Source organism: Streptomyces sp. NPDC005955 (assembly GCF_042871255.1).
In the GTDB taxonomy this organism is placed as follows: Bacteria; Actinomycetota; Actinomycetes; order Streptomycetales; family Streptomycetaceae; genus Streptomyces.
This window is the reverse complement of record NZ_JBIAIF010000005.1, coordinates 115344-346029: the sequence shown is the minus strand read 5'-3', so window position 1 is coordinate 346029 and position 230686 is coordinate 115344. Positions and strand designations below refer to the sequence as shown.

The 230686-nt window shown below is 71.7% G+C and carries 156 protein-coding genes and 1 pseudogene (2 of these 157 only partly in view); 96 read left to right on the top strand and 61 right to left on the bottom strand.

Annotated features, from left to right (window positions below):
* The 5 genes from ACFYOU_RS15795 to ACFYOU_RS15775 all read left to right on the top strand — a co-directional run.
* Positions 1-13 carry the 3' end of an ABC transporter ATP-binding protein gene (locus tag ACFYOU_RS15795; RefSeq protein ID WP_389768045.1) on the top strand. 659 nt of this gene lie to the left of the window's left edge, so the window shows 13 of its 672 coding nt (coding positions 660-672); its start codon lies beyond the left edge, outside the window; its stop codon occupies positions 11-13.
* Positions 14-252: 239 nt separating this feature from the next.
* A complete protein-coding gene (locus ACFYOU_RS15790; protein WP_391306166.1) occupies positions 253-2799 on the top strand; it encodes an ATP-binding protein in 2547 nt (848 codons plus the stop codon).
* 85 nt (positions 2800-2884) lie between these two features.
* The gene (locus ACFYOU_RS15785; protein ID WP_385488469.1) at positions 2885-3568 is read left to right on the top strand and encodes a response regulator; all 684 of its coding nucleotides are present in this window, start codon (positions 2885-2887) and stop codon (positions 3566-3568) included.
* Positions 3569-3661: 93 nt separating this feature from the next.
* Positions 3662-4066 (top strand): OB-fold nucleic acid binding domain-containing protein, encoded by a 405-nt coding sequence (locus tag ACFYOU_RS15780; protein WP_386999496.1) that lies wholly within the window; start codon positions 3662-3664, stop codon positions 4064-4066.
* 3 nt (positions 4067-4069) lie between these two features.
* Positions 4070-4861, top strand: coding sequence for a DUF3159 domain-containing protein (locus ACFYOU_RS15775; RefSeq protein WP_391306163.1), 792 nt, complete (start codon positions 4070-4072; stop codon positions 4859-4861).
* A gap of 108 nt (positions 4862-4969) precedes the next feature.
* Here the strand turns inward: ACFYOU_RS15775 and ACFYOU_RS15770 are convergent, their stop codons facing one another.
* Positions 4970-5647 (bottom strand): potassium channel family protein, encoded by a 678-nt coding sequence (locus ACFYOU_RS15770; protein ID WP_385488462.1) that lies wholly within the window; start codon positions 5645-5647, stop codon positions 4970-4972.
* Positions 5647-6318 (bottom strand): potassium channel family protein, encoded by a 672-nt coding sequence (locus tag ACFYOU_RS15765; protein ID WP_386999500.1) that lies wholly within the window; start codon positions 6316-6318, stop codon positions 5647-5649. Before ACFYOU_RS15765 ends, ACFYOU_RS15770 begins: the two co-directional genes overlap by 1 nt.
* Positions 6319-6742: 424 nt before the next feature.
* Between ACFYOU_RS15765 and ACFYOU_RS15760 the strand changes: the two genes are divergently transcribed.
* Both ACFYOU_RS15760 and ACFYOU_RS15755 read left to right on the top strand, forming a co-directional pair.
* The gene (locus ACFYOU_RS15760; RefSeq protein WP_389765954.1) at positions 6743-8791 is read left to right on the top strand and encodes an APC family permease; all 2049 of its coding nucleotides are present in this window, start codon (positions 6743-6745) and stop codon (positions 8789-8791) included.
* A 116-nt stretch (positions 8792-8907) separates the two neighbouring features.
* Entirely contained in the window at positions 8908-10236 is a 1329-nt protein-coding gene (locus tag ACFYOU_RS15755; protein ID WP_391306160.1) for a TRAM domain-containing protein, read from the top strand.
* A gap of 66 nt (positions 10237-10302) precedes the next feature.
* Here the strand turns inward: ACFYOU_RS15755 and ACFYOU_RS15750 are convergent, their stop codons facing one another.
* From ACFYOU_RS15750 to ACFYOU_RS15715, 8 genes are all read right to left on the bottom strand, one after another.
* Complete coding sequence (locus ACFYOU_RS15750; RefSeq protein WP_391306158.1) at positions 10303-11649, bottom strand: cation:proton antiporter; 1347 nt, start codon at positions 11647-11649, stop codon at positions 10303-10305.
* A 671-nt stretch (positions 11650-12320) separates the two neighbouring features.
* On the bottom strand, positions 12321-13547 hold the full coding sequence (locus ACFYOU_RS15745; protein ID WP_391306156.1) for an MFS transporter: 1227 nt from the start codon (positions 13545-13547) through the stop codon (positions 12321-12323).
* A 47-nt stretch (positions 13548-13594) separates the two neighbouring features.
* Positions 13595-14857, bottom strand: coding sequence for an ATP-grasp domain-containing protein (locus ACFYOU_RS15740; protein ID WP_391306153.1), 1263 nt, complete (start codon positions 14855-14857; stop codon positions 13595-13597).
* Positions 14858-14881: 24 nt separating this feature from the next.
* Positions 14882-16075, bottom strand: coding sequence for a serine hydroxymethyltransferase (locus ACFYOU_RS15735; RefSeq protein WP_391306151.1), 1194 nt, complete (start codon positions 16073-16075; stop codon positions 14882-14884).
* A gap of 107 nt (positions 16076-16182) precedes the next feature.
* Entirely contained in the window at positions 16183-17514 is a 1332-nt protein-coding gene (locus ACFYOU_RS15730; protein ID WP_391306149.1) for a hypothetical protein, read from the bottom strand.
* On the bottom strand, positions 17511-28775 hold the full coding sequence (locus tag ACFYOU_RS15725; RefSeq protein WP_391306146.1) for an amino acid adenylation domain-containing protein: 11265 nt from the start codon (positions 28773-28775) through the stop codon (positions 17511-17513). Before ACFYOU_RS15725 ends, ACFYOU_RS15730 begins: the two co-directional genes overlap by 4 nt.
* 385 nt (positions 28776-29160) lie before the next feature.
* Positions 29161-29739, bottom strand: coding sequence for a dienelactone hydrolase family protein (locus ACFYOU_RS15720; RefSeq protein ID WP_391306144.1), 579 nt, complete (start codon positions 29737-29739; stop codon positions 29161-29163).
* A gap of 77 nt (positions 29740-29816) precedes the next feature.
* Entirely contained in the window at positions 29817-30560 is a 744-nt protein-coding gene (locus tag ACFYOU_RS15715; RefSeq protein WP_391306142.1) for a phenylalanine--tRNA ligase beta subunit-related protein, read from the bottom strand.
* Between the two features lie 195 nt (positions 30561-30755).
* Between ACFYOU_RS15715 and ACFYOU_RS15710 the strand changes: the two genes are divergently transcribed.
* Together ACFYOU_RS15710 and ACFYOU_RS15705 are read left to right on the top strand one after the other, a co-directional pair.
* Positions 30756-31433, top strand: a complete 678-nt coding sequence (locus ACFYOU_RS15710; protein WP_391306140.1) for a VOC family protein — start codon at positions 30756-30758, stop codon at positions 31431-31433.
* A gap of 283 nt (positions 31434-31716) precedes the next feature.
* Entirely contained in the window at positions 31717-32703 is a 987-nt protein-coding gene (locus ACFYOU_RS15705) for a fatty acid desaturase (RefSeq protein WP_391306138.1), read from the top strand.
* Here ACFYOU_RS15705 and ACFYOU_RS15700 read toward each other — a convergent pair.
* Together ACFYOU_RS15700 and ACFYOU_RS15695 are read right to left on the bottom strand one after the other, a co-directional pair.
* On the bottom strand, positions 32687-41728 hold the full coding sequence (locus ACFYOU_RS15700; RefSeq protein WP_391306136.1) for an amino acid adenylation domain-containing protein: 9042 nt from the start codon (positions 41726-41728) through the stop codon (positions 32687-32689). The two genes, ACFYOU_RS15705 and ACFYOU_RS15700, sit on opposite strands and share 17 nt — an antisense overlap.
* Positions 41728-43647 (bottom strand): AMP-binding protein, encoded by a 1920-nt coding sequence (locus tag ACFYOU_RS15695; protein ID WP_391306133.1) that lies wholly within the window; start codon positions 43645-43647, stop codon positions 41728-41730. Before ACFYOU_RS15695 ends, ACFYOU_RS15700 begins: the two co-directional genes overlap by 1 nt.
* Before the next feature lie 393 nt (positions 43648-44040).
* Between ACFYOU_RS15695 and ACFYOU_RS15690 the strand changes: the two genes are divergently transcribed.
* The 3 genes from ACFYOU_RS15690 to ACFYOU_RS15680 are packed head-to-tail and all read left to right on the top strand — an operon-like array spanning position 44041 to position 50159.
* Positions 44041-45432, top strand: coding sequence for an MFS transporter (locus ACFYOU_RS15690; protein WP_391306131.1), 1392 nt, complete (start codon positions 44041-44043; stop codon positions 45430-45432).
* A 42-nt stretch (positions 45433-45474) separates the two neighbouring features.
* Complete coding sequence (locus ACFYOU_RS15685) at positions 45475-47817, top strand: lantibiotic dehydratase (RefSeq protein WP_391306130.1); 2343 nt, start codon at positions 45475-45477, stop codon at positions 47815-47817.
* A 44-nt stretch (positions 47818-47861) separates the two neighbouring features.
* Positions 47862-50159 (top strand): M20/M25/M40 family metallo-hydrolase, encoded by a 2298-nt coding sequence (locus tag ACFYOU_RS15680; protein ID WP_391306128.1) that lies wholly within the window; start codon positions 47862-47864, stop codon positions 50157-50159.
* A 155-nt stretch (positions 50160-50314) separates the two neighbouring features.
* Here ACFYOU_RS15680 and ACFYOU_RS15675 read toward each other — a convergent pair whose 3' ends face one another.
* A complete protein-coding gene (locus ACFYOU_RS15675) occupies positions 50315-51454 on the bottom strand; it encodes an aminotransferase class I/II-fold pyridoxal phosphate-dependent enzyme (RefSeq protein ID WP_391306126.1) in 1140 nt (379 codons plus the stop codon).
* Between the two features lie 252 nt (positions 51455-51706).
* Here ACFYOU_RS15675 and vioC point away from each other — a divergent pair, with 252 nt between their 5' ends.
* Entirely contained in the window at positions 51707-52735 is a 1029-nt protein-coding gene (gene vioC, locus ACFYOU_RS15670) for an arginine beta-hydroxylase, Fe(II)/alpha-ketoglutarate-dependent (RefSeq protein WP_391306124.1), read from the top strand.
* Between the two features lie 10 nt (positions 52736-52745).
* Here vioC and ACFYOU_RS15665 read toward each other — a convergent pair whose 3' ends face one another.
* The 5 genes from ACFYOU_RS15665 to ACFYOU_RS15645 form a co-directional block, all read right to left on the bottom strand.
* Positions 52746-53909 (bottom strand): aminotransferase, encoded by a 1164-nt coding sequence (locus ACFYOU_RS15665; RefSeq protein WP_391306123.1) that lies wholly within the window; start codon positions 53907-53909, stop codon positions 52746-52748.
* A 101-nt stretch (positions 53910-54010) separates the two neighbouring features.
* Positions 54011-55252, bottom strand: a complete 1242-nt coding sequence (locus ACFYOU_RS15660; protein WP_391306121.1) for a DNA glycosylase AlkZ-like family protein — start codon at positions 55250-55252, stop codon at positions 54011-54013.
* Positions 55249-55887: a LuxR C-terminal-related transcriptional regulator gene (locus ACFYOU_RS15655; protein WP_391306119.1), complete on the bottom strand. Its 639-nt coding sequence runs from the start codon at positions 55885-55887 to the stop codon at positions 55249-55251. The genes ACFYOU_RS15660 and ACFYOU_RS15655 overlap by 4 nt, the downstream gene beginning before the upstream one ends.
* A gap of 389 nt (positions 55888-56276) precedes the next feature.
* On the bottom strand, positions 56277-57626 hold the full coding sequence (gene lat / locus ACFYOU_RS15650) for an L-lysine 6-transaminase (protein ID WP_391306117.1): 1350 nt from the start codon (positions 57624-57626) through the stop codon (positions 56277-56279).
* Positions 57627-57667: 41 nt separating this feature from the next.
* A complete protein-coding gene (locus ACFYOU_RS15645) occupies positions 57668-59194 on the bottom strand; it encodes an aldehyde dehydrogenase family protein (RefSeq protein ID WP_391306116.1) in 1527 nt (508 codons plus the stop codon).
* Between the two features lie 193 nt (positions 59195-59387).
* On the opposite strand from ACFYOU_RS15645, the gene ACFYOU_RS15640 reads away from it, so the two are divergent.
* The gene (locus tag ACFYOU_RS15640; protein ID WP_391306114.1) at positions 59388-60650 is read left to right on the top strand and encodes a cytochrome P450; all 1263 of its coding nucleotides are present in this window, start codon (positions 59388-59390) and stop codon (positions 60648-60650) included.
* Between the two features lie 249 nt (positions 60651-60899).
* Here the strand turns inward: ACFYOU_RS15640 and ACFYOU_RS15635 are convergent, their stop codons facing one another.
* From ACFYOU_RS15635 to vioD, 4 genes are read right to left on the bottom strand one after another with little or no spacing between them, the layout of a single operon-like run.
* Positions 60900-61730: a metallophosphoesterase gene (locus ACFYOU_RS15635; RefSeq protein ID WP_391306112.1), complete on the bottom strand. Its 831-nt coding sequence runs from the start codon at positions 61728-61730 to the stop codon at positions 60900-60902.
* Positions 61702-65559 (bottom strand): amino acid adenylation domain-containing protein, encoded by a 3858-nt coding sequence (locus tag ACFYOU_RS15630; protein ID WP_391306110.1) that lies wholly within the window; start codon positions 65557-65559, stop codon positions 61702-61704. The genes ACFYOU_RS15635 and ACFYOU_RS15630 overlap by 29 nt, the downstream gene beginning before the upstream one ends.
* Complete coding sequence (locus tag ACFYOU_RS15625; protein WP_391306109.1) at positions 65556-70247, bottom strand: amino acid adenylation domain-containing protein; 4692 nt, start codon at positions 70245-70247, stop codon at positions 65556-65558. Before ACFYOU_RS15625 ends, ACFYOU_RS15630 begins: the two co-directional genes overlap by 4 nt.
* Positions 70244-71380: a capreomycidine synthase gene (vioD, locus tag ACFYOU_RS15620; protein ID WP_391306107.1), complete on the bottom strand. Its 1137-nt coding sequence runs from the start codon at positions 71378-71380 to the stop codon at positions 70244-70246. The genes ACFYOU_RS15625 and vioD overlap by 4 nt, the downstream gene beginning before the upstream one ends.
* A gap of 214 nt (positions 71381-71594) precedes the next feature.
* Between vioD and ACFYOU_RS15615 the strand changes: the two genes are divergently transcribed.
* The 6 genes from ACFYOU_RS15615 (at position 71595) to ACFYOU_RS15590 (ending at position 77850) form a co-directional block, all read left to right on the top strand.
* Complete coding sequence (locus ACFYOU_RS15615; RefSeq protein WP_391306105.1) at positions 71595-72701, top strand: branched-chain amino acid aminotransferase; 1107 nt, start codon at positions 71595-71597, stop codon at positions 72699-72701.
* Between the two features lie 216 nt (positions 72702-72917).
* On the top strand, positions 72918-73136 hold the full coding sequence (locus tag ACFYOU_RS15610) for an MbtH family protein (protein WP_385747414.1): 219 nt from the start codon (positions 72918-72920) through the stop codon (positions 73134-73136).
* 59 nt (positions 73137-73195) lie between these two features.
* The gene (locus ACFYOU_RS15605) at positions 73196-75034 is read left to right on the top strand and encodes an amino acid adenylation domain-containing protein (RefSeq protein WP_391306102.1); all 1839 of its coding nucleotides are present in this window, start codon (positions 73196-73198) and stop codon (positions 75032-75034) included.
* Positions 75018-76310: a cytochrome P450 gene (locus ACFYOU_RS15600; protein ID WP_391306100.1), complete on the top strand. Its 1293-nt coding sequence runs from the start codon at positions 75018-75020 to the stop codon at positions 76308-76310. Before ACFYOU_RS15605 ends, ACFYOU_RS15600 begins: the two co-directional genes overlap by 17 nt.
* Positions 76311-76342: 32 nt before the next feature.
* Positions 76343-77092 carry a thioesterase domain-containing protein gene (locus ACFYOU_RS15595; RefSeq protein WP_391306098.1) on the top strand — a complete coding sequence of 250 codons (750 nt, stop codon included), beginning with the start codon at positions 76343-76345 and terminating at the stop codon, positions 77090-77092.
* Positions 77089-77850, top strand: a complete 762-nt coding sequence (locus tag ACFYOU_RS15590; RefSeq protein ID WP_391306096.1) for a thioesterase domain-containing protein — start codon at positions 77089-77091, stop codon at positions 77848-77850. The genes ACFYOU_RS15595 and ACFYOU_RS15590 overlap by 4 nt, the downstream gene beginning before the upstream one ends.
* Positions 77851-78039: 189 nt before the next feature.
* On the opposite strand, the gene ACFYOU_RS15585 is transcribed toward ACFYOU_RS15590, so the two are convergent.
* Both ACFYOU_RS15585 and ACFYOU_RS15580 read right to left on the bottom strand, forming a co-directional pair.
* The gene (locus ACFYOU_RS15585) at positions 78040-79251 is read right to left on the bottom strand and encodes a cytochrome P450 (protein ID WP_391306322.1); all 1212 of its coding nucleotides are present in this window, start codon (positions 79249-79251) and stop codon (positions 78040-78042) included.
* A gap of 386 nt (positions 79252-79637) precedes the next feature.
* Positions 79638-79997 carry a transposase gene (locus ACFYOU_RS15580; protein ID WP_391306095.1) on the bottom strand — a complete coding sequence of 120 codons (360 nt, stop codon included), beginning with the start codon at positions 79995-79997 and terminating at the stop codon, positions 79638-79640.
* A 980-nt stretch (positions 79998-80977) separates the two neighbouring features.
* On the opposite strand from ACFYOU_RS15580, the gene ACFYOU_RS15575 reads away from it, so the two are divergent.
* The 13 genes from ACFYOU_RS15575 (at position 80978) to ACFYOU_RS15515 (ending at position 101894) form a co-directional block, all read left to right on the top strand.
* Positions 80978-81568: an ATP-dependent Clp protease proteolytic subunit gene (locus tag ACFYOU_RS15575; protein ID WP_391306320.1), complete on the top strand. Its 591-nt coding sequence runs from the start codon at positions 80978-80980 to the stop codon at positions 81566-81568.
* A gap of 52 nt (positions 81569-81620) precedes the next feature.
* Positions 81621-82289: an ATP-dependent Clp protease proteolytic subunit gene (locus tag ACFYOU_RS15570; RefSeq protein WP_391306094.1), complete on the top strand. Its 669-nt coding sequence runs from the start codon at positions 81621-81623 to the stop codon at positions 82287-82289.
* A gap of 308 nt (positions 82290-82597) precedes the next feature.
* Complete coding sequence (locus tag ACFYOU_RS15565) at positions 82598-83323, top strand: dienelactone hydrolase family protein (protein WP_389765962.1); 726 nt, start codon at positions 82598-82600, stop codon at positions 83321-83323.
* An 876-nt stretch (positions 83324-84199) separates the two neighbouring features.
* On the top strand, positions 84200-85267 hold the full coding sequence (locus tag ACFYOU_RS15560) for a methyltransferase (protein WP_391306093.1): 1068 nt from the start codon (positions 84200-84202) through the stop codon (positions 85265-85267).
* Positions 85268-85509: 242 nt separating this feature from the next.
* Entirely contained in the window at positions 85510-86256 is a 747-nt protein-coding gene (locus ACFYOU_RS15555) for a glucose 1-dehydrogenase (protein ID WP_391306091.1), read from the top strand.
* A gap of 70 nt (positions 86257-86326) precedes the next feature.
* Positions 86327-87427 (top strand): SIS domain-containing protein, encoded by a 1101-nt coding sequence (locus ACFYOU_RS15550; protein WP_391306089.1) that lies wholly within the window; start codon positions 86327-86329, stop codon positions 87425-87427.
* Positions 87428-87481: 54 nt separating this feature from the next.
* Entirely contained in the window at positions 87482-94723 is a 7242-nt protein-coding gene (locus tag ACFYOU_RS15545) for an amino acid adenylation domain-containing protein (protein ID WP_391306087.1), read from the top strand.
* The gene (locus tag ACFYOU_RS15540; protein ID WP_391306084.1) at positions 94720-95895 is read left to right on the top strand and encodes an FAD-dependent monooxygenase; all 1176 of its coding nucleotides are present in this window, start codon (positions 94720-94722) and stop codon (positions 95893-95895) included. Before ACFYOU_RS15545 ends, ACFYOU_RS15540 begins: the two co-directional genes overlap by 4 nt.
* Before the next feature lie 96 nt (positions 95896-95991).
* Positions 95992-97224 (top strand): cytochrome P450, encoded by a 1233-nt coding sequence (locus ACFYOU_RS15535; RefSeq protein WP_391306083.1) that lies wholly within the window; start codon positions 95992-95994, stop codon positions 97222-97224.
* On the top strand, positions 97217-98287 hold the full coding sequence (gene pdhA, locus ACFYOU_RS15530) for a pyruvate dehydrogenase (acetyl-transferring) E1 component subunit alpha (protein WP_391306081.1): 1071 nt from the start codon (positions 97217-97219) through the stop codon (positions 98285-98287). The genes ACFYOU_RS15535 and pdhA overlap by 8 nt, the downstream gene beginning before the upstream one ends.
* Before the next feature lie 3 nt (positions 98288-98290).
* Positions 98291-99274, top strand: a complete 984-nt coding sequence (locus ACFYOU_RS15525; RefSeq protein WP_391306080.1) for a transketolase C-terminal domain-containing protein — start codon at positions 98291-98293, stop codon at positions 99272-99274.
* Positions 99267-100622 carry a 2-oxo acid dehydrogenase subunit E2 gene (locus tag ACFYOU_RS15520; RefSeq protein WP_391306079.1) on the top strand — a complete coding sequence of 452 codons (1356 nt, stop codon included), beginning with the start codon at positions 99267-99269 and terminating at the stop codon, positions 100620-100622. Before ACFYOU_RS15525 ends, ACFYOU_RS15520 begins: the two co-directional genes overlap by 8 nt.
* A gap of 111 nt (positions 100623-100733) precedes the next feature.
* Positions 100734-101894, top strand: coding sequence for an acyl-CoA dehydrogenase family protein (locus ACFYOU_RS15515; RefSeq protein ID WP_391306078.1), 1161 nt, complete (start codon positions 100734-100736; stop codon positions 101892-101894).
* A 133-nt stretch (positions 101895-102027) separates the two neighbouring features.
* Here ACFYOU_RS15515 and ACFYOU_RS15510 read toward each other — a convergent pair whose 3' ends face one another.
* Positions 102028-103275, bottom strand: coding sequence for a cytochrome P450 (locus ACFYOU_RS15510; protein ID WP_391306077.1), 1248 nt, complete (start codon positions 103273-103275; stop codon positions 102028-102030).
* A gap of 401 nt (positions 103276-103676) precedes the next feature.
* Here ACFYOU_RS15510 and ACFYOU_RS15505 point away from each other — a divergent pair, with 401 nt between their 5' ends.
* Positions 103677-104378, top strand: coding sequence for an HD domain-containing protein (locus ACFYOU_RS15505; protein ID WP_391306076.1), 702 nt, complete (start codon positions 103677-103679; stop codon positions 104376-104378).
* Between the two features lie 272 nt (positions 104379-104650).
* Entirely contained in the window at positions 104651-106255 is a 1605-nt protein-coding gene (locus ACFYOU_RS15500) for a cellulose binding domain-containing protein (protein ID WP_391306074.1), read from the top strand.
* A gap of 63 nt (positions 106256-106318) precedes the next feature.
* Here the strand turns inward: ACFYOU_RS15500 and ACFYOU_RS15495 are convergent, their stop codons facing one another.
* Both ACFYOU_RS15495 and ACFYOU_RS15490 read right to left on the bottom strand, forming a co-directional pair.
* Entirely contained in the window at positions 106319-107236 is a 918-nt protein-coding gene (locus tag ACFYOU_RS15495; protein ID WP_391306072.1) for an NmrA family NAD(P)-binding protein, read from the bottom strand.
* 10 nt (positions 107237-107246) lie between these two features.
* Positions 107247-108716, bottom strand: coding sequence for an MFS transporter (locus ACFYOU_RS15490; protein ID WP_391306070.1), 1470 nt, complete (start codon positions 108714-108716; stop codon positions 107247-107249).
* 198 nt (positions 108717-108914) lie between these two features.
* On the opposite strand from ACFYOU_RS15490, the gene ACFYOU_RS15485 reads away from it, so the two are divergent.
* Positions 108915-109850, top strand: a complete 936-nt coding sequence (locus tag ACFYOU_RS15485) for a cupin domain-containing protein (RefSeq protein WP_391306068.1) — start codon at positions 108915-108917, stop codon at positions 109848-109850.
* Between the two features lie 329 nt (positions 109851-110179).
* On the opposite strand, the gene ACFYOU_RS15480 is transcribed toward ACFYOU_RS15485, so the two are convergent.
* A complete protein-coding gene (locus ACFYOU_RS15480; protein ID WP_391306066.1) occupies positions 110180-111490 on the bottom strand; it encodes a cation:proton antiporter in 1311 nt (436 codons plus the stop codon).
* Between the two features lie 792 nt (positions 111491-112282).
* On the opposite strand from ACFYOU_RS15480, the gene ACFYOU_RS15475 reads away from it, so the two are divergent.
* From ACFYOU_RS15475 to ACFYOU_RS15460, 4 genes are all read left to right on the top strand, one after another.
* Positions 112283-112900, top strand: coding sequence for a hypothetical protein (locus tag ACFYOU_RS15475; protein WP_391306064.1), 618 nt, complete (start codon positions 112283-112285; stop codon positions 112898-112900).
* A complete protein-coding gene (locus ACFYOU_RS15470; protein WP_391306062.1) occupies positions 112897-114687 on the top strand; it encodes a hypothetical protein in 1791 nt (596 codons plus the stop codon). Before ACFYOU_RS15475 ends, ACFYOU_RS15470 begins: the two co-directional genes overlap by 4 nt.
* Positions 114688-114949: 262 nt before the next feature.
* A complete protein-coding gene (locus tag ACFYOU_RS15465; RefSeq protein WP_391306060.1) occupies positions 114950-117256 on the top strand; it encodes a DUF2786 domain-containing protein in 2307 nt (768 codons plus the stop codon).
* 70 nt (positions 117257-117326) lie between these two features.
* The gene (locus ACFYOU_RS15460) at positions 117327-117965 is read left to right on the top strand and encodes a hypothetical protein (protein ID WP_391306059.1); all 639 of its coding nucleotides are present in this window, start codon (positions 117327-117329) and stop codon (positions 117963-117965) included.
* Positions 117966-117979: 14 nt separating this feature from the next.
* Here the strand turns inward: ACFYOU_RS15460 and ACFYOU_RS15455 are convergent, their stop codons facing one another.
* Complete coding sequence (locus tag ACFYOU_RS15455; RefSeq protein WP_391306057.1) at positions 117980-119566, bottom strand: CBS domain-containing protein; 1587 nt, start codon at positions 119564-119566, stop codon at positions 117980-117982.
* A gap of 244 nt (positions 119567-119810) precedes the next feature.
* Between ACFYOU_RS15455 and ACFYOU_RS15450 the strand changes: the two genes are divergently transcribed.
* From ACFYOU_RS15450 to ACFYOU_RS15440, 3 genes are all read left to right on the top strand, one after another.
* Positions 119811-121175, top strand: a complete 1365-nt coding sequence (locus tag ACFYOU_RS15450; protein WP_391306055.1) for a protein kinase — start codon at positions 119811-119813, stop codon at positions 121173-121175.
* Between the two features lie 223 nt (positions 121176-121398).
* Positions 121399-124503: an SNF2-related protein gene (locus tag ACFYOU_RS15445; protein WP_391306054.1), complete on the top strand. Its 3105-nt coding sequence runs from the start codon at positions 121399-121401 to the stop codon at positions 124501-124503.
* 49 nt (positions 124504-124552) lie between these two features.
* Entirely contained in the window at positions 124553-130141 is a 5589-nt protein-coding gene (locus tag ACFYOU_RS15440) for an Eco57I restriction-modification methylase domain-containing protein (protein WP_391306053.1), read from the top strand.
* Positions 130142-130206: 65 nt separating this feature from the next.
* On the opposite strand, the gene ACFYOU_RS15435 is transcribed toward ACFYOU_RS15440, so the two are convergent.
* The 5 genes from ACFYOU_RS15435 to ACFYOU_RS15415 all read right to left on the bottom strand — a co-directional run bounded on the left by ACFYOU_RS15435 (position 130207) and on the right by ACFYOU_RS15415 (position 133596).
* Positions 130207-130422 (bottom strand): DUF397 domain-containing protein, encoded by a 216-nt coding sequence (locus tag ACFYOU_RS15435; protein WP_391306051.1) that lies wholly within the window; start codon positions 130420-130422, stop codon positions 130207-130209.
* A complete protein-coding gene (locus ACFYOU_RS15430; protein ID WP_391306319.1) occupies positions 130419-131297 on the bottom strand; it encodes a Scr1 family TA system antitoxin-like transcriptional regulator in 879 nt (292 codons plus the stop codon). Before ACFYOU_RS15430 ends, ACFYOU_RS15435 begins: the two co-directional genes overlap by 4 nt.
* A gap of 149 nt (positions 131298-131446) precedes the next feature.
* A complete protein-coding gene (locus ACFYOU_RS15425; protein ID WP_389766008.1) occupies positions 131447-131800 on the bottom strand; it encodes a hypothetical protein in 354 nt (117 codons plus the stop codon).
* Entirely contained in the window at positions 131797-133134 is a 1338-nt protein-coding gene (locus ACFYOU_RS15420) for a hypothetical protein (RefSeq protein ID WP_391306049.1), read from the bottom strand. The genes ACFYOU_RS15425 and ACFYOU_RS15420 overlap by 4 nt, the downstream gene beginning before the upstream one ends.
* A 6-nt stretch (positions 133135-133140) precedes the next feature.
* Positions 133141-133596, bottom strand: a complete 456-nt coding sequence (locus tag ACFYOU_RS15415) for a hypothetical protein (protein ID WP_389766011.1) — start codon at positions 133594-133596, stop codon at positions 133141-133143.
* A 382-nt stretch (positions 133597-133978) separates the two neighbouring features.
* Between ACFYOU_RS15415 and ACFYOU_RS15410 the strand changes: the two genes are divergently transcribed.
* From ACFYOU_RS15410 to ACFYOU_RS15400, 3 genes are all read left to right on the top strand, one after another.
* Positions 133979-134425: an ATP-binding protein gene (locus tag ACFYOU_RS15410; protein ID WP_389766185.1), complete on the top strand. Its 447-nt coding sequence runs from the start codon at positions 133979-133981 to the stop codon at positions 134423-134425.
* Positions 134426-134581: 156 nt separating this feature from the next.
* A complete protein-coding gene (locus tag ACFYOU_RS15405) occupies positions 134582-141601 on the top strand; it encodes a DEAD/DEAH box helicase (RefSeq protein ID WP_391306047.1) in 7020 nt (2339 codons plus the stop codon).
* A gap of 47 nt (positions 141602-141648) precedes the next feature.
* Positions 141649-144012: a UvrD-helicase domain-containing protein gene (locus ACFYOU_RS15400; RefSeq protein WP_391306045.1), complete on the top strand. Its 2364-nt coding sequence runs from the start codon at positions 141649-141651 to the stop codon at positions 144010-144012.
* 27 nt (positions 144013-144039) lie between these two features.
* Here ACFYOU_RS15400 and ACFYOU_RS15395 read toward each other — a convergent pair whose 3' ends face one another.
* From ACFYOU_RS15395 to aztA, 3 genes are all read right to left on the bottom strand, one after another.
* Entirely contained in the window at positions 144040-145134 is a 1095-nt protein-coding gene (locus tag ACFYOU_RS15395) for a DNA alkylation repair protein (RefSeq protein ID WP_391306043.1), read from the bottom strand.
* Between the two features lie 135 nt (positions 145135-145269).
* The gene (locus tag ACFYOU_RS15390; protein WP_391306041.1) at positions 145270-146463 is read right to left on the bottom strand and encodes a serine hydrolase; all 1194 of its coding nucleotides are present in this window, start codon (positions 146461-146463) and stop codon (positions 145270-145272) included.
* A gap of 135 nt (positions 146464-146598) precedes the next feature.
* Positions 146599-147285 (bottom strand): zinc ABC transporter ATP-binding protein AztA, encoded by a 687-nt coding sequence (gene aztA, locus ACFYOU_RS15385; RefSeq protein ID WP_391306040.1) that lies wholly within the window; start codon positions 147283-147285, stop codon positions 146599-146601.
* Positions 147286-147333: 48 nt separating this feature from the next.
* On the opposite strand from aztA, the gene aztB reads away from it, so the two are divergent.
* From aztB to aztD, 4 genes are all read left to right on the top strand, one after another.
* A complete protein-coding gene (gene aztB, locus ACFYOU_RS15380) occupies positions 147334-148233 on the top strand; it encodes a zinc ABC transporter permease AztB (protein ID WP_391306038.1) in 900 nt (299 codons plus the stop codon).
* A 19-nt stretch (positions 148234-148252) separates the two neighbouring features.
* Positions 148253-149536, top strand: a complete 1284-nt coding sequence (locus tag ACFYOU_RS15375) for a hypothetical protein (RefSeq protein WP_391306036.1) — start codon at positions 148253-148255, stop codon at positions 149534-149536.
* A complete protein-coding gene (aztC, locus tag ACFYOU_RS15370) occupies positions 149533-150492 on the top strand; it encodes a zinc ABC transporter substrate-binding protein AztC (protein WP_391306034.1) in 960 nt (319 codons plus the stop codon). Before ACFYOU_RS15375 ends, aztC begins: the two co-directional genes overlap by 4 nt.
* 115 nt (positions 150493-150607) lie before the next feature.
* Positions 150608-151867: a zinc metallochaperone AztD gene (gene aztD / locus ACFYOU_RS15365; protein WP_391306032.1), complete on the top strand. Its 1260-nt coding sequence runs from the start codon at positions 150608-150610 to the stop codon at positions 151865-151867.
* A 63-nt stretch (positions 151868-151930) separates the two neighbouring features.
* Here aztD and ACFYOU_RS15360 read toward each other — a convergent pair whose 3' ends face one another.
* Complete coding sequence (locus ACFYOU_RS15360; protein ID WP_391306031.1) at positions 151931-152830, bottom strand: RNA polymerase sigma-70 factor; 900 nt, start codon at positions 152828-152830, stop codon at positions 151931-151933.
* Positions 152827-154038, bottom strand: coding sequence for an FAD-dependent oxidoreductase (locus ACFYOU_RS15355; protein WP_391306029.1), 1212 nt, complete (start codon positions 154036-154038; stop codon positions 152827-152829). The genes ACFYOU_RS15360 and ACFYOU_RS15355 overlap by 4 nt, the downstream gene beginning before the upstream one ends.
* A 190-nt stretch (positions 154039-154228) precedes the next feature.
* On the opposite strand from ACFYOU_RS15355, the gene ACFYOU_RS15350 reads away from it, so the two are divergent.
* A complete protein-coding gene (locus tag ACFYOU_RS15350; RefSeq protein ID WP_391306027.1) occupies positions 154229-154801 on the top strand; it encodes a GNAT family N-acetyltransferase in 573 nt (190 codons plus the stop codon).
* Between the two features lie 17 nt (positions 154802-154818).
* Here the strand turns inward: ACFYOU_RS15350 and cydC are convergent, their stop codons facing one another.
* The 4 genes from cydC to ACFYOU_RS15330 all read right to left on the bottom strand — a co-directional run bounded on the left by cydC (position 154819) and on the right by ACFYOU_RS15330 (position 160631).
* The gene (gene cydC / locus ACFYOU_RS15345; protein ID WP_391306025.1) at positions 154819-156510 is read right to left on the bottom strand and encodes a thiol reductant ABC exporter subunit CydC; all 1692 of its coding nucleotides are present in this window, start codon (positions 156508-156510) and stop codon (positions 154819-154821) included.
* Entirely contained in the window at positions 156507-158210 is a 1704-nt protein-coding gene (gene cydD, locus ACFYOU_RS15340; RefSeq protein ID WP_391306023.1) for a thiol reductant ABC exporter subunit CydD, read from the bottom strand. Before cydD ends, cydC begins: the two co-directional genes overlap by 4 nt.
* 29 nt (positions 158211-158239) lie before the next feature.
* Positions 158240-159265: a cytochrome d ubiquinol oxidase subunit II gene (gene cydB / locus ACFYOU_RS15335; protein ID WP_391306022.1), complete on the bottom strand. Its 1026-nt coding sequence runs from the start codon at positions 159263-159265 to the stop codon at positions 158240-158242.
* Positions 159266-159344: 79 nt separating this feature from the next.
* Positions 159345-160631: a cytochrome ubiquinol oxidase subunit I gene (locus ACFYOU_RS15330; RefSeq protein WP_391306020.1), complete on the bottom strand. Its 1287-nt coding sequence runs from the start codon at positions 160629-160631 to the stop codon at positions 159345-159347.
* A 271-nt stretch (positions 160632-160902) separates the two neighbouring features.
* Here ACFYOU_RS15330 and ACFYOU_RS15325 point away from each other — a divergent pair, with 271 nt between their 5' ends.
* The 3 genes from ACFYOU_RS15325 (at position 160903) to ACFYOU_RS15315 (ending at position 163660) form a co-directional block, all read left to right on the top strand.
* Complete coding sequence (locus tag ACFYOU_RS15325) at positions 160903-161847, top strand: LysR substrate-binding domain-containing protein (protein ID WP_391306019.1); 945 nt, start codon at positions 160903-160905, stop codon at positions 161845-161847.
* A gap of 215 nt (positions 161848-162062) precedes the next feature.
* Positions 162063-162386 carry a 2Fe-2S iron-sulfur cluster-binding protein gene (locus ACFYOU_RS15320; protein WP_391306017.1) on the top strand — a complete coding sequence of 108 codons (324 nt, stop codon included), beginning with the start codon at positions 162063-162065 and terminating at the stop codon, positions 162384-162386.
* The gene (locus ACFYOU_RS15315; RefSeq protein ID WP_391306016.1) at positions 162386-163660 is read left to right on the top strand and encodes an FAD-dependent oxidoreductase; all 1275 of its coding nucleotides are present in this window, start codon (positions 162386-162388) and stop codon (positions 163658-163660) included. Before ACFYOU_RS15320 ends, ACFYOU_RS15315 begins: the two co-directional genes overlap by 1 nt.
* 134 nt (positions 163661-163794) lie before the next feature.
* On the opposite strand, the gene ACFYOU_RS15310 is transcribed toward ACFYOU_RS15315, so the two are convergent.
* Complete coding sequence (locus tag ACFYOU_RS15310; RefSeq protein WP_389766046.1) at positions 163795-164469, bottom strand: hypothetical protein; 675 nt, start codon at positions 164467-164469, stop codon at positions 163795-163797.
* 744 nt (positions 164470-165213) lie between these two features.
* Here ACFYOU_RS15310 and ACFYOU_RS15305 point away from each other — a divergent pair.
* From ACFYOU_RS15305 to ACFYOU_RS15195, 23 genes and pseudogenes are all read left to right on the top strand, one after another.
* A complete protein-coding gene (locus tag ACFYOU_RS15305) occupies positions 165214-166908 on the top strand; it encodes a DHA2 family efflux MFS transporter permease subunit (protein WP_391306014.1) in 1695 nt (564 codons plus the stop codon).
* Between the two features lie 385 nt (positions 166909-167293).
* Positions 167294-167545, top strand: coding sequence for an acyl carrier protein (locus ACFYOU_RS15300; RefSeq protein ID WP_385488345.1), 252 nt, complete (start codon positions 167294-167296; stop codon positions 167543-167545).
* Between the two features lie 19 nt (positions 167546-167564).
* Positions 167565-168791, top strand: coding sequence for a beta-ketoacyl-[acyl-carrier-protein] synthase family protein (locus tag ACFYOU_RS15295; protein WP_386999640.1), 1227 nt, complete (start codon positions 167565-167567; stop codon positions 168789-168791).
* A 34-nt stretch (positions 168792-168825) separates the two neighbouring features.
* The gene (locus tag ACFYOU_RS15290; RefSeq protein WP_391306011.1) at positions 168826-169983 is read left to right on the top strand and encodes a beta-ketoacyl synthase N-terminal-like domain-containing protein; all 1158 of its coding nucleotides are present in this window, start codon (positions 168826-168828) and stop codon (positions 169981-169983) included.
* Positions 169980-170957, top strand: coding sequence for a beta-ketoacyl synthase N-terminal-like domain-containing protein (locus ACFYOU_RS15285; protein ID WP_391306009.1), 978 nt, complete (start codon positions 169980-169982; stop codon positions 170955-170957). The genes ACFYOU_RS15290 and ACFYOU_RS15285 overlap by 4 nt, the downstream gene beginning before the upstream one ends.
* Positions 170954-171808, top strand: a pseudogene (locus tag ACFYOU_RS15280) (alpha/beta fold hydrolase); the annotation flags it as partial. The gene ACFYOU_RS15285 and the pseudogene ACFYOU_RS15280, both read left to right, overlap by 4 nt.
* 87 nt (positions 171809-171895) lie before the next feature.
* On the top strand, positions 171896-172951 hold the full coding sequence (locus tag ACFYOU_RS15275; protein ID WP_391306317.1) for a hypothetical protein: 1056 nt from the start codon (positions 171896-171898) through the stop codon (positions 172949-172951).
* 45 nt (positions 172952-172996) lie between these two features.
* Positions 172997-174202 carry a beta-ketoacyl-[acyl-carrier-protein] synthase family protein gene (locus ACFYOU_RS15270; protein ID WP_389766053.1) on the top strand — a complete coding sequence of 402 codons (1206 nt, stop codon included), beginning with the start codon at positions 172997-172999 and terminating at the stop codon, positions 174200-174202.
* Positions 174199-175302 carry a beta-ketoacyl synthase N-terminal-like domain-containing protein gene (locus tag ACFYOU_RS15265; RefSeq protein ID WP_391306006.1) on the top strand — a complete coding sequence of 368 codons (1104 nt, stop codon included), beginning with the start codon at positions 174199-174201 and terminating at the stop codon, positions 175300-175302. The genes ACFYOU_RS15270 and ACFYOU_RS15265 overlap by 4 nt, the downstream gene beginning before the upstream one ends.
* 39 nt (positions 175303-175341) lie before the next feature.
* On the top strand, positions 175342-176136 hold the full coding sequence (locus tag ACFYOU_RS15260; RefSeq protein WP_391306005.1) for an SDR family oxidoreductase: 795 nt from the start codon (positions 175342-175344) through the stop codon (positions 176134-176136).
* Positions 176136-177140: an alpha/beta fold hydrolase gene (locus ACFYOU_RS15255; protein ID WP_391306003.1), complete on the top strand. Its 1005-nt coding sequence runs from the start codon at positions 176136-176138 to the stop codon at positions 177138-177140. Before ACFYOU_RS15260 ends, ACFYOU_RS15255 begins: the two co-directional genes overlap by 1 nt.
* Positions 177133-177459 carry a hypothetical protein gene (locus tag ACFYOU_RS15250; RefSeq protein ID WP_389766061.1) on the top strand — a complete coding sequence of 109 codons (327 nt, stop codon included), beginning with the start codon at positions 177133-177135 and terminating at the stop codon, positions 177457-177459. Before ACFYOU_RS15255 ends, ACFYOU_RS15250 begins: the two co-directional genes overlap by 8 nt.
* The gene (locus ACFYOU_RS15245) at positions 177459-177866 is read left to right on the top strand and encodes a hypothetical protein (protein ID WP_391306001.1); all 408 of its coding nucleotides are present in this window, start codon (positions 177459-177461) and stop codon (positions 177864-177866) included. Before ACFYOU_RS15250 ends, ACFYOU_RS15245 begins: the two co-directional genes overlap by 1 nt.
* Position 177867: 1 nt before the next feature.
* Complete coding sequence (locus ACFYOU_RS15240) at positions 177868-178269, top strand: hypothetical protein (RefSeq protein WP_389766065.1); 402 nt, start codon at positions 177868-177870, stop codon at positions 178267-178269.
* A 32-nt stretch (positions 178270-178301) separates the two neighbouring features.
* The gene (locus ACFYOU_RS15235; protein WP_391305999.1) at positions 178302-179414 is read left to right on the top strand and encodes a beta-ketoacyl synthase N-terminal-like domain-containing protein; all 1113 of its coding nucleotides are present in this window, start codon (positions 178302-178304) and stop codon (positions 179412-179414) included.
* A complete protein-coding gene (locus ACFYOU_RS15230) occupies positions 179411-180349 on the top strand; it encodes an acyltransferase domain-containing protein (protein ID WP_391305998.1) in 939 nt (312 codons plus the stop codon). Before ACFYOU_RS15235 ends, ACFYOU_RS15230 begins: the two co-directional genes overlap by 4 nt.
* A gap of 88 nt (positions 180350-180437) precedes the next feature.
* Positions 180438-180695 carry an acyl carrier protein gene (locus tag ACFYOU_RS15225; protein ID WP_385488310.1) on the top strand — a complete coding sequence of 86 codons (258 nt, stop codon included), beginning with the start codon at positions 180438-180440 and terminating at the stop codon, positions 180693-180695.
* Positions 180695-181672: a 3-hydroxyacyl-ACP dehydratase FabZ family protein gene (locus ACFYOU_RS15220; RefSeq protein ID WP_391305996.1), complete on the top strand. Its 978-nt coding sequence runs from the start codon at positions 180695-180697 to the stop codon at positions 181670-181672. Before ACFYOU_RS15225 ends, ACFYOU_RS15220 begins: the two co-directional genes overlap by 1 nt.
* A gap of 8 nt (positions 181673-181680) precedes the next feature.
* A complete protein-coding gene (fabG, locus tag ACFYOU_RS15215; RefSeq protein WP_386999670.1) occupies positions 181681-182421 on the top strand; it encodes a 3-oxoacyl-[acyl-carrier-protein] reductase in 741 nt (246 codons plus the stop codon).
* Positions 182418-183161 (top strand): DsbA family protein, encoded by a 744-nt coding sequence (locus tag ACFYOU_RS15210; protein ID WP_391305993.1) that lies wholly within the window; start codon positions 182418-182420, stop codon positions 183159-183161. Before fabG ends, ACFYOU_RS15210 begins: the two co-directional genes overlap by 4 nt.
* Before the next feature lie 139 nt (positions 183162-183300).
* Positions 183301-184233 (top strand): alpha/beta fold hydrolase, encoded by a 933-nt coding sequence (locus ACFYOU_RS15205; protein ID WP_391305991.1) that lies wholly within the window; start codon positions 183301-183303, stop codon positions 184231-184233.
* 11 nt (positions 184234-184244) lie between these two features.
* The gene (locus ACFYOU_RS15200) at positions 184245-184775 is read left to right on the top strand and encodes a hypothetical protein (protein WP_391305989.1); all 531 of its coding nucleotides are present in this window, start codon (positions 184245-184247) and stop codon (positions 184773-184775) included.
* 114 nt (positions 184776-184889) lie between these two features.
* The gene (locus ACFYOU_RS15195) at positions 184890-185525 is read left to right on the top strand and encodes a DUF3710 domain-containing protein (RefSeq protein ID WP_391305987.1); all 636 of its coding nucleotides are present in this window, start codon (positions 184890-184892) and stop codon (positions 185523-185525) included.
* A 60-nt stretch (positions 185526-185585) separates the two neighbouring features.
* Here the strand turns inward: ACFYOU_RS15195 and ACFYOU_RS15190 are convergent, their stop codons facing one another.
* The gene (locus ACFYOU_RS15190) at positions 185586-186758 is read right to left on the bottom strand and encodes an RCC1 domain-containing protein (protein WP_391305985.1); all 1173 of its coding nucleotides are present in this window, start codon (positions 186756-186758) and stop codon (positions 185586-185588) included.
* Between the two features lie 213 nt (positions 186759-186971).
* Positions 186972-187733 (bottom strand): TetR/AcrR family transcriptional regulator C-terminal domain-containing protein, encoded by a 762-nt coding sequence (locus tag ACFYOU_RS15185; protein ID WP_391305984.1) that lies wholly within the window; start codon positions 187731-187733, stop codon positions 186972-186974.
* 109 nt (positions 187734-187842) lie between these two features.
* Here ACFYOU_RS15185 and ACFYOU_RS15180 point away from each other — a divergent pair, with 109 nt between their 5' ends.
* Positions 187843-188700: an NAD(P)H-binding protein gene (locus tag ACFYOU_RS15180; protein ID WP_391305982.1), complete on the top strand. Its 858-nt coding sequence runs from the start codon at positions 187843-187845 to the stop codon at positions 188698-188700.
* 48 nt (positions 188701-188748) lie between these two features.
* On the opposite strand, the gene ACFYOU_RS15175 is transcribed toward ACFYOU_RS15180, so the two are convergent.
* Both ACFYOU_RS15175 and ACFYOU_RS15170 read right to left on the bottom strand, forming a co-directional pair.
* Positions 188749-189942, bottom strand: a complete 1194-nt coding sequence (locus ACFYOU_RS15175; RefSeq protein WP_391305980.1) for an MFS transporter — start codon at positions 189940-189942, stop codon at positions 188749-188751.
* A gap of 132 nt (positions 189943-190074) precedes the next feature.
* Positions 190075-190671 (bottom strand): TetR family transcriptional regulator, encoded by a 597-nt coding sequence (locus ACFYOU_RS15170; RefSeq protein WP_391305979.1) that lies wholly within the window; start codon positions 190669-190671, stop codon positions 190075-190077.
* Between the two features lie 138 nt (positions 190672-190809).
* Between ACFYOU_RS15170 and ACFYOU_RS15165 the strand changes: the two genes are divergently transcribed.
* From ACFYOU_RS15165 to ACFYOU_RS15150, 4 genes are read left to right on the top strand one after another with little or no spacing between them, the layout of a single operon-like run.
* Positions 190810-192438 (top strand): TIGR02677 family protein, encoded by a 1629-nt coding sequence (locus ACFYOU_RS15165; protein WP_391305978.1) that lies wholly within the window; start codon positions 190810-190812, stop codon positions 192436-192438.
* Positions 192435-193670: a TIGR02678 family protein gene (locus tag ACFYOU_RS15160; protein ID WP_391305977.1), complete on the top strand. Its 1236-nt coding sequence runs from the start codon at positions 192435-192437 to the stop codon at positions 193668-193670. Before ACFYOU_RS15165 ends, ACFYOU_RS15160 begins: the two co-directional genes overlap by 4 nt.
* Positions 193667-197809, top strand: a complete 4143-nt coding sequence (locus ACFYOU_RS15155; RefSeq protein ID WP_391305976.1) for a TIGR02680 family protein — start codon at positions 193667-193669, stop codon at positions 197807-197809. The genes ACFYOU_RS15160 and ACFYOU_RS15155 overlap by 4 nt, the downstream gene beginning before the upstream one ends.
* Complete coding sequence (locus ACFYOU_RS15150) at positions 197806-199038, top strand: TIGR02679 family protein (protein WP_391305974.1); 1233 nt, start codon at positions 197806-197808, stop codon at positions 199036-199038. The genes ACFYOU_RS15155 and ACFYOU_RS15150 overlap by 4 nt, the downstream gene beginning before the upstream one ends.
* Positions 199039-199059: 21 nt before the next feature.
* On the opposite strand, the gene ACFYOU_RS15145 is transcribed toward ACFYOU_RS15150, so the two are convergent.
* From ACFYOU_RS15145 to ACFYOU_RS15135, 3 genes are read right to left on the bottom strand one after another with little or no spacing between them, the layout of a single operon-like run.
* Positions 199060-200280 carry an oxygenase MpaB family protein gene (locus ACFYOU_RS15145; RefSeq protein WP_391305972.1) on the bottom strand — a complete coding sequence of 407 codons (1221 nt, stop codon included), beginning with the start codon at positions 200278-200280 and terminating at the stop codon, positions 199060-199062.
* A gap of 52 nt (positions 200281-200332) precedes the next feature.
* Positions 200333-201472, bottom strand: a complete 1140-nt coding sequence (locus tag ACFYOU_RS15140) for a polyprenyl synthetase family protein (protein WP_391305970.1) — start codon at positions 201470-201472, stop codon at positions 200333-200335.
* The gene (locus ACFYOU_RS15135) at positions 201469-201861 is read right to left on the bottom strand and encodes a hypothetical protein (RefSeq protein WP_391305969.1); all 393 of its coding nucleotides are present in this window, start codon (positions 201859-201861) and stop codon (positions 201469-201471) included. Before ACFYOU_RS15135 ends, ACFYOU_RS15140 begins: the two co-directional genes overlap by 4 nt.
* 304 nt (positions 201862-202165) lie before the next feature.
* Between ACFYOU_RS15135 and ACFYOU_RS15130 the strand changes: the two genes are divergently transcribed.
* The 3 genes from ACFYOU_RS15130 (at position 202166) to ACFYOU_RS15120 (ending at position 206059) form a co-directional block, all read left to right on the top strand.
* Positions 202166-203389, top strand: coding sequence for an MFS transporter (locus tag ACFYOU_RS15130; protein ID WP_391305967.1), 1224 nt, complete (start codon positions 202166-202168; stop codon positions 203387-203389).
* Positions 203386-204459 (top strand): sugar ABC transporter permease, encoded by a 1074-nt coding sequence (locus ACFYOU_RS15125; protein ID WP_391305966.1) that lies wholly within the window; start codon positions 203386-203388, stop codon positions 204457-204459. The genes ACFYOU_RS15130 and ACFYOU_RS15125 overlap by 4 nt, the downstream gene beginning before the upstream one ends.
* 148 nt (positions 204460-204607) lie before the next feature.
* Positions 204608-206059, top strand: coding sequence for an amidase (locus ACFYOU_RS15120; RefSeq protein ID WP_391305964.1), 1452 nt, complete (start codon positions 204608-204610; stop codon positions 206057-206059).
* A 33-nt stretch (positions 206060-206092) separates the two neighbouring features.
* Here ACFYOU_RS15120 and ACFYOU_RS15115 read toward each other — a convergent pair whose 3' ends face one another.
* Positions 206093-206710 (bottom strand): WHG domain-containing protein, encoded by a 618-nt coding sequence (locus ACFYOU_RS15115; protein ID WP_391305963.1) that lies wholly within the window; start codon positions 206708-206710, stop codon positions 206093-206095.
* A gap of 68 nt (positions 206711-206778) precedes the next feature.
* Between ACFYOU_RS15115 and ACFYOU_RS15110 the strand changes: the two genes are divergently transcribed.
* Positions 206779-208113: an alpha/beta fold hydrolase gene (locus tag ACFYOU_RS15110; RefSeq protein ID WP_391305961.1), complete on the top strand. Its 1335-nt coding sequence runs from the start codon at positions 206779-206781 to the stop codon at positions 208111-208113.
* A gap of 301 nt (positions 208114-208414) precedes the next feature.
* Here the strand turns inward: ACFYOU_RS15110 and ACFYOU_RS15105 are convergent, their stop codons facing one another.
* The 3 genes from ACFYOU_RS15105 to ACFYOU_RS15095 form a co-directional block, all read right to left on the bottom strand.
* Positions 208415-209596 carry a GDSL-type esterase/lipase family protein gene (locus tag ACFYOU_RS15105; protein WP_391305960.1) on the bottom strand — a complete coding sequence of 394 codons (1182 nt, stop codon included), beginning with the start codon at positions 209594-209596 and terminating at the stop codon, positions 208415-208417.
* A gap of 58 nt (positions 209597-209654) precedes the next feature.
* Complete coding sequence (locus ACFYOU_RS15100) at positions 209655-210224, bottom strand: WHG domain-containing protein (RefSeq protein ID WP_391305958.1); 570 nt, start codon at positions 210222-210224, stop codon at positions 209655-209657.
* A 163-nt stretch (positions 210225-210387) separates the two neighbouring features.
* Positions 210388-211608 (bottom strand): acyl-CoA dehydrogenase family protein, encoded by a 1221-nt coding sequence (locus tag ACFYOU_RS15095; RefSeq protein WP_391305957.1) that lies wholly within the window; start codon positions 211606-211608, stop codon positions 210388-210390.
* Between the two features lie 194 nt (positions 211609-211802).
* On the opposite strand from ACFYOU_RS15095, the gene ACFYOU_RS15090 reads away from it, so the two are divergent.
* Positions 211803-213578: a CoA transferase gene (locus tag ACFYOU_RS15090; protein WP_391305955.1), complete on the top strand. Its 1776-nt coding sequence runs from the start codon at positions 211803-211805 to the stop codon at positions 213576-213578.
* On the top strand, positions 213575-215257 hold the full coding sequence (locus ACFYOU_RS15085) for an AMP-binding protein (protein ID WP_391305953.1): 1683 nt from the start codon (positions 213575-213577) through the stop codon (positions 215255-215257). Before ACFYOU_RS15090 ends, ACFYOU_RS15085 begins: the two co-directional genes overlap by 4 nt.
* Before the next feature lie 79 nt (positions 215258-215336).
* On the opposite strand, the gene ACFYOU_RS15080 is transcribed toward ACFYOU_RS15085, so the two are convergent.
* The 5 genes from ACFYOU_RS15080 to ACFYOU_RS15060 all read right to left on the bottom strand — a co-directional run bounded on the left by ACFYOU_RS15080 (position 215337) and on the right by ACFYOU_RS15060 (position 220065).
* A complete protein-coding gene (locus ACFYOU_RS15080) occupies positions 215337-216113 on the bottom strand; it encodes an ABC transporter substrate-binding protein (protein WP_391306315.1) in 777 nt (258 codons plus the stop codon).
* The gene (locus tag ACFYOU_RS15075; protein WP_391305951.1) at positions 216110-217090 is read right to left on the bottom strand and encodes a metal ABC transporter permease; all 981 of its coding nucleotides are present in this window, start codon (positions 217088-217090) and stop codon (positions 216110-216112) included. The genes ACFYOU_RS15080 and ACFYOU_RS15075 overlap by 4 nt, the downstream gene beginning before the upstream one ends.
* The gene (locus ACFYOU_RS15070; RefSeq protein ID WP_391305950.1) at positions 217087-217722 is read right to left on the bottom strand and encodes an ATP-binding cassette domain-containing protein; all 636 of its coding nucleotides are present in this window, start codon (positions 217720-217722) and stop codon (positions 217087-217089) included. The genes ACFYOU_RS15075 and ACFYOU_RS15070 overlap by 4 nt, the downstream gene beginning before the upstream one ends.
* Positions 217723-218131: 409 nt before the next feature.
* The gene (locus ACFYOU_RS15065) at positions 218132-219772 is read right to left on the bottom strand and encodes a cation transporter (protein ID WP_391305949.1); all 1641 of its coding nucleotides are present in this window, start codon (positions 219770-219772) and stop codon (positions 218132-218134) included.
* Complete coding sequence (locus ACFYOU_RS15060) at positions 219772-220065, bottom strand: hypothetical protein (protein WP_391305946.1); 294 nt, start codon at positions 220063-220065, stop codon at positions 219772-219774. Before ACFYOU_RS15060 ends, ACFYOU_RS15065 begins: the two co-directional genes overlap by 1 nt.
* 1253 nt (positions 220066-221318) lie before the next feature.
* Here ACFYOU_RS15060 and ACFYOU_RS15055 point away from each other — a divergent pair.
* From ACFYOU_RS15055 to ACFYOU_RS15025, 7 genes are all read left to right on the top strand, one after another.
* Positions 221319-222563 carry an ATP-binding protein gene (locus tag ACFYOU_RS15055; protein WP_389766122.1) on the top strand — a complete coding sequence of 415 codons (1245 nt, stop codon included), beginning with the start codon at positions 221319-221321 and terminating at the stop codon, positions 222561-222563.
* Positions 222560-222964, top strand: a complete 405-nt coding sequence (locus ACFYOU_RS15050) for a roadblock/LC7 domain-containing protein (RefSeq protein ID WP_385488211.1) — start codon at positions 222560-222562, stop codon at positions 222962-222964. Before ACFYOU_RS15055 ends, ACFYOU_RS15050 begins: the two co-directional genes overlap by 4 nt.
* Complete coding sequence (locus ACFYOU_RS15045) at positions 222961-223335, top strand: DUF742 domain-containing protein (RefSeq protein ID WP_386999757.1); 375 nt, start codon at positions 222961-222963, stop codon at positions 223333-223335. The genes ACFYOU_RS15050 and ACFYOU_RS15045 overlap by 4 nt, the downstream gene beginning before the upstream one ends.
* Positions 223310-223900, top strand: coding sequence for an ATP/GTP-binding protein (locus ACFYOU_RS15040; RefSeq protein ID WP_385488205.1), 591 nt, complete (start codon positions 223310-223312; stop codon positions 223898-223900). The genes ACFYOU_RS15045 and ACFYOU_RS15040 overlap by 26 nt, the downstream gene beginning before the upstream one ends.
* Positions 223901-223970: 70 nt before the next feature.
* The gene (locus tag ACFYOU_RS15035; RefSeq protein ID WP_389766124.1) at positions 223971-225356 is read left to right on the top strand and encodes a cytochrome P450; all 1386 of its coding nucleotides are present in this window, start codon (positions 223971-223973) and stop codon (positions 225354-225356) included.
* Positions 225357-225513: 157 nt separating this feature from the next.
* Positions 225514-226770, top strand: coding sequence for a cytochrome P450 (locus ACFYOU_RS15030; protein ID WP_391305943.1), 1257 nt, complete (start codon positions 225514-225516; stop codon positions 226768-226770).
* Complete coding sequence (locus tag ACFYOU_RS15025; RefSeq protein ID WP_389766126.1) at positions 226767-227558, top strand: enoyl-CoA hydratase/isomerase family protein; 792 nt, start codon at positions 226767-226769, stop codon at positions 227556-227558. Before ACFYOU_RS15030 ends, ACFYOU_RS15025 begins: the two co-directional genes overlap by 4 nt.
* 118 nt (positions 227559-227676) lie before the next feature.
* On the opposite strand, the gene ACFYOU_RS15020 is transcribed toward ACFYOU_RS15025, so the two are convergent.
* A complete protein-coding gene (locus ACFYOU_RS15020; protein ID WP_391306313.1) occupies positions 227677-229032 on the bottom strand; it encodes a helix-turn-helix domain-containing protein in 1356 nt (451 codons plus the stop codon).
* A gap of 540 nt (positions 229033-229572) precedes the next feature.
* Here ACFYOU_RS15020 and ACFYOU_RS15015 point away from each other — a divergent pair.
* Positions 229573-230686 carry the 5' portion of a M64 family metallopeptidase gene (locus ACFYOU_RS15015; RefSeq protein WP_391305941.1) on the top strand. 227 nt of this gene lie beyond the right edge of the window, so 1114 of the gene's 1341 nt are visible here — the first part of the coding sequence; the start codon lies at positions 229573-229575; its stop codon lies beyond the right edge, outside the window.

The following is a 230686-nucleotide window of genomic DNA, read 5'->3' as shown; positions in this document are numbered from 1 at the left end:
CGAGAGCGTGTGAGCACCGTCCGGGAGCAGCGCCCCGGACCGCCCGCGACCGCTCCTCCCATCGGCTCTTCACCCGGCGCGCCCCGCCTCACCTGCACCTCCGTACCCGCGTGACGCAGGTGACTCCCGGTATCAGGGTTGCGTCAAGGAGGAGCGACAGTCGATCACGCGTCTGATTTGTCGGACTTCTGGGTTGTACCGTCGGAGCGCGGCCGACACGGTGCGCGGGCGCGAGTGGAAGACAATGGGGCCATGGGACGCGGGAAGCTACGGATCTACCTCGGTGCGGCGCCGGGTGTGGGGAAGACGTATGCGATGTTGTCGGAGGCGCATCGGCGGGTGGAGCGGGGTACGGATTGTGTGGTGGCTTTTGTGGAGCATCATGGGCGGCCTCGTACGGAGGTGATGTTGCACGGGGTGGAGCAGGTGCCGCGGGTGGAGTTGGGGTATCGGGGTGCGGTGTTTTCGGAGATGGATGTGGGGGCGGTGTTGGCGCGGCGTCCTGCGGTGGCGTTGGTGGATGAGTTGGCGCATACGAATGTGCCGGGGTCGCGGAATGCGAAGCGTTGGCAGGACGTGGAGGAGTTGTTGGCGGCGGGGATCGATGTGATTTCCACGGTGAACATCCAGCATTTGGAGTCGTTGGGCGATGTGGTGGAGTCGATCACGGGGGTGCGGCAGCGGGAGACGGTGCCGGACGAGGTGGTGCGGCGGGCGGATCAGATAGAGCTGGTGGACATGTCGCCGCAGGCTTTGCGGCGGCGGATGGCGCACGGGAACATCTATCAGTCGGACAAGGTCGATGCGGCGTTGTCGAACTACTTCCGGCCGGGGAACCTGACGGCGTTGCGGGAGTTGGCGTTGTTGTGGGTCGCCGACCGCGTCGACGAGTACCTCCAGCAGTACCGCGGCGAACACAACATCCGCAGCACCTGGCAGGCCCGCGAACGCATCGTCGTGGGACTGACCGGCGGGCCGGAGGGGCGGACGCTGATACGGCGTGCCGCGCGGCTGGCGGAGAAGGGCGCCGGGGGCGAGGTCCTCGCGGTCTACATCTCCCGCAGTGACGGTCTCACCGCCGCCTCCCCGAAGGAACTCACCGTCCAACGCACCCTGGTGGAGGACCTGGGCGGCACCTTCCACCACGTCATCGGCGACGACGTGCCCTCCGCACTGCTGGAGTTCGCCCGCGGGGTCAACGCCACCCAGATCGTGCTCGGCTCCTCGCGCCGCCGGACCTGGCAGTACGTCTTCGGCCCCGGCGTCGGCGCCACCGTCGCCCGGGAGTCCGGGCCCGACCTCGACGTCCACATCGTCACCCACGAAGAGGTCGCCAAGGGCCGCGGGCTGCCCGTGGCGCGCGGCGCCGCCCGCCTCGGCCGGCAACGGATCATCTGGGGCTGGCTCGTCGGCGTCGGCGGCCCGGTGCTGCTGGCCCTGACGCTGACCAACGTCGACGCGGACCTCGGGCTCGCCAACGACATGCTCCTGTTCCTCTCCCTGACGGTGGCCGCCGCCCTGCTCGGCGGACTGCTCCCGGCCCTGGCGTCCGCCGCGTTCGGGTCCTTCCTGCTGAACTGGTTCTTCACCCCGCCGCTGCACCGCGTCACCATCGCCGACCCCAAGAACATCGTCGCCATAGTGATCTTCGTCGGGGTGGCCGTGGCGGTGGCCTCGGTGGTGGACCTGGCGGCCCGCCGCACCCACCAGGCGGCCCGGCTGCGCGCCGAGTCGGAGATCCTCTCCTTCCTCGCCGGCAGCGTCCTGCGCGGGGAGACCTCCCTCGACGCGCTGCTCGACCGGGTCCGCGAGACCTTCGCCATGGAGTCCGTCGCCCTGCTGGAACGCGAGGACGAGGTCGCCCCCTGGACCTGCGCCGGCAGCGTCGGACCGGCCCCCGTGAAGCGTCCCGAGGACGCCGACGTCGACGTACCCGTCGGGGACGACATGGCGCTGGCGCTGTCCGGGCGGGTGCTGCCCGCGGAGGACCGGCGGGTGCTCGCCGCCTTCGCCGCGCAGGCCGCCGTCGTCCTCGACCGCCAACGCCTCCAGGAGGAGGCCGACCGGGCCCGCGCCCTGGCCGAGGGCAACCGCATCCGCACCGCGCTGCTCGCCGCCGTCAGCCACGACCTGCGCACCCCGCTCGCCGCCATCAAGGCCGCCGTGTCCTCGCTGCGCTCCGACGACGTCGCCTGGTCCGAGGAGGACGAGGCGGAACTGCTGGCCGCGATCGAGGAGGGCGCCGACCGGCTGGACAACCTCGTCGGGAACCTCCTCGACATGTCCCGCCTCCAGACCGGCACCGTGCAACCCCTGATCCGCGAGGTCGACCTGGACGAGGTCGTCCCGATGGCGCTCGTCGGCGTGCCCGAGGGCAGCGTCTGCCTGGACGTCCCCGAGGCGCTGCCGATGGTCCGCGTCGACCCCGGACTGCTGGAGCGCGCCGTCGCCAACGTCGTCGAGAACGCCGTCAAGTACAGCCCCGAGGGCCAGCGCGTCCTGGTCGCCGCGAGCACCCTGGGCGAACGGGTCGAACTGCGCGTGGTGGACCGCGGCCCCGGCGTCCCCGACGAGGCCAAGGACCGCATCTTCGAACCCTTCCAACGCTACGGCGACGCCCCGCGCGGCGCCGGGGTCGGCCTCGGCCTCGCCGTCGCCCGCGGCTTCGCCGAGGCCATGGGGGGCACCCTCGCCACCGAGGACACCCCCGGCGGCGGCCTCACCATGGTCCTCACCCTCCCCGCCGCGGCCGGCCGCTCCCGGCCGCGGCCGGAACTCCCCGCCCAGGTCACCTCGTGACCTGGCACCCCGCCCCGGCCGCCCCGGCCCCGGGCGAACCGGTCCCGGTCACCCGGGCCACGGCCCACCAGAAAGGCAGGCGCTCATGACCCGGGTGCTCGTGGTCGACGACGAACCCCAGATCGTCCGCGCGCTCGTGATCAACCTCAAGGCCCGGAAGTACGAGGTGGACGCCGCCCCCGACGGCGCCACCGCACTCCAGCTCGCCGCCGCCCGCCACCCCGACGTCATCGTCCTCGACCTCGGGCTGCCCGACATGGACGGCGTGGAGGTGATCAGGGGGCTGCGGGGGTGGACCCGGGTGCCGATCCTGGTGCTGTCCGCCCGGCACAGCTCCGACGAGAAGGTGGAGGCCCTGGACGCGGGCGCCGACGACTACGTGACCAAGCCGTTCGGGATGGACGAACTGCTGGCCCGGCTGCGCGCGGCGGTGCGCCGGGCGGAACCGACCGGGGGCGGTGACGACGACGTGGTGGTCGAAACGGAGGACTTCACCGTCGACCTCGTCGCGAAGAAGGTCAACCGGGCCGGCCGGGACGTGCGACTCACCCCCACCGAGTGGCACCTGTTGGAGGTGCTGGTGCGCAACGCCGGGCGCCTGGTGAGCCAGAAGCAACTGCTCCAGGAGGTCTGGGGACCTTCCTACGGCACCGAGACCAACTACCTGCGGGTCTACATGGCCCAGCTGCGGCGGAAGCTGGAGGCCGACCCCTCCCACCCCCGGCACTTCATCACCGAACCGGGAATGGGGTACCGGTTCGAAAGGTGACCGCGGTCCGCGCCGTCCTCGTGGAGGGGGAAGGGGCAGGGGGCCGGGGCCGAGCCCGGGCGGTCGGCACCGGAGACTGGGTACCCTTCCCCTATGAGTGCTCCACGTTCCGAGAAGCCGACGGGCAGGTTCCGGCGCATGCTCGGCCGGCTCGCGGACATATCGGCGTCCCAGGAGGACCTGGAGTCCGAGGAACTGCGCGAGGACGCCGAGACGACCGGCTGCATCCGCATCGGTGACTGCCAGGACCGTCAGATCGTTACCGTTACTGGTACCTTGCGCACGGTCACCCTCCGCCCCCGGGCGGGGGTGCCCGCCTTGGAAGCGGAGCTCTTCGACGGTTCGGCCGCGCTCGACGTGGTCTGGCTGGGCAGGCGCTCCATCGTCGGGATCGAACCGGGACGCAAGCTCATCGCGTCCGGCCGGGTCGCGATGAGCCGGGGCCGCCGGGTGCTCTTCAACCCGAAGTACGAACTCAGACCCCTTGGACGGGAGTAGCCGGTGACGTCCCTCGACAAACCGACCGACCACCGGAAGCCCACCCCGGACGGCGCGGGGCCCACGGCCTCCGACGGCGCCGCGGGCGAGGACTCCAGGACCGTGACCGAGGCGGCGCTCTTCGAGGCGTTCGGCGGGGTCCGGGGGATGGTCGAGACGGTCGTTCCCGGACTGCTCTTCGTCACCATCTACACGATCAACAAGGACCTCCACCTCTCCGCGATCGCGGCCCTGGTGGTCTCGGTGCTGATGGTCGTGGTCCGGCTGGTGATGAAGGACACCGTCAAGCACGCGTTCAGCGGTGTCTTCGGGGTCGCCTTCGGCGTGGTCTTCGCGATGATGACCGGCAACGCCAAGGACTTCTACCTGCCGGGCATGCTCTACACGCTCGGCCTCGGCCTCGCCTACGTCATCACCACCCTGGCGGGCGTCCCCCTGATGGGCCTGGTCCTCGGCCCGGTCTTCAAGGAGAACCTCTCCTGGCGGACCCGCAACCCCGGCCGCAAGAAGGCGTACGCCAAGGCCAGCTACGCCTGGGGCGGCATCCTGCTGGCCAAGTCCGCGATCCTGTTCCCGCTCTACTGGTGGGCCGACACCACCCAGCTCGGGTGGGTCCTGGTCGCCCTGAAGATCCCGCCGTTCCTGCTGGCGGTCTGGTTGACCTGGGTCTTCCTCGCGAAGGCGCCCGCCCCCATCGACGTGTTCGCCGAGATGGAGGAGCGGGAAGCCGCCGAGAAGGCGGCGAAGGCCGAGAAGGCCGCGGCGAAGGCCACCGGCGAGAACGCTGCGGGATAGCCCCCGCGGCACGAACGCCTCGCGGCACGAACGAGCACCGCGTGAGGGGCGCCCGGAACCATCCCGGGCGCCCCTCACGCACGTTCCGCCCCGGTCCGGGGCGCGGGCTCAGTCCTCGTCGGGGTCGCGCCGCACCGACAGCAGGTCCTCCAACTGCTCCTCGCGGGCCTGGGCCGCGACGAACAGCAACTCGTCGCCCGCCTCCAGCGAGTCCTCCTGGGTGGGGGCGAGGACCCGGGTGCCGCGGATGATGGTCACCAGGGAGGTGTCCTGCGGCCACGCCACGTCACCGACCCGGGTGCCCGCGAGCGCCGACTCCGGGGGCAGCGTCAGCTCGACCAGGTTGGCGTCACCGTGGCTGAAGCGCAGCAACCGGACCAGGTCGCCGACGCTCACCGCCTCCTCCACCAGCGCCGACATCAGCCGGGGCGTCGAGACGGCGACGTCCACGCCCCAGGACTCGTTGAACAGCCACTCGTTCTTGGGGTTGTTCACCCGGGCGACCACCCGCGGAACGCCGTACTCCGTCTTCGCGAGCAGCGAGACGACCAGGTTCACCTTGTCGTCACCGGTGGCGGCGATGACCACGTTGCAGCGCTGGAGCGCCGCCTCGTCCAGCGAGGTGATCTCACAGGCGTCGGCGAGCAGCCACTCCGCCCGGGGCACGCGCTCGACCGAGATCGCGGTCGGCGCCTTGTCGATCAGCAGGATCTCGTGACCGTTCTCCAGCAGCTCACCGGCGATGGAACGACCCACCGCCCCCGCTCCCGCAATGGCGACCCTCATCAGTGACCGCCTTCTTCCTCGGGGCCCTCGGCGAACGCGGCCTCCACCTTGTCGACGTCGTCCGGGCGCATCACCACGTGCACCAGGTCACCTTCCTGGAGCACGGTCTGCGAGGTCGGCAGGATCGCCTCGCCCAGCCGGGTGAGGAACGCCACCCGCACCCCCGTCTCGTCCTGGAGACGACTGATCTTGTGGCCCACCCACGAGGTAGGGGTGTGCACCTCGGCGAGCTGCACCCCACCGGTCGGGTCCCGCCACAGCGGCTCGGCGCCGGAGGGCAGCAGCCGCCGCAGCATCTGGTCGGCGGTCCAGCGGACCGTGGCGACGGTCGGGATGCCCAGGCGCTGGTACACCTCGGCCCGCCGCGGGTCGTAGATGCGCGCCGCGACGTGTTCGATGCCGAACATCTCGCGCGCCACCCGGGCCGCGATGATGTTGGAGTTGTCGCCGCTGGACACGGCCGCGAAGGCGCCCGCCTCCTCGATGCCGGCCTCCCGCAGGGTGTCCTGGTCGAAACCGATGCCCGTGACGCGCCGTCCGCCGAACCCGGAGCCCAGGCGCCGGAAGGCGGTGGGGTCCCGGTCGATCACGGCGACCGTGTGCCCCTGCTGCTCCAGGGTCTGGGCGAGAGCGGAACCCACTCTGCCGCAGCCCATGATGACGATGTGCACGACCGTCCTTCCGACTGTCGATCTCTCGCTGAACTAGTGGAACTAGTGAACTCGTGCGAACTGGATGACTTGCTGACTGGCTGGATTCGTCTGGTGTCGCTGAAGTTGTTGACGTCGGTCACGGCGCCGCGGTTGTCCGGCATCGGTGACGGACGGGACGCGCGCACGGCCCCGTGGAGTCGTCGGCGAACGGGCGCGGGCCGGGGGCCTGCGGACTTGACCCGGGCTTGACCCGGGCTTTGCCAAGTCCCCGCCGATCGTGACGACTCAGGCTTAACAGGGTCTCAGACCGGGGCCGAAGACACACACGCGCGGTCGCCCCACGGCTCCCTCCCGCACGGCCGGGAACCGGCGACGAATCGTCACCACGAGTTCTGGGGTGGTGGGTGGGCGGCCCCCCGTTCGAACGCATACGATCCTCTGCGTGTCCAAACTGACCGACGTGCCCAAACGGCTTCTGATCGGGCGCGCCCTGCGCAGTGACCGGTTGGGGGAGACGCTCCTGCCGAAGCGCATCGCCCTCCCCGTCTTCGCGTCCGATCCGCTCTCCTCCGTGGCGTACGCGCCGGGCGAGGTGCTGCTGGTGCTCTCCATCGCGGGCGTGTCGGCGTACCACTTCAGCCCGTGGATCGCCCTCGCGGTCGTCGTCCTGATGTTCACGGTGGTCGCGTCGTACCGGCAGAACGTGCACGCCTACCCCAGCGGCGGCGGGGACTACGAGGTCGCCACCACCAACCTCGGCCCCAAGGCCGGCCTCACGGTCGCCAGCGCGCTGCTCGTCGACTACGTCCTCACCGTCGCCGTGTCGATCTCCTCCGGCGTGGAGAACCTGGGCTCGGCGATCCCGTTCGTGGTCGAGAACAAGGTGCTCGTCGCGGTCAGCATGATCGTGCTGCTCACCCTGATGAACCTCCGCGGGGTCAGGGAGTCGGGGAAGCTCTTCGCCATCCCCACCTACGTCTTCGTCACCGCGGTCTTCACCATGATCGCCTGGGGCGCGTTCCGGGGTCTGGTCCTCGACGACGACCTCAAGGCGCCCACCGCCGGCTTCGAGATCCAGGCCGAACACCAGGGGCTCGCCGGCTTCGCCCTGGTCTTCCTGCTGCTGCGCGCCTTCTCCTCCGGCTGCGCCGCGCTCACCGGCGTCGAAGCGATCAGCAACGGCGTGCCCGCGTTCCGCAAGCCCAAGTCCAAGAACGCGGCGACCACCCTGGCCCTGATGGGCCTGCTCGCCGTCACCATGTTCTGCGGGATCATCGGCCTCGCCATGGCCTCCGACGTGCGGATGGCCGAGAACCCGGCCAAGGACCTCGTCCACGACGGCGCCCCGGTCGGCGACTCCTACGTCCAGGACCCGGTGATCTCCCAGGTCGCCGCCGCCGTCTTCGGGGACGGCACCTTCCTCTTCGTGGTGCTCGCCGCCGCGACCGCGCTGGTCCTGTTCCTGGCCGCGAACACCGCGTACAACGGGTTCCCGCTGCTCGGCTCGATCCTCGCCCAGGACCGCTACCTGCCGCGCCAGCTCCACACCCGCGGCGACCGGCTCGCCTTCTCCAACGGGATCGTCCTGCTCGCCGGTGCCGCCGCCCTCCTCGTCGTCGTCTACGGCGCCGACTCCACCCGACTGATCCAGCTCTACATCGTCGGCGTCTTCGTCTCCTTCACCCTCAGCCAGACCGGCATGGTGCGGCACTGGAACCGGCTCCTGCGCACCGAGCGCGACGCGGACCGGCGCCGGCACATGAAGCGGTCCCGGGCCATCAACGCCTTCGGCGCCTTCTTCACCGGCCTGGTGCTCGTCGTCGTCCTGGTCACCAAGTTCACGCACGGCGCCTGGGTCGCCCTCCTCGGCATGGTCATCTTCTACGCGACGATGACCGCGATCCGCCGCCACTACGACCGGGTCGCCGAGGAGATCAGCGCCCCCGAGGAGCCCACCGACGACGTGGTGCGGCCCTCCCGGGTGCACTCCATCGTCCTGGTCTCCAAGCTCCACCGCCCCACCCTGCGGGCCCTGTCCTACGCCAAGCTGATGCGCTCCGACACCCTGGAGGCGCTGAGCGTCAACGTCGACCCGACCGAGACCAAGGCCCTCAAGGACGAGTGGGACCGACGCGGCATAGACGTCCCCCTCAAGGTCCTCGACTCGCCCTACCGCGAGGTCACCCGGCCCGTCATCGAGTACGTGAAGGGCCTGCGCCGGGAGTCGCCGCGGGAGGCGGTGAGCGTGATCATCCCCGAGTACGTGGTGGGCCACTGGTACGAGCACCTGCTCCACAACCAGAGCGCGCTGCGGCTCAAGGGACGGCTGCTGTTCACCCCCGGAGTGATGGTGACCTCGGTGCCCTACCAACTGGAGTCCTCCGAGGCGGCGAAGAAGCGGGCCCGCAGGCGCCAGGAGTGGAACGCCCCCGGCGCGGTGCGGCGCGGCCCCGTCGAGAAGCGCGCCAAGGAGCCCACGGGCAAGGACTGAGCCGACCGGACGGGGTGGCTCCGTACGGTGACGGCCCGCTGCACCCGCACCGGGCACGTAGACTGGTGGGCTGTTGTCCCGCAGCCTTCCCTCACCTCTTGTGGAGTCACCCCGCCATGCAGGCAGAACCGAAGAAATCGCTGGTGGGCCAGGAGTACGAGGTCGAGGTCGGACCGGTCGCCCACGGCGGCCACTGCGTCGCCCGCACCGAGGACGGCCGGGTGCTCTTCGTCCGCCACGCACTCCCCGGCGAGCGGGTGCTCGCCCGCGTCACGGACGGCGACGACGACTCCCGGTTCCTGCGCGCGGACGCCGTGGAGGTGCGGGACCCCTCCAAGGACCGGGTGACCGCACCGTGCCCGTTCTCCGGCCCGGGCCGCTGCGGCGGCTGCGACTGGCAGCACGCGAAGCCCGGCGCCCAGCGGCGGCTCAAGGGCGAGGTCATCGCCGAACAGCTCCAGCGCCTCGCGGGCCTCAGGCCCGAGGACGTCGGCTGGGACGGCACGGTGATGCCCGCCGAGGGCGACAAGCTGCCCGTCGGAGAGGTCCCCGCGTGGCGCACCCGGGTGCAGTACGCGGTCGACGAGGAGGGCCGGGCGGGGCTGCGCCGGCACCGCTCGCACGACGTCGAGCCGATCGACCACTGCATGATCGCCGCGGAGGGCGTCACCGAACTGGGCATCGAAGCCCGCAGCTGGCCCGGCATGGCCTCGGTCGAGGCGATCGCCGCGACCGGCTCCCAGGACCGCCAGGTGATCCTGACCCCGCGCCCCGGGGCCCGGCTCCCGCTGGTCGAGCTGGACCGGCCGGTGTCCGTGCTGCGCGTCGACGAACACGACGGCGGGGTGCACCGCGTCCACGGCCGCCCCTTCGTCCGCGAACGGGCCGACGAGCGCACGCACCGGGTCGGCAACGGCGGCTTCTGGCAGGTGCACCCCAAGGCGGCGGACACGCTCGTCAAGGCCGTGATGCAGGGGCTGCTGCCCCGCAAGGGCGACACCGCGCTCGACCTCTACTGCGGGGTCGGCCTGTTCGCGGGCGCGCTGGCCGACCGGGTCGGTGAGCGGGGCGCCGTCCTCGGCATCGAGTCGGGCAAGCGGGCCGTGGAGGACGCGCGGCACAACCTGCGGGACTTCCCGCGGGTACGGGTGGAGCAGGGCAAGGTGGAGCAGGTGCTGCCCCGTACCGGCATCACCGAGGCCGACCTGGTCGTCCTCGACCCTCCGCGGGCCGGTGCCGGGCGCCGCACGGTGGAGCACCTCGCCGCGCTGGGCGCCCGCCGCATCGCGTACGTCGCCTGCGACCCGGCGGCCCTCGCCCGGGACCTCGCCTCCTTCGCCGAGGCCGGCTACCGCGTACGGACGCTGCGCGCCTTCGACCTCTTCCCGATGACGCACCACGTCGAGTGCGTGGCGATCCTGGAGCCGGTGGCTAAGGGCTCCTGACCTGCGGTTCGCGCCTGCGCGAGTTCGTGTGACACCGGAGAAGCCGGATGTTCCTCCCAAGCTCCCTCAGACATGTGCGTCCGGGGTCTGGTCGGCCGGTTTCCAGTCGAGCACCGAGCGGTCGTGCTGCCGGAGCTTCTCCTCGGCCGTGTGCTCGATGTGGCGCATGCTCCAGCGCAGGATGGGCGGGGCCATCAACGAGGTGATGATGGCGACGAGGACGATGAGCGTGTAGGACGTGGCGTTGAGCACGCCGATGCGCAGTCCCGCGGCCGCGACGACGAGTTGGATGACGCCGCGGGCGTTGAGCGCGCCGCCCAGGGCGACGGATTCCCAGGTCCCGACGCCGACGGCCTTGGCGCCGACGAAGACGCCGACCACTTTGCCGGTGACGGCAACCAGCAGCAGGGCGGCGCCGGCCGCGAGCGTCAGGGGATCGGTGAGTGCGCTCAGCTCCAGGCGCAGGCCGGCAGTGGCGAAGAAGAGGGGCGCGAACACCGCGAGGACGACCGTGCGCAGGGGTGCGAGCCGCGCGCGCAGGTTCCGGGGGCCCGCGCTGATGAGCATGCCTGCCAGGAAGGCACCGAACATGGCTTCCAGGCCCAGTGCGTGCGTGGCGGCGGAGCAGAGGAGGACGAAGGCGGTTGCGGTGCCCACCACGAACGCCGTGTCCGAAGTGTGCTCGGCCGTCTTCATGACCCGGTTGGCCAAGGGCCTGAGTATGCAGAAGGCGACGGTGAGCACCAGGGCCGTGGCGAGCAGCGGCATGACGAGGTGGTCGCCTCCCGTGCCGCCGACGGCCATGGCCGACACCACGGACAGCAGGATCCATCCGACGACGTCGTCCAGCATGCCCGCGGCCAGGGTGAGTTGGCCGACGTCGCGGTGGATGAGGTGCATGTCGGTGAGGATCTTGGCGATGACCGGCAGCGCGCTGACGGACAGTGCGACGGCGATGAAGAGCGCGAAGACGGGGCGGTCGGAGCCGTCGGGGAGGAGGCTCGCGGGAGCCGCCCAGCCGGCGGCGTAGCCGAGCGCGAAGGGCAGAAGCAGACCTCCCATGCCGACGCCGAGAGCGGTGACGCCACGACGTCGTACCAAGGCGGCGTCCATCTCGATGCCCGTGATGCCGACCAGCAGCAGGACCCCGATCTGGCCGACCGCGTCGAGGAGGTGGAACTGCCCGGTGTCCTGGGGCAGCAGCCAGTTCGCGGCGGTGGGGGAGACGTTGCCCAGGATGGTCGGCCCGAGGAGGATGCCGACACACAGTTCGCCGGCGACGGCCGGCATCCCGAGCCGGGTGGCGAGGCGTCCGCACAGTACGGCGAGGAGGACGAGCAGTCCGGCTTGCAGCAGGAACACGAACAGTTGGTGGGACGGCAGCGGCGGGATCGGTGAGGCTGCGAGGTGCACGGGTGCAATCTCCTGACGGGATGCCCTGGGTGCGGTGGGCGGTGCCGCGCACAGAGCCGTGGATGTGAGAGCGAGGGCGTGCGGTCCGGCGGCGGGTGGTGGTGAGGTGCCGCGGCGACCGCGGACTTCTCCGTGCGTTCTCGTGCGCGGAGCCCCGTGCAGGCCGCCACGGCGAGGACCATGACCGCGATGCCGTACACGGTGGTGGTGTCGAGCCCGAACTTTTGGACGGCGAGGCCCGACGACCGCAGGCACGTCGAACCTCAGGTAGCCCACGACGTAGGTGCTGGCCACCACTCCGGCCCGCTCATCGGGAGCGGGCCGGCGGCGCGACGGCCTGGAAGGCGCCGAGGAAACCGGTGCCGAGGTGGTGACCGGCGATGGCGATGCCGACGAAGAGGAACACGGTCAGGAGCAGCGCGTGGACGCGGGTGCTCGCTTGGGGCGAAGAGCAGCGGCATCTGCACCGTGGTGATCGGCCAGAAGTCGAACGTCCGGGAACGGAACGTCAGTTGGCGCACGGGACTCATGCGCCCCCCGTCGACGATCGGCTAGGCCCGGAGGGCGGGCGGGCACGGCGCCGCGGTGTCCGTCGCGTGTCGGGGAGTCAGCAGGCACCCGGCAGTTCCGTGTGTGCCGGGAGGCACCCGAGGGCCTCGCCGTCGCCGCGGTCACTCTGTCGCCCCCCGCGCGATGCGTGCTGCATCCGTTGTGTCCGGGTCGGCCGTTGCCGTGGACGGGTGTGACAGGCGTGCGCGGACGAGGAAGTAGGTTCCGGCCACGATGCCGACCCCGGCGACGCCGGCGGACCACCAGGGGAGGTCGGCGTGGACGCCGTAGAGGAAGACTCCCAGCGCCGGTCCCACCGACATTCCCGCCGTCTGGCAGAAGCCCAGGAAGGACTGGTATCTCCCCACCGCCCCCGGGGGAGCCGCCTTCGCCGAGATCTCGGAGGCGGTCGGCGCCACCAGCATCTCCCCGGTCGTCCAGAGAACGACGGAGACGATGATGACCGTCCAGTTCGGGCCGAAGGCCAGGACCGTCATGCCGCTGACCACGCAGGCCGACCCCAGCGCCGCCACGACATGGGAGGGAATCCGCCTCATCACCAGTGACACCGGGACTTCGCAGCACATCACCATGACGGCGTTGGCGGTGAGCATGACGCCGTACGTGCGCGCACCGTAACCGGCGTCGGTGACCGCCAGCGGCAGCGGGCCCAGGTGCATGGAGTAGACGACCGCCGTGATTCCGGACAGGACACAGAACGCCATGAAGACCGGATCGCCGGACAGAGCCCTCTTCTCCCTCTTCTCCCGGTGTCCGGCCGTCCCGCTCCCGGATCCCGATGCCCGCTCCCGGAGCGTCGAGGGAAGCGCCAACAGCATCAGTGTGGAGGCGAATGCCGCGATCGCGTTGCCGAGCAGCAAGGTGTCCATGTGGGATTCGGCCCAGAGCCCTCCGAGCAGTCCGCCGAGGGCCGCTCCCACATTGAAGGTCGTCCGGAAGCCGGCGAACATGGTGAGCCGCCGGTCCTCGGGGGCAGTGATGCTGATGACCGCCTGCGCCACCGGGGTGAAGCCCTGGACCGCCATGGACAGCAGCGCGGCGAGGATCACCGAGGCGGTGAACCCCGTGAATGCCGTCAGCGCCAGCGACAGCACCGCCGTCGACAGCGTGCAGAGCGCCAGGGTCCGGCGCGGGCCCATGCGATCGGCGGTCCAGCCCGACAGGCCCGCGCCCGCGATGCCGGCCCCGGCGACCACGGCCAGGGCCGTCGTGATCTGGCCGGGGCCGAAGCCGCGGGAGGCGAGGATCAGCGCCAGGAAGATGGCGAAGAAGCCGCCGACACGGTTGAGGAAGGCGCTGGCCGCGACGATCAGTATCGGGGTGGGCACCCCCTTGATCGTGCGATACGCCGTCCCACCGGTCGCCGGCGCTCCGGTCATTCGCTTTCCAGTGGATCGAAATCGAGCCGCACCGTGCGTTCCGCCCGGTCCAGCAGTTCCGCGCACTCCTTCTCGTTGCCGCCCTCGACGATGATGTAGGCATAGCGCGCCACGTAGTCGTGCGGAGGGCGGCGCAGAACGGATCCCGGAGCGGCCGCGGTCCCCGCCTCCACGACGCCGGGCAGGGCGACGGTGTCGGAGAGGTCGACCGACCGGAGCACGAGATCCTGCTCCGGCCGCAGGAACCGGATGCTCACCGTCTTGGACCGGGTACGGGAGATCAGTGGTTCGCGGCCGGTGACGGCGTCGACGCAGACCGCTCCCACGTCGATGCCGGTGGCCATCTCGCCGAGGCGCGGTACGAGGTCTCCGCCCGGGCGTCCGTTGATCTCCACGATCACCGGCCCCCGCGGGGTGAGTTTGACCTCGGTGTGGGTCGCCCCGTGGGTGATGCCGAGTGCCCGGTGCGCCTCTTGCAGCATCTCGATGAGGGCACCGTCCTCCACGAGCGGGTCGTCGCCGAAGACCGTGTGCCCGACCTCGACGAAGTACGGCGCGTCCGCCACCTTCTTGTGGGCCACGAACATCGCCCGGTACCGGCCGTCGTAGACGACGCCGTCGATGCTGATCTCCTCACCGGTGAGGAACTGCTCGACGAGGTAGTCGTCCGGCACCTCGACGCCCGGGTAGCCGGCCTGGGTGGACACGGCGAAGGCCTCGGCCATCTCCTCGGGGCGGTGGACGCCGACGACGCCGTAACTCGCCCCCAACGTACGCGGTTTGACGACGACCGGGTAGCCCAGCTCCGCCGCCGCCGCACGCGCTTCCTCGGCGGAGCGGACCGTGGTGAACCCCGGCTGGGCCACCCCCGCCTCCGTCAGGAGCCGACGCGAGGTCTTCTTGTCCCGGCAGTTGGCGGCCGTGGCGGCGGAGAGCCCCGGAAGGCCGAGGAAGTCCACGACCGCCGCATAGTGGCGCAGTACCGCTTCGTCAGGGCAGAGCACTCCGACGACGTCGTGCCGCGCGGCGAGGCTCTTCGTCGCCCGGATCATCTCGTCGGTGTCGAAGAGGTTCAACACGGTGGATCCGGCGGCGTAGTCGCTCTGCCAGGTGGGCATTTCGTTCTCGAACAGCCAGACCGCATGACGGTCTGCCGCCGCCCGGAGCAGATACTCCCGGTACGGCCTGTCGTCGCGGCCCTCATGACTTCCGATCCCCACGACGAGGAAGACTTGGTCGCGCGCGTGCCGACTGGTCAACTGCTGTGTCCTCTCTGGGAATCGTCACGCGAAGTCGGTCCGGACGGTCACGTACCGGGCCGTGAGGGCCGCGACCTCCTTGCGTATGACCTCCGGGTCCCCTCCGCCCAGGGCTCGGGCGGTCAGGTCGGCCACCTCGGTCATCGCGTCCAGGTCCATCCCCGTACGGGTGAGTTCCTGGGTCCCCAGGCGCAACCCGGACGTTCCCTGCGCGGGCAGGTGGACGACGGAGGCGCGGATACCGCAACTCTGCAGCTGGGCGCCCCAGTCGACCGGATCCTGCGTGTCGTCGGGCGGGAGGACCCAGATCTGGTGGGTCTCGGTGAATCCGAAGTGCTCGCCCACCACGCACAAGCCGCGGTCGCTCAGCAGCTCCGCCAGCCTCCGCGCATTGGCGATCACGGCGCGGGCGTAGGCCTGACGACTGTCCATCAGCTCGCTGAAGGTGACCGCGAGGGCCCCGACGCTGTTCGTGTGCGCGCTCGACACCCGGAACTTGAGGTGCTCGGACATGTCCGCGGCGACCTTTTCGTCGCTCGACAGCATGACCGCCTTCTGCGGGCCGGGGAAGGTCTTGTGCGTGCTGGCCGTGCACAGGCTGATGTGGCGCCACAGATCGGGGAGGTCGTAGAGCACGGGCAGCAGGCCCAGTATGTGTGAGGCGTCGAAACAGACGAGCGCGTCGCTTCCCACCGCGTTCCTCATCTGCTCCATGTCTGGAACCCGGAGCGCCGTGGAGAGGTCCACGTAGTAGAAGCGGGACGGAACGGCGCGGTGGAGCTCCGCCAGCCGGTCCATGTCCAGTCGAAGCTCCACGCCGTCGAACGGCAGCAGACCGACGTCGTGCCCGAAGTCCCGGCAGATCTGCTCGGTGGCGTAGTGGCCGCCGGCGTCCGGCCCCAGGGACACGATGCGCTCGCCCGGCTCGCTCAGCGTGGAGATCATGCTCTGCATGGCGTGCAGACCGGAGAGGAAGTGCACCAGGGCGTGGTCGACCTGGAAGTACTCACGGGCCAGGCTGGCGCACTCCTCGTACAGGTCGCCCACGTTCGAGGGGTCCCCGTACAGGTAGCCGGGGCCGCTCATCCTCGGGTAGCGCGACACCAGGTCCGACCCCAGCAGCGAGCGCGCGCCGTCGCTCAGGCGATTCTCGATCGGATAGAGGTTGAGGGTGGGGCCTACGCGGCCGAATCGGTGAATGATCTCTTCAGGGGTCACGGCAGGCCTCTCGCTGATCGTGGAATCGGGGGGCGTCCGGGACGGGCGACGACCCTTCCCGGACGACGGGAACACGGCCTCTCGGGCCGGACCTTCCGGCTGCCGGGCTACTCGCTCAGTGCCTTGAGGCACTGCCTGGCCCGTTCCGGCAGGACGTACTCCCCGTCCTTCTCGATGCGCTCGTACAGGGCCCCGACCCGCTCGTAGTGGTCGTCCAGGTTCTGGTCCAGGAGGTGGTACTCGGACTTGTTGTAGATGCCGAACTGGAGGTCGGTCATCAGGCCGAACGGATCGATGTCCGCCGCGCGCCGGGTGCCGCCGAACACCAGGCGCAGGAACTCGTCAACGCTCTCGTAGCCGAGCGTGGCGAGGAGGAACTCGATCGACGCCCACTTGCGCCGCACCTGGTAGGCGCGCTCGTCAGGATCGACGATGAAGTCCAGACCGCTGGTCATGCCCTTCGGGTAGAGCACCTTGTTGAAGCAGCGCAGGTCGATGGTGAGTCGGTCCTTGGAGGTGCGGGGCAGGGTGCTGTCGGCGTGGGTCCGGTAGTTGTCGAAGACCAGCGCGTCCCCTACCCGGCTGTCGCAGTAGTAGCCGGGGGACGGCGTGTCGGCGTACGTCTTCGCCCAGTACATGGCCATCAGGTAGTCCCGCACCGAAGGCAGGTCGATCTCGGACAACCGCCCTTCCTGGAACAGGTACAGCGCCTTGTCGACGGCCGTCTTCTCCTCGCCCGCGAGGCCGTGCTCCAGCATCTTCTCGTAGACGTACGGGAGGTTCGGGGCCTCCAGCTCGGCCTCCTCGAAGATCACGAAGGGCTGCCGGCTCAGCGGGGTCGGGGTCAGCGCGGTGTGGAAGCTGCGGTACTCGGTGGGGAAACCGAGCTGCTTCCTCACCAGCGACGGGATCTGCAGGGCGATCGAGCTGGCCGCGTGGGTGCCGTACGGGCGCTTCTCGGCTGGCACGATGAAGGCGTTGACCACGGCGGTCTCGACCTCGGGGAAGTGCTCCTGGACGATGTCCTGGTTCAGGTCGTAGAAGCGCTTCGCGGAGGGCACGAACAGGACGCAGTTCTCGAACATGGTGGAGACCGGGAAGTAGCTTCCGATCGAGGCGGCGGCGAAGCTCTCCTGGATCACCGCCTGGCAGCGCAGCTGTCGCGCCAGGTTGTCCGCCAGATCGTCGTCCAGGTTCATCCGCACGACATGGGTGGGGTGCGACTCGGGGAGGAAGCGGCTCGTGTTCAGCTTCCGCCGGGGCGGTAGCGTCGACTCCACCTCCGCCTTGTCCACCTGGTACTTGTCCAGTACCGGGGACAGTTGCTCGGCGTGCGCCGCCGCCGAGGAGTGCAGGAAGGTGCCGGTCTTCTGGTAGGTGCCGGTGACAGTGACGTCGTCGTCCACCGTCGCGGCCGGTACCCGGTTCGCCTCGCTCATGACGTGGTGTCCTCCGCTCGGTCCGAAGTGTTGATGCGGTGCACATAGGTGCGGACGAATGTCTCGTCGAGGGGCGGGGACGGGTAGTCCTCCGCGCCGAAGACGTCGCTCCCCACGGGGAGCGCGGCGAACATGTCCACCATGCCCTGCGCCGTCAGGCCGTCCACCAGGGCGGCGATCCGGGCCAGGGGACTCGCCCGGTGCGCTGCGGCGAACTCCAGAGCCCGCTGCCGCCATGCGTCGAAGGGCACGATCTCCGCCCCGCTGCCGACCGCCCCGACCATCTCGACGAAGCGGTCGAAGTCCGGGGCGCCGGAATTGACGAAGTCGTAATCCCTGCCGATGCGCGTCAGGTCGCTGGTGACCGCGGCGGCGACCGTCCGGCACAGGTAGTCCACCGGCAGTACCGTCGTGAGATCGACGGCCAGCGACGGGAAGCTCCCCATCGCGAGGCAGCCGGAGATCAGGTTGTGCAGGAAGTCCCCGCGGTCGAGCCGGAACCGCCCGGTGAGGGTCGAGGCGCCCACGTACGGCAGCCGGTACGTCGACGCCTTCGCGCCGCGTCGACGGGCGGCGGCCACCATCAGCTCCGCCTGCCACTTGGAGGTCTGGTAGCCGTGCTCCGGAGCGTCCTCGGCGACGTGGTACCCCAGGTACCTGGGCAGCGTCGCGAAGGTGGAGATGAAGTGGAACGCCTTGCCGCGACCGCGTGAGGCCAGCCGCAGCGCCTCGTGCGTCCCGACCATGTTGGGGCCGACATATTCCGACATCGGCCGCATCCAGTCCAGCAGGGCGGCGGAGTGGCAGATGGCGTCGACCTGGTCGGCCAGTTCGTCGAAGCGCCTCTCGTCCAGGCCGAACAGCGGTTGGCCGACGTCGCCCACCACCGGCTTCAGGAGCGGTGCGAACTCCTCCCTCCACAGGCCGTAGTCGCCGAGTGCGCCGATCAGGCGCTGTGTCGCCCGTTCGGTGTCGTCCGCCCGCACCAGGCAGTGGGCGACCACGCCGGAGGCGAGCAGTTCGTGCAGCAGGTGGGCGCCGACGAACCCGGTGGCGCCGGTGACGAAGACCGCCTCCGGGCGTACGGACGACGCGACGGCGTTGTCGAAGCGGAGGTCGGGGTGCAGGCAGCCCTGCCGGGCCGCGGTCAGGTCGGGACCCGCGGCATCGACCGCCTCGGTGCGGGTGCGGGTTCCAGCGCCGGTGGCGAGGGCGCTGGCGGGCCCGGACGCCGCGTCGAGGCCCGATGCGAGGAGCTTCTCCAGGAGGAACTCGCTCAGTGCGACGAGGTGGGGGTGGTCGAAGGCGATCCTCGCGGGCAGGGCGAGCCCGGTGAGGTTTGTCAGCTGGTTGCGCATCAGGACCGCGCTCAGCGAGTCGAAGCCGATGTCCCGCAGCGGCAGGTCGACCCCCACCGCCTCCGGCGAGGCGAAGCCCAGGGTCTTGGCCACCTCCGCGCGGATCGTCTGCAGCACGACGTCCGGATGGTCCTCCGGCGAGGCCTCGCCCAGCAGCTTGCGCAGGTCCGCTTCGCCGTCCGCCCGGGAACGTCCGCCGGTGTCGCTGTCGAGCAGCGCGCGGAACAGGGGCGGTATGCCGCCGCGGTCCTCGAAGTAGCGCTGGACGCGGTTCAGGTCCAGCGCCGCCGCCACCGTCAGCGGGAGGCCGCTCCTGGAGGCGAGTTCGAGGAGCTCCAGGCCCTCGTCCGGTGCCAGCCGGTCGAGGCCGAGCCGGGCGAAGCGGGCCCGGTCGAACTCGCTCAGCCCCGCGGCCATGCCTTCGCCCTCCCAGGGGCCGAAGGCCACCGAGGCGGCCGTCAGGCCCTCGGCGCGCCGCAGGTGGGCGAGCGCGTCCATGAAGGCGTTGGCAGCGGCGTAGTTGCCCTGACCCGGTGTCCCCATGACGCTGGAGATGGAGGAGAACATCACGAAGAAGTCCAGCTCCATGCCCCGGGTCAGCTCGTGGAGCTGCCACAGGCCGTCCACTTTGGGCCGGAAGACCGAGTCGAGCCGCTCCGGGGTCAGATCGGTCAGGAGGCCGTCGTCCAGCACACCTGCCGCGTGGACCACGCCGCGCAGCGGGCGCTTCTCATCGAACAGCGCCAGTACCGCGGCGACATCGTCGCGGTCCGCCACGTCACAGGCCACCACGGTGGCCGTGGCGCCCAGCTCGGACAACTCGTCCACCAGGTCCTGCGCACCGGGCGCCGCCGCGCCGCGGCGGGAGATCAGCACCAGGTCACGCACGCCGTGGGTGCCGGCCAGCCTGCGGGCCACGCGCCGGCCGAGGTCGCCGACGCCGCCCGTGACGATCACCGCGCCGTCCGGCCGCACGAACCCCTCCGGGGAGGCCGACGCCTCTTCGACCGTCCGCACCAGCCGCGGCACCAGCACCTCGCCGTCGCGGACGGCGCACTCCGGTTCGGCCTCCAACATCAACGCGGCGGCGAGCGCCGTGCGGTCCGCCGCCTGGTCGCCGATGTCGATCAGGCGCAGGTTCAGCTCGGGGTGCTCGTTGCGGGCGGTCCGCATCAGGCCCCACAGCGGGCCGGCGCCCGGCCCGGAGACCAGGTCGTCGGCGCCGGTGCCGACCGCGCGGCGCGTGACCCAGACCAGCGGGGCACGGAAGTCCGAACCGATCGCCTCCTGCAGTTGCTCCAGCGCCCTGGCGGCGAACGCGTGCGCCTGGTCCGGCACGGGCGCGTCGGAGTCCCACAGGCACACCAGGCCGTCCAGGTCCTCGGCGTCCTCCAGATCCTGCACCTTGATCAGCTGGATGCCGGCCCGGGCCAGGGCGGTCTTGGCCTCCCGCGCCCACGGCACGTCCCCGGCGGGCGTCAGCATGCCCCAGGAGCCGCCCAGCTCGACGTCCCCGGTGTCGACGTGGCGCCAGTCGACGTCGAACCGGAAGCGGTCCACTCCCGCCGTGGACAGGCGGCGCAACACCGCCCGGTCCATCCGCCGTGCGTGGAGGCGGTGCAGGTGGCCGACGTGACCGCCCTCGCTGTCGAAGATGTCGAGCGAGCCCCGGAACTCGCCTTCGCCCAGTTCGAACTCGGCGACCCGGACCCAGACCTCCGCCAGGCCCTTGACCCGTACCGAAAGGCGTTCGGCCTCGTAGGGCACGAAGGCGTCCTCGCTGCCCGGGTTCCGCAGCCGCTGGGTCATGAGGAACGACTGCATGGCGGAGTCCAGCAGCGCCGGATGCAGGGTGTAGCCGGCGGCGGACCGCTGCTCGCTGTCCGACAACGCGACCCTGGCCCACACCGTGCCGTCCGTCTGCCAGGCCTCCTTGACGCCCTGGAAGTTCGGCCCGAAGCCGTAACCGGCGGATGCCAGCTCCCGGTACAGCGCCGGGACGTCGAGGGGTTCGGCGTCCTGCGGCGGCAGTGCCCCCGCGGTGACGGCCGCGGCGCCGGCCTCTGTCGCTGGCGTGAGGGAGCCCTCGACGTGCAGCTGCCACGCGCCGTCCTCGCCGTCGGGCGAGCTGTAGATCTTGACGGGACGGGAACCACCGCTCTCGGCACCCACGGTGACCTGAAGGCGCACGGGCACGCCGGGGGCGATCGCGAGGGGCCAGGCGAACACCACGTCCGACACGTCCCAGTCGCCTTCGAGGGCCGCGTCCCCGGCCGCCCGTATCACCTCGAAGAACGCCGTCCCCGGGAAGAGGACGGTGTCCATCACCTGGTGCTCCGGCACCCATGCGGGCCCGTCCGTCGCCACCACCTGGGTGAACAGGGACAGCTCGGTCCCGGCGATCTTCACACCGCCGCCCAGGAGCGGGTGCCCGGTGGGGTTCAGACCGGCGCCGACCTCGCGGGTCAGCGGCGGCTCGAACCAGAACCGCTCCCGCTGGAAGGCGTAGGTGGGCAGGGCCACCCGGCGGCCGCCCAAGGGCGCGAAGTAGCCGTCCCAGTCGACCGGGACACCCCGCACGTGCAGTTCGGCCAGGCTTCGCTGGATCACCGAGGCGCCGTTTCCGTCCGGGGTGCAGGACGGCACCCAGACCAGCGGTCCCTCGTCGGCCAGGCAGAACGCGCCCAGCCCCGACAGGAGGGGCTGCGGGCCCAGCTCGAGAAGGGTGTTCACCCCCTCGCGGCGCAGTGAGAGCATGCCGTCGGCGCAGCGGACCGGGTGACGCACCTGGCGGACCCAGTAGTCGGCGTGCTCCAGTTCGCCCGGCGCGGCCAGTTCGCCGGTGAGGCTGCTGACGAGGGAGATCTCCGCGGGACGGAAGCGGACGGATTCCGCCACGGCCCGGAACTCGGCGAGCATGCCGTCCATGTGGTGTGAGTGGAAGGCGTGGGACACCGTCAGCCGCGTGGCCTTGCGGCCGCGTTCGGTGAAGTGTGCGGCGATCGCCTCGACGGCGTCGGTGTCACCGGACACCACCGTCTGTTCGGGCGTGTTGAGTCCGGCGATGTCCAGCGTGCCCCGCAGCCCGAGGGTGTCGATGGCGGTCTCCACCTCCTCGCCGCCGGCTTCCAGCGATGTCATGGCGCCGCGGACGGGTAGGGCCTGCATCAGGCGGCCGCGGGCCGCGACCAGTCGGCAGGCGTCGTCCAGGTCGAGGATCCCCGCGACATGGGCGGCGGCGAGTTCGCCGATGCTGTGGCCGAGCAGCAGCTCCGGGCGCACCCCCCAGTTCTCCCACAGCCGCCACAGCGCGACCTCCAGGGCGAACAGGGCGGGCTGGGTGAAGTCGGTGCGGTGCAGCAGGGCCGCGTCAGCGCTGTCCGGCGCGGCCCACATCACCTGGAGGAGGGGCTTCTCCAGTTCGGTGAAACGGGCGGCGACCTCGTCGAGCGCCTCGCGGAAGACCGGATGTGCGTCGTAGACGTCCCTGCCCATGCCCGGAAGCTGGCTGCCCTGGCCCGTGAACAGCAGGGCGAGCCGGGGTTCCTCGACGTGGGGAACGGTGCGCACCGACTCGGCGGGCACGTCGCCGGTGCGGGCGAAGGCGGCCAGCTCGTCGAGGAGTTCGGCCCTCTCGCCGACCCGGAGCACCAGCCGGCGTCGGTGGTGGCTGCGGGTGGTCGCCAGGGACCGGGCCACGTCGACGAGGCCGTCCTCCGGGTGCCTGCCCAGGTGCAGGCGCAGGTTCTCCGCCTGCCGCCGCAGGGCGGCGTCGGTGTGGCCGGACACCACGATCGGCACCGTGGAGGGCAGCGGCGCGGGCGCGCCCGCCGCCACGGGGAGCGCGGCCGGTCGCGGCGGCTCCTCCACGATGACGTGGGCGTTGGTGCCGCCGATGCCGAACGAGCTGACGCCCGCGCGCCGCGGCACGTCCCCGGCGGGCCACGGCTGCTGCTCCTGGACCAGCGCCATACCGGCGCCCTTCCAGTCCACGGCAGGGGTGGGTTCGGCGACGTGGAGGGTGCGGGGAAGGATGTCGTGCCCCATGGCCAGGACGACCTTCATCATGCCGGCCAGACCTGCGGCGGCCTGGGTGTGGCCGAGGTTGGACTTGGCCGAACCGACCCACAGCGGCGCATCGGCGCAGTGGCTGCCGCCGAAGACCTCCGCGAGGGCGGTGCCCTCGATCGGGTCGCCCAGCTTGGTACCGGTGCCGTGCGCCTCCAGGTAGTCGATGTCGTCCGGGCGGAGGCCCGAGGCAGCCAGCGAGGCGCGGATGACCCGCTGCTGGGCGGGGCCGCTCGGCGTGGTCAGGCTGGCGCTCTGGCCGTCGTGGTTGACGGCGGTGCCGCGCAGCACGGCAAGGACCTGGTCACCGTCGCGCTGGGCGTCGGACAGCCGCTTGAGGACGACCGTGGCGGCCCCCTCGCTCCAGCCCGTGCCGTCGGTGTCGGAGGAGAACGACCGGCAGCGGCCGTCCCTGGACATGCCGCGCAGGCGGCTGAACTCGACGTGCAGTTCGGGGGTGAGCATCAGGCTCACACCGGAGGACACCGCGAGATCGCACTCGCCGTTGCGCAGCGCGTTGCAGGCCAGATGGGTGGTGACCAAGGAGGAGGAGCACGCCGTGTCCACGGTGAGGGCGGGGCCCTGCAGACCGAAGACGTACGACACCCGGCCGGACATGGTGCCGCCCATGGAACCCGAGCCCACATAGCCGTCGAGGTCGCTCAGTCCGCCGGCCGTCGTGAGTCCGTACTCGCGCCAGGCCGAACTCTTGCCGATGCCGACGAACGTGCCGGTCTGACTGCCGCGCAGGCGGTCCAGGGTGTATCCGGCGCGTTCGAACGCCTCCCAGGCGGTCTCCAGGACCAGGCGCTGCATGGGGTCGAGCGCGCGGGCCTCGCGCGGCGCCATGCCGAAGAACGAGGCGTCGAAGAGGTCGATGTCACGGACGAACCCGCCCCGGGTGCAGTACGAGGTGCCTGCCGCCTCCGGGTCGGGGTCGTACAGCGCCTCGGCGTCCCAGCGGTCCTTCGGGACGTCGGTGATCCCGTCTCCGCCGCGCTTCAGCAACTCCCAGTACTGCTCGGGGGTGTTGACGTCGCCGGGAAGGCGGCAGGCCATGCCGATGACCGCGATGGGTTCGTCGTCACCGGCGCGGCTGCGGGCGGCGGGCACGCTCTCCTGGCTCGGCCGCGCGCCGTCGGCCAGGTAGGCGGTCAGGCTTCTGACGGTGAAGTGCTCGAAGAGCTTGGCCCCGAGGACGGGTCGCCCGAGGAGTTCCTCCAGCCGCATCTGGACCCGGACGACCCGCAGCGAAGTGCCGCCGATCTCGAAGAAGTTCTGGTCGACGCCGATCCGGTCGTGACCGAGCACGTCCGACCAGATGGTGATGATGTCCCGCTCCAGCTCGGTGGCGGGCCTGGCGGTGGCGTCGACCTGAGCCACGGGGTCCGGCAGCGCGTTCTCGTCGATCTTGCCGTTCGGGGTCAGCGGAAGCTCGTCCAGCTCCACGAAGAAGCTCGGCACCATGTACGCCGGCAGCCGCTCGGTCAACCAGGGGCGCAGCACGCGGTGCAGCGGGGGAGCGGACGGTTCGCCGGCCGCGGGCGTGTTGGCGTACCGGCGAAGGGCCTCGCGGGTCACCGCCGCGGCGGGGCGCGGGCTGAGGTCGGGCGTCTGGCCCGGTCGCCAGAACAGGGCGTCGCACCGCCAGGTGTCGTCGGACCGGCCGGGCAGCAGCGCGAGTTCGAGGCCCGCCTCGGCGGCGGCGCCGTGGAGATCGACCGGGTCGATCCAGGACGTGGGCGCGGCCGGGACGCTCGTGCCCCTGGCCGCCAGGGCTGCGGCGACCCGGCCGCACACCTCGGCCATGCGGCCGTTGGGGATGCCGTTCAGGCGCAGCGGGTGCTCGGCGACGGAGGCCAGCTCGGCGCGGAGCGCGGTCAGGTCGAGACCGTCGGCCTGCCAGTCCTTTTCCACCGCCGGGGTGACAGGTGGGGTGTCCTCGCCGATGTGCAGGATGACGTCGTAACGGTAGCGCGTCATCTCGTTGACGTGGCGGCCGTCGCGCAGGGCGATGCCGACGCGGCTGATCTGCGGGAACAACTGCTGAAGGCCGGCGAAGTAGGCCTGGTCGAGCACCAGTTCGCGCTCGGCCCGCATGCCCAGCTCGGTGCGGCGCGCCAACTCCTCGGCGGAGGTCCGGCCTGCCTCGCCCTCCGCGCGGAAGTGCGCCACGTCGGCGTGGAAGACGTCGAGGAGCGCCAGGTCGCGTACGTCGCCGAGGAACACCCGTCCGTGGGTGACCGCCTTCGTCGCCCACTCCAGGACCGAGGTCAGGTAGTCGACGCCGGGGAAGTACTGGGCCACCGAGTTGACGACCACGGTGTCGAAGGTGCCTTCGGCCACCTCGGGAAGGGCGTGGGCGGCGCGTTGCTCACACGTCACGTGCGGCAGGGAGGCCAGCTGCCGCCGGGTCGTCTCGACGGCCGCGGCGGAGGCGTCGACGGCGTGGTAGCTGCGGCAGTGCGGCGCCAGGCCGAACAGCATCAGGCCGCTGCCGGAACCGATCTCGAACACGTCCTGCGGCGCGTAGGAGAGGATGCGCTGGACGGAGCTTCGCTGCCAGTCGCGCATCTCCTCGTCCGTGAAGGGGAGACCGTCGTAGCTGTTGCGCCAGCCCGCCAGGTTGAACGAGGCGTCGGTCGGCCCTGGAGAGCCGCCGGCGGTGTCGGAGCCGGCTTCGTAGGCGCGGTCCCATGCCGCGGCCCACTCCGCCAGGGCGGTGATCTGGTCCGCGGCGGCGGTGGCCTCGCCGGCCGGGGCCGGGGCGACGTCGCGGACGAGGTAGGCGGCCAGGTGATCGTCACGGCCGACCACCACGGCGCGGCGCACCGCCTCGTGGCGGACGAGGGCCGCCTCGACGTCGCCCAGCTCGATGCGGTGCCCGCGCAGTTTGATCTGGCGGTCGTTGCGGCCGAGGAGCGTCAGCCTGCCGGGTCCGACGAAGCGGGCCAGGTCGCCGGTGCGGTAGAGGACGCCCGGGTGGAAGGGGTTGTCCGGGAAACGGAGCTGCGTCTGCCCGGGGTCGCCGCGGTAGCCGCGGGCGACTCCGGCGCCGCCGATGCACAGCTCTCCGGGGAAGCCGAGCGGCACCGGCGCGAGGTTCTCGTCGAGGACGTAGACCCGGGTGCGGTCGATGGGCTGCCCGATGAGGACCCCGGCTTCCTCCTCCCCGGCCGTCACCTTCCACGCCGTCGACCACACGGTGGTCTCGGTGGGGCCGTACATGTTCCACACCGAGCCACCGGCGGCGGTCGCGAGCAGCCGGTCGGCCAGGTCCTGGGACAGCGCCTCACCGCCGCAGAGGATCGTCTTCAGCGTGGGCGCGCCCCGCCAGCCCGCGTCCAACAACAACTGCCAGGTGGAGGGGGTGCCCTGCATCATGGTGATCGCGTGCCGCTCCATCAGCCCGGCGAGGGCCTCGGCGTCCGCGGTCTCCTCGGCCCGGGCGACGACCGTGGTCGCGCCGCAGAGCAGGGGCAGGAACAGCTCCAGCACGGAGATGTCGAACGACACGGTGGTGACCGCCAGCAGCCGGTCGGCCGGGGTGCACCCGGGGCGCCGACGCATGGCGGTCAGGAAGTTGCCCACCGCCCCATGGGTGATCTCGACCCCCTTGGGGCGGCCGGTCGAGCCCGACGTGTACAGGACGTAGGCCAGGTCCCCGGCGCCCCTCTCGACATCGAGGTCGTCGTCGGCGCTCAGTTCGGCACCCAGGTGAACGCTGACACAACGGGTGTCCCAGGCGGCGAGGACGGCAGGCACCTCGTCGGGCGTGATGACGAGGACGGGGTCGGCGTCTTCGATCATCTGGTGGACGCGTTCCGCCGGGAACTTCGGGTCGACGGGCACGTAGGCGGCGCCCGTCTTCAGCACGGCCAGAAGGGCCACGACGAGGTCGGACGAGCGGTTCAGGGCCACGCCGACCAGGTCGTCACGGCCTACGCCCCGGTCGGTCAGCGCGTGGGCGAGCCGGTTGGCGCGGGCGTTGAGCTCGGCGTAGGTCAGGCTGGTGTCGGCGCAGACCAGGGCGGTGTCCTCGGCGTGCCCGCGCGCCGCCTCTTCGAAGAGGCGGTGCAGTCCCTGCTCGGGGAGGTTCGCGGTGTCGAGATCCGTGTCGTTGAACTCCTCGACGAGGTGGGCGCGTTCGTCCGCGGTGAGAAGGTCGGCGTCGGCCGCGGGCCACTCCATGGCGGCAGGGAGTCGGCCGCACCACGCGGTGAACTGGTCGGCCAGCCGGGCGATGTCCTCGCCGGGCAGACGCGCGGCGTCGTGGTGGAAGGTGACGTGCGCACCCTCCTCGGCACCGTCCACCTGGACATGGAGTTCCAGTTTGGGACGGTCGCCGTCGTGCCCCGCGGTGTCGCGGGCGCCCCAGGAGATCAGTACGTCCGGTGTCGCCGCGCCGCCGGCCCAGTGCTCCCGGAGTGCTTCGTCACGGCCGATGGCGTCGCGACGTATCCACCCCCGTTCCTGGCCGCGTGCGAACTCCTGCCGCACCGACCGCAGGTTGTCCGCGACCGTCGCGGCGTCGATGCGGCACGGCAGCGGAAGCCAGGCGGTGAACAGTTCCTTGTGTGCGGCGTCGACGCCCTCGCGGGGGGCCGCCATGGCGAGGGCGACCTCCCGTAGGCCGCTCGCCCGCCCCAGGAAGACGCCGAGCGCACCGGCGACATGGGCGGCGGCCGCGGCAGGCGCGTCCAGGTCGCCGTCGCCGCCCTCCGGAAGCGGGACGCGACGGCGCACCGGGGTGGGGTCCGCCTCGGCGCGCGCCGTGGTCTTCGGGCGTGGCTGCGGATACGGGAGGCGGTAGGGGTTCTCGCTGGCGTGGATCAGGCGTTCACGCCAGTGGCGGGCGGCCTTGGAGGCTCGGGTGCCCGCCTCTGTCAGGCGTGCGCTCGCGTCCTCGCCGGGGCTGGGCAGGACCGTGCCGGGCCGGACCCCGTGGCCCGCCGTGACGGCGCGGACCGGTCGTTCCTCGCCCTCCAGCGTGCACAGCCGTGCCAGGGTGACGGTGCCGGCACCCGTGGCCACTCGCATGCCCGACGCGTCGTCGCAGCCGAGGACGGTACCGGGCGCGACGGCGTCATCCGCGGTGCCGGTTTCGCAGCGGGCTGTCCGGACGGCGTAGAAGTGCCCGTCGAGCTCGATCTTGGGCCACACCAACGGGCTCGCGAACGGGCCGTGGTCGGTGGCCCGGACCATGGCGGCGATGCGCTCGGCCGAACGGTTCCAGTCGATCAGCCCCTCGCCGGCGAACTGGGTGTGGCGCGAGAAGTAGCGGCGGGCCGCGATGTCCTGAGGCGTCGGGGTCGCGCGGCCCTCCGCGATCTCGCCGACCAGGTCGGCCACGCCGGCGACGGCCGCTTCGTCGCACTTCAGACCCAGCGAGAGCGCGGTGTCCTCGGGCCCGATCGCCACCTCTTGGCGCTTGAGCACGGCACCGCCGTCGACCACCTGGTCCATGCGGTGCCAGGTGATGCCGTACTCCGTCGCCCCTTCCGCGATGGCCCAGGACGGCGTGTGCAGACCTGAGTACGCGGGGAGCGGCCCGTAGTGGTAGTTCACCGCGGCCCGACTCGCACAGGCCAGGAGCGCGTCGGGCACCACCGCACGGTTGCCGACGCTCAGCAGGAGGTCGCAGGACAGGTGCGGCGCGAGGGACACGGCTTCGGCGAGTTCGTGATGGGGGATGCCCGCCTTCACCGCCCAGGACCGGGCGGTGACGTCGTCGGTCACCACGGCCGTGACGCGGTGGCCCTTCGCCACGAGTGCGGCGCCGCAGCGAGCGAGTACGCTCCCGCCACCGATCAGGACAGAACTCAAAAAGGTCATTGCCGTGCCTCCCCGTGATGAACCATGCGGTCGTTCCGGTGAAATATGCGGCTGACTCTCAGGGCGGTGAGAACCGCCCAGCGGCTGACTGCCTGCTTTCCTGCTGCCTCGGGAACGGGACAATCCTGTTGCGGACCGAAAATACCGGCGGCAGGTCGAGGTGGCGCTGTCACATAAATCGACGACATGCGGGCGGGGAGCCCGTGAAGGAGGCTGGCGGAGGATCGGCTTCGAAGTGTTCGCCGAAAGAGTCGCAAACGAAGTGGAATTACCCGGGGGCTTTACCGCCGCCGAGCCGAAAGCACCTCATGGGCACGTCCTCACCGACCGGACCCGGTCCGGCGAGGACGCTCGACCAAGAGGGGCGCCGACGTCCGTCGGAGAACTAACCGACGCGGTCGAGGAAGTCGAGCACCCGCTTCGTGACCTGAGCCGCTGCGTGTTCGTCGTGCGTGGGCAGGCTGCTGTCGGTGAACAGATGCCTGTCACCGGGGTAGGTGAACAGCTCGGCGTCCGCCGCCGATTCGACGAGTTCGCGGGCCGCGTCCACGTCGCCTTCCTCTGCGAAGAAGGGGTCCGCGTCCATGCCGTGGACCTGGACGGGGAGGTTCTCGGGCCAGGTGTCGCCGTACTCCGACACCGGGAGACAGGCTTCGAGCAACAGCACTCCCTTCGCGCCGGGGCGGGTCTGGGCCAGCTTCTGCGCCGGCAGGACGCCGAGCGAGAAACCGACGTAGACGAGGGCGGCCGGCAGCTCCTGGGCGGCGGCGGTGCCGCGCTCGGTCACGGTGTCGATCCCGACGCCCTCGGCGTACTCCATGCCCTCCTCCAGAGTGGCGAACTCCCTCCCCTCGAACAGATCCGGCACGTGGACGGTGTGTCCGGCCTTCCGCAGCGTTTCGGTGAACTCACGGACGCCGGCGGTCAGTCCGTGTCCGTGGTGGAGGACCAGTACCTCAGCCATGTCGCTCTCTCTCCTCGTCCGGTGCCCGGGTGGCACCGGAACACAAGTATGAGCACAAGTGCCGGGACAGGAGGGGCTCAACGGGACGCGTCCGGGCGGTGCGTACGGACGCTTCGCACGTCGGTCCGGGGCGCGGCCGGGGAGAGGTGGTGCACGGCGGTCTGCTCCGCATGCGGGGTGAGCAGGTCCCGCAGTTCCTGTGCCGCCGTCCTGAGGAGGTGCCCGTGCGTCGACTCCTGGAGGGTTTCGAGGACGAAGACGACGTCGGCGGAGTCCTCGGTGACGCGGGTGCGGTGGGCGTCGCGGTGGTTCCAGCAGCGGGTCAGGACGCCGGCGGTGTCGGCGTAGACGACCTCGCCGGGCTTGGGGTTCTCCACGGTGTCCGGCTCGCCGAGCGGGGTGAACTCCTCGTCGCCGTCCGCGTATCGGATCTCGATGTCACCCTTGATCTGCTCCAGGTCGAAGGCGCCTGCGGGCAGCCCGTGACGGACGGAGACGCTGTTGTAGGTGTCAACGGCCGGGTTGATGCGCGGCAGGGTGCCCTTCTTCGCCATGCGGCGGCCGAGCGCGTCGACGCTGGGACGGAGGCGACGGGGGTTGGTGCCGAAGGAACGGTACGCGGTGTGCCACGCCTCGATACGGGGATCGTTCTCGTCGGCCGGACTCCAGGAGCCGTCGGCGAGTTGGCGTTCCAGGTCCTCCAGGACGCCGGCCGTGCCGGGCCAGGGCTCGCGGCCGCGCAGGCCCGTGGCGGTGATCAGGGCGATGAGGGTGCCGGGGAAGGCGTCGGCGACGGCGGGGGCGATACGGAAGACGGTCATGAAGGTGCGGTCCTTGGCGGGGAGGTGATGGTGTCCCGGGGCGGTTGCGTCGGTCGCCCTGCTGACGTGCGGCAGGCTTGGTGTGGGCCGGCCACGCGCGGTGGGTTGGATGGTAACGGGGTGCGCGACCGGGATTCGGCGGACGGTGATCCGCCGACCGGTCCGGCTCCTCGTACGGCTGGCATCATGACAGGCGTGACTGCACTCGGAGTTCAGGACGTCCTCGCGGCCATAGCCGGCCGACTGCCCGAGTGGCGGAAGCTCGCCCAGCCTCTCGCGGCTCGCTTCGCCGGCGCCGACGCCGTGCGCGGCGCCGAGTTCGTGGCGGCCGTGACACGCGAAGCGGCCGCCGCCGGTTACACCATCCCCGACATCCGGCTGGAGCCCGGGTACGTGAACGTGACGCTCTACACCGTGCACCCCGACAGCGGGCGGCGGCAGGTGACGGACCAGGAACTGGAGCGGGCGCGCGCCATCAGCGCGCTCGCGGTGGAGCACGGTCTGCGTGCCGTTCCCGACGAGGTCACCCAGATCGAGTTGGTCCTCGACGCGCCCTCGGTGGCGGTGTCGGGGCCGTTCTGGGCCGCGCTGCTCACCGGGGACCCCGGCAACACGCCCGTGCTCGACACGGTCTTCGACCCGACGAACCGCGTCCCCAGCACATGGTTCCAGCACACGCAGGCGCATCCGGCTCCCCGTCAGCGCTGGCACATCGACCTCTGGCTGGCGCCGGAAGCGGCGCAGGGCCGTATCGCCGCCGCGCTCGACTGCGGGGGCACGGTGTTCGACGACAGTCACGCGCCGTCGTACACGGTCCTGGCCGACCCCGACGGCAACCGGGTCTGTGTCTGCACGGCCCTCGGCCGCGTCTGAAGGCCCCTTCCCCTTTGCCTCCGACGGACCTGACCAGGTGAGGGCCGAGGGTCCCCGGTAAAGGGGACAGGAAGTGGATGGCCCGAGTCAATAGCATCGCTTGAGATAAGGAAGTGCTGCGGGGTATTCGTGGCCATTGTCGTCGCGACTGCGCAAGGGACTGGCTGAGTCGATAAGTTGGCTGCTCCGCATTCACGGCAGGTATGCCGAGGGCATTGCGACGCACCCGTGCGCTCCCCCAGCAATAGACGGACTTTGTTCCATTGTTGCCGGGGGAAAATCGATGACGTCGCACCTGACACACCCCGCCGCCCGACCGGAGGAAGAGAAGCCGTACCGGAAGGGATATCGTCTGCCCCCGGCGCTGCGCGCCGAGATCGCCGCTGCCCATCGGACCCGCCCCGTGCTCACCGCCTGTTGTGCGGCACTCGACGCGCTGATCGCGGTCTCGGTGGCCGTGGTGTGCGGGTGGGCTCTGGTCTCGATGAGCCTGTGGGCGGCTCTGCCCCTCGCCCTGGCCGGCTGTCTCGTCGTCGCTCGGCAGCTCCGGGCACTGGAGAATCTCACCCACGAGGCGTCGCACTACAACTGGGCCCGCCACCATCGCCGTTGGAACGACGTCCTAGGGTTCCTGCTCGTCGGCCTGCCGACCGGCGGACGACTGGCCACCTACCGTGAGAGCCACCTGCGACACCACGGCAGGTTCGGCACCAGCGACGACCCCGACCGCCGGCGTTACGCCGAACTCGACCTTGAGGGGATGCGGCGCTCGTCGGCCGCGGCGTTCACCGCGTCCGTGCTCGCCCGCGCCGTCCGGTACCAGCTCGGCTGGGTGCGCGAGGTCGGCTCCGACCTGCCGGTGACAGCCGGCATGCTGGTGTGGAGCGCGGCCTTCGTCGCCCTGCCCACATGGCTGGGCGCGGGCCTCACCGGCGCCGTCGCCGCCGAAGGGCTCTGGCTCGTCTCGGTCTTCGTCGTGCTTCCGGTGCTGAGGCTGATCGCCGAGGCCGACGAGCACGTCTACTCCGACTCCGACACCGTCTTCGACGCCACCGTCTCCAACGTCGGGCTCGTGCAGCGGGTGCTCGTCCACCCGCACGCCGACGGCTACCACACCGTCCACCACCTGTGGCCCGGCATCCCCCATCACAGCCTGCGCCGTACCCACGCGATGCTGATGGAGCGGGACCCCGAGTACGCCCGGCGGATACGGATCCGCCGGGGCGTACTCAAGATCCCTCGGGCCGCGGAGGCTACTCCAGCTCGCTGAGCAGTGCCTCCAGGGCGTCCGCGTCCGCCTGTTCGGCCTGGGAGCGGACGATCAGCTGGGCCAGGCTCTCGACCGTCGGCGACTCGAAGACCTCCCGCAGCGCCAGTTCGATCCGGAAGGTCTCCCTGATCCGGGAGACCAGCTGGGTCGCGAGCAGCGAGAAGCCGTTGAGCTCGAAGAAGGTGTGGTGGACGCCCACGCCCTTGATGTCGAGCAACTCCTCGAACACCTCGACCAGCCGGCGCTCCACCGGTGTGCGCGGCGCGACGTACAGGTCGGTGGGGTCGTCCCCGGAGGGGTCGGGCAGGCTGAGCAGGTCGTAGTCGCCGTCGGGGGTGAGCGGCAGCTGTTCGAGCATCACCAGATGCTGGGGCATCAGGAGTTCCGGGACCCGGGTGGTGAGCTGCCGGCGCAGCTCCGAGACGCTGACCGCACCCTCTTCGGCGGCGACGAAGGCGACGAGCTGCACTTGGCCGCCCGGTCCGACGACTTCGGTCACCAGGGCGTCTCGGACGGCGGGCAGGTCCCGCAGCGCCGCGACCACCTCCACCAGGTCCGTCCGGGTACCGGCCGCGACGGCGAACTCCACCGTTCCGTCGGGGAGCCGGCGCCCCAGGTCGCCGGTGTGCCGGGTCTCGGAGCGGATCTCGCCGATCTCACCGGGCGCGACGGGACGTCCCGCTGCGCTCAACAGCTCGACACGAGCGCCGTCGACGCGCGCGCCGAGGGGAACGCGCAGGGGCGCGGTCTCCGGCGACCAGTCGTCCGGCACGTCGAAAGCGGCCAGCGGACGGCCCGTGGCCGCCACCCGGTAGAGGGCGACGACCTTGCAGGAGGCCGACACGTGCCGCGCGAGCTCCACGTCGTGGGAGGTCAGCCTGGCGTCGTTGTCGACGAACACGTAGCGCAGTGCGGGCAGCCGCGCCCCGTGCGCCGCCAGCTCACGCAGTTGCGGCGGGGTCAGGTGGAGAACGCTGACGCCGCCGTCCCGCAGCCATGCGGACAGGGCCGCAGGATCACCGGCGACCGCCTCGTCCGGCACCATCAGGGTGGCACCGGCCGCCCGGGACGCGTTGAACGCGGACATCATGGCGCCGGAACCGCCGGAGAGCACGGTGAACCGGTCCTGTCGGCCCAGGTCGTACCGTCCGAGCGTCCAGTCCTCCTCGACGGGCACCACCCCGTCCCCGGGTGTTTCGAGCAGGGCGCGTACGTCGATCGCCCCCTCGGGGGTGTCTGCGCCCGGAGCCGGGTCGAGGACCGTGGTGATGAACGGGTGGTCGGTCAGGCCCGCGTCGGCCGCCACCGCCGAGAGGGGGACGCCCGCCAGAGCACAGCCGAGTGCCGCCACGGCGAAGCCCGCAGTGCGCCGCTTGATCACGGCCACGTCCCCGTCCTCGCGCACCGTGAGGCTCTGGGCGACTCGCTCGGACGCCGCGTACAGCTGCGCGTACGTCCAGGAACCGGCGCTGTCCGTCAGCGCGATCCCGTCGGGTGCGGGGAGTTGCGGACGAGGTGCCACGGCCGGGGCCTGGGCGGTCGGGACGTCCGCCTCGGGCACCTGGAGCGGGTAGTCGAGGATGCCGCGTGCCGGGTCGGCCGCGGCGCCGGTCAGCAGGGTACGCACCTGTTCGAGCAGGGCGCGCATCAGAGCGGCGTCGTACCGGTCCCGGTGGTGGACGAGTTCGAGCTTGACCGCGCTGTCGGACATGTGGGCGGTCAGGGTGAGGTCGAACTTGCTGGGCAGGGCGGGCGGCTCCACGTTCCGCACGGAGACACCGGCCAGTTCCCAGTCCTCCGAGGTGCTCTCCACCATGTTGAGGACGACCTGGAACAGGGGGGTGTGGTGGGGGTCGCGCGGTACCTGGAGTTCGTTCACGAGCACGTCGAAGGGGGTGTCCTCGTTGTGCGCGTACCCGTCGAGGGCGACCTTCCGCACCCGGCCCAGGAGCGTGTCGAAGGCGGGGGCACCGGAGAGATCGACGCGCAGCGGAAGCGTGTTGACGAAGAAGCCGATGAGGTCCGTCGTCGCCGCGTCGTTGCGTGTGGTGACCGGCACTCCGATGACCAGGTCCTCCTGGCCGGACCAGCGGCGCAGCACCGTGGTCAGCAGGGTCAGGAGCAGCATGAACGGGGTGACGCCGTGGGAGCGGCACAGCTCGTGCAGCGCAGCCGTCTCCTCGGCCGTGAGGTCCGCCCACACCCGGCCGCCCTCGGCGCCCTGGGCAGGCGTGCGCCGCCGTGCGACCGGCAGGTCGAGAGTGGCGGGGGCGCCTTCGAGGTGCTGGCGCCAGTAACCGACCTGGGCCTCCAGCTTCTCCGGGGTCAGCCATTCCCGCTGCCATGCCGCGTAGTCCCGGTACTGGACGGTGAGCGGGGTGAGTCCGGCGGCGTCGCCGTCGCCGCCCGCCTCGTACAGGCGCGACAGTTCCCCGAGGAACAGCTGGATCGACCAGGCGTCCGAGACGATGTGGTGGAGGGTGATGCTCAGCAGGTGCTCGTCGTCGGCGAGCTTGACGAGCACGCAGCGGAAGAGGGGGCCGTTCGCCAGGTCGAAGGCGGTGGAGGCCTGTTCGTCCGCGAGCTTGAGCGCCGCGCTCTCGCGGTCGCCGGCGAAGCCGCTCAGGTCCTCGGTGGTCAGGCTCCAGCCCTCGTCGGGGTCCGCCACCGATGGGACGGTGCGCCCGTCCACCACGGGGAAGGTCGTGCGCAGTGTCTCGTGCCGGGCGATGATGGCCCGGAGGCTGCGCTCAAGGGCCGCCACATCGAGGCTGCCGAACAGCCGCTGCCGTCCGTGCACGTTGTAGGCGACGGAGGAGCGCAGCTGGTCCTCCAGCCACAGCCGCCGCTGGTCGTAGGAGAGCACGGCCTCGGTGCCCGGCTCGCGCGGCTGGATCCCCGGACGGCTGGGCACCAGGGCGGCGGCGATGCGCTCGACCGTGCCGAGTTCGAAGATCTGCCGGACGGACACCTCGACGCCGAGGGTCTCGCGCAGCCTGCCGACCACCTTCGAGGCCTGCAACGACTGGCCGCCCAGGTCGAAGAAGTTGTCCTGCCGGCCGACCGCGGAGACCTCGAGGACCTCGCCCACGACGTCGGCGATGGCCTGCTCGGTGGGGGTACGGGGCGGGGCGGACCGGGCGGGTGCGTACCAGTCGGGCGCGGGCAGCTCGGTGCGGCTGATCTTCGCGGTCCGGGTGTACGGCAGGCTCGCCATGGGGACGAGGACCCTGGGCACCATGTAGTGCGGCAGGATGGCGTACAACTGGGCCCGCAGGTCCGCTTGTTCGGCCGTGCCGGTGAAGTATCCGGCGAGCTGGAGCTGTCCGGCCGGGTCGGTGACCGGGACGACGGCGGCGCCGGTGACGCCGGGCAGGGCCCGCAGCCGGGCTTCGACCTCGCCCGTCTCGATGCGGTGGCCCCACAGTTTGACCTGGCCGTCGCGGCGGCCGACGAGTTCCAGGGAGCCGTCGGGCAGCAGCCAGGCGAGGTCGCCGGTGTGGTAGCTGCGGCCCTCGGGGCCGTCGTGGAAGACGGCTGCCGTCTGGGCGGGATCGAGGTAGCCCAGTGCCAGGGACGGCCCCGAGCAGATGATCTCGCCGAAGAGCTCGGCGGGGCGGCCGTCCGCGCCCCGCAGGTGGACGTCGACGCCGGGGATCGGGCGGCCGATGGAGACCGACGCGCGAGGGAGTGCCTCGCCGGGCTGGATGACGTGCATCAGGGCGACGCTGCACTCGGTGAGTCCGTACACGTTGACGATCGTGCAGCCGGGGAGCTTCCGCCGCACGAAGGTGACGTCGTCGTGGGTGAGCTTCTCTCCGCCGTACGCGGTGGTGTGCAGGGTGTCGGGCCAGTCGGCGGCGCCGGGGGCGGTGGCGAGTTCGCGGAACGCGGTCGGGGTGGAGTGGTAGATGGTCGCCCCGGAGCGGGCCAGCGTTTCACGGACCGCTCCGGCCCCGTCCCGGCGCAGGTCCATGGGGCAGGCGGTGGCCCCGTGGACGAGCGCCGAGTAGAGGTCCTGACCGGCGCCGTCGGCGGTGTAGGAGCAGACCATGGTGAGTCGGTCGGTCTCCCGCACGCCGAGCACGTCGGCGTAGGCGTACACGTGCCGGGCCACGTTGTGGTGGCTCTGCACGACCGCCTTGGGCTGCCCGGTGGAGCCGGAGGTGAACAGGACGTACGCGACGGCGTCCGGGTCGAGCGGGGACCAGGCGTCCAGCGGAGGCGTGGTGGTGTCGTTCACGTCGAGCACGGGCCGGCCGGCCGCGATCTGCTCGGCGAGGGCCCGGTTGGCGTGATCGGTGACGATGGCGTCGGCGTCCGTGAGTTCGACGAGCTGCGCCAGACGGCCCTCGGGCGCGTTGGTGTCGAGCGGCATGTAGGCGTGGCCGCCCGCCATGATGCCGAGCATCGCCACGGGGACTTCGAGCCCCTGCCCGCAGAGGATGCCGACCCGTCCGTGGCCGGCCGCCACCCGTGCGCGCAGGGCGCCGCCCAGCACGCGCGCGCGGTGGTCGAGTTCGGCGTAGCTGAGGGTGCCGTCCGGGGTCCACAGCGCGGTCCGGTCGGGGTGGAGCGCCACCCGCTGCAGGAACCCGTCGGCCACCGTGCCGCCCTCCGGGGCGACGGACGGCGTGAGGGGGATGCCGGAGCCCTGGGTGAGGCGCAGCTCTCCCACCGGGGAGCACGGGTCGGCAGCGACCTGGGTGAGCAGGGTGACGTACTGGCCGAGCATGGCCTCGGCGGTGTCGGCCTCGAACAGGTCCTGGCTGTAGTTGAGCAGCAGGTCGACGGTGCCGTCGGGCAGGTCCTCGACGTACAGTTCCAGGTCGTACTTGGCGGGCAGCCGCTCGGGCGGGAGGTGTTCGGCGGTCAGGCCGGGCGCCGTGAACCCGGGGGCGGGCTGGTTGAGGTAGTTGAACATCACATCGAACAGCGGGGTGCGGCTCGGGCCCCGGGCGGGCAGGTCGAGCTCGTCCAGAATCGCCTCGAACGGCGCGTCCTGGTGGTCGAGGGCGTCGAGCACCGTCCGGCGGACCTGCTGGAGCAGCCCGATGAAGGAGGTGTCGTCGTCGACCTCGGCCCGCAGGACGACGGTGTGCAGGAAGAACCCGACGAGCCGTTCGAAATCGCTGTGCCCGCGGCCCGCGACGGGCGAACCGACGGCTATGTCCGTCTGCTGGCTGTGGCGGCGGAGCAGCACCAGGAAGGCCGAGAGCAGCACCATGTACGGACTGGCCGAGTGCTCCGTCCCGTGCGCGTGCAACTGCCGTGCGACGTCGGCGGGGACCCGGCGGCGGACCAGGGCGCCGCGGTAGCTCGGGCGGGCCGACCGCAACCGGTCGGTACGCAGCTCCAACGGGGCCACGCCGTCCAGCTGCCGGCCCCAGTAGGCGATGTGGGGGGCGAGCGCGCCGCTGTCCCCCGCTTCCCGCTGCCAGGCGGCGTAGTCGGCGAACTGGAGTGCCAGCTCCGGCAGTTCGGGGACGCGGTCCTGCGCCAGCGCCGTGTACGCCCGGCCGATCTCCTCGCCCAGGACGGCGAGGGACCAGCCGTCGGCGACGAGGTGGTGGACGGTGAGCAACAGGATGTGCTCGTGCGCGCCCAGTTCGGCCAGGTGGACACGGAGCAAGGGGCCCGCGCCCAGGTCGAGTCCGGACGCCGCCTCCTCGGCGAGGCCCGCCAGCTCCGACGGGCTGCTCAGCCGCGCCCGTTCGAGCCCCGCGAGCGGCGCGGGGTGGATGAGCTGCTCCAGCTCTCCGTCCGTCTCGCGGAACGTCGTGCGCAGCGCCTCGTGACGTCGGACGACGGTACGAAGCGCTTGGTCCAGGAGGTCCGGGCGGATCGCGCCGTCCAGGCGCAGCGCCCCCTGCATCAGCCAGGCCCGGTGAGCGGCGGGGTCCATCCGGCACAGGCTCCACAGCCGCCGCTGTCCGTCGGTCACCGGGGCCAGTCGGGTCCCGTCGGGACCGGGGCGGCGGGGTGTGGCGGTCGGCACGGGTCGGGTGCCGGAGTCCCGCAGCGCGGCCGCCTGTTCGGACAGGACCGAGCGCTCGAAGATCAGGCGTACGGACGCGTCCACCCCGGCACGCTCGCGCAGGCGGCTGAGCACCTGCCCGGCGAGCAGGGAGTGCCCGCCCAGATCGAAGAAGTCGTCGTCACGGGCGACGGTCTCCACCCCGAGCACCTCGCGCCAGACCTCGGCGACGAGTTCCTCGGCCGCGGTGCGGGGCGGCTCGCCCCGGCCGCCCGCCCGCACGGGTGCGGGCAGGGCGTGCCGGTCGACCTTGCCGTTGGGGGTGCGCGGAATGGCGTCGAGCACGACGAAGACGGACGGCATCATCGCGTCGGTCAGGGTTCGGCGCAGCTGGTCGCGCAGCTCGCCGTGGTCGATGGGGGCGGGCGCCTTGGCGGTCACGTAGCCGACCAGGCGGTCACCGTGCATCGTGGCGACGGCGTCGTCCACCTCGGGACGGCGGCGCAGGGCCGCCTCGATCTCGCCCAGCTCGACGCGCTGCCCGCGCACCTTGACCTGGAAGTCCTGGCGCCCCAAGTAGGCCAGTTCGCCGTCCGGACGGTACCGGACCAGGTCACCGGTCCGGTACATCCGCCGACCCGGGACGAACGGGTCGGCGACGAACCGTGCGGCGGTCAGGGCCGGGCGGTTGAGATAGCCGCGGGCCAGGCCCGACCCGCTGAGGTACAGCTCGCCGACGGCACCCACCGGCACCGGGCGGAGCTCGCTGTCCAGCACGTAGGCCCGCTCGTGCGGGAGCGGCAGTCCGATGGCCGGGTGCCGTTCGCCGCGGGCGATGCGGGAGAAGGTCGCATAGGTGCTGTCCTCGCTCGGGCCGTAGAGGTTGTACACCGCCTCGACGTGACCGGTGGCGTACAGGTCCTCCGCGAGAGCGCCGGGCACGGCCTCGCCGCCGAGGCCGATCACCTTGGGCGTGCCGCGCAGGCCGCCGCCGGCGACCAGTTCCCGTGCGGCGGAGGGCACCGTGCAGATCAGGGTCACGTCGGGGGCGTCCGGCGCGAGCAGGGCGAGCGGATCGTCCACGACGACGACCGTCCCGCCCGCGCTGAGCGGGCCGAAGAACTCGAAGACCGACACGTCGAAACAGATCGACGTGGACGCGAGCACCCGCGACAACTGGTGGGCGGTGTACTCGTGCAGTCCCCAGCGCACCATCTCGACGGTGCTCGCATGGGTGAGCATGACGGCCTTCGGGTTGCCGGTCGAACCCGAGGTGTACAGGACGTAGGCGAGGGAGTCGGGTCGCGCGCCGGGGTCGGTGACCGGTGTCACCGGCTGCCGGCCCAGGGCCTCGTGGTCGAGTGCGGCAAGGACCGTGCGGGCGCCGCTGTCCTGGCGCATGAACGCGATGCGCGCGGCCGGGTAGGCCGGGTCGAGCGGAAGGTAGGCGGCGCCGGCCTTGAGGATGCCGAGCATCGCCACGGCGAGGTCGATGGTGCGCGGCAGTTGGATGCCGACGATGTCCCCCGCACCCGTGCCGCCGGCCCGCAGGAGATGGGCGAGCTGGTTGGAGCGCTCGTCCAGCTGACGGTAGGTGAGACGCTGCCGGGCGTCGGTGACCGCGGGTTCGTCCGGCACCCGGGCGACCTGCGCGGCGAACAGATCGGTGAGGCGGGCCGGTGCGGTCTCGGGCTGGGGACCGGCGCCCCACCGGGCGAGGAACGCGCGGTCCTCGGCGGTGTGCGGGTCGAGATGCGCGGCGGGCCGGTCCGGGGCCGCGAGCGCCTCGGCGAGCAGCACGTGCAGCCGCTCGGCCATCCGGCCCGCGCCGGGCGCGTCGAAGAGGTCGGCGTTGTAGTCCCACGTGCCCCACAGCTGTTCACCGTCACGCCAGAGGTGGAGCTCGACGTCGTGCGGAGTGGCCTGGCGCGGCAGCCGCACCGGTCGCAGCGGGGAGTCGCCGAGCCGGGCGGTGCCGAGCGCTCCGTGGTAGACGAAGTGGGTGCGGAACAGGGGCGAGCGGTCCGTGCTGCGGTCGGCGGCGAGGGCGGCGACGACGTCCTCGAACGGAGCGTCACGGTGCGCGAGGGCGGCGAGACCGGTGTCCTTGGCGCGGCGTACCAGGTCGCGGAAGGTGGGGCGGCCCGACAGGTCGGTGCGCAGCACCAGCGGGTTGGCGAGCAGCCCGACGACGCCGTGTGCACCGGGGCGGGCGCGGCCGCCTTCGGCCGTGCCCACGCCGAAGTCGCTCTGCCCGGTGTGGCGGCCGAGGAGCAGCTGGTAGGCGGCGAGGAGAACCACGAAGAGGGTGGTGCCCTCCTCCTTCGCGAGCCCTTCGGCCGCGGCCACCAGCCCGGTCGGCAGGTCCACCGGTACCGAGCCGGCCTCCAGGCCGGTGTCCGCCGTGCGCGGCCGGTCGGTGGGCAGGTCGAGGAGGGGCAGCCCGGCCAACTGTTCCTTCCAGTAGGAGAGGTGGCCGGGGTCGGCCACCGCGGTGGGGGCGTCGGCCGGTGGGAGCGGCAGTGCGCCGCCGCCGTAGAGGTGTTCCAGCTCCCCGAAGAGGACACCGAGCGAGCCGCCGTCGCACACCAGGTGGTGTGCGACGAACACGAGGAGGTGCTCGTCGTCGGCCAGCCGGATGCCGTGCACGCGCACGAGAGGGGCCTGGGCCAGGTCGAAGGGGGCGGCGGCGGTGTCCGCAGCGAGCTGCTCCGCGGCACCGGGGTCGTCGCGCAGGTCGGTCCAGAGCGTGACCGGTCCGGTCGGCTCCGCGTGCACGGTGCGGACGGGGCCCCGCGGCCCCGCGTGGAAGGAGCTGCGCAGCGCTGGGTGACGGACGGTCAGTACCGTGACCGCCTCGTCCAGACGGTCGTGGTCGAGCGGTCCCGTGTGCCGGGCCGCGAAGACGAGGTTGAAGGCGGGGGTGTGCGGGTGTAGCTCCTCGAAGAGCCAGATGCCCTGCTGGGCGCGGCTCAGCGAGGCGGGTCCGTTCGTGCTCCGGGCCTCGCGCCAGCGGGCCACCAGGTTTCGTCCAGTCGTCAGGTCCATCACGCCGCCGCCTCGCCCTTGATCACCGAAAGGACGCGGTCGAGTATCGCGTCCTCCGCCCGCCCTTCGGCGAGCCATTCCCTCACCAACTCGTTCGCCACGTCTTGCGGGGTCGTCGCCGAGAGCACCGTCCCCAGGGGCACCGGCAGGTGCAGCGCGTCCTCCAGAACCGCCGCGGACTCGGCGGCCAGCACCGAGTCGAGGCCGAGATCGATCAGGCCGTCCGTCGGCCGGCACTGCGGAAGATCGCGGACCGCCGCGACGATCCCGCAGATCAGCGTGGTCAGTTCGGTCACCGCGGCCGACGTCGGCCGGTCGGCGGAGAGTGCGGCGAGCCTGCCCGGATCGTCGACGACCGCGGCGCCGAACGCTCCCGACAGGAACTCCACCCGGCACTGCGACCGCCTGACCTTCCCGCTCGACGTGCGGGGGACGGTACGCGGCGGCACCAGGACCACCATCCCGAGGGGCAGCCCGGTGCCCGCGAGCACGGCCGCGCGCACCCGCGAGGCAAGCTCCGCGGTCCGCTCACCGCGCACCTCCATGACCAGGACCGGGCCCGGTGAGGCCCCGTCGACCAGGAACGCCGCCGCGATGCCGGCCCGGCGGCCGAGCAGTTCCAGGGCGGGCGCCTCGACGTCCGACGCGTGGTGGTTGGCGCCCCGGAAGACGATCACGTCCTTGGCCCGTCCGGTGACGGTCAGCTCGCCCGCCCGCAGCCGGCCGAGGTCACCGGTGCGCAGGAACGTCTCGCCGTCCAACTCGCCGAAGAGACCCGAGGAGTCGGCGCCGAGGTAGCCGGGGGTGACGTGCGGGCCGGCGATCCATATCTCGCCCTCCTGGCCCTCCTGGCGCGGCGTGGCCGTGTCCGGGTCCACGACGGCGACGCGCTGCCCGGTCACGGGGGAGCCGCAGCTGACGGCGGCGTCCTGCGTCGGCCCCGACCAGTGGCCCGCGCTGACGATCAGCGTCGCCTCCGCCAGCCCGTAGCAGGGCACGAACGCCGCCGGGTCGAAGCCGACCGGCGCGAAACGCTTGGCGAACGCGTCCATGGTCTGCTGTTTGACCGTCTCGCCGCCGCTGAAGGCCACGCTCCAGCCCGACAGGTCCAGCCCCTCCAGAGCGGCGTCGTTGTGCGCCCGCCGCACACACAACTGGTACGCGAAGTCCGGCCCGCCGCTGACCGTGACGCCGTGCTCGGTGATCTGCCGCAACCAGGACAGCGGAGCCTTGAGGAAGTCCTCCGGGGGCATGACCCGGACCGGAATGCCCGCGGACATGGGCGCGAGCAGCCCACCGATGAGCCCCATGTCGTGGTACGGCGGCAGCCATGTCATGCCCCGCGAGGAGGCGTTGAGGCCGAACGCCTCCGCGATGGCCGACGTGTTCGCCGCGATGCTGTCGTGGCGAACCAGTACACCGCGGGGGCGTCCGGTGCTGCCCGAGGTGTACTGGACGACGGCGACCTGCTGGTGCTCGGCGCCCGCCGGACGGAACCAGGACGTGCCGTCGGCCTCCGGGCCGGGGACGGTCAGTGAGGTCGCCGCCGGGATGTCGGAGTGGTGTTCGGGGGCGAGGACGACCGAGGGGCGGGCGTCCTCGACGATGCCCGACAGCCGCTTGCGGTCCGGGAGCGACGACTGGTTCGGCGGGTAGGCGGGGATCACCGGCCGGCCGGCCAGCATCGCGGCGAAGACGGCGACCACGTACTCCAGGCCGGCGGGGTAGAGCAGCAGCACCGGGCCGTCACCACAGCGGGCCAGTTGCCCGGCCAGGGCAGCGGCCCGGCCGGCCAGCGCACCGTGGCTCAGCACCGTGGTCCGCCCGTCCTGGCCGACGAGTTCATAGGCGGTGGCGTCCGGGTCCCGGTCGGCCCGGGAGCGGAGTATGTCGACCAGGAGGTTCGTGCGGTCGATCATCAGGTGGCCCTCCCGAGCATGTGATTCCGACGGTCTGACCGGAGGATTCGGCAGACCGGACACGGCCCCCGTACGCAGCGGGCACACGGCTGGCACAGCGGTCTGCGCCGGGGGCCTGAGAACGAGTGGTTCGTGGCCCGCGCCGGGGGCCGGTGCGCTGTCCCGCCCGTGGTCCGGCGAGGCTCGACATGGGCGGCAGCCCACACCATGCCCAGGAAGGTAATCGCCGCTGAGAGGGGGCGGGCGTCCCATAAAGGGGGGATGCACCCGGCGCGGCCCGATCCGTGAACATGGCTGTCAGCACGGTCCATTGGGCGCCGGTACGCCTTGAAATGGAATGGGGACTGCGCCCTGAGCGGCGTGATTCCCTTCCCGACTCAACATAAACCGTGGATGGGGCAGTCGCGCATGCGCAGGTTCACCGTGATTTGGGCGAGCAGCCTGGTGACGATGGTCGGTACGGCACTGACCGGGTTCGCCCTCGGGGTGTGGGTCTATCTCGAGACCGACTCGACGACCCAACTCGCCCTCACCTTCGTGCTGGCCTTCCTGCCCGGCATCCTGTTCTCACCGCTGGCCGGTGCACTCGTGGACCGCTGGGACCGGCGACGCATCCTGCTCGTCTCCGACGCGGTGGGCATCGGCACCACCCTGACCCTGGGCCTGCTCCACACGGCCGGTCATCTGGAGCCGTGGCACATCTTCGTCACCACCGCGATCCGGTCGTTGCTGCGGGCCATGCAGGTTCCGGCGCTCAACTCAATCGTCGTGCTGCTGGCGCCCAAGGAGCAGATCGGCCGGGCCAACGGCCTGATGGGGGTCGCCAACGCCGTCAGCCAGACCGTGGCACCGGCGGTCGGTGGCGCGCTCATGCTGGGAATCGGGCTGGGCGGCGTGCTGTTCATCGACTGCGCGACGTTCTTCCTCAACATCGTGGTCCTCTTCCTCACGCGCATCCCCACCCCGCCGCCGTCGAAGGCCGGCATCGAGGGCAAGGGGTCGCTGCGCAGCGAGATCCGTCAGGGCTGGCGAGTCCTGACGAGCAGCCGCGCGCTGATCACCCTCGCCCTGTTCTACGCGGCGCTCGACCTCAGTGTCGGCTTCGTCGACATCCTCATCACACCCATGGTGATCGGCTTCGCGTCGGTCTCCGCTCTCGGCGTGGTCCTCACCATCGGCGGTATCGGGCTGGTCCTCGGCAGCGTCACCATGGCGTCCTGGGGCGGCCCCCGGCGCCGCATCCACGGAACCGCGGGCTTCGCGATCCCGCTGGGTCTGTTCCTCTGCCTCGGGTCGCTGCGCCCCAGCGTCACCCTCGTGGCGATCGCGGCGTTCGGCTTCATGTTCTGCTCGATGATCATTGACGGCACGTCACGCAGCATCATCGGCACCGAAGTGGAACCCGACCTGCAGGGCCGGGCGTTCGCCGCGTTCAACATGGTGACCAACACCGTTCTGTGCACCAGCTACCTCCTCGCGGGGCCGATCGCCGACCACGTCTTCGAACCCCTGCTCGCGAAGGACGGTGCGCTCGCGGGAAGCGTCGGCGGCCTCCTGGGGACCGGCGAGGGACGCGGCATGGCCTTCCTGTTCGGGCTGCTCGGGCTGCTGGTCCTGGCGACGGCCATCGCGGGCTATCTGACCCCGGGCCTGCGGGGGCTGTCGGACCAGGTGGCGAAGCCCGCCGCGGAGGACTCCGCCGAGCAGACGGACCCGAGCCCGGACGGCGCCCCCGACCAGGAAGCGGCGGCCGGCCCGGCACCCCAGCCGGTCTCCGACCGATGACCTGCGGCAAGAAGGAACGAAGGGGCACCACGGATGCACATCATGAACCCCACGGACGCCACGGGCGACGGACACCCGCTGCGGATACCGCTCGGAGCCACGGGCTGGGACCTGTGGGGTGACGCCGCGCTGCGCAGTGCGGGGTTCCCCGCCGAGCGGATCACCGAGCTGTGCGACGTCGAACTCGCCGCCGCCGCCGACCGGTTCGACGATCGGGAGGAGGGGTCCCGCGAGCGCTACGCGAAGGAGTTCGAGGCCGCTGCCGAACGGCTCAGCGCGGTGGTTCGCAGGAACGCCGCCGATCCGGCCTTCCGCGAGGCCGTCACCTGGCAGAACCCGGCGCTCATCCACAACTGCCTGGACAAGGCGGCCGCCGGTGAACCCCGGAACGTGCGCGGCCGCTACCACGAGCAGACGATCGTCACCTACCTCCAGCGATACTGCCTGAAGAACGACACGGTCGGCTTCTTCGGTCCGGTCGGCTGGGCCGAGATCAGCCCGGAGACGACCGGTCTGTCGGTCACGCCCGGTCCCGCGCTCGTGGGCCGTCGCACCACCTACTTCGAGGGCTGGGCCGTCGAGGCCGTGGCCCGCACGGTCGGAGCCCGCCGCGAGGTGCTGCCCTGGCTGACCCCGCGGGTCGTTCCCTCCGCCTCGCTCACCGGCTGGACGATCCAACTGCCCTTCCGCAAAGCGATCACCCTGACCGCGCAGGAAGTGCGGGTGCTCGGCCAGTGCGACGGCCGGCACACCGTGGGCGACATCGCGGGCACCCCGTTCGACCTGGACACCGTGACCGCTCTGCTGCGCCTGCGCGATCTCGAAGTCATTCGCATCGATCTCGCGGGCGGACTCGTCCCCGAGCCCGAGCGGGACCTCGCCGACCGCATCGCCCGGCTCGGCGACCCGGCCGTGCGACAGCGCGCCGAGCAGCCGCTCCACGAACTCGTCGCCGCCCGCGCCGAGGTGGCCGCCTCGGCCGGGGACCCGGACCGGCTGCTGCGGACCACCCGGCACCTCGCGGCCGAGTTCGAACGCCTCACCGGGTCCTCGTCCACGCGCCGCGCCGGTGGCACCTACGCAGGACGGACGCTGGTCTACGAGGACACCGTCCGCGACCTGGATCTCCGGATCGGCCGCGACGTGATCGACCGGCTGTCCGTGCCCCTCGGGCTCCTGCTCGACAGCGCGCGCTGGCTGGCCAACAGCATCGCCGAACGGTACCGCGCACGGGCCCGCCGGGTACTCGACCGCGAGCTGGAGCGGAGCGGCGCCGAGGCGATACCGTTGCTGCAGATACTCACGGCGCTCCTCCCGGAGGTCGCCCGGCTCTCCACGGACGACCTCCCCTCGGAACTGGTCGACGGGGTGGTCGCGGAGTTCCGCGAGCGCTGGCGCCGCGTCGTCGACCTGCCCCTGGACTCCTTCGCCGACACGCGCCGGCACACGGTCGGCGCCGCGGACATCGCCGGTCGGGTGGCCCAGGAGTTCGCGACCGGGGCACCGCTGTGGAGCTGCGCCCGCTGGAACTCGCCCGACATCATGTTCCTGACGGAGGGTCCGGAGGCCGCCGAACGCGGGGACGTGGACTTCGTCCTCGGCGAGATGCACTGCTCCATCAACACCCTGGAGAGCCAGCTCTTCGTCTCCCAGCACCCCGACTCCGCGCGCCTGCGGGACAGTGCGGCCGCCTCGGGCATGGACAGTCGGGTGGTCATCATTCCCCGGATGGACGCCGTCCAGACCACGTCGCGGATGGCCCGGGCGACCGAGCTGAGGCTGCCGGGGTACACCTATCTGTCGATCGGCTCCGACTCCTTCGACGCGCCCCCGGGAGCGACCACCCTCTCGGTCGCGGACCTGATCGTGGAGCGAAAGGGCGACGACGGACTGCTCGTGCGCCACCGGACCGACGGCCGGGAGTACTCGTTCCTGGAAATGATCGGCGAACCGCTGTCGCTCCTCGTCGCGAACGCGTTCAGCCCGTTCGGCGGGGCGGGTCACCGCCCCAGGATCAGCATCGACCGGCTCGTCGTCGAGCGCGAGGCATGGACCTTCCAGGCGGCGGACTGCGACTGGGCGTTCATCAAGGACGAGCGGCGGCGGTACGCGGCCGCACGCGCCTGGCGGGCCCGACACCATCTGCCCGAGCGCGGTTTCTACCGGGTGCCGGTCGAACGCAAGCCGATCGCGGTCGACTTCCGCAGTCTCGCGCTGGTGAACCTGTTGGCGAAATCCGTCCGCAGGACCGCCGAGGCCGACGGCGGCGGGTTCACGCTCTCCGAGATGCTCCCCGACGTGGACCGGCTCTGGCTGCGTGACCACGTCGGTCAGCCGTACACCGCCGAACTGCGGGTTGTCGCCGTCGATGCCGCCCGCCGGTGACCTGTTCCCTCCCACCCCCGTCACGAGGTACAACCATGCAGGCCATGCTCGTTCTTCGGAGACGGATACCGGCCCTGGCCGCGTTCCTGCTCCTGCTCCTCACCTCCGTCGCGGCCACGCTGCCGCTTCTCACGCCCGACGCCCGGTCGGTCTCCACCGCCAAGGAGGACTTCTCGGCGGCCCGCGCGATCGGCAGACTCGACCACATCGCGAAGGTCCCGCACCCCACCGGTTCAGCCGCGCAGAAGGACGTACGCACCTACCTCCAGGATGAGCTGCGGGCGCTGGGGCTCACACCCGAGGCGCTGACCCGGGTCGCCGTCCGGGGCGTCGACGACGCCCCCGCCAACGCCGGCACGGTCACCGACATCCACGCCACGATCCCCGGCAAGCAGTCCACCGGCCGCATCCTGCTCGTCGCCCACTACGACTCGGTGCCGACGGGCCCCGGCGCCGCCGACAACGGCGCCAACGTCGCTGCGATCCTGGAGATCGTCGGCGCGCTCAAGGCCGGACCACAGCTCCGCAACGACGTCGAAGTCCTCTTCACGGACGGCGAGGAGAACGGACTGCTCGGCGCGCAGGCCTTCGTGGACGCGGAGGCCGGGACCCGGCAGGCCGCCGCCCCGGAGCGGACCGTCGTGATCAACATGGAGGCCCGGGGCGTCTCCGGGCCCGCCGTGATGTTCCAGATGGCGGGCGGGGGCATCACCTCCGCCGTGCGGGCGTCGGGAGCGTTCACCACGTCACTCGCCGACGAGGTCTACCGGCTGCTGCCGCACGACACGGACCTGACGGTCTTCGACGAGGCCGGCATGCGGGGTCTCAACTTCGCCTTCATGGGAGGCTCCCCGCACTATCACACCGACCACGACGACATCGCCCGGCTCGACCCCACGTCCGTACAGGACATGGGCGACAGCGCGCTCGGCGCAGTCCGGCAACTGGGCGGCGACGACCTCGCCGGGAGCAGTTCAGCCGCCACGTACTTCTCCCTGTTCGGCACGCTCGTGTCCTACCCGGCGTGGCTGGTCCTGCCGCTCGCCGTGGTGGCGCTGCTGGCCGTACTGCTGCTCCTGCGGTTCGGCCGCCGTGCGGGACTCGCCCCCCGCGGCGTCGGACGGGCCGCCGCCACGTTCCCGCTGACGCTGATCGGCGCGGCGGTACTCGGGGTGGCCGCCTGGTGGGTGCTGGCACAGTTCCGTCCGGACTTCGTGCTCACCGCCGGCAGCGTCTACCACCTGGGCCGCTACGCCGTGGGGGAGACGCTGCTGCTCCTGGTCCTGCTCGTCGCCTGGTACCGGTGGGCCCGCCGCAAGGCGTCAGCGCTCGACGTCACGGTGGCCGTGCTCTGCTGGTTCACGCTTCTCGCCCTGGTGTGCGCCGTACTGCTGCCCGGAGCCGCCTACCTCTTCACCTGGCCGGCCCTGATCGGCCTCGCCGCCGTCGCCGCGACCCTGCGGTACACGGCCGAGAGCTCTCCCTGGCGGACCGTGTCCGGGGCGACGGCAGCGGTACCGGCCGTCGCCCTCGTCCTGCCGGTGGTCCTCATGCTGCTGCCCACGCTGGGTCTGTCGGCCGTGGCCGTCCCGCTGGTCCTGGCGGCGCTCGTGGTGGGCGCACTCCTGTGCGTGGTGGAACCGCTGCCGCGGCGCCGGGTGGCCACCGCGGTGATGCTGACGGCGGCGGTGGCGGGCGCGGCCACGCTCGGCGTGAGCGCCGCTCTCGACGGCTACAGCGCCGACGAGCCCAAGGCGGTCAGCCTCGGGTACGTGCTCGAGTCCGACACGGGCAAGGCGACGTGGGTCAGCCTCGGCGACACCTCCGAGCCCACGGTCGGCAAGTTCCTCGACGGGGACCCCGTTCGTTACGACGACCGGGTTCCGCCGCTGTCCGGCGTCGCGCTGCCGAACGGCGAGGCGAAGGCCGCCCGGCTTGACCTTCCGCGCGTCGATGACGCTTCGGCGGCCGAGGACGGCGGCGTGCGCACGGTACGGATGCGTATCAAGGCGCCCGCGGACAGCTACAGCCTCGCCGTGTACGCCGACACCAGGGGCCACGAGATCCTCGGCGCATCCGTCGAAGGGAGAAAGATCCCCGGGGGGCGCAACCACACGCAGGGCGCGTGGGGTTGGGGTGTCACCTACGCGGCGCCACCGGCGGACGGACTCGACATCGTCGTCCGCGCGCGGGGCGAGGGCCCGCTGCCGCTGCGCGTGGTGACCAGCGAGGTCGGCCTCCCCGACGGGGTCGGCGCACCCACCTTGGGCGCCGACCAGAGCTGGGCGGGCTGGCCGTCGGTCGCGGGTCAGACCTTCGTCGTACGGACCTTCAAGCGCTGAGAGTCCGTACGGGAGGGGAGGCGGTCCGGCCGGCACGCCACGTGTCCGGCCGGACCGCATGCCTCATGTCCGCGCGGGACGGCGGGCACCGGTCGTGTCCGCGGGAGACCTCGACGGTGTCCCCCGGACCGTGTCCACCCTCGTCCGCGGTCCCGTCAGCGTGGGGACGAGGCGGGTGCGAGGTCCCGGTAGGCCTCGGCCATCGTCTGCACGGCCTTGTGGACCGTCTCGAACGGCCGGGCCAGCGAGATCCGGATGTAGCGCAGACCGCTCTCCGGGTCGGCCCAGTGGAAGGGCGCGCACGGCAGCACGTGGACGCCGCGCACGAGCATCTCCTTGTGCAGGACCGCCGAGTCGGGGCCTTCCTCGGGGAGTTCGATGCGAGCCACGCTGATCTGCGAGTCCGGGTCGGCGAGTTGCAGGCCGACCCGGCCGATCGTCTCCTTGACCGTGGCCCGGTTGCGCTCGACCAGGTCGCGCGCCCGCTCGTAGCCGCCGTCGACCCAGTCCCCGGCCAGGTCCGTGATGAGCTGCAGGACGACCGGGGAGGCCGCGAGCAGCGATTCGGAGAAGGCGTACTCGATCGGCAGTTCGGTGCGCTCGCTGTAGGCGAGCATGCCGATCTTCAGCTCGTGCGTCGGCCACAGCTTGCCGGTGTCCTCGATGGTGATCCAGGCGCAGCCCGCGGCGTCGAGCACCGCGTAGGTGTCGTACTGCGCGTCGCGGACCTGACCGCGGAAGCTGGCGTCGATGATGACCGTCTGGTTGTTCCGCGCGGCGTGTTCCGCCAGGGACTTGAGGTGTCCCTCGGGGGTGATCAGTCCGGTCGGGTTGTTGGGCAGCGTCACCACGATCGCGTCGACCGGGGCGCCCGGCCACCTCTTGGCGAGGAGGTCCTCCTCGGACATCGGGACGAGTTGGAGACCGCGGGTCCTCAGCAGGTCGGCGATGTTGTCGAACGTCGGGTGCAGCACCGCGACCGTCGCCCCCGCCGGCAGCGCGCGGGCGACGATGTCCGTGGCGAGCGTCGACGAGTAGCAGCTGAGGATCCGTCCGGTGCCGACCGGCGCGGTGTGCTGGCCGACCGCGCTGAAGAACGCCTTGTGGGCCGCGAGTTCGATCTCGGAGAACGGTCGACGGGTGGCCGCCACGAACATTTCGGGAATGCGGGCGACAATGTCGGACTGCTGTGGTGTGAGAACGAGCCGGGCGTGTCCGTCTGTGAGGTTGAGCCCACCGTCGACGTCCATCAGCGCGTCAACTTCCATTGTCGTCAGATTGACAATTTCGGTCATCCTCAGCCCTTCAATAGGTCCCCGGATGCCTTCTGCTCGTCGTATTGATGAACCGATTCGGACGTCACGAAAGCGCGATTGGGCTCCGTAGGAACTGTCACGTTGCCGAAAATATAGGGAGGGTCGAGCCCTGTGCGCCTGTCCCCTCTAAGGGGGACCGCGAGCCTTTCCCCTCCGCGCCTAGACTTCCATCCGTTCACGTCGGACCGCAGGTGGAGAGCACCGGCGGCGGGAAGGTGGAGGACGAAAGCCATGCACGACCTGGCGCTCACACCCGAGGACAACGCGGCGCTCACGCCGATGCTTGCCGGGCTGGCGGCGACGTACGACACGATCGAGAATCCCGAGCTCATCCGCCGGGCTCCCGTGCTCGCGAAGGCGCTGCCCGCCCACCTCTTGTCGTTTCTCGAGGAATTCCGCTTCGAGGAGCCGTCGGCACTCTGCCGGATCTCCGGTCTGGGCGTGGACGAGGCCGAGTTGGGCTCGACGCCCGAGCATTGGCGCGACAGCCAGTCGGACTCGCCGGCCTTCCGCCAGGAGATCTTCTTCCTGCTGTGCGCCACCGCCCTCGGCGACGTCTTCGGATGGGCGACGCAGCAGGACGGCCGCATCATGCACGACGTTCTACCGATCAAGGGCCACGAGAACTACGAGATCGGTTCCAACAGCCTTCAGCACCTCTCGTGGCACACGGAGGACGCCTTTCATCCCTGCCGGGGCGACTATGTGGCGCTGATGTGCCTCAAGAACCCGGACGCGGTGGCGACGGTCGTGTCGACCGTGCCGGACATCGATTGGTCACACGTCGACGTGGACGCCCTGTTCGAGGCGGAGTTCACCGTCATGCCCGACAATTCGCACCAGCCGCAGCAGGGCCTGGCGTCCTCCGGCGACCCGGGCATCGACGCGCTCCGCGAGCGCAGCTTCCGGCTCATCCAGGAGTGGAACGACAACCCGCAGAAGCGGCCCCTGCTCTACGGGGACCGCCGCGACCCGTACATGGCCCTCGATCCGTACCACATGGATCCCTCGGGATGGACGGACCGCAGCCAGCAGGCGTTCCAGCAGCTGTGCCAGGAGATCGAGAGGGCGATGAATGACGTCGTGCTGCTCCCTGGCGACCTGGTCTTCATCGACAACTTCCGCTCGGTGCACGGCCGCAAGTCGTTCCAGGCCCGCTACGACGGGTCGGACCGCTGGCTGAAGAGGCTCAACATCACGCGCAACCTGCGGGGTTCGCGGGCCTGGCGTCCCGCGACCGGCGACCGCGTCATCTACTGATACCGATTCCTCACCCGCCGACTGCCGCGAGGCGCTTGGCGAAGTCGTGCAGAGCGGCCTCCGTCACATTGCTGACGCTGACCCGCAGTGTGCGGTGGTCCACGGGGTGGAAGGCCGTGCCCGGCAGCACCAGGACATCCTGCTTCAGCAGGAGTTCGCGCACCACGTCCTCGGTCGGCCGGTCGGCGAACGGATGGCGCAGCCAGCCGAAGAAGCCGCCGACGGAGAGCAGTTCGAACCCTCCCGGACGCCGCGCCATGGCCCGGGCGAACGCGTCCCGCTTCGAGACGATCTCCGCTGCCCGCTCCCGGCGCCACTGGCCGGCACCGGTGAGTCCGGCCCAGGCGGCCTCCTGGCCGATGCGCGGCGGGCAGATCGTGACGCAGTCGAGCAGCTTCATGACCTCCTCGTTCAGCGCGGGTGAGGCCACGATCGCGCCGACCCGGTAACCGGGGATCGCGAGGTCCTTGGAGAAGCTGTGCAGACTGACGACCGTCTCCTGCCAGCCGGGGTCGGCGAACAGGGGGTGCGGCGGTTCGTCCGTGCCGCGGAACGAGCGGTACGTCTCGTCGAGGATCAGTGCGATCCCGTGCCGTTCTGCCACCCGCGCGAACGCGACGATCTCCTCCGGCGGGATCGTGACCCCGGTGGGGTTGCCGGGCGTGACCAGGGCGATGGCCCGGGTGCGCGGGGTGATGAGGGCCTCGGCCGCCGCGGCGCCCGGTACGAGGTCGGGGCCGGGCTCCAGGTGGACGGGGGTGAGGCCGTCCAGCCCCAGCCACATGTCGTGGTTGAAGTAGTACGGCAACGGCAGGATGATCTCGTCGCCCGGCTCGGCCAGAGCCGAGGTCACCAGGCAGAAGGCCTGGTTGCAGCCGGCGGTGACGAGGATGTTCTCCGCCCTGACCCGGCCCCGGTAGTCGCGGGACAACTCGTCGGCGAAGGCCGTCCGCAGCTTCGGCAGCCCCGCCAGATCGACGTAGTCGGCGCCGTGGGCGTCCCGGGCGACGGAGACGACGTGCTCCACGACCGACGGGGCCGGCGGATACGCGGGGACCGCCTGGGCGAGGTCGAGCAGGGCGGCGCCCGCGTCTCCGTCGCGCTCGTCGAGCAGCGCGTACGTCGCCCCGATGGGCGAGGGGGTCCGCAGCAGGGTCCTGGAGGTAAGTCGCACGCCGGTTCTCCTTCGAAGAGCTCGTCCCACCGAGCTTCCCCGGACCCGCTTGGTGCCACCAACCCCCTCTTCAGGGGACGTGCCATCGGGGAGGGAGCGGGTCAGGACGACAGGAGCGAGGCCCGCCAGCCGTCCGGGAGCGCCTCCCCGTACTCGATGTCACTCACGCCGCGGAAGGCGGCGAGGTCCTCCAGTTGCTCGACGACCGCCCGGCGTAGCGCGGCCGTCGGTGTGACGCCGGGCTCCAGGTGGATGCCCTCGACCAGCAGGCTGTCCCGCTTGCGTTCCACGCGCGGGGAGATCCGGCCGACGAGACGGTCCTCGTGGACGATCGGCAGCAGGTAGTAGCCGTACTGGCGCTTGGCTTTGGGGATGTACATCTCGTTGCGGAAGTCGAAGTCCCACAGCCGCTGGGTCAGTCGGCGGTCGCTGACGAGGTTGTCGAAGGGGGAGAGCAGGACGGTGCGTCCGTGCCAGTCGCCGGAGCGGATCGCCGTCAGCTCGTCCTCCGCGTCGGCGTGCACGTACCAGGTCTCGTTCGGCTTGCCGCCTTCGACGCGGACCGGGATGACCCTGCCCTGTTCGGTGAGGCTGCGCAGCACGTCGGGCAGGCCGTCGTACTGGCCACGCAGGAAGTACTGCTTGATGTCGAGCGGGCGGGCGACCCCGAGGGCTCGGAGCGTGTGCTCGGTGGCCTTCGTGACCTTCTGCTCGGCCGACATCGGCTGCCGGTCGGCGTCGGGCGGCAGGCAGGCGTCGGGCAGACCCCACAGGCGCAGGCCGCCCTCGCGGGCCTGCACCATGACCTTGCCCTGAAGCCAGAGGAAGGTGAGCATCCGCTCGACGTTGCGGCCGGCGGTCCAGCCGGAGGACGGCCAGTCCATGGCCGCACAGTCGTCGAAGGCCTCCGTCGGCAGGGGGGTGCCCTCGGCGAGGCGGGACAGGACGTGCTTGGCCAGTACCACGTTGGCGTCCAGCCAGACCTGTGTGAAGGACCGGTTGGGCGGCGGGTAGGCGTCCATCGTCGCGCGGTGCAGCGGGTAGTCCTCGGTGAGCACGATGGCCGCCGCGTGGGCCCAGTACTCGAAGAGCCAGCGGTCCTGCCACCAGATCGTGGACAGGTGCGGCCCCGCCGCGGCGCCCAGACGGCTCCAGACCACCAGTTCGTGGCTGGCCGCCACCACGTTCACGGGGTCGAGCTGGAGGTAGCGCAGCGAGCGCAGGACGGTACGCAGTCCGTCCGGCGTCGGATCGGGGCGGGACGCGGTCAAGTGCTGTCTGGTCAGGGCAAGTCGGCGCGCCTCGGTCTTGCTGAGCGTGAGCGTCGCCTTGGACGGGGTCATCGTGCTGCGGCTCCTTGCTGGGCGAGCTGTCCGAGGGAACGTCCCAGTTCCAGGAGGTGCTCGCTGCCGTGCGTCCGGCTGTCGGTCTGGACGGGGGTGTACGCGCCCGTTCGCTGTCCGAGTAAGGCGACCCGGGTGAGTTCCGCTTTGTTGCCGACGCCCAGTTTGGTGCGAATGCGTTTTACGTACGTGTCGACGGTGTGCGGGCTGATTCCCAGTCGTGTCGCTATCTGTCCGTGGGTGAGTCCGCGGGATATCTGACGGAGTACCTGATTCTCCCGGTCGGAAAGGTTGCCGTCCGGGACGGTCGCTCCCTCCTGGGCGATGGGGCCGGCGCTTCCGAGCGAGGGTTGAGTGGCGTCGCACAGACACGGGGAGGGGCTGGAACCGGCGGCGAGAGCCCGAATGGCCCGTATGATGCAGGCCACCGAAACGCTCTTGTGGACGATGCCGGAAGCACCCGCCCGGAGGTAGGCGGCGGAGTCGGCCTCGGACGCGTGGTTGACGATGAGGACTGGTGTCTGGGCAGCGAGTTCGGTGATCTGGTGCAAGGAGGCGACGCACAGAACTTCGGCGTCGAGGAGGACGACGTCGATCCGTCTGGGCGGGTTCGTCCCGGACGACCGTACGGTCACGTCGATTCCCGAACCTTCAAGAACCTGGACGAGTCCCGCCAAGAAGATGGGAGACGCCGTAATTGCTTCGGTCCTGATCATGAATCCCCCGTACTTTAAGCCACAATTGCTGGACAGTACATCGGTATTCAGGGATAGTGCAACGGCTATATACGGGCGTGTCGTTGCAGCCGCCGCTTGATCCGGCCGGGCCGCCCATCCTCCCTCGATCGAGTAAACCGCGTCCCCAGAGCCGTGCTTCCCGATTCGAAAGGGAATGCTATCAGCCGAGTCTCGCTCGAACTGTAGCCGTTTTGAGGGACAGGTGGACATGCCCGCCACCAGGTGGGGCCACTCTCTTGGGGCATAGCAGACTCTCCCGCGCGAGGGAATCAGCGGGTAACGAATTTCTACGCGCCGTCGTCGCAGCGCTTGAGCGCCCGGGCGAACGCGTCGAGCGCGAGGGACAACTCCTCCTGACTGACCGACAGCGCGGGACGCAACCGCACCGTGCGTTCACCGCCGGGGAGTACGAGAACTCCTTCCTCCCGCAGCACGTCGACGAACGCATCGCGGATCGCGGCCGACGGCAGGTCGAAGGAGCACATCAGTCCGCGTCCCCGGGCATTGGAGAACAGGCCGGGGAACCGGTCGGCCAGTGAACGGAATCCCTCCAATAGATTGCCGCCCAACACCACTGCCCGCTCGATCAGTTGATCGCGTTCGATGATCTCGAGCAGACGACGCGAGCGGACCATGTCGGCGAGGCCCCCGGCCCACGTCGACCCCACGCGGGCGCTGACACGGAAGACGTTGTCCGGCACCAGGTCCACCCGTCGGCCGGCCATGACCCCACCGACCTGAGCCTTCTTGCCGAAGGCCACCACGTCCGGCTCGATCCCCAACTGCTGGTACGCCCAGGGCGTTCCGGTCAGCCCCACCCCGGTCTGCACCTCGTCGAGCACGAACAGCGCGTCGTGCGTGTGGCACAACCGCTGCATCGCCTGGAGGAACTCGGGACGTAGGTGCATGTCGCCGCCCTCGCTCAGGACGGGCTCGGCGATGAAGCACGCGATGTCGTGCGGATGCGCCGCGAACGCCGCCTCCGCCTGGGCGAGCGCCGCCCGCTCGGCGTCCTCGACCAGCCGGGTGTTGCGCTCGTCCAGCGGGAAGCGGATCGCGGGCGTGTCGATGCGCGGCCAGTCGAACACCGGGAAGCGCTCGGTCTTGACCGGTTCGGTGTTGGTCAGGGACAGGGTGTATCCGCTGCGGCCGTGGAAGGCGTGCTTCAGGTGCAGCACCTGCGTGCCGAGCGACGGGGACCGGCCGGCCGCCTCGTTCCGTCGGCTCTTCCAGTCGAAGGCGCACTTCAGCGCGTTCTCCACGGCCAGCGCTCCGCCTTCGACGAAGAACAGGTGCGGCAGCTCGGGGTCGCCCAGCACCCGGGCGAACGTGGTGACGAACTCCGCCAGCTCCGGGGTGTAGGCGTCCGCGTTCGACGGCTTGTTCGCGGCGACCTTCGCCAGGAGCTTCCCGAACTCCGCGTCCTCCACCACGTCCGGCGGGTTGAAGCCCAGCGGGCTGGACGCGTAGAAGGTGAAGAGATCGAGGTACGAACGCCCGGTGAGCGCGTCGACCAGCCAACTGCCGTGGCTGCGCGTCAGATCGAGGACGAACGGGTATCCGTCGACGAGCATGTGGGCCGACAGGATCGGGTGGACCTGGGCAGGGGTGATCGAGCTGGTGGTGGGGAGGGACATCGGCATTCCTCGCGTTGGGGGCGGGTGGACGGCCTGGCCGGTCAGGAGAAGCTGATGTTCTGGGCGAGGGCCACCTCACCCGAGTAGTTGACGACACTGGTCGACCGGCGCATGTACGCGTGCCAAGCGTCCGAGCCGCACGCCCGGCCGCCCCCGGTCTCCTTCTCGCCACCGAAGGCGCCGCCGACCTCCGCCCCCGACGTGCCCAGGTTCACGTTCACCAGTCCGGTGTCCGCGCCGACGGCGGACAGGAAGATCTCGGCCTCCTGCTGGTCCCGCGTGAAGATGCTGGCGGACAGGCCCTGCGGGACGTCGTTCTGCAGGGCGATGGCTTCGTCGAGCGTGTCGTACGTGAGCACGTACAGCAGCGGCGCGAACGTCTCCTCCCGCACCACGGGGGAGTGCGCGTCGATCCGTACGACCGCAGGCCGCACGTACGCGGCGGACCCGGCGGTCGTCTCGACTCGGTCGCCGCCGACCAGCAGCTTTCCGCCGTCGTCCGTGACCCGGGCGATCGCCTCCCGCATCCTTTCGAGCGGAGCCCGGGAGATCAGCGGGCCGACGAGCGTGTCCTTGTCGAACGGGTCGCCGACGGGAAGCCGCTCGAAGGCGGCGGTCAGCCGCGGCAGCAGCACGTCCACGACGTCCCGGTGCACGATGAGCCGGCGCAGCGAGGTGCAACGCTGCCCCGCGGTGCCGGCGGCGGCGAAGAGGACCGCGGGCAGAGCCAGTTCGAGGTCGGCGCTCGGGGCGATGACGGCCGCGTTGTTGCCGCCGAGCTCCAGCAGGGAGCGCCCGAAGCGCGCGGCCACCCGGGCGCCGACGGCCCGGCCCATCGGCACCGAGCCGGTGGCGCTGACCAGCGCCACCCGTGGATCGTCCACGAGTGTCTCGCCGGTCTCCCGTCCACCGAGCAGCAGGTGGTGGATGCCGGCCGGGGCACCGGACTCCTCGGCGGCCCGGGCCAGCAGGTGGTCGCAGGCCAGCGCGATCAGTGACGCCTGCTCGGACGGCTTCCACACGACGGTGTCCCCGCAGACCAGCGCGACCGTGGTGTTCCAACTCCAGACGGCGGCCGGGAAATTGAACGCGGAGATGATGCCGACGACACCCAGCGGGTGCCAGGACTCGACCATTCGGTGCTCGGCCCGCTCGGACGCGATGACCCGCCCGTACAGCTGACGGGAGAGGCCGACCGCGTAGTCCGCGATGTCGATCATCTCCTGGACCTCGCCGTACGCCTCGGCCTCGATCTTGCCGACCTCCAGGGTGATCAGCTCGGCCAGGTCGTCGTGGTGCTCGCGCACCAGCTCGCCGAAGCGGCGCACGACCTGACCGCGGCGCGGAGCCGGCGTGGAACGCCAGGCGAGGAACGTTTCGTGGGCGGCGGCCACCGCCGCTTCCGTCTCCGACGTGCCACTGCCCTTCAGCCCGAACAGGTCCTCTCCGGTGATCGGCGTCCGGGCGTACAGGTCGTCGCCTTCCGGCACCGTTGCACCGATGCGGTCCAAGCACGCGCGGGCACGCGCGCGGAGGTCTTCCGTGGCGGGCAGGGCAAGGGTGGTCATGCATGGCTCCCGAAAAGGTGAGGCGGGCCGCGGTCCGGCGGACTTCCTGGCGTTCGGCAGCCCCTAGCACATGTCGGGACGGACCGTCCCGGCAGCCCCCGGTTCGCGTGACAGGACAGATGGCCGTCCGCGTCGTAGGTTCCTGACGCAGGGCGCAGGGGGCCCTGTTCGTACCGGCGATGGAGTCGTATAGATGCACACCGACAGCTCGGCCAGGCAGGACAGCGTGATCGATGCGGTGGATCGGCCTGTCTATGACCCGTTCTCCTGGGAGTTGCACGAGGACCCCTACCCGGTCTACGCCTGGATGCGGGAGAACGAGCCGGTCTACCGCAACGAGGAACGTGACTTCTGGGCCCTGTCCCGGCACGAGGACGTGCTCTCGGCGCTGCGCAGCCCCAAGCTGTTCTCCAACCGCAACGGCATCTCCCTGGAAACCGAACTGTGGGGACCCGAGGCGTACAAGACCAGCTTCTTCCTCGCCATGGACCCGCCGGAACACGGCAGGCTGCGCACCTTGGTGTCCAGCGGATTCACCGCCCGGCACGTCACCGGGCAAGAGGCCCGTATCCGCAGGATGGCGCGTGACCGGCTGCTGCCGCTGCTGGAGCAGGGCGAGTTCGACTTCGCCAGTGACTACGCGGCGGCCCTGCCCAACGACATCGTGTGCGACATGGTCGGTATCCCCGCCGCCGACTGGGACCTCATCCGCGCCGACACCGACATGCTGAACCTGCGGGGCGACGGCGAGGAGGACCGCCCGGCGGGCTCCGTCCAGGCCGCCCTGCGCCTCGCCTCGTACTTCGTCGCGCACGTCACCGAGTTGCGGCGCAAGCCCGGCCACGACCTCACCTCGCACCTTCTGGACGTGCGGGTCAAGGACCGGCCGTTGAGCGACTCGGAGATCGTCGCCTTCCTCTTCCTGCTGATCACCGCAGGAAACGAGTCAACGGGCAAGGTCATCGGGAACGCCTGGTACCACGGCGGTCTGCACCCCGACGTGAAGCGGGCCGGACTGGAACACCGTCCCGACGACTGGACGATGGAGACCCTGCGCTACGACTCGGCCAGCCAGATGGTCGCTCGGACCGTCACCGAGGACACGGTGCTGCACGACGTCCTGCTGCCGGCGGGCAGCCGCGTCGCCGTCCTGCCCGCCTCCGGCAACCGCGACCGCCGCGTCTTCTCCGACCCCGACCGCTTCGATCTGGACCGGGACACCAGCCAGCTCATCAGCTTCGGACACGGTCCGCACTACTGCCTGGGTGCCGCCCTCGCCAAGCTGGAGATCAAGATCGCCCTGGAGGAGATCGGGGCGCGCATCTCCGACTACGACATCGACATGACGTACGCCCGGCGCGTGCACTCTCCGCACCAGCGCGGCTATGCCGTGCTGCCCACCTCCGTGACCTTGCGCGACAAGCCCCGCGACCTGCCGGACGTGCCCGCCCTCTAGGCGTACTGCTCCGCAGCGTGGTCGACGCGGCTGATCGGCCGTCGGAGGACCGTCGGCCCCTGGCTCCTGGCCCCGCCGACAGACGTCAACGACCGGGCCGCTCGGCAGGCCGCTCGCGCGGAGCACCCCTGCCGGGCAGCGGCTCGTTCGGTACGGCGTCCACCCCGAGCGCGGGCACGTCCCCGCCCGTGCGGGTCCCCCTGAGCCCCCTCACCGCTGCCTTCGCCGGCAGGATGTCCGCGAGCATGATCAGCCCTCCTGGACGGGAAGCACCTGGCGGGCACCCGGGTAGTCACCACGGGCGATCCACTCGCGCGGATAGCCGACCGAGACCTCCATGAACTGCACTCCGTCGTACCACGTGGTCCGGCGAATGTGCAGGTGGCCGTAGACGACGGCCGCGACGTTGAAGCGGGTGTGCCAGTCCGCGGTCCGGTCCGTACCGCACCACAGGGCGAACTGCGGACGGCGCAGGACCAGGGTCGGCTCCCGGACGAGCGGGAAGTGGTTGACGAGCACCAGCCGGAGGTCCGGGTCCAGTGCGGCCAGGCGGCGCTCGGTCAGTTCGACGCGGGCGTGGCACCAGGCGACGCGGTCGGGGTAGGGGTCCGGGTGCAGCAGCGCCTCGTCGGTGCAGACCACCCCGGACTCCCACGCCTCGTCCAGCGCCTGTTCCATGGTGACGTCGGCGGGGCGGAAGCTGTAGTCGTACAGCAGGAACAACGGCGCGACGGTCACCGGGCCGCCGGGGCCCTCCCAGACGGGGAAGGGATCCTCCGGCGTGTCGACACCCAGCTCCCGCGCAGTCTCCACCAGTTGTCGGTAACGGATGTCCCCGCGCTGGGTGTCACCCCCGCCCCGGGTGGTCCACAGCTCGTGATTGCCGGGGGTCCAGATCACCCGCGCGAAGCGCTCGCGCAGCAGTCCGAGCGCCCAAGCCAGATCGTCGATGCGCTCGGCCACGTCGCCCGCCACGATCAGCCAGTCGTCGGGCGACACGGGCTCCACGCGCTTGATCAGGTCACGGTTCCTGCCGTGGGAGACGTGCAGATCACTGATCGCGAGGAGTCTGCCGCTCATGGTCCCCCGTCCCCAACCTCGCCGCGATGACAGCGGCGAGGATCTCCGGCTGCTGTTGCAGGAAGTAGTGGCCGCCTCCCGGAACGGTCGCCAGGTCGACGGAGGAGCCGAAGCGCTCCCACACCCGGTGCTTGCGCTCGTAGCGGGGGGTCTCCGGGTCGTCCGTGCCGATGACCACGGTGATCGGGGCCGCCAGCGGCGCGGTGCGGCCGCGGCGCGGCCAGTGCTCGCCGAAGTAGGCCTGTGCGGCCCCCGCGTCGTGCCGGAACGCCCGCATGACGAAGGCGAGCTCGTCCTCCTGGACCACCCCGTCGAATCCGCCGAGCGACTGCAGATAGCGCATTTCCGCCCGGTCGGAGTCGGGCCCCTCGCGGCGCCGCCGCGCGAACCGGCTCCCGTAGTAGGGGTACGAGGCCCCGAGGAAGAGCCGTTCGACGTCGCGTCCGGCCGTCTCCAGGCGACGCACCACCTCGACGGCGAGCGCCACCCCGACGCAGTGCCCGTAAACGGAGACCGGCCCCTCCACGTTCTTCAGGATCTCGTCCACGACGCTCTGCGCCACCTCGTCGAGGGGCCGCAGCTCCGGGTCGCCGCCGAGTTCATGACCGGGCAGTGCCACGGCCAGCAGGCCGATCGCGGGGTCGAGACGGCCCGAGAGGGGCTGGTAGCCGATGGCGCTGCCGCCGCCGAACGGCACGCACACCAGGGTGTGCGTGGCCGTCCGGTTCCGCGGGGTCATCCGGAGCAGCGGTCCGGGCTCGTCGGCCGCTTCGAGGGCCGCCGCGAGCTCGCGGACGCTGGGACAGGCGGCGAGCAGTCCCACGGTGGCGCCCTCGATCCGGCGCACCGCGCGGACGGCGGTGAAGGAGTCGCCGCCCAGGTCGAAGAAGCTCGCGGTGACGTTGACGGCGGGCAGGCCGAGCAGGTCCCGGAAGACTTCGGCGATGGTCTCCTCGCGCGGCGATGCGGGCGCCTCGACGGCGGCCGCCTCCACGGCCGGCGCGGGATCGGGCAGCGCCTGCCGGTCCAGCTTCCCGTTGTGGGTGAGCGGCATCGCGGGCAGGACGGTGACCGTGGCCGGAACCATGTAGCGGGGCAGAGCCGCCCGCAGGGCGTCGTGCAGGGCGGCCGGGTCGGGGCTGTCGCCGGTGACGTACCCGGCGAGGCGCGTCCCGTCCCGGACGGTCACCACCGCTTCGCGGACCGACGGCTGGTCGAGCAGCACCTGCTCCACCTCGCCCAGCTCGATCCGGTAGCCGTGGATCTTCACCTGGTGGTCCATCCGCCCGAGGAACTCCAGCGTTCCGTCCCGGAGCCGGCGGACCTTGTCGCCGGTGCGGTACAGCCGTCCGCCGGGGCCCGCCAGATCGTGCGCGATGAACCGTTCGGCGGTCAGCGCCGGACGGTTCACGTAGCCGCGTGCCAACTGCACGCCGCTGAGGAAGAGTTCGCCCGGAACGCCGGGGTAGGAGGGCGCCAGGCGCTCGTCCAGTACGTGCGTCCCGGTGTTCGCGACGGCGTCGCCGATCGGGACGGTGCCGGCCGGCGCGGGGCGGGCGCAGTCCCACCAGGTGACGTCGACGGCCGCCTCGGTCGGTCCGTACAGATTGTGCAGCTCCACGTGCGGGAGAACACCGCGGAAGCGCTCCACCAGGGGGCGGGGGAGCGCCTCGCCGCTGCACACCACCCTGCGCAGGGCAGGCGCGTCGACGGGCTCGTCGAGGAAGAGCTGGAGCATCGACGGCACGAAGTGCGCGACGGTGACGTGCTGTTCGGTCAGGACGCGGGCCAGATAGGTGCTGTCCTGGTGCCCGCCGGGCCGGGCGAGAACCATGGTGGCCCCGTTCACGAGCGGCCAGAACAGCTCCCACACCGACACGTCGAAGCTCAGCGGAGTCTTCTGCAGCACCCGGTCGGCGGCGCCGAGCGGGAACGTCTCCTGCATCCACAGCAGTCGGTTGACGATCGCGCGATGGGTGACGACCACGCCCTTGGGGCGGCCGGTGGAGCCGGACGTGAACAGCACGTAGGCGGCGTCGCCGGGGCGGCCCGGACCGGCCGCGCGCGGCAGCTCGGCCCGGTCCGCCGGAGTCAGGACCTGTTCCGCCCCGGCTCGTACGGCCGTCTCCACGCAGTCCGGCGAGGCGAAGGCCACCGTCACACCCGCTTCGCCCGCCATGAAGGCGAGGCGCGCGGGCGGCAGCGAGGGCTCCAGGGGCAGATAGGCGGCGCCCGTGAGCAGGGTGCCGAGCACGCCCGTGACCATGTCCAGGCCGCGTTCGGCGCAGACCCCGACGAACCGGCCGGGGCCGGCCCCGGCCGCCGCGAGCGCGCCGGCCGCCCGGCGGGAGCGTTCGAGCAACTGCGCGTAGGTCAGGGTGCCGTCGTCGGCGCGGACGGCGACCGCGTCGGGGGTCGCCGCCGCCTGCCGCTCGATCAGCGCGGCAAGCGTCTGTTCCGCGTCCGGGTACCGCACGCTGACCGCCGGACGGCTCTCCTCGGGCCCGGCGGCGGCCGTCATGACGCCGTCGACCGTCTCGGCGTCGGTGAGGGCCCCGAGGACGCGGTAGAGGTACCCCATCATGTCGTCGACCGTGCCCGGCTCGAACCGTTCGCGGTGGAAGACGAGCCGGATCACCGAGGCGGGTGCGGGTGTCACGATCAGGGTCAGCGCCTCGCTGGTCTTCTCGAAGTCGTTGACCGAGCGGACCGAGAACTGCTCGGCCAGCTTCCCGTCGCCGATGGCGAGCGGGTAGTTGTCGAGGACGACGACGCTCTCGAACAGCGGCTCGTTCCCGGGCAGGTTCGCCCAGGACCGGATCTGCGCCAGGGGCGTGTACTCGTACCGCCTGGCCGTGGAGTGCGCCGTCTGGATCTTCCGCAGCCAGTCGGAGAGCCCGCCGTCGTCGGGGACGGTGATCCGGATCGGCAGGGTGTTGATGAACGATCCGACCATCTCGTCGACGCCCCGCAGTTCGGCGGGGCGTCCCGAACTGGTGCAGCCGTAGGTGACCTCCGCGTCCCCGCTGAAGCGGCGGAGCACCAGCGCCCAGGCAGCCTGCATCAAGGTGCTGAGGGTGACTTGGTTGCGGGCGGCGATCGTGCGCAGCCGCTCGTCGAGGGCGGCCGGCAGCGCCCTGCGGACCTCCTCGACGGCGCCGGGACCGCGACGCGGGTCGAGCCGCAGCAGTGGGCCGAGGCGACCGCTGCCGGCGGAATCCGCGAGGGCCCCAGTCCACCAGTCCTGGGCCGCCTGCATGTCCTGGGACTGCAACCAGGCGATGTAGTCCCGGTAAGGGGCGGGCGCGGGCGGTGCCGGAGCGCCCGCGAGCAGGCACTGGTACCGCCGGATGAAGTCGCCGAGGACGATCGGCACCGACCAGCCGTCGAGCAGCAGCATGTGATGGGTCCAGACGAACCCGTGGCGGCGGTCCCCGAGCCGGATCAGGTGCAGCCGCTGCAGCGGCGGCCGCTCCGGGTCGAAGCCCACGGCCCGGTCCTCGGCGAGCAGCCGCTCGAACCCGTCCTGCTGCTCGTCGGTGTCTGCTGCCGACCAGTCGTGCCGCGTCAGCGCGCCGGGCGGATTGCGGTGCACCACCTGGAGCGGCTTGTCGAGGCCCTCCCAGTGGAAGGAGGTCCGCAGCGCGGGATGCGCGACCACCACCTGCTGCCAGGCCAGCTCCAGGAGGTCGGGGTCGAGCGTGCCCGTGATCTCGAAGCTGCGCTGCGCGACGTAGGTGTCCGCGTCGCCGCCGTACAGGGTGTGCAGCAGCATGCCCTGCTGGAGCGGTGACAATTCGTAGACGTCCGCGATGTCGGCTCGGCTCACGGGGTCTCCTGACCGGTCTGGAGACGACTGAGCAGCCCGTCGAGCTGCGATCGATCGACGCGGGCGAGCGGGAAGTCCGACGGGACGTGCGTGGCGTCCCCGTCGGCCGTCAGAGCCCGCAGCTCCGTCAGGAACCGCTCCGACAGCCGGTCCACGGTCTCGTGATGGTGCAGCCTGGCGCTGTACTCCCAGGTGACGGTCAGTCGGCCGCCGGTGACCGAGGCGCGGACCGCGAGGGGGTACGGGCGTCGGCCGCGCGGACTCGTCGCGGGGCCGGCGGGTCCGAGCGCGGTGAAACCGTCCGTGGCCGGTGACGGCTCGTGGAGCTGGCCGGTGTACTCGAAGAGCAGCTGCGCCGGGGAGGCCGGCACCGGGTCGTTGCCCTGGCGCAGCAACTGCCAGCCGAGCCCGCCTTCGGGGACGGCCCGCAGGGCTTCCTTGACCGATTTCACTGTGGTCTCGGGCGTGCCGCTGGGTTCGCTGACGAGGCCGACCGGGTGGACGGTGTCCAGCCAGCCGATGGTGCGTGCCAGGGCGATGTCCCCGAAGGTCTGGTCGCGGGTGTGCCGCCGCAGGTCGATCAGGGTGCGCGTCGAGCCCGTCCAGTCGCCGAGGGTGCGGCTCAAGGCCGCCAGCAGAAGGTCGTCGATCCGGCAGTTGTGCGCCGCCGGGACGGTGTGCAGCAGCTCGGTCGTCTCCTCGGCGCCCAGTCGCGCGACGACCTCGCGGGCGTCGGCGGCAGTGTCGGCGCCCGGGAGCTGCGCCGTGTCGAAGGGCACCGTGCCGGACGCGTCCTCGATCAGGTCCGTCCAGTACGGCCGCTGCGACTGCACCGGCTGCGTACCGGCGTACGACGCGAGGCGGCGCGCCCAGGACTGCCAGGACGTCGTCTTGGCCGGCAGCGCGACGGTCCGGCCCGCACCGAGCGCGAGCAGCGCGGTCCGCAGGTCCTCCACGAGGATGCGCAGGGAGATGGCGTCGGCGACCAGGTGGTGTGCGATCACCGCCAGCTGGTCGGGGCGTCCCTCGCCGAGCCGGAAGAACTCGAACCGGACCAGCGGGCCGACGGAGGGCTTGAGACCCGCCGCCGCCTCGGCGGTCAGCTCCGTGATCCGGCGCTCCCGTTCCTCACCGTCCAGGTCGGACAGGTCGTGCACCGTGAACGGCGTACGCGAGTCGGGCAGGGCGATCCGGACGCGCGTCTGGACGCCGTTGAGCTGGAAGCGCTGTCGCAGGCCGTCGTGGTGGATGAGCAGCTGGACGACCGCCTCGCGCAGCATGTCCTGCGGGTAGGACTCACGCAGTTCGAGCAGCGTGGAGACGTTCCAGTGGTGCGGGTCGGCGATGTCCGAGCCGCAGAACCAGCGCTGCCGCGCCGTGAGCGGCGACGGTCCGCTGACCACGCCCTGCTCGGCGTCGATGACCGGGGCCGCCGTCGTCACCGCGGCGAGCATGGCGACCGTGGGGTGCTCGAAGAGGTCCAGAGGGGAGATCCGGATGCCGATGTCCTGCGCCTGTGCGACGACCTGGATGGCCAGGATCGAGTCGCCCCCCAGCTCGAAGAAGTTGTCGTGCACGCTGATGCCCTCGGCGCCGATGACGCCGGCGACGATCTCGGCGAGCTGCTGCTCGACGGGGTTCTGCGGAGCGACGAACTCTGCCGCCCCGGCCGGGCGTTCGGCGGTGGCCGCAGGCAGCGCCGCGTGGTCGATCTTGCCGTTCGGGGTCAGCGGCAGGGCCTGCAGCTCGACGAACGCCGCGGGCACCATGTACGGCGGCAGTTCCTTCTCCAGGAACTCGCGCAGGGCACCCGCGGCGGGCGCGGGGGAGGTACGCGGCACGATGTAGGCGACGAGCCGCTTGTCCCCGGGCTCCGGCTCGTGCACGACGACCACCGACTCGGTGATGTCGGGGTGCAGGCTGAGGTTCGCCTCGATCTCCGCGGGCTCCACCCGGAAACCGCGGATCTTGACCTGCGTGTCGGAGCGGGACACGAACTCCATGTTGCCGTCGGGCCGTTGGCGCACCAGGTCACCGGTGCGGTACAGCCGCGCGCCCGGGTGCGCCGGGTCCGGGTCGGGGACGAACCGCGCGGCGGTCAGACCGGGGCGGCCGTAGTAGCCGCGGGCCAGGCTGATGCCACCGATGTACAGGTCACCGATACTGCCCACGGGGACGGGGCGCAGCCGGTGGTCCAGGATGCGCAGATCGGCCGAGGGCAGAGGTGTGCCGATCGGCAGGTTGGGCCAGTCGCGGCTCTGGTCGACCGGGTCGACGCGGAAGAAGGTCGAGCTGACCGTCGTCTCCGTCAGGCCGTACACGTGCATCAGCGGCACGCCGAGCGGCTCCCACATCGTGATGCGGTCGGGCAGCACCCGCTCGCCGCCGATGATCACGAGGCGGAGCCACTCCGGGAGTTCGCGGTCCTCGCGCCGCAGCGACCGGGTCCACTCGTGCCAGTACGCGGTGGGCAGTTCCATCACCGTGATGCGCTCGCGCTCGGCCAGCTCCGCGAGATCGGCGCCGCCGCCGAGTAGCTGCTCGGCGGGGATGACCACCGCGCCGCCGGCCAGCCAGATGGGGAACAGCTCCTCCACGAGGACGTCGAAGCTGGGCGAGGCGAACTGCAGGAACCGGTCCCCGCTGCCGAGCCCGAAACGGTCCACGACGTCACGGGCGAAGGTCGCCAGGGAGCGGTGCTCGATCTGGGCGCCCTTGGGGCGGCCGGTCGAACCCGACGTGTACACCATGTACGCCGTCGAGGCGGGGTCGGGCAGCGTGGGCAGATCGTGTGCGGGCTGACCCAGGGGCGGTTCCACCAGGACGACTTCGCCCGGCCATGCGTCGCCCGCGGCGGCCAGCGCGCCGTCCGCCTCCTTCTCGACGATCAGTACCCGCAGGTCGGAGTCGGTCAGCATGAACGTCAGGCGCTCCGCCGGGTAGGACGGGTCGAGGGGAACGTAGTAGCCGCCGGCCTTGAGCACCGCGAGGATCGCCACGGCCATGCGGGGCGAGCGATCGAGCAGGATGCCGACCGGCACCTCCCTTCCGACACCGCGTTCGCGCAGCTCGTGCGCGAGCCGGTTGGCGCTGCGGTTCAACTCCGCGTAGCTGAGGGCGGTTCCGCCGTGGACCACCGCCGTGGTGTGCGGGGCGAGGGCCGCGCGCCGCTGGAAGAGCTCTACGAAGCCCGGGCCGTGGTCCGCCACCGCGGCGGGGACCGGGGCTGTTGCCGCCGCGACCGGGCTGACGATGAACTCGACGTCGCCGACCGTCGTGTCGGGCGCCGTCACCAGCTGACGGAGCACCTGGGTGAACTGTGCGGCCAGCAACTCCACCGTCCCGGTGTCGAACAGCTCGGTGGAGTACTGCCACTGCAAGGAGACGGTGTCGCCGCGCGGCATCGCGAACAGGGTCAGGTCGATGGAGACCGGTCCGATGTCCATCGGCTCCGGGGCGATGGTGAGGTCCGGCACTTCGAGGGTGCTGGCCGGGGCGGTCAGGACGTTGATCATCACCTGGATCAGCGGGGTCTGCGACGCCTCCCGGCCGATGCCCAGCTGTTCCAGGAGCCGCTCGAAGGGCAGGTCCTGGTGGTCGTAGCCGGCGGTGGTGGTGTCCCGGGCGGCGTGTACGAGGTCGCGCAGCGTCTGGTCCTGGGCGAGCGACATCCGCAGGGGCAGCAGGTTGGCGAAGCAGCCGATGAGCTCCTCGGTCTCCACCCGGTTGCGCCCGGAGATGGCCGAGCCGATCACCAGGTCGTCCTGGCCCGAGTACCGGTGGAGCAGTACGGAGAAGGTGGCGAGCAGCACCATGAACAGCGAGGCGTTCTCCCGCTCGCTGAACACCTTGAGGTCGCTGCTCAGCTCGGGCGAGAGGTCGATGTGGTACTGGGCGCCCGCGAAGGTCGGCCGGGCGGGGTAGGGCCGGTCGACGGGCAGGGAGAGGCGGGTCGGCACACCGTCCAGCGCCTGCTTCCAGTAGGCGAGCTCGGCGCTGATCCGCTCGTCCGTGAACTCCCGCGCCTGTGCGGCGGCGAAGTCACCGAACTGGATCTCCAGTTGCGGGAGCGCGCTCGTGCCGCCCATGCGGTGGGAGCCGTACAGAGCCACGAACTCCCGTACGAGGATGGCCATCGACCACGCGTCGGAGGCCGCATGGTCGGTCGTGAACAGTGCCACATGTGTGTCCGGGGCCAGCCGCAGCAGCTTGATGCGCAGGCGCTGGGGGTCCTCCGGGGCGAAGGGGCGCTCCAGCTCGGCGTCCGCGCGCCGCCGCACCTCGGCCGGCTGCTCCTCGGCCGGCAGGTCGGACAGGTCGATGAGCGGGATCGGCACCGGAGTGACCGGCTGGACCACCTGTACGGGGATGCGGCCGTTCAGTTCGACCGTGGACCGCAGCGCCTCGTGACGGTCGACGATCTCCGTCAGTGCCCGGCCGAGCAGGGAGAGATCGAGGTCGCCGACGAGCCGCAGCGCTCCGCCGATGTTGTTGGAGCCGCGGATCCGGCCGGTGGTCCACTCCCGCAGCTGGGCGAAGGACAGCGGGGTCGGCGTGTCTCGGTCGCGCGGCTCGATTCGGCCGGCGGCGGGCTCGCGCGCGGCCGCCATTTCCGCGAGCCGCCGCTCCAGCAGTTCTCGCTTGTCCGGGGAGAGGGCGGCGATACGGGATTGCAGGTCCTCAGTCATGGGGCAGCCACCGTTCGGGAGTCTTCGCGCAGCACCTGTTCGAGGGAGGAGAGTCCTGCCGTCAGCTCGGCGGTGGTGCCGCCGAAGCCGAGCCGGGCGTAGGAGCGGAAGTCGTCGCCGAAGCACATGCCCGGAACCAGCAGCACACGGTGCTCCTCCGCGAGCCGTCGGCAGGAGCGCTCCACGTCGGGGAGGCGGGGGAACGCGACGAAGGTCGTCACACCGCCGTCCGGCGGGGTGAGCCGGACCAGTTCGGGCAGGCCCGCCGCCCATTCCCGCAGCAGCTTGAGGTTGGCGTTCGCGTGGTCGCGCTGGAACGCCACGATCCGGTCCGCGTTGCGGATCGCCTTCTCGGCGAAGAACTCCAGGACGGGGGAGACGTACAGCGCGATGTAGTCACGCAGCACCGCCATCTCCTCGTGCAGTTCCCGCGGCGCCAGACACCAGCCCACCCGCATGCCGGCCAGCCCGTAGCTCTTGGAGAGGGTGCCGAAGGAGATGACCTTGTCGTAGCGGTCGTGCGGCAGACGCAGGGGGTCTTGGGTGTACGTCATCTCGCCGAACGCGTTGTCCCAGACCAGCCAGGCGCCCGACGCGGCCGCGATGGCGATGAGCTCGTCCTGCTCCTCGGCGGTGATCGACACCCCGGTCGGGTTGTGCGGGAAGTTCACCACGATCATCCGGGGGCCGGACGCGGCGAGTTCACGCAGCAGCGCCATGTCGGGACGGAAGCCCCGGTCGGCGCGGAGCGGCCAGCGGGTGATCCGGCACCCCATCGACCCGGCTATGTCGTACAGCTGCTGGTAGGCCGGGTCGACGACGATCACCTCGTCGCCCGCTTCGAGCAACGTGTGCATGACGATGTAGATCGCCTCGCTGGACCCGTGCGTGACCATGACCGGGTCGACGTCGCCGCCGGTCCAGCGGTCCGCGAGCGCGGCCCGCAGTCCGGGTCCGCCGTACGCCTCGCTGTCGTGCAGCACCAGCGAATCCAGTTCGGACAGCTCGAAGTCGCAGAGCGTGCGCAGCTCCGCCATGGACAGGTCGCGCACCCCGCTGCTGCCGATGTCGTGATCGACCTTGTGGTAATAGTCGCGCATCCAGGCTTCCAGCTTGGCAACGGCAATGCCCATACGTATTTCCACTCTGTTCGCGGCCACTTCGAACGGGAACTGCGGAGCCGAAAGTTCGACAGATTCCCCAGTCTCGGCCAGCCTCTTTCACCGGCTCCGCGCCCGCACGTCGTCCTTTCATGTGACACCGCCGCGCCGAGTCACTGCCGGTAGCTTCTGGTCTACATCAGGGCCTCACACCCCCGAGTTCAACGAGGAAGCAGGTGGTCAGCCGGTGGACTTCGAGATACACACCAGTGACCGACCGATGCCGGACCGGGAGCGCGAGGCGGTCCTCGGCTCACCCGGCTTCGGCCGGACCTTCACCGACCACATGGTGACCGTGCGCTTCGACGAGGAGCGCGGCTGGTACGACGGGCGGCTCGAAGCGTACGCCCCCCTCAGTCTCGACCCCTCCGCCTCCGTGTTCCACTACGGACAGGAGTGCTTCGAGGGCATGAAGGCGTACCGGCAGGACGGCGGCGGCATCGCGCTGTTCCGGCCGTCGGTCAACGCGCGCCGGTTCAACCGCTCCGCGGAACGCCTCGCCATGCCCGCCATTCCCGAGGCGACCTTCCTGGAGGCTCTGGAGCTGCTGGTCGCCCAGGACGCGGCCTGGGTCCCCTCCAGGGAGGGCGAGAGCCTCTACCTGCGACCCCTGATGATCGCCACTCAGCACGAGCTGGGTTTCACGCTTCCCTCGCGCAGCTACCTGTTCGTGGTGTTCGCCTCGCCCGCCACCGCCTACTTCGGCGCCGGCGAACGGCTCCGGCCGCTGACGGTGTGGCTGTCGGAGGAGTACACCCGGGCCGCGCCCGGCGGCACCGGCGCCGCCAAGGTTGGCGGCAACTACGCCGCGGCCTTCGCCGCCCAGCGCCAGGGCGTGGCCGAGGGCTGCGACCAGGTGGTGTGGCTGGACGCGGCCGAGCACACCTGGGTCGAGGAGATGGGCGGCATGAACGTCTTCTTCGTCCTGCGCGAGGAGGGCGGGAGCAGGTCGCGGATCGTCACGCCCCCGCTGACCGACACGCTGCTGCCCGGCGTGACCCGCGACTCCCTGCTCCGCCTCGCCCCCGACCTCGACCTCGACGCCGAGGAACGGCCCATGTCGGTGCCGCAGTGGGAGGAGCTGTGCGCGTCCGGGAGGATGACCGAGGCCTTCGCCTGCGGGACGGCGGCCGTCATCGCCCCGATCGGCCGGGTCAAGGGAGCGGGCGGCAAGGGGTGGACCATCGGGGACGGCGAGCCCGGCCCCGTCACCCGACGGCTGCGCAAGGAGCTGCTCGACATCCAGTACGGGCGGCTGCCCGACCCGCACTCCTGGGTGTACAAGGTGGGCTGAGTCCGTGCCCCGCCCCCGGATGTCGTCCTTTCATGTGACACCACGCGGGAGTTCCCTGCGGATAGCGTCGGCTCGACGTCCCACGACAAAGTGGCGATCCGTTCGCGCAGTTCGTCGATGTTTCCCGGCAGCGCCGGCGCTCCCTCCGAAGAACACGGTGCGGCATTCCCGTCCGGCCCGCACCCATTCCAGCTGCCCATTCAAGGAGCCCATGCAATGAATCCCTTCGACGATTCCAACGGGACCTTCGCCGTCCTCGTCAATGCCGAGGAACAGCACTCGCTCTGGCCGGTCAAGCTGGACGTTCCGGCCGGCTGGACGGCCGTCCACGAAGGCACCCGGCAGTCCTGCCTGGACTACATCGACGAGAACTGGACCGATCTCCGCCCCCTCAGCGCGCGCCAGGACCCCGCGGCGGTCTCCGCCTCCCGTTGAACCCGCCCGGCATCGGTGACGCAGAGCCGAGCAGAGAAGAACAAGGTAGGGAATCAGTGATGGGCAGCCTTCAGTCAGCTCGCTCGCCGCGCTGTGTGCACGACATGGTCGCCGAGCAGGCCGCGCGGACCCCCGAGGCGACCGCGATCAGCCACGGCGACCGCAGCCTCAGCTACCGGCGACTCGACGCCGACGCCGACGCCGTGGCGCGGCGGCTGCGCGCGGCCGGGGTCGGCGGCGGCAGCGTCGTCGCCGTCATGCTCGACCGGTCGATGGACCTCATGGTCGTGCTGACCGCGATCCTCAAGGCAGGCGGCGCCTACCTGTACCTCGACCCGGCCGAGCCGGCCGAGCAGCGCGCCCGCATTCTCGACGACGCGCGGGCCCGCTTCGCCGTCGTCGACTCCGGCACCGCGCCGCTGGCCCACGGCATCGAGCACGTGCTGTCCATCGACGACCCCGCCGAGCCCGCCGCCGAGCCCGGCCTGCTGCCCGCCGCCGAGATCGGACCGGACAGCCCCGCCTACGTCTGCTACACCTCGGGTTCCACCGGGTCGCCCAAGGGCGTCGTGGTCTCGCACCGCGCGATCTTCCGGCTCATCGACACCCCCGACTGGATCGACGTACGCCCCGACGACGTCTTCCTGCAGATCACCCGTGTCGGCTTCGACGTGTCGACCTTCGAGATCTGGACCTCGCTGGTCAAGGGGTGCCGCCTCGCCCTCGCCCCGTCCGGCCGGGCGGACCTGGAAGAGATCGTCAAGACCATCCAGGACGAGGGCGTCACCATCCTGTGGCTGACCTCGGGTCTCTTCCACAAGATGGTCGCCCACCACCTGGACGGCCTGGGCACCGTACGGCACCTCCTCGCGGGCGGTGACGTCCTCTCCCCGGACCACGTCCGCCGGGTCCTCGCCGCGCACCCGGACCTGACGTTCACCAACGGGTACGGCCCCACCGAGAACACCACGTACACCACCTGCTGGACCACCCGCACCAGCAGTGACGAGGAACGCGTCCCGATCGGCACCCCCATCCACGGCACCGCCGCCGCCATCCTCGACGACGCGATGCGCCCCGTCCCGCCCGGCGAATGGGGCGAACTGTGGGTCGGCGGCGACGGCGTGGCCACGGGATACCTCAACAAGCCGAGCGCCACCGCCGAGAAGTTCGTCGCCGACATCTTCGGAGCCGAACCCGGCCGCCGCATGTACCGCACCGGCGACATCGTTCGCGAACTGCCCGACGGCAACCTGGACTTCCTGTGCCGCGTCGACCGCCAGGTCAAGATCCGCGGCTACCGGGTCGAGCCCAGTACGGTCGAGACGGAACTCCTCAAGGACCCCCGGGTCGAGGAGGCGGCCGCGCTCACGCACACCGACGGAGCCGGTGACACCCGGCTGATCGCGTACGTCGCCGCGGGCGAGCTGTCCGAGGAGGAGTCCGCGGCGCTCGGCGTGAACCTCCGCGAGACGCTCGGGGCCGCCCTGCCCGCCCACCTGGTCCCCTGGGCGATCCTCGTCCTGCCGGAGATCCCGCTCAACGCGAACGGCAAGGTGGACCGCGGCGCCCTGCCCTCGGCCAAGATCCCGCGCAACGTGTGGAACGAGTACGTCGAACCGGCCGACGACCTTGAGCGCCGCCTGGCCGAGATCTGGAGCGAGGCACTCGACGTCGAGCCGATCGGCTCCACCGACAACTTCTTCGAGCTCGGCGGGCACTCGCTGATGGCCGCCGAACTGCTCGCCGCTCTGCAACACGAATTCAACGTCGATCTGCCTGCCCGGACGCTGTACCTGCGCCCGACGATCGCCGACCTCGTCGAGGGCCTGCGGCAGAGCCAGGGGCTGGGCTCACCCGAGTCAACACAGGAGGCCGAGCATGCTGCCGCTGGATGAATCAGCAGCCGGAGCCATCGCCCCGGTCGGCGGGTGCCCCGTCGTACCCGCCCAGCCGGCGCCCGGCTGCCCGGTCGGAAAGGCCGCCATGGGCCTGGCCGACCCCATGCTCTACAGCCACGGCGACTACCATCCACTCTGGGCCGAGCTGCGCGAGAAGGACCACCTCACCTGGCAGCAGGTCGACGAGGCGAACGGCTTCTGGTCGGTGGCCAACTACCACGACGCCGACCAGGTGCTGCGCGACTCCCACACCTTCACCTCCGAGCGCGGCACACTGCTGAACATCCTCGGCGTCGAGGACCCGGCCGGCGGGCGGCAGATCGCGGCCACCGACCCCCCTCGGCACACGATCATGCGCGCCCGGCTGCAGAAGGCCATGGCCATCAAGGCCATCGAGCGCCAGGACCAGATGATCCGTGAACTCGTCCTGGAGGTCCTGCGCCCTCTTGAGGACGGCGGTCCGTTCGACTTCGCCGAGGCCATGCTGGCCCTGCCGGTCGCCGTCGGCGGCACGTCCATGGGCCTGCCCCGGGAGGACTGGCCCCGGCTGGCCAAGCTGCTCAACTCCTCCATAGCCGCCGACGACCCCGAGTACCGGCTGGAAGGCGGCACCCAGGCGACCCTCGACAACGCGCACCGCCAGCTGTTCGCCTACTTCCAGGACATCTACGGCGAGCGTCGCCGCAATCTGGGCGACGACCTCATCAGTGTCCTGATCACGACCGAGGTGGACGGCCGGCGCATGACGCCCGGCGAGGTGATGTCCAACTGCTACAGCGTCCTCCTCGGCGCCGTGGTCACCACGCCGCACTCACCGAACTACCTGATGGCCGAGCACGTGGAGGACGGGCTGCTCGACACCTGGGCCTCCGACCTCAGCGTGACGTCCACCGCCGTGGAGGAGGCCCTGCGCGTGGCGTCCCCGGTCAGCCACTTCATGCGCTACGCCGTCAACGACGTCGTGATCCGCGGCACCCGGATCCGGGCCGGCGACGCCGTGGTGGTCTGGCTCGGGTCCGCCAACCGGGACCGCGAGGTGTTCCCCGACCCGGACACCTTCGATCTGCGGCGCCGGCCGAACAAGCACGTGGCGTTCGGCATCGGCCCGCACTACTGCGTCGGCCACACCGTGGCCCGGGTCACCCTGAGGATCCTCTTCACCGAACTCCTCAGCCGGTTCACCGACTTCGCGTACGCGGGGGAGAAGTCCAGGCTCCGGTCGAACTTCATCTCCGGGTACAAGCACCTGCCGATCACCGCCCGTCTGCGCTGACCCCCGCGCTTCCCGACCCTGGAGACCTGCCGATGAACCACCGCCCCTCCGGCCGGAACCCGTGGCTGCCCCACAGGCCGTCGGCCGACGCCGTAGCGCGGGTGTTCCTCATCCCCTACTCGGGATGTGGTGCCAGCATGTACCGCCAGTGGCCCCGCCACCGCGACGGGGTGGACTTCATCCCGGTCGAGCTCCCGGGCCACGAGACGCGGTTCGCCGAGCCCAACTTCACCACCTACCAGGAGCTCGCCCAGGCCATGATCCCCGGCCTGGAGGACTACCTGGACCTGCCGTTCGCCTTCTTCGGCCACTGCGGGTCCGCGCTCGCCGCGTACGAGGTCTCCGCCGAGCTGGCTCGCACGGGCAAGCCCGCCGCGTCACAGCTCTACGTGTCCTCCGAGGTCGCTCCCCAGGACGGACCCGCCGGCCGCTTCCTGTCGCTGGACGACACGGAACTGAAGGCCGAACTCGAAGGGCTGATGCGCAAGCTCGGCGGCAACCCCAACCCGGAACTCCTCTCCTTCTACCTGGAGATCCTGCGCGCCGACGTCGACACCAACAAGCGATACGTCGTGCCCGACCCGTTCCGGCTGCCCGGCCCGATCACCGCCATCGGCTGGACCGAGGACGACGAGATCCCCTACGCCGACATGACGGGCTGGAAGGAGTGCGGCGAGACCACCGCCGTCCTGCTCGAAGGCCACCACCACAAGTTCATGGAGGCCCCCGACAGCCTCCTCGACCTGATGACCGGCAACCTGCTGACGGCGGCCGGACGATGACCGGCACCGCGACGCCGGGTACGAACATGGACCGCCGCTGGTTCAAGCGGTTCGGCCGCACCGGCCCTGCCGAGACCCGCCTGTTCTGCTTCCACTTCGCGGGCGGCAACACCTCGCTGTTCCGCCAGTGGCCACAGGAACTGCCGTGGTACGTCGAGCCGGTGGCGGTGCAACTCCCCGGTCGTGCCGACCGGTTCATCGAGACGCCCTACGAGCGCATGGCCCCCCTTGTCGACGACCTGATCGAGGTCATGGAGCCGCACCTCGACAGGCCGTTCGCCCTCTACGGCGTCAGCATGGGAGCCAGGGTCTCCTGGGCGCTGGCCCACGCCCTGCGCGAACGTGGACTGCCGGGACCGAACGCGCTGTTCGTGGCCGCCAGTGTGGCCCCCGCGTGCGACAACGGCCAGTGGGAGTGGGACGGACGGGAGGACGGCCTCGTCGGGTACGTGCGCGACATGGGCGGCACGCCCGTCGCAGTCCTGGAACAGCCCGAACTGCTCGCCGGGCTGCTCCCGACACTGCGAGCCGACCTGACGGTGCTCAGTACCCACGGCTTCCACCCCGAGACGCCACTGGACATCCCTGTCCACGCGTTCGCGGGCACCGAGGACCCCGAAGCACATCCCGAGCGGATGACGGACTGGTCCCGGGAGACACGTGACCGGTTCAGTCTGACGCCGATCCCGGGCGGCCACTTCTTCGACGAGGAAGGCCAGCAGCAGGTCATCCGCGTGATCGTGGACCAACTCGGGTGAGCCCCGAACACGCCCGGGTACGTCAGGTGAGTGGTCGCAGCGTGACCAGCGTGATCGTCGGGGTGGCGACCGAGGGGGAACACCCCCTTGCGGACCGTGTGGACCACGCCCTTGACAGTCCCCGCTGACCTGCGCGAACGGCGTGCCGCGACCGCTCACCCGCCCGTCAGCCCGCCTGCGGCAGGCGTATCACCACCGCACCGGCAGGTCCCGCACCCCCCGGATCAGCATCCCCGGGATCCACTCCCCCTGCTCCCCGTCCGCCGCCAGGTCCGGGCAGCGCTCCAGCAACGTGCGCAGCGCCACCTTGCCTTCGAGGCGGGCGAGCGGGGCGCCGAGGCAGTGGTGGATCCCGTACCCGAAGGCGGCATGGCCCCGGGTCTCACGGCGGACGTCGAAGTCCGTCGGATCGGGGAAACGCGCCGGGTCGTGGTCCGCGGCGGCCATGGCGATCAGCACGATGGCCCCGCGCGGCACCCGTACGCCGTCGATCTCGGTCTCCTCCAGGGCGATGCGCGGCGTGGTGGTCTCCACCGGCCCGTCGTAGCGCAGCGTCTCCTCCACCAGCCCCTCCACCAGGCCCGCCGGATCGGCCCGTACGGCCGCCAGCTGCTCGGGGTGTGCGAGGAGCGCGCGCACCGCGTTGCTGATCAGGTTGACCGTCGTCTCGTGCCCGGCGACGAGGAGCAGGAAGGCCAGCGAGATCAGCTCCTCCTCGGTGAGCCGGTCACCGCCCTCGTCGGCCGTGTGGATCAGGGCGCTGAGTAAGTCCTCCCCGGGGCTCTCGCGCTTGGCGGCGATGAGCTCCCGGAGGTACGGCATGACCTGCTCGTACGCCTCCTTCTCCGCCTCGGGGCTGGTGGGCGCCAGGGTCTCGTTGGTCCAGGCGTGGAAGGCGGTGCGGTCCAGGCCGGGCACGCCGAGCAGTTCGCAGATGACGGTCATGGGGAGCGGGAAGGCGAACGCGTCGATGAGGTCGGCGCGGCGCGCGCCCTCCGCCGTCATGCGGTCCAGCAGCTCGTCGGTGATCTCCTGGATGCGTTCCCGCATGGCCTCGACCCGCCGGGCCGTGAACTCCCGCGACACCAGCTTCCGCAGCCGGGTGTGGTGGGGCGGGTCGCTGAGCAGCATGTTGGCGTTGCCGAGCATGTCCAGGGCGTACGGCGGGCGCCACCCGGTCTGTCTCCACTCGCGCTGCCAGTCCCGGCTGAGCTTCGGGGAGCTGAAGGCCTCGCGCGCGGCCTCGTACCCGACCACGAGCCACACCAGGCCCCGGTCGGGCACCACCACCTGGTGCACCGGACCGCGCTCGCGCAGCCGTGCGTAGGCGGTGTAGGGGTCGGCGTCGAAGTCGGGGCTGAGCGAGGCGAGCACCTCGATCCCGTCGGGGACGTCGGGGATGTCGGGCCGGTCGGTTCGGTCGGGTATCGCGGGATCGGAGGCGGCCTTCTCGGTCTCGGGCACGACGGAATTCCCTTCCCTCAGGCCCGGGTTACCGGCCCCCCGCCGACCACTCCGAGCGCGGCCGCTCACTCTAATCCCGCACCCCCACCCGCACAACTACCCGCACCTCGTGCTATGGACGGTGAATGCGTGGCCCCGGGACGGTGGGTCGGGGAGCCTGGTGCCGGTGCGGGGGCGGCGCTCAAGACGTGGACGGACCAGTGGAGTTGCGCGTTCGCGGAGGCGGGTCTTGGGTCTCGGGCAGGGCGTGCAGCTTGCTGCCGTTCTTGCCGCGGTCGACCGTCCCGGCGTCGACCGGACGGGGTCGACCGGATGCGGCCCGATCAGCGTGTCCCCCCTTTCGCCCGCATCGACGCCGCATCGACGATCGCGGACGGCCACTCCCGCTCGCCCCTGGCGCCGTGCTCGTCCAGCACGGCCCGGTGCAGTCTGCGCCACAGCCCGTCCTCGGTCCACGCGGTGAACCGACGGTGCGCAGTGGCCGGCGAGACCCCGAACGACTCCGGTAGGTACCGCCACGCGCATCCGCTCGTCAGCACGTACACCACGGCCGTGAACACGGCCCGCTCGTCTACCGGAGCGGTGCCCCCGCCCTGCGGACGGGACGTGAACGTCGGTAACAACGGGGCGGTCAGCGCCCACAGTTCGTCCGGGACCAGTCGGCGCGACAGATCAACCCTCACGGTTCACCATCATGCCGCACCGCCGAAGCGCCACGTGAGACATCCTCGAAGTCGGCCGCGTGGCCGACCCGTTCGGACGGCTAGCGCACTTGGACGTAACTGTTCCCCTTCACGGGTGCCAGCCCGTAACCTTCCAGCAAAACAAAGGCCGTCAGCCCGCGTTCACCAAACCGGTAAAAGACATCAACGGAATTCGCCTACCAGAACCGCCTGCACGAGTGCGTCGGCAACACGCCCGTGCGGACGGGGCAACTCCGTTCCTGTGCTTCGGCGGGGGGCGTCGCATCGTCTGCGCTGTTCACAGGGGGACAGGGCCACCGCCGTGCTCATGGCCGGATTCAAGCGCCGACCACTTCCCTGGAAGGTGTCTCACGTGGCGAGCCTTGCGAGGCTCTCGTGGCAGGTCAGGACTGCGGTGAGGCCGGGGAAGGCGAGGAGAGGGCCGCCCTTTCGTTCGTACCGGCCGCGGTGAGGCGGCGGGAGCCGAGGGGTCGGGAGGGCTCGGCGGCAGGTCACGGCCGTGAACGCCGCCTGCTCGTCTGTCGGAGCGGCGTCCCCGCCGTGCGGGCGGGACGTGTGCGTCGGCGACAACGGGGCCGTCGGCGATCTTAGTTCGCCATCATGCCGCGGCATCGGAGCGCCACGTGAGATATCCCCTTATGCGCCATTTTTTGTAGACGTCGTCTCGGTCCCGTCGCCGCCAAGGTCATCCAGGGGGATGAACTCTGCCTGTTTTTAGGCCAGTTGGAACTCCTGCACCCCCTCCGCTCTGAGCGAACGGGTTCTCAACTCCCCCTGGATAGGGGGAGGGTGCGTGTTAGCTTCGTTAAGCGCGAGGGGGCGAGTGGAGTACTGCTTCCGGCTCGAATTGGCCGGATAGCAGCTGAATGAACTCAGTCCAGGCCCTTAGCGGACACGCAAGGACAGAGGAGTGGAATCGCATGAGCTCTCGGCAGTTGCCTCTCGAAGCAGGACAGATGATGCCTTACGCCCGCGGTGCCGGTGACGGGGTCAGCACGGATGCGGTTTACAACCGTCTTCTCGATGACCGCATCATTTTCCTCGGCAAGGAAGTTGACGATGACATCGCCAACCGCGTCACTGCGCAGTTGCTGATGCTCGCCACGGATCCGACCCGTGACATTTACCTGTACATCAACTCACCGGGCGGCTCGATCACCGCCGGCATGGCGGTCTACGACACCATGCAGTACATCAAGAATGACGTCGTGACCATTGCCATGGGATTCTGTGCCTCCATGGGACAGTTCCTTCTCACCGCCGGTGCGAAGGGAAAGCGGTTCGCCTTGCCGCACACCAAGATCCTGATGCACCAGCCCTCGGCCGGTCTCGCCGGCTCGACCTCGGACATCAAGATCTACGTGGAGCAGCTCCTCCGCACCAAGCAGGAAATGGCTGCGCTCATCGGGCAACACTCCGGCCAGGACATCGAGACGATCACCCGTGACTCTGACCGGGATCGCTGGTTCACCGCCCAGGAGGCCAAGGAGTACGGCCTGATCGACGAGGTGATGACCGTGGACCACCCGGGCCTCGGCGCTGTCGGCTAGTCCACAGCCCGACGGGCCAGCACATCCATCCACCTCGGGAGGACCACGCCCAGTGAGCACTTCTCCGCCCACATCTGCCTCGCCCCCGTCCGGGTCTGGTCACTTACGTCCGGAAAGCCGTTATGTCGTACCCCGCTTCGTGGAACGCACGTCGCAGGGCACCAGGGAGTACGACCCCTACGCGAAGCTCTTCGAGGAGCGCGTAGTCTTCCTCGGCACCCCGGTCGATGACGTCGTGGCGAACGACATCATGGCCCAGCTCTTGTGTCTCGAGTCGCAGGACCCTGACCGGGACATTTCTCTGTACATCAATTCGCCCGGCGGTGACCTCACTCCGCTCACCGCTGTCTACGACACCATGCAGTTCGTGCGGCCCGACATCCAGACGGTCTGTCTCGGGCAGGCCAGTTCGGTGGCCGCCGTGATCCTGGCCGCGGGCACCCCCGGGAAGCGTCTGGCCCTGCCGAGCGCCCGGATCCTCCTCCAGCAGCCGCACAGCGACGGAACCCAGGGCCAAGTGTCCGACCTGGAGATCCAGGCCCGTGAGGTCCAGCGTCAGCGGGAGTTGATCGAAGGGCTTCTCGCCAAGCACACCGGCCGGGACGTCGCGCAGATCAACAAGGACATCGACCGGGCCCAGGTCCTCACCGCCGAACAGGCGCTGGATTTCGGCCTCGTCGACCAGGTGATCACTCCTCGCACCATCGCCGGTGTGCGTTGATGCAGCAGGATGCAGGGGCCTGAGGTGCGACGGTGAGGGCCGGCCCGGGAGAGTGCTGACGTCGAGGTGATCAGCTTCCGCAGCTGATTCTCCGCGGAGGATTCTCCAGGGCTGCCTGCGGCGAGCGCGGCAAGTCGTGACAACGACCGTTGCGAGGTCAACAGCGGCCCGTACTCCATGCCGGTGACATGCCGGAGTCGAGATCGGCGACCTGTCGGCCGTCGTCGCACTTCAGAGAGGTGCCAGCACGGTCCGGTCGGCTCGGTCGGTCGATCGTCCCGGCCCGGAGATCGCTAGGGTTCGTTCCCGTGATCACGGTTACCACACGCTCGGTCGCCTACCCGGCCGATGGTCTGACGATGGTCGGACATCTGGCGCTCCCGGCCGGCGCCGACCGTCGGCCCGCAGTTCTGGTCGGGCCCGAGGGGACCGGACTGAACGACTTCCAGCGCAGCAGGGTCGACGCCCTGGCCGAGTTGGGGTACGTGGCGTTCGCCTTCGACATCCATGGCGGACGGTGGTTCACCGACCCCGAAGAGATGATGGCCCGAGTAGTGCCCCTGCTCGCAGATCCCGACCGGATGCGGAGCATCGGTCACGCCGCGCTCGACGTGTTGCGTGCCGAACCGCGGACCGATCCCGACCGGATCGCCGTCATCGGCTACGGCACCGGGGGCGCCATCGGGCTGGAACTCGGGCGCGACGGTGTCGACCTGCGGGCCATCGGGACGGTCAACGCCCTGACCACGGGCCGACCGGGTGAGGCGGCGCGCATCCGCTGTCCGGTGTGGGCCGGGGTCGGGTCGGAGGACCCGATCATGCCGCCCGCGCAACGGGACGCCTTCGTCGCCGAAATACAGGCCGCGGGAGTCGACTGGCGTCTCGTGGTCTACGGCGGTGCTTTGCACGCCTTCCACCACCCCCCGGTGGCCCAGCGCGTGCGCCCCGGAGTGGGCCACCACCCTCGACACGCGCAACGTGCCTGGAACGACGTCGTCGGTCTGCTCGACGAGTGTCTACCCGTAGTGGAGTGATGCTCCCCGGAATGCCGGTCGGGGGCTGAACCGGCAGGCGCTTCGTCCCGTGGCCGGGCCGGCAGGGGCGGCCCCCCCCCGCGAGGTCGACGTCGTCCGGCCCCGGAGCGGCGACGTCCGTGCCGTCCCGCGTGGGCCGCGTCGCCTCGGGCTTCCGGCGCAACCCGTTCGTCACGTTCCGGTGCAGGTGCGAGGAGCATCCGTAGCCGGTGGCGCAGTCCGTCAGCGCTGCGGCGTGCGACTCGACGCGTGGGACCGGGACCACGAAGCGCGCTGCCGGGCCGCGAGGGGGCGTCGTGGGCGGGATCTTTGAACGGTGCGTCGGCATCAAGAAATGCAGGACCCCCCAGGGTCGGCCACATGCGTATTGGTCTTATTCGATGCTTGCGCCTTTTGCCAACACATTCCGGAGCGGATCCGCGACCGAAATCGACGAAATGGGGCGTCGCGATTCCGGCGGTCTGTCCGTTTTTGGAAAGATGATCTAGCCGTCCGACCCCCCTAATTGCTGGGCAATTTTCAGCCCCTTGATCATTTTTGCTGGGGCCGGAATCGGAGCTCCTTCGGCCGAAAGTGAAGGGGTGTGGAGGTGGAATCGATCGGTTCGCGCCATCAGCGAGGGGGGTTAGGGGTGCTAACGGTCTTGTGTGGTTCTCGGGCTTAGTGTTACCTCCATGGGGAGGGAATTTTTGATGATGCAGGTGAAGGTGACGATCTAGCCCTGCCCGCTTGGTGTCACGTCCCCGGGGCAGGGTGCAGCACGCTGCGGAGATCTCGCTTCCACCGTCCGTCTCCATGTCGCCAATCGGTAAAACCGGACGTTGCTGGATTTCACCACGACACGGCCGAGGGTGTCCGCCCGAGGCGCGTAGCACCGTGAAGGAGATCATCATGGCCGCACCGTCAGTGACCGCCCTGGACGAGCTGTGGAAGCTGGTTTACACGAGCTTTCGCTTTCCCTTCCTGCACGCCGCGCTGCGCCTGAAGTTGTTCGCTCTGCTCAAGGAGCGGCCAGGCAGCACCCTCGAAGAGATAACCCAGGCGCTGGAGTTGGAGGAACGTGCGGGTCACGTGCTGCTGCTGGGGTGCAGCTCGTTCGAGCTCGTGCGCAAGGAAGACGGTGGGTATCACAACACTGCCGCGACCGACATCCTCGCGGGTGACCCGGACGAATTCATGCCGGTCATCATCCGCTACACCCACGAGATGTTGTACCGCCCGATGAGTTGGCTCTACGAATCGCTGGCGGAGAACGAAAACCTGGGGCTGGACCGTGAGCTGCTTGCCGGCTCGTCGGCGACGACGCTCTACGAGCTGCTGGGTGAGGACAAGAACCTCGAAAAGATATTCACCGCGATGATGGAGCATCAGAGCCGCTCGGTGGTCGAGGACTTCGTCAACTCCGTGGACTTCTCCTCCTACCAGCACGTACTGGACGTCGGCGGCGGCACGGGAACGAATGCCATCGCCTTCGCCCGGCGGTGGCCGCACCTCCAGGCGACCATCCTGGAACTCCCCAACGTGGCGCAGATGGCGCAAGAGCAGATCGCCGAGGCGGGTCTCGTCGACCGCGTGCACGCGGTCGGAGTCGACATCTGGCAGGAGGAGTTCCCCGCTTCCCACGACTGCGTCGTCTTCTCTCGGTTCCTTGAGATCTGGTCGCCGGAGCAGGTTCGCGACCTCTTCGCGAAGACCTACCGGGCGCTGAAGCCGGGAGGGCACCTGGTGATCGTCGCCTGTGCCCAGGACGACGACGAAACCGGTCCCGCCCACGCCGCGTTCATGTCGGCGTACGTGCACACGATCGCGTCGCCCGAGGGCCGCATCTACACGCCGCAGGAATTCGAGCAGTGGTACACCGAAGCGGGGTTCGAGCCGATGGACCGGCAGTACCCCGGGAGGTTCGACGTGATCCTGCGCGCCCGTAAGCCCGAGGTCGCCTGAGCCGTCCCGCAACTGCGGGCACGTGTCGCCTTGTCCGGTGGGGGCGTGCGCCAGGCGTGCGGCGGATTCGTCGCCGACCCCTGTCCGGTGCCGTCCCCGTGTCCTGTCGCGGCCCCACCGGCGCGAGCCGTGTCGGCGCCCTGGCGATCGGCGGTCCGTTCGGCGGGGTGCGCCTCCCCGGCCGCCGCTGTGATGTCGCCGCGGCAGGGGAAAGAACGAACGACCCACTACGCGGAGCGTGAATGAAATCGCCTGACAAACTGGCTGTAGTCACCGGTGGAACCAAGGGAATTGGGCTTGAATTCAGTCGCAGGCTCACTCGGATGGGATATCGGGTAGTCGCAACTTTTCGCAGTGACGAGGATTCGGCGAACCGGGCCGCGCAGGAGATGGAGAAGGACCTCTCGGTCATCCGGTCCGATGTGTCGGATCCCGATGCCGTGGCGCGGCTGGCCGACCTGGTGCATGCCGGTCACGGAACTCCCCGGGTGCTGGTCAACAATGCTGGACTGAACATAGACCGGCCGGTGCTGGAGATCTCCGACACGGACTGGCGCCAGGTGCTGGACACCAATCTTTCGGGGCCCTTCTATATGACTCGGGCATTTGCCCCGAGCATGTTGGAGGCCGGCGGTGGTTCCATCGTCAACATCGGTGCGACCACGGCGATCCGCCCCCGGCTGAACGGCGCCAACTACTGTGCGAGCAAAGCGGGGCTGCTCCACCTGACCAAGTGCCTGGCCATGGAGCTGGCCCCGAGCATCCGAGTGAATTGCCTCATTCCAGGAATGATCGACACGGAGGAGATGCGGACCCGGTTCCGCATCGCCGAGCCGGAGCGCATGAGCTCGCTCCTGGATGAGATTCCGCAGCGGAGGATCGGCTCCACCGAGGAGATGGCGGACGCTCTGGAATTCCTGGTGAGCTCAGGAGCCACCTATGTGACGGGCCAGAAGCTCATCGTGGATGGTGGCCAGTTCATGTGGTAGGGGTCTCGACCGCCGACCGAGGTTCGTGAATCCATCGCTGACGTGAGAAACCACAGAGAAAGAAGAGGTCATGCGACCGCGCCTTGAACGCTATCAAGAATTCCTGGAGCAGGAGTACCGCTCCGGTTTCACGAAGTCGGACGAGTATGACATCTCCGGGATATCGGACGATCTCGCGAAGAAGATGGGGAGCGGTCATTTCACCCGCATCGTCTTCAGCGGCATGGGCTGCTCGGCCATCGTGTCGGACGTGATCAAGGTCTTCTTCAGCTCGATCAGAAGCGACCTCGAAGTGCATGTCTTCAATGACTACGACTTCGAGTACCTGGTACCGCGCTCAGTGATCGAGGACAGCCGGACCCTCATCATCCTGAGTTCGTACAGCGGCCACTCCAACGAGCCCGTCCGGGCCTTCCACGCGCTGAGCCCGATGCACGACCGGGTTCTGCTGCTCACCTCGGGCGGTCGACTCGGTGAGCTGGGGGAGGAGCACGGGGTGTCCATCGCGCGCTGGACCCTGAGCAAGCCGGACCGCGAGTACCCGCTGTTCCACGTCGGCCAGTACTTCTCGATCCTGGTTGACATGTTCCTGAAGCTCGGGCTCCTGGGTGAGGACCACGGTCCGGAAGTCCGCTCCCTGGCCCAGACCCTGGAGACCGACTTCACGCCTTCTCTGCGCGCGTTGGCGGCCGATGCCGCTGCCCGGAGCGAGGACTCCAACATCATCATGCTCGGCTCGCCCAAATGGCACGAGAGCCTGTTGAAGCTCGCCAAGATGCACTTCAACGAGATCGCCATGGTGCCCGCGACGCGGAACTACTTCCACGAGTTCTGCCACAGCGAGGTGGCCACGCTGTCGGATCCCGTACGTCGTCACAGCATCCTCGTCTTCGCCGGCCCGGAGGAGGACGACTACACCCGCGCCAAGCGCAAGAACCTGGTGTCGTTGCTGACCGCGCCGATCGCCCAGAACGCGCACGTCACGGTCACCGAGGTCGAGCTGGACCAGCCGACCTTCATACGTCAGTACTTCACCGCCCTGGAGTTCGTCCAGTACCTGACCCTGGACCTCGGCAAGGCGCGGGAGACGGCTTCGCGGAATCTCATTTCGGAGGCAGCGGGGAACCCCTGGTACCACGGCACCACGATCGACGCGGAGAACGCCGGCTGACGTATCCGCACGGCCCAGGGATCGAAAGCAGCAGCCGAGGAGAATGGATCGATCGTGGATTTCCGGGGGCGTAGCACTCTCACGGCCTATCAGCAGGACATCTGGGCGGCGAATTCCCTCTTCCCCGACCTCCCGCAGTTCAACTGTTTCATCGCGGACCGATTAACCGGCGAGGTCGACGTCGATCTGCTCAAGGAGTGCTTGCGCCGTGCGGTCGACCGCAACGACGCGTTCCAGCTCCGGATCGACCCCGAGGACGGGACTCCGCGCCAGTGGGTCGAACACGAGACGTTCGACATCCCGACGATCGACCTGTCCGGAACCGCCGCGCCGCGTGCGGCCTGTGAGGCGTGGATCAGGGAGGCGTTCGACGTCGCGTTCGAGGTGGAACGCCGCCGGTTGTTCACGATCGCGGTGCTCAAAGAGGGCGAGGACACCGTCCATGCCTACGTCAAGGTGCATCACATCGTTGCGGACGCCTGGGGCCTGAACCTCTTCATGTCCCAGGTGCGTGCCGAGTACGACCAGGTGCGGCGGACCGGGAGGTTCGACGACCGGCCCGTGCCCTCCTACGTGGACTTCGCCGCCGACGAGCGCCGCTACCGGGATTCGGCCGACCACGGTGAGGATCGCGCGTTCTTCCAGGAGCAGTTGAAGGGCGTCGCACCGGCCTTCTTCCACCGCGCCGCACCGGCCGGGGCGCGGGGGAGCGCCCGTCACAGCTTCCTGATCGAGCGCTCCCTCATCGAACGCATACGTGAGCGGGGGCATTCGGTCTTCGCGTTCGTCGCGAGCGCCTTCTCCGTCTACCTCTCCCGGATCCACGGCAGCGACGAGGTCGTGCTGGGCGTACCGCTGCTGAACCGGCCCGCTGACGGGCAGAAGCGGACCGTCGGGCACTTCGCCAATACGCTGCCCCTGCGGGTGAACCCGCGCCAGGACCTCTCGATGGGCGAGCTGGTCGCCGAGGTGCGGTCCGCCACCCGGGCGCTCAAACCCCACGAGCGATTCTCCCTGGGCGACCTGTTGCGCGCGGTTCCGCTCCAGGACAGCGGCCGCAAGCGGCTGTTCGACACCACCATCGCCTATCTGCGCTGGCCGAGCCCGGTCGACGTACGGGGCGTGACGTACGAAACCGTCGTGCAGGCCCGGGCCCATGACGATGACGTACTCGCAGTCGTCGTGAACGAGCTGGACGACGTCGGTGACGTCCTGGTCGACATGGACTACGCCGTCGACGTCTTCGACGCGGACTTCCCCATCGAGTCGGTGGCCGCCCACCTGGAGGCGATCCTCAAGGGGGCGCTCGACCGGCCGGACCGTCCCCTGTCGGAGATATCCATGGTCGGCGCCGCAGAGCGCGCCGCCCTGGTCGCCCTGGGCAGCGGTCCGGTGACCGATCACCCGCGGGACTCCACGGTCCACGCCCTCTTCGAGGAGCAGGCGGCCAGGACGCCGGACGCGGTGGCCGTCACGGCGGAGGATCCCGCCGATTCGCTCACCTTCGCCCAACTGGACGTCTGGGCCGACCACGTCGCACACCAGTTGCGGAGCGACGGCGTGGCCACCGGTGACCGGGTGGCCGTGGCGGTCGAGCGCGGCCCGCACCTGGTCGTCGCGGTGCTGGGGGCGCTCAAGGCGGGCGCCGCGTACGTACCGGTCGACCCGAGCCATCCCGCGGAACGGGTCAGGTTCCTGCTGACCGACAGCGGGGCCAAGGCCGTACTGCTGGGCGCCACCGTCTCCGCACGCGTGGTGGGCGACGCCCTCCCCGTGCACCGTCTGGAAGCCGCCCCGAGCGCTGACCCCGCCCCGCTCGTGCCGGCCGGCGGGCCGCACGACCTCGCCTACGTCATCTACACCTCGGGGTCCACGGGGCAGCCCAAGGGCGTGCAGGTCGAGCACCGGTCCGTGGTGAACCGGCTGGAGTGGATGCAGCGCGGCTATCCGGTCGGATCGGGCGACGTCCTGCTCCAGAAGACACCGGCGACCTTCGACGTTTCGGTGTGGGAGCTGTTCTGGTGGGCGATCACCGGCGCCGGACTCGCCCTGCTGCCGCCCCGGGAGGAACGCGATCCCGGCGCCATCCTCCAGACGATGCGGGCGCGCCGGGTGAGCGTGGCCCACTTCGTGCCCTCGATGCTCGGTCCCTTTCTCGAACTGCTCGAAGATGCCCCGGCGCTGCTGGACTCGATCGCCTCCCTGCGCCTGGTCTTCTGCAGCGGTGAGGCGCTGACGCCCGCGCACGTGCACCGGTTCAACCAGGTCTTCGCGGCGGCCGACGCCCCGGCGCCACGGCTCGTCAATCTCTACGGCCCGACCGAGGGGACGGTCGACGTCACGTACTACGACTGTCCGGCGGACCCGGGCGACGCACCGCGGCGCGTACCGATCGGACGGCCCATCGACAACATCCGGCTCTACGTGGTCGGTGCGCACGGCGACCTCCAACCCGCCGGGGTCGCCGGTGAGTTGTGCATATCGGGCATCGGCGTGGCGCGCGGCTACCTGGGCCGGCCCGATCTGGACGCCGCGGCGTTCGTCGACGACCCGTTCACTGCGGGCGAGCGGATGTACCGTACCGGGGACCGCGCGCGGTGGCTCGCGGACGGCACCCTCGCCTACCTGGGCAGGCTCGACGACCAGGTCAAGATCCGCGGGAACCGGGTGGAACTCGGCGAGGTCCGCAATCACCTGACGGCCTTGCCCGGCGTCCGGGACGCCCTCGTGGTGGACCGGACCACACCCTCCCGAGGCGCCCATCTGGTGGGCTACTACGTGGCGGACGAGGGAGTGCAGCTCACCGATCTCCGTCCCCAACTGTTGAATTCCCTACCGGAGTTCATGGTTCCCGCATTCTTCGTGCGGATGGACTCGATCCCCCTCACGGCGAACGGGAAGGCCGACCGCAGCAGGCTGCCCGCCCCCGCCGTCGAAGCGGGCGCCCGAGCCGCCGCACCCGCCAACGAGATCGAGGCGAAGATCGCGGCGGCGTGGGCGGCGGTGCTGGGCACCGAGGAGATCGGCGTCGACCAGGACTACTACTCCCTGGGCGGCGACTCGATCCTGATGCTCCGCATCCAGGCCGAGGCGCGCCGCGCGGGCATCCGCTTCACCCTGGCCGACCTGGTTCGCAACCCCACCGTGGCGGCGCTCGCCGCCCGTGCGACCACGTCGTCCCCGCAGGTGCGGGACGCCCCGCTGGAGCCGTTCGCGCTGGTGTCCGGAGTCGACCGCGCCCGGCTGACGGACCTGGCGGACGCCTACCCGGCGACCCGGCTGCACCTCGGCCTGCTCTACCACAGCCGGGAGCACGAGAGGACGGCCGTGTACCACGACGTCTTCCGCTACTCCCTCAAGACGGCCTGGAACGAGAAGGCGCTCCGCAGCGCCTTCGACGACCTGGTGCGACGCCACCCCGTGCTGCGCTCCGCGTTCGACCTCGGCGGGTACTCCGAGCCCCTGCAACTCGTGCACCGGGGGGCCGTCGGTGGGCTGGAGACCGCGGACCTGCGCAACCTCGGCGACCAGGAGGCGCAGGCCGAGATCGCCCGGCACGTCGAGGAACGCAGGTACCACGCGTACCGGTTGGACGAGCCCCCGCTCTACCTCTTCCGCGCGCACGTCCTGGACGACGACACCGTGGAGCTGGTGTTCAGCTTCCACCACGCGATACTGGACGGCTGGAGCGTGGCCACCCTCGTCCGCGAACTGTTGCAGGACTACCTCCACCACGCCGGCCGCCCCGTGGCAGCCGTCCCGTCCGGACCACTGCCCTCTCCCGCCCTCCACGTACGCGAGGAACGGCGGGCCCTCGCCTCCGACGAGAGCAAGCGGTACTGGCAACGGCTGCTCACCGGCGTCGAACTGGCCCAGATCGACGGACTGCGGCCCCACGAACCCGCCGGCAGCGAAGGCGTCATCCACCACCAGGTGGAACTGCCGGACGGCCTCGGCACGGAGCTGCGCCACCTGGCGCGCACCCACGGCCTGCCCGTCAAGTCCCTGCTGCTCGCCGCCCACTGCCTGACCCTGCGGCTGTTCTCCGACACACCGGACGTCACCACCGGTCTCGTCACCGGCGGGCGGCCCGAGGAGACCGACGCCGAGCGGATCACCGGGCTCTTCCTCGAAACGCTGCCGCTGCGCCTCGACCCCCGGCCGCGCAGCTGGATCGACTCGGCGCGCGAGGTCCACCGGCAGGAGCAGGACGGTCACCCCCACCGTCACTACCCGCTCAGCGCGATCCAGGAGGACCGCGGGGGCGACGTCATCTTCGAGACGGCCTTCAACTACGTCAACCCGCACGTCCTCAGCTCGCTCTTCGAGGGCACCGACATGGAGTTGACCGACTTCAGGACGTGGGAGGAGACGAACTTCACGCTCCTGGTGAACGCGGTCACCGACCCGGTGGACGAACGCCTCTGGCTGCGCATGGACGGTGACGGGCGCACCTTCTCCGCGTCGCAGATGGAGAGCATCGGTGAGACGTACCTGGCCGTCCTCCGGCGGATGACCGCACACCCGCAGGAGCCGGCCGACTTCGCCTTCCTGTGCGTGGCGCCGACCGGGGCGGGCTCGCGGACCGGCACTGAGTCCCGCACCGCCGGGGAGCCGCCCAAGAACGTCGTCCGGCGCATCGACGAGCACGTGGCGGCGACTCCGGACGCGATCGCAGTCTCCTGGGGAACACGGCACTGGACGTACGCCCAGCTCGACGAGGCGGCGCAGCGCATCGCCCAGGGCCTGATCGGCGCCGGAGCACGGCCCGGATCGACCGTCGGCATCGCCATGGACCGCTCGCCCGAGGCACTGGCCACCGTCCTGGGCGTCGGAAAGGCGGGCGCCACCTGTGTCCCGCTCGACGTGAGCTATCCGCCGGCCAGGCTCGCGGCGATGGTCGCGCAGGCCGATCCGGTACGGATCCTCACGCACGAGGCGCACGCGCACCTCTTCGAGGAGTCCTCCCGGCTGGTGTACGTCGCCGACCTGCTCGCCGCGGAGCCGGCGCCCGGGGGCGGGCCGGAACTGCCGGACATCACCGGCGAGACCGTCGCCTACCTGCTCTTCACCTCCGGATCCAGCGGCGAACCCAAGGGGGTCGAACTCCCGCACCGCGTGCTCGCCAACTACCAGGAGTGGCAGATCCCCTCGGCCAGCGGAGCGGCCGGGGGCAAGACCCTCCAGTTCGCACCGCTCAGCTTCGACGTGGCGTTCCAGGAGATCTACTCCACGCTGTGCGGCGGCGGCACCCTGCAACTGCTCGCCGAGGACGAACGGAAGGACATGCCGGCCCTGCTGCGGCTTCTGGACCGCGAGCAGGTGGAGCGGGTCTTCATGCCCTACGTCGCGCTCCAGCAACTGGCGGAGACCTCCCAGGCGCTGGGCATCCGCCCCGCTGCCCTGCGGGTGGTCATCTCCTCCGGGGAGCAGCTGAGGATCACCGACGAGATCCGCCGGTTCTGTGCGGCGCGGCCGGACACGGTCCTGGAGAACCAGTACGGACCCACCGAGACGCACCTGCTGACCCATCACACGATGACCGGAGACCCGGCCCTCTTCCCCGACCTGCCGCCCGTCGGAGTGCCCGTGGACGGCATCGAGCTGCACCTGCTCGACGGCCTGATGCGGCCGGTGCCGCCGGGCGCGAGGGGCGAGATCTACGTCGGAGGGGTGTGCCTGGCCCACGGCTACCGCAACCGCCCCGACCTGACCGAGCAGCGGTTCGTACCGGACCCGTCCGGTGAGCCGGGCGCCCGGCTGTACCGCACGGGCGACCTGGCCAGGGTCATGCCCGACGGCAACCTCGTCTGGCTCGGCCGCGCCGACTCCCAGGTGAAGGTGCGCGGCTTCCGGGTCGAGCTGGCCGAGGTGGAACTCGCGATCGTCAAGCTCGCCGAGGAGCAGGCCGCGTCCGGCATCCGCGAGGTGGCGGTGGTGTCCCGGAGCCGGGAGAACAACGACGCGTTCCTCGCGGCGTTCCTCGTCGGCGACACCGACGCCGTGGACCTGGACGAGGTGCGCGGCCGACTGCGCGCGGTGTTGCCGGACCACATGGTGCCCGCGCACCTGGAGTGGCTGGCGGGACTGCCCCTGACGCCCAGCGGCAAGCGGGACGACGCGCTGCTGCGCCGCATGCCGCTGGCCGCGCCGTCGTCGGACGCCACCCCGCCAGCCGACGAGCACGAGAGGGCACTGGTGGGCATCCTGGCGGAACTGCTGGAACTGCCCGCGGTGGGCGTGCGGGACAACTTCTTCGACGTCGGAGGCACCTCACTGACCGCGATGCGGCTGGTGATGACGATCGAGAAGCGCTACGGCGTCAACGTCCCGCTCTCCGCGTTCGTCGCCGCCCCGACCGTCGCCGGTCTGGCACAGCACCTGCGGGGCAGCGGCTCCGCGGCCCGCTTCGACCCGGTCGTGCCGATCCGCACCGGGGGCGAGGGACCGCCGCTGTTCCTGGTCCACCCGCTGGGCGGCCATGTGCTGTGTTACGTACGCCTCGCCCGTCACCTGCCGCAGGACCAGCCGGTCTACGCGCTCCAGGCGTCGGGGACCGTGCCGGGCAGCGAGCCCCTCGACTCGATCCCCGAGATGGCGGCGGGCTACCTGGACGCCGTGCGGCGCGTGTGCCCCGAAGGGCCCTACGTGATCGGAGGGTGGTCGTTCGGCGGCTTCGTCGCCTTCGAGATGGCGCGACAACTGCGGCGCAGCGACCCGGACGCCCTGCACGGCACCGTGCTGATCGACCCGATCGCCGTCAAACAGGGGGAGCGGCCCGACGTCGCCGACCACTCGCTGCTGGAGTGGTTCTTCTGGGAGCTGCTGTGGATGGAGCGCGGCGGCACCGCACCGGTGGTCGCGCTGCCGGACGGTCTGACGCAGGAGGCGAAGTTCGACTTCATCGTCGGGCACGCCACTCAGGCGGGCGTCCTGCCGGCGGGCAGCTCCCGCACCACCGTGCGCCGCCTGTTCGAGATGTTCCGGGCGCACTGGCGGGCGATCCTCACCTACCGTCCCGAACCGGGCGACGGGGACGTGGTGCTGCTCCGTGCGACCTCGGAACTGCCGGAGGTCCTCCAGCCGATGCACGGGGCCGCGCAGAGCCTGCACACGGACCCCACCAACGGCTGGGGCGACCTGATCACGGGAGGGCTCCAGGTGGTCGACGTCCCCGGTGACCACCTGGTGCTCCTGGAAGAACCGCACGTGAACGTCGTCGCCGAGAAGGTGGCCCAGGTGATGACGGCCGGCCGACCGGGCCGGAAGCGACCGTCGAAGAGGAGTGGGACATGACGACGCACCTCCCGCGCAAGGCCCTCGTCATCGGAGCGGGCATCGGTGGCCTCGCAGCCGCCGCGACACTGCGCCGCGCAGGCGTCGAGGTGCAGGTCTTCGAGCGGGCTCCCGAGCTGCGACCGGGCACCACGGCCGTGTCGTTGATGTGCAACGCGGTCCTGGCGCTGCGCACCCTCGACATCGACATCGCCCCGGGGCTCGACAAGCGCGCCGAGGTCTTCGACGAGCTCAAGTTCCTCACCCGGCGCGGCCGTCCGATCAGGACCCTTCCCTTCCGTGAGCTCTCGCACCGGCTGGGGGCCTCGAACTACGCCGTGCACCGGGCCGACCTCCAACAGACGCTGCTGGACGCGCTCGGGGACGGGAGCGTCATCGAATTCGGCGCCGCGGCAACGGAGTTCGTCGACGGTGAGGACGGGGTCGAGGTCACCTTCGAGGACGGCAGGACCGCCTCGGGCGACGTCCTGATCGGGGCGGACGGCTTCCACTCGGCGATGCGCAGGCAACTGGCGGGCGCCGAGGAACCGCGGCCCGGCAACTACGCGTGCTGGCTGGCCACGGTGCCCTTCACGCACCCGCGGATGAGCAAGGGCTACGCAGCGCACTACTGGGGGCGCGGACAGCGTTTCGGTCTCGCCGACATCGGCCGTGGCCGCGCCTACTGGTGGGCGACGAAGAACGTGCCCCCGGGTGCCTCCGGACACCTGCGGCGCGGCAAGGAAGGGCTCGCGGGCCTGTTCGCGGGCTGGGCCGACGAGGTGCGGGAGGCGATCCGCACCACCCCCGAGGAATCGATCGTCCGCATCACCGCCCAGGACCGCCCGTTCCTCCAGCAGTGGGGCACCGGGCGCACGACCCTGCTCGGCGACGCGGCCCACCCGATGCTCGTGAGTCTGGGCCAGGGGGCGGCGCTGGCCATCGAGGACGCCGTCGTCCTCGCCCAGCACCTGCGCACGACAGCGGACCCGGTCGCGGCGCTGCGCGGCTACGAGGACGAGCGCAGGCCGCGGACGGAGGCACTGGTCGCCGCGGCCCGTGCGTTGAGCGGGACCGAGCAGCTGGAGGGCTTCGTTCCCGCCCTGGCGCGCGACCTCTACCTCCGGTTCACCCCGCTGTCCAAGCTCACCGGTCAGAACGAAGCGGTGCTCACCTGGCCCCCACGGGGCTGACCGCGCCCCAGGACCGCTGACGGCCGACCCGCGGGCGGGCACGCGCGCGCCCACCCGCGGGGGCACCCGTCTCCGCACTCTTCCTAGGAGCACTTCATGGACCTGTCCCGTCCGCTGTTCGCCCTCGACCCGTTCGCCGCCGACGCCAAAGCGGAAGCCAAGAGACTGCTGGAGGCCGGGCCCGTCGTACCGGTCGACGTGATCGGGGTGCCCGTCTGGGCGGTCAGTCACCACGCCGTCGCCCAACGGATCTTCGAGGACCCGAGCTTCTCGATGAACAGCAGCAACTGGGGAGCGCTCCAGCGCGGTGAAGTCCCGGCGGGCTGGCCCCTGATGAAGATCATCACCGGCCAGTACATGGGCACCGCTGACGGGGAGGAGCACCGGCGGCTGCGCAGCCTGGTGTCCCGGGCGTTCACGGCGCGCCGGGTCGAGGCCCTGCGGCCGCAGATCCAGCGGATCGTCGACGACCTGCTGGAACAACTCGCCGCCGCGCCCGCGGACGAGGCGACCGACCTCAAGACGGCGTTCGCCGTCCCCTTGCCGATGGGGGTGATATGCGAGCTGTTCGGAGTCCCCGACGAGCAGCACGACCTGCTGCACTCCCTGTGCCACGCGCTCTTCGACACCACCGAACAGCCGACGGAGGTGACCGCCACCGAGGAGGCGCTCTACCGCTTCATGGCCGAACTGGCCGCGAGCAAGGACGCCGACCCCGGCGACGACCTCACCTCCCTGCTGGCCGAGCAGCGCACCAGCGGTTCCATCACCACCGACGAACTCGTCGACACCCTCATCCTGGTGCTGACCGCCGGACACCAGACGACCATCAACTTCTTCACCAACGCCTTCCTCGCCCTGATGACCCACCCCGAACAGCTGGCGCGGGCGCGCGCCGGCGAGGTGTCGTGGGAGTCGGTGACCGAATCGGTGCTGGCCTGGGACTCCCCGGTCAGCCAGGGCGCGTTCCGCTACCCGGCACAGGACGTCGAGATCGGGGGAGTCCTGATCCGAGCCGGCGAGCCGATGATGATGTCGTACGCGTCGCTGGGTCGCGACCCCGCGCAGCACGGCCCGCTGGCCGGGGTGTTCGACGCCGGGCGCGCCACCCGTCACCTGTCCTTCGGGCACGGCCCCCACTTCTGCGTGGGCGCTCCCCTGGCCCGCCTGGAGGCGCACATCGCGCTCCCGGCGTTCTTCGACCGCTTCGACCCCGTACTGGCCGTCCCCCGGGGCGCGATCGAACCGGTCGCCTCGCTGGCGCTCAACGGAGTCCGTACCGTGCCCGCCCTCGTCCGGCCGCGCCCGAAGGCCGTGGCCGGTGGCTGACGTCGATCCGCAGCCGGTCGCCCTCATCACCCCCGAGGGCACGCCGGTCGACCACCCGCAGTACGACGTCACCCTGTCAGCGGAGGAACTGACCGAACTGTACGCATGGATGGTCGTCACCCGCGCCGTGGACGCGGAGTTCGTCAACCTCCAGCGGCAGGGACAGCTGGCCCTGTACCCCTCGTGCAGGGGACAGGAAGCGGCGCAGGTCGGCTGCGCCGCCGCCCTGCGCCACGACGACTGGCTCTTCCCGCAGTACCGCGAGCTCGGCGTGTTCCTGAAGCGCGGGATCCCCGCCTCCGCGGTCGGTGCGGTGTGGCGCGGCACCTGGCACGGCGGCTGGGGCTTTCCCGAGCACGCCTGCGCGGCGATGTCCATCCCCATCGGCACGCACGCCCTGCACGCCGTCGGCGCGGCCATGGCGGCGCCCAGACTCGGGGAGGACTCCCTGACCGTCGCCTTCATCGGGGACGGCGCGACGAGTGAGGGGGACGTGCACGAGGCGCTGAACTTCGCCGCGGTGAAGGCGGCACCGTGCGTGTTCTACATCCAGAACAACCAGTGGGCGATCTCCGTGCCCCTCTCCGAGCAGACCCGGGCCCCCTCCCTCGCGCACAAGGCCGTCGGTTACGGCATGCCGGGGGTACGGGTCGACGGGAACGACGTCCTCGCCTGCCGGGCGGTGACCGAACGGGCCGCCGCCCGGGCCAGGTCGGGCGGCGGCCCGACGCTCATCGAGGCGGTCACCTACCGGCTCGCGCCCCACACCACCTCCGACGACCCGACCCGGTACCGCACCCAGGACGAGGTCGACCACTGGGAGCGGCTCGACCCGCTGCCCCGCTACCGGCGCTACCTCGCCCACCGGGGCCTGTGGCACGAGCAGGTCGAGGACCGTGCACGGGACCGGGCGGCCCGGATGTGCGCCGAACTGCGGGACGGCGTGTTCGACGCTCCCGACGTGCCGCCCACCGAGTTGTTCGCCCACGTGCTGCACGAACCGACGAAGGACCTGCTGGAGCAGTCCGGACAGCTGCTCGCCGAACTGTCCCGGAAGGAGTGAGCCGTGGCGGCGACCATGGTGGAAGCGATCAACACGGCGCTGCGCGAGGCCATGACCGAGGACGAGCGGGTCGTCGTCTTCGGCCAGGACGTGGCCCGCCAGGGCGGGGTGTTCCGGGTCACCGAGGGGCTCGCCGAGCGGTTCGGCCCCCAGCGCTGCTTCGACACGCCGCTCGCCGAGTCGGCGATCGTCGGAGTGGCCCTGGGCATGGCGATGCGGGGACTGCGTCCGGTGCCCGAGATCCAGTTCGACGGGTTCACCTATCCCGCTCTGGACCAGATCGTCAGCCACGTGGCCAAGTACCGCAACCGCACGCGCGGCCAGCTCTCGGTGCCCGTGACGCTGCGCGTCCCGTCCTTCGGCGGCATCGGCGCGGTGGAACACCACTCGGAGTCCACCGAGACGTTCTGGGCGCACACGGCGGGGCTGCGGGTGGTGACGCCCGCCACGGCTGCGGACGCCCACGCCCTGCTCCGGCAGTCCATCGACTGCGACGACCCGGTGATCTTCCTTGAGCCCAAGCGGCGTTACTGGCAGAGCGGCGACGCGACGACCGAGGTGCCCGCGGCGCGCTTGGAGCAGGCCCTGGTCCGCCGCAGCGGTACGGACGTCACGGTGGTCGCCTACGGCGGCACCGTCGGCACCGCGCTCGACGCCGCGGAGACCGCCCGGCGCGCCTACGGCTGGGAGCTAGAAGTGGTCGACCTGCGTTCCCTGGCCCCCCTCGACTTCCCCACGATCGCCGCCTCGGTGTCCCGCACCGGACGCTGCGTCGTCCTGCACGAGGGCCCGCGCACCCTGGGACTGGGAGCGGAGATCGCGGCCAGGGTGCAGGAGGAACTGTTCTGGGACCTGGAGGCCCCCGTGCTGCGGGTCACGGGGTTCGACACTCCGTATCCACCCGCACGATGGGAGCAGGCATGGCTGCCGGGCGTGGACCGGTTGCTCGACGGCATCGACCGGTCCTTCGGGTACGGCCGTGACTGACGCCGCGGACCGCACGATCCGGGAGTTCCTCGTACCCGACCTGGGGGAGGGACTGCTCGACGCGACCATCGTCGCATGGCTGGTCGGGCCGGGGGACACCGTCACCGTCAACCAGCCGCTGTGCGTCCTGGAGACGGCCAAGGCCGAGGTGGAGATCCCGTCCCCGTACGCCGGGACCGTCGTGGAACGGCGCGGCGAGCCGGGACAGACCCTGCCGGTGGGCACACCGCTGACCCTCATCGACAGCGGGGCGCCCGCGGGCACCGGCCGGGACCCGGACGTCGCCGGGGACCCGGGGCCGGCCACGAGCGCCGGGCCGGACACGGCCGTCGGTGCGGTCGGCGCCGACCGCACCGACGGCGCCGATTCGGGACCGGTGCTCGTCGGATACGGCACGCGGGCGGGGACGGACACCGGGCGGCGAGAGGTCCGCAGACGCCCCGCTCCCCGCCGCTCGCCGTCCACGGCGTTGACCGACACCGGGCGCCCCCGCGCCAAGCCGCCCGTACGGCACCTCGCCCGCCGGCTCGGGGTGGACCTGGCCGCGCTGGGCACCGGATCGGGTCCGGAGGGCACCATCACCCGCACGGACGTCCAGGCGGCAGCGGCTTCCCCCACCACGGGGACCGCCGGGGACGGCGCCAGCGGCTCCGGGACGCGATCGATCCCCGTACGCGGCGTCCGCGCACGCACGGCAGCACACATGGAGCGTGCACGCCGGGAGATCCCCGACGCCCACTGCTCCCTCGTCGTCGACTTCTCCCGCCTGCTCGTCCTGCGCGACAGGCTGCGCGCGCAGGACGCCGAGCACCCCGCCACGCCCTTCGCCCTCCTGCTGCGCCTCCTGACGCTCACTCTGCGCGAACACCCCAGGCTCAACGCCACGTACGTCCCGGGCGGCCCCGAGGTCCGTACGTACGACGCGGTGCACTTGGGCATCGGCGCGGCCACCCCGCGCGGCCTGGTCGTGCCCGTGGTGCGCGACGCCCAGGACCTGTCGACCGTGCGGCTCGCCCAGGAGGCGGCGCGGCTGGCGGACGGGGCGCGCGGGGGCACCCTCGCCCCCCGCGAGCTGACCGGCTCCACCTTCACGGTCTCCAACTTCGGTGCGCTCGGCCTGGACGAGGGCGTGCCGGTCGTCAACCACCCCGAGGCGGCGATCCTCGGCGTGGGGTCGATCCGTCCCCGCCCCCACGTCGTGGACGGTGACCGGCTCGTCGTACGGCCCACGGCGAAGCTCACCTGCGCGTTCGACCACCGGGTGTGTGACGGCGCCGAGGCCGCGGCCTTCCTCACCGCGCTGGGCGCGCTGGTGGAGGACCCCGACACCCTCCTGCTGCGGCTGTGATCCGATGCGGACGTGATGCGCGAACCGCCTCCCGACCGACCGGTGAGCGGCAGGACCGACCCGCCGGCTCTCCCCGTGTACGGACCCCCTCACCTAAGGACCGTGGAAGACATGGACCATCGCCTCACCCACGAGCACGAGGAACTGCGCCGCACCGTCGCGGAGTTCGCGCGAGACGTGGTGGCCCCGAAGATCGGGGACCTGTACGAGCACCATGAGTTCCCGTACGAGATCGTGCGGGAGATGGGACGGATGGGGCTGTTCGGGCTGCCGTTCCCGGAGGAGTACGGAGGGATGGGCGGGGACTACCTGGCCCTGGGGCTCGTGTTGGAGGAACTGGCCCGGGTGGACTCCTCGGTGGCGATCACGCTGGAGGCGGGTGTCTCGCTGGGGGCGATGCCGGTGTTCCGTTTCGGCACGGAGGAGCAGAAGCGGCAGTGGCTGCCGAAGTTGTGTGCCGGGGAAGTGCTGGGGGCGTTCGGGCTGACGGAGCCGGAGTGCGGTTCTGATGCGGGCGGGACGCGGACGACGGCGGTGCGGGACGAGGCGACGGGCGAGTGGGTGATCAACGGGTCGAAGTGCTTCATCACCAACTCGGGCACGGACATCACGGGACTGGTGACGGTGACGGCGGTGACGGGTCGCAAGCCGGACGGGAAGCCGCTGATCTCGTCGATCATCGTGCCGTCGGGGACGCCGGGCTTCACGGTGGCGGCGCCGTACTCCAAGGTGGGCTGGAACGCCTCCGACACGCGTGGGCTGTCGTTCTCGGACGTGCGGGTGCCCGGCGGGAACCTGCTGGGTGAGGAGGGGCGTGGGTACGCGCAGTCCCTGCGGATCCTGGACGAGGGGCGGGTGGCGATCGCGGCGCTGGCCACGGGGTTGGCGCAGGGGTGTGTGGACGAGTCGGTGAAGTACGCGCGTGAGCGCCGCGCGTTCGGGCGCCCGATCGGTGACTACCAGGCGATCCAGTTCAAGATCGCGGACATGGGGATGCGGGCCCACATGGCGCGGGTGGGCTGGCGGGACGCGGCGTCGCGGCTGGTGCGGGGGGAGCCGTTCAAGAAGGAGGCGGCGGTGGCGAAGTTGTACTCCTCGACGGTGGCGGTGGACAACGCGCGGGAGGCGACGCAGATCCACGGTGGCTACGGGTTCATGAACGAGTACCCGGTGGCGCGGATGTGGCGGGACTCCAAGATCCTGGAGATCGGCGAGGGCACGAGCGAGGTGCAGCGCATACTGATCGCGAGGGAACTGGGCCTCCCGGCCTGAGTTTCCGCAGGCCGCAGCGCGCGGTCACCGCCACGCGCTCCGGCACCTCGGCGACGTACGGAGCGAGGACGCCGCCGAGGGTGTTGACCTCGACGACGGAGAGTCCCGGTCCGCGTTCACCGAAACGGTCGGCTCACCGCGCCGCTCGGCCCGCGGGGCGCAGCAGGACGGGCAGGGCGAGGACGTCATTGCCGATGAACGACGGCTGCGGGTCCGGCGCGTTCCCCTCGTCGGCGAGCACGATGTCGGGGAACCGGTCGAAGAGGGCGGGCAGCGCGACGGCGGCCTCCAGCCGGGCGAGCGGGGCGCCGAGGCAGTAGTGGATGCCGTACCCGAAGGCCAGGTGCTCCCTGTCCACGCGGTCGATCGTGAAGCTGTGTGCGGCGTCGTGGAACGACGGGTCCCGGCCGTGCGCCCCGAACCCGATGAGGATGGCGTCCCCGGCCGCTATGGTGACGCCCTCGCCGAGGTCGATGTCACGGAACGCGAACCGCAGCGGAAGATGCACGACCGGCGGATGGAGCCGCAGCGTCTCCTCGACGACATCGGCCCAGCGCGCCGGCTCGGCCCGGGCCGCCTGCAACTGCTGACGGTGGGTGAGGAGCGCCCGGACGGCGTTCCCGATCAGCGCGATCGTGGTCTGGCTCCCGGCCCCGATCATCAGGAGCAGGGTGGAGATCAGCTCCGTCTCGGTGAGCCGGTCCCCTTCATGGGCGGTGAGCAGCAGACTGGTCATGTCATCGCCGGGCTCCCGTCGCTTCGCCTCCACGAGACGGCCCATGACGGTGATCAGCCCGCTCGCGACCCGCTCCGACTCCTCCTGGGGGACATCGGTGGCCAGGATCGCGTCGGCGACGGCGAGCACGTCGGGGCGCTGGTCCTCCGGAACGCCGAAGAGATCGCAGATCACACGGGTCGGCACACCGTGCGCGAAGTGCGCCCGCAGATCCACTGCCGCGCCGTCATCCAGGGCCTCCAGGGCCTCCAGACCGTCCAGGAGGTCGGTGACGACGGACTCGATCGCGGGCCGCAGCGACGCCATGCGCCGCGGTGTGAAGGCGGGGCCGATCAGCCTCCGCAACCGGGTGTGTTCGGCCCCCTCGGCGGTGGCCATGGAGTGGACGTCGAGCCAGGGGGAGAGCCAGGGGACGGCGCCCGGCTGGTAACCGGGCCAGGCGCCGCGGGCGTTCCTGGTGACATCGGGATGGGTGACGAGCCGCTTGACGACGTCGCCGCGCGTGACGGACCAAGCGATGACGTTCTGGGGCAGCCGGACCCGCACGGCGGGCCCGGTGGCGCGCAGTTCTTCGATCTGCTCGTACAGCCGGTCACCTCCGTCGCTGTCGAGGACCGGGAGGGAAACCTCGTGGCTGGTGGTCATGAGACACCTCCGGTCACGCGGGGGCGGCCCGTCGACGGGAGCGGCCACGAGGATGCGGTCTCGCTCCCGGGCGCCGGGTCGCGCCGGTGCGTGGATCAATGAACTCCGCGGCGACGGCGGGGAATCGGTACCGGGGATTGTGCTGGGCCCACTCGGGTTCGCATAGAGGGAAATCAGCCTCTTGTGTCTGGATTCTGAGCCGATTTCGGGATTGCTCGGATGTTTGCACGTCCATCCGTTGGGTGCGGTTCACGGAGACGGTGTGCGGGGAGCCGCCGCCGGGCCGCCAAGACCGGGCCGGAACAGGCGACTTGTCGGCACTCCACCCTCGCTCGGCTTGGCCGTGCAAGACTCTCCCGCGGGTCCGTCCGTACCGTGTACGGCCCTTCGGAGGTGAGCTCGTGAGTGACCGCCCCGTCGAGCGGCCGGCGCAACCGGAGACGTCGGTCGCGCCGGAGACCGCAGGCGCACCGGAACCCTTGACCCATCGGGTGTTCGGCGCGTGGCACGACTGGAGCACCGCCCGCGGGCAGTTGGCGGTGCTCGCTCCGGAGGTTTCGGTGCAGCGCCTCGGCGAGGCCGTCGCGTTCGCCGAAGAGGCCCACGGGGATCAGAAGAGGCCCGCCGGTGAGCCGTACGTGGAGCACCTCCTGGAGGTGGTGGAGATCCTCGTCTCCGGCGCCGGCGTCCGCGACGAGGACCTGTTGGTCGCGGCCGTCCTCCACGACGTCGTGGAGGACACCGACCGCACGGCCGGGGAGGTCCGCGAGCGGTTCGGGCCGCGGGTCGAGGAGTGGGTGGGCTGGGTGACGAAGCCTGACCCCGAGGCCCACGAGGACCCTGCGCAAGTGCGGGACCGCTACCTGCTGAGCCTGCGCTCCGCCCCGCCGGAGGTCCTGCTGCTCAAGCTGGCGGACCGGTTCAGCAACGTGCAGCGACTCGACACGCACCCGCGTCCCGAGAAGCGGCGTTCCTACTACCGTGAGACGCGACGCCATCTGATGCCCCTCGCCGCAGGGGTCCCGTGGTTCGAGGCGGCCTTCGAGGAGTGGCGCGAGGCCTACCGCTACCTGGAGGACGGGGCGCCCGCAGCAACGGATTGACGCCGGACTGCGGTTGAGCGCGTACGGGTGGGCCCGGCAGATCCTGGGAAGCCGGGCCGGGCCGGGTGGATGCGGCCGGTGCGCGCCGCCCGCCCGGCGGCGGCGGATACCGGGCAGAACGGGACGGTACGGGGCCCCGGAGAGCAGGGCATCTTGACGCCACCGAGGCCGGCGGGTAATCAGGGCGGGCGCCATTGGTATGGGCCAAAGCGTGTCACGTGTTCCGCCCCGAACGGCATCCCCACTCGTTCCCCCTCCACCGGGAGACAGCCTTGCGAAGACCACGGACAGCCCTGATCACCGCGCTCGTCCTCGTCGTGCTCGCCCTCCTGCCCGTTCCGACCGCCGCCGCGCAGACACCGGCGCCACCAGCCGCGGCGTCCACCGGATCGCCGCTGCTCGTGGCGGACTTCCGGAAGACCTCCGTCTGGGACACCGGCCACCAGGGCTCGTTCACCATCAAGAACATCGGCACCGCGCCGGTCACCGGCTGGACCCTCACCCTGCGCCTGCCCGCGGACACCGTCATCAGCAGCGTCTGGGACGCCCGCTTCAGCCGTGAGGGTGCCGTCCACACCTTCCGCAGCCACGACTACAACGCCACCCTCGCACCCGGCGGGTCGACCAGCTTCGGCTGGGTGGCGAGCGGTGCCGGGTACCCGGGCACCTGCACCGTCAACGGTTTCGCCTGCGGCTTCGACCCGGACGTCACCCCTCCGACGGTGCCGACGGGCATCACCTTCACCGAGGTCGGCGAGAGCGCCCTGACCGTCGGCTGGCGCCATTCGAGCGACGACCGCAGCTCGGTCCTCGACTACGAGGTCTCCGTCGACGGCGCGGCCCCGGTCACCGTACGGGGGACGAACGCGTACCGGGCGACCGGACTCAGCCCGAGCACGCCGTACCTGTTCCGCATCCGCGCCCGGGACCAGGCCGGGAACGTCTCCGAGTACAGTCCGCCCGTCCGCGCCCTGACCGGGTACGTCCGTCCGGGCCCGGGGACAATGGCCACCGCGCCGTACGTCGACATGGGGGCCTGGCCGACCCCGAGCCTCACCGAACTCGCGGCGGGCAGCGGGCTGAAGGCCTTCAGCCTGGGCTTCATCACCGCCACCACCTGCCGGGCGATGTGGTTCAACCAGTTCGATCCGCGCTCTGGCTGGGCCTCGGACGACATCGCCGCGCTGAGGGCCCTGGGCGGTGAGGTGAAGGTGTCCTTCGGCGGCGCGGGCGGTCGCGAACTCGCCCAGACCTGCGATTCGGTCGATGCCCTCTTCACCGAGTACGACGCCTTGGTCAGGCAGTACGGCCTCACCTACGCCGACTTCGACATCGAGGGCTCCGCGACCACCGACCCGGTCTCGATAGAGCGCCGCTCGGCGGCCCTCGCCCGGCTCCAGCGCGCCCACCCCGCGCTGCGCATCTCGCTGACCCTCCCGGTCACGCCGAACGGGCTGACCCCGACCGGCCTGTCGGTGGTGCGCTCCGCCCGGGACGCGGGCGTCACGCTCGATGTCGTCAACATCATGACCATGGACTACTTCACGGACGTCGACTACGGCGACGCCGCGGTCCAGGCCGCGCAGGGCGTCTTCGACCAGCTCCGGACGCTCTTTCCCGCAGTCTCCGCGACCGGTCTGTGGCGCATGATCGGCGTCACGCCGATGCTCGGCGAGAACGACGACCACCGGATCTACGACCAGCAGGACGCACGCCAGTTGGTCGAGTTCGCACGGACCCGGAAGCTCGGCATGCTCTCCTTCTGGGACGTCACCCGCGACCGCAACGCCTGCACCGGCGGCCACCTCTCCCTGTGCACCAACATCCCGCAGACTCCGTACGAGTTCTCCCGGATCTTCGGCGGCTACCGGGGCTGAACCGCCGTGGCTGTCCCTCCTGTTCGGGGCCCGGGCCACGGGTCCCGAACAGGAGGCCGGACGTCAGGCGGCGCTGCCCGACCAGACGCCCCAGTCCTGCGTCGTGATCCAGTCGACCGTGGACGTCATCCGTACGCCGAACAGGCGCTCCGTCGCCGCGGGGTCGGCCGCCAGCAGTTCCTGGTCGCCGGCTGCCACGTGGTGGTAGACGCCGGCCACCCCGGCCGCCGACTCCGCGCCGAGCGACTGCCCGAGGCCCGCCTCGAAGTCCGCGACGCCGAGGGGGAGGTAGCGCACCTCGCGCCCCAGCGCCTCGGCGAACGCCGCCGCCAGTTCGGTGCCGGTCAGTACCGCGGCGCCGCCGACGTCCACCGCCCGGCCCACGAGCTCCTCGGCCTCCGTCGCCGAGGCGAGCACCCGTGCCAGGTCCACGTGCGACATCCAGGCCACCCGCTGCGCGGCGGGCAACGGGTAGGCCAGTACACCGTCGTTGACGAGCGCCGGACCGTTCCACGGGCTGAAGAGGTTGTCGAGGTAGACGGGCGGTCGGACCGACACCGCGGGCACCCCGCCGTCGAGGAACACCTGCTCGGCCAGGCGCCGGGTCTCGAATCCCGCCCGCCCGGTGCGCTCCTGCGGCAGTGGCGTGTTGACGTTGTAGACCAGGCGGCTCACCCCGGCCTCGCGGGCGGCCCCGACGAGGTTGCGCGCATGGGTGAGCACGGTGTCCGCGTCGTAGACGAGCGGCAGGGTGACCACCGTGTGCGTGACGCCCTCGAAGGCGCGGCGCAGGTCCTCGGCGCTGCCGAGGTCGCCCCGGACCGGGGTCCAGGCGCGTCCCCCGTCCCCCGCCGGCCGGTCGGCGTCGCGTACCAGACCGCGCACCTCGTGCCCGCGCCCGGCGAGCAGCCGGGCCACGGCCCCGCCCTGGAAGCCGTTGGCACCGGTGACCAGGTACCGCTTGGGCCGGTCCTCACTCATATGCCGGTCCTCACTCATATGACGTCTGCCTCTCTGCGTTCACGGCGGGGTCGGCCGGGATGCGGTCGGTGCTGCGGGTCGTCACAGCGGCGGGCGCGACCGGTACGACCAGCCGCAGCGTGAGCAGGGCCGCCACCAGTGCGAGGGCGGCGCCGGCCAGGAACGCGGCGCTGAACCCCTCGGTCAGTGCGACGTCCCGCGGCCCGGGGACCGCTGAGGTCCGGGCGGCCGCCACGCCGGACAGCAGGGCCAGCCCGATCACGGAGCCGAACTGCTGGCTGGTGTTGACCAGACCGGAGGCGAGCCCCGTCCCGTCGCGTTCCGTGCCGAGGGTCGCCGCGACGGCCGTGGTGACGGAGACCAGCGGCAGGGCGACACCGAGCAGCAGACTCGGCGGCAGCACGTCGGCGACGAACGAACCCGACGGCGAGAGCGTCGACTGCCACACCAGTCCGACCGCGACCAGGACGAACCCGGTGCACATCACCGCCCGGAGACCGAACCGGCCGATCAGCCGGTCGGTGCCGGACGCGACCAGGACGACCACGACCGACAGCGGGAGCAGCCCCAGGCCGCTCGTCACGGGCTCGTGCCCCAGGACCGACTGGAGGTAGAGGCTCACCAGGAAGAACATGGGGAACAGGGCCATCTGCCACATCCCTGCCAGCACGTTGGCCAGCCGCAGCGTGCGCCGGCGGAAGAGGGCGGGCGGGACGAGCGGATGCCGTACCCGGCGTTCGACGAGGACGAACGCCGTCAACAGGCCGATGGCGAGGGACCCGGTCAGCAGCGTCACCGGATCTGGATCCCGCCACCCGGACTCGCCCGCGTCGAGCACGGCGTACGCCAGCAGCGCCAGCCCGCCGGTGACGGACAGGGCGCCGGGCAGGTCGAAGCCGCCCGCGTTCCCGCTGCGGTTCCCGGCGGGCAGCAGCCGACGGGCCGGCAGGATCAGTCCGATCCCCACGACGACGTTGAGCGCGAAGGTGGACTCCCAGCCGAGCCAACTGGTGAGCGCACCGCCGAGGACCGTGCCCGCGGCGCCCCCGGCCCCGGCCGTCGCGGCGAAGATGCCGAGCGCCCGGTGGCGTTCCGGTCCGTCGTCGAACAGCGACAGCAGCAGCGCGAGCGCGGCGGCCGCCGCCATCGCGGCGCCCGTGCCCTGGACGACGCGTGCCGTGATCAGGAGCGGGGCGCTGTCGACCAGTGCGCCGAGCAGCGAGGCGGCGGCGAGTGTGCCCAGCCCCGCGATGAAGAGTCTGCGCCGGCCGAGCAGGTCCGCTGCCCGGCCGCTGAGGAGCAGCAGCCCCCCGAAGGAGACCAGGTAGGCGTTGGCCACCCAGGAGAGTGCGGCGGGCGAGATGCCGAGGTCCCTGCCGATCGACGGCGCCGCGACGTTGATGATCGAGGTGTCGAGGATCAGGACGAACTGGGTGCAGGCGAGCAGCGCGAGCGCCCTCCAGCGGTCAGGCGCCGCCATCTGCGGTCCCCCGCTCGGAGCGCCGCGGTGCTGTGGCCGGCCCGCCGGTACGCCCTCCGGCGATCAGGGTGTTCATCGAAAGTACCCCCTCGGTCGGTGTGCTGGGCCGTCCCGTCCCGGGGACGGCTCGGCACCACTGTCCGACACGCAGGGACTACGATCAATTAACGAAGAGCCGTCCTGGTTTAAGGATCGTCCATGACTGATGACGTGCTGAGCGAGTTGCTGCGGCCGCTACGGCTCAGCGACATCTTCTACAGCCGGTGGCAGGCCGGCGGCGCATGGGGGGTGCAGGGGGAGGAGGACTCCTGCGCGGTCCTCCACTACATGCTCAGCAACGAGTGTTTCGTCGGCTTCCACGACGACTCGCCGCCCGTCCACCTGGGTACGGGAGACCTCGCGGTCTTCCCCTACGGCACCGCCCACACCTTCGCCGGCCGGCCGGACGCGGTGGCCACCCAACCGCTGCAATCGGTACTGCCGGAACGCGTACCCGGTTCCTCGGACGTGGTGACGGTCGGCAGCGGACCGATCGACACCGACATGCTCTGCGCGAGCCTGCACTACGACGGAACGACCGAGCCCGCGCTCTACCGGGCCCTGCCCCGGGTGATCGTCCTGCGCCGGGACGTGCTCATCGGCGAACCGTTGCTGCACGGCACCCTGTGCTCCCTCGCACCGGAGATCGCGCGCACGTCCCCCGGCTCCGGACTGGTCGCCCTGCGCGCCTTCGAAATGGTCTTCGTCCTGGCGCTGCGCACCGCCCTGGAACGGCTCACGGAACTCTCCCCCGCCCTCCGGGCCCTGCGCCATCCCGGCATCAGCGCGTCCCTGGTGGCGATCTACCGCGACTACGCCCACCCCTGGACGGTCGAGACCCTCGCGCGCCGGGCGGGCATGTCACGCTCCGCCTTCTCCGAGACCTTCCGGGCGCTCGTCGGTGATTCACCCGCCCGTCATCTGACGGTACGCCGGCTCCAGGAAGCCCGGGCGCTGCTCGCGGACGGATCGGTGGCCCTCGGCGACATCCCGGCCCGGATCGGCTACCAGAGCAACGTCGGCTTCCACCTGGCCTTCCGCCGCGAGTTCGACACCACTCCGGGGGCCTACCGCAAGGCGCTCAGGCCGGCCTGAACCCTTCTACCCCGGACGAACCGGCCCCGTCCCGCGGCGCGTTCGTCGTGTTCTCCCTCGATCCGTGGGCGTCACCGCCCGTGCCGATGGGTGTCGCGGGCATTGGGCGGGGCAATTCCCACACTCCCAGCCATTGCTGCCGGGCGGGTCATGTTCGCGCGCTCTTGCCTTCTGCGAGAAGGCGTCACGGAAAGGAACACCTGCTGTTTCCCCGCCGGGCCGTGCGCGGTGCCACCTTCCCGTGGAGGATGCCAGTCCGTGCGACGAGCCCAGCGCCACCGACCGATCACATCGGACCCGACCCGCGGGCGCGGCTCGGTGCGGCGGGCCTACACCGACGGGGGCGCCGTGGCCGACCCCTCCGAGGGGGCCCGGGGTCCGAGCTGCTCGACGCGTACCGGAACCCTGGGGAGGAACGGTCCGGTGAGCGCAGTCGTGAACAACGCCATCACGACCATCATCGTGAACATCCGGCCGTCCAGGACGCCGAGGCTCACGCCGGCGTTCAGGATGATCAGTTCGGTCAGGCCGCGCGTGTTCATCAGGATGCCGAGGGTGCCGGCCTCCCGCCACGGCATTCCGGCGAGTCTCCCGGGAACCGAGGCCCCGATCAGCTTGCCGGCGCAGGCGACGGTGATGATGGCGACCAGTTCGAGCAGGTCACGTCCGGACAGCGCGCCGATGTCCACGTTCAGTCCGGTGACGATGAAGAAGACCGGCAACAGCACCAGGCTGATCCCGTCGAACGGCCGTTTCACTCCTTCGCCGAGCACACCGAGCGGCTCCCTCGGCATGACGAAGCCGAAGGCGAACGCGCCGAATATCGCGTGGATTCCGATCCATGTCGTCGCATAGGAAGACAGGAACAGGCCGGCGACGAACACCACGAAGAGCTGCGGCGGCACCCGGTCCCGGACCCAGCGACGCACGAGGAACGACAGGAGCGGGCGTACGAGGAACAGCATCACCGTGATGTAGAGCACGGAAAGGACCACCGTTTGCGCGAACTGCCCCGAGCCGCCGGACGCGGTCACGATCGCCGCCACCAGCGCCAGCAGGCACCAGGCGAGGACGTCGTCGATGGCCGCGCTGGCCAGTGCCAGTGCGCCGACGCGCGTTCCCATCATCCGGTGTTCGGTCAACATCCGGGCCAGGACCGGAAAGGCGGTGATCGACATCGCCGCGCCCATGAAGAGGGCGAACGCGGTGAACGAGATGTGCTTTCCGTTGACGCTGTCGTGCCGGTCGTACAGCAACGCCGCGAGCCCGATGGCCAGGCCGAAGGAGACCACGACCGAGGCGATCGAGACGGCGGCCGCGGTGCCGTGTCGGCCTTGCAGCAACCTCTTGTCGAATCCCCAGCCCACGCCGAACATGAAGATGAGCAGCCCGACTTGAGCTATGGCCGACAGGTGCGGCCGGACCTCGCTCGGGAAGATGTGGGAAGGGACATCGCCGGGAAGCAGACCGAGGAGGCTCGGACCCAAGGCGATGCCGGCGATGATCTCCCCGACGACGGACGGCTGGCGCACGTACCGGACCAGCCAACCCAGGAGCGAGCCGGCGACCAGGATGATGGCGATATCGGCCATCGTGACGGCGATGAGCAGTTCTGAATTCTGAGCGGATAAATCCGCCATGACCGGCCTCCGTGAAGAGGGGCTCGAGTTTCCTGGGACTCTGCCTGAGGGCACCCATCATTCGGGGCCGGGGCGACTCGCGGAGAACTCCAGCTGGAACGCGATGGGAGGTGCGTGGTGGAGGGAAACGTTGGGGATACGGAGAACCATGTGGACGTTCGCAGGTGATATCGCGCCGCTTCCCGCTCAGGTGTCCGGTCCTCGACGCTGGAACTCCCCTGTCGTGATCTCCTCGAATCCCCCACAAAGAGACGATTAAAGTCGAAACAAATATCACAAGAGCCGCCCGGATGCGCAAGCCCTCACCATTGCTCCTTCGACCGTGCGTCAACCCACTCCATTCCGACCGGCCTTGCCACACGTCGGAGTCCTGTCGCCCGGGTGGGACGCGGAGGTCCAAGAAGCAGGTAAAGGTTCCAGATGCAGCCGGTTTGCCGGTTGTGGCGCCGGGCCATACACACCCTCAAGGGGAGCGGGGGGCACGTGATGGCATGGCTGATCAGACGGCAGCAACGGCAGCAACGGCAGCGAGGACAGCAACGGCAGGGCGGGCGAAGGCGATTACGGCGGCCTCCGCGACAACAGGGGGCCGCGCCGGCGCCGCAACAGTCGCCATGGGTCAAGTACGGGATTCCGGCCGCGGTGGTCGCGGCCCTGGCGGGGATCGCGGTCACGGACATCGCGGACGTCGGTCGGAGGGCCATCAAGGACGTGTGGGATCCGCCGCCGCCCAACACGCTGAAGGTTTTGACCGGTTGGCCCGCAGCGAGCGCGTGCGACCAGGGGTCGCGCGTGGCCATGCCGAAGGGCGGCCCCCCGGTCACCGCCATCGACCTCGACGACTTCCAGAAGGAGCCGCGCAACATCGCCGCGGAGAAGGGCGCCGCGTCCTGGGCCCGCGGCGTGCTGAACCTGACCCTGAGCACCGAGGGAAAGGACAAGATCTCCGTCGAATCCGTGGTCCCGCACGTCAAGGGCCGCAACCGGACGACCGCGTACGACTGGGTGCTCCAGAAGACCCAGTCGTGCGGGGGCGGTGGCGGTGGGCCGAGCCACCTCCACCTGGACCTCGAACGTCAGAAACTGTTCGACGTCGTCGACGGCAAGCCGGCGGCCCATCCCGTACCCGGCAACTCGATGATCACCGGTAAGACCGTGACCCGGGACGAACCGGCTTACGTCACCGTCGACGTGAGCTCCTGCACGGCGTCGTACGAGTGGAGCCTGACCGTCACCTACCTGCTCGGCGGCAAGCGGAAGCAGACGGAACTGGGTCCGTTCCGGTCGACCGGCCAAGTGGCCGGAGTGCCGGTCTACGACATCCGTCCCGAAAGCAACGGGACGGGACGCGTACTCGTGGACACCAAGGAGACGACCAGGACCACCTGCACGAAGCGGACCGCGCAATGATCGGCCACCCGGTGCGGCGACGGACGGCCGTGGGGATCGTTCTGGTGCTCGCCGTGGTGCTCGCGGCGGGAGCGTGGTGGTTCACCGGGCACGGTGACGACGATGACCGTGCCGACGTCTCGACCACCTGGTCGTTCACCCAGGGCGGGGACGTTCCGGTCGCGGCGGGCGACGGGTTCCGTCCGGAGGCCGTGGTCGAGGGCGACGGTCTGCTGGTCGCGGCGGGCGACGCGCCGGAGCCGTCCGGCGACGGCTACGACCTCGACGCCTGGTACTCGACCGACGCCGCCACCTGGACCAGGAGCGATCTGCGGTCGGTGGGCCGCGGCGCCGGCTGGTACAGCGAGTTCACGGACCTCCTGGGCTGGGACGGCGGCTTCCTGGTCACGGGCAAGGGCATCGACTCCTCCGGCGGCCTCCCCGTCACCGCGTCCGTCCCGACCTTCTTCTCCGCCGACGGCCGCACCTGGCGGCTCCTGGACCCGCCCCCCGGCACCGAGGGCCGCAATCCCGGCTACTTCGCTGACGGCGCGCACGCCTACGCCTCGCCGGACGGGGTCTCCCTATGGCGCCTGGACGAGGACGGAAAGCGCTGGAAGGCCGTGGCGGCGCGGGCCCCGAAGGGCTGCACCTTCGGTATCCGGAGCGCCGCCTCCGACGCAGGGGAGGCCCTGATCACCGGGGGCTGCGGCGCGAACGACGCGAAGCGTCTCAGCCTCTACCGGGTGACCGACGACGGGGCGCGGCTGCGTGACCTGTCCGCTCCGCTGCCGGGTGACCTGGTCGGCGTCCCGAGCGTTGCCGTGCGCGACGACACGCTCCTGTTGAGCGCCCGGCAGCAGGAGCCCCCGTCGAAGACCGCGTCCCCGTCGACCGGCGGCGACGGTGCCTCGGAAGACGGCACCGTCGGCCCGGTGCCGGATGCGCGACCCGTGGTCCTGCGGTCCTCGGACGGCGGCGCCCACTGGTCGAAGGTCACCCTCCCGGCACCGGGTGACGCCAAGCCCGGCTCCGGTGTCGTGGACGACCTCTTCCGGTCCGGCGACACCTTCGTGGCCGCCGGCAGCGTGACCCTCAACGAGGTGGCCCACCCGGCGGCCTGGGTCTCCGCCGACGGCTCCCGCTGGACGGCGGTCCGGCTACGGGCCTTCGCCGCGGACGAGTCCCTGGGCGAGGGCGCAGCGCTGGACGGGCACGTGGTCGTGCCGGCTCTCGTGGCCGGCGGCGTCTACACGTCCGGGCAGAAGGCAGCCACCGCCCCGTCCCGAGCAGTTCCGGACCCGTCCGGGCCGACCACCGCCCCGTCCGGGCGAGCCTCGACTCCGGCGGGCACCTCCGCGGCTCCGCCGGCTTCGGCTTCCACTCCGGCCCCGACGTCCCCACCGGCCTCCTCGGTCCCGTCCCTGGGGCCGGAGGACGTGTACGCGCTGACGGCCCCCTTCAGCGGGGAGATCTCCGGCGGATCGAGCCCCGCCGCCCGTTACGACGTCCTGGTCACGCTCTCGACCGGCCGTGCTGCCGAGCCCACCGTGGAGGACCTCACCGGCACGCTCCGGATCAAGGGGGACACCGGGTGCACGGCGACGCTCACGCACGACAGGACCCGCGCGGACGGCACCTTGGTCTTCCGTACGAGCGATCGACGGGCACCGTTGCCCGGCATGGTCCTGGAGGGGAGCTTCTACTGCCCGCGCCTGGTGGAACTGCGCCGCACGGGCATGTGGGAGGTGGCGTGGAACAGCGAGGGCGGCTACACGGGCACGCTCGCGGCGGGCCAGGTCGACTGAGCTGCTCCCCTACGGGTGCTGCTGCCCCTGGGCGACCGGGCCCGTCCCGCGGTGGTGACCGGCTCCGGTCGGGAGGTGCCGTCTTGAGTTCCGGGGGAGTCGGCTCGTACCGGATCGAACGCGGTCCGGCGCCATGGGCACTCCTCGGCCACGGTCGCGGCGTCCCCGTCCGAGGCCCTGCGTCATGCGGAAGACTGGGCGGTCGCACGGACGACAGGGGCCTCTCCGGTGGGGACGGGACGCCCGGGAAGAGGGGGAGCAGATGAGCTTTCGGGGCTCGGAACCACCAGCGGAGGGCGCCTTCAGGGAGACCCGGCAGAAGTGGCTGGAAGCCCGGGTCCAGGACCTCACCAAGGTCCTGGAGAGGGACGGAGCCCAGCTGTACGGCCTGCTGCCCGCCGATCTCGGCGATCAGTGGTGCGTCGCGGCGGCCACCACCGCCCGTGTGGCGGCGGACCACGCACGGGCCCGGCCCGTGGGCGACACGGTGCGCTGGCTCGAACGGCTGATCCCCGGGAGCCGTCCCCGGGATCTGACGGCCGCGGTGCAGGAGCTGCGCGGCCGGCTCGTTCCCGGGGACGAGCCGGCACTGTGGTCCTGGAACGCGGGACCGTGGGCGGACCTGCTGCTGTGGTGGTGGGGGCGCAACCAACCCGGCACCGCGCAGCGGGAGCGGGACGTCGCCGAGTGGGGTGCGCGGTGGTCGGTGGACGTCCGGTGGGACGGCCCCCACGACGACCCCGAGCGGGCGCCGCGTCGCCACGGCCGGGAACTCCTCACCCTGGCGGGGTTCTTCGGCCAGGAGCCCGAACCGCTCGGCCTGCTCGCGCGGGCCGTGCTCGACGCGCCGGAGACGACCGCCGAGGTCCAGGACGCCGTCCTGCTGCGTGAGGAACACCTGCGGGGCGCCGGGCACCTGACGTGGATCGCCCAGCAGCAGGCGTGCGTCGAACAGCTCGAAGCCTGGCGACGCGTCCAGCAGGCGGCGGGGTCGGACGCGACGCGCGGCTTCCTCGCCGAACTGTCCGAGGCCGTCAAGAGGTACGTGTCCGTCGTCCTCCAGCCCGTGATCGACGCACTGTCCGACTGCGAGCGCGCCCTCCTGAGCGACAGCCGGCACGGACCACGACGTTCCGCCGCCGACTACCTGGACGCCTTCCTCGACTTCCTCGACTGGCAGGGCGAAGCCCCGGACGAGGAGGGGGCCGTGTCCCGGGCGGCGGAGTTCGTGGCACGCGGCAGGACCACCTGGCACGGGATGGCGGGTTCCCTGCCGGTCTGGTACCACGTCGTCACCTCCCCGCAGGAGAGAGCGGCGGCGAAGGCGTACTCGGGAGCGCCGTCGCCCTCCGTCCTGCGCGTGAGGACCGGTACCGGACCCGCGCAGGAGTCCTCCGGCCCCGTGCACGAAGGGTGGGGCGGGTCGGCGGAGTCCGCGCCCGAGCCCGAGTGGTACCCGGAACCCGGCATCGACGTCCCCTACGACGGCGGCAGCGCGTTCGACCTCGGTGCGCTGCTGGCCGTCGCCCGACTCGGGTACGCCCGACTGGAGTTCCTCACCGTGGGGGCCGACGGCGGAGTCCGGCGACTGCGTACGGTCCTCGCTCGGGTCCGGGAGGAGGACCGCCTCGGCTGGCGGCGCTGGGCACTGGCGGCCCTCGCCGTCCTCGCCCCCGAGCCCGAGGACCTCGCCGACGCGATCACCCGGCAGGGTGACGACGGTGGCGCGGATCGGGGGCCGGACGGCGACGAGGGTCCCCAGGAGCGCGGGACGCCCGAGGACCGCACCGCGGCGCGCCCCGCCGCCTCCGGTGGCCTGCCGCCCGCGCTCCTCAGCCGGGTCAGGGCGCTGTTGCGGCAGGCCGAGGACCCGGGCGTCACCGAGCAGGAGGCGCGCACGTTCCTGGACAAGGCCACCGAGCTGATGGCCAAGTACGGCATCGAACAGGCCATGCTCGACGACGAGGTGAAGCCGGACCGGCCGGTGGACAGGGTCGTGGACGTGCACCCTCCGTACGTCAAGGAGGGCCGCCGACTGCTCAGTTGGATCGCGAACGAGATGCGGTGCCGTGCCGTGTACCCCGGCGGCAAGGAGCATCGGCACCGGGTGCACCTGTTCGGTTTCGAGGCGGACCTCCACGCGACCGCGGTCCTCTTCACGAGTCTTCGCCTCCAGATGCTGAGCGGGGCGGACGCGGCCGACGCGCGGCACCGGCCGCAGGGCGAGGACGCGCGGGCGTACAAGCGGTCCTGGATGCTCGGGTTCATCCGTGAGGTCACCACCCGCATCGGTGCGGCCCAGGGGGCGGCGCGGGCGGCCGCCGACGCCGAGCGGCAGGCCGATCCGCTGCGGACGGGACCGGGCGGCCGCAGTGTGGCCCTGGTCCTCGCGGACCGCTCCGTCGTCGTCGAGAACCGGGTCTCGGCCCGCTACCCGCAGCTCGCCAAGGCGCGTCCGACGAAGTTCAAGGGCACGGGATACTGGCAGGGGGTGGCCGACGGGAAGCACGCGGAGATCGGCGGGCCGACCCTCGCCGAAGAGGAGGACGTGGCGCAACTCGCCCACTGAGTGCGGTCGGTGGGGCGAGAGTCGGCGAGACCGCGGCCCACGTCGGCTTGTGCAGCGAGAGGGGTGGCGCGTGGTGAAGACGGACGGTACTCCCGTCACGGTCGCGGAGTTGCGGCAGGAACGTCGGCAGGGGCGGTGGATCGTCGCCGCGGTCATCGGCGTGTTCCTCGCTTGCGCCGGCGCCGTGCTCGGCGCGGCCGTCTGGATGGTCGACGACGTGTCGTCGGACCTGGTGGACAAGGAGATGACCTGTTGCTGGGAGGAGGGCGCCACTCCGGCCTGGCTGAGCGAGCAGATGGGCATCCGCATCCCCGGGTCGGCCACGGACCGGCGGGCGGGGTACAAGGTCGGAGAGCGGTACGACTCCGCGCTGTTGGCCTTCGTCATGCCCAGCAAGGCGGCGGACGCGTACACGGAGCAGTTCGTCGAGGAGGGCACCGAGATGATCGGGAACCACCACCCGGAGGAGAAGGACTACCGGCCCGCCGCCGCGTTCGGCCGTCTCGGGTTGGCGGAGCCGGAGACGATCGTCCGGGGCATGCGGATGACCGGGCTCTGCCGCGGTGACGTGGACACTCCCGAAGGTCGGCACGTGCAGCGCTGCGTCGACCTGTTCGTCCACGAGTTCGCGCCCGGCACCACGCGCATCTACTTCCGGTCGACCATCGAACCGTCCCTGACCCCGCCTCCGGCGAGCCCGGGCGGCTGAGGTCGCGAGGGCCCTCAGCCGTGCGGGTCCATGGACCGCAGCAGTTCGAGGAGTCCCTGCGCGGGGAGCAACTGGTCGTCGGTGACGGGGTCCGGGCTGAAGTGCATCAGGTCGTTGCGGAACTGGCGGCACTCCTCCAGCGCGGTCAGGAAGTGCTGCTGGTCGATGGCCCAGTCCAGGGAAGCCCAGTTGTCCGCGTCCTTGAACAGGTGGCCGTACGCTCCGAAGGTCAGGTTCGCGGCCGAGTTCACCCGGGTGGCGCGCCGCCCGGGGACCACGGCGCGGATGCGGTCGAGCGGAATGCACCGGTCGACCACACGACGCAGCCGCTGCTCGATCTCCTCGACGAGGACGAACGGGCGCACCCGCGTGCCGAACTGCACGGTGAGGTCGGAGGCGGTGACCAGACCACAGACCTTGTGGTCGTGATCGCGTACGAGGACGTAGCCGGATTCCTGGATGGCGCCGATCCAGTTGAGCAGGTCGTCCGACCGGTCGGCTTCCAGCCCTCTGACCGTGGCGGCCTTCAGGTCGGCCCGGGGGTCGGCCAGGTGTGCTCGCCCGACGGATTCCCAGCTGACGACGCCGCGCAAGCGTCCGTCCGGGTCCAGCACGGGGAGTTGGCTGTATCCGCGCAGCACCATCAGCGTCATGGCGGTCTTGACGCTGTCCCCGACCCGTACGCACTCGGGCATGCGGTTGGCCGATTCCAGGTTGCTCACCCGGTAGGCGACGGTCTGCGCGGGGGATTCGGCGTCCGGCAGGTGGCCCGCCGCGTGCACCGCGCTCTGGACCGCGGACGTCAGGCTGCCGGTGCCCGTGAGTCGGGTCACGGCGCTGGTTCCCGCCTCGTCGGGTTCGGCGCCGCCCGCCAGGACCGCGATCTTGCTTTCGATGCTCCCCTCGGTGAAGGGCGGGACGGTCACCAGGCCCCGCTCGTCGAGGTCGCTCTTGATCTGCTCGACCGCGGCCGGGTAGCGGCGCTGCGCCCCCCAGACGGCGAGGAAGTCCCGGATCGACAGGGTCAGCGGCTCGTCGGCGGCGCGCCGACGCACCTCCTCGTACAGCTTGGTGGGCTCGGTCAGACCGGCGGCGAACTCATCGGCATCCGGGCGCCCCGGGTCGGGCTTGCCCTCCGCGAGCGTAGCCACCCGCTCCGCGGCCCCGAACCTGCTGAGCTCGAACACGGTCAGCAGCGATCCCATGCTGTTCTGGAGGTCGGGTTGGATCGACTGCCGGTCGATGCCCTTGATCAGCCACTGCACCCGCCGGACGTGATGCGGACCGTCCGTGACCTCCCCCCGGTACTCGTAGCCGCCGGTGACACGGCCGATGGCGACCAGCCAGGACTTCAGCGGGAGCACCACGAGGTCCCCGGGCTGGATCTCGTGGACGAAACGGTAGAGCTGCCCCGTCCAGTTCCCGACGGTGTAAGGACCCTCGTCGGGGTACGCGGCGGCCACCGCGGCCTTCACGTCCTCCCGCGTGGTGACGTCCGTCAGGTCTCCCAGCCCCTGCCACCCGACGAGGAGCACCCCTTCCTCCAGCGCCGTCTGCTCCCGCTCACCGTTCTCTCCGGCCCGAACCACCCAGGTCCGCATAACGGCCCCCTCCCCGAACAACGCCATGACGCCCGAATCGCGAAGCGCGAACATACGTGCCCCGCCCACCCTCATGCTCGCATTCCAGCCACGCGGAGAATGTGTGCCTCCGTTCCCGCACGACCGTTTACGTCGTGATCCGTTTCCGTAGACTGAACGGCAGCAGTGCGGCCGGGGACCGTGACGAGAGCGTGGGGGTACGAGAGCGCCGATGGAACCATTGGACTCCGAGAGGGACCCGCGTGTGCTGGGACCGTTCGAACTGCTCGCCCGTCTCGGAGCGGGCGGCATGGGCGTGGCGTATCTGGCTCGTCGGATTCCGCTGGACGGTCTCTCGGACGAACTGACCGCGATGTACCACCTGATCGAGCCGGACGAGGGCGCCGACGCCGGTGAGTCCCGGCTCGCCGTGGTGAAGATGATCCTGCCGCACCTCCTGGACCGGCCGGGTGCGCGGGAGCGCTTCACCCGGGAGATCGATTCCGTTCGGGCCGTCGTCAGCGACCGCGTGCCCGCGCTGCGTGCCGCGGACACCGACGCGGTGGAGCCGTGGTTCGCCATGGACTACGTCCGCGGCCCGTCCCTCACCACGATGGTGCGGGAGGCCGGCCTGTTCTCCGTCGGTCCGTACGCCGCGCTCGGTCTCCACCTGGTGGACGCCCTGCGCGCCATCCACGGCACGGGCCTGCTGCACCGGGACCTCAAGCCGGACAACGTGGTGCTGGGACCCGACGGGCCGGTCGTCCTGGACTTCGGGCTCGCGACCCTCATCGAGCGGCGCACCAGCCAAGCCATCACCGCCCCGGGGGAAGCCTGGGGCACCAAGCCGTACATGTCCTACGAGCAGCTCCACGACTTCCCCAGCGCCGGGCAGCCGACCGATGTGTACGCGCTCGGGGCCACCCTGTTCTTCGCGTTGACGGGGAGGCCGCCGTACCCCCAGGAGCCCCTGCTCACCCCGCCGAACTGGCAGGGCGTCGCCGCGCCCTTCCGCCCGCTGCTCGCGCAGATACTGGTGGACGTCCCCGCGCGCCGTCCGGACCTGGCCGCCGTGGAGATGGGGTTGCGGGCCCTCCTCCACGAGGCGGAACTGACCCAGGAGCTGGCGTTCGCCCAGCTGCGGGCCCTGGTGGACCAGGCCGACCTGGCTCCCGAGCTGCCCGCCGCAGCGCTCCCGGACCGTGCCGACCCGCTGGTCAGGGACCTCGCCCAGCGGGCCGTCGACGCGGGCGCCGCCCCGGACCGGCCGTGGGCCGAGGAGCCCTCCGGGGGCCTGCCGAGCGAGAGCGCCGGTTTCTTCGGCATCGTCGACACCGACGAGATCGAGCGGGCGGAGGACGCCGCCGACCAGCAGGAAGCACCGGCCGCATACTCGCCGACGCTCGTCGACGAGCCACCGGCGCAGCCCGCGGCACGGCCGCCGGGCCCGGACCACGCACCCGACGACGCCCCGGCCGCGCCACGACCGGCCGCGGCAGCAGCCCCCGCCACCAGCTATCCGCTGCACCCCCCTCGACCCGCCGAGGAACCGCCCCCCGGCGTTCCGCGTGCCGCACGGCGCGTCGCCGAGCGGCTACGGACGACGTACGCCCACAGCGGAGAGCTGTAACCGAGGACGGAGCCCGGACCGGGGCGTGGCGCACCGCGCCCTCCCCGGCGGCCCCGGTGCACCCCGGAGCCGTCGGCCCGGCCGCGTGGCCCTCCCGGTCTATTTCCGCCCGGCCTCTCCGGAGCCCTAGGCTTCGGGGGCACGTGCCGCCGACGGCCACGCCCCCTGCTCCGTCCACACCGCACCAGCGCACTCCCGAACGCCCAGAGAGGACCCGCACGTCATGCCCGACACAGTGCCCGGCAGCACCGAGGCCTGCCCCGCCGCCCAGTCCACGGCGGCATTCGAGGGCGCCCCGCCGGCCGGCGCGATGATCGAGGTGCGGGACGAGGAGTGGATGGTCCGCTACAGCAAGCAGGTGCGGCCCGGTGAGTTCCTCGTCCGGGCGGTCGGCGCCTCCGACCTGGTGCGCGGGCAGGAGGCCAGGTTCCTGGTGCCGACGATGGACCGGCATCGCGTGCTGCGCCCCGAGGACACCGCACTCGTCGGCGACCGGTCGCCGCACTTCCGGCGCAGCCGACTCTTCCTGGAGGCCGTGCTCCGCAAGACGCCCCTGCCGCAGACCGAACGCCGTCTCGCCCTCGCCGACGGGTTCCTGCTCGACCGCATGGACTACCAGCTGCGGCCCGCCGCGAAGGCGCTGGCCAACCCGTTGCGGCCACGGCTGCTGATCGGTGACGTCGTGGGGCTCGGCAAGACCCTGGAGATCGGGGTGCTGCTCAGCGAGCTGATCCGGCGCGGCCGGGGCGAACGCATCCTCGTCGTCACGCCCGCTCCCGTGCTCGAACAGTTCCAGCACGAGATGTGGACCCGGTTCTCGCTGCCGCTGGTACGGCTCGACAGCGCTGGCATCGCCCGCATCGAGCGGAAGATCCCCGCCGGCCGCAACCCGTTCACGTACTTCAAGCGCGTGATCATCTCCATGGACACCCTCAAGAACCCCCGGCGCTACCGTCCCTGGTTGGAGAACATCCAGTGGGACGCGGTGGTCATCGACGAGTCCCACAACCTCATCAACCAGGGCAGCGACCGGCGGGCCCTCGCCGACCTGCTGGCCGAACGCACCGACGCCCTCGTCCTGGCCAGCGCGACCCCGCACAACGGGGAGATGCCCGCGTTCACCGGACTGATGCGCCTGCTGGACCCCATGGCGGTCAAGGACCCGAAGAACCCCAAGGCCGAAGAGCTGGACCACCTGATGTTGCGCCGCACCAAGGTGAGCGCCGAGGTCGCCGAGCAACTGGCGGACCAGTGGGCGCCCCGCGGCGGCTCCCACCCGGTGCGCTGCCCCGCGAACGCGCGGGAGGAAGAGGTCTTCCAGGAGCTCGCCCGGCAGTGGCTGAAGCGCCCCGACCTCCCCGTCACCAGCACCGAGGACCGCCTCTTCCCGTACGTCCTGCTCAAGTCGTTCCTCTCCTCGCACCGGGCCCTCTTCGCCACGGCCCGGCAACGGCTCCTGCGCTCCGGGCACCGCCTCCCCGACCACCACACGATCCACGACCCCGCTCCGGCCGACACCGAACCGCGGACCCCGGAAACCGCCTCCCTGCTGCGCCTCATGGAACTGGCCCGGTCCATCGAGCGCGCCTCCGCGGGGGACGCCGGGCTGGGCGCCACGTCCAAGCTGAAGGGGCTGGTCGAGGAGCTGACCCGGATCGGGGTGAAGGCGGGCAGCCCGGTCCGGGCGGTGGTCTTCTCCGAGCGCCGCGAGACCCTCGACTGGCTGGGGAAGGTGCTGCCCCCGCTGCTCGGCTGGCCGGACGAGACGGACGCCAAGGCGGCCGTCAAGGTGCTCCCCAGCACCGGGGTGTCGGACCGGGTGCAGATGGAGTACGTGGACGAGTTCGCGCGCGTCGCCGGCGACGTACGGCTGCTGCTCACCGGCGACGGCGCCTCCGAGGGCGTCAACCTGCACCGGCAGTGTCACCACCTGATCCACTGGGACCTCCCCTGGAGCCTGATCCGGGTCGAGCAGCGCAACGGCCGCATCGACCGGTACGGCCAGACCCGGCCGCCCGAGTTCCGCGCGATGATCCTCGAATCGGGCGTCGACGGCGCCCTCGACGACACCGACATCGCCGAGAAGGTCCTCGCCCGCGAGGAGAAGGTGCACACCATCCTCGGCGCGGTGGAGGCGGCGACGAAGGAGAACGACGGCGCCCTCGAAGAGAAGCGCGTGATGGAGGCGCTGCTGCGGGGCGAGGCGCCGCGCCAGGCCGTGGCGGACCTGGAAGCACTCTCCCCGGACGGCGACGACGACCCGGCGGACCTGCCGCTTCCGCAACGGCTGAACGCCGAGTTCGGCGCGGACGGCGACCCGTTCGACGACGCCGGCTTCGACTTCGACGCCGACGACGACGAGCCCTCCGGCTTCGACTTCGACACGGCACCGGACCCCGAGCCCGCCCCCGACGCCCCCGCGGAGCCGGCGCCCGGCGCGCGGACCGCCCCCGCACCCCTCCGCTTCGTCGAGGAGCTGCGCCTGTTCAAGGACCGCCGGGACTACGTCCTCGCCGGCCTCGACGAACTGTCCGACCTGAAGACCTTCCGCCTGGACACCACCGTCAACGGCACCGACCTCAGCTTCGACACCCCGGAGGACCTCGCCGACCGGCTCGACGTGCTGCCCGCCGGCTATCTGCGCGACCAGGGCATCACCAGCCGCATGAAGCTCACCTTCAGCAAGGCCGACGCCGCCGACTCCCTGAAGCGGGCCCGCGAGGCCGCCGACTCCTCCTCGCTGTGGCCGGACGCCCACTACGTCGGCGAGCTGCACCCCGTCCTGGAGTGGATCACCGACAAGGTCCTCGTCCAACTGGGCCGGCAACAGGCACTGGTGATCCAGGTCGACGGCAGCCGCGTCCCCGACCCGGTGTTCCTCACCCAGGGGGTGTGGTCCAACCAGGACGGCCGCCCGACGGTCGTCGCCTGGCTGGCGGTCGACCGGCTGGGCCGGCCCGGCGAGGAGCCCCGGATCAGGCAGCTCAGCCGCGCACTCCTCGCCGAGCTGGGGCTCGGCCCGGACATGCCCGACCACTTCGCCGAGGGTGATCCGACGGCGCTGCGGCGGCACGTCCCCGACGCCGTGGCGGCCACCCGTGCGGAGATGCTGCGGCGGTGCGCCGAGGCCGAGCAGCGGGTCGACCGCCCCCTGCGCGAGTACGAGGACCGGGTCGGCCTCTGGCGCCAACAGCGCCTCCCCGGCTTCAGCGGTGGTCACACCGCCCGCGAGCGGGCCGCCGAGCACCTGGAGGAGGCGGCCACTCGACTGCGCACGGCGGGCGACCCGATGGTCCGGCTGCTGGCCGTGCTGGAGCCCAGCGCATGACCACGACGTCCCGATCCACGACCGACGCGATCCGGCAGGAGCAGCACGCGTGAAGTTCGACGCTCTGACCAACGAAGGCGAGTACTTCCCGCCCTTCTACCTGGACGAGATCCTGCCCAAGCAGCTCAAGACCGGCCTGCTGAAGGAGTGGGCGGCCGAGGAGCGCCAGGGCCGCCCCACCCCGCGCCAGGGGTTGCGGGACCTCACCGGCCGCTACCTGGACGTACGCCTGACCGTGGGCGGCGAGGCCGGGAAGCGCAATCCCCTCACCGACCCGGCGGGGATCGCGGCCCAGCAGACCGCCACGGAGGCGCTGAAGACGCACCCCGGCTCCGACGAGCCGCCCGCCTTCCAGCCGGCGACCGCGCCGCGCGCGCACGGCGACGCCCCCGAGGACGTCTGGCGCGCGGACCTGGCCGCCTGGCACGCACGGGTGCTGAGCGCCCTCGGCTTCACCCCGAGCCCCGGACACCTGACCGCGCACGGCGCCGCCGGCCCGGTCGCGGTCCCCGTCGCCCACAGCGAACCGGGCATCGCCGTCCTCACCGGCGGTTTCGCCGACGAGGTCGACGCCACCCGCGCGGAGGGCTCCGCGAACCGGCTGGCCGTCCCCGTCCGGGTCGGCTCCGGCAAGACCCTCACCACGGTCACCGACCTGGCCGCCTGGCTGCTGTCCACCGAACACGCCCCCCGGTACGTCCTGCTCCTCTTCGGCGGCATGCTCGTCCTCGCCGACCGGGAGAACTACGCCCGCGGTCGTTTCCTGGCGGTCAGCCTGGAGGTGGCGCTGCCCCGCAAGGGGCTGAAGGGCGCGACGGCCGGCGAACTCGACGTGATCGCCGCACTGTTCGGGGCACGGTCGCTGCGCCCGGCCGAGGACGGCGGGGACGACGACATCGCCCGTCTGGTGGCGGAGTCCCGCGACCACTCGGTGGGCGTCACCTCGGACCTGCGCGAAGGCCTCAAGAAGTCGGTCCAGCTGATCGCCAACGAGGTCCTGGAGCTGGCCGGCCACCAGGGCGTACGCCCCGCCGACTTCCCCGAGTGGCTGCCGAACTCCCTCGCGGAGCCGGGCGCCCTGCCGCGGCTGCTGACCAAGGAGTCGCTGCGCTACCTGTACCGCATCCTCTTCCTCCTCTACGCGGAGGCCCGCCCCGAGCTGGACATCCTCCCGATGCGGAGCGAGGAGTACGCCTCCGGCTACAGCGTGGCCCGACTGCGTGAACTGGTCGTCCAGGAGAAGCTGTCCAGCACCTCGCGCGACCGCCACCACTTCCACGACTCGCTCGACCTGCTGTTCGAGAAGGTGTTCACCGGCCACCCGGTCGCCGACACGGTCAGCTCGCGCGAAGCGCTACCGACCGCGGACGACGACGAGTCGCCCGCACTCGCCGAGGACGACGGGTACGAGGGCGTACGCATCGAAGCGCTGCGCTCACGCCTCTTCGACCCGCGGTCGATAAGGCTCGTCGACCGCACGATCACCCATCCTGACGACCTCGCCGCCGACGGCACGCCGGTTCCCGGTGCGACGCGCCGCCTCGACCTGCGGTTGCGCAACAAGGTCCTGCACCAGGTGCTGCGCAACCTGACCTTGGTGGAGGGTCGGGGGCGCGGTGGACGCGGCGGCTTCATCTCCTACGCCAACCTCAGCATCAACCACCTGGGCGCGGTGTACGAGGGCCTGATGTCCTACACCGGGTTCATCGCGGACGAGCCGCTGTACGAGGTCGCCAAGGGCGGTGACCCGAGCGGCGGTTCCTGGCTGATCCGGGCTAGCCAGGTCAAGTCGGGGCGCTACCCGAACGACGTGTTCGTGACGACGGAGGTCAACCCGGAGACGGACGAACGGGTGCCGGTGCCCCGCAAGGTCGACTCCTACGTCTACCGTCTCGCCGGCCGCGACCGTCAGACCAGCGCCTCGTACTACACGCCCGAGTCACTCACCCAGGCCACCGTGGAGCAGACGCTCCGCTTCCGGTTGGACGAGAACGGCGAGGCCGACCCGAAGGACCCGGAGAAGGCCTGGGTCAACGCCGCCGACGTGCTGCGCTGGCGGGTGTGCGAACCGGCCCTGGGCTCCGGCGCGTTCCTCAACGAGGCCGTCAACCAGCTCGCCGAGTTGTACCTGAGGCTCGCCCAGCGGGAACGCGGCGTCGACATCGACCCCGAGGACTACCAGCGCGAGTTGCAGAAGGTGAAGGCGTACATCGCCCTGCACAACGCCTACGGGGTCGACCTCAACGAGACCGCCGTCGAACTCGCCGAGATCTCCCTCTGGCTCAACACCATGCACCGCGGCATGAAGGCCCCCTGGTACGGCCTCCACCTGCACCGCGGGAACTCCCTGATCGGCGCGGCCCGCAAGGTCTATCCCGGCAACTCCCTGAGCAAGGGCGGCTGGCTGACGGCGAAGGCTCCGCAACGGCCCCGGCACGCGCCCCTGGCGGAGAAGCTCCGGGCCCGGGAGGTGCACCAGTTCCTGTTGCCCGCGATGGGGTGGGGTTCCATCGGCGAGAAGGTCTCCCTGCGGACCGTCAAGAAGGGCACCCCCGACGAGACGGTCAAGGCCGTGGTCGACGGCGACGTCGTCGACTGGCTGGAACCGCAACTGGTCGACGCCCTGCGCAAGTGGCGGTCCGCGATCCGCCGCAACCCGAAGGGCGACCCCCGACGCGCGGCACCCAAACCGAAGGTGGCGCCGACCCAGGAACAGCAGGTCGAACGGGACGAGGCCCTGGGCCAGGGCGCGTTCGACCTCGGCCTGGACATCTGGGAACAGCCGACTCTCGGGATCTCGTCGGCGAGCAGTGGCAGTGACGCCGGCACGCCCCGGGCCAAGGCCCCGGCGGCGCCGGCTGCCGCCCCTTCCGACGACGAGGGCGAGCCCGGCCCCCGGACGCAGACGGGACGTCTCATCGGCCTCGCCCGCCGTGTCGAGTACCTGTGGGACCTCGTGGTGATGCGGCTGACGCTCTCCGAGCAGGAGATTTCCCGCTACGTGAATGTGTGGGGCGCGGCGGTGCCTCCTCAGGCCCTGGGGCCGGACGGCAAGCCCCGACCGCCCCGACCCCCGATGGACCGTGACGCGGTCCTGGAGGCGCTGCACCGCACGGGTACTCCCTACTGGCGCCTCAAGCAGGTCATGGACGCCTGGTGCGCGCTGTGGTTCTGGCCGCTGGAGGAGATCGGGCTCCTGGACGGCACCGACGAGTTCGAGTACCGGCCCGGTGGCGAGGACCGCCTCGCACTCCCCAAGGGCCACGCCCGGCGCCGGGTCGCCCTTCGTTCCCTGGACGACTGGCTTGAGTTCGCCGAAGCCGTACTCGGCCGGGTCGACGTGGACACGGGGGAGGGGCAGCAGGTGTCGCTGCTCTCCTTCGACGGCGTCGGCGACCTGAGCGAGCTGGACGAGAAGGAGACGGAACTCGACGACAAGATGAGCGAGGCCACGATCTGGGCCCGGCCCGTGGACCTCGGGGACAAGTTCCCCTGGTACGAGACGGTGGAACGGATCGCAGCGAACCGGGGCTTCTTCCACTGGGAACTGGACTTCGCCCACGTCTTCAAGGAGGGCGGCTTCGACCTGATGGTGGGCAACCCGCCGTGGGTCAAGCAGGAGTGGAAGGAAAGCGGGGTCCTCGCCGAGTTCGAGCCGTGGTTCGAGCTGGCGGAGAAGCCGAGCAACGCCGCCTGGGACGAACGCAAGGACGACGTCATGGGCTGGTCGGGGGCTCGGCCCGCGTTCCTGGGTGAGCTGTCGGACCATGCCGCGATGTCCGTGTTCCTGGCTTCCGTGGACACGTACCCGGAGCTGGTGGGGACGCAGCCGGACTTGTACCGCGCGTTCATGCTGCTGGGGTGGCGGGCTGTGGGGGAGCGGGGGACGGCCGGGCTGATCCATCCTTCTACGCATTTGACGGGGGCGAAGGAGGGGGCGCTGCGTGCAAAGGCGTATCGACACCAGCGCTTGCACGTCGACTTCGTCAACGAGCTGTACCTATTTGCGAAGCCCGTGGATCATAGCACTCATTTCAGTCTCAACGTGTATGGGAATGTGCGCGAGATCCAATTTCAGCACTTGAGCTGGGTAGTTCACCCGTCCATTGTGGGTGCTTCTTTGCGTCATGATGGAACGGGTGAGATTCCGGGCATTAAGTACAGGGGGACTTGGGACCGGAGGGCGCATAGGGATCGCGTGGTGGCAGTTAATCGCGCCGCTCTCGGAAAATGGCAAAAGCTCTCAGGTGGGCGCGACTATTCCTCTGTGGATGCAGCGAAGCTCTTGTTTCCGGTGACAGCTTCAGAGGAATCTGCTATCGCGGCGCTCGCGAATTGGTCTATCCGGCTCGGTGATCTGAGCCCACAGATTAGTCCCGGATTTCATGAGAAGAACGACCGTACAGCGGGATACTTCACTTGGGACTCCGGGTTGGCGGAAACTTGGGGTGATGTAATCCTTCAGGGGCCATTCTTCGGCATCGCTACCCCCTTCGCTAAGCATCCGATCGAGGGAGCACGCACTTCGCTTCAGATGGAGCCGTGGAGTCCGGGACAGCTTTCCCTAGAAACCGTGCCGCGTACCAACTACCGACCCGCTGGAGACCGTTCGCGGTTCGTAGCCGCTCAAGACCGGTGGGTGAACCATGGCAAGCTTGCGGAGCTGTGGGGCGACCCTGCTGCGGTCGCGGCTGCGGAGTCCGACATTAGGGCGGCTGGGCTTGAGTTGGGAGAGGGGGACTTCGCTAGAGCTGTCGAGGCGCGACTCCAGGCGGCGAGTATGCGGCCGTACTCGGAGTTTTACAGGGTTGCTTGGCGCGAGATGATCGCATCGAACACGGAGCGGAGCCTGTTTGCGGCACTCATCCCACCGGGTGCCAACCACATTCACGCAGTGCGTAGTGCCGCACTCGCTTCGCGGAGCCTCACAGCCCTCACCGCAGGTTTCTTCGCTTCACTGCCCCTCGATTACTTCCTGCGGAGTTCGGGTCGCGGTCACCTGGACACGTCCGACGCCAAGGTCATGCCAGCGCCTTCGCCAGGTCATCCCCTGGAGGCCGCCCTGCTCCTCCGCACTCTCCGGCTGAACTGCCAGACGAACGCGTACGCCCCGCTCTGGGAGGAGCTGTACGACTCCGCCTGGCAGCGGGACAGCTGGGCCGCGGCTGAGCGATGGCCAGAGGGGACGCCCCCGCTCGCCGACGGGGTGGGCACCGAATGGGTGTGGGGCACCCCCCTCCGCGCGGAGTTCGCCCGCCGGGCGGCCCTCGTCGAGATCGACGCCCTCGTTGCCGTCTGGCTAGGGATCAGCGCGGACGAGCTCGTCGCGATGTACGACGCCCGGTTCCCCGTGCTCCAGCAGTACGAGGACAACATGTGGTTCGACGCGACCGGGCGCCGTATCGCCAAGGCGCACCAGCAGCACGGCTACGGGCAGCCCAAGGACGCGTGGAAGCAACTGAGTGCGCCCGAGACGTTCCCGAACGAGTACGCGGTCCCGGAGGGCTACACGGGACCCCTCTACCGAGCCGACCGGAAGCAGGAGATGCGGGCCGCGCACGCGGAGTTCACCCGGCGGCTGCGCGAAGCCGGTTGGGAGCCCGGGGACACGAGCCCTCCGGAGCACACCGACGCCTGACCCGCAGTAGCGCAAGAGCCCTGCCGCCCGACGAGGACGGCAGGGCTCTTGCGTACGTACGACCGTCAGGCGTTCCGCTCGGACGAAGCGAGGTCGACGAAGCCCGCCCACGCCTGAGGTGACACACGGAGGATCGGCCCGGTCACGGCCTTGGAGTCCCGGACGTGCACGACTCCCGTACTGGCGGCGACCTCCACGCACTGCCCACCCTCGGTTCCGCTGTAGCTGCTTTTGAACCAGGCGAGGCCGGACGCAGCGGTCGAGGACTCAGCGATGTTCATAGCTCTCCCAGCAACCTCTCGATGAACGCCAGTGACTCTCGCGGAGCGAGAGCCTGCGAGCGGATGATCCCATAGCGCGCCCCTGCGAGGACCGTCTGTTCCGGGTCGGTCTCCAGTGTGCTGGTTCTGTGTGCCTCTGAATACACGAACTTCTTGCCGTCCTTGCGCGTGACCACGGTGAACGGCCCGTTTACTCCCGGGTTATCCTCGCAGGTGAGCGGCATGAGCTGGATTTCGACGTTCCCTCTGCTCCCGATCAGGAGCAGGTGTTCCAGCTGTCCGCGAAGGACGCCAACTCCGCCGTAGCGGTGCCGTAGTACCGCCTCGTCGATCACGAAGCTCAACAGCGGTGTAGGTCGCCGCTCGAAGATGTCCTGCCGTGCCAGCCGAGCGGTCACCCGTTGCTCGATCGTCTCCTGGTCCAGGAGCGGGCGTCGCATAGCCAGCAATGCGCGCATGTACTCCTCTGTCTGAAGCAGCCCGTTGACCACGAGGGCGTCGTACGCGAGGAGTTCGACGCACTCCTTCTCCAGCGCCGCCATGCCCTGGAAGAACACCGGGTACTGGGCGCGTTCCACCTGGTCCTTCCACAGGGTCAGCAGGCCGCCCGCGCCCAAGACCTCGTCCGCCTTGTCGATCGTCCTGGGGGACGGAATGCGTCGGCCCTGCTCGAAGGACGCGACGCTGGACGCCGAGTACCCCAGGCGCCGGCCGAACTCCTCGCGTTCCAGGCCGGCCCGTAGCCGTAGGGTCTTCATGCTCTGCCCGAAGGCCAGGACCACCCCCTGGCCGGAACCGTCCGCCGCGCGACCGCCCGCTCCGTCGTTTCCGTCCCAACCGTCCCCGAGGGGCGTCCTCTTCTCGTCCGTCGTCATCGCGGCTCCGCCCTCGTCGTCCGTGCACCCGGTCATACCGCACCCCCGTTCACTGGTATCGCCCTCGCCTGCACAACGCCGTTGCCGGGGACGACGTCACGCCGGGCGGCAGGGGCGGACTCGCCGTCACCGCCGAACTGAACCCCGGGTCAGAGCTCGGGAGCGAGGACCGTGAGACGGAGCAGGGCGGCGACGGCCAGCGCGACCGGGAACGCGTACCACCAGCTGCGCAGCCACTCGGCCTTCACGCACGCCCACGAGAGCAGTGCGGTCACGACGGAGAGGGCCAAGCCGATGCCGGCCGCGAAACCGGCGTTGGTGACGGCCTGGTCGTCCCAGGGGCCGTCCGGTTCGACGAGGTAGGCGGTGAGGACGACGTAGCCCGTCACCACGTGCCCGAGAGCGAGGAGGACGGCGCACACGGCAGTGCCCACCCGGCTCGGTGGTCGGGGCGGACGGCTCCCGCGCACGTCGATCGCCGGGCCGCCCGTGCTGCCGCTCATCCAAGGGCCTCCTTCGCCTGGTCCAGCTTCTGGTCGAAGCCGCGACCGTACGCCTGCGCGGCCTCGTTCTCGTAGTGGGGGCCACCGTTGTAGCGAGCGGCGAGTTCCTGCATCTGGGCGCGGGTCATCTGCTCCGGCGGCACGTCGGCGAAGCCGCTCTCGGCCTTGAGCTGTGCCAGGTACTCGGAGGCGATGAAGATGTTCTTCGCCGGGTCCTTGGCCGCGGACACCACCTGGTCACGCTGCATGTCGGTGAGGTGGTGCGGGTCGTACCCGAGCACTTCGGCGGCACGCCGGACCTGGATGGCCAGGGGACCCATCGAGGTCAGGTCGGGGTCCTCGCTGCCGGGCAGGACCTTGCGGCCCTCGTAGGCTGCATCGTCGAGCCAGCCGGGATCGCCCTCGACCTCGTTCCAGGCGATGCCCGCAACCATCTCCGGCGGCAGGCCCGAGTCCGCTGCGGCGGCCCTGATCAGCTCCTTGTTCGCGGAGACGTACTCACGGCGCCCGTCGTCCGAGTCGGACCACAGCCAGTAGTTGTTGCCCTGCCCCTCCGGAAGCCCGTCGACCCGACGTGCGATGCGCATCAGCGTTTCGGAGACCACGACATCGGAACGGACCGTCGGGATGGTGTCCACCTTCGTCCCCGAGCCCGGCAGTTGGACATGCGGATTCCCACGCGCCTGGCTCGCCTCCTGCCGAAGGGGCCCGAGGTCCTTGAGGAACTGCTCCGGGTCGGGGACGCCGCCCTTGAACTCCGGGATGCGCCGGTACGCCGCCTTGATGTCGGCGACGCACTGCTCGCGGGCCGCGGACTCGACGCGGAGGGCGTCTCCGTAGTGGCCCTTGGTCTGCCCGTGATAGCGCTCGGCCTCTTCCCGGATCGCGTCGATGTCGATCGTCAGCTCGGCGAAGAAGTCCATCACTCCCGTGGTGCCGCGCAGGTCCTCCCACTGCTGCAAGGGCTCCGCCGCGCGCGCGGTCGGGGTGACCGCTTCGGCCTCACGGGACATCACCGCGGCGAGCATGGCCTCCGTCTCCTTGCCGTTGGCGTAGTGCCCCTGGGCCGTGGTGACGGCATCGGCGTACCAGGCGAGGGCTGACGCAACGGTACGGAAGGCCTCTGACAGGGCATCGGCGAGGCTCTTGCTCTCCGTGAGGCGCTTGGCGTAGAGGTCGCGGCCCTCACTCTCCCACGCGACCCGAGTCGCCTTGTGGAACGCGCCGTCGGTCGACTCGATCAGGGTGTGGAGGCGCCTGAACTCGGCGGCGTTGCGCTCGATGAGCGCCGGGTTCGCATCGTCGAGGAACTCAACGTCCGCACGGTAGGTCATCGTCGCTCACCTGTCCTCAGGGGCGATGTAGCGTCCGCGGTCGAGTATCGCGTTCAGTTGCTTCTGCACGTCCTGGTCGACCGTCGTGTAGACGTTGCCGGCGGACTTCAGCTTGGTGGACAGCGCGGCGAGCAGGGCGACCAGGTCGGTGTACTGGTCCTTGGCGAACCGGGCGAAGACGTCGACGTTCGACGCCACATCGACGTGCGCGCGCGGGGCGCGGCACATCGTCGCGTTCTCCCCGTCCATCCGGCCCTCGTGGAGAAGCCCCGCGATCTCCAGCAGCAGATGCGAACTTCCGTCGATCGAGGATGCGTTCGCTGAGAATCCGTCGCCGTGGCCGCCCGGTGCGCCCGGACGGCCACCGTCGGTCGGCAGCTGGTTCAGCCTCGTCCGAGCGGATTCCTGTTGGCGAGCGAGTGCGGCGGCCTTCAACTCGGCCCATTCCTCTGCGAATGACACGGATGCGTCTCCCCCCGTCGAGCCGTGACGTGAGCGAACGGGTGCGGCCCGTTCGTGCCCAGCCTGGCACAGTCCCCTCGCGGCGAGAGCGATCGTAGGCCGATGTGTGGACGCCGCTCCCGCACCCCGCCACCCGCACGTGTCGTCCTCGCCTGCACAACGCCGGCGTCGGGGACGACGTCACGCCGCACGCCGCGTACACGTGTCGCCGTCGCGCGTACAGAACGGTGCGTGAGAGCGGTGAAGCTGGTCACGCCGGGCGCGCGGCGGAACCGTTGGCGGCATGATCCATGAACCGGGCGAATTCCGCCGTGCTGACCGCTGCACCCGTGCCGTGCGCCCCTCGGCCCCTCGGTCCGTCCCCCTCCGGCTGGCGTTCGCGATGCGCTTCACCTCCACGGCGCGCGGCGCCCGTCTCGCCCGGCGGCTGGTCGGGCACCGACTGGACGCGTGGGGCGTCCCGTACGGGAGCGGGCCGCACGAGGCGATCGTGCTGGTGGTCGCCGAGCTGACCGCGAACGCCGTGCGGCACGGCCACGTCCCGGGCCGGGACTTCGACCTGTGCCTGCGCGTGGTCGACCCGGGACGGACCGTGCGGATCGAGGTCACGGACAACCGGTCCGGGCGGGTGCCGCCCCGGCCGGAAGAGCTGTGCGCGCCCGGCGACGAGGACACCGGCGGTCGGGGGCTGCTCCTCGTCGCCGGTCTTGCCACCCGCTGGGGCTGGCACCCGCGGCCCGACACCCCTGGCACAACGGTGTGGGCGGAGTGCGCGTTGCGGGAGGTCCGCACCGGCCGTCCGGCGGGGGAGGCCCGCGAGCACGGATGACGTGGGGCGCGGCCCGTCCCAGCGATCTTCGCAGCGCCGGGGTGCCCTGTCGGTGCCCGGTCGTAGAGTGGAGCGCGATCAGTCCCGGCCGTGAAGGGTGCGGCCGGGGCGGTCGGAGCGCACACGGGACACGGAAGACGGGGGCCACCGCGCGTCATGAGACCCACACTCGCCGCGCAGACACTGCGTGACACCACGGTCGAGTACCTGACGACGACGTTCGCGCTGGCCGAGCCCGACACCCAGGACGCGCTGGAGGAGTTCCTCACCGACCCGGCCGACGGGCTCTTCCGGGGGCCGTACCTGCGCATCCGACGGCCCTTCCGCCCCGCGGCGGAGGGCTGGGAACGCCACCTGGACTGGTATCCGGGCGGCTTCCAGCCCTACGCCCACCAGGCCGAGGCGTTCGCCCGGCTGACCAGCAAGGGCGGGCACCGCCCCGAGCCGACGCTGGTGACGACCGGTACCGGCTCCGGGAAGACGGAGTCCTTCCTCTTCCCCGTCCTGGACCACTGCCGTCGGGAGCGGGCGGCCGGCCGGGCCGGGATCAAGGCCGTCCTGCTGTACCCGATGAACGCGCTGGCCGGGGACCAGGCCGGCCGGCTCGGTGAGCTGCTGGACGAGGACGGTCGGCTCGACGAGGTCACGGCGGGGCTGTACATCGGTGAGGCGTCGGCGCGGGGGTCCGCGCCGCCGTACGGGCGGGTGATGGTGGACCGGGCCGAGATCCGCCGCAATCCGCCGGACATCCTGATCACCAACTACAAGATGCTCGACCTGCTGCTCCAGCGGCAGCAGGACGCCTCCCTGTGGCGGGATGCCGATCCGGCGTACGTCGTGATCGACGAGTTCCACACCTTCGACGGGGCGCAGGGCACCGATGTGGCGATGCTGCTGCGTCGCCTCGCCGATGTCGTCGGCGCCGCGCGGGAGGGCGCGCCGCTCGGCTCGATCTGCCCCGTGGCCACGTCGGCGACGCTAGGCTCCGGTGACGCGGCGGGCGGCGCGCGCGCCATGCTGGACGTGGCGTCGAAGGTGTTCGGCACGCATTTCGCGGACACGGCGGTCGTGGGGGAGGACCGGCGGGACGTCGACGAGTTCCTGTCCCCCGTCGATCATTCGTTGCCCCTGCCCACTCCGGAGGAACTGGCGGCGTTGCCGGACCCGGTGCGGACGCCCGGCGGCATGGACGCCGTGGCGCGGGCCACCGTGGGGTGCGACACGTCCGATCCGCGGGAGCTGGGGCGCCGCCTGCTGGCCCACCCGCTGACGCGGGCGCTGCTGCGGACGAAGGACGCGCCGCTGACGGCGGTGGAGATCCTGGAGGGGTTCGACGACGCCGCGGCGTGGCGGGACGCGGTCGCCCAGGAGCCCGAGCGGACGGCCAGCGCGCTGGCCCGCTTCGTCGCGCTGATCTCCGTGGCCCGCGACCCGCGGGCGCCCGTCGGCAAGGAACGGCCGCTGCTGCTGGTGGAGACCCACCTGTGGCTGCGGGCGTTGTCGCGGGTGCTGCGGTTCGTCGCACCGCAGCCGGTGTTCTCCTGGTCGGACGCCGACCAGGCCGCTCTCGCCGAGCGGGACCGCGCGGAGGCCGAGCGGCGGGCGGTGGCCACGGCCGCGGAGGCGGAGCGGCGGCGCACCCTCCGGAGCTCGGGGCGGCTGCCGGCCTCGTACTGCCGGCACTGCGGTCGCTCGGGATGGTCCGCGATCTGCCCCGACCGCGATCCGAAGAACCTGGTGCACGCCCCGGACGAGATCTACCGGGCCAGTGCGGCGGGCGGCGCGGCCAAGGGCCGGGTGCGGGCGATGATCGCGGCGACCCCCGCCGAGGCCGCCGAACAGGCGCGCGCCACGCTCGCGCAGCGGGCCCAGCGCGGTCGGCGGGGCGCCGCGCACGACGCGACCCTGATGGTCCTCGAAGACAACGGGAAGGCGTTGCGCAGGCTCGACCCCGACGAGGTCCTGCTCGACGGGGGCGAGATCGCACCGGCCCCCGACAACGGGGTGTACGTCTGGACCTGGTTCGAGAACCAGGAGCGGAGCGATTACTCCAAGCAGGACCGTTGCCCCGCCTGCGGGCAGGCCCAGGGCATCCGCTTCCTGGGTGCCGGTGTCGCGCCGCTCGCCTCGGTGGTGGTCACCCAACTCTTCACCGGCGGTGAACTGCCGGACCGGGACGAGGAGAACCGGGACCGTCGCAAGACGCTCCTCTTCAACGACTCGGTGCAGGACGCCGCGCACCGTGCGGGATTCGTGGCCAGTCGTGCGTGGAAGTTCTCGCTGCGCTCGCTCATCCACGAGCAACTGTCGGAACACGTCCGTACGGAGCCAGGGTTCGCCGCCGACGGGGTGCCGCTCAACGAGCTGATCGCCTCGATGGTGAGCCGCGCCGCCGTCCAGGACCAACGCATCCTGGCCTCCGTCATCCCGCCCGACCTGCACGACGTGGACCAGGTCAAGCGTCTGCTGGCGGGCCGGGGGCGCATCCCGGAGCGGACCTGGGAACTGGTCGGCCAGCGCCTCGCCTTCAACACCCTGCTGGAGTTCGGGCTGTACTCCAGGTTGGGCCGCACCCTGGAACTGACGCGTACGGTCGCGGCCGAGGTGCACCTGCCGGAGCCGGAGAAGGCCGCCGAGGCCGCCGCGGCACTGTTCCTCGTGGTCAAGGGGCGGATGCTGCCCGGCACGGCCGACGACGGCGCGGGCCCGGCGGTGGGAGCCGGGCCGCCCGGCGCGGGGGACCCCGAGCGGTTGCGCTACTTCGAGGGGTACGTCCGCGGACTCCTGGAACACGTGCGGCAGATCGGTGGCATCCACCACACGTGGTTGAACCGTTTCATCGACGAGGAGGGCCGCAGCCGCCACCCGGTCTCCACCGGCCGCCCCCCGGGCATGCCGCCGTTCGGTCGGCACTCCGAAGCCCCGGCGTTCGTCCTGGTCGGCGCCCGCAGCGGACGCACCGAGTTCGAGCGGGTGGACACCCGGGAGAGCTGGTACGTCGACTTCACCCAGCGCTGCCTGGGGCTCGACCGCGAGTCGGCCGGCGCCTATCTGGCCGAACTGTTCGAGGTGTTGGCCGGCAAGGACATCGGCGCCCTGGCCCGGCGCCGGACCAACCCGGCCGACAAGCAGCAGGGCCACGGCGTGTACGGGCTCACCCCGGGGCACGTGCGGGTGCGCCCGCTGGACGACGAGCAGACGGCGTTCGCCGTGCTGACCTGCCCCGAGTGCGGCTGGACGCAGACCGTGCCCCCGGAACGCGCCGCGGTGTGGCAGGGCACCCGCTGCCCGCTCAAGCGGTGCGAGGGCGCCATGACCAAGCCGTCCCTGGCGGCCGGCGGCCGGGCGGCGCGTGACCACCGGTCCGACTACTACCGGCGCCTGTACCGCGAGGCCAAGCCGTACAGCGTGGTCGCCGCCGAGCACACCGGGGTCCTCAAGCGCAAGGAACGCGAGGAGGTGGAGAAGGGGTTCCGCCGGGGCACCATGCACACCGACCCCAATGTGTTGTCCTGCACCCCGACGCTCGAACTCGGCATCGACATCGGACAGTTGGAGGCCGTGATCCTGGCCTCCCTGCCGCCGTCGACGGCCGGTTACGTCCAGCGGGTGGGCCGTGCGGGACGTGCCACCGGGAACGCCTTCATGGTGTCCCTGGCCGACACCAGCCCCCGCGCGCTGTACCACCTCGCCGAACCGCGGCACCTGATCGCCGGACCGATCCTGCCTCCGGGCTGCTTCCTGTCCGCGGGCGAACTGCTCTGCCGCCAGTACACGGCGTTCCTGATCGACCGGGCCGCCCGCGGCGCCCTGGACGGCGTACCGCCCCTGCCGGACCGGATCACCCAACTCGTCGGCCGCACCGGCTGGCTGCGACAGTTCCGCCAGGCCACCACCGGACGGATAGATCTGGCGGACGCGTTCCTGCGCCTGTTCCCCGAGATCGACGGGGTCCCCGACTCCGGAGCCTCCAGGGACGCCCGCAAGGCGCTGCGGCGGTTCGCGCAGTCCAAGCTGGCCGACGACCTGACGGCCGCGGAGCAGACGTGGGAAGCCGAGCGCGCCGAACTCGCCCGACGCCGCGTCATGATCAACGAGGCTGCGGACGCCCTCCAGGAATCCGTGGACGACGAGGCCCGCGAGAAACGCACCCTCGTCCGGGAGGCGCGCGGCGTCGCCAAGCGGCTCCAGCAGCTGGCCCAGTCGGACGCCCAGGGTTTCCTCGTCGAACACGGCCTGCTCCCCAACTACACCCTGGTGGAGGACGGCGTACGACTGGAGGCGATGCTCAGCTACAAGGAGCCCGCACGCCCCACCCGCACGGCGGACCGGAGGGCGGACGCCGCCGACCAGCCCAAGGCCAAGTGGAGCAGCGACCCGCGGGTGTACGACCGCCCGGCGGAGAGTGCCCTCACCGAACTCGCCCCTGGCAACGCCTACTACGTGCGCGGCTACCGGCACACCGTCGACGGCTTCGACCTCGGGCCCAGCCCGACGGGCGAGCCGAACGGGACGCCCGCCGGGCTGCGGACCTGGCGGGTGTGCAAGGAGTGCGGCCACGTCCGCACCGGTGAACGCGCCGAGGCGGACAACGCGCCCTGCCCGCGCTGCGGCGGCCCCGGCATCGGGGGACGCAACGCCCTCTTCCGGGTGGTCGTCCCGCGCAAGGTCACCGCCCACGACAAGCGGGACGACGCCCGGATCGTCGACGACCACGAGAACCGCATCCGGACCACGTACACCACCGTCACCGCTGTGGACGTCGACCCGAAGCACATCAAGGACACCTGGCGGCACCAGAAGACGACCTTCGGCGTGGACCACGTGCGCGAGGCCGTCATCCGTCGTTTCAACCTCGGCAAGTCGAGGCACGGCCGACGCAACGACACCTACTTCGCCGGGACCGAGGTGGCGACACCCACCGGGTTCACGGTGTGCCCGCGGTGCGGCGGCGCCACCGACCGGGAGCCCGGCCACAGCCCCACCCAGGACTCGCTCAGCCAGTCCCTGTTGGGACGCATCGACCTGGCACACCACCGGCCCTGGTGCCCCACCCGGCGCCGCGACCAGCAGGCGACCCCCGAGGACGTGCAGGTGATCACCGCCACCGAGCACCGTACGGAGGCGCTGCGCATCCTGCTGCCTGCCGCCACCCTGAACGTGCCCGAGCGGCTCGCCTCCTTCTCCGCGGCGCTGCACCTGGGCCTCGCCCTGAGCTACGGCGGGGACCCCGCGCACATCCGTTCCGCGCCCGCGACCGAGCCGGACCGGGAGACCGACCTCACCCGCAACTACCTGGTGCTGTACGACGCGCTGCCCGGCGGGACCGGCTACCTCCAGCGGCTGGTGGACCGCGACGGCGAGGAGTTCCGCACCGTGCTCGCCGAGGCGCAGCGCGCCCTGCGGGCCTGCCCTTGCGGAGACACCCCGCGCCGCGCCTGCCACCGCTGCCTCCTCGGTTACGCCCCCGAGCGGGACTACAAGGACCTCGACCGGCAGGAGGCCCTGTGGATGCTGGACAACCTGCTCGGGACCGACGGTCACAGCGGATGGGACGTCCGCAAGGAGTCGGTCGACTCCCCGGTCCGATTCGTCGACCAGGCGGAGAGCGACCTCGAACGACGCTTCATCGACTGCCTGTTCCGCTGGATCGCGGCGCACGAGGTCGACGGCGCGGCGGGCCACGAACAGACCCCGACGGGCCGCCAGGGCCGACAGTTCACCCTGACCGGGACCGACGGCGGCCCGGCCCGCTGGGAGGTCGTCGCACAGAAGGACCTGCACGGCTACCGCACCCGCCCGGACCTGCTGTTCCGACCGGTCGCCGGGGACACCACGAGCGACGGGGCGCCGCCGTCATCGATCGCCGTCTACCTCGACGGCTACCGCTGGCACGCCTCCTCCCACACCAACCGGATCGCCGCCGACGCGGCCAAGCGCGCCCTGCTGCGGGCCGAAGGGATGCTCGTCTGGCAGATCACCTGGGACGACGTCGTCGCCTGGGAGAAGGAGCTGAAGGGCGCACCGGCCGAGGAAGCCGACGACGTGCGTGACCCCTTGGCACCCGTCCTCGCCGGCCCCGCGGCCGACGCGGCCTGGCCCCCGTACGACGTGACCTCCCCCGGCGGCCCGGGCGCCATGGTGCGCAAACAGTGGGGCAAGCTGCGCCGCGACCCCGTCGAGGTCGACGACCTGCTGTTCCGCGGAGCGATCCCGTCCCTGCTGGGCTTCCTGCGCGACCCGCGCCTGAACAAGTGGCAGCACCTCGCCCAACTCGCGGTGAGCGCACCCGCGTTCGTGCGCCGGAAGGACATCGTCGAAGCGGACCCGGTCACCGCCACCGGATGGATCGAGGCCGCCGTCCGCGAGCAGCCCGCCCCGGCGGTCACGGGATCGGGCATCAAACTGCTCGCCCTGCCGGACGACTCGGGGCTGTCCCTGGTCCTCATCGGAGCCCAGCGCGCCGATGCCCAGGCGCTGCGCTGGAGCGCGCTCGCCGTGCTCGACGACCGGCCCGGCGCGGTCGAAGGCGATCGGCCCGCACACAAGCGTCGTTGGAAGGCCTGGCTGAGCTGGGGCAACGTCATCCAGTTCCTCGACCCCACCGGATCGGGACGGGCCGACGGACTCGTCCTCGCCCGCTCCACCCTCGACTCCTTCGACGGCTCCCTGCTCGCCGCCACCGCTGGCCCCGGCACCGGACTTCTCCCCGCGCTGCGCGGCGACCACCCCGGCACCGGCCTGGGCCTGCCCGAGGCCCCCGAGGCTGCCGACGAGCACGCCCCGGTCGTGGCAGCGGTCGACCCTGAGGAACGGACACCGGCACGGCCCCCGGTCGAGGGCGACGACATGACTCCGGTGGAACGCGCTACCTGGCACGCGGTCGTCGGAGAGCTCTCCAGGTACGGCGATCCCCAGGTGGCCGCCCTCGCCGAGCAGTTGTCGGCCCGCGGGGACGTTCCCGCCGGCACGCCCGGCTGGGACGTCCACGGCGTGTCGCGCACCGTCGAACTCGCCTGGCCCGCCCATAAGATCGGCATCGTCCTGGTGGAGGACACCGAGGACGCGGAGTACATGGCCCAGTGCGCATCCGCCGGCTGGCAGGTGCGTGCGCCGGGCGACTGGGAAGCCGACGAACTCGCCCGGCTGCTGGGCGAGGAGGGGGTTGCACGATGAACCACGGGGCGGGCCGTCCGGAGGGTCGGGGCAGGACCAGGGTGCAGGTGGGGCAGCAAGCCCACGAGGACATCCGACGTCAGGGCGGTGCCGCGGGGGACGCGGTCGCCACCTTCGTCCACCGACTACGCGCCGACCGGACCAACCGTGCCCTGCGCCTGACCTTCCTACGGGCCGCCGGGGACAACGGAGACCTGCACCTGGCGCACGCCGACACCCACCGCGTGGTCCTGCTCCTGTCCACGGACGGCGGGGACGAGATGCGCATCCTCGCGGTCCGCGAGGGGGCGCAGGCCCGGGAGGAACTGAGCAGGCTCACGGTCGAGATCAACCCGGTGTCGGGGGCGATCGAAGTCGTCGACCAGAGCGAGGTCAGTGCCAACGTCGTCGCCTTGCCCGACCGGACGGAAGCGACCCCCGTCGACGTCCTGCAGGACGAGGACGTGCCCGAGGCCCCGGCGCAGACGTCGACGGCCCACTCGGTACCCACCACCGACCTGCGGGCGCCGCTCTTCGCCCGCCACGAGGACGCGGTGCTCCTCGACCTCGGTGTCATCCCCTCCCTGCTGCCGACACTGCGGAAGGTCCGCACGGAGGAGCAGTTCGACGCGCTCCTCACCCACAACCTCCCCGAACTGACCCGTGACGTGCTCCTCGCCCTGCGCGACCGCGTGGAGCCGCAGGACGTACGACGACACATCACCGACAAGTGGCGTCCCGAGGACGAGGTCAATCCCCGCGACTGGTCACGGGCCGCTCAACGGGCCGTCTCCCAGGCCGAGACGGACGACGACGCCGTCCTCACGGCACTCGGCAAGGGCTTCGACGCCTGGCGGCTGTTCCTCCACCCGGAACAGAAGCGCCTCGCCGTCGGTGACTTCAAGGGCTCGGCGAAGGTGACGGGCGGCCCCGGCACCGGCAAGACGGTCGTGGCGCTCCACCGGGTGCGCCACCTGGTGGAGCGGTTGGCGCCCGGCCACTCCCGTCCCGTGCTGCTCACCACGTACAACACCAACCTGGCACTGGACCTCAAGGAGCGGCTGGGCCAGCTGGGCGGCGAAGAGCTGCTGCGCCGCGTCGACGTCAAGTCGGTCGACGCGCTCGCCCGTGAGATCGTCGAGGAGGCCCGCCTGGCACTGGGCCGACCGATGGACGACGAAGCGGCCATGAACCTCTGGCACACCGTCCTCGGCGAGGCGGGCACCTTTGTGTACGACGCCGACTTCCTGAACGACGAGTTCACCCATGTGATCGTGGCGGGCCGGTGCGGCTCGTGGAACGGCTACCGCCGCATCGGCCGCGCCGGGCGCCCGCGCATCAGCAGCGCCCAACGGCACGAGATCTGGCAGCTCGTCCTCGCCTACCAGGCCCATCTGGAGTCCCCGCCGCGACGGACGACGTACGCGCTGATCGCCGACCGGGCCGCCGTCGTGGAACAGCAGCGGATGGCGAGGGCCGAGGAGCTGGCCCGCTACAAGGAAGAGCAGCAGGGCCGCGACCTGATCCACCGCGAGGCCGGCAGCGGCATGTGGCTCAAGCCGCGCTACCAACACGTCGTCGTCGACGAGGCGCAGGACCTGTCCGCCTCGCACTGGCGCCTGCTGCGCGCCATGGTCGCCAAGGGCCCCAACGACGTGTTCCTCGTCGGAGACGCCCATCAGCGCATCTACAGCCCGCACGTCGTCCTCAGCCACCACGGCATCGAGATCCGGGGCCGGGCCTCACGACGCCTCACCCTCAACTACCGGACCACCCGGCAGATCCTCGGCAGCGCGAACGGCCTGATCACCGGTGCCACCTTCGACGACCTCGACACGGGGACCGACTCCCTCGACGGTTACCGCTCCGTCCTCAGCGGGCTGGCCCCGCAGCTCTGGCGGGCGCCCGACCGGCTGACCGAGATGCGGGCCGTGGCCACCCTCATCAAGGAGCGCCACGACACCCACGGCACGCCGTACTCCGCGATGGCGGTGAGCGTGCCCGACGGGAGTTCCGCCCAGGAGTTCGCCAACGTCCTGGCCCGCGAGCCCTTCCAGATCCCGGTGGTCGAACTGGGCAAGGGCGGCGTTCCTGCCGACCGGGACGCCGTGCGCATCGGCACCATGTACCGCTTCAAAGGGTTGGAGTTCCAGCGCGTCTTCCTCACCTCGGTCGGTGAGGGCCAGGTGCCGCACCAGCGCATCGAGCAGTACCGGAGCACCCATCCCGACCGTTACCGCCAGGAGGAACAGCGGGCCCGTTCCCTGGTGTTCGTCGCCGCCACGCGCGCCCGGGACGAACTCGTCATCACGTGGAGCGGCAGGGCCAGCAGGTTCCTCCCGCAGGACGCCGATGCGACCGCCCTCCGGGCGGCGGACCTGCTGAGGCGGGACGCTCCCCCGTCCGGCTCGTCGCGGTCCGCCGCGGCCTGAACGCACCTGCCGCGGGCACGGCGTCCGTCACTCGGTGTGCAGGAGGAAGGCGGCCTGTTGGTGGGGGCGGCCGTTGACCTGGATCTGCACGAGGTGGCCGCCCGAGTGGTAGCGCCGGGTGGTGATCGGCTTGAAGGAGTGCCGGCGGGTGGTCCGCCAGGTCTCGCCCGGGGCGAGGGAGCGGGTGGTCAGCTTGAACACCTTCGGGGTGAGGCTGCCGTTGGCCTTGCGGTGGTGGATGACGTAGTCGATGACCACCTCGGCGGACCGGTCGGAGGCGTTGGTCACCGCGCACTCGAACACCAGGTGGTCGCCGACCCGGATCTCGGGCGTCGTGACGTGCGGGCCCTCGACGGTGACGGGGAGGTCGGGGGAGTGGCCCAGCAGGGTGAGCGCACCGGGGTCGCCCGCCTTGATCAGGGTGCGCAGGCCGTGGCGCACCACCCGGTCGGTGGTGGGCACGGGCGCGTCCAGCCAGCGGGCCGCCACCTCGACGGCGAGTGCGGGGTGGTCACGGCTGATGTCGTTGAGGTGGTTGGCCACGGATCTGCGCACGTACTCCGACTCGTCCCGGTACAGGGCGTCCAGGAGGGGGACGGTGGGGGTCGGGTCCTGGATGAGCGCGGGGATCTGCGGCGCCCAGGGCAGCCGTGGCCGGGTGCCCTCGCTCGCCAGCCGCCGGACGTGCGGATCGGGGTGCCCGGTCCAGGGCGTCATGGCCGTGAGCGCCCGTTCCAGATCGGCGAGGAGGAAGGGGCGCACCCCGGTCTCCGCGGTGAGCCGCGGGGTCAGGTCCGCCTGGAGGGCGAGGGCGGGTTCGAAGGCGTCCAGACCGCGCACGGCGACCGCTTCGGCCACCGGGTAGATCATCCAGCCGGTGAAGTCCTCGTCCCCGAGGGCGGTGTGCAGGACCCGGGCGAAGGCCGGGTAGTCGGCGGGCAGGTCGGCCAGTACGGCGTCCCTGATCGCGGTGACCCGGCCGGTGAAGCTCAGCCCGTCCAGTTCGTCGCCGCAGGCGCGGGTCCGCGGGGCGGTGACGCCCTCGCCCCGGCCCGCCCGGACGAGGCACCGGGCCAGGGCGGCGGTGGTGTCGGTGTTCAGTAGTCGTTCTGCCAGGGACACGGCCTGGGGTCTCCTCGCGATACGGGCGTACGGACGTACGGGTACAGGGGCCTGCACCGGCACCGACAGTGCCGGTGCAGGCCACCATGTCACCCACCACTGACATCGACGCCCGAGGAGCGCTGGAACCCTCGCTCAGCGCGGGGCGGGGGCCTGTGCCCTCGTCGTCCCGGGCTCGACGCCGCAGAACTCGGCCTCCAGGGCGTCGAGCATCCCCGTCTCGCTCCAGTCCCCGTTGAGGTTGAACGCGAACGCGTGGCGACCGTCCTCGGTCGTCGCCGCGAACGAGACCGAACCGATCCAGCCGCCCCCGTGCCCCCAGGTGTTTGTGCCGCAGCTCCACGTGTGCCGTTCGAGCCCCAGGCCGTAGTCCGAGCCGGGCGGCGTGGTCTTCATGGCCTTCAGCTGCCGCGGGGAGAGCAGCTTGCCCTTCATGAGGGCGCTGTAGAAGCGGTTGAGGTCGCCCGCGCTGGAGATCATGTCGCCCTCGGCCCAGCTCTGGGACGCGTTCTGCGAGGTGACGTCGTAGATCTTGGTCGCGGCCGGGTCACGGCTCACCGTCGAGTACGCCCGGCTGCTCGGCTGCGGCATCAGCGAGCTGTTCCCGGGCATGACCGTGGCGCGCAGCTTCAGGGGCTTGATGATGCGGTCGCGCACCTCGCGTTCGTAGGTGCGGCCGGTGACCTTCTCCATGATCAGCGCGGCCAGCACGTAGTTGGTGTTCGAGTACGCGTAGTCCGTGCCGGGCTTGAACGTGGGCGGATTCGCCATCGCGGCGTCGACCGCCTCCTGCGGCGTCCTGGTCTTGAAGCGGTTCACGTGGAAGCCGGGGTCGAGGTACTTCCGTGCGTAGGCCGGGTCGTTGAGGAAGTCGAAGACCCCGCTGGTGTGGTTGAGCAACTGCCGTACGGTCATCTTCCGCCCGTCGTGCCCGTGGCCGCGCACCGCGCCCGGCAGCCAGGTCTCGACCGTGTCGTCGAGGTCCAGGCGACCCTCGGACTCCAACTGGAGCATGACGGTGGCGACGAACGTCTTGGTGATGCTGGCGATGCGGAACCGGTCGTCGGCCTTGCGCGGGGCGCCGGTCTTGCGGTTGCCGACGCCCGCGGTGCCCCGCCAGACGCCGGCTTCGGTCAGGGCCTGTCCCGTGACGCCGGGGATGCCGCCCCGGACGATGCCCTCCAGGGCCCGTTGGGTGGCCCGGTGATCGCGTTCGGCGCCGTCCGGGTGGGTCGCCGCTTGTGCCGGTGCCGTGAAGGCGGATGCGGTCAGTGCCGCCGCCACCAGTCCCACCGCACCCGTACGCGCCCTGCTCCGCCGTGCTCGCATTTCTACGACTCCCTACCGTTCCGCCGTGCCGATAACCGGCATCCGGCATTCCGCGACAACACCCGGAAGGACCCTGCGTGGTGGCGCAGGGTTGAGTGTTGAGTGTTCGGGTCTTCCCGCGCACGCGCCGGGTGTTCAGACGGAGGCGGTGGTCAGGACGTCCGACGGAGCCCCTGCGGCTTCGACCCGGCCGTCGCGCAGCACCAGGCAGTGGTGCCCGGCGCGGGCCGAGGACAGGTCGTGCGTGGCCTGGACCACGGTGATGTCGTCGGCGGTGAGGTCGGTCAGCAGCCGTTCGATGCCGTGCCGCGCCTCGGGGTCGAGCCCCGTACCGGGTTCGTCCAGGAGGAGCAGGTCGGAGCGCTGGGCGATGCCCTGGGCGATGAAGGCGCGTTGACGTTGCCCGCCCGACAGTTCGCCCAGCTGTCGGGGTGCGAGGTGGGCGATGCCCAGCCGCTCCAGCGCCTCGTCGACCGTGGCGTGATCGCTCTTCGTCAGGCGTCGCCACGGGCCCCGGCTGCGCCAGCGGGCCATCTCCACGGTCTGCCGCACGGTGAGCGGCAGCGCATCGCTGACGGTGCTGCGCTGCGGGACGAAGGCGGGGGCGGGGCTGCCCGCGTAGTGGACGGTTCCGGATGTCGGCTGGATCACACCGGCGACGACGCCGAGCAAGGTCGACTTGCCGCTGCCGTTCGGGCCGATCAAGGAGGTGATGCCCAACGCCGGTATGTCCAGGGTGACTTGGTGGAGCACCGGTCGGTCGGCGTATCCCGCGTCGATCGCCGTCAGGCGGATGCGGGGAGGGCGGGGCGAAGGGTGCACGGCGAAACCTATCTGTAGTGATAATCGTTTTCATTATAGTGTTGCGACATGGAATGGTTGACGGGTCCCTTCGAGGTGACCTTCGTGCAAAGGGCGCTGTTCGGCGGGCTCCTGGTGTCCGCGATCACGGCGCTGGCCGGGACCTGGGTGGTGCTCCGGGGGATGGCCTTCCTCGGTGACGCGATGTCCCACGGGCTGCTGCCGGGGGTCGCCGTCGCGGCCCTGCTCGGCGGCAATCTGCTGGTCGGCGCCGCGGCGAGCGCGGTGGTGATGGCCGCCGGGGTCAGCGTCCTCGGGCGCACCCCGCGCCTCAGCCAGGACACCGGCATCGGGCTGCTCTTCGTCGGGATGCTCTCGCTCGGCGTGATCATCGTGTCCCGTTCGCAGTCCTTCGCCGTCGACCTGACCGGGTTCCTCTTCGGGGACGTCCTGGCCGTCGGGGAAGGGGACCTGGTCGCCCTGGCCGTCGCCCTCGCCGTGGCGTCGGCCGTCGCCGTACTGGGCCACCGGGCCTTCGTCGCGCTGGCCTTCGACGAGCGCAAGGCCCACACCCTGGGACTGCGTCCGCGCTGGGCCCACGCACTGCTGCTGGGCCTGCTCACGCTGGCGATCGTCGCCTCGTTCCACATCGTCGGGACCCTGCTGGTGCTCGGTCTGCTCATCGCCCCGCCCGCGTCGGTGCTGCCGTGGGCGCGCAGCGTGCCCGCGGTGATGGCGGGGGCAGCGGCGCTGGGCGCGAGTGCCACGTTCCTGGGCCTGCTGCTGTCCTGGCACCTGGACACCGCCGCGGGGGCGACCATCGCCGCGGTCGCCGTGGCCCAGTTCTTCCTCTCCCGCACGGCCGCCGATGCCCTCCGGCGACTGAACGCCCCGGCCGCGCCGGTCGCGCCCCCGCCCGCACCAGCCCCGTCCACGCCCGCACCGCAGTCGACCCACCCGACCCCGTAGACAAGGGAGTTCACCGCTCGTGACGATTCACCGGGACCCGGCCCGCCGCCGCGCCCCCCTGCCCCGCGCGCTCACCACCGTTCTCGTGGCCGTCCTCGCCGTCGGATGCACGACGGGCGGTGGGTCCGGGAACGAACCGGAAGCGTCGGGCTCCCCGCCGCACGGTCACGTGGAAGGCGCCCGGGAGTCCGCCGAACAGCAGGCACGCCTCGTACTGAGCGACCCCGTCACCGGCGATGCGCGGGTGCTGGACCTGATCACCGAGAAGGTGCACCGGGTCGAGGGGGTCGCGGGCGCCACCGCCCTCACCACCGACGGCCGGTTCGGGTACGTCCACGCCCCCGCCGGCGTCTCGGTGATCGACACCGGTGCCTGGATGGTGGACCACGGCGACCACGTCCACTACTACCGGGCCGACCTGCGCACCCTCGGCCGGCTGACCCCCCACGGTGACGCCCGGGTCAGCTCGGGCGACGGCACGCACGTCGCCGTGACGACCGGGCGCCGGGGCACGGTGCTCCACCGGCGCGGCGATCTGGAGCAGGGGCGCATCGGCGCCGGGCGACCCCTCGCGGGCCGGCACGCCGCCGTGATCCCGTTCCGCGCACACGTGGTGGCCGTGCCGCGCGCCGCGGGGGCCGGGGTCACGGTCCTGGACCGGGCGGGCAAGGAGACGGCGTCGCTGAAGGCGGAGTGCCGTGACCCGCGGGGGGAGGCGGTGACCCGGCGCGGTGTCGTCCTGGGCTGTGCCGACGGAGCCCTGCTGGTCCGGGCCCGGGGCGAGGAGTTCACCGCGGTCAAGATCCCGTACCCGCAGGACGTGCCCCCGGGCGAGCGGGCCCGGGACTTCCGGCTCCGGCCCGGCAGCGACACGCTCACGGCGCTCGCCGGTGACACCTCCGTCTGGGTGCTGGACGTCACGGACCGCGTGTGGAAGCGGGTGGAGACGGGACCCGTGCTCGCCGCCAACACCGCGGGCGAGGGCGCGCCCTTGCTCGCCCTGGGCACCGACGGCACGCTGCGCGGCTTCGACGTCGACACGGGCGAGCGCACCGCCCAAGCCGCTCTGCGCGCCCTCCCCGCCCGGGACGGCATCCGGGACGGCATCCGTGACGGCGTCCGTGACGGCGTCCGTGCCGGGGACGCCGGTGCGCCGGACATCGCCGTCGACCAGAGCCGTGCCTACGTCAGCAACCCCGCGGCGAAACGGGTCGACGAGATCGACTACAACGACTCGCTGCGCGTCGCCCGCTCCTTCGACCTGGACATCCGGCCGGGCCTGATGGTGGAGACCGGCCGATGACCCCGAGCAACGGGCGCCCGCAGCTGCGCCGTTCGGCCCGGTTCCTGCTCGGCCTCCTCATCGTGTGGGGTGCGGTGCCGGCCTGTGCCGCCGGGAACGCCGACCGGCCGCAGATCGTGGTGACGACCAACATCCTCGGCGACATCACCCGGGAGGTCGCCGGCGGCGAAGCCGAGGTCGCCGTCCTGATGAAGCCGAACGCCGACCCGCACTCCTTCGGGCTGTCGGCGGCCGAGGCGGCCACCCTCGAACGGGCCGACCTGGTGGTGTTCAACGGGCTCGGCCTGGAGGAGAACGTCCTGAGGCACGTCGACAACGCCCGCCGGGCCGGCGTGGCCACCTTCGAGGTCGGCAAGGCGGTCGAACCGCTCGCCTACCGGTTTGAGGACGGCGGCCCCGAGGCCGACGACGGGCAGCCCGATCCGCACTTCTGGACCGACCCCGACCGGGTGCGGAAGGCCGTCGACCTCCTCGCCGACCAGATCACCGCGCACGTGGACGGCGTCGACCGGAGCGCCGTGCACCGCAACGCCCAGCGCTACGCACAGGAGTTGACGGACCTCACGTCCTGGATGACGCGGTCCTTCGACCGCATCCCCGAGGACCGCCGGGCGCTGGTGACCAACCACCACGTCTTCGGTTACCTTGCCGACCGCTTCGGCTTCCGGGTCGTCGGAGCCGTCATCCCCAGTGGCACCACGCTCGCCTCGCCCAGCTCATCCGACCTGCGCTCCCTCACCCGGGCGATGCGCGCGGCAGGCGTACGGACGATCTTCGCGGATTCCTCCCGCCCCCAGCGCCTGGCCGAGGTCCTGCGCCAGGAGACGGGGGACGAGGTGGGCGTCGTCGAGCTCTACTCCGAGTCGCTGACCGAAGCGGGAGGCGGCGCGGACACCTATCTGACGATGATGCGCGCCAACACCGAGGCCATGACCGCCGGCCTGAGCGGGAGTTGACCACCCCCGGGCGGTCCGCTCGACCGGACACCCCACCTCCATACCCACCCCCATCCCCGTCCCCGTCCCCATGGACGACCGTGCCGCACCCGCGGCGAAGAAAGGAAACTCCCCCGTGAACACCTCGGCGAACACACCCGTGAAGAACCCGGCCAAGAACCCCGTGCGCAGTCGTGCCGTCACCGGCGCCGCACTCGCCCTCGCTGTGTCCGTAGCCCTCACCGCCTGCGGCGCGGAGAAGGACAAGGCGGACTCCGCGCAGGCAGGAACACGAGCGGATGCCGCGAAGGCGGCGCCGAGCAGCCCGTCCGCCGCCGCACTGCGGGAGCCGCTGGTCGCGACCTTCGACGGCGGCCTCCACCTGCTGGACGGCGAGTCGTTGAAGCTCGGCAAGACCATCGACCTGCCCGGCTTCAACCGCGTCAACCCCGCCGGTGACAACACCCATGTGATGCTCTCCACCGACAGCGGCTTCCGGGTCCTCGACGCCGCCGCGCAGACCCTCACCGACATCGAGTTCAAGGGCGCCAAGCCCGGCCACGTCGTCCGCCACGCGGGCAGGACCGTGCTCTTCACCGACGGCACCGGCGAGGTCCACGTCTTCGACCCGGCCGACCTCGCCACCGGCAAGAAGCCGAAGGGACGCACCCACACCACCGAGGAGCCGCACCACGGAGTCGCCGTCGAGCTGGCGAACGGCGAACTGCTCACCACCCTCGGCGACGAGGAGAAGCGGGTCGGCGCCGTCGTCCTGGACGAGGACGACAAGGAGGTCGCCCGTAGCGAGGACTGCCCCGGCGTCCACGGGGAGGCCGCGGCCAAGGGCGAGGCGATCGCCCTCGGGTGCGAGGACGGGGTCCTGATCTACCGGGACGGCGAGTTCACCAAGGTCACGTCCCCCGACGCCTACGGCCGGATAGGCAACCAGGCCGGGAGCGACCGGTCGCCGATCCTGCTCGGCGACTACAAGACCGACCCCGAAGCGGAACTCGAACGACCCGAGCGGGTGTCCCTGATCGACACCCGGACCGGCAAGCTGCGCCTGGTCGACCTCGGCACCAGCTACTCGTTCCGCTCCCTGGCCCGCGGACCGCACGGCGAGGCGCTCGTCCTGGGCACGGACGGCGCCGTCCACGTCATCGACCCGGAGAAGGGCGAGGTCACCCGGACCGTTCCGGCGGTCGGCGCGTGGAAGGAACCGCTGGACTGGCAGCAGCCCCGGCCGGTGCTCTTCGTCCGTGACCACACCGCGTACGTCAGCGAACCGGGCAAGCGGAAGCTGCACGCCTTCGACATCGAGTCCGGCGAGAAGAAGGCGTCCGTCACGCTGCCGGACGCGCCGAACGAGCTGACCGGCGTCGTCGCGGGCCACTGACGGTCGGCACCCGACCGGCACCGTGGCGCGCCGGGGTCACTACCGTGGCCCCGGCGCGCCCGCTCAGCGCAGAGCGAGCGGGACCTCGGACGCGATGCGGGACAGCTTCGCCGGGTTGCGGATGTAGTAGATGCCGGTGATGCGGGCGCCCTCGACCCGCACCGCCATGACACCGTCGACCTCGCCGTCCAGCCGGACGAGGAGCGCGGGGCTGCCGTTGACCACGGTGGGGACCCCGGTGAGCCTGCTGCCCACCTTGCCCGTGCCGCCGATGATGAGGCGCCCCACCTTCCAGGCGCCGGCGATCGGCCGCAGCGCCGCCTGCTTGACGCCCCCGCCGTCACTCACCAGCACCACGTCAGGGGCGAGCACGTCCAGAACGGCTTGCAGGTCGCCGTTCTCGAAAGCCCGCTGGAGCGCCTCCACGGCCGCCCGGACCTCCCCCGGGGAGACGGTCGTCCGCGGGCGGCGGGCATGGACGTGCCCCCGGGCGCGGTGCGCGATCTGCCGGACGGCCGCGGGGCTCTTGTCGAGGGCGGTCGCGATCTCGTCGTAGCTGACGTCGAACGCCTCGCGCAGCACGAAGACGGCGCGTTCGGTCGGCGACAGCGTTTCGAGGACGAGCAGGAGCGCCAGCGACACGCTCTCGGTGAGCTCCACGTCCTCGGCGACGTCCGGCGCGGTCAGCATCGGCTCCGGCAGCCAGGGACCGACGTACGCCTCCCGGCGGCGCTTCCTCGCCCGCAGTCGGTTGAGTGCCTGCCGGGTCGTGATCCTCACCAGGTACGCACGCGGGTCGCGCACCTGCGGCAAGTCGACCCCGACCCACCGCAGCCACGTCTCCTGGAGGACGTCTTCGGCGTCGACCGCCGAGCCGAGCATCTCGTACGCGACGGTGAAGAGCAGGTTGCGGTGGGCGACGAAGGCATCGGTCGCCGGGTCGGTGGTGTGGTCGCTCGTCATCGGGGTGCCCGCGCCGCCCGTTCCGGGTCGGCTGGCGCCGCGCTCCGTTGGTCCTCCAGCAGTTGCCGGCGCTTGGCGTCCTTGGCCCACCAGGTGCGCGTACCGGGACGGCGCGCCTCGTACGACAACTGCCAGACCGTGCCCTTGCAGACGAACTCCTTCAGCCCGGCGCCCGTCCGGCCGCCGAGGTGGTGCCTGCGCGCGGTGTCGTCCCTGCCGGAGAGCTGGAAGACGCCGGCGCGCCGCCCCAGACTGACGCACTGGCTGAAGAAGCCCACGTCGACGGGGGCGGGATGCTCACCGGCGATCCGGCTGAGTACCGTCTCGGCGGCCTGCGGGCCCAACTGCACCGCGGCCTGGCAGCTCATCCGGAACGGTAGGTCCGAGGGGGCCGCCGCGTCCCCGGCCGCGACGACCCGTACGTCGTCCACGCTCGTCAGCGTCTCGTCCGTGCGGAGGCGGCCCAGCCCGTCCGTGCTGAACCCGCTGCGGTCGGCCAGGTCGGGCACGCCGAATCCGGTGGCCCACACGGTCACCGCGCTCGGCAGTTCGCGACCGTCCTCCAGCCGTACCGCCTCGCGCGTCACCTCGGTCACCCGCGCACCGGGGCCTTCGAGGACGCTGACACCGAGCGCGGCCAGTCGCCGGGTCACCGAACGTCGGCCCCGGGGGTGCAGGCTCGGGCCGAGCACCCCACCGCACACCAGGGTCACGGTGCGGCCTTGCTCCGCCAGCTCGGCGGCGGTCTCGATCCCGGTCGAACCGCCCCCGACCACCGTCACCGCGGCCGCCGGGAGAGCGGTGTCCAGGGCCGCCCGCAGCCGCTGGGCCTCGTCCAGGGCGGCGATCGGGTGGGCGAACTCGGCCGCTCCGGGCACCCGCGGTACGGTGCTGGCGCTGCCCACCGCGTAGATCAGGTAGTCGTAGCCGACCGTGCCGCCGGCCGCCAACGTCACGCTGCGCTCGGCCGCGTCGATCCGCTGCACGCTGTCGACCACCAGACCGACGCCGTCGGCCAGCACCTTGCGGTAGTCGACGACCGCTGCGTGGGAGCCGCCCACCAACTGGTGCAGACGGATCCGCTCGACGAAGTGCGGGCGCGGGTTGACCAGCGTCACCGTCACGTCCGGGCGCTGCGTCAGCCGGTTGGCGGCCATGACGCCGGCGTATCCGCCGCCGATCACGACCACTTCGACGTTCTGGGGCATGGTGTCTCCTTCGCCTCAAGGGGGTTCGGCCTCAAGACACCGCCCGGTCCGTCGTTGTGACAACCTCGCACATCGTCCGGGCCGGGGTGCGCGAACACGCCCCCTTCGCGTCCTGCCGTGCACGGGGCCGTCACCGTCCTCGGGGCGTCGCGACCGGGCGCCCACGGGCACGTCATGACATCGTGACGTCATGACCATCGCCGTGCGCCCCGCCTCGACCTTCGAGGACGTCCGTACCCTGATCGGCCCGAGGTCGCCGACCGCGAACGTCTGTTGGTGTCTGAGCTACCGGATTTCGTCGAGGCTCAACAACGAGCTGCGCGGGCCGGCCCGTGGTGAGTACGTCGCCGGGCTGTGCCGTGCGGAACCCCCGCCGGGAGTGCTCGCGTACGACGGCGACGAGCCGGTGGGCTGGGCGGCCGTGGCGCCGCGCGCGCACACCTCCTTCGCGCGCAGCCGCAAGGTCCCGTACGTCGACGACCTGCCGGTCTGGTCGCTGTGGTGCATCCGGGTCCGGCCGGGTCACCGCAAGAAGGGGATCTCGCACGCCCTGATCGCCGGTGGCGTCGAGTTTGCCCGTGCCCACGGTGCACCGGCGATCGAGGCGTACCCGCTCGACAACGGTGACGCCCGGGTCGACCTGACGATGGCGTACGCCGGGATCCGGAAGAACTTCGAACGCGCCGGGTTCACGCACGCGGCCGACACCACCTCCGTGCTCGCCGGTCACCCCCGCGTCCTGATGCGGCTCGACCTGCGCTGACGGGTCGGTGAGCGTCGCTACGGGAGGAGCCGTCCGCGGTCCAGGGTCAGGATCTCGTCGGCGGCGGCGAGGCCGGCCCGCTCGTGGGTGACCAGGAGGGTGGTACGGCCGTGGGTGGCGTCGAGGACGTCGGCGAGCACGGCGGCGGCGGAGTCGGGGTCGAGCCCTTCGGTGGGTTCGTCCAGGACGAGGACCGGCGGGTCGGCCAACAACGCACGTGCCAGCAGCAGGCGTTGACGCTGGCCGCCGGACATCGCGGTGCCGTCCTCGCCGAGGAGCGTGTCCCAGCCGTCGGGCAGCGACTCGATCCAGTCCAGGAGGCGGGCCCGGTCGGCCACCGCCCGCAGTTCGGTGTCCGTGGCACCGGGGCGGGCCAGCAGCAGGTTCGCGCGGATCGTGGTGTGGAAGACGTGCGCGGACTCGGTCACCCCGGTGACCACCCGCCGGACCTCGGCGCCCGCGCAGTCCCGCAGTTCGCGCCCGCCGACCCGGACGCTCCCCGCCTCGTACGGGACGAACCGCATCAGCGTCGCGATCAGCGTCGACTTGCCGGAGCCGCTGGCGCCGAGCAGCACGACCCGGCGGCCGGCCGGAATCCGCAGGGTCAGCCCGTCGAGGGCGGGCGGGGCGGCGGGGTCGTGGCGTACCCGTAGGTCGGTGATCTCGACGTCGAGCGGACCCGTGGCCGGGAGCGGGACCGGCGAGGTCGGCTCGGTGACCGGGGGCGGGGTGTCGAACAGAGCGGCCAACCGGTGTGCCGAGGCCCGTACTTCGGTGAACCGTTGGGCCGCGGCGGGCAGTGGGGCCAGGGCGTCGAAGGCGACCAGTGCGAGGACGGCGAGGACGGTGAGGTGCACGGCGGGCAGCGCACCCGTGGCGTGGGAGCGCAGCGCGAGCCAGGTGACGCCGACCACGGCCGCGCCCTGGAGCAGCAGTACCGCGGTGGACGCCAGGGTGGTGGTCAGGGCCGCCCGGCGCTCCAGGGCGGCGATGCGGGCGGCGGCGCTACGGGCCCGTCCCTCGGCGCGGCCCAGTGCACCGTACGCGGCGAGGTCTGCGGCTCCCCGCGTCAAGTCCAGGGTGTGCGTGGTGAGTTCGGCGCGGGCGGACTTCGTTGCACGGCCGGTGCGGTGGGACGCGGTGAGGACCAGGGTGGGTACCGCGAGGCCGGCCAGGGTCAGCAGCACCCCGAGGAGGACGCCCGCCTCCGGTAGGAGCACCGCGGTCGTGGCGATGGCGGCGGTCGCCACGGCGAGGGCGGCCGACGCCGGGACCAGGACCCGTAGCAGGAGGTCCTGGGCGGCGTCGACGTCGTCGACGAGGCGGGTCAGGAGGTCGCCGCTGCGGAAGGCCGGGGTGCCCGCCGGAGCCAGCGGCACCAGGGCCTCGTACACCAGGGTGCGGAATCCGGCGACGGCCCGTAGCGCACCGTCGTGGCCGAGCAGCCGGTCGGCGTAGCGCAGCACCCCGCGGCCCAGGGCCAGGGCGCGCACGGCGACGATGGCGAGGCTGACCGCGGCGAGCGGGGGCTGTTCGGCGGCGCGGGTGATGAGCCAGGCGGCGGTGGCCATCAGTGCGGCGCCGGCGAGGTCGCTGGCGGCCGCGGCGAGGGCGGCCGGCAACAGGCGCCGCCAGTAGGGGAGGAGGTGGCGCAGGAGTCGGACGGTGGGGCGCGGGACGGGTGGTGCGAGCCGGGCGGCCGTGGTCATGTGGTCACCCACGTCGGTTCGGGGGCGACGAGGCGGCCCGCGCGTACGGTGACGATCCGGTCGGCGTGCGGAAGCAGGCTCGTGCGGTGGGCGACCACGACGGAGGTCCGGCCGCGCATCAGTCGGACCGTGGCACGGGTCACGGCGGCCTCGCTCTCCGGGTCGAGGTGGGCGGTCGGTTCGTCCAGCAGCAGGATCGGCGCGTCGACGAGGAACGCCCGTGCCAGGGCGATGCGTTGGCGTTGTCCGGCGGACAGTCCGGCACCGGCTTCGCCGAGCGGGGTGTCGTACCCCCGGGGCAGTGCCCGGACGAAGGAGTCCGCGGAGGCGGCGCGGGCCGCTCGGCGTACCTCGGCGTCGGTCGCGTCGGGGCGGCCGAGCCGGATGTTGTCCACGACGGACGCCGCGAACAGGTGCGGGCGCTGCGGCACCCACGCCACCCGGGTGCGCCAGGCGTCGGGGTCCAGGCGGGCGAGGTCGGTGCCGCCCACCGTGACCCGGCCCGACTCCGGGGCCACGAACCCGAGGAGCAGCGCCAGGAGCGTCGACTTGCCGGCACCGCTCGGGCCGACCAGGGCGAGCCGTTCCCCGGGGCGGACGGTGAGGCGGACGTGGTGGAGGGCGGGCGCGGCGCGGTCCGGGTACCGGACGGTGACCCCGTCCAGGTGCAGGGGCGCGGTACGGGCGTCGGGGACCGGGGTGCGGGCGGCGGGGCCGGCGGTGGGCGTCTCCTCGGCGTCGAGGAGGGCGAACACCCGCTCGGCGACGGCGATGCCCTCGGCGCTGGTGTGGAAGGCCGCGCCCGCCGCGCGCAACGGTGCGTACGCCTCGGGCGCGAGGAAGAGGACGACGAGCGCGGTCCGCAGGTCGGTGCTGCCGCCCAGGAGCCGTAGGCCGACCGGGACGGCGACCAGGGCGACGGAGAAGGTGGCGACGGTCTCCAGGACCAGGGAGGACAGGAAGGCCACGCGCAGGGTCCGCAGGGTGGTGCGGCGGTGGGCGTCGGCCATCTCGCCGACCACCCGCCTCTGGTGCCGCTCCCGGCCGAACGCCCGCAGCGTCGGCAGACCGGCCACCACGTCCAGGAAGTGGCCGCCCAGCCGGGCCAGCAACTGCCACTGGCGGGCGGTGCGTTGCGCGGTGTGCAGGCCGACCAGTGCGCCGAAAACGGGGATCAGCGGCAGGGTGACGAGGACGACGAGCGCCGAGGTCCAGTCGGTCCACGCCAGCCAGCCGACGATCGTCAGCGGCACCACCGCGGTGGCCGCTCGGGTGGGCAGGTAGCCGATGACGTAGGGGTCCAGGGCGTCGAGGCCACGGGTGAGCAGGGTGGCCGTCTCGCCGTGGCGGTGGGCCGTCAGCCGTAGCGGGCCGGTGTGCCGCAGTCGGCCGGTGATCCGGTCGCGCAGGGTGCGCTTGGCGTCGGCCGCGGCGCGGTGCGCGAGCACCGACCGGCACCAGCTCAGCAGGGCGCGCAGGCCCAGGACGGTGCCCAGGAGGGCGAGCGGTGCGAGCGGGGAAGCAGGTCCGGAGAGGGCCCCCGAGAAGGCCCCCGAGAAGGCGTCGGCGAGGGCTGTGGCCAGGAGGTTCGCTTGGGTGACGATGAGTGCCGCGCTCAGGAGCGCCAGCACCGTGGCGTACGCCGTGTGGCGCCGTAGTACGGGTAGTTCCTTCAGCAGTCGGCGTTCCACCGGTTTCATTCCGGAGCCCTCTCGTGTGCCTGGACGGCTCAGAAGTAGTGGGGGTGGCGGCGGCCGGTGCGACCCCGGAAGGCCCACCAACTCCAGCTCTGGTAGGCGAGGATCAGCGGGATCACGAAGACGCCGAACGCGGTCAGGATCTTCAGCGTGGCTCCGTCGGCCGCGCCCTGACTGACCGTCATGCCGGAGCCGGCGGAGCTGATCAGGACGTACGGGTAGTGGCCGGCGCCGACGAGGAGGACCGGGAGCAGGGTCGCGCAGCAGGTGGCGGTGAACGCCCGGCCGAGGTGTCCGCGGGACAGGTACCGGTGGGCGGCGAGGAGCGCGGCGGCGAGGAGGGCGGCGATGACCGCCGCGGTGGTGCGGTTCGTCATCGAGGCGCCCGCGCCGAACAGCGTCAGCATCAGGGCGAGGGAGCCCGCGGCGCCGACTGCGCCCAGGAGCTGCGCGCCCGTCCGCCGGGCCCTGGCGGCGAGGGCGGGGGAGGAGCGCAGGGCGACGAAGGCCGCTCCGTGCGCGGCGAAGAGCAGGGCGGTGGTCACCCCGCAGACCAGCACGAACGGGGTGAGGACCGTGCCGGTGTCGAGGTGGAAGGTCCCGTCGGCGCGGCGGGGCACCCCGTGCAGCAGGAGGCCCAGGACGAGTCCCCAGCCCAGGGCGGGGAGCGCACCGCCGCACACGATCAGGGCGCCCCCGTACCGTCGGGCACGGGCGTTGCGGGTGCGTCCGCGGAGCTGGATCGCGGCGTTGCCGAGGACCAGGCCGACGAGGATCGCCACGATCAGCGGGTACAGGGCGGACAGCAGGGTGCCTTCGAGGTAGGGGAAGGCGCCGAAGAGCACACCGGTGAAGGCGACCAGCCAGACCTCGTTGCCGAGGAAGAACGGTGCGATGGCGGCCAGGGCGTCGTTCCGGTCGGTGGGCCCGGCCCGGTGGGGTGTCCGGTCGCCGAGGAGGGGGTGCAGCATCTGCACGCCGTAGTCGTAGCCGCCGAGCACGAAGTACCCGGCGAGCAGCAGGCCCAGTAGGGCCAGCCACAGGGTCTCCAGACTCATGTCGCTCAGCCTTCCTCGCTCCAGCAGGAGGGGTCAGGGGGTTACGGGGGAAGGGTCCGGTACGGGGGAGGGTCCGGCTTCAGAAGGTCGGGGCCGGTCGTTTCGCTCCGGTGCCTCCGGGCGGGTCGCCGAGCGGTTCGGTGGCGCCGAGCTGGGTGGCGTCCGGGCCCCGGCGGGCGAAGCGGGCGATCAGCGTCCAGTTCGTCACCGCCAGGGCGACGAAGACCGCGATGAAGACGGTGCAGGACACCAGCAGGGAGACCCTGCTGACCGGGGAGAGCGCGTCTTCCACCGTCAACTCGCCGTAGACGATCCAGGGTTGGCGGCCCATTTCGCGTAGGGCCCAACCGGCCAGGGAGGCGAGGAAGGGGAACGGGATCATGGCGGTCAGTAGGTGGGCGAAGGGGCGCCAGCGCCAGAGGCGGCCCTTCCACAGCAGGAGCACGGCGATGAGGGTGACGGTGGAGACGGCGTAGCCGATGAGGGTCATGCTCTCCATCGAGAACCGCAGCCAGTCGTGTGCGAAGACGTAGTCGTCGGGCCCGTGCTCGTGGACCAGCTCGGCTTGCACCCGGGCGACGTCACCGTCCTCCAGGGCCGCCGCCTTCATCGGTTGGCTGCGGCGGATCAGGGGGAGCTGCATCTCGCCGACGGTGGCGACGAACCAGGCGGCGGGGGTGCCCACCAGCAGCGCCAGGCGCAGCGAGCCGCGGAAGAGTTCGGCGTCCGCGGTGCCCCGGGCCAGGTGGTGGGCGCTGATCCCCAGGACGAGCACGGTGCCCGTCGTGAGCGCGGCGAGCGTGATGTGGGCGAGCGCGACCAGGGCGTTCGGGTTGGTGAGCAGCGCCTCGAAGTCCGTCAAGTAGGCGACGCCGTCGCGCACTTCGTGGCCGACGGGGTGTTGCATGAACCCATTGGCCACCATGATCCAGTAGCCCGATGCATAGGCGGTCAGCGTCACCAGCCAGATGAGGGTGACGTGGACTCCGCGGCGCAGCCGTCCCCACCCGAAGATCCACATCCCGAGGAAGGTGGACTCGGCGAAGAAGGCGATGAGGGTTTCGAGGGCCAGCGGGGCGCCGAAGACGTTGCCCGCGAACTTGCTCAGGCCGCTCCAGCTCAACCCGAACTGGAACTCCATGACGAGGCCGGTGACGATGCCGACCGCGTAGTTGATGACGTAGAGCTGGGCCCAGAAGCGGGTCATGCGCTCCCGGACGGCCCTCTTCACGGGATCACGGGTGTAGGCGGCCCGGGTGTGCATGATCGCCACGAGGGGGACGAGCCCCATGGTGAGGATCACGAACAGCCAGTGGATCCCGGTGGTGGCCGCGAACTGGAGTCGGGCCAGCTCCGCAGCGCTCATGGTGCGACCTTCCTGGGCACGGGGGCGGGGGGATGTCGTGTGTCATGTCTTGTGGGTGGTGTGGGTGGTGTGGGTGGTGTGGGTGGTGTGGGTGGCGGGGGTGGCGTGGGTGGCGTGGGGTCACCGCTTCGCGTGTGCAGGTGCCGGACGCCGTTGTCCGTGGCACCCGTGCGGTGACCCCGATGACGACCGTAGGGAGAACCCCTCATGCATTTCCAAGACCGTTTTTGCCATGTGAAGATGACCCGGAAGGCATGAGTGGAGGTGGAACGTGGACCTGTTGCAGTTGCGCTACTTCCGGACCGTCGCCCGCTACGAGCACATGAGCCGGGCCGCGGAGGAACTGCGCGTCGCCCAGCCCTCGCTCAGCCGCAGCATCGCCCGGTTGGAGGCCGAGTTGGGCTCCCCGCTCTTCCACCGGCACGGCCGCCGCATCCGGCTCAACCAGTACGGGGCGATGTTCCTGCGCCATGTGGACCGGGCCCTGAGCGAACTCGACGACGGCCGCAGGGCCGTCCGCGAGGCCCGTGACACGGGGCTCGGCCGGGTCAGTGTCGCCTCCGAGACCCTGCTGACGATCACCCGGCTGCTCGGCAGCTTCCGGGACGCCCATCCCCGCGCCGACGTGCGGCTCTTCCAGTCGAACGCGGAGGAGATGGAACGCCAACTCCGCGTGCGGGACGTGGACTTCTGTGTGGCGTCGCAGCCGCTGACCGGGGCCAACCTCCAGTCCATCGAGCTGGCCCGGGAAGAGGTGCTGCTCGCGGTACCCCGCGGTCACTGGCTCGACGGGCGGGAGAGCGTGACGATTCCCGAGATCGCCGACCAGCCCTTCGTCACCACCCGCCCCGGTCACTGGCAGCGCGCCCTCCTCGACCGGCTGTTCTCGTCCGAAGGGCTGGCCCCGCTGGTGTCCTGCGAGGGCGACGAGCCGGGCGCCAGCCAGGACATGATCAGTGCGGGTCTGGGCATCGGTCTCATCCCGGCGATCTCCCGACGGATCGGCACGGACGCCCAGGTCCCGGTGGCCTGGGTCCACCTCGACGTGCCCGACTGCCACCGGGTGCTGACCCTGGTGTGGAACCGCGACACCTACCTGTCCGAAGCAGCCCTGAAGTTCCGTGAGTTCACCACCAGCCGGCCGTTCATGACCCACCGTCTGCCCGACCCCCACCGCGGACGCGGCCACGAGCTGCCGGAGCAGCACGACAGCTAGCCCGACCGGAACTCCTCTGGTACGGTTCACCGCGCTTGCCGCCGCATGCCGGGCCGAGGACGTCGCGTGTCCGAACGGCCGGCCGTCGCAGGCGGGTCGGCAGGGGTGTCGCTTCCCCCACCGGCCACCGAACGCCCCCTTACCACCACCCACTTGACCGGCGTCCGTGCCCCGGCGCACTCGCGTGCGGGCCGATGCCTCCGAGGAGTTCCGGCATGCCCGAAATCACCTATGTCGCCGTCGACGGGACGGCGCGCACGATCGACGTGCCGTCCGGCACCAGCGTCATGCGCGGGGCCGTCACCCACGACCTGGACGGCATCGTCGCCCAGTGCGGCGGCAACGCCCAGTGCGCCACCTGCCACGTCTACGTGGACGACACCTCCCTGGACCAGTTGGAGCCCGTGCAGCCCAAGGAGGAGCACATGCTCGACTTCACGGCCGCGCCGCGCCGGCCGGGCAGCCGGCTGAGCTGCCAACTCAAGGTCACCGCAACCCTGGACGGCCTGGTCGTCCACCTCCCCGAGCGGCAGTACTGATGGCGGCCGACGGGGTGGTACCCGAGTCCGTGGTCATCGTGGGGGCCGGTCAGGGCGGCTACCAGACGGCAGCGTCCCTGCGCGAACACGGCTACCCGGGGCGCATCACGCTCATCAGCGACGAGGACGCGCTGCCGTACGAGCGCCCGCCGCTGTCCAAGGCGTACCTCAAGGGCGAGGTGACCGAGGCCCACCTGTGGCTGCGACCCGCCACGTACTTCGTACGCCGGTCGATCGACCTGGTCAGGGGCACGGTCACGGCGATCGACCGGGCCGGCCGCACGGTGCGCCTCGCCGACGGTTCCGGGTACCCGTACGGGCATCTGGTGCTGGCCACCGGCGCCCGGCCGCGGACCCTCGCGGTGCCGGGGGCCGGGCTGCGCGGTGTGCACACCCTGCGCACCGCGCGGGACGCCGCCGCGCTGCGGGCTTCGCTCGACTCCGCGCGGCGCGTCGTGGTGGTGGGGGCCGGGTTCATCGGTCTCGAATGCGCCGCCGTGGCCCGTGCGTCGGGTCGTGAGGTGACCGTCCTGGAAGCGCTCGATCGGCCGCTGGCCCGGGTCGTGTCGGAGCGGACCGCCGCGCACGTCGCCCGGCTGCACCAGCGGGCGGGCACCCGGTTCCTGTACGGCCGGGGGGTGGCCGCCCTGCACGGTGACCGCCGGGGTCGGGTCGCGGAGGTGGAGTCGCCGGACGGCGGCCGGCTGCCCGCCGACCTGGTGCTGATCGGGGTCGGTGTCGGTCCGTGCACCGAACTGGCCGCGGCGGCGGGCCTCCCGGTGGACGACGGCATCACCGTCGACGCCCGGCTGCTGACCGGCGACCCCCATGTCTCGGCCGTCGGGGACTGCGCGGCGTTCCCCCAGGTGCGCTCGGCACGCCGGCAGCGGATCGAGTCGGTGCAGAACGCCGTCGGGCACGCCCGCTCGGTCGCCGCACGGCTCACCGGGTCGCCGGCCCCCTACGGCGAGGTGCCCTGGTTCTGGAGCGACCAGTTCACGACGACCGTGCAGATCGCGGGACTCGGCGGGGGGCACGACACGGAAGTGGTGCTGGGGGACGATGACCCCGAGGGGTTCTCCGTGCTCCTCTTCCGCGGGGGTTCGCTGCTGGCGGTCGAGTCGGTGAACCGGACCGTGGACCATCTGGCGGCACGTCAGATCCTGCAACGGAGGGTGGGACTCGGTCCGGAGGACGTCGGCGCGCAGGGATTCTCGCTCAGGGGGCACCTGGTCCAGCGTGCGGGAGGGTCCGCGGCCCCCGTCGTCGGCTGAGCGAGTGGCGGGCCCGTTTCCGTCCCGCTGATCCGCGGGACGGGAGGGGTGCGTCGAGGGGGTGGGGCAACACCCTTCGCACATAAGGGTGTTGCCTGGTCGTGCTGGGGGTGAGGGTTGCTGCGGTGGATCGACTACTGCGGTCTGAGGGCGGGGGTGAGGAGGCCGGTACGGGCGGCGAGGACACCCGCCTGGAAGCGGGACCGCGCACCTAACTCGTTCATGAGGGTGGCGACGTGGCGACGGTAGGTGCGTACGGACATCCCGGTCACCTTGGCCGCCGCGTCGTCCGTGAAGCCCTTGCTCATCAGGTCGAGGACCCGGACGAGGTTCCGGTGCCGTGCCGCGTCGGCCGTGGTGTCCAGGTAGGCGGGGTGCGACTCCTCCGGTTGCTCACCGATCGCCATGAGGTGGTGGAACGCGCCCGCCACGGTGGAGTCATGGATGACGATGCCCCCCGATGACCGGGGGTCGTCCGCGGTGCCGTGTCGGAACACGGCCATTTCCGAGTCGACTATGGCGATGTTGTACGGGGAACCGCCGACGATGAGGGCCTGGGGCTGCATGGCCTTCAACTGCTGGAGGATTCTGTTCTCGTTGAGGGCTTCCTGACGGCAGATCAGTTTGATCTGGACGCCCTGGTCACTGAGTTCGGTGACGGCCCGCCTGACGATGCGCAGTCGCTTGGTCACGCTTTCGTCGGGGACCGAGGGCAGGATGTCGCCCAAACACCACATCACGCTCTCTTCCGCGGTGAGGACGAGCCGCGCCATCCAGCGAATGGAGGCTTCCGCGTCGGTGGAGTCCACCGACCCGGTGATGTGTCGAGTGCTGCCTGCGGGGGTGCGGGGGGCGGGCTCCTGGCGTGTCAGGTTCTCGACGACGCTGTTTCTCCATGGTGAGCTTCGAGTTGCGAATCCGTCGACCGAATCTCTGTAATCCTTTAGCAACTTTCCATTCCCCCGCTCTTTGTGCCGCGCCACCCATGGGTCCAAGACCCGCAGTATGTCTTCACCCTGCTGTTGGAGGGTGTTTTGGTGGCGCGGTTCGGATGTGCTTTCAGATGCCGTCAGTGGGCTTCGGATAGCTTGTGGAAGAAGTGCTCGCTGGTTATATGTGAACCACCCGTGAGCGTAGCACGCAGCGGGAATGGTCTATGGAGGTCAGGGTCTTGGTTGCACCTTCAAGGAACTCTGTGTGATTGCTTGTGCGCGGTCGTTGCGGTGCGTGATCGCATTCCCCGGGCGTTCCCGATCGGGGGTCGGTCGGGCGTATCTGGCTATCCTGTCGCGGGTCGTGGGCGGGTCGTTGTCACCGGTCCTCCACTCGTGCCGAAGCGGGGGAGGCGCGTGGCCGACTGGCAGGTAGTTGTCAGAATTCCTGTGAATCTTGAACGCGGCCGGCGTCTCCACCCACACTTACTGCCAAGTAAGGGCTTGTTCGGGTGTCACGAGGCCCGTTGTTGTCACTTTCGGGTAGCAGGCATCCCCCGGACGACGTCGACGTCCACGCGGGAGCGCGCCGACGGCGCCCCCTTCTGAGGAACGGAACCCGTGAGCGCAAGAGATCGGACCATCGAAGGGCCGGCTGACCCGGCCCCCGCCTCCCCGACCCCACGGCAGTGGCTGGCCCTGTCCGTGCTGGTCCTCGCCCAGCTCGCGGTGTGGTTGGACAACACCATCCTCAACGTCGCGCTCAAGACCCTCGCCGACCCGGACGAGGGCCTGGGCGCCACCCCCAACGAACTCCAGTGGAGCATCAGCTCGTACACCCTGGTCTTCGCCGTACTGCTCTTCACCGGCGGAGTGCTGGCCGACCGCTACGGTCAACGCCGCGTCCTGCTGATCGGACTCGGCGTCTTCGGCGTCTGTTCCGCCTGGGCCGCCTGGGCCGACTCGCCGGGCGAACTGATCCTCGCCCGTGCGGTCATGGGCGTCGGCAGCGCGTTGATCATGCCCGCGACGCTCTCCCTGATCGCCGAGGTGTTCGACGCGCGACACCGCGCCAAGGCGATCGCGATCTGGTCCGGGTGCAGCGGGCTGGCCATCGCGGCCGGCCCCCTGCTCAGCGGCGCCCTGCTGGAGCACTTCTGGTGGGGGTCCGTCTTCCTGGTCAACGTGCCCCTGGTGCTCGTCTCGGTGATCGGCGGGTACCTGCTGCTGCCCGTCGCGCGCTCCCTGACCCGGCAGCGCTTCGACCCGGTGGGCGTGCTGTTGTCGACGCTGGGCGTCCTGGCCGTCGTCTACGGCGTCATCGAGGGCGGCCACCGCAACGAGTGGCTGGCCTGGGACGTCCTCGGCCTGATCGTGCTGGGCCTGCTGCTCCTGGTCGTCTTCGTGCTCGTGGAACTGCGCATCCCCCACCCGAGCTTCGACATCCGACTGTTCCGCAACCGGAGGTTCACCGGGGCGAGCGTGGCGGTCATGCTCACCTTCTTCGGGCTGACCGGCTCCCAGTACTACGCGACCTTCTACCTCCAGGGACCGCGCGGTCAGACCCCGTTCGAGGCGGGCATGACCCTGGCTCCGGTGGCGCTCGGCGTCCTCCTCGGCGCCCCCGTCTCGGCGGTCCTGGTCAAGCGCTGGGGGGCCCGCCTCGTGGTGGCCGGGGGCATGCTGATCGCCGCGGCCACCTTCTTCGGCTACGTCTTCTTCGACACCGACACCCCGTTGCCGTGGTTCTGGCTGCTGCTGGTGGTCCAGGGGCTCGGGCTCGGCGCCAGCGTCGCGCCCACCACCGAAGTGATCATCGCGGCGCTGCCCGCGGACCGCACCGGGGTCGGGTCGGCGGTCAACAACTCGATGCGCCAGATCGGCGGCGTGCTCGGGGTGGCGGTCCTGGGCACCGTGCTCGTCAGCGTCTACCGGGACCGGATCGGGCCGGACCTCGCCGGGCTGCCGCCCCGGGTGGTGGAACAGGCGGAGAACTCCCCCGAAGGCGCCCGGTACATGGCCGAGCAGGCCGGCCTGCCCCAGCTGGTCCAGGCGGCGAACGACAGCTTCCTGCACTCCATGCACGTCACCACCGTCATCGGCGGCGCCATGGCGGTGGCGGGTGCGCTGATCATCCTGTTCACCTTCGCCGGTGACCTCTCCCGGAGCCCCGGGGCCGACAACGACAGCGAACCCGCCGCCGAGGCCCACCCCCACCCCGACGTCCATGCCCACGCCCGTGCTGCCGGCGGCGGCCCGGGCACGGTGCCGAAGCCCACGCCGCCCACGGACGCACAGCCCCCCGCTGCCCGCTGACCCACGGGCGACCACCGCCCGTCCGACCCCGCACGCCTGACGCGGACCCCGACCGGCCCGCCCCCGCAGCACCTGCGCCCCCGCCCCACGGCGGGGGCGTACGCATGTTTCCCGTGCGCCCCTTGAGTGCTCGGGGCGTACGCCGGCGCAGCACCGAAGGGCCGTCACCACTGACCGCTTCACACTCCGGCGACCCGTGGCACCAAACGGCCTGGGGCGTGGGCGGTTGCGCCGTCGATTGGCAACTTCTGCGGTGATCGCGCGGCTCACGGCCACCCGCGGAGCGGGCACGGCAGTTAGAGGCCAACTGCCTTGATGGGATTCCCGCCCGGTCCTAACGTGGAGCGCGCTGGAAAGGAATTCCAGAAGCGGAGGTAGGAGACCTATGAGCACTGTGGTGGACGAGCGTCAGGCGAAGATCCGCGACATTGTCTGCGACATTCTCGAACTGGAACCGGAAGAGGTGACCCAGGAAAGCCTCTTCAAAGAGGACCACGACGCGGACTCGCTGCGCGCGATCGAGATCCTCGCGTCTTTGGAGAAGTCCTTCAACATCGTCATCGACCAGTCCGAGCTGGGTCGCATGGTGAACCTCAACGGCGTCTACGAGGTCGTTTCCGAAGCCGCCGGCTGGTAGTCGGAGAATCGGGGAGACCATGCTCCAGGAATCGGCCCGCAGGGTCGTCATCACCGGGCTCGGAACGGTGTCGAGTATCGGTATCGGAACTCAGGAGTTCCTGACCGGCCTGCGTGCCGGACGTAGTGCGGCGCGACCCATCACGGCCTTCGACACGACCGGCTTCGCGTACTCCATCGGCTGTGAGATCGAGGACTTCGACTCCAGCCGGTGGATACGCCGACTCGACCCAGAGAGCCTCGGTCGGGCGAGCCAGTTCTCCACCTCGGCCGCCCGGATGGCCGTCGCCGACGCGGGGCTGGACGAGGACGAACTGCGGCGACACCGCTGTCTGACGTCGATCGGCACCACCGACGGGGAGTCCCGCGACCTCGACCAGCTCGTCGAGTCCGAGGTCAGGCGGGGACCCGAGTCGATGGACGCCACGGTGGCCCGCCGGGTACCGGCCGGCCGGCTGTCCGGCGCCGTGGCCCAGGAGTTGGGGCTGTCCCGGGTGGAGGCCGTCACCCTGCCGACCGCGTGCGCCGCCGGCAACTACGCGATCGGCTACGGCTACGACGCGATCCGCAGCGGAGACGTCACGTACGCCCTGTGCGGCGGAGCGGACTCCCTGTGCCGCAAGACGTTCACCGGGTTCTACCGGCTGGGCACCATCGCCCCCGAGCGGTGCCAGCCGTTCGACCTGAACCGCAAGGGCATCCTCACCGGTGAGGGCGCCGGCGTCCTGCTGATGGAGAGCCTGGAGTCCGCCCTGGCGCGCGGGGCGCGGATCTACGCCGAGGTGCTCGGCTACGGACTGAACTGCGACGCCCACCACCCGGTGGCGCCCAACCAGGACAGCGTCGCCCGGTGCATGCAACTCGCCCTGGACGACGCCGGGGTGAAGCCGTCCGAGGTCGACTTCATCTCCGCCCACGGCACCGGCACCCGGGCGAACGACGTGACCGAGGCCGCCGCGATCCGCCAGGTCTTCGGACAGCAGCCGCCGCGCACGGTCTCCATCAAGTCGATGATCGGGCACAGCATGGGCGCCGCCAGCGCACTGGCCTCCATCGCCTGCGCGCTCTCCCTCACCGAGGGGTTCATCCCGCCGACCATCAACCACGTCGAGACGGACCCGGAGTGCGCCGTGGACTGCGTACCCAACCAGGCGGTCGAAGCCGACCTGCGGGTGGTGCAGAACAACGGACTCGCCTTCGGCGGCAACAACTCCGTCGTGATCTACGGCAGGTACGAGGGCAAGTGATGCGGGTCCGCCTGACGTGCCCGGGAGGGGCGAGATGAGCGTGTTGGTGACCGGCGCCGGTGCGAAGGCCAGCATCGGCGGTGACGTGGACGAGGTCTTCGATTCCCTGTGCGCGGGACGGAGCGGACTGGCAGAACTGCGCGGCTTCGACGCCGCCCGGTACCGGACCCGGCACGCGTACGAGATCGACGACCGGCCCCCGGGCCGCCGGGACCGGCCCTACCGGGCCACCGACTGGCTGCTCTCGGCGGTCGCCGAGGCCACGCGGCAGGCGGGCCTCGGCGAGGACCTCGGTGACGTGCCGGTGCTCGTCGGCACCGGACTGCGGGAACTGCGCTCCGCGGAACTGGCCTGGCGCGACGGCGCCGCCTTCGGCGTCGACCGGCTGCACTTCGGTACCGCGCTGCGCGAGCGGTTCGGCGCGGTGCAGAGCCACACCTTCTCCAACGCCTGCTCCGCCTCGCTCCACGCCCTCGCCCTGGGCGCGGACCTGATCGAGGCGGGCGAGAGCGACACGGTGGTCGTGGCCGGCGTCGACACGCTGACCGAGAGCATGTACGGCCTGCTCGACCGGGTCCACATGGAACCGCCGCAGCGCGTGCAACCCTTCGACCGGGCGCGCAAGGGCGTGCTGATGGGCGAGGGCGCGGTCGCCGTGGTGCTCCGCCGTGAGGACGGCCCCGCGACCGGGTCCCTCGGCCGACTGCGGTCGGTCAGCATGAACTGCGACGCGCACCACGTCACCGCCCCCGACCCGGCCGGCATCACCGAAGCGGTCCGGGAGGCCCACGACCGGGCGGGCGTGAAACCCGCGGGCATCGACCTGGTGATGCTGCACGGCACCGGCACCCTGCTGAACGACGAGGCGGAGGCCGCGGCGGTCGCCACGGTCTTCGGCGAGGACGTCACCCGCCCCCTGATGACCGCACTGAAGTCCATGACCGGGCACACCTCCGGCGGCTCCGGGCTGCTCAGCCTGATCGTGGCGCTGCGGGCGATGGCCACCGGACGCGTCCCGGCGACCCTCGGCCTGGACGAGCCGGTCGCGGAGGCCGACCGGTTCCGGTTCGTCCGCGAACGGGACCACCAGGCACCCGAACTGACGCTGGCCCAGGTCGACGCCTTCGGTTTCGGCGGAGTCAACACGGTGGCCGTCGTCGAGCGGACCCAGAAGGGCAGGACCGCGACATGAGCGACTTCCGCGTGGGCATCACCGGGGTCGGGCTCGCCCTGCCCGGCGTCGACGACCCCGCCGACCTGCTGCGGGCCACCACCACCGGCCCGGCCGGCGAGCCCGTCGTGCCCGCCGACCGCATCGGCCGCAAGGGCCTGCGCTACAAGGACCGGGCCACCCAACTCGCCCTGGTGGCCGTCCGTGACGCGCTACGGGACTCGCGGCTGATCCCCGCCGACGGCGAACGGTGCGGGCTCGGCGCCGGCACGGCCGTGGTCGCCAGCTCCAACCTGGGCAACCTCGACACCGTCTGCCGCACGGCCTCGGCCATCGCCACCGAATCGGTCGAGAGCATCAGCCCGATGGGCCTGCCCAACGCCTCCAGCAACGTGGTGGCCTCCTCGGTCGCCATCCGGTTCGGGCTGCGCGGCCCCAACCTGATGGTGTGCAACGGCGCCACCAGCGGCCTGGACACCGTCCGTTGGGCCGCCCGACTGATCCGTGCCGGACGCGCCGAACGCGCGGTGGTCATCGGGGTCGAGACCCACAACGAGGTCACCGAGGCACTCACCGGGCACCCCGCCGCGACCGCACTGGACGGTGCGGTGGCCCTGGTGCTGGAGGGCGTCACCGCGGCGGAGCGACGCGCGGTGCCCCTCGTCGCCGAGCTGGGCGACCAGACCCGCCGGGGATCGGTGGACGCCTGCGTCGCCGCGCTGCTGGCGACCCCCGGACCGACCCCCGGAGCGTGGTTCACCTCCGAGGGCTTCGACGGCGACCGGACGGTCCCCGGCACCGACGGCATGCCCCGCCACGCACTGGACGCCGTACTGGGCCACGCCTCCGGCGCGTTGGGCGTCGCCCAGTGCGCCGCGGCGGTCGGCCTGTTCACCGCGGACGGGCCCGGCACCGTCCTGCTCACCAACGGTGACGACGACGGCGACGCGGTCGCCGGACTGCTGCTGCGCCGAACGGGGGAGGGCGGCCGATGAGCGGTGCCCGGGGGCTCGCCGCCCAGCACGACACCCCCGTCCTGGTCACCCGGGCCCGGGCGGGGACCGGCGCCGACGGGCCGCGCGTGCTGCTGCTGCACGGGCTGGCCGCCAGCAGCGACACCTGGGCCCGGCTCGTCCCCCTGCTCGACCCGGTCTGCGAGGTGTGGACGGCGGAACTGCCCTGGCGCGGTTCCGGCACGCCCGACTGGTGGCGCACCCCGCCCGCCCGGTGGGTCCGGGAGGCCGCCGCCGCGGTACCCGGCGGCCCCACCCTCCTCGTCGCCCACTCCTTCGGCGCCGGAGCGGTGCTGAGCTGGCTCGACTCGGAGACCTCCGGCGCGCCGGACCCCGTCGACCCGTCGGCGCGCTCCGGACCCGGCACCGACCCGCGGACGCACGACCCGAGCGGACACGTCCCGAGCGGGCAGGACCCGAGCGGGTACGGCGCGCTGCGCGGGGTCGTGCTCGCCGCGCCGTTCTACCGCGCGGCGGCGGCCGACTTCGACTGGGACGCCCTCTCCTACTACCTCAACTCCTTCGAGGACATCCTCGAAGACGGCGTCCGGGTCCGCTCCGGCGGCCGGCTCCCCGCCGACGTGCAACGACGGATGGCCGTCAAGGTCCGGGACCGGGTCGGCTGCCACGGGTGGATGCGGTTCTTCGACACCTACCTGTCCACACCGGACCTGAGGACCTCGGCGATGCGCCTGCCGTTCCTGCTGATCAGCGGCAGCGAGGACTTCGCGGCCCGGACGGGCGACGCACACGCCCTGACCGGAAGGCTCCCCGACGCCGCCCTGCACGTCCTGGCGGGCGCCGGCCACTTCTCCATGGTCGAGCAGCCCGAGACCTTCGCGGCCCTCACCAACGGACTCGTCCACGACCTCACGGCCCGCAACCAGCCGGGCCCCGTCCAAGCCCTGGAGCACCCCCTGATGACCGAGACACTCGACGCCACGGTGGCCACCGGCGCGAAGGCCCTGCTGAACACCACCACCACGGTGACCGTGCGGCCCCGCTACGAGGGCTCCAACATCTGCACCTGGATCGGCTTCAAGCACGTCAACTACCTCGTGGAAGAGGCCGTCCTGGACCACTTCCGCAGCGCCGGGCTGTCCTCCCGCTCGCTGTACGAGGAGTTCGGACTCGGACTCGACATCGTCGACCTGGACACCCGCATCCTGCACGCCTTCCACCTCGACGACACCGCCGAAGCGAAGGTCGTCCCCGACACCAAGGACGGCGCCGACACCCTCGGCTTCCGGGTGACGCTCACCATCGAGCGGGACGGCGCCCCGGTCAAGGCCGTCGCCTCCAAGGTCCGGGTCTCGCTGCGCCCCGACGGCTACCTCCAGAGCGCGGAGCAGCCGCCCACCGAACTCTCGCCGTACGTGGTGCAGCGGCTCGGCGCCCACCTCGCGGGCACCGCCGCGGAGACCACCGCCCACGGGGTCGCCGTGGAGAGCGCCGACACCACCGCGCTCGGCGAGGGCCGCGGAACGCAGGCGGCCACCGACCCGGTGCTGGCCCGACTCGTCGGCGACACCAACGCCTTCGGCTGGAAGTGGCGCATCCCCTACCCCTACTGCCACTTCACGGAGCGCCTCCAGATGTCCGGCTACCTGCGGCAGATGGAAGAGGTCGTGGACCTCTTCCTCGCCGACCGGGGCATCTCCATCCGCACCCTGCTGGACGACCGCCGCTGGATCCCGGTCGTGCCGCACTCCCGCATCCAGATCCTCGAAGAGGCGCTGATGGAGGAGGACCTCTACACCGTCTACACGGTGGAGGACGTGTTCAAGGACCTCACCTACACCTCCCGGATGGACTGCTACGTCGTCCGTGACGGCGTCCTCGTGCAGACCGCGACCGGACGGATCACCCACGGCTACGCGGTGATCGAGAACCGCCGCGACTGGTCGCTGGTCAACTTCGACGACCACGTGATCCGGGCCCTGAAGGGCGAGGACGCCTCCGCCGCGGCCGGCTGAGGTCCGACCGGACGTCCGCACCCCACGCACTCCTCGGAGAGACGAATGGACGACGTACTCATCACCGGACTCGGTGTCCTCAGCTGCCTGGGCAGGGGCGTCGACGCCTTCCGGGACGGCATGGCGAAGGCCACCAGCGCACCGCGACCGACGACGGACCCGGCCGCCCGCATGGCCGTCCCGCTGATGTACTCCGTGCCCGCGGACAGCGTGCCCGCCGGCAGCGAGACGCTGGACGGGCAGCCGCTGGGCGACGGTTCGCGCTACGCCCTGGACGTCACCCGACAGGCCCTGGCCGACGCCGGGCTGACCGGCGACGGCTCGGACACCGTCGACGCCGACCCCCGGCGGGTGGCCGTGGTCATCGGCACGGGCATGGGCGACGCCGGTCTCCACGAGGAGTGGCGGGTGGGGTCCCGCCCGGAGCGCGACGCCTGGAGCCCGACCTTCTCGGTGGCCTCCGCCGTGGGCCGGCTCGTCGGCGCCGAAGGGCCCAACACCAGCGTCAGCAACGCCTGCGCGGCCAGCGGCTTCGCGGTGTCCCTGGCCGCGGACCTGATCCGCTCCGGCGAGGCCGACGTGGTGGTGGCCGGCGGCGCCGAAGCGTACTCCCGGGTCGCCCTCGGCTGCTTCAACCGGTTGGGCGCCGTCGATCCGCTGCGCTGCCGCCCCTTCGACGCCGACCGGGCCGGAACCGTGTTCGGCGAGGGCGCCGCCGCGCTGGTGCTGGAATCCGCCGCGCACGCCCGCCGCCGCTCCCCGGAGCGGGTGTACGCCCGGCTGGCCGGCGCGGGGTGGAGCTGCGACGCGCACCACACCACGGCCATCGAACCGGAGGGCACGCAGATCACCCGGGCCATGCGGCGCGCGGTCGCGGAAGCCGGGATCGGGGTGCAGGACCTCGGCTGCGTGGTGCCGCACGGCACCGGCACCCTGATCAACGACACGGTGGAGAGCCGTGCCCTGGCGGGCCTGCTCGGCCCCCTGGTGGACGAGCGCCCGCTGTACAGCCTCAAGTCGCTGATCGGCCACACCGGTGGCGCCGCGGGGGCGCTCGCCGCGCTGTCGGCGGCCCTCATCGTGCACCACCGCGAAGTGCCCCCGAACGTCGCCCGGCAGCACCCCGACCCCGAGTGCGGGGTGCTCCTCCCGGAGCGCACCAGCCCGCTGAAGGGCGGATCGGTGCTGGTCAACGCCTATGCCTTCGGCGGCAACAACGTCTCCCTCGTCCTCCAGGAGGTGGCCGCATGACCGGCTTCGACGCCACCGACGTGGCGGTGACCGGCATTGGGGTGGTGACCCCGCGCGGCGGCGACGCGTCCGCCGCCGACGCCCCCCGCCCGGACGCGCCGGGCGACTGGTTCGACTACCGGACCGAACTGGGGCGCCGGGGCTACAAGTACCTCCCCCCGGCCGCCCAGTACTACCTCGCCGCGGCCAACCGCGCGCTCGCGGCGGCCGGCGGACCGACGGTGCCGACGGAGGACCGCGGCGCGGCGGTCGGCACGAACAGCGCCGCCGAGGCCCTGCACACCGCGATGGACGAGACGGTCGTCACGGCCGGCGCCTCGGATCTCAGCCCGGCCACCGCCCCGTACTTCTCGATCAACCTGTTCGGCAGCCGGATGGCCATGGAACACCGGCTCCAGGGCTTCAACCTCACCCTCACCACCCCGCGCATCGCCGGGTTGGAGGCCCTCCAGACGGGGCTGCGCTCGCTGCGGCTCGGCCGGGCCTCCTGGCTGCTGGCCGGCGCCACCGAAGAGGCCCTGGACCCGCGCGACCCGGGCGCCGCCCGGTCGGAGGTCGGCGCGGTCGCCCTGGTGCTGGAACGGACGGACCTGCTCCGCGCCCGGGGCGGCACCGCCCTGGGGCACCTGGCCGTGCGCTCCTGCTACGTACCGCCGGACGCGTCCCCGGACGAGGCCCGCGCCCGAGTGGCCCGACTGCTCGCCGACCGCCCCGCCGGGGCCGGTGCGACGGAACCCGGGGACGTGACCGCGGTGCTGGACGGATCGACGGTCGCCACGGCGGTGCACCAGGTCCTCGGTCCGGACGTCCGACGCGTGCCCGCGGGCTCCGGCGCCCTGGAACCGCTGCTCCAGGCCGTCGGAACGGTGGACCGGCACCCGGACCGCCCCGGGGCCGTTGTCACCGCGTCCGCCCAGGGCAACGTCGCCGTCTGCTGGGTCCTCCCGGCCCACGACGACCGCACGCACGACGACCGCGCCCACGACGACCGCGCCCACGACGAGCGCGCGGCGCAAGACGACCGCCCGGCGCACGGCGAGCGCACCGCCCCGGACCGGACCGCGCGCGCCGAACCGGCCCCTGCCGGCTCGGCCGCGTGACCCCCCGACCCGGCACCACGACACATGAGGAGTAGGGCAATGGCAACACCGCTCGAAGGATCCTGGGCGCTGGTGCTCGGAGTCTCCAGCGGCATGGGACTCGCCGTGGCACGACAACTGGCCCACGAGGGCGTCAACGTGCTCGGCGTGCACTTCGACACCGCCAGCGGCCAGGAGAAGGCCGCGACGGCCGCCGAGGAACTGCGGTCCCTGGGCGGCGAGGTGCACTTCCACAACGCCAACGCGGCCCGCGCCGCCACCCGCGCCGAACTGGTCCCCCTCTTCCGGGAGCTCACCGGTGACCGGGGCATCCGCATCCTGGTCCACTCGCTGGCCTTCGGCACCCTGGTCCCCTTCATCGCCAAGGACGGACGGCCCGGGCTGTCCGAACGGCAGATGAACATGACCCTCGACGTGATGGCCCACTCCCTCGTGTACTGGACCCAGGACCTCCACGCGGCCGGGCTGCTGCGCACCGGCTCCAAGGTCTACGCCATGACCAGCGCCGGCAACGCCAAGGTGACCTCCAACTACGGCGCCGTGTCCGCCGCCAAGTGCGCACTGGAGGCCCATGTCCGGCAACTCGCCGTCGAGTTGGCGCCCAGCGGGGTCGCCGTCAACGCCCTGCGCGCCGGGGTGACCGTCACCCCCTCCCTGGAGCGCATCCCGGAGAGCGCGGAACTCGTCGAGCGGGCCACCCGCACCAACCCGCACGGCCGCCTCACCCGACCCGAAGACGTCGGGGAAGCGGTGGCCCTGCTCTCCCGCGCCGACACCTCGTGGATCACCGGCAACGTCATCGGGGTCGACGGCGGGGAAGTCCTGACCGCCTGATGGAGAACACCGAGACGAAGGAGACCGGCCGCCGCCGGACCGGCGGCCCGCTCGGGGCCGCCCGCCGGACCCTGACGGTGCCGTGGCGACTGCTGCGGGCCGTCGGGCTCGGCGCCCGCCACGCCCACCGGCTCTACCACCCCGAGAACAGCAAGGTGGGGCGCACCCCGGAGCACAAGAAGCTGCCGATGCGCCGGATGCAGGTGACCACCCGGATGGACGGGGTCACCCTGGAAGCCTGGGTGGTGCCGAGCACCGGCCCGCACACGGTGGTGGTCTGCCACGGCGTGGAACGGTCCAAGTCCAGCACCCTCAGCCACATCGCCCTCCTCCACGGGGCCGGCTACCACGTCGTCGCCTACGACATGCGCAACCACGGCGAGAGCACCGGCGACCGCCGACTGGGCCGGATGGCCCGGCGCTACACCAGCGACCTGCGGGACGTGCTGCGCCAGGTGGCCGCCGATCCCGAACTGGGCCGCGGCAAGCTCGCCCTGCTGGGCTTCTCCTTCTCGGCCTGGCCCTCCCTCCGGGTGCTCACCACCCCGGGCGCGCCCCCGGTGTGCGCGGTGGTCGCGGACAGCGGACCGCTCTACGACATCGGCGCCGGGCTGGCCAACTTCGCCACGCTGCGCCGCGCCAGCCTGCCCGCCTGGGTACGGGGCGGACCCGCGTTCGCCTGCTACCGGCACACGTTCCGGCTGGTCGCGCTGCGGATGCTGGCACTGCGCCGCTGGCCGCCCGACCTCACCGGAGTGCCCACCCGGCTGATGTTCGTCGCCGGCGCCGCGGACCCGCTGGTGACCGAGGACCAGGTGCGCCGCGTCGCCCGCGCGCTGCCCGGGGCGCACCTGTGGGTCGCGCCGACCGCGATGCACATGAACGCCATCCGCTTCGACCGACGGGAGTACGAGTCACAGGTGCTGACCTTCCTGGCCGAGTCCTTCGCCGGCCCGGACCAGCACCCGACCCCCCGCCCCACCACGGAGGCCCACCGTGCCTGAACACCTCCTGATCGAGAGCGAGGGCCCCGCCTACGGGCCCGGTGCCACCCGGTTCGTGACCGATGCCGCGCACCTGGTCCGCGCCGGCGCGACCACCGCACTGCTGCTGGTGGACAACGCCGTCTTCGCCGCGCTCCCCGGAGCGTGTGACGAGGTCGCCGACTTCACCGGCAGCGGCGGGGAACTGCTGGTCGACGCGTACGCCTTCCACCAGCGCGCCCTCGCTCCTGACCACCTGCTGCCGGGCGCGCGACTGGTGGAGATGGACGAGGTCGCCGCCCTGCTCCTGGACCACGGCACCCGGGTGGTGTGGCACTGATGGCCCCGAAGATCGCCCGCAGCGACGTGCTGCTCGCCCTGTTCGGCGGCCCGCACCGCACGGAGTTGGTGACCACCGCGTTCCGGATGACGCACGCCCTGCTCGGCCGCGGCGCCACCGTACAGATCTGGACCTGCGGGGACGCCACCGGCCTCACCCGCCTCAGCCTCGGCGACAGCAAACCGCGCAACGTCGTGGACTGGGCCGGGGACTACCCCTCGACGCCCACCCTGGCCCGCGGACTGCTCGCCGAGCACCCGGACCGACTGCGCTGGTACGTCTGCCGCTTCTGTTCCGACGAGCGGGGCACGGCCGAGCAGATCCCCGAGGTGCGCCGGCGTCCCCCGTTCACCTTCTGGGAGCACGCCGTGGCCGCCGACAAGACGTTGTCCCTGGGGGTGTGCTGAGGTGGAGACCGCCGCCCACCCCGCCCTGGTCATGATCGACCGCGCCTACCGCGGCTCGGTGGAGACCCAGTTCGCCGACGTCCTCTACTTCATCCGGGAGCTCAACCGCCAGGTCGGCGGGCTGCACCTGGCGCTGCGCGGCGACGCCGTGACGTACGCCCTCACCGCCCCCGAGCACACGCCCTCGGTGCAGTTGGGCAGCCGCGAGCTGGACACCCTGCCCGACCCGCGCCGTTCGGTGCGCACCCTGCTGGAGGAGGGCACGACGGTCTGGGTCGAGCGGACGGACCTGGAGAGGCTGGGCCCGGGTGCGGCGGACCGGCTGCTGCCGGGCGCCCGCCTCGCCGGCCCCGGCGAACTGGCCCGCAGCTGGTCCTCGTACCACCGGGTGTGGTTCATGTGACGCCGCCCACCACGACCGAAGGAGCACCGCCCATGACCACCCTTGCCGAGCGGGGACCGCTGATCTCCGCCTGGGCCGCCGTCTCGCCGTGGGGACGCGACGCCACCGGGTTCCGCGCCGGACTGCACGGGGCGCGGGCCACCGAAGCGGCGGTCGACACCGACCGCTGGTCCGTGCCGCAGCCCTCGGCGTGCCTGGTCCCGGACTTCGACATCCGGGAGAGCCTGGGCCGCAAGGGCACCCGCTCGATGGACCGGGTCACCGGTCTCGCGGTGACCGCGCTCGGCCAACTGGTCGGCGGCGAGGACCGGTTGCCCGGCATCGGACCGGACACCGGGCTGGCCCTGGGCACCAGCACGGGCAGCGCCCAGAGCATCATGGACTTCACCCGCGACTCCCTGGTGGGGGAGAAGCCGTTCTTCGTGGACCCGGCGCGCTTCCCCAACACCGTGATGAACTGCGCGGCCGGACAGTCCGCGATCTGGCACGGACTGAAGGGGCCCAACACCACCATCGCCGGCGGTCGGGCCACCGGGCTGCTCGCCCTCCAGTACGCGCTGCGGCTCCAGCGGGCCGAGCGGGCCTCCACCGTGCTGTGCGGCGCGGTGGAGGAGTACTCCACCGCCCGGGCGTGGCTGGACTGGCACAGCCGCGGCGGTGTCACGGGCGGCGCGCCGCTCGGCGAGGGCGCCGCGGTGTGGCTGATGGAGACCGCGGAGACGGCCCGGGAACACGGCCGCAGCGGACTGGCGACCGTTGAGGGCCTGGAGTTCGGCTTCGCCACCGGGCCCGAGGAGATCCGGTCGGTGTTGGCCGGGTGCCTGCGGGCCCTCGGGGAGCGCGGCGGCCTCGGCCCCGACGCACTGTGGGCGGTGGCCACCTCCCAGCTGCCCGGCCCCGAGGGCGAGGCCGAACGGGCCGCCCTGGACGAGGTGTTGGGAGACGCGCAGCCCCGCACCCTGCCCTGCGCCGAGCTGATCGGCGACACCTACGCCGCCTCGGCCGCCTTCCAGATCACCACCGTGCTCGCCGAGGCCGAACGGGACGCGTCGTCGGCGGGCCGCACCGCACTGGTCACCTCCGTCGAACGGGACGGCGTGGTCGCCGCCGGGGTCTTCCGGCTGCTGGGCGGGGAGGAGCGGTGAGCGGGGCACCGCCGACGGCGCTGCTGTTCCCCGGGCAGGGCGCCCAACGCGCGGCCATGGGGGAGCCGTGGCGGGACGTCGAGGCGTGGCGCCTCGCCGAGGAGATCTCCGCGCACACCGGGACCGACGTCGAGGAACTGCTGCTCAAGGCCGATGACGCGACCCTGCGCGAGACCGATCTGGCGCAGTTGGCGGTCTTCTCCCTCTCCGTGATCGTGCTGCACCACGTGCGCAGCTGGGAGGATCCGGAGGAGCCGTCAGGGGTCGTCGCGTACGCCGGGCACAGCCTGGGCGAGTACGTGGCCCTGTACGCGGCGGGTGCGCTGACCCTGCCGGACGCCGCCCGGCTGGTCGCCGTCCGGGGCCGGGCCATGCGGCAGGCCGCGCAGCGGGACCCGGGCACGATGGCCGTCCTGGTGCGGGCCGACGCCGACACCGCCCGGACGATGGTGGAGGCGGCCCGGACGGCCGGACACCGGGTGTGGGTGGCGAACCTGAACGCCCCCGGGCAGGTCGTGGTCTCCGGCAGCCACGAGGGCATCGACCACGTGGAGTCCCGCGCCGGTGACTACGACGCGAAGGTCCTGCGGGTCGCCGTGGGCGGGGCCTTCCACACCCCGTTGATGGCCCCGGCGGGCGAGGAACTGGCGCGGGCCCTGCTGGCGGTCCCGTTCGCCGCGTCGCACGAACCGGTCGTCGCCAACGTCGACGCCCGGGCCTACCGGGGCGGGGACGTGGACTGGCCGGAACTGGAGGTGCGCCAACTCACCAGCCCCGTCCTGTGGGAACGCGGGGTGCGCACGCTCCACGACACGGTGGGCTGCGTGCGCTTCCTGGAGCTGGGGCCCGGGCGCGCACTGACGGGAATGGTCCGCCGCACGCTGTCCGACGCGACCGTCATCACGGTCAACACTCCCACCACACCGCTCCGTTAGGCCGGCCCACCCCTCGACCGGGCCGACCGGACCGTACCGCCGAAGTAGCACGAGCCGAAGCAGTGGACACAGAAGGAGAGACACGACGATGTCCGAGAACACCCGGGTGCTGGACCTCGAAGACCTGCGGCAGACCGTCGCCGACATCCTCGACGTCGAGGAGGAGGAACTGACCGACGACGCCCACTTCGTGGAGACGCTCGGCGTCGACTCGCTGATGGCGCTGGAGGTCATGGTCGTGCTGGAGAAGAAGTACGACGTCAAGCTCGGCGAGGACGAGCTCAAGGAGGTCACCACCCTGAAGAAGGCGTACGACCTGCTCGGCGGGAAGCTCGGGGTCAGCTGATGCCCGCCGCCTGCACCCCCGTCATCGGCACCCCGAAGCCGCTCGACTCCTCGCAGTCCGCCACCGTCGTCACGGTGGCGGCCGAGGAGCGGGTCTTCGCCGGTCACTACCCCGGGTTCCCGATCTTCCCCGGCGTCTGCATCGTCGAGCACGTCCACCGCAGCGCACGGGACACGCTGCCGGACCGGGAGGGCGCCGCCGGAGGAGTCTGGGAGCTGGCCGCGGTGGAGAGCACCCGGTTCCTCTCGCCGGTCTTCCCCGGGGACACCCTGACCATCGAGCTGACCTGGTCCAGGGTCGGCGACGCCTGGCGCTGCAAGGCGGTCGCCGCCTCGCAGCGCGGCACCGCCGCCCAGGTCAGACTGCGCTACGAAGCCGCCACAGCCACAGCCACAGCCACCGCCACAGCCCCCGGCACCGTGCCCCCGACCGCCGCGGCCCGCGCGCAGGCGCCGACCCGACCGGACGGGGCCACCGCGATGGGGGCCGCCGCCATCAAGCAGGTGCTCCCGCACCGCTACCCGATGCTGCTGGTGGACCGGGTCCTGCGACGGGTGCCCGGCGAACACCTCGTCGCGCACAAGGCGGTGACCTGCAACGAACCCTGGTACCAGGACCTGCCCCCGCAGGCCACCGAGGACGACCACGCCTATCCGCACGTCCTGCTGGTCGAGTCCTGGTGCCAGTCGGCCGGCATCCTCATCGCCGCCGAACGCCCCAACCCGGACGTGCTCAGCGGCCAGGTGATGCTCTTCGGCAGCATCTCCGACATCCGGTTCACCGGACGGGTGCGGCCCGGCCAGGTGATGGAGCACCACGTGCGGCTGTCCCGCGCGCTGTCCGACACCGTCGTCTTCGAGGGCGAATGCCTGGTGGACGGCGAGGTGGTGGCGGAGATCGGCCGGGTCGTCATGGCGATGCGCCCGGCCTCCGAACTGACCGCACACGCGCCCGCGCGCGCCGAAGAGAGCAGCTAGGGGATCACATGTCCGACAGCTCGTCCCGCACCGCACTGATCACCGGCGGCTCGCGCGGCCTGGGCCGGGCGACCGCACTGCGGCTCGCCGACGACGGCTACGACGTGGCGTTCTGCTACACCGCGAACGCCGACGCCGCCCGGGAGTTGGAGAAGGAGATCACCGAACGCGGGGTGCGGGTGCTGGCCCTCCAAGCCGACGTCTCCGACGCCGCCTCGGCCAAGTCCCTGGTCACCACCGCCCAGGAGGAGTTCGGCGCGCTGGACGTGCTGGTCACCTCCGCCGGCATCGTCCGGGACAACCCGCTGCTGATGATGAAGGACGACGACTGGAACCGCGTCATCGACGTCAACCTCAACGGGACCTACTACGTGTGCCGTTACGCGATCTTCGAGATGATGAAGCGCAAATCGGGGTGCATCGTCAACGTGTCCTCGGTGGCCGGCGTCCACGGCAACCCGACGCAGAGCAACTACTCCGCGTCCAAGGCCGGCATCATCGGCTTCACCAAGGCCGTCGCCAAGGAGGTCGGCCCCTACGGCATCCGCGCCAACGTGGTCGCCCCCGGCTTCATCGAGACCGACATGACGGCGGGCCTCACCGACAAGGTGCGCGAACAGGCCGTGGGACAGATCCCGCTGCGTCGCCTGGGACGCCCCGAGGAGGTCGCCGAGCTGATCTCGTACCTCACCCGGGCCACCTACGTGACCGGTTCGGTGTTCCAGATCGACGGCGGCATCGTCCTGTGAGCGGCGCTGCGGACGGCCGCAAGCGCCGCGGGACGAAGCCGCCGCGGTTCTACTTCTCGCTGCGCAGCCCGTACTCCTGGCTCGCCCACCACGACCTGATGCGGCACCATCCGGACGTGGCGGCATTGGTGGAGTGGCGCCCGTTCTGGGAGCCGGACGAACGGTCGCGGAAGCTGCTGACGGACGCCGGCGGCGACTTCCCCTACGTGGCCATGTCCCGCGCCAAGCACCTGTACGTCCTCCAGGACGTACGTCGACTGGTGCGGGAACGCGGTCTGGAGTCGACCTGGCCGGTGGACCGCGACCCCTGCTGGGAGGTCCCGCACCTCGCGTACCTGGCGGCCGTGGACGCCGGCCGGGGACCGGACTTCGTCCAACTCGCCTACCGCAAGCGGTGGATCGAAGGCGAGGACATCTGCGACTCGGCTACGATCTCTGCAATGGCAAAGGAGTTGGGGGTGGCCGAGGAACCGCTGGTCGAAGCGGTCGACGATCCCGAGATGCGGCGCAGGGGAGCGGCAGCCCTCCTCGACGTCGACCGGGACGGCGTCTTCGGCGTTCCGTTCCTCGTCCACGGCTTCGACAAGTTCTGGGGGGTGGACCGACTGGAGGCGTTCGCCGCGTCGGTCCGCGGGAGCACCGCAACGGCCCCCGCGTCAAAGGACGTTGAGCCGCGGACGATCGAGCCGCCGACCACGGGCCAGGGCGGGGACCAGGGGCACGCCGGCGGCTGCGGGTGACCGCCCCTGCGCCGCGGGCCCCCCGATGAGGGGGCGCCCGGGCCGATCGGGTCGCGCAGCCGGCACCGGAGGGCGCCGTCCGGGCGTCGGACTCCCCGCGTAGCAGCGAGGAACGTTCACGTGGGTGAAGGAGAGAGACATGCCACGAGCCGTAGGTGAGAGCACCACCCGCTTCTCACCGTTGACCCATGCCCTGTCGGCGCTCGCGTTGCCGCTGGCGCCCCTGGGCGGACTGGCGCTGGCCTATGCGCTCTTCCACCCGCCGCGCCGCACGCACCACAAGCGCCCGGTGGACGTGGGGCTCCCCGAACCGGAGGTGCTACGGGTCCCGGTCGGCGGCGGCAAACACGTCCACGCCTGGCTCTGTCCCGGCGACCCCGAACGCGTCGTGGTGATCGGACACGGCATGGGGCTGAGCAAGTCGGCCACCCTCGGCCACGCCAAGTTCCTGCACGACGCGGGGTACACGGTGTGCCTCTTCGATCACCGCAACCACGGCAGCAGCAGCCAGGACCGCTCGGTCACCGGTCTCAGCGACCGCTTCACCACCGACGTGCTGGCGATCGTGAAACTGCTGCGGTCCCGCGAGGTGCACCGGACGGCGAAGGTGGCCGTCTACGGCTTCTCCTTCTCCACCTTTCCGATGTTCTACGCGCTCAGGGACGCCGACACCGAGGTCAACGCGGTGATCTGCGACAGCGGCCCCGGTGAGGAACTCGGCCCGCTCTTCGCGAACTTCCTCGACGCCGGGGTCCTCCCGGTGCCCGCCCCGCTGCGCGCCAAGCCCGCCCGCTACGCACTGGAGGGCACCCTGTGCCGCGCGGGCAAGGCCATGCTCCGCTCCCAGTGGCCCCCGCCGGCCGAGGGGCGGTACACCACCACCCCGCTGCTGTTCATCGCCGGCGAGGAGGACCGCATCCTGCCGGCCTCCTCGGTGGACGCGCTGGCCAGCCGCTACTCGCACGCCGAGGCGCACATCCTGCCCGGGGTCGGACACCTCCTCGGGCTGAAGGAAGCACGGGAACAGTACGTCGACGCGGTGCTGGAGTTCCTCCAGCGCGCCCTGAAGTGACGGGGGTGCGCATGAGCGGAATGCCCCGGGTGTGGGGCGCGCGCGAGGCGGAGGTCCGTGCGTCCTACCCCTGCGACACCCTGTTGGCCAGGCCCCGGGAGCACTGGGTCCGGGCGGTGACCGTCCGGGCCGAGCCCGGAGCCGTCTTCCGCTGGCTGTGCCAACTCAAGGTCGCCCCCTACAGCTACGACCTGCTGGACAACCTGGGGCGGCGCAGCCCGCGCCGGCTCACCCCCGGCGCGGAACGGCTGGAGGTCGGCCAGCGCGTCATGACGATCTTCCGGCTGGTCGACTACGAGCCGGACCGCCACCTCACCGTGCTGCTCGACAAGGAGCGCGCGCTCAAGCTGTTCGGGGGCTTCGCCCTGACCTACCGGGTCACCGAGGAGTCGCCCGGGGTGAGCCGGCTGGTGGCCAAACTCGTGGTGGGCGACGACGACGGCGTGCTGCGCCGGCTGCGCAGGCCCCTGATGGCCTGGGGCGACCTCCTGATGATGCAACGCCAGCTCCATGTGCTGCGCAAGCTGGCCGAAGGGCGCTGACCGGGCCTGGACGTCACGCCCCGCCCGGCGGGACACTCCTCGTACGGACCGCGGCCGCCCGCATCGGCCGGGCGGACGCGGGCGAACGGTGGCCCGCCCCACGGGAGTGATCGCATGACGCACCGCCCCGCCGGACCCTGGGACATCTCCGAACTGTCCGACCCCGACCCTGTCGAGGGGCGGTTCGACCTCGGCGGGCTGCTCGTCCCGGTGCCGGACGAGGGGGAGTTGCGCGTCGAGGTCGCGGCTGAGGTGATCGTCGCCGCGACCGTCGTCCTGAAGGGCAGCGCCGTTCAGCTCCAGGCGTTCGCCGCGCCGGAGGACGGCGCCTGGGAGGGGTTCCGCGCCAGGCTGGTGCGAGGCGTCGTCGCCGAGGGCGGTACCGCGGTCGTGGTGCCGGGGACCTTCGGGCCGGAAGTGCGGGCGCGGGTCCACCAGGAAGAGCCCGACGGCACCCGGTACGGGCAGGAGGTCCGCTTCGTCGGGGTGGACGGCCCGGGCTGGACGCTGCGCGGAGTCTTCTCCGGCTTGATCGCCCGGCGTCCGGGGCGGCTGGCCGGCCCGCTGGCGGAGACCTTCCGCCGGACCGTGGTGGTGCCCCCCGGGTATCCGATGCAGCCCGAGGAGACGATCCCCCTGTACCTGCCGGACGCCACGCTGGAACCGCTCGACGGTCCCGAGCCGGAGCCGCCGGTCCGGCGCCCGAGGACCGGGCGCTCCCGGCTGCGGCTGCGGCGGCGACGGGCATGAGGACGCACGGGGGCCGGTGCACACCCGTACGGTGCGCACCGGCCCCCGGTGGTGCGGGTGTCAGCCGGCGAGGCTGAACTCGCCGCCACCGGCGATCAACGAGATGCTGCTGAGGCTGTTCACCGGGGTGACCAGGGCGGTCCGGTTGGTGGCGCTGCCGTCACCGAGCTGCCCGTTGTTGTTGTAGCCGACGGCGCTGACCTTGCCGTCCCGGTCGAGCAGCAGGGTGTGGTACCCACCGGCCGAGATCGCGCGGACGTTGGCGGCGCCGTCCAGGGTGATGGGGGCGGGGCGGTTGGTGGTGGTGCCGTCGCCCTGCTGGCCCTGGACGTTGTAGCCCCAGGTCTTCACGGTCCCGTCGGCGAGCCGGGCGACGCTGTGGTAGACGCCCGCGCTGATCTCCCGGGCGGTGGTGATGCCGTCGACCTTCACCGGCGCGGTGCGCTGGGTGCTGGTGTTGTCACCGAGCTGCCCCTCGGAACCGCGGCCCCAGGACCAGACGGTGCCGTCCGCGAGCCGGGCCAGGCTGTGGTAGTGACCGCCCGCGACGCTGCGGACGCCGGACAGGCCCGGCACGGTGACCGGGGTGAGGCGGTTGGTGACGGTGCTGTCGCCGATCTGGCCGTTGCTGTTGTAGCCCCAGGTCTTGACCGTGCCGTCGGAGAGGACGGCCAGGCTGTGGAAGGCGCCGGCGGCGATCGCCTCGACGTTGGTGAGCCCGGAGACGGTCACCGGGGTGTTGCGCTGGGCCGTGCTGTTGTCACCGAGCTGGCCCTCCGTGTTGCGGCCCCAGGAGCGCACCGTGCCGTCGGCGAGCAGGGCCAGGCTGTGCTGGTAACCCGCGGCGACGGCGACCACGCCGCGCAGCCCGGTGACGGTGGACGCCTGGTCCTGGGCGGCGGTGCTGCCGATGCCGAGCTGCCCCTCCGCGTTGCGGCCCCAGCTCTCCACGGTGCCGTTGGAGAGCAGGGCGAGGCTGTGGAAGTAGCCGGCGGCGAGACTGTCGACGTCGCCCCCGGTCACTCCGGGCACGGTCACCGGCTTGTACTTGGCGCCGGTGACCGTGCCGCCGAGCTGGTAGTTGTCATTGGCGCCCCAGCCCTTGACGCGGCCCTCCTGGGCGGTGGCGGTCGCCGTGGGCAGCAGGGCCCAGGCGGCGAGGACCGCGAGGAGCGCCAGCAGTGTCGACAGCGCGCGGGCGCCGCGTCCCCGGCCGTGGGGGTGTGCGTTCATGTCGTTCCTCACCTGAATGGCGTGGCGCAGGGGGCCATCCGGACCTCCCCTGTCACCCACCCGTGCACAGATACCGTTATCGGGCACCCGCGACGCGTCGGAGCGCCGTCCTGGGGGTCGGATTCACCGGAACGACGAGCGTGTCGTCCCCGAAGCTGACGGCGCGGGGTGAGGCCGCACCGGTCGCCCCCCTGCCGTCCGCTGCGGATCGGGTCAGTCGTTCACGACCGTGGCCAGGCCGTCCAACACCCGCTGGAGCTGCCAGGCGAAGTCCGCTTCGAGGTCGGGGTGCGGGGTCGCCTCGTTCACCATGGCGCTGAAGTACGGGTAGGTGCCGCTGTCGAGGACGTGGCGCAGGTACGGCAGGGTGCGCGCCCGCCAGTCGTCCGCCGGGTCGCCGCCCGCGTCGGTCGTTCCGTCCGCGGGGCGGCGCCAGGTGCGCTCCTCCCACTCGGTCTGGACGAACCCGTTGACGAAGGAGTGCAGGGTGTTGATCACCCGCACCCGGTCGTCCATGGTCAGTCCCAGGTCCGCCACCACCCGCAGGGCGAACTCGGTGGAGGCGAGCGCGCGGGGCCCCACCAGGGGACGACCCGCGATGAGTCGCGCCAGCCAGGGGTGGGCGAGCAGGACCGTGCGCTTGGCCACCGCCAACTGCCGCAGGTCCGCCAGCCAGTCGCCGGAGGGCGCGGCCGGCTGCTCCACCTCGCCCAGAGCCGTGTCCACGATCAGGTCGAACACCTCCTCCTTGGTGCGGACGTGGCGGTACAGCGACATCGTGCCGCAGCCCAGGTCCTGCGCGATGCGCCGCATGGTCAGCGCATCGGTGCCCTCGGCGTCCGCGATCGCCAGCGCGACCCGGGCGATCTCGTCCTGGGAGAGGGCCACATGGGGCTGTCGCCGGGCGCGCTGCGGTCGTAGCCACAGGACGTCGGACGCGTCGGACGCCCCGGTGTTCGATGTGCTCCCGGACATGACCACTTCCGTCTCCTCGTTCCCCGTGCGCCTGGTGAGGACATCGTACGCATGGGTATGGTGTACGCAGGCGTACGTTGTACGCTCCGACGAGTGGGAGGGCAGTGTCGTGACACGGCAGGACGTCATAGTGGTGATCGGGGCGACCGGGAACGTCGGACGGCAGGTCGTCCGGGGGCTCCTGGACGAGGGGCGGACCGTCCGGGCCCTGGTGCGCACGCCGGAGACGGCTCGACTCCCGGAACCGGTCGAGGTGTTCCGGGGCGACCTGACCTCGCCCGAGACCCTGCGGCCCGCCCTGGACGGTGCCCGGTCGGTCTTCCTGGTCTGGCCGTCCCTGCCGCTCGCCGCCGCACCCGCGGTGGTGGACGCGCTCGCCGAGGGCGACCGACGGATCGTGTACCTGTCGTCCGCGGGCATCGACGACGACCGGGACGAGCAGGCCGACCCGATCAACCACTTCCACGCCGGCCTGGAACGGCTGATCGAGGGGTCCGGTGCGCGCTGGACCTTCCTCAGGTGCACCAGCTTCGCCACGTCGGTCCTGGAGTGGGGCGACCAGGTCCGGGAGGGCGTGGTGCGCGAGGCGTTCGGGGGGTCCAGCAGGACGCTCATCCACGAACGGGACATCGCCGCCGTCGCGGTGCGCGCCCTCACCGGCGACGGGTACGGAGGCCGGCGGTTGATGCTCAGCGGCCCCGCCCCGATCAGCCAGGTGGAGCAGGTGCGGGTGATCGGCGAGGTGCTCGGGCGCCCGGTCCGGTTCGAGGAGGTCCCCTTGGACGTGCTCCGGGAGAGGATGCGCGCCGAGGGGTGGTCGGACCCCGGCATCGACGGGATGTTCACCGCCTACGCCGCGATGGCCGCGCTGGACCAGCCCGTGTGGAACACCGTCGAGGAGGTCACCGGCCGACCGGCCCGCACGTTCCGCCAGTGGGTCGACGACCACGCCCCGGCGTTCAGTTGAGCCATCCAGCGGGCCCCGCCGACCCGTGCGGGTCGGCGGGGCCGGCCGTCAGACCCGTTCGCGCTCCACCGCGGGCACGGCGCTGAGCACGCTCACCGGGCGCGGGCTCCGCAGCTGCCGCAGCTCGGGCAGGAGGGTGGCGAGGGCCAGTACGGCGAGGACCGCGCCGACCCACAGGGGCGCGGTGAGCCCGAAGGCGTTGATCCCGAGACCGCCGACCCAGGAGCCGATGACCACGCCGAGGGTGATGCACGAGGAGTGCACGGTGTTGAGCAGCGGCCGGGCGTTGGCGATCTGCTGCACCCGGCTGATCATGGCGGGGTTCATGGTCACCCCGACGAAGCCCACGCCCAACATGGCCAGCACCGTGGGCGTCTTGAGCTCCACCACCAGGGCGAAGACCACCAGGAAGACCAGATTGAGGGCGAGTCCGGTGACCAGCACCCGCACGGCGTGCGCATCGGCCAGCCGGGCCACCACGACGTTGCCGATCACCGTGGCCGCGCCGTAGGCGAGCAGCAGCAACGGGATCATGCTGCGGGAGAAACCGGTGACTTCGGTGAGGATCGGGGTGAAGTAGGAGAACGCCGCGAAGGTCGCCCCGATGATGAGCATGGACGTGGCCAGGGCCAACCACAGCTTCGCCGAACGGAACACCCTGACCTCCTCGGCGAAGTCGACGGTGTCCGCCGAGTGGTCGAGCGCGGGGACGGCCACCGCCGTGGCGATCGCGGCGATGACGGCGATCACGCCGACCGCGCCGAACCCGGCGCGCCAGCCCCACTGTTCGCCGACCAGGATGGAGATCGGCAGGCCGAGCAGGGTGCCCACCATCAGCCCCTGCATGGCCACTCCGGTGGCCCGTCCGCGCATCTCCGGCTTGGTGATCTGCGCGACCACCGACAGGGAGACGCCGAAGAAGGCGGAGGAGGCCGCGCCGGTGATCACCCGGGCCACCACCATCACCCCGTACGAGGTCGACAGGCCGGCGAGCGCGTTGCCCGCGAGGAACACGGCGAACAGGGTGAGCAGTGCCGTCTTCGGGCGCAGCTTCAGCAGGGCCATGGTCGCCAGGGGCCCGCCGATCGTCATGGCGAGGGCGAACGCGGTGATGAGGTAGCCGACTTGGGGGATGGTGACATCGAGGTCCTCGGCGATCTGCGGCATGAGTCCACCGACGAGGAACTCGCTGGTGACCATGGCGAAGATGCCTAGGGCCATGAGGTACACGGGAACGGGCACGGAACTCTCCGTCTCATTTTTTTGTAACGCGCAGAACAAAACAAACCCGAAAAGCGGCCCCCGGTGTGTCCGGGGGCGGTGGGGACGATGAAGTGGGTGGTGCAGGTGGTGTAGTGCAGGAGGGGGCGGGGGTCAGGGGGCCAGGGCGACCGCTCCGGTGGCGACGATCCGCCGCAGGATGTCCTCCGGCGCGCCCGACTGGGCCGCGACCCGCATGCCGTAGATCGTGGACGCCACGTACCAGGCGAGGGCGTGGGGGTCCTCGGGCGAGGTGATGGAGCCGTCCCGTTGCCCGCCCTGGATGACGGACCGCAGGGCGAGGAGTCGCCGTTCCTTGTCCCGGTCCAGGATCGTGGCCGTCTCGGGGTCGTCGTACGCCAGCGCGGTGATGGTGTTCACCGTGAAGCAGCCGGACCCGTACCCCTCGCGTCGACCCTCCAACTCCGCCTCGACGATGGCCTCCAGGAGTGCCTGGACCCGGCCGAGTCCGTCCGGGCCGGCGTTCTCCATGATGCTGACCTGGCGGGCGCCCGTGGTGTCCATGTAGTGGCTGAGGCAGCGGCGGAACAGGTGTGACTTGGAGATGAAGGTGTTGTACACGCTGCTGCGTCCGAGCCCGGTGGCCTGACACAGGTCCTCCGTCGTCGCCCCCTCGTACCCCTTGAGCCAGAAGACCCGGCACGCGGCCTCCACGGCCCGGCCCTCGTCGAATGTCCGCGGTCTGCCCACATCGGTGACTCTACTGTTTTGGGACGCCTGGAACAATACTTGGTCGGATGCGGCTCCCGTCACTCCCGCGGCCCGTCGCCGGGGCGGGCTGACCGGTTTCCGCCACGACTGCCGCGCGATGGGACAGAATGATCGGCAATGACCGTGAGCACCGCCGGCGCCGGACCCCGTCCGCACGGCTACAGCCCCTTCGCCCACCTGACCGTCCAGAACACCGTGCTCTACCGTCAGGTGATGCGGGTGTTCGTCGAGGCCAAGCAACGCTACGCGGTGCACCTCAGGCCGGAGGACGTGCACGCCGCACTGCCGGTCGACGAACGGCCCGCCGATCCGGACGCCGTCGTCAAAGCACTGGACAGCCTGGTCGGTTGGGGCAACCTCCGCGCGGACGCCGACACCGGACGCGTCACCGCCGTCGAGGACTTCTACCGGAAGCGGTTCATCTACCAACTCACCCGGGCGGGCGAGGCCGCCGAAGAGGCGCTGACCGGCTACGACGAGGCGCTGGGCCGGCGCGGCGCGCTCCAGGCCGTCGCCCTGCACGACATCGTCACCCAACTCCGGGCCCTGCTGGTGCTCGCCTCGGACGAGCCGCCCGACCCGGCCCGGGTGCACCTCGCGCTCGACACCCTGGCCAGCCGGTTCGGCGCGCTCGCCGACAACGCCCGGGCGTTCATGGGGTCGCTGCAACGCACCATCGACCTGCACGACGTGACGGAGGAGGCGTTCCTCGCCTACAAGGACCGGCTCATCCAGTACCTGGAGCGCTTCATCCAGGACCTGATCACCCTCGGCGGCCGGATCGCCCAACTGATCCAGGAACTGGAGCGGGACGGCCGGATGGACGGGCTGCTGCGGGCCGCCGCCGCCCGTGAAGCCCTGGACGCCGCCCCCGGCGAAGGCGTCGAGACGGAACGCGCGACCCGGGAGGCGTACCACCGCTGGGCCGCGCGCTGGAACGGACTCGGGTCCTGGTTCATCACCCGCGACGGCCGGGAGGCGCAGGCCCGGCTGCTGCGCGGCCGGGCGCTGGGCGCGGTACCCCAACTGCTCGCCGTGGTGCGGGTGCTCGGGGAGCGCCGGGCCGGTCGCTCCGACCGCTCGGCCGACTTCCGGACCCTGGCCCGCTGGTTCGCCGAGGCCCCCGACGACGCCTCCCGGCACCGGCTCTGGCGCACCGCCTTCGGCCTCTACCCCGCCCGCCACCTCACCGTCGACGCCGACACCCTCGCCGCCCGTGCCGACCGACCGGTACCCGCCGCCACCGGCTGGGCGGCGGCCGAGCCCCTGCGGATCAGTCCGCAACTGCGCCGCACCGGCAGCTACGAACGGCGCGGCAAACCCCGCAAGGTGGAGGACCGGCGGGAGCAACGCCGCCACCTGGCCGAGGTCGCGGCCCGACAGACCGCCGAAACCGCCGCGGCCCGGGCCCGGCTCACCGCCCGGGGCGCCGGCCGGCTGTCCGAACTCGGCGAGCTCGACCCCGCCGCCTTCGGGCTCTTCCTGCGCCTCCTCGGCGACGCCCTGGCCACCTGGCGACCCGGCCTCCGGCACACCGTAGCCACCAGCAACGACGGCTCCCTACAGATCCGCCTCAGCCTCCTCGACGACGGCGGCACCGCCGAGGTCCGCACCCCGGGCGGCGTTTTCCGGGGGCCCGACCACCGCATCGAGATCACCGACCGCACCGCCGGTCCGGGAGGCCCGTTGCTCCCGGGCGCCCCCGAACCGCCCGGTGACACGGACGAGGGAAGGGCAGAACGGTGACCACGCCGCTCGCAGAAGTGCTCGACGGGCAGCGCGCCGCCGAACTGCGCAGGGCGGCCCGCGCCCTGCTGAAACAGCCCCTGCTCCTCGCCGACGGCCGGTACGCCGACGAGCTCCGACTGGTCCGCCGGCACGCCGCCGAACTCAGGCAGTGGTTCGACCGCAACACCGGCTGGCACCTCCAGGTCGACGCCCAGGCCGCCCGGCTGCGCAAGATACCCGGGGTCCGTAGCGACCCCACCCACCCGGCGCGCGAGGCCACCCGTACCGGCGCGCCCTTCACCCGGCGACGCTACGTCCTGCTGTGCCTCGCCCTCGCCGCCCTGGAACGGGGCGAGTCGCAGATCGCCCTCGGCCGTCTCGCCGATCAGGTCGTCCTCGATGCCGCCGATCCCGAACTCGCCGCCCACGGAATCGAGTTCACCCTCGACCGGCGCGACGAACGGCTCGACCTCGCCGCCGTCGTCCGTCTCCTGCTGCACCTGGGCGTCCTGCGCCGGGTCTCCGGCGACGAGGACGCCTACGTCAGCGGAGCGGGCGACGTGCTGTACGACGTCGAGCGGCGGGTGCTCGCCGGACTGCTCGCCGGCCACCGCGGGCCCTCCACCGTGCAGGCCGACACCCTGGAGGGGCGGATCGACGAACTCGCCGCGGAGACCTTCCTCGACAGCGACGAACTGCGGTTCCGGGCGATGCGCCACACGCTCACCCGCCGCCTCCTGGACGACCCCGTCCTCTACTACGACGAGCTGACCGACGCCGAGCTCGGCTACCTCACCCGGCAACGCGGCTTCCTCACCACCCGCATCACCGAACTCACCGGCCTGGTCCCCGAGATCCGCGCCGAAGGCATCGCCATGGTCGACCCCGAGGACGACCTCACCGACCTCCGGATGCCGGAACAGGGCACCCACGGCCATGTGACCCTGCTCCTCGCCGAACACCTCTCCCGCGCCGCCGGCCCCGTCACTCCTGCGGAACTCGCCCGCCGGGTGCGCGAACTGGCGGCCGAACACGGCGGGTTCTGGGCGAAGTCGGCCCGCGAACCGGGCACCGAGAACGAACTCGTCGCCCACGCCGTCACCCGCCTCACCGCACTCGGGCTGGTCACCTCCACCGACCGCGGGGTGGAACCGCGTCCCGCCCTGGCCCGCTACGCGGTCGGAGCACCCGTCGTACTCGAACCCGGCAGCCACCGCCCGCCGGCCCAGCGAAAGGCCCGCCGGCCGTGACCACCGCCCTGCCCACCCCGGACCGGACGCGCTGGCAACCCCTGCGCATCGGACTCGTCGACCTCTTCCACTACGACGTCGAGGAGTTCCACTTCCGCGCCGGCCGGCTGCTGCTGCGCGGGAACAACGGCACCGGCAAGTCCAAGGTGCTCGCCCTCACCCTGCCGTTCCTGCTCGACGGGGACCTCAGCCCCCGGCGGGTCGAGCCCGACGGCGACCCCGGCAAACGGATGGAGTGGAACCTGCTGCTCGGCGGGGAGCACCCGCACTCCGAACGCCTCGGCTACACCTGGATCGAGTTCGGCAGGCGCGACGAGGCCACCGGCGAAGACCACTTCCGCACCCTGCTGTGCGGACTCAAGGCCGTCAGCGGACGCGGCATCGCCCGGCACTGGTACGCCCTCACCAGCCAGCGCGTCGACCACCGCGGCACCGGGCCCGGCGAGGGCACCCTGAGCCTGCTGGACGCCACCGGCACCGCCCTGTCCCGGGACCGGCTGGCCGAGGCGGTGGCCGACCACGGCATGGTGTACGACCAGGCCGGAACCTACCGCCGGGCGGTGGACGAAACGCTCTTCGGCCTGGGACCCCGGCGCTACGCGGCCCTGGTCGACCTCCTGATCCAACTGCGCCAACCCCAACTCTCCAAGCGCCCCAACGAGAAGGCGCTGTCGCGGGCCCTCACCGAGGCGCTGCCGCCCATGGACCAGGCCGTCATCGCCGACGTGGCCGAGGCGTTCCGCTCCCTGGACGAGGAGAAGGACGAACTGACGGCCGCGACCTCCGCCGAGCGGGCGGCCGCCGCGTTCCTGGAGCACTACCGACGGTACGCCCGGATCGCCGCCCGGCGCCGGGCCCGGCTGCCGCGCACCGAACACTCCCGTTACGAGCAACTGCACCGCGACCTCTCCGACGCCCAGACCCGCCGCGCCGAAGCGGAGGAGGCCAGGGCCGCGGCCGACACCCGCATCACCGACCTGGAGGACACCCACACCCGACTGTCGGCGCAGGACGCGGCGCTGCGCGAAGGACCCGAGATGCGCAGCGCCAAGGAACTCGACCGGGCGGCGCTCGCCGTGCGCGGCACCGGGGAGGCCCGCAGCCGCGCCCTGGAGGACCGGCAGCAGGCCGTCGCCCACCTCACTCGGGCCGTCGGGCGGCTCGGCGCCGCCGAGGTGCGACTCGACGGCGCGGCGCGGCTCGCCGCGGAGACCTTCCGGCAGGCCCGCGACACGGCGTCGACGGCCAGGACCGAACTGCCCGCCGACGACCGGCTCCCGGTCCCGGAGCTGCGCCGGGCCGCGGACGCCGCCCGGGAACGGGGCCACCGGGCCGTGGACCACCTCGACGCCCTCGCGAAGGTCGCCGACGAGGCCGCCGAGGACCGCCGGCGCGACGCCGTCCGGCTGGACGAGGCCGCAGCCGACCTCGACCACGCGGCCCGGGCCCAACAGGAAGCGGAGCAGGGCGTCGAGACGGCGGGCCGCGCCCTGCTGGACGAGGTCAGGGAACGGGCCCGGCGCTGGACCGAACTGGCCCTGCCCGATCTGCCCGGCGTGCTGGACGACCTCCAGGAGTGGGTGCGCCGACTGGACGGGCCCTACCCGGTACGCGTCGGGGCCGCCCGGGCCCACACCGCCGCATCGGCCGGGCTCGCCGCCCGCACCGCCGGCGCCGAACGCCGCCGCACCGAACTCGGCGACGGCACGGACCGGGCCCGGCGGGAGGTGGCCGCCCTGGAGGCGGGCGGACCTCGGGCACCCGGCGCACCGGCCACCAGGACACCCGGCCTGCGCGACCGGATGCCGGGCGCCCCGCTGTGGCGGCTGGTGGACTTCCACGACGGGCTCGGCCCGCCGGAACGCGCCGGACTGGAAGCCGCGTTGGAGGCGTCCGGACTGCTGGACGCCTGGGTCCTCCCCGACGGCGCCGTCCTGGCCGCCGACGGTCATGACGTCCTGCTCGCCCCGACGACCGGCCCCCTGCCCGGGGGCTCCCTCGCCGGACTGCTGCGGGTGGCCGTCGACCCGGCGGACACCCGGGCCGCCGCCGTGGCCGAGGACACGGTGACCCTGCTGCTGTCCACCATCGGCGCCGGACCGGACAGCGGCGCGGGCACCTGGGCCGCCGTCGACGGGCGCTTCCGGGTGGGGACCCTGACCGGCCGGTGGGCCAAGACGGCGGCCGAGTACCTCGGCGCGGGGGCCCGGGAGGCGGCCCGACGCGCCCGCCTGACCGTGCTGCACACCGAACTCGCCGCCCTGCGGGCGCAAGCGGAAGCCGTCGAGGCCGAACTGGCGGCCCTGACCGCCCGACGCCGCACCCTGGACGACGAACTGGCCGACGTACCCGACGAACACGCCCTCACCCGGGCCCACGCCGCCGTGGCCGCCGCGGCCGAGCTGGTGCGCCGGACCCGCCTGCGGCACACGGAACGCGCAACGGCCCTGGAGCGGACCACGGAACGCGCCGAGGCGTCCGCCGCCGAACTCACCAGCACCGCCGCCGACCTCGCACTCCCCGCCGACCCCACGGGCCGGGCCGCCCTGCGCCGGGCCCTGGGCACCCTCGCCGAGGTACTGGCCGCCCTGTGGCCGGCGCTGCGGGCCCGCGAGGAGGCCGCCGACCAGGTCGGAGAGGAACGCGGGGAACGCGACCGGGCCCAGGAGCGGGTCGACCACCTCACGGCGCGGGCGCACGAGGCCGCCCGGGACGCCGCCGCGGCGGACGAGCGGTACGCCACCCTCCGGGCCACGGTCGGCGCCGCCGTCGCCGACCTGCAACGACGACTGGCCGAGAACGCCGCCGCCCGCACCGACTGCGCGGCGCAGCAGCGCCGCGCGCGCACGGAGCACACGGAGGCCGACCGGGCGGCCAGCCGGGCGGAGGGCCAGATCGAGCAGCTGGACGAAGGGCTCGCCAGGGCGACCGAGGCCCGCACCGCGGCCATCGCCGCACTCCAGCGGTTCACCGGCACCGGGCTGGTCGCGGTCGCCCTGCCGGACCTCCCGGTGCCCGCAGCGGACGCCGGCCCCTGGGCCGCCACCCCCGCCGTCGCGTTCGCCCGGGCCGTCGAAGCCGGACTGTCCGCGACCGACGACTCCGACGCCGCCTGGGAACGCGTCCAGGGCCATCTGAGCAGGGAACTCAAGAGCCTCCAGGACACCCTGTCCCGGCACGGCCACTCGGCGTCCGCCCGGATGGTCGAGGACGGCATGGTGGTCGACATCGTCTACCAGGGACGCGAGCGGGCCGTCCCGGAACTGGCCGGGGCGCTGGCCCTGGAGGTCGCCGAACTCACCCGCATCCTCTCGGCACGGGAACGCGAGGTCCTGGAAACCCACCTGATCACCGAAGTGGCCGGCACCCTTCAGGAGCTGATCGGTGCAGCCGAACGCCAAGTGCGCGACATGAACGCCGAGTTGGAGGAACGGCCCACCTCCACCGGCATGCGACTGCGGCTGGTCTGGCGGGCCTCGCGCACGGCCCCCGCCGGTCTGGCCGAGGCCGGCCGGCGCCTGCGCCAGTCGGCCGACGCCTGGAGCGCCGAGGACCGGGTGGCGGTGGGGGAGTTCCTCCAGGCGCAGATCGCCCGCCAGCACACCGAGGACGCTTCGGGTAGCTGGCTCGAACACCTCTCCGCGGCACTCGACTACCGGTCCTGGCACGAGTTCGCCGTGGAACGCCACCAACACGGCCGGTGGGTCACCGCGACCGGTCCCGCCTCGGGCGGCGAGCGGGTCCTCGCCGTCTCCGTCCCCCTGTTCGCCGCGGCCTCCTCGCACTACGCGACCGCGGGCAGCCCGTACGCCCCGCGCCTGGTCACCCTGGACGAGGCGTTCGCCGGGGTGGACGACGACTCGCGCGCCAAGTGCCTGGGACTGCTGCACGCCTTCGACCTCGATGTGGTCATGACCAGCGAACGGGAATGGGCCTGCTACCCGCAGGTGCCCGGCATCGCCATCGCCCAACTGTCGCGGATCGACGAGGTGGCCGCGGTCCTCGTCACCCGCTGGGAATGGGACGGCCACCAGGTCCACCCCGGCAGCGAACCCGCACGCACGCCGATCACCCTGCCCGAGCACCGCACGGTCCAAGCGACGCAGTCCCCCGAAGGGCCGGAGCCCCTGTGGACATGACCCCCGGACCCGCCGGCGACGCACCTCGCCTGCGCCGACTGCTCGGCGACCCCGATCTCGCCTGGTTCGTCACCCGAGCGCGCCGCCGCCTCGAACGCGGCCGACCGCTCACCGGAACCGTCTCCCTGAGCGCCCCCACCCCCGCACAGCGCGCGGCCGCCGAACGGCTGCTGGGCCGCACCCCCGGCACCGGACACTCGGTGTCGATCCGCTGGGAATCGGTGGACGCCCTGCTGCGCCGCTCCGGCACCAGCCCGGACGGCCTGGCCGCCGCCGTCGCCCTGCTCACCGGTCCGGTCGTCCCCCGGGACGCCGCCCGAGCCGCCGAGGAACGGGCCTGGCAGGAGGCGTACGCCCCGCTCGACCAGCTCGCGGCGGAGGTCCCCGGCTGCGCCGCATGGGCCGCACGGGTCCGCGGCGACGGCCTGGTGCGCCGCCTCGCGGGCACGCCCGACGCGGCCCGCGCCCTCCTGGAACGGACGGTCGCCGCCCTGCGCCACCTCCCCGCCGATCCACCGCTGTCCCTGGCCGCCTTCGCGGCCCGGACCTTCGGCAGCGCCCACGCCCTGGACGACGGCACCCCGCTGGCCACCCTCACCCTCTCCGGCGCCCGGGCGCTCACCGGGTTCGAGGACGGCACCGGCGCCGAGTGGCGGCGCAACGCCTGGGCGTCGGCCGGACTGCTGCGCGACGCGCTGTCCTCGACCGTGCTCACCCTCAACCTCCGGGGCACCCCCGGCCTCGACTGGCAGGCCGACCAGGGCGAGCCCGCCGTACTGACCCTGCGCCAACTCGTCCGCCACCCGCCCGCCGGACGCACCGCGCTCGTCCGGGTCTGCGAGAACCCGGCCGTGCTCGCCGCCGCGGCCGACGCCCACGGCCCGGCCGCCGCACCCCTGGTGTGCCTCCAGGGGCAGCCGTCCGCGGCGGCCCTGACCCTGCTGGGTCACCTCACCGACGGGGGGACGACCCTCATGTACCACGGTGACTTCGACTGGGGCGGCCTGCGCATCGCGTCCGTCCTGCGGCGACGCGTGCCGTGGCGGCCCTGGCGCTACACCGCAGCCGACTACCGGGCCGCGGTGCTCGCCCGCCCCGAACGGCCAGGGCTCACCGGCACGCCCGCCGACGCCCCCTGGGACCCCGAACTGCCCTTGGCCCTGGCCGAGTCGGGCGTCCGGGTGGAGGAGGAGACGGTACTGGAGGACCTGCTGTCCGACCTGCTCTGAGCCCGCCGTCGACGCAGTCGGTCACCGACCGGCGCTCGGGTCGGGGGTGAGCGGGGGAGGGGCCCAGCGGTCCAGCCGGGGCCGGGCGGAGGTGACGCCGTACTCGCCCTTGAGCCGCTCCGGGATGGCGTACTGCATCACCCGACCACGCGTCAGCGAGCTGAGTTCGAACACACTGGTGTGGTGGCCCAACCGGTCCAACGCCCAGGCGGCGAGCGGAGACCGGTCCTCCAGGGCCTCCAGGACCCCGAGCAGCGCGGGAGCGGTCCGGATCGCGGAATCCCACAGCGGCGAACGGGGCACCTCCAGCCAGTCGGCGCAGGTGTCCCCGACCAGGTAGCGGATCATGGCGGGCACCACCGGGTCGAAGACGGTCCCCGGCACGACCTCCTCGTACAGGTCGATGAGTTGACGGGTCAGCCGGGCGCCCTCCGGCGAGGGGCCCATGTGGCGGCTCATGTACAGGTCGGAGAAGTGCCGGGCCTGCTCCAGGTTCTCGGGCATGTGGGCGAGGTCGATGCCGAGCATGGCGCCGACCACCCGCCAGGCGTAGAAGTAGGCGTCGGCGCCCTCGTTGGAGAGGTGGATGCCCAGCCGGTGCAGGGCGTCGAGGACCTGGATGGAGAACATCATCTGACCGCCGATCATGTCCTCCTGGCAGATCGGCGTGCCCAGGCGTTCGACGTCCCAGAGGTTCTCCCGCTCCAGGTGGTGGCGGATCGAGGCGTGCAGCAGCCGGACCTTCTGGGCGGCCGGGATGAACCTGCTTCCGGCTTCGAAGGCGCCGGGCTGCATCAGGTAGACCGTGAACTGTCCGGTCTCCGCCATCCTCCGCGAGGGGTACTCCAGGGAATGGGTCGCGCTGAGCAGCTTCGCGATGTGCGGGACGACGTAACAGGCGGGCATCGACGCGAAGGACAGCGCGGTCGAGACGTGCACGTTGTTGTCGATGAAGAACAGCCGCGCCTTCTCCATCTCGCCCCAGTCCACCCAGGACGGCGGCATCGCCGTCGCCTCCAGGTACTCCCGGGCCACGTCGGGCAGTCCCGGGGGCAGGTCCTGCCCCGCGGTGGAGAACCAGCGCATCAGCGTGTTGAACCGGCCCGTCTCCCCACGGGCGAAGAGTTCCGCGACCGTGGCGTCCGCCAGCTCGTCGCCGACCTGCCGCAGGGCGTCGAGCGAACGCTCGGTGTACGGGGGAGGGGGCGACCCGGCCGGTGCGTCCGCAGCAGTGGGGTTCATGGGGTGCTTCCTCTCGGGAACGGAAGGGTGGTGCACGGGAGGGGCGCCGTGGTCAGGACGCGCGGCTCAGACAGTGGTGGGCCAGGTGGTGCAGGGCCTCGGCGGCGTGCGCGGGCAGGAGCCCGGCCCGTTCGCCGGCGGCCAGGGCCTCCGTGGCCGCCGTCGCCCGCGCGGTGATCAGTTCCTCGACCCCGCGGCGGGCCCCGGTGCGTTCCGCGATCGCCCGGAACCGGTCGAGGTCCTCGGGCCCGGTCTCCTCGCGCCGCGTCAACAGGGCCTGGATCTCCTGCTGTTCGGCGTCCGTCGCCGTCCGTCGCATCAACGCCAGCAGGACCGTCGGCTTGCCGCCGCTGAGGTCGTCCAGATTGGACTTGCCCGTGCTGTCGGGCGCGCCGAACACGCCCAGGAGGTCGTCCCGCAACTGGAACGCCTCACCGAGCGGGACACCGTAGGCGCTGAACACCTCCCGCAGCGCGGGGGGCGCACCGCCGAGCAGGGCACCGATGTGCAGCGGGTGCTCGACGGTGTACTTGGCGGTCTTGTACCGGACGATCTTCAGCGAGCCGTCCGGATCGGCGGCGCCGGCGCGGCCCGGGCCACTGCGCAGGACCTCCAGGCACTCCCCGGCGACCAACTCCCGGGCGAGCGTCGCCCACAGGGGGCGGGCCCGGTTGAGATACGCGCTCGGCAGCCCGCAGTCGGTGAACAGCTGGCCCGACCAGGAGATCAGCAGATCACCGGCGAGCAGGGCCAGGGCCCGCCCGGTGGCGCCCCGCCCGGTGCCGCGCGTGAGGCGGTTCCGCGGCGGGGCCAGGGCCCGGTGCGCGGTGGGCACCCCGTGGCGCAGGGCGCTGCGGTCGATGAGGTCGTCGTGGACGACGGCCGCCGCGTGCACCAGTTCCACGCCCGCCGCGGCCCGCACGACGTCGTCCCCGTCCGCGCGCCCCGCCGCCCGCCAACCCCAGTAGCAGAACGCCGCCCGTAGCCGCTTGCCGTGGCCGACGATCGCCCGGAGCTGTTCCCCGAACGGCTTCAACTCCGGGTCCACCGCCTCCAGGAGGGCCGTCTCGCGCCGGGCGAACGTCTCCAACTCGTGGTCGACCCTGGCCTTGAGCGCGCTCAGCGGCACGGACGGGGCGTCCGGGGCGCGCTGCTGCGCACCGGTGGCCCGCCCGGTCGCGGTGACCGTCACCGGCTCGGATGCCCGGGTGCGCGGAACGCGGCGCCCGTCGGTGCGGGCTCCTGCGCCGCCGCACCCGGGTCGTCGGGACCGGTACCGCCTCCACCGGCGCCGTCCGGGCCGGTGCGTTGCCGGGCCCGGAGCGCCAGGAGCTCCAGATGTGCCGGGGCGGACGCGGTGCGCACCGGGTCCAGTCCGCTGTTGCGGCCCCGCGCGAGGAGGTCCCGCCGCACCTCGGCCGTCAGCTCACCCAGATCGGACCTGCCCAGCAGGGCGCGCACCCGACGGAGCGCGTCCTCGGCGCTTTCCAGCACCAGGTCCACCGCTCCCGCCACCAACAGGACCGCCTCGTCGGTGCGCCGTTCAGCGCCGCCCGGCCCACTCCCGTGTTCCTGTGCCATGGTCTCCCCACCCGTGCCTTCGGCCCCGTCGCCCGTTCTCACCGGGCCTCCCCGGGGCTGTTCGGGGACGAGCTTCCCGCGGGCCGTGCCGCTAAGCCGGAAGTCATCCGATCTGCTGTGGAACACCTCAACTCCCGTACACGGCAAGGAATATCTGCTACCAAGCGACCCGCCCCGTACCCCCGGCGCCCCCTCCTGCGTGGCGCACACCACAACGAGCTGCGGGAACTCGGACGCCCGTGCGCACGACTACTGCTCGATGGGCCATTCGGCTACGGGGTCGACCTCGGGGAGGCAGGCGGACATGGGGGCGCTCAGCGCGCAACGGGCGCAGGACGGCGGGACGGACGACCGCGGCGGGGGCAGGGCACTGACCGCCCTGCTGACCGTGGCCATGGCACTGTCCATGCTGCAACTGTTCCTGCTCGGCGTCCTCGGCCCGCGCCTCATGGACGACCTGGGCGTCTCGGCGACGGTGCTGGGCCTCACCACGACGATCGGCTTCGGGACGGCCGCCGTGCTGTCCCCGGTCGGCGGCCGGGTGGTGGACCGCATCGGCCCGCGCCGGGCGTTGGTGGCGCTCCCCCTGATCACCGCCCTCGCCCTCGCCCTGATCGCCTCCGCCCCCGGCGCGGGGCTCCTGCTCGCGGCGGTCGCCCTGGGCGGACTGCCGCAGGCGTTGGCCAACCCGGCGACGAACAAGGCCATCCTCGCGGTCGTGCCGCCCGCCCGACGGGGCGCCACCACCGGACTGAAACAGTCGGGCGTCCAACTCGGCGCCTTCGCCGCCGGGTTGCCGCTCGCCGCGCTGGCCGCTTCGGTGGGCTGGCGCGGCGCGGTGTGGGCCGCGGCCGGCCTGGCCGTGCTCGTCGCCGGCTGGGCGGCGCGCGTCCTGCCGCCCGACCCCCCGCCGCCGACCACGGCGGCGGCCGGACCCGCCCGGTTCCTCCCGCGCGGACACGTCGCCTGGCTCGCGGTGTTCTCGCTCTTCCTCGGCGGCGGCATCGCCTCGGTCAACACCTATGTGACCCTCTTCGGGGACGAGCGGCTCGACCTGGGGCCGACGGCCGCCGGGGCGCTGGTCGCGGTCCTCGGGGTCGCCGGCATCGCGGGCCGCATCGGCTGGTCCAAGGCCGCCCGGCCGGACCGCGCACACTGGCTGCCGGGCGGGCTCGCCCTCGGGTCCGTCGGCGCGGCGCTGCTCCTGGCGGCGTCGGTGCACGCGATGCCCCTGGCGTGGGTGGCGGCGGTGGCCGTCGGAGTGTTCGCGGTCTCCGGCAACGCGGTGTCCATGGTGCTGGTGATGCAGCGCGCCGCTCCGGGACGCGCCGGGCAGGACTCCGCGCTGGTCGCCGCGGGCTTCTTCGCCGGCTTCGCGGTCGGCCCCCCGCTGTTCGGGCCGCTCGCGGAGGCCGGCCACTACGGAGCGGGCTGGCTGCTGGTGGCCGCGGAGTTCGCGATCGCCGCCGGGGTGGCGTACGCCTGGGCGGTGCGCGACGGTCGGACCGTCGCCGGGGCCACCTCGTGAGCGCCCCGGAGCAGGCCCTCGCCCAGGTGCTGGACCGGGTCCTGGTCACCCGGAAGGAAGTCGGGGAGCGCTTCCCGCTGTTCGCCGATCCGGACACCGGGCGGTGGACGACCACCGGCCGGGGATCGTGGACCGGAGGTTTCTGGGCCGGTCTCCTGTGGCTACGGTCCCGTTGGACCGGAGCCGAGGACGACCGTGTCGCGGCGTCGGCCGTCACCCGTCGACTGGCCCCTTGGGCGTCGGCCGACACCGTGACGCGAGGGCTCATCCTCTGGTACGGAACCGCGCTCGCCGCGGGGGACGCGGACGCGGCGGCACTGCGCGAGCGGGCCGCCGGGGCCTGCCTCGCCGCGGTGGACCCGCGGCTCGGGATCGTGCCCTGGGGGGCGGCCCTGGGCGGTGACCGGGAACAGGCCCGGGCGGACGGCGTGCCCGGTACGGTGCAACTGCTGGCGGCCGCGGGGCCCGGGGGCCGGGCGGCGGCCGCCGCGCACCTGCACCGGCACCTGGACCTCTGCGTCGGGGGTCACGGGGGCGCCTCCGGTGCGCTGCTCCGGCCCGCCTGGCGGCACACCGGGGCGGGGTGGGAGCCCTGCGCCGATCCACCGCCCGGGTGGAGCCGGGGCCGCGCCTGGCTCCTGCTGGCGGTCGCCGACGCCCTGGGCCGCCCCGGGGAGGCCGACTGGCGTCCGGACGGGCTGGCCGGGGCGCTGCGCCGACTCCTGACCGACGACGGCGGGCCGCTCGTGCCGCCGGCCGACGACGCCCTGCCCGACGGCCCGCGCGACACTTCGGCCGCGGCGATCACCGCGGTCGCGCTGCTCAAGTTGGCCCGGGTGCCGGGGCAGGAGGCCGAGGGGCACGGAGAGCGTGCCGCGGCGATCCTGGACCGGCTGGTGGCGGACCATCTGAGCGGGACGGGCGGGGAGCGTCCCGTGGGCATGCTGCTCGACGGGTGTTACGACGCGGAGCGCGGCACGGCGGTGCGGCACGAACTCGTCTGGGGCGACTTCTTCTTGGCGCTCGGGCTCGCGGGGCGGTGTGGGCTGGTCGACCTCGACGAGGTCTGAACGTCCCGTTCGCGGTGCGGGTGCGCGGTGGTTGCCCGCGCCGTTCCCCGCGCCCCTTCGGGGCGCTCATCGTGCGCTTTCGGGGCCCCTCTTCCGTTGCGTGGAACGGCGTTTTATGGCCTGCTCGACGGCTCTATACGGTCCGTTCATGGACTGGAGATTTCAGACGGCCGAAAGGCTTGCTGCTGCCCTGCGCGCCGGTGAAGTGACCTCGGCGGAACTGACCGAGGAGACGATCGCGCGGATCGAGCGGGAGGACGGGACGATCAATGCGATCTGCGTGCCCGACTTCGACCGTGCACGAGCCGCCGCCCGCGCTGCTGACCAGGCACGTGCCCGCGGTGCGGACCGGCCGCTGCTCGGCATTCCGGTGACGGTCAAGGAGTCGTACGACATCGCCGGGCTCCCCACGAGTTGGGGCATGCCCTTGCACCGGAACCACCGGCCGGCCGAGGACGCCGTACAGGTGTCGAGGCTCAAGGCCGCGGGCGCGGTGGTGCTCGGCAAGACCAATGTGCCCTTCGGGCTGCAAGACATCCAGAGCTTCAACGAGATCCACGGCACCACCAACAACCCGTGGAACCACGAGCGCACCCCGGGCGGATCCTCCGGGGGCTCGGCGGCGGCCCTGGCGTCCGGATTCGGTGCGCTGTCCATCGGTTCCGACCTCGCCGGTTCACTGCGCACCCCGGCGCACTTCTGCGGCGTCTACGGGCACAAGCCGACGCTCGGACTGGCGGCAACCCGCGGCATGAGCGTGCCGCCGGCACCGCCCCTGCCGACCGAACACGACCTGGCCGTCGTCGGCCCGATGGCGCGCAGTGCCCGCGACCTCGTGCTCCTGCTCGACGTCATGGCCGGACCCGACCCGCTGACGTTCGGCGTGGCGTACGACGTGACGCTGCCACCCCCGCGCCACGAACGACTCCGCGACCACCGGGTCCTGGTCCTCGACGACCATCCGCTGGTTCCGACCGGGGCCGCGGTGCGCGCGGGTGTGGACCGGGTGGCCGACGCGCTCGCCGACGGCGGCGCCCGCGTCGAACGGCACAGCGCGCTGTTGCCCGATCTGACCGAAGCCGCGTTGATCTACACGCAGTTGCTGTTCTCCAGCTCCGTCGCCCGCTTTCCCGTCGAAGCGTACGAGCAGTTGCGGACCCGCGCCGCCGGACTGGGTGCGGACGACCGGAGTCTCGATGCGACGCGGCTGCGCGCCATGGTCTTCAGCCATCACGACTGGATCGAGGCGAACGCACGTCGCGAGCTCCACCGCCACGGCTGGCGGCAGTTCTTCGCCGAGTTCGACGCCGTGGTGTGTCCCGTCACGCCCACTCCCGCGTTCCCGCACGACCACGCACCCGATCCGAGGCAACGCCGGATCGACATCGACGGCGTGGACCACCCGTACTTCGACCAACTCGCCTGGGCCGGTCTGGCCACCATGCCCGGTCTGCCCGCCACCGCCGTGCCCGCGGGCCGGTCCTCCGAGGGCCTGCCGGTGGGGGTGCAGCTCATCGGTCCGATGTTCGAGGACCGAACCCCGCTGCGGCTGGCCGAACTGCTGGAACAGCGGATGGGCGGCTTCCAAGCGCCGGAGTAGGGCCGTCCCCGTCCTCCAGGCGCCGTGGTCCCGTCAGGGAGCGGGTTCGGCTCGGCGGAGGGCGCGGAACACCTCCGGGGTCGTCCATCCGCGCAACGTGGCGTGAACCGTCGAGTGGAAGGCGGCCTCGGCCCTGACGGCGTCCAGGGCCCCGGCCAGTTCGAGGGTCACGAGCCCGTGCAGGGTCCCCCAGATCGACACCGCGATCGACGTCCTTTCCCCGGCGAGGACGGACGCGGCCACGGCCCGGTCGATCGCCGCGAGGAGCGGACGGATCGGGTCCGCGGCACCCACCGCCCCCGACGGGTCGAAGGACTGCACACCACCGAACAGCACCGTGTACAGGTGGCTGTGTCCGCGCCCCCAACGACGGTAGGCGACGGCCAGTGCGTACAGGTCGGCGAGGGGATCCGCGGAGGGGCGCACCGTCGCCAGGTCCTGGAACAGGCCGGCGACGGCCCGGTCGCGCACCGCACCGATCAGTCCGTCCTTGCCGCCGAACAACGAGTACACCGCCGTCGTTGACGCCTCGGCAGCAGCGGCCACGGCGCGGACCGTGACCGACTCCCGCGGACGGGTGGCGAGCAACTCGGTCGCGCACGCCACGAGCCGCTCCCTGACTGCCTCGTCGTTCGTCCTGGGCCTACCCACGACCCGCAGCCTACCGTCTTTGGTAACGTCGTTTTGAAACGGCGTTCTGAAACTGTCGGAGGTTCACCATGCCCACGTCCGCCATGCGTCCGGTCCGCTTCGCCGGACGCTTACTGCTGGCCCTGGTCGCCGTCGCGGCGCTCGTCCTCGTCTTCCTCGCACTGATCGCCCTCACGGACGGGGCGGGCTCGGGGCTCGCCGCATGGCTGACGACCCTCGGCGTGGGGTCCGCACTCGCCGTGTGGCGGGGGCGGCACCGCGCTCGGCCGGCGCGGCTGGTGCCGTTCCTGCCGGTGCTGGTCGCGGCGGCGTTGACGGCATCCGTCTGCGTCCCGACCGTGCCGACGACCCGGCGGTACCCGCCCGCCCTGCCCTTCGTCACCACACAGCACTGGGACCTGGCCACCGGCAGCCGGGTCGCGGTGTACCACTACCCGCCCGCGAACGCCGGCGCCCGGCACCCCGTCCCCCTGGTGTACCTCAACGGCGGACCGGTCCGCGGCATCCCGGTCATCGACCACCGGTTCCTCCAACTCCTGGCGCGCCAGGGCCACGACGTCTACGCCTACGAACAGGCCGGCGGTGGACGGAGCGAGCTGCTCCCCATGGGGCAGTACACGGTCTCCCGGTCGGTCCGTGACCTCGCCGCCTTCGTTGACCGCCTGGACCGGGGCAAGGTGGACGTCCTCGGATTCTCCGCGGGCGGGGTCGTGCTCACCCGGGCCCTGGCCGACCCGCGGGTGGCCGCACGTCTGCACCGGGCGATCATCGCCGAGCCCGGCCCCATGGACGGTCCCACCGCGCGCATCAACGGGCACAAGGGCCGCACCTCCGCACGTGACCTGGCGCCCGCCGTGTCCGGACCGCGCTCGACACGCGTTCCCCGCTACGCCGTGGCGTTCGGCTTCATGCGACTCGGTCTCCTCACCCCCGACACCGGGCTGATCGGACAGGCCGAAGGCGACAACGCGTTCACCGCCGCGGACCTCGGCAGCGACACCGCGTCCGCCTACTGCGCGCGCGACGCGCACCGCATCCCCGTGGAGGACACCGCAGGGAACTTCTCCTTCAGCGCCGCGGCCAGCCTCCGCGTCCAGCAGACGATCAGGGACTCGCCGTCGGTCGCCCCGGGGTTGGGGCGCTCCCGGGTCCCGGCGATGCTGATGATCGCGGAGTGCTCCTCCCAGGTCCGTCAGTGGGCGACCGCGGTCCTCGCCGGTGCTCCCGGCGTCCGGCGCACGCAGTTCATGCCCGGAGTCGGGCACCGCATCTGGAACGGCCTGGACGACAACGACGAACGGGCCGCCTCCGTGGTCACGGCGTTCCTCCGGGACGAGCCGGCGCCCCTGCCGAACCGCCCGACCCGCGAGGAGATCCCCACGTTCCTGCGTGACCGCGAATGATCACTCCGTGCGGGTGCGCGTCGGTTGCCCGCGCAGTTCCCCGCGCCCCTACGGTGCGCTTCCGCCCGCGTGCGCGGCTCCGCACAGGTGCGTCCCGCTGTCGCGCAGTTCCCCGCGCCCCTATCGGGGCACCCCAGCCAGCCCCCGTAGGGGGCAGCCCCCGTAGGGGCGCGAGGAACTGCGCGAGCAACCAGCGCGCACCCGCACGCGACAGCGCACCGCAGGGGGCAGCCCCCGTAGGGGGCGCGGGGAACTGCGCGAGCAACCCCCGCCGCACCCGCAGGGACACCGCGAGCACCCGCTACGGGCCCGCCGGCAGGGCGAACGCGCCGCCGGAACCGAAGGCGAGCCGCCCGAAGTTCGCAGCGATGCGCCCGTGCCCCGCCTCATCGGGATGCACCCGGTCGGGCAACGGCAACTCGACGTGGTCCGCCTCACCGTAGAGTTCACGACCGTCGAGGTAATGCAGGTGAGGATCCTCAGCGCCCCGCTCCGCGACGACCCGAGCGAGCACCTCACGGATGACACCGAGCGTCAACCGCCCCGCAGCGCGTTCGGCCGGGTCGCCCGAAGCCCGGAACCGCACCGTCCCGTCGGCCCCGAAGTCGTACACCAACGGCCCGGGCGTGTCCTCGTGGATCGGGCACAGGACGGGGGAGACGACCAACAGCGGTGTGGTCGGGTGCCCTTCGCGCAGGGTGTCCAGGAAACCGTGGACGGCCGGGGTGAAGGCGCGCAGGCGCATCGCATCGGTGTTGACGAGGTTGATGCCGATCTTGATGCTGATCAGGTCCGCGGGCGTGTCCCGCATCGCGCGGGCGGTGAACGGGTCGAGCAGCGCACTGCCGCCGAACCCCAGGTTGACGAGTTCCACGCCGCCCCGGGCGGCGGCCAGGGCCGGCCAGATGGCGGTCGGACGGGTCGCGTTCGAACCGTGGCTGATGGAGCTGCCGTGGTGCAGCCACACCCGGCGCCCAGCGGCCGGGGCCGGTTCGACGGGGGCGTCGGTGCGCAGCGCGATCAGCTCGGTGACCTCGTTGTGGGGGAGCCAGACCTCGATGTCCTTGGGTCCCGGGGGCAGCCCGGTGAACCGGGCGGTGCCGGGCGGCCCCTCGACCAGTGAGACGGACCCGGTGGCCGGGTCGACCGTGCGCACCCGGCCACCGGGCACCGTGGCCCGACCCGCGGGGCTCCCGTCGACCAGGAGGTCGTAGACGCCGTCCGCGGGCGTCGGGAGCCCCTGGTAGGCGCGTTTGGTGGGGAGGGCGTCCAGCTCGACGGTGGTGGCCCGGGTACGGAACACCAGCCGCACGCCGGACGGTTGGGCCTCGGCGACGGCCAGTTGTTCGTCGGGGATCTGCCGGCGGGCCGCGGCGGGCAGCCGGTGCGGCAACAGTCCGTGCACGGTGTGCTCCACGTCGAGGGCGCCGCGCAGCAGGTCCGCGGTGACGGGGGTGGTGATCAGGTGGTTCTCGTCGTCCATTGACTCGGTCAGCCCGTTCGGTCGCGGTGTCGGGTGAGGGGCGGGGAGCGGCGGCGGCTCAGCAGGCGGCCCGGCTGCGCAGCAGGGTGTCGAGGGAGTCCACGATCCAGGTCCAGGACTGCTGCGGGTCGACGGCGGTGTGGCTGAAGCCGCCACTGGCCTCCAGGCTGATGTAGCCGTGGAAGACGCTGCCCAGCATCCGTACCGCGTGGGTCTCGTCCTCTTCTGCCAGGTCGTAGCCCCGCAGGATCGCCCGTGTCATCTGCGCGTGCCGGACCCCGGCACTGGCCGCCGCCGTCTCGGGATCGAGCCTGAGACGGGCGGCGGCGTAACGGCCGGGGTGCTCCGCGGCGTAACCGCGGTAGGCGTCCGCGAACGCGGCGAGCGCGTCCTTGCCGGCCCGGCCGGCCAGGGCGGCGGCGACCCGGTCGGCGAGTTCTTCGAGTGCGAACAGGGCGATCCGGGTCTTGAGCTCCTGGGAGTTCTTCAGGTGTGAGTACAGACTCGCCACCTTGACGTCGAACTGGCGGGCGAGCGCGGAGACCGTCACCTGGTCGAAGCCGACCTCGTCGGCCAGTTCCGCCCCCGCACGCGTCAGTCGTTCCAGGGTGACCCCTGCTCGAACCATTACCATCCTCCCGTTTGGCGATTGCTCTTATGTATTTGCCTAAAAGGTGTAGGCAAATGAGCCTATCGCTAGGAGGCGGGTCACGCCAGCGGACGGCCTGTCGGGCGGTCCCGTCGTCGAGTGGCCCCGTCGTCCATCGGCGCCGTCGTCGAGCGGCGCCGTCTCAGACGGCTTCCGCGACCCCGACCGTGCCCGCGGTCCCGGCCCCTGTCTCGACCCCGACTGCGGCCTCGACGACGGCCGGTGTGGGCGCGTAGTCGCGCAGTACGCGACGGGCCACCGAGGTGATGTGCAGCTCGTCCGGGCCGTCCAGGATGCGGGCGGCGCGCCCGGTGCGCAGCAGCGCGGGCAGTGCGCTGTCCGGCCCGAGCCCCGCGGCGCCGTGCACCTGGATGGCGGCGTCCGTCACCTGCTGGAGCATCCGGGCCGCCGCCACCTTGGCGAGCCCGACCTCGGTGCGGGCGTCCCGCCCGGCGTCGATCAGCGCCACCGCCTCGTGCACCAGGGGGCGGGTCGTGCGCAGGGCGAGCAGGGCGTCGAACACGTGCTGCTGGACGAGTTGGTGCCCGGCGTGCGGACCCCGTGAGCCGGTCCGGGTGACGGCTCGCTCGCACATCAGGTCGAAGGCCCGCTGGGCTTGGCCCAGCCACCGCAAACATCGTAGGGTGCGCCCGAGTTGGAGCCGTTCACCCGCAATGGTCAGGGCCTGTCCCGGCGCCCCGATCAGATGGTCGGCGGGCACGACGACCCCGTCGAGGGCGATCTCCCCCTGTCCCGCCGCACCGAGCACGGTCAGCTCCCGCACCTTCCGGAAGCCCGGCGCGGTGGTGGGCACCAGGAGCAGTGAGAGGCCGTCGCGGTCGCCCGGTGCGCCGTCGGTGCGGGCGAGGACGGTGACCAGGTCCGCGTGCTGGACCCCGGTGACGAACCACTTGCGCCCGGTGACCCGCCAACTCCCGTCCCCCTGCTGCTCCGCACGCGTACCGGTGCCGAACGGGTCGGTTCCCGGGACCTCCGGCTCCGTCATCGCGTACGAACTGCGCAGTTCCCCGGCCACCAGTCGTTTCAGATAGCGGTCCCGGAGGGCGGGCGCCCCGTGCCGGGTCAGCATGCGCACGTCCAGCAGGGTGGAGGAGCCCAGAGCGGCCGGGCCGTGGTCGCTGGCGCCCTCCGCCTCCGCCCACTGTGCGTACCGGCCGAACGTCAGCCCGCCGCCGCCGAGTTCCTCCGGCAGGGGCAGCGCCCACAGTCCCGACTCCCGGGCCGCCTGGCGCAATTGCGCCAGTGCGGCCGTGGCGGCGGGCCCGCCCGTGTCCAGTACGGGTTCCTGGGGGATCACCTGCATGCGGACGAACCGGTCGATCTCCTCCCGCACGTGGGTCACATCACGGGGGGAATGCGGGTAATTGACGCTTGTACGGTCTTGACTCGCCATGTCTTTCCTCTACCTGCCGGGAACCTTGGGGAACGTCTGTCCGACTGTCTCTCCGTGGAACGGGTCGGGCGCGAGCCCCGCCGAGTTCCCCGCGATCGACACGACCTCGGGCGCGGCCGTCGCCGCGTCCGGAGAGGAGAGACATGGCGCCACGCGTCACCACGAGGGTGGGCAAGCCACTCGACGCGCTCCGCTTCGACACCTCGGGGCCGCCGCAGATCATGGACGTCGTCGCCGACCACCTGCGTCGCCTCGGTGCCCACGCCGACCCCTCCGGGCCGTGGGACACGGCGAGCGGCCGGGTGGTGCTGTCGGGCTCCGGCTTCACCCCGGTCCTCGCCCGCGCGCTGTGGGCCGCACCCGACAGCGGACTCGTCGACGAGGCCACCGTCCAGGCGGCCACCGGAGTGATGGCCGTGCACGGCCGTCGCGACGGGACCCCGCGCGGACTGGCCGTCGACTGGCTGGCCACGGTGACGGGCGTCCTCACCGTCCAAGGGCTCCTCGCCACGCTGCTCGGCCAGGTCCGGGGCGGCACGGCCGACCGGGTCACCACCCGCGCCGACCTGGCCGGCCTGCTCACCGTCTCCCAGTACCTCGCCGCGGCCGACGTGGAGGAGGAGGAAGCCACCGAACTCTCCCCGGGCGGACCCCCGTTCACCTCCGAGGACGGAGTCCTCTTCGAGCTGGAAACCCTGGACCCCGGTGCCTGGGCCACCTTCTGGCGGGCCCTCGAAGCCCCCGGTGACGCGATCCGCGCGGGCTGGCGGCCCTTCCAGTTCCGCTACGCCACCGCCTGCGCGCCCTTCCCGCAGGCCCTGCACGCCACCACCCGGGCCCACGGCTTCGACGGGATACGCAGGGCCGCCGCCCTCGCCGGAGCGGACGTCTGTCGGCTGCGCACCCTCAAGGAACGGGCCGCGGAACACGACGGGGCCGACCCGTGGAAGCTCACCCCGCTCGCAGCGGGCGACCCCCGGGACGGCGGGAGCCCCACCCCCGACCGACCGCTGGCCGGGCTCACCGTGCTGGAGGCGGGCCGCAGGATCCAAGCCCCCCTCACCGCGCACCTGTTGGGCCTCCTGGGCGCCGAGGTCATCCGGATCGAACCCCCGGGCGGCGACCCGCTGCGCGGCATGCCCCCGGCCTGCTCCGGGATCTCCGCCCGCTGGCTCGCCCTCAACCGGGGCAAGCAGGCCGTCGAGATCGACATCAAGGACCCCGCCGACCGGCTCCGGCTGCGGGACCTGGCGTCCCGGGCGGACGTCTTCCTGCACAACTGGGCCCCCGGCAAGGCGGCCCAACTCGGCCTGGAATCCGCCGACCTGAGCCGGGCCAACCCCGCGCTCGTGTACGCGTACACCGGTGGGTGGGCGGACCGCGTCGACGACCCGCCGATGGGCACCGACTTCATGGTCCAGGCCCGGACCGGGGTCGGCGAGGCGGTGCGGCCCCACGGTGAGGCTCCGGCCCCCAGCCTGATGACCCTGCTCGACGTGCTCGGCGGCCTCCAGGGCACCGAAGCGGTCCTCGCCGGACTGCTGATGCGCGAGCGCACCGGTCGGGGCGTGCGCGTGGACTCCTCCCTCCTCGGCGCGGCCGACACCCTGACCGCTCCCGCCCTGCGCCGGGCGGCCGAAGGCGGCGACCCCCGGCAGCCGGAGGGCTTCCGCCGTCCCCTGCCCACCGCGGACGGCTGGGTCGCCCCGAGCGACGACGGTGCAGCCGCCGCGGCCGACCACGACCTGACCGGTCTCACCACGGACGACGCCCTGAACCTGCTGCGCGCACACGGTCTGACCGCCGCGCGGGTCACCACCGACCTCGCCGACCTGCGCGACGACCCCCGCTTCCCCGGCTCGATCGGCCGAGACGCCCACGGTGCCCCCACCGTTCCCGAACCCTGGAGCTTCGCATGAGCATCGAAATGCACGATCTGCTGCCCGCCGAACTCCGCCGGTCCTGGGCGACCGACGGGACGACACCCGACCTCGATCTGTACAGCCTCTTCCGGGCCCGGATGATCGCCGACCCGCACCGCACCGCCGTCATCGACGGCAAGGGAAAGTTCTGTTACACCGCGCTGGACCGCAAGGTGCGATGTCTGGCCGCCGGCCTCAGAGACCTGGGCATAGGCCCGGGCGACGTGGTCGGCGTCCAGTTGCCCAACCACCGCACCGCGGTCATCGCCGACCTGGCGCTCGCCGCCCTCGGCGCGGTGGCCCTGCCCTTCCCGGTGGGCCGGGGCAGCCGTGAGGCGGAGTCCCTGCTGCGGCGCGCGCAGGCCGTGGCCGTGATCGCCGCCACCGAGCACCGGGGCGCCCGGCACGCCGCGGACCTGCACGCCCTCGCCGCCGAACTCCCCGGCCTGCGCCACGTCATCGCCGCGGGAACGGGCACCGCCCCCGAGGGGACGATCCCCCTGTCACAGCTGACCCGGTTCGACGCCACCGGCTTCGTCCCGTACCGGCCCGACCCCGACAGCGCGGCCCGCATCCTGGTCTCGTCCGGTTCCGAGGCCGAGCCCAAGATGATCGCCTACTCGGCCAACGCCCTCGCGGGCGGGCGCGGGAACTTCCTCGCCTCGCTCATCCCCGGTGACATCCCGCCGCGCTGCCTGTTCCTGGTGCCGCTGGCCTCCGCCTTCGGCTCCAACGGCACCGCCGTCACCCTCGCCCGCCACGGCGGCACCCTGGTCCTGATGGACCACTTCACCCCCGAGGCCGCCCTCGCGGCGATCCGGGAGCACCAGCCGACGCACGTGCTCGGCGTCCCCACCATCGTCCGGATGATGCTCGACCGCCTGGAGGGCGAGACGGCCGGGGACCCGCTGCCCGCGCCGACGGCGCTCATCCTCGGCGGCGCCCCGCTCGACGAGCCGACCGCCGCCGCGGCGGCCGAGGCGTTCGGCTGCGCGGTCGTCAACCTCTACGGTTCCGCGGACGGCGTCAACTGCCACACCGGTCTGGCGCAGCGCACCCCGCCCACCAACGCCTCGGGCGTGGTCGCCGGGCGCCCCGACCCCCGGGTCGCCGACATCCACGTCACGGACCCCGACACCCACGAGCCGCTGCCGGACGGCTCGACCGGGGAGATCGTCGCCCGTGGGCCGATGACCCCGCTGTGCTACGTGGGGTCGCCGGAGCTGAACGCCCGCTACCGCACCGCCGACGGCTGGGTGCGCACCGGTGACCTCGGCTTCCTGGACGAACAGGGCGTGCTGCACGTCGTCGGACGGCTGAAGGACGTCGTCATCCGGGGCGGCGCCAACATCAGCCCCGCCGAGGTCGAACGCGAACTGCACTCCCACCCGCAGGTGCGTGACGTGGTGTGCGTGGGCGTGCCCGATCCGCTGATGGGCGAGCGCCTCGCGGTGTGCGTGGTGCCCCGCCCGGGCCAGCACCCCACCCTCGACTCCCTCACCGACCACCTGGCCCGGTTGGACGTCGACAAGCGCAAGTTCCCCGAGCGGCTGCTCGTCGTCGAGGAACTGCCGCTGACCCCGGCCGGCAAACCCGACCGGGCGGCCCTGCGCGAGCGCGCCAGCATCGGCGCCTCGGCGGTCCGTTCGAGCCCGCCCCTGGTCCGCGCCGGCTGACCCGGACGGCTCCCCCCCTCCCCCCACTCCGCCGCACCCGGCCGCGCAGACGCGCGCGGCCGGGTGCGGCCGTTGCGGCTCAGGAGGCGTCCACGGCCTTCTTCCACTCGGCCGCCGCGTCCCGGTACACCTGCAACAGGTCGAGGTCCCCGTCCGGGTAGTTGGCGATGTCCACCTGACGCGCCCCCGAGCCGGGCAGCACCTCACCGCTGGACATGTGGGCGTTGCCGAGCACCAGATCGGGCTTCTCGGCCGACAGGGCGGCGAGCTGCTTCGGGGACACCGCCTCGGGCCCGTACGTGCCGACCGTGTCGGCGCCGGCCATCTTCGCCGCCCAGGTGGTGAACACCTGGCTGACCACGGTCGGCCGCTTCCCGCCCGGCCAGCCGGCCTTGAGGTCCTTGCCGAGCCGGGCGTACTCGGTGTCGAACTCCTTGTTCCAGGTGGCGCCCGCGCCCTCGGTGCCGAACAGCCCGGCCAGCCGCTCGACCTCGGCCCGCACCTTGGTCGCGTCGTTGTCGAGTCCCACCTCGATGAGCTTGGCCCCGGACCCCGCGGCCTCCTTGATCTTCTCCGCGTACGGCTCGAAGGCCGCGTACAGCACGAAGTCCGCCGAGGCGACCGTCGTCAGGTCCGAGGGCTTGGGGTCGTAGTCGGGCGCGTGGCCCACCGAGTGGGGCACCAGCACCTTGACGTCCTCGGCACCGGCCGCCTTGGCGAAGGCGCCCTCCCAGGTGGTGGTCGCCACCACCTTCACGCCGTCCCCACCGCCCCCACCGCTCCCGTCGGCCTCGGAGTCCTCGCCGCAGCCGGTGACCAGGGCGAGGACGGCACTCAGCGCGAGCAGGGGGCTCAGGACGCGGAAGGCCCTGCCGGAACGGACGGCACCGCCGACGCGTTCGGGGCTCCCGGCACCGGCAGCACCGACTTCTCGGGCGGCGAGGGCACCGGGGCCTGCGTGGCCTGCGGGGTCTGCGTGTGCTGCGGGGGTACGGACTCGGGTGAGCGCCATGAGCGGCTGCTCCGTTCGGGTAGGAGTTGGACGGCGAGGACGACGGCCCCCGCGGTCAGGACGAGGACGGGGCCGGGAGGCCAGTCCAGCCAGAGGGCCACGAGGAACCCCGTCACGTTGACGGTGACGCCGATCGCCATCGCCCACAGCACGATCGACTTCAGGGACCTGCCCAGCCGGTGCGCGGCGAGTGCGGGCAACAGGGTGAGCGCGTCGACCAGCAGGGCGCCGGTGAGGGTGATCGCGCCGGCGACCGACACCGCCACCAGGACCAGCAGGACCAAGGTCAGGGACCCCACCGGGACCCCCGAGCACTGGGCGAGTTCCCGGTCGTGGAGCAGCAGCGCCAGGTCCCTGCGGCGCCACCAGAACAGGGCGGGGACCACCACGGCGAGCGAGCCGAGGACGACCAGGTCGATCGTGCCCACGGACAGGATGGAACCCCAGAGCAGACTGAAGGCGCCGGAGGCGTTGACACCGGAGACGGAGAGCAGCAGCAGGGCCGCCGCGATCGCCAGGCTCATCAACAGGCCCATCGCCCCGGACAGCCCGCTCGGTGTGCGGGCCAGCGGGGTCACCGCCGCACCCGACAGGGCGCAGGCCACCAGGGCGCACACCAGGGGGTCGAGTCCGGTCATCAGCCCGACGGCGATGCCGAGCAGTGCGACGTGCATCATCGCGAACCGCACCGGCATGATGTCGAGGCCCACGATGACCACGCCGATCACCGGCAGCCCGACGGACGCCAACAACAGCGCGAACCCGGCCCGCTGCACGGGGACCAGTTGGAGCAGGGCGCCCACGTCGGCAGCGAGGTTCACCGGACCTCCCGCAGCTGTCCGGCCGCCATCTCCAACACCCGGTCGCAGCGCGCGGCCAGGGTCCGGTCATGGGTCACCACGACCAGCGTCACGGGCAGCGAGGTGAGGACCTCCGCGGCCTCTTCCTGACCGTCGAAGTCGAGGGCCGCGGTGGGTTCGTCGGCCAGCAGCACCTGGGCGCCGGCCGCCACGCATCCGATGGCCCGGGCCAGGTACATGCGCTGCAACTGACCGCCCGACAGGGTGTGCAGGGGGCGCCCGACGAGTGCGCCGACGCCGAGCCGACGGGCACCGTCCGCGGCGTCGGCGGGGGCTTCGCTGCTGGCCAGGAGTTCCTCGCCGAGCAGGGGGAAACGGCCGGCGGCGGGCTTCTGCGGGATCCAGGCGCAGGTGCGTCGACGCCAACTCCAGTCGGCCGCCGTCCGGGTGCTCCGCCCACCGACCAGGACCGTTCCGCTCACCTGGCGGTGCAGCCCGAGGACGGCCCGCAACAGGGTCGTCTTCCCCGAACCGTTCGTCCCGGTCAGTGCCACGCGTTCACCTGCCGCGATCTCCAGATCGACGCCCGTCACCGCCTCGACGCGGCCGTGACGGCATGTCACCTTTTGCATGCGCACATCAAGTCCGCCCATCCTCTGCCCTTTCACGTTCCCCACCCGGGGTGGGGAGGACTTCGCCACACTCACCCGCAGTAGTCGGATCGCCGGGGAGGGAAGTTCCCGCCAACCGGCGAAAAATCTCTTCGGTGATCGTCCAACGGCCCGTGCGCCGTTGGGTCACGCCCGCCCCCACCCGGCCGTTCGGGGGGCGCGCCGGGGCCTGAACGCGACCTCCGGATGTTCGTCACGCCCGGCCGGGCGCTACTGAACGTGATCACGCCCGATCCGAGAGCGACCTCGTCGACGGGCCCGTCGGCATGCCTTCCGGCGCCGCGGTGCACGGCCTCGGCCGTCCGCGGACACCAACGAGCCCCCCGCGCCGCCCGGTTCCGGGGCGGGTCGGACCCACGACGGCCGGCCGGCCCGGTCGACGGTCAGCGGGTCAGCGCGTCAGCGGGCGTCGGCTCCGGGTGTCGTGCGACAAGGGGGAAGCGCCCCGCAGCCGCATTCCGTTGCCCACCACCAGCAACGTGCTGACCGCCATCGCAGCCGTGGCGACCACCGGATGGAGCAGCCCCAACGCCGCCGCGGGCACCGTGGCGACCGTATGGCCGAACGCCCAGACCAGATTGGTCTGGATCGCGGCGTGCGCGTCCCGCACGAGGCGCACCGCGTCCGGCACCGTCTCGATCCCGCCGCCGGGCAGCGTGACGTGGGCGGGGCCGTCCGCGCCGGTGGAGGCCCCGGTCGAGGTCCCGGTGTCGCCCAGCGCGATGCCCAGGTCCGCCGCCCGCAACGCGTCCGCGTCCCGCGTCGGGTCACCGACGAAGGCGACCCGGCACCCGTCGGACCGGAGCCCTCGTACCAGTTCGGCCCTGTCCGCGGCGGAACACCCGGAGTGCACCGTGGTGATGCCGAGGTCCGCGGCCGTCCTGCGCGCGACCTCCGCGTCCTCCCCGGTGACCAGCACCGGTTCCATGCCGAGGCGCCGCAACCGGTCGACCGCCCGGAAGCTCCCCGACCGCACCGACGTCCCGGCGCCCTCCGCGGCCGGGCCCGGCTCGTCGGTGAGCACCCCGCTCGCGTCCAGGACGACCGTGTCCACGTCCCGCAGTGACTCCAGGTCGACCGGGTCCCGCAGGACGACCTCCAGACGGACCGCCCGGTCGGTCGCCGCCAACAGCGCCACCGGCCCCGCCAGGGCCAGCGCGGACGGGCAGCCCACCACCAACACCGCCACCGCCGCGGCGATCGCCTCCTCGGCGTCCGCCCCGCTCCCGAGCCAGAAGCCCAGCGTGCCCGTCGCCAGGGCCAGCACCACGGGCACCAGGACCCGGGCCACCCGTTCCGCCAGCCGCGGTACGGAGTCCGCTGCGTCCCCGCGGGGCGGCTGCGCCGCGCCGCCCCGGGCCCGCTCCTCCAGGAGCCGCCCGGACAGTGCGGCCAGCGGCACCCCCACGGTCACCGCGAGGTACAGCGCCGCGGTGCGCCCGTCCTCGGGGGGCGCGAGGGCGAACGGCACCCGGGTGTCCGGCCGTCCGGCACCGCCCAGGAACAGTGCGTACGCCGACCAGCCGAAGGAGGCGACCACGGCCAGCGACACCAGGGCGTCCAGCGCGGCCACCGACCGTCGCGACGCGCGCACCGCGGCCAGGTGGAACGGCGCGGCTCCCCAGGCGGCCACGGGTGCGGCGAGCACGAAGCACAGCCACTGCCAGTTCCGGAACTGGAGGACGGGCAGCATCGTCATGAGCAGGACCGGCACCGACAACCACACCGTGACCAACAGCCGTTGCTGCTCGACCTCCGCCGGGTCCGGCCGACCCGGACCGGCCGGACCGGACCGGTCACGGGGCAACTCGGCCGTGTACCCCAGGCGTTCGACGGCGGTCATCAGATCGGCGGGCGTGACCTCCGGGGGATGGGAGATCCGCGCCCGCCCGGTGGCCAGGTTCACCGTGGCACTGACCCCGTCCAGCTTCGCGAGGCGCTTCTCCACCCGGCCCACGCACGCGGCGCAGGTCATCCCGCCGACGATCAGGACGGTGGTGCCCGGCGCCGGGGCGGTGGTGCCCGCCGCCATCAGTGCCCGCCGGAGTGGGGGTCGCCGTACGGGTCGGAGCCGTCGTCGGTCGGGGTGGGCACCTCGCCGTAGGGGTCACCGCCGCCCGGACCGGTTTCGACCCCGCCGGAGCCGGCCGGCTCCTCGTCGTGCGTACCGGAGTCGTCGGAGTGGACCCAGGGAGCGACGGGGCCCACCACGGATCCGACGGCGTACGAGGCGGTGAACACCGCGCCGAGCAGCATCAGGAACGCGAGGAGCTTCCGTGGGGGCACCCAACCGCGGGGGCGCTCCGAGGAACGGGGGTCGGCCATCGCCACTCCAGGGACGGGACCGCACCCGGGTCGGCACGGTGCGGTGACAGGGACATGTGGGGGGAGAGAGCTGGGGACGTGCGGGGGAGAGGGGAACGGGGCCGGTGCGCCGTGCGCACGGACCGCCCGCACATGCTGGCACGGCCGGGGACCGGAAGCCGCCCGGTGCCGCCCTTTCCCGGGCGTGACGATTGTCGCCGGCCGCTCCGGGAACCCACGGGCCCGTCGCAGCGACCACCTGGAGATGGGGCCTGGTTCCCCGTCGCCTCCTGCGCACCCTCTCCCGCGTTCCTTCCCCGCTCCCTCTGCCCTCTCCGTGCGCGCCCTGTGATGGTGCCCGCGCTGCACCCGGAAACTCCGTCCCTTTCCGGTCGACTTGGCGCGAGCAATCCCGAAGCAATTGGTCTGTACCAGAGTGGTGTCGGAGTGTCAGGGCGCGGAGTGGTGGCCGGTGGGGGAGTCCGGGGCTCCGGTTCCGTTCCTCCGTGGGCGGTCGGCTTCGGTGCCCACTGGCCTGCCCGGAGGGTCGCGCGTCCGGGTCCGGGACTCCTTCCGGCCGTGGAGCTGACGGGGTGGTGGAATCGTCCGTTCCGTTTCGATCGGCCCGCGCCGCGCTGCGGTGGTGGGGGTACCCGACCGTCCGGGCGGGTGTGCGGGGGCGAACGGAGCGGGTCGGGGGTGGCCGGAACGGGCCGGTGTGCCCGAGGGGTCGTCACGAACCCTTCGCACGGTGTTCATCTAGTGGTGGACGTGTCGCCGGAGTCCAGGAATCGACACCGTGCCGACACGACTGGTTCGCACGCCCGCAGTGCTGGCGCTGTGTCATGTCCTCATGGAAAAAGGCGAGGTGGGCTCTCTGACGGTCCGTTCGACCCTGCGGTCACCGCGGTGCGGGGTGCGTGTGCGAGGGAGGGTGGTCCACCTTCCCGCACCCCTCGGACCGGACTGCGTGTCATATACATGAATAGGTGGGGGAGTGCCCGGTAATGCCGCGACTGTCCCGGTGCGGGGTGTGCCTTGCAGGGGCCCCGGACACTTGCGTGTGGGATGTGCCCCGCTGGTACAGTGTGTGATCTTCATAGTGGGCTGACGGCGCGTTGGAGCGCCAGGGGGAAAGTCAGCCGAACGGGCCCCGTCCCGGAGGAACGTTCTCCGGCCTGGACGGCACGGCCCGCAGCCCCATGGGCTGCGGGGGTGCCCCGGGCGGAGGAGAAGCGACCGCTTCCCCCGGGATGCCACTCGAAGAGAGTCTCATGACGTCATTTGTGCAGGACCCGTTCTTCTGGGTCCTGGTCGCCGTGGTACTGGCCGCCTTCGGCGGGGTGGTACGCGCACGGCAAACCAACATCGGTCTGCGCAGACGCAACGCGAACCTCGTTGCCGAGAACGAGGCGCTGCTCCAGCAGCGCAACGAACTCGGCGCGGCGCACAGCGGGCTGCGCAACCAGCACATCAGCGAACTCGCGGAGGTCCGCAAGGACGCGGAGGAGGAAACCAAGGCGGTACTGAAGGCGGCGATGCGCACCCTCCAGGGGCTCGCCGACGAACAGCAGATCGTCATCGACAAGGTCCAGAAGAAGTACGGCGACGACCCCGGGATGCTCGCCGACCTGATGGCGATCGACCACACCAACAGCCAGTTCGGGCGCCGCGCCCAGGGCATCGCCGTGCTCTGCGGAGGCTGGCTCGGACGCCGCGAGACGGTTGCTTCCGTCTATGACGTGGCCCGCAGCGCGCAGGGGCGAATACGCCAGTTCGACCGAGTGCAGATCCACGCCCAGGCGAACTTCTCACTGGTCAGCAAGGTCGTCGAGCCGGTGGCTGTCGTCCTCGCCGAACTGCTCGCCAACGCCACCAACTACTCCGCCCCGGGCGCCCCCGTCGAGATCAACATCCAAGCGGTGCCCAAGGGCGTGTGCCTCATCGTCGACGACGCCGGCCTCGGCATGGGACAGGAGGAGAAGGACCGGGCGTCCGCCCTCCTCTCCCCCCAGGAGCCCATCCACATCTCCGGCCTCGGCAACCCGCCCCAGTTCGGGTTCGCGGTCTCCGGCATGCTCGCCTCCCGCTACGGGTTCAAGGTCTCCGTCGACTCCGTGTCCCCCTACGGAGGTGTCCGCGCGGTGATCCTGCTCCCCGACGAACTCCTCACCAGCGACGTGCCGTCCCCCGCGGTGGACGCCGACCACGGCGCTCGGGACAGCGTTCCCGTCATCCGGCAGCGCCGGGCCGCCACCGAGGGCCGGTCCGCGCAGCCCACCCCGCTCTTCGCCGCCGTCCCCGGCTCCGAAGCGGTGCCCACGGTGCGCGGAACCACCGCCGGAGGGCTGCCCAAGCGCCGCCGTCAGCGTCCCGTCGCGGTGGTACCGGAGCCCGCGGAGACCGCCGAGGTGCCCAGGAGCCAGGAGGAGACGGCCTCCCTGCTGGGCGCGTTCCAGCGCGGTACGCAGTCCGGACGCGACACGACGACCACCACGGAAGGACCTGACCACCAGTGAACCCCGATCTGTCGTGGGTGCTCAATGACGTGCTCCAGGTGCGCGGGGCACGACACGCGATCCTCGTCTCGGCCGACGGCCTCCTGCTGGAACACTCCAGCGCGATCGGACGGGACGACGCGGAGACCGTCGCCGCCGCCATGAGCTCGATGCAGTCGTTGAGCCGGGCCGTCGCGCCGTTCATTGGTACCGGGACCACCGGCCGCTGGCGCCAGACCCTGCTGGAGTACGAGGACGGCTGGATCTTCCTGATCGCCGCGGGCAGCGGCGCCTACCTCGCCGCCGCGACCTCGGCGGACGTGGACATGGAGGCCATGTCGTTCCGGATGCAGCAGCAGGTCGGAGCGCTCGGCAAGGCGATGACCTCGCCGCCGCGCCAGAACGCCGGCAGCGACATATGACCGCGCCCGGCGAGGAACAGTCGGTCACCAGCGGGTTCATCCGTTCGTACGTGATCACGGGCGGGCGCGACCTGCCCGATGCGGACGAGCTGTCCCTGGTCACCCTGGTGACCCTCGCCCCGGACCGGACGCCACCCGCGCGGCCCAGCCCCGAGGTGAGCGCCATCTGGAGCCTGTGCGCCGGCGGCTACCTGTCGGTGGCCGAGGTCGCCGGCCGCCTCGGGCTGCCCGTCGGGGTGGTCCGGCTGCTGTTGACCGACCTCGCGGACCAGGGCCACCTGCTCCGCCGGGCGGCGCCGCCCGCCGCCAAGCTCGTCGACCGGAAGATCCTCGAAGAGGTGTTGCATGGACTTCAACGCCGGTTCGGCTGAGAGCGTCTACGTGCCGGAAGCGGTCGTCACGGCCGCGAAGATCCTCGTCGTCGGCCACTTCGCCGTGGGCAAGACGACGTTCATCGGCACGTTGTCGGAGATCACCCCGCTGCGCACCGAGGAGAAGATGACGCAGGCGTCGGCGCACGTCGACGACCTGCGGGGGGTCACCGGCAAGGAGACCACCACCGTCGCCCTGGACTTCGGGCGGCTCACCCTGAGCGAGGAACTGGTGCTGTACCTCTTCGGTACGCCCGGTCAGCAGCGCTTCATGCAGCTGTGGGAGGACATGGCCCGGGGCGCGCTGGGTGCGCTGCTCCTGGTCGACCCCTCGCGGTTGCACGAGTCGTTCCCGGTCATCGACCTGATCGAGAAGTACGGCCTCGAATACGCCATCGCGGTCAACAGCTTCGAGCAGGACAACCGGCACGCCGAGGAGGAGCTGCGCGAAGCGCTCGATCTGCTGCCGCACACGCCGGTCGTCTTCTGTGACGCGCGGGACCAGAAGTCGTCGGCCCAGGCACTGATCACGCTCGTCCAGCACCTGCTCGCGCGAGCGAACTGACCCCCCACGCACTTCAGTCATCCACCTCCCGGGGCCCCCGCGGCCCCGGGATCACCCCGAGGACCAACGCATGGATGCACAGACGGGGTCCACCCCGCTCTCACCTCCCCCCGGGTGCCCTATGCACCAGCAGCCGCAGCAACCGACCCCGCTGTACGGCGACGACTTCGCGATCGACCCCTACGGCACGTACGACCGGCTGCGCGAACACGGCCCGACGGCCCCGGTCGAGTTGGCGCCCGGCGTGGACGCCACCCTGGTCATCCAGCACGAGGCCGCGCTGCGCGTCCTCCAGAACCCGGCGCTCTTCGTGCGCGACTCCCGTCGGTGGCGGGCCCTCAACGAGGGGCGGGTGCCGCTCGACAGTCCCGTCCTGCCGATGATGTACTACCGGCCGAACTGCCTGTTCTCGGACGGCGCCGAGCACCTGCGGCTGCGCAAGGCGGTCACCGACAGCCTCGCCAAGCTGAACACGAGCCGGCTGACCCGTGACGTCGAGCGCATCGCCGACTACCTCATCGACCAGTTCAGCGAGCGCGGCAGCGCCGACCTCCTCAGGGAGTACGCGAAGCTGCTGCCGATGCTGCTGTTCAACCAGCTCTTCGGCTGCCCCGCCGACATCGGCGACCGGATGACCCGCGGCATCGCCGGGATCTTCGACGGCGACGACGCGGTCCGCGCCAACGAGGAACTCACCGCCGCCCTGCTGGAGCTGGTCGCCCTCAAGCGCCGCAGCCCCGGCGAGGACGTCACCACCTGGCTCGTGCAGCACCACGCCGGACTCACGGACGAGGAGCTCAAGGACCAGCTCGTCACCATGATGGCGGCGGGCATCGAACCCCAGAGCAGCCTGATATGCAGCGCGATCCTGCTGCTGCTCGACGGCAAGACGGCCGCCGGACACGGTCGGGGCGCGGGCATGCTCGTCGAGGAGGCCCTCGACACCGTCCTGTGGAACAACCCGCCGCTGGCCAACTACGCGACGCACTTCCCCGTCCAGGACATCCTGCTCGACAACGTCACCTTGCACGCGGGCGACCCCGTCGTCATCAGCTTCGCCGCCGCCAACGCCGACCCGAGCCTGACCGACGCCCGGTTGACCCTCAGCAAGGGGGCGCACCTGGCGTTCGGCGCGGGACCGCACAGTTGCCCCGCCAAGTCACCGGCGCGGGTCATCGCGCTCACCGCCATCGAACGCATCCTGAACGCCCTGCCGGACCTGACGCTCGCCGTTCCCGCCGAGAAGTTGGAGTGGCGGCCCGGTCCCTTCCACCGCGCCATGTTGTCCATGCCGGTGCACTTCAGTCCCGTCCCCGCCCGTCGGCTGCCCGCCCGCACCACCGCCCCGCAGGCACGGCCGGCTGAGCCCGGAACACCGGCGCCGACCGGCCGCGCAGAACCACAGCGCAAGCAAAAGGGCTGGTGGAGCTCCTTCCTGGACGTCTTCCGCGTGTGAGGGGAGGGCACGGGATCCCCACGATGTGGGGATCCCGAAACCATTCCTTTGGCAGGTGACGGAGGCAACACTCAAGAACCCCCCAAATGGGTAGGGAAGTGGGTAGGTAACGGCGGCCACCCCCCTCCCTTCCCCTCCCTGATCCAAGGAGCCATGAGTGACTTCCCTGGGCGAACGAGTGCGCACGTCGAACGACCGCCGGACGATCGTGTCCCTGATCCGGGGGCTGCGGTCCCCGACGGGACAGGCGGATCCGAGTGCCATCTACGACCAACTGCGCGCGTTGGGGGACGTGGCGCCCGCCCCTTGGGGGGCCTTCCTCGTCACCGGATACGAAGCGTGCAGCCAGGTGCTGCGTGACAAGAACTGGCTCGCGGTGGACTCCGAGTGGCAGGCCCGGCGCCCCGACGACCACCGGTGGCACGACCGTGCCTCGTCGGACATGAACAAGACGCTCACCCGGCTCAACCCGCCCCTGCACCGCTACCAACGGCGCTGCCTGGGCAACCTCTTCGACCGGGACACGATGACCGCACTGACCGACCAGGTCGAGAAGGACGTGGGGTCACTGCTCGACGACCTCGGCGACGCCCTCGCCCACGGCGAGACGGACTACGCCGACCTGGTGGCCGAACGGCTGCCCATCAGGACGGTCGGGGGCTGGCTCGGCATCCCGGAGGCGTCCCACGACCGGATCGTACGACTCGCCCACGTCCAGTCGAACGCCCAGGAACTCCTGCCCACCCCCGCCCAGCTGATCGCGGCCGGCGAGGCGAGTTCCGAGCTCTGGGACTTCTTCACCGACCTGGTGGCCGACCGCAGGTCCCACCCGGGCGACGACACGATATCCCGCTGGATACGCGACCTCGACGCCCTGGAGCCCGACCGGGCCGCGGTGGACGACATGCTGAACGCCCTGACGTTCTTCATCGCCCTGGCCTCCTTGGAGACCACCTCGACTTTCCTGTCCGGCATGGTGTGGCTGCTCGCCGGGGAACCCGGCCGCTGGTCCTGGCTCCGGGACCATCCCGAACACGTCGACAGGGCGCTCGAAGAGGTCCTGCGGTACGACCCGCCGATCCGGTTCAACACCCGCTACGCCGCCGAGGACACCGTCCTCGCCGGCGTTCCCATCCCCAAGGACGGCATGGTCCACGTGATGTACGGCGCCGCCAACCGCGACCCGCGGCGCAACGCCGACCCGCACGGCTTCGACATGCTCCGCACCGGCAGCCACCTGTCCTTCGGCGCGGGCCCGCACTACTGCATGGGTCCCGCCCTCGCCCGGCTGGAGGCCCGGAGCCTGCTCCTCGGACTGCTGAGACGGTTCCCCCGGCTGCGGGTCTCCGCACCCCCCGTCTACGAGCCCCGGGTGGCGATCCGCCGCGTGGCGTCCTTCATGGTGTCGGCGTGAACGAGTCGCTGACCGACCCCGTTCCGGCTGCGCGACGGCCCGCCACGCTGGGGGTGGTGCGGGACGGCGCCGTCCTGCGGGTGCGGTTGGACCGCCCCGACACCGGCAACGCCGTCACCGAGGCGATGCTCGACGACCTGCTGTCCGTGCTCGTGGACCCCGATCCCGGCATCCGCGTGATCGTCCTGTCGGCGGCGGGCGACGACTTCTGCCTGGGCGGCGACCGCGACGAGTACGACCTCATGGCCCGGGAGGACCCGACGGGGCGCGGAGTGCAGCTCATCGGCGCCAAGGCCCGCCGCGTGATCGAGTCGCTCACCGGCAGCCCGGCCGTCACCATCGCCCGCCTCCAGGGCCGGGTGACCGGAGCGGGCCTGGGTCTGGCCATCGCCTGCGATCTGCGGGTCGGCGCCGACACGGCGACCTTCAGGCTTCCGGAACTCGCCCTGGGAATGCCCCTGGCCTGGGGCGGGGCGCTGCCGCGGCTGATCCACGAGATGGGTGCGGCACGGTTGCGGGAGCTCGTCCTCACCTCCCGGGCGTTCGACGCCGAAGAGGCCCTCCACCTGTCGGTCCTCCAGAAGGTGGTGCCCGAGGACTCCCTCGACGAGGCGGTGGCCCGCTGGGTCGCCCCCGTCCTACGGCGTCCCGAGATGGCCCTGCGCATCACCAAGGCCCTGCTGTCGTCGTACGCCGCACCGACCCGGCTCGCCGATCCCACGGCACTGGACGCGGAACTGCTGGCCGCGGTGGTCGCCGCACGGCACCACACCACCGCGGCGCCCTGACCTGACCTGACCGCGTCCGCACCGGTGGACGGCCCCGCGCTCCGGGGCCGTCCACCGGAACACCCCGTAGCCGCAGAGGGGCCCTGGGCGCCAGCCACCCGAGCCCGCACCGCAGCGGTCAGAACGGCGGTGTCGCCGGCGGCGGTCCGAGGGTCGTGGTGCCGGGGGCGGAACGGTGCCCGAGCCCGGTCCGGTAGGCGTCGAGCGCCGCCTCCGTCCGGCCGGCCCGCCGCAACAGGTCCCCGAGGAGCCGGCACAGGTCCGCGAGGTCACCCGCCGCACCCGCATGCTCCAACAACGCGAGTGCCCGGACGTAGTGCTCCTCGGCGGCCTCGGCGTCGCCGCGCCGCTCCGCCATCAGCCCGAGCAACCGGTGCGCGCCGGCCGCGTGCACCGAGCCCCGCCCGGGGCTGAGCCCGCCCAGCAACTCCCGCAACAGCGCCTCGGCTTCGTCGTCCTTGCCGCGCCGGTGCAGCACCCCCGCCAACTCCACGCCCACCTGGTGGGTGTACAGCCGGGCGCGCCGGGCCGCCAGCATGTCCCGGGCGGTGCGCAGTTCGGCCTCGGCCCGGGCGAGGTCCTCGGCACCGCCCCCGTCCGGGGCTCCGGTGTCCGCGCGCTGGGCGTGCACGTAGCCGCGCATCCAGTGGCACAGCGCGAGTTCACCGTGGATCTGCAGCTGTTGGTAGTACGCGGCGGCCTTGGCGAGGGACGCGTCCGCCTCGTCCGAGCGGCCTTCGGCGATCAGCGTACGGGCCACTCCCCGGTGCATCCGGGCGACCAGGGCCGGATCGGACACCCGGGGCGCGAGGGCGAGCGCCGACTCCGCCGCCTGCGCGGCCCGTGCATGGGCGCCGAGGTCCATGTACGGGCCGATGGCCGCGGTGTACAGCAGTACCAGCGCATCGGGGTCGTGCAGCCCGGAGGCGTTGAGTTCGTCGAGGGCGTTCTCCAGCAAGTAGCAGGCGTAACGCAGCTCCCCGGCCAGGAGATGGGCGATGGCCCGTCCACGAACGGCCGGCACCCGCTTGGTCAGGGGCTCGCCGAGCGCGCCGATCAGTCGCTCGGCCGCTTCGAAGTGCTGTCGGGCGGCGTCGAGTTCACCGGTCTCCAGGGCGCACTGTCCGAGGCCCACCAGTGCGGTGGCCCGCTCGGGCCCGCACCCGTGCCGTTCGGCCTCCGCGACGAGCGCGGTGTAGAGCACGGTCGCATCGGCGGGGTCCTCGGTGGCGAGGACGCGCTGTGCCTCCGTGAGCCGCAGTCGCAGTCCGGTGGCGAGGTGGGCGGGCCGCCCGGTGGCCAACTCCTCGTAGCTGGTGCCGAGCCGTGCCGCGAGGTGGCGCAACGCCTTCTCGGAGGGACGGACCCGCCCGGCCTCCAGGGTGGACACGTACGCCGCGGTGTACGCCGGTTCCGCCAGCTGACGTTGGGTCAGGCCGCGGTCCGCCCGCAGCCGGTGGACCCGACGGCCGATGGCCCCCGCCGAGGAGCCGTCCGGTTCGACATCCGGCGAACCGGAGGAGCCGGGCGAGTTGGGGGAGTCCAGGGAGCCGAAGGGGACGGGGGAAGCGAAGGGGACGGGGGAACCGGCGCTCCGGCCCGGGGTGTTCGACCGGCCGGACCCGACCGGCTCGGTGGCCCCGGGGCCCCGCCCGGCCCGGGGCCGTCCACTGCTCTGCCGCTCCGTCACTGTGGACCCTCTCCGCCGTGCTGATCGTCCGGTCCGGCAGCGCCGCCCCGGACCGCCCACGATTCTCGCCGCCCCGGAGATCTTGCGCCGGGCGCCCGGCGATTCTAAGTTAATCCGCGAGTCAAGTGTGGTTAACAAAGCACTTAACCACCATTGCGGCCCTGAACCCCTGCGGGTGCCGCACTCGTCGCCCCACCCGGCTCCGCCCCGGCCCCCACCAGGTCCGGAGCGGGTCGGGGCACGCCCCCACCCCGGGCGCCGCCCCGGCCCGCACCCCGCGCCCGGCCCGCGATCGCCCTCCCCGAACCGTCCCCAGGAGACCCCGTGCGAATACGCACCCGTGCCGCCGCCCTCGGCGCGTCCGCGCTGCTCTGCGTCACCGCCCCGGCCGCCGCCCCCGCGCTGGCCGCCCCCGCTCCGAGCGGGCCCGACTCCCCGGAGGTGACCGTCGAGTACTTCCCGGACCCGGGCGTCGAGGGACGGTACACGGAGGTCCCGGCCACGGCCCCGCAACGTCTGACGGCCCGCCAGAAGACCGCACCCGAGGCGGCACCGGCCCGTGCGTCCGTCGGCTCGCTCCAGCACAGTGGACCCGGCGACGCACGACTCGACCTCGTCGTCATGGGCGACGGCTACACCGCGGCCCAGCAGGCCGACTTCCGCGCCGACGCCCAGGCCAAGGTCGAGTCCGTCTTCCAGATCGAGCCCTACAAGAGCTACCGCGACCTCTTCAACATCTGGGTCGTCGACACCGTCTCCCAGGACTCCGGGGTCTCCGGCGACCCCACCAAGGACGTCGTCAAGAACACCGCCCTGTCCTCGTACTTCTGGTGCGGCGACATCGAACGGCTGCTGTGCGTCGACATCGACAAGGTCAGCGCCCACGCTGCGCAGGCACCGGCCGCCGACATCGTGTTCGTCCTCGCCAACACCACCACCTACGGCGGCGCCGGCTACAGCGGCGTACAGAACGAGGTCGGCTACGACGGCATCGCGACGATGTCCTCCGACAACGACCGCTCCACCCTGATCGGCGCCCACGAACTCGGCCACTCCATCGGCCACCTCGCCGACGAGTACACCTACGACACCTACGGCCGCTACCAGGGCGCCGAGCCCACCGACCGCAACTCCTCCGTGCACGACGCCGCCCACCAGGTCGCCCACCGGGCCAAGTGGTGGCGCTGGATGGGCGAACAGGACCCCGCCGGAGGCACGGTCGGCACCTACGAGGGCAGCGGGTACTACCCCCAGGGCCTCTACCGCCCCACCGCCAACTCGCTGATGCGCAAGCTCGACACCGACGCGTTCAACCTCGTCGGACGCGAGGGGATGATCGGCGGCTTCTACCGGTACGCCAAGGCGCTGACCAGTCCGACACCGACGGACCGCCCGGTCCGGGCCCAGCACCCGATCCGTGCCGAACTCGCCTCCTTCG

Bases quoted from the DNA above. Each gene is read 5' to 3' on its own strand.
- ACFYOU_RS15790 (WP_391306166.1), top strand. From the start codon at position 253: ATGGGACGCGGGAAGCTACGGATCTACCTCGGTGCGGCGCCGGGTGTG.
- ACFYOU_RS15785 (WP_385488469.1), top strand. From the start codon at position 2,885: ATGACCCGGGTGCTCGTGGTCGACGACGAACCCCAGATCGTCCGCGCG.
- ACFYOU_RS15780 (WP_386999496.1), top strand. From the start codon at position 3,662: ATGAGTGCTCCACGTTCCGAGAAGCCGACGGGCAGGTTCCGGCGCATG.
- ACFYOU_RS15770 (WP_385488462.1), bottom strand. From the start codon at position 5,647: ATGAGGGTCGCCATTGCGGGAGCGGGGGCGGTGGGTCGTTCCATCGCC.
- ACFYOU_RS15755 (WP_391306160.1), top strand. From the start codon at position 8,908: ATGCAGGCAGAACCGAAGAAATCGCTGGTGGGCCAGGAGTACGAGGTC.
- ACFYOU_RS15730 (WP_391306149.1), bottom strand. From the start codon at position 17,514: ATGAGCGAGGCGAACCGGGTACCGGCCGCGACGGTGGACGACGACGTC.
- ACFYOU_RS15725 (WP_391306146.1), bottom strand. From the start codon at position 28,775: ATGACCTTTTTGAGTTCTGTCCTGATCGGTGGCGGGAGCGTACTCGCT.
- ACFYOU_RS15720 (WP_391306144.1), bottom strand. From the start codon at position 29,739: ATGGCTGAGGTACTGGTCCTCCACCACGGACACGGACTGACCGCCGGC.
- ACFYOU_RS15715 (WP_391306142.1), bottom strand. From the start codon at position 30,560: ATGACCGTCTTCCGTATCGCCCCCGCCGTCGCCGACGCCTTCCCCGGC.
- ACFYOU_RS15705 (WP_391306138.1), top strand. From the start codon at position 31,717: ATGACGTCGCACCTGACACACCCCGCCGCCCGACCGGAGGAAGAGAAG.
- ACFYOU_RS15700 (WP_391306136.1), bottom strand. From the start codon at position 41,728: ATGGACCTGACGACTGGACGAAACCTGGTGGCCCGCTGGCGCGAGGCC.
- ACFYOU_RS15695 (WP_391306133.1), bottom strand. From the start codon at position 43,647: ATGATCGACCGCACGAACCTCCTGGTCGACATACTCCGCTCCCGGGCC.
- ACFYOU_RS15690 (WP_391306131.1), top strand. From the start codon at position 44,041: ATGGGGCAGTCGCGCATGCGCAGGTTCACCGTGATTTGGGCGAGCAGC.
- ACFYOU_RS15685 (WP_391306130.1), top strand. From the start codon at position 45,475: ATGAACCCCACGGACGCCACGGGCGACGGACACCCGCTGCGGATACCG.
- ACFYOU_RS15680 (WP_391306128.1), top strand. From the start codon at position 47,862: ATGCTCGTTCTTCGGAGACGGATACCGGCCCTGGCCGCGTTCCTGCTC.
- ACFYOU_RS15675 (WP_391306126.1), bottom strand. From the start codon at position 51,454: ATGACCGAAATTGTCAATCTGACGACAATGGAAGTTGACGCGCTGATG.
- vioC (WP_391306124.1), top strand. From the start codon at position 51,707: ATGCACGACCTGGCGCTCACACCCGAGGACAACGCGGCGCTCACGCCG.
- ACFYOU_RS15660 (WP_391306121.1), bottom strand. From the start codon at position 55,252: ATGACCCCGTCCAAGGCGACGCTCACGCTCAGCAAGACCGAGGCGCGC.
- lat (WP_391306117.1), bottom strand. From the start codon at position 57,626: ATGTCCCTCCCCACCACCAGCTCGATCACCCCTGCCCAGGTCCACCCG.
- ACFYOU_RS15645 (WP_391306116.1), bottom strand. From the start codon at position 59,194: ATGACCACCCTTGCCCTGCCCGCCACGGAAGACCTCCGCGCGCGTGCC.
- ACFYOU_RS15640 (WP_391306114.1), top strand. From the start codon at position 59,388: ATGCACACCGACAGCTCGGCCAGGCAGGACAGCGTGATCGATGCGGTG.
- ACFYOU_RS15635 (WP_391306112.1), bottom strand. From the start codon at position 61,730: ATGAGCGGCAGACTCCTCGCGATCAGTGATCTGCACGTCTCCCACGGC.
- ACFYOU_RS15625 (WP_391306109.1), bottom strand. From the start codon at position 70,247: ATGACTGAGGACCTGCAATCCCGTATCGCCGCCCTCTCCCCGGACAAG.
- vioD (WP_391306107.1), bottom strand. From the start codon at position 71,380: ATGGGCATTGCCGTTGCCAAGCTGGAAGCCTGGATGCGCGACTATTAC.
- ACFYOU_RS15610 (WP_385747414.1), top strand. From the start codon at position 72,918: ATGAATCCCTTCGACGATTCCAACGGGACCTTCGCCGTCCTCGTCAAT.
- ACFYOU_RS15605 (WP_391306102.1), top strand. From the start codon at position 73,196: ATGGGCAGCCTTCAGTCAGCTCGCTCGCCGCGCTGTGTGCACGACATG.
- ACFYOU_RS15600 (WP_391306100.1), top strand. From the start codon at position 75,018: ATGCTGCCGCTGGATGAATCAGCAGCCGGAGCCATCGCCCCGGTCGGC.
- ACFYOU_RS15595 (WP_391306098.1), top strand. From the start codon at position 76,343: ATGAACCACCGCCCCTCCGGCCGGAACCCGTGGCTGCCCCACAGGCCG.
- ACFYOU_RS15590 (WP_391306096.1), top strand. From the start codon at position 77,089: ATGACCGGCACCGCGACGCCGGGTACGAACATGGACCGCCGCTGGTTC.
- ACFYOU_RS15575 (WP_391306320.1), top strand. From the start codon at position 80,978: ATGCCTTACGCCCGCGGTGCCGGTGACGGGGTCAGCACGGATGCGGTT.
- ACFYOU_RS15555 (WP_391306091.1), top strand. From the start codon at position 85,510: ATGAAATCGCCTGACAAACTGGCTGTAGTCACCGGTGGAACCAAGGGA.
- ACFYOU_RS15550 (WP_391306089.1), top strand. From the start codon at position 86,327: ATGCGACCGCGCCTTGAACGCTATCAAGAATTCCTGGAGCAGGAGTAC.
- ACFYOU_RS15540 (WP_391306084.1), top strand. From the start codon at position 94,720: ATGACGACGCACCTCCCGCGCAAGGCCCTCGTCATCGGAGCGGGCATC.
- ACFYOU_RS15535 (WP_391306083.1), top strand. From the start codon at position 95,992: ATGGACCTGTCCCGTCCGCTGTTCGCCCTCGACCCGTTCGCCGCCGAC.
- ACFYOU_RS15515 (WP_391306078.1), top strand. From the start codon at position 100,734: ATGGACCATCGCCTCACCCACGAGCACGAGGAACTGCGCCGCACCGTC.
- ACFYOU_RS15510 (WP_391306077.1), bottom strand. From the start codon at position 103,275: ATGACCACCAGCCACGAGGTTTCCCTCCCGGTCCTCGACAGCGACGGA.
- ACFYOU_RS15495 (WP_391306072.1), bottom strand. From the start codon at position 107,236: ATGAGTGAGGACCGGCCCAAGCGGTACCTGGTCACCGGTGCCAACGGC.
- ACFYOU_RS15490 (WP_391306070.1), bottom strand. From the start codon at position 108,716: ATGGCGGCGCCTGACCGCTGGAGGGCGCTCGCGCTGCTCGCCTGCACC.
- ACFYOU_RS15485 (WP_391306068.1), top strand. From the start codon at position 108,915: ATGACTGATGACGTGCTGAGCGAGTTGCTGCGGCCGCTACGGCTCAGC.
- ACFYOU_RS15480 (WP_391306066.1), bottom strand. From the start codon at position 111,490: ATGGCGGATTTATCCGCTCAGAATTCAGAACTGCTCATCGCCGTCACG.
- ACFYOU_RS15470 (WP_391306062.1), top strand. From the start codon at position 112,897: ATGATCGGCCACCCGGTGCGGCGACGGACGGCCGTGGGGATCGTTCTG.
- ACFYOU_RS15465 (WP_391306060.1), top strand. From the start codon at position 114,950: ATGAGCTTTCGGGGCTCGGAACCACCAGCGGAGGGCGCCTTCAGGGAG.
- ACFYOU_RS15455 (WP_391306057.1), bottom strand. From the start codon at position 119,566: ATGCGGACCTGGGTGGTTCGGGCCGGAGAGAACGGTGAGCGGGAGCAG.
- ACFYOU_RS15445 (WP_391306054.1), top strand. From the start codon at position 121,399: ATGCCCGACACAGTGCCCGGCAGCACCGAGGCCTGCCCCGCCGCCCAG.
- ACFYOU_RS15435 (WP_391306051.1), bottom strand. From the start codon at position 130,422: ATGAACATCGCTGAGTCCTCGACCGCTGCGTCCGGCCTCGCCTGGTTC.
- ACFYOU_RS15430 (WP_391306319.1), bottom strand. From the start codon at position 131,297: ATGACGACGGACGAGAAGAGGACGCCCCTCGGGGACGGTTGGGACGGA.
- ACFYOU_RS15425 (WP_389766008.1), bottom strand. From the start codon at position 131,800: ATGAGCGGCAGCACGGGCGGCCCGGCGATCGACGTGCGCGGGAGCCGT.
- ACFYOU_RS15420 (WP_391306049.1), bottom strand. From the start codon at position 133,134: ATGACCTACCGTGCGGACGTTGAGTTCCTCGACGATGCGAACCCGGCG.
- ACFYOU_RS15410 (WP_389766185.1), top strand. From the start codon at position 133,979: ATGCGCTTCACCTCCACGGCGCGCGGCGCCCGTCTCGCCCGGCGGCTG.
- ACFYOU_RS15405 (WP_391306047.1), top strand. From the start codon at position 134,582: ATGAGACCCACACTCGCCGCGCAGACACTGCGTGACACCACGGTCGAG.
- ACFYOU_RS15390 (WP_391306041.1), bottom strand. From the start codon at position 146,463: ATGCGAGCACGGCGGAGCAGGGCGCGTACGGGTGCGGTGGGACTGGTG.
- aztB (WP_391306038.1), top strand. From the start codon at position 147,334: ATGGAATGGTTGACGGGTCCCTTCGAGGTGACCTTCGTGCAAAGGGCG.
- aztC (WP_391306034.1), top strand. From the start codon at position 149,533: ATGACCCCGAGCAACGGGCGCCCGCAGCTGCGCCGTTCGGCCCGGTTC.
- ACFYOU_RS15360 (WP_391306031.1), bottom strand. From the start codon at position 152,830: ATGACGAGCGACCACACCACCGACCCGGCGACCGATGCCTTCGTCGCC.
- ACFYOU_RS15355 (WP_391306029.1), bottom strand. From the start codon at position 154,038: ATGCCCCAGAACGTCGAAGTGGTCGTGATCGGCGGCGGATACGCCGGC.
- ACFYOU_RS15350 (WP_391306027.1), top strand. From the start codon at position 154,229: ATGACCATCGCCGTGCGCCCCGCCTCGACCTTCGAGGACGTCCGTACC.
- cydC (WP_391306025.1), bottom strand. From the start codon at position 156,510: ATGACCACGGCCGCCCGGCTCGCACCACCCGTCCCGCGCCCCACCGTC.
- cydD (WP_391306023.1), bottom strand. From the start codon at position 158,210: ATGAAACCGGTGGAACGCCGACTGCTGAAGGAACTACCCGTACTACGG.
- cydB (WP_391306022.1), bottom strand. From the start codon at position 159,265: ATGAGTCTGGAGACCCTGTGGCTGGCCCTACTGGGCCTGCTGCTCGCC.
- ACFYOU_RS15330 (WP_391306020.1), bottom strand. From the start codon at position 160,631: ATGAGCGCTGCGGAGCTGGCCCGACTCCAGTTCGCGGCCACCACCGGG.
- ACFYOU_RS15320 (WP_391306017.1), top strand. From the start codon at position 162,063: ATGCCCGAAATCACCTATGTCGCCGTCGACGGGACGGCGCGCACGATC.
- ACFYOU_RS15315 (WP_391306016.1), top strand. From the start codon at position 162,386: ATGGCGGCCGACGGGGTGGTACCCGAGTCCGTGGTCATCGTGGGGGCC.
- ACFYOU_RS15300 (WP_385488345.1), top strand. From the start codon at position 167,294: ATGAGCACTGTGGTGGACGAGCGTCAGGCGAAGATCCGCGACATTGTC.
- ACFYOU_RS15295 (WP_386999640.1), top strand. From the start codon at position 167,565: ATGCTCCAGGAATCGGCCCGCAGGGTCGTCATCACCGGGCTCGGAACG.
- ACFYOU_RS15290 (WP_391306011.1), top strand. From the start codon at position 168,826: ATGAGCGTGTTGGTGACCGGCGCCGGTGCGAAGGCCAGCATCGGCGGT.
- ACFYOU_RS15285 (WP_391306009.1), top strand. From the start codon at position 169,980: ATGAGCGACTTCCGCGTGGGCATCACCGGGGTCGGGCTCGCCCTGCCC.
- ACFYOU_RS15275 (WP_391306317.1), top strand. From the start codon at position 171,896: ATGACCGAGACACTCGACGCCACGGTGGCCACCGGCGCGAAGGCCCTG.
- ACFYOU_RS15270 (WP_389766053.1), top strand. From the start codon at position 172,997: ATGGACGACGTACTCATCACCGGACTCGGTGTCCTCAGCTGCCTGGGC.
- ACFYOU_RS15265 (WP_391306006.1), top strand. From the start codon at position 174,199: ATGACCGGCTTCGACGCCACCGACGTGGCGGTGACCGGCATTGGGGTG.
- ACFYOU_RS15260 (WP_391306005.1), top strand. From the start codon at position 175,342: ATGGCAACACCGCTCGAAGGATCCTGGGCGCTGGTGCTCGGAGTCTCC.
- ACFYOU_RS15255 (WP_391306003.1), top strand. From the start codon at position 176,136: ATGGAGAACACCGAGACGAAGGAGACCGGCCGCCGCCGGACCGGCGGC.
- ACFYOU_RS15245 (WP_391306001.1), top strand. From the start codon at position 177,459: ATGGCCCCGAAGATCGCCCGCAGCGACGTGCTGCTCGCCCTGTTCGGC.
- ACFYOU_RS15235 (WP_391305999.1), top strand. From the start codon at position 178,302: ATGACCACCCTTGCCGAGCGGGGACCGCTGATCTCCGCCTGGGCCGCC.
- ACFYOU_RS15225 (WP_385488310.1), top strand. From the start codon at position 180,438: ATGTCCGAGAACACCCGGGTGCTGGACCTCGAAGACCTGCGGCAGACC.
- ACFYOU_RS15220 (WP_391305996.1), top strand. From the start codon at position 180,695: ATGCCCGCCGCCTGCACCCCCGTCATCGGCACCCCGAAGCCGCTCGAC.
- fabG (WP_386999670.1), top strand. From the start codon at position 181,681: ATGTCCGACAGCTCGTCCCGCACCGCACTGATCACCGGCGGCTCGCGC.
- ACFYOU_RS15205 (WP_391305991.1), top strand. From the start codon at position 183,301: ATGCCACGAGCCGTAGGTGAGAGCACCACCCGCTTCTCACCGTTGACC.
- ACFYOU_RS15200 (WP_391305989.1), top strand. From the start codon at position 184,245: ATGAGCGGAATGCCCCGGGTGTGGGGCGCGCGCGAGGCGGAGGTCCGT.
- ACFYOU_RS15195 (WP_391305987.1), top strand. From the start codon at position 184,890: ATGACGCACCGCCCCGCCGGACCCTGGGACATCTCCGAACTGTCCGAC.
- ACFYOU_RS15190 (WP_391305985.1), bottom strand. From the start codon at position 186,758: ATGAACGCACACCCCCACGGCCGGGGACGCGGCGCCCGCGCGCTGTCG.
- ACFYOU_RS15185 (WP_391305984.1), bottom strand. From the start codon at position 187,733: ATGTCCGGGAGCACATCGAACACCGGGGCGTCCGACGCGTCCGACGTC.
- ACFYOU_RS15165 (WP_391305978.1), top strand. From the start codon at position 190,810: ATGACCGTGAGCACCGCCGGCGCCGGACCCCGTCCGCACGGCTACAGC.
- ACFYOU_RS15150 (WP_391305974.1), top strand. From the start codon at position 197,806: ATGACCCCCGGACCCGCCGGCGACGCACCTCGCCTGCGCCGACTGCTC.
- ACFYOU_RS15145 (WP_391305972.1), bottom strand. From the start codon at position 200,280: ATGAACCCCACTGCTGCGGACGCACCGGCCGGGTCGCCCCCTCCCCCG.
- ACFYOU_RS15135 (WP_391305969.1), bottom strand. From the start codon at position 201,861: ATGGCACAGGAACACGGGAGTGGGCCGGGCGGCGCTGAACGGCGCACC.
- ACFYOU_RS15130 (WP_391305967.1), top strand. From the start codon at position 202,166: ATGGGGGCGCTCAGCGCGCAACGGGCGCAGGACGGCGGGACGGACGAC.
- ACFYOU_RS15120 (WP_391305964.1), top strand. From the start codon at position 204,608: ATGGACTGGAGATTTCAGACGGCCGAAAGGCTTGCTGCTGCCCTGCGC.
- ACFYOU_RS15110 (WP_391305961.1), top strand. From the start codon at position 206,779: ATGCCCACGTCCGCCATGCGTCCGGTCCGCTTCGCCGGACGCTTACTG.
- ACFYOU_RS15105 (WP_391305960.1), bottom strand. From the start codon at position 209,596: ATGGACGACGAGAACCACCTGATCACCACCCCCGTCACCGCGGACCTG.
- ACFYOU_RS15100 (WP_391305958.1), bottom strand. From the start codon at position 210,224: ATGGTTCGAGCAGGGGTCACCCTGGAACGACTGACGCGTGCGGGGGCG.
- ACFYOU_RS15090 (WP_391305955.1), top strand. From the start codon at position 211,803: ATGGCGCCACGCGTCACCACGAGGGTGGGCAAGCCACTCGACGCGCTC.
- ACFYOU_RS15085 (WP_391305953.1), top strand. From the start codon at position 213,575: ATGAGCATCGAAATGCACGATCTGCTGCCCGCCGAACTCCGCCGGTCC.
- ACFYOU_RS15070 (WP_391305950.1), bottom strand. From the start codon at position 217,722: ATGGGCGGACTTGATGTGCGCATGCAAAAGGTGACATGCCGTCACGGC.
- ACFYOU_RS15065 (WP_391305949.1), bottom strand. From the start codon at position 219,772: ATGGCGGCGGGCACCACCGCCCCGGCGCCGGGCACCACCGTCCTGATC.
- ACFYOU_RS15060 (WP_391305946.1), bottom strand. From the start codon at position 220,065: ATGGCCGACCCCCGTTCCTCGGAGCGCCCCCGCGGTTGGGTGCCCCCA.
- ACFYOU_RS15055 (WP_389766122.1), top strand. From the start codon at position 221,319: ATGACGTCATTTGTGCAGGACCCGTTCTTCTGGGTCCTGGTCGCCGTG.
- ACFYOU_RS15045 (WP_386999757.1), top strand. From the start codon at position 222,961: ATGACCGCGCCCGGCGAGGAACAGTCGGTCACCAGCGGGTTCATCCGT.
- ACFYOU_RS15040 (WP_385488205.1), top strand. From the start codon at position 223,310: ATGGACTTCAACGCCGGTTCGGCTGAGAGCGTCTACGTGCCGGAAGCG.
- ACFYOU_RS15035 (WP_389766124.1), top strand. From the start codon at position 223,971: ATGGATGCACAGACGGGGTCCACCCCGCTCTCACCTCCCCCCGGGTGC.